This is a genomic window from Larkinella harenae (genome assembly GCF_054780515.1).
On record NZ_BAAGWE010000002.1, the window covers coordinates 230,685 to 461,370 of the forward strand.

The 230,686-nt window shown below is 51.9% G+C and carries 191 protein-coding genes (2 of these 191 only partly in view); 86 read left to right on the forward strand and 105 right to left on the reverse strand.

The genetic code is table 11. From position 1 onward, the window contains the following. The 6 genes from lpxD to ACYVH9_RS12360 form a co-directional block, all read left to right on the forward strand. Positions 1 to 176, forward strand: the 3' portion of a protein-coding gene (lpxD, locus tag ACYVH9_RS12335; protein ID WP_460636657.1) for a UDP-3-O-(3-hydroxymyristoyl)glucosamine N-acyltransferase. 856 nt of this gene lie to the left of the window's left edge; only the last 176 of its 1,032 coding nucleotides appear in the window; its start codon lies beyond the left edge, outside the window; it ends in the stop codon at positions 174 to 176. A 72-nt stretch (positions 177 to 248) separates the two neighbouring features. Further along, positions 249 to 1,643, forward strand: a complete 1,395-nt coding sequence (locus ACYVH9_RS12340; RefSeq protein ID WP_460636658.1) for a bifunctional UDP-3-O-[3-hydroxymyristoyl] N-acetylglucosamine deacetylase/3-hydroxyacyl-ACP dehydratase — start codon at positions 249 to 251, stop codon at positions 1,641 to 1,643. Positions 1,644 to 1,743: 100 nt separating this feature from the next. After that, a complete protein-coding gene (lpxA, locus tag ACYVH9_RS12345; RefSeq protein WP_460636659.1) occupies positions 1,744 to 2,538 on the forward strand; it encodes an acyl-ACP--UDP-N-acetylglucosamine O-acyltransferase in 795 nt (264 codons plus the stop codon). A gap of 103 nt (positions 2,539 to 2,641) precedes the next feature. Beyond that, positions 2,642 to 3,256, forward strand: coding sequence for an ABC transporter ATP-binding protein (locus tag ACYVH9_RS12350; protein WP_460636660.1), 615 nt, complete (start codon positions 2,642 to 2,644; stop codon positions 3,254 to 3,256). 337 nt (positions 3,257 to 3,593) lie between these two features. Next, complete coding sequence (locus ACYVH9_RS12355; RefSeq protein WP_460636661.1) at positions 3,594 to 6,857, forward strand: DUF7948 domain-containing protein; 3,264 nt, start codon at positions 3,594 to 3,596, stop codon at positions 6,855 to 6,857. A gap of 93 nt (positions 6,858 to 6,950) precedes the next feature. Continuing rightward, a complete protein-coding gene (locus ACYVH9_RS12360) occupies positions 6,951 to 7,406 on the forward strand; it encodes a DUF4920 domain-containing protein (RefSeq protein ID WP_460636662.1) in 456 nt (151 codons plus the stop codon). A gap of 83 nt (positions 7,407 to 7,489) precedes the next feature. On the opposite strand, the gene uxaC is transcribed toward ACYVH9_RS12360, so the two are convergent. Together uxaC and uxuA are read right to left on the reverse strand one after the other, a co-directional pair. After that, positions 7,490 to 8,902, reverse strand: coding sequence for a glucuronate isomerase (gene uxaC, locus ACYVH9_RS12365; RefSeq protein WP_460636663.1), 1,413 nt, complete (start codon positions 8,900 to 8,902; stop codon positions 7,490 to 7,492). A 149-nt stretch (positions 8,903 to 9,051) separates the two neighbouring features. Further along, complete coding sequence (uxuA, locus tag ACYVH9_RS12370) at positions 9,052 to 10,257, reverse strand: mannonate dehydratase (protein ID WP_460636664.1); 1,206 nt, start codon at positions 10,255 to 10,257, stop codon at positions 9,052 to 9,054. A gap of 149 nt (positions 10,258 to 10,406) precedes the next feature. Here uxuA and ACYVH9_RS12375 point away from each other — a divergent pair, with 149 nt between their 5' ends. The 4 genes from ACYVH9_RS12375 (at position 10,407) to ACYVH9_RS12390 (ending at position 15,320) form a co-directional block, all read left to right on the forward strand. After that, positions 10,407 to 11,744: an MFS transporter gene (locus ACYVH9_RS12375; RefSeq protein WP_460636665.1), complete on the forward strand. Its 1,338-nt coding sequence runs from the start codon at positions 10,407 to 10,409 to the stop codon at positions 11,742 to 11,744. A 133-nt stretch (positions 11,745 to 11,877) separates the two neighbouring features. Beyond that, positions 11,878 to 12,873, forward strand: a complete 996-nt coding sequence (locus ACYVH9_RS12380; RefSeq protein ID WP_460636666.1) for a PfkB family carbohydrate kinase — start codon at positions 11,878 to 11,880, stop codon at positions 12,871 to 12,873. 74 nt (positions 12,874 to 12,947) lie between these two features. Continuing rightward, complete coding sequence (locus ACYVH9_RS12385) at positions 12,948 to 13,622, forward strand: bifunctional 4-hydroxy-2-oxoglutarate aldolase/2-dehydro-3-deoxy-phosphogluconate aldolase (RefSeq protein ID WP_460636667.1); 675 nt, start codon at positions 12,948 to 12,950, stop codon at positions 13,620 to 13,622. Between the two features lie 153 nt (positions 13,623 to 13,775). After that, the gene (locus tag ACYVH9_RS12390; protein WP_460636668.1) at positions 13,776 to 15,320 is read left to right on the forward strand and encodes a tagaturonate reductase; all 1,545 of its coding nucleotides are present in this window, start codon (positions 13,776 to 13,778) and stop codon (positions 15,318 to 15,320) included. On the opposite strand, the gene ACYVH9_RS12395 is transcribed toward ACYVH9_RS12390, so the two are convergent. Continuing rightward, positions 15,292 to 16,050, reverse strand: a complete 759-nt coding sequence (locus ACYVH9_RS12395; RefSeq protein WP_460636669.1) for a LytR/AlgR family response regulator transcription factor — start codon at positions 16,048 to 16,050, stop codon at positions 15,292 to 15,294. The genes ACYVH9_RS12390 and ACYVH9_RS12395 overlap by 29 nt on opposite strands. Then, entirely contained in the window at positions 16,047 to 17,117 is a 1,071-nt protein-coding gene (locus ACYVH9_RS12400; RefSeq protein WP_460636670.1) for a sensor histidine kinase, read from the reverse strand. Before ACYVH9_RS12400 ends, ACYVH9_RS12395 begins: the two co-directional genes overlap by 4 nt. A 472-nt stretch (positions 17,118 to 17,589) precedes the next feature. On the opposite strand from ACYVH9_RS12400, the gene ACYVH9_RS12405 reads away from it, so the two are divergent. The 5 genes from ACYVH9_RS12405 to ACYVH9_RS12425 all read left to right on the forward strand — a co-directional run bounded on the left by ACYVH9_RS12405 (position 17,590) and on the right by ACYVH9_RS12425 (position 25,609). After that, entirely contained in the window at positions 17,590 to 17,964 is a 375-nt protein-coding gene (locus tag ACYVH9_RS12405; RefSeq protein WP_460636671.1) for a T9SS type A sorting domain-containing protein, read from the forward strand. Positions 17,965 to 18,134: 170 nt separating this feature from the next. Continuing rightward, on the forward strand, positions 18,135 to 20,843 hold the full coding sequence (locus ACYVH9_RS12410; RefSeq protein WP_460636672.1) for a TonB-dependent receptor: 2,709 nt from the start codon (positions 18,135 to 18,137) through the stop codon (positions 20,841 to 20,843). Between the two features lie 91 nt (positions 20,844 to 20,934). Beyond that, entirely contained in the window at positions 20,935 to 21,588 is a 654-nt protein-coding gene (locus ACYVH9_RS12415; protein ID WP_460636673.1) for a YceI family protein, read from the forward strand. Positions 21,589 to 21,791: 203 nt separating this feature from the next. Beyond that, on the forward strand, positions 21,792 to 24,608 hold the full coding sequence (locus ACYVH9_RS12420) for a PQQ-dependent sugar dehydrogenase (RefSeq protein WP_460636674.1): 2,817 nt from the start codon (positions 21,792 to 21,794) through the stop codon (positions 24,606 to 24,608). Between the two features lie 20 nt (positions 24,609 to 24,628). After that, entirely contained in the window at positions 24,629 to 25,609 is a 981-nt protein-coding gene (locus ACYVH9_RS12425; protein WP_460636675.1) for a sugar phosphate isomerase/epimerase family protein, read from the forward strand. Positions 25,610 to 25,650: 41 nt separating this feature from the next. On the opposite strand, the gene ACYVH9_RS12430 is transcribed toward ACYVH9_RS12425, so the two are convergent. Next, on the reverse strand, positions 25,651 to 26,415 hold the full coding sequence (locus tag ACYVH9_RS12430) for an NUDIX hydrolase (protein WP_460636676.1): 765 nt from the start codon (positions 26,413 to 26,415) through the stop codon (positions 25,651 to 25,653). Between the two features lie 86 nt (positions 26,416 to 26,501). On the opposite strand from ACYVH9_RS12430, the gene ACYVH9_RS12435 reads away from it, so the two are divergent. Continuing rightward, the gene (locus tag ACYVH9_RS12435) at positions 26,502 to 27,689 is read left to right on the forward strand and encodes an esterase (RefSeq protein WP_460636677.1); all 1,188 of its coding nucleotides are present in this window, start codon (positions 26,502 to 26,504) and stop codon (positions 27,687 to 27,689) included. A 141-nt stretch (positions 27,690 to 27,830) separates the two neighbouring features. On the opposite strand, the gene ACYVH9_RS12440 is transcribed toward ACYVH9_RS12435, so the two are convergent. The 3 genes from ACYVH9_RS12440 to ACYVH9_RS12450 all read right to left on the reverse strand — a co-directional run bounded on the left by ACYVH9_RS12440 (position 27,831) and on the right by ACYVH9_RS12450 (position 30,458). Next, on the reverse strand, positions 27,831 to 28,250 hold the full coding sequence (locus tag ACYVH9_RS12440) for a DoxX family protein (RefSeq protein ID WP_460636678.1): 420 nt from the start codon (positions 28,248 to 28,250) through the stop codon (positions 27,831 to 27,833). Positions 28,251 to 28,321: 71 nt separating this feature from the next. Beyond that, the gene (locus ACYVH9_RS12445; protein WP_460636679.1) at positions 28,322 to 29,863 is read right to left on the reverse strand and encodes a hypothetical protein; all 1,542 of its coding nucleotides are present in this window, start codon (positions 29,861 to 29,863) and stop codon (positions 28,322 to 28,324) included. Further along, the gene (locus tag ACYVH9_RS12450) at positions 29,853 to 30,458 is read right to left on the reverse strand and encodes an RNA polymerase sigma factor (protein ID WP_460636680.1); all 606 of its coding nucleotides are present in this window, start codon (positions 30,456 to 30,458) and stop codon (positions 29,853 to 29,855) included. The genes ACYVH9_RS12445 and ACYVH9_RS12450 overlap by 11 nt, the downstream gene beginning before the upstream one ends. A 231-nt stretch (positions 30,459 to 30,689) precedes the next feature. Between ACYVH9_RS12450 and ACYVH9_RS12455 the strand changes: the two genes are divergently transcribed. The 7 genes from ACYVH9_RS12455 (at position 30,690) to ACYVH9_RS12485 (ending at position 37,703) form a co-directional block, all read left to right on the forward strand. After that, on the forward strand, positions 30,690 to 31,355 hold the full coding sequence (locus ACYVH9_RS12455) for a hypothetical protein (RefSeq protein ID WP_460636681.1): 666 nt from the start codon (positions 30,690 to 30,692) through the stop codon (positions 31,353 to 31,355). Between the two features lie 48 nt (positions 31,356 to 31,403). Next, positions 31,404 to 32,222 carry a PepSY-like domain-containing protein gene (locus ACYVH9_RS12460; protein WP_460636682.1) on the forward strand — a complete coding sequence of 273 codons (819 nt, stop codon included), beginning with the start codon at positions 31,404 to 31,406 and terminating at the stop codon, positions 32,220 to 32,222. 96 nt (positions 32,223 to 32,318) lie between these two features. Next, positions 32,319 to 33,776, forward strand: coding sequence for a S41 family peptidase (locus tag ACYVH9_RS12465; RefSeq protein ID WP_460636683.1), 1,458 nt, complete (start codon positions 32,319 to 32,321; stop codon positions 33,774 to 33,776). A gap of 93 nt (positions 33,777 to 33,869) precedes the next feature. Then, a complete protein-coding gene (locus ACYVH9_RS12470) occupies positions 33,870 to 34,832 on the forward strand; it encodes a hypothetical protein (RefSeq protein ID WP_460636684.1) in 963 nt (320 codons plus the stop codon). Between the two features lie 97 nt (positions 34,833 to 34,929). Further along, positions 34,930 to 35,982, forward strand: a complete 1,053-nt coding sequence (locus tag ACYVH9_RS12475; protein WP_460636685.1) for a Kelch repeat-containing protein — start codon at positions 34,930 to 34,932, stop codon at positions 35,980 to 35,982. 9 nt (positions 35,983 to 35,991) lie between these two features. Next, positions 35,992 to 36,315 carry a DUF4907 domain-containing protein gene (locus ACYVH9_RS12480; protein ID WP_460636686.1) on the forward strand — a complete coding sequence of 108 codons (324 nt, stop codon included), beginning with the start codon at positions 35,992 to 35,994 and terminating at the stop codon, positions 36,313 to 36,315. A 71-nt stretch (positions 36,316 to 36,386) separates the two neighbouring features. Continuing rightward, a complete protein-coding gene (locus ACYVH9_RS12485; protein ID WP_460636687.1) occupies positions 36,387 to 37,703 on the forward strand; it encodes a DUF4270 family protein in 1,317 nt (438 codons plus the stop codon). Positions 37,704 to 37,720: 17 nt separating this feature from the next. Here the strand turns inward: ACYVH9_RS12485 and ACYVH9_RS12490 are convergent, their stop codons facing one another. Beyond that, positions 37,721 to 39,001, reverse strand: coding sequence for a Gfo/Idh/MocA family protein (locus ACYVH9_RS12490; protein ID WP_460636688.1), 1,281 nt, complete (start codon positions 38,999 to 39,001; stop codon positions 37,721 to 37,723). Positions 39,002 to 39,161: 160 nt separating this feature from the next. Here ACYVH9_RS12490 and ACYVH9_RS12495 point away from each other — a divergent pair, with 160 nt between their 5' ends. Continuing rightward, a complete protein-coding gene (locus ACYVH9_RS12495) occupies positions 39,162 to 40,262 on the forward strand; it encodes an alkaline phosphatase family protein (RefSeq protein WP_460636689.1) in 1,101 nt (366 codons plus the stop codon). 23 nt (positions 40,263 to 40,285) lie between these two features. On the opposite strand, the gene ACYVH9_RS12500 is transcribed toward ACYVH9_RS12495, so the two are convergent. The 7 genes from ACYVH9_RS12500 to ACYVH9_RS12530 all read right to left on the reverse strand — a co-directional run bounded on the left by ACYVH9_RS12500 (position 40,286) and on the right by ACYVH9_RS12530 (position 46,584). After that, entirely contained in the window at positions 40,286 to 40,633 is a 348-nt protein-coding gene (locus ACYVH9_RS12500) for a VanZ family protein (protein ID WP_460636690.1), read from the reverse strand. Position 40,634: 1 nt separating this feature from the next. After that, positions 40,635 to 41,363 carry a gliding motility-associated ABC transporter permease subunit GldF gene (gldF, locus tag ACYVH9_RS12505; RefSeq protein ID WP_460636691.1) on the reverse strand — a complete coding sequence of 243 codons (729 nt, stop codon included), beginning with the start codon at positions 41,361 to 41,363 and terminating at the stop codon, positions 40,635 to 40,637. Positions 41,364 to 41,476: 113 nt separating this feature from the next. Then, a complete protein-coding gene (locus ACYVH9_RS12510; RefSeq protein WP_460636692.1) occupies positions 41,477 to 42,001 on the reverse strand; it encodes a DUF4199 domain-containing protein in 525 nt (174 codons plus the stop codon). Positions 42,002 to 42,021: 20 nt separating this feature from the next. Then, on the reverse strand, positions 42,022 to 42,609 hold the full coding sequence (locus ACYVH9_RS12515; RefSeq protein ID WP_460636693.1) for a DUF4199 domain-containing protein: 588 nt from the start codon (positions 42,607 to 42,609) through the stop codon (positions 42,022 to 42,024). Between the two features lie 6 nt (positions 42,610 to 42,615). Next, complete coding sequence (locus ACYVH9_RS12520) at positions 42,616 to 43,905, reverse strand: dihydroorotase (protein ID WP_460636694.1); 1,290 nt, start codon at positions 43,903 to 43,905, stop codon at positions 42,616 to 42,618. A gap of 96 nt (positions 43,906 to 44,001) precedes the next feature. Next, a complete protein-coding gene (gene gcvH, locus ACYVH9_RS12525; RefSeq protein ID WP_460636695.1) occupies positions 44,002 to 44,379 on the reverse strand; it encodes a glycine cleavage system protein GcvH in 378 nt (125 codons plus the stop codon). Positions 44,380 to 44,451: 72 nt separating this feature from the next. After that, positions 44,452 to 46,584 (reverse strand): outer membrane protein assembly factor BamB family protein, encoded by a 2,133-nt coding sequence (locus ACYVH9_RS12530; protein ID WP_460636696.1) that lies wholly within the window; start codon positions 46,582 to 46,584, stop codon positions 44,452 to 44,454. 188 nt (positions 46,585 to 46,772) lie between these two features. Between ACYVH9_RS12530 and ACYVH9_RS12535 the strand changes: the two genes are divergently transcribed. Then, on the forward strand, positions 46,773 to 47,327 hold the full coding sequence (locus ACYVH9_RS12535) for a CD225/dispanin family protein (protein ID WP_460636697.1): 555 nt from the start codon (positions 46,773 to 46,775) through the stop codon (positions 47,325 to 47,327). Between the two features lie 28 nt (positions 47,328 to 47,355). Next, positions 47,356 to 47,697, forward strand: coding sequence for a DUF2752 domain-containing protein (locus ACYVH9_RS12540; protein WP_460636698.1), 342 nt, complete (start codon positions 47,356 to 47,358; stop codon positions 47,695 to 47,697). On the opposite strand, the gene ACYVH9_RS12545 is transcribed toward ACYVH9_RS12540, so the two are convergent. The 7 genes from ACYVH9_RS12545 to ACYVH9_RS12575 all read right to left on the reverse strand — a co-directional run bounded on the left by ACYVH9_RS12545 (position 47,694) and on the right by ACYVH9_RS12575 (position 61,534). Continuing rightward, positions 47,694 to 48,728, reverse strand: coding sequence for a BamA/TamA family outer membrane protein (locus ACYVH9_RS12545; protein ID WP_460636699.1), 1,035 nt, complete (start codon positions 48,726 to 48,728; stop codon positions 47,694 to 47,696). The two genes, ACYVH9_RS12540 and ACYVH9_RS12545, sit on opposite strands and share 4 nt — an antisense overlap. A 217-nt stretch (positions 48,729 to 48,945) precedes the next feature. Beyond that, the gene (gene sov, locus ACYVH9_RS12550) at positions 48,946 to 56,403 is read right to left on the reverse strand and encodes a T9SS outer membrane translocon Sov/SprA (RefSeq protein ID WP_460637586.1); all 7,458 of its coding nucleotides are present in this window, start codon (positions 56,401 to 56,403) and stop codon (positions 48,946 to 48,948) included. A 208-nt stretch (positions 56,404 to 56,611) separates the two neighbouring features. Beyond that, complete coding sequence (gene ruvA, locus ACYVH9_RS12555) at positions 56,612 to 57,205, reverse strand: Holliday junction branch migration protein RuvA (RefSeq protein WP_460636700.1); 594 nt, start codon at positions 57,203 to 57,205, stop codon at positions 56,612 to 56,614. Positions 57,206 to 57,395: 190 nt separating this feature from the next. After that, on the reverse strand, positions 57,396 to 58,976 hold the full coding sequence (locus tag ACYVH9_RS12560) for a lytic transglycosylase domain-containing protein (RefSeq protein WP_460636701.1): 1,581 nt from the start codon (positions 58,974 to 58,976) through the stop codon (positions 57,396 to 57,398). Positions 58,977 to 59,207: 231 nt separating this feature from the next. Beyond that, positions 59,208 to 60,653, reverse strand: a complete 1,446-nt coding sequence (gatA, locus tag ACYVH9_RS12565) for an Asp-tRNA(Asn)/Glu-tRNA(Gln) amidotransferase subunit GatA (protein ID WP_460636702.1) — start codon at positions 60,651 to 60,653, stop codon at positions 59,208 to 59,210. A 152-nt stretch (positions 60,654 to 60,805) separates the two neighbouring features. After that, a complete protein-coding gene (locus tag ACYVH9_RS12570) occupies positions 60,806 to 61,015 on the reverse strand; it encodes a Sec-independent protein translocase subunit TatA/TatB (protein ID WP_114408458.1) in 210 nt (69 codons plus the stop codon). An 84-nt stretch (positions 61,016 to 61,099) separates the two neighbouring features. Then, entirely contained in the window at positions 61,100 to 61,534 is a 435-nt protein-coding gene (locus ACYVH9_RS12575; RefSeq protein ID WP_460636703.1) for a YkvA family protein, read from the reverse strand. Positions 61,535 to 61,777: 243 nt separating this feature from the next. On the opposite strand from ACYVH9_RS12575, the gene mdh reads away from it, so the two are divergent. Further along, on the forward strand, positions 61,778 to 62,713 hold the full coding sequence (mdh, locus tag ACYVH9_RS12580) for a malate dehydrogenase (protein WP_460636704.1): 936 nt from the start codon (positions 61,778 to 61,780) through the stop codon (positions 62,711 to 62,713). A 79-nt stretch (positions 62,714 to 62,792) separates the two neighbouring features. Here mdh and ACYVH9_RS12585 read toward each other — a convergent pair whose 3' ends face one another. The 3 genes from ACYVH9_RS12585 to ACYVH9_RS12595 all read right to left on the reverse strand — a co-directional run bounded on the left by ACYVH9_RS12585 (position 62,793) and on the right by ACYVH9_RS12595 (position 67,328). Then, on the reverse strand, positions 62,793 to 64,202 hold the full coding sequence (locus tag ACYVH9_RS12585) for a hypothetical protein (protein WP_460636705.1): 1,410 nt from the start codon (positions 64,200 to 64,202) through the stop codon (positions 62,793 to 62,795). Positions 64,203 to 64,398: 196 nt separating this feature from the next. Next, positions 64,399 to 64,815 carry a hypothetical protein gene (locus ACYVH9_RS12590; RefSeq protein ID WP_460636706.1) on the reverse strand — a complete coding sequence of 139 codons (417 nt, stop codon included), beginning with the start codon at positions 64,813 to 64,815 and terminating at the stop codon, positions 64,399 to 64,401. Positions 64,816 to 64,862: 47 nt separating this feature from the next. After that, positions 64,863 to 67,328 (reverse strand): zinc-dependent metalloprotease, encoded by a 2,466-nt coding sequence (locus ACYVH9_RS12595; protein ID WP_460636707.1) that lies wholly within the window; start codon positions 67,326 to 67,328, stop codon positions 64,863 to 64,865. A gap of 155 nt (positions 67,329 to 67,483) precedes the next feature. Between ACYVH9_RS12595 and ACYVH9_RS12600 the strand changes: the two genes are divergently transcribed. Both ACYVH9_RS12600 and ACYVH9_RS12605 read left to right on the forward strand, forming a co-directional pair. After that, entirely contained in the window at positions 67,484 to 68,080 is a 597-nt protein-coding gene (locus ACYVH9_RS12600) for a DUF4136 domain-containing protein (RefSeq protein ID WP_460636708.1), read from the forward strand. An 81-nt stretch (positions 68,081 to 68,161) separates the two neighbouring features. After that, positions 68,162 to 68,896: a potassium channel family protein gene (locus ACYVH9_RS12605; protein ID WP_460636709.1), complete on the forward strand. Its 735-nt coding sequence runs from the start codon at positions 68,162 to 68,164 to the stop codon at positions 68,894 to 68,896. Here the strand turns inward: ACYVH9_RS12605 and ACYVH9_RS12610 are convergent, their stop codons facing one another. Continuing rightward, a complete protein-coding gene (locus ACYVH9_RS12610) occupies positions 68,897 to 69,856 on the reverse strand; it encodes a polysaccharide deacetylase family protein (RefSeq protein ID WP_460636710.1) in 960 nt (319 codons plus the stop codon). A 45-nt stretch (positions 69,857 to 69,901) separates the two neighbouring features. Then, complete coding sequence (locus ACYVH9_RS12615; protein ID WP_460636711.1) at positions 69,902 to 70,630, reverse strand: SIMPL domain-containing protein; 729 nt, start codon at positions 70,628 to 70,630, stop codon at positions 69,902 to 69,904. A gap of 116 nt (positions 70,631 to 70,746) precedes the next feature. Between ACYVH9_RS12615 and ACYVH9_RS12620 the strand changes: the two genes are divergently transcribed. Next, a complete protein-coding gene (locus ACYVH9_RS12620; RefSeq protein ID WP_460636712.1) occupies positions 70,747 to 71,325 on the forward strand; it encodes a hypothetical protein in 579 nt (192 codons plus the stop codon). Here ACYVH9_RS12620 and ACYVH9_RS12625 read toward each other — a convergent pair. Continuing rightward, complete coding sequence (locus tag ACYVH9_RS12625) at positions 71,322 to 71,960, reverse strand: peptidoglycan DD-metalloendopeptidase family protein (RefSeq protein ID WP_460636713.1); 639 nt, start codon at positions 71,958 to 71,960, stop codon at positions 71,322 to 71,324. The genes ACYVH9_RS12620 and ACYVH9_RS12625 overlap by 4 nt on opposite strands. 137 nt (positions 71,961 to 72,097) lie before the next feature. Here ACYVH9_RS12625 and ACYVH9_RS12630 point away from each other — a divergent pair, with 137 nt between their 5' ends. Continuing rightward, a complete protein-coding gene (locus ACYVH9_RS12630; protein WP_460636714.1) occupies positions 72,098 to 73,594 on the forward strand; it encodes a peptide MFS transporter in 1,497 nt (498 codons plus the stop codon). 84 nt (positions 73,595 to 73,678) lie between these two features. On the opposite strand, the gene ACYVH9_RS12635 is transcribed toward ACYVH9_RS12630, so the two are convergent. Together ACYVH9_RS12635 and ACYVH9_RS12640 are read right to left on the reverse strand one after the other, a co-directional pair. Further along, positions 73,679 to 74,029, reverse strand: a complete 351-nt coding sequence (locus tag ACYVH9_RS12635) for a translation initiation factor (RefSeq protein WP_460636715.1) — start codon at positions 74,027 to 74,029, stop codon at positions 73,679 to 73,681. 33 nt (positions 74,030 to 74,062) lie between these two features. Beyond that, positions 74,063 to 74,938 (reverse strand): diacylglycerol/lipid kinase family protein, encoded by an 876-nt coding sequence (locus ACYVH9_RS12640; RefSeq protein ID WP_460636716.1) that lies wholly within the window; start codon positions 74,936 to 74,938, stop codon positions 74,063 to 74,065. Between the two features lie 189 nt (positions 74,939 to 75,127). On the opposite strand from ACYVH9_RS12640, the gene ACYVH9_RS12645 reads away from it, so the two are divergent. Further along, on the forward strand, positions 75,128 to 75,559 hold the full coding sequence (locus ACYVH9_RS12645) for a YybH family protein (RefSeq protein ID WP_460636717.1): 432 nt from the start codon (positions 75,128 to 75,130) through the stop codon (positions 75,557 to 75,559). 19 nt (positions 75,560 to 75,578) lie between these two features. Continuing rightward, positions 75,579 to 75,986 carry a MaoC family dehydratase gene (locus tag ACYVH9_RS12650; protein ID WP_460636718.1) on the forward strand — a complete coding sequence of 136 codons (408 nt, stop codon included), beginning with the start codon at positions 75,579 to 75,581 and terminating at the stop codon, positions 75,984 to 75,986. An 81-nt stretch (positions 75,987 to 76,067) separates the two neighbouring features. Here the strand turns inward: ACYVH9_RS12650 and ACYVH9_RS12655 are convergent, their stop codons facing one another. After that, positions 76,068 to 76,247 carry a histone H1 gene (locus ACYVH9_RS12655; protein ID WP_460636719.1) on the reverse strand — a complete coding sequence of 60 codons (180 nt, stop codon included), beginning with the start codon at positions 76,245 to 76,247 and terminating at the stop codon, positions 76,068 to 76,070. A 156-nt stretch (positions 76,248 to 76,403) separates the two neighbouring features. Beyond that, entirely contained in the window at positions 76,404 to 77,714 is a 1,311-nt protein-coding gene (locus ACYVH9_RS12660; RefSeq protein WP_460636720.1) for an aminotransferase class I/II-fold pyridoxal phosphate-dependent enzyme, read from the reverse strand. A gap of 173 nt (positions 77,715 to 77,887) precedes the next feature. Here ACYVH9_RS12660 and ACYVH9_RS12665 point away from each other — a divergent pair, with 173 nt between their 5' ends. The 7 genes from ACYVH9_RS12665 to meaB all read left to right on the forward strand — a co-directional run bounded on the left by ACYVH9_RS12665 (position 77,888) and on the right by meaB (position 84,295). Continuing rightward, on the forward strand, positions 77,888 to 79,387 hold the full coding sequence (locus ACYVH9_RS12665; protein WP_460636721.1) for an acetyl-CoA carboxylase biotin carboxylase subunit: 1,500 nt from the start codon (positions 77,888 to 77,890) through the stop codon (positions 79,385 to 79,387). Between the two features lie 19 nt (positions 79,388 to 79,406). Beyond that, the gene (locus tag ACYVH9_RS12670; protein WP_460636722.1) at positions 79,407 to 79,964 is read left to right on the forward strand and encodes a hypothetical protein; all 558 of its coding nucleotides are present in this window, start codon (positions 79,407 to 79,409) and stop codon (positions 79,962 to 79,964) included. A gap of 115 nt (positions 79,965 to 80,079) precedes the next feature. Continuing rightward, the gene (locus ACYVH9_RS12675; RefSeq protein ID WP_460636723.1) at positions 80,080 to 80,739 is read left to right on the forward strand and encodes a 3-keto-disaccharide hydrolase; all 660 of its coding nucleotides are present in this window, start codon (positions 80,080 to 80,082) and stop codon (positions 80,737 to 80,739) included. Between the two features lie 141 nt (positions 80,740 to 80,880). Continuing rightward, positions 80,881 to 81,252 carry a hypothetical protein gene (locus tag ACYVH9_RS12680; RefSeq protein WP_460636724.1) on the forward strand — a complete coding sequence of 124 codons (372 nt, stop codon included), beginning with the start codon at positions 80,881 to 80,883 and terminating at the stop codon, positions 81,250 to 81,252. Positions 81,253 to 81,432: 180 nt separating this feature from the next. Beyond that, the gene (gene queA / locus ACYVH9_RS12685; RefSeq protein ID WP_460636725.1) at positions 81,433 to 82,476 is read left to right on the forward strand and encodes a tRNA preQ1(34) S-adenosylmethionine ribosyltransferase-isomerase QueA; all 1,044 of its coding nucleotides are present in this window, start codon (positions 81,433 to 81,435) and stop codon (positions 82,474 to 82,476) included. 78 nt (positions 82,477 to 82,554) lie between these two features. Further along, complete coding sequence (locus ACYVH9_RS12690; RefSeq protein ID WP_460636726.1) at positions 82,555 to 83,232, forward strand: 2-C-methyl-D-erythritol 4-phosphate cytidylyltransferase; 678 nt, start codon at positions 82,555 to 82,557, stop codon at positions 83,230 to 83,232. An 82-nt stretch (positions 83,233 to 83,314) separates the two neighbouring features. Then, entirely contained in the window at positions 83,315 to 84,295 is a 981-nt protein-coding gene (meaB, locus tag ACYVH9_RS12695) for a methylmalonyl Co-A mutase-associated GTPase MeaB (RefSeq protein ID WP_460636727.1), read from the forward strand. Positions 84,296 to 84,299: 4 nt separating this feature from the next. Here the strand turns inward: meaB and ACYVH9_RS12700 are convergent, their stop codons facing one another. From ACYVH9_RS12700 to ACYVH9_RS12750, 11 genes are all read right to left on the reverse strand, one after another. Continuing rightward, positions 84,300 to 85,268 (reverse strand): SDR family NAD(P)-dependent oxidoreductase, encoded by a 969-nt coding sequence (locus tag ACYVH9_RS12700; protein WP_460636728.1) that lies wholly within the window; start codon positions 85,266 to 85,268, stop codon positions 84,300 to 84,302. Next, complete coding sequence (locus ACYVH9_RS12705; RefSeq protein WP_460636729.1) at positions 85,265 to 86,140, reverse strand: lysylphosphatidylglycerol synthase transmembrane domain-containing protein; 876 nt, start codon at positions 86,138 to 86,140, stop codon at positions 85,265 to 85,267. The genes ACYVH9_RS12700 and ACYVH9_RS12705 overlap by 4 nt, the downstream gene beginning before the upstream one ends. Before the next feature lie 4 nt (positions 86,141 to 86,144). After that, positions 86,145 to 87,089, reverse strand: coding sequence for a glycosyltransferase family 2 protein (locus tag ACYVH9_RS12710; RefSeq protein ID WP_460636730.1), 945 nt, complete (start codon positions 87,087 to 87,089; stop codon positions 86,145 to 86,147). A gap of 5 nt (positions 87,090 to 87,094) precedes the next feature. Beyond that, complete coding sequence (locus ACYVH9_RS12715; RefSeq protein ID WP_460636731.1) at positions 87,095 to 88,750, reverse strand: ArnT family glycosyltransferase; 1,656 nt, start codon at positions 88,748 to 88,750, stop codon at positions 87,095 to 87,097. 110 nt (positions 88,751 to 88,860) lie between these two features. After that, the gene (locus ACYVH9_RS12720; protein WP_460636732.1) at positions 88,861 to 89,226 is read right to left on the reverse strand and encodes a hypothetical protein; all 366 of its coding nucleotides are present in this window, start codon (positions 89,224 to 89,226) and stop codon (positions 88,861 to 88,863) included. Between the two features lie 45 nt (positions 89,227 to 89,271). Next, complete coding sequence (locus ACYVH9_RS12725; protein WP_460636733.1) at positions 89,272 to 89,748, reverse strand: hypothetical protein; 477 nt, start codon at positions 89,746 to 89,748, stop codon at positions 89,272 to 89,274. A gap of 118 nt (positions 89,749 to 89,866) precedes the next feature. Next, positions 89,867 to 90,532: a peptide-methionine (S)-S-oxide reductase MsrA gene (gene msrA, locus ACYVH9_RS12730; protein ID WP_460636734.1), complete on the reverse strand. Its 666-nt coding sequence runs from the start codon at positions 90,530 to 90,532 to the stop codon at positions 89,867 to 89,869. A gap of 142 nt (positions 90,533 to 90,674) precedes the next feature. Then, positions 90,675 to 92,234, reverse strand: a complete 1,560-nt coding sequence (locus ACYVH9_RS12735; protein ID WP_460636735.1) for a RagB/SusD family nutrient uptake outer membrane protein — start codon at positions 92,232 to 92,234, stop codon at positions 90,675 to 90,677. A gap of 28 nt (positions 92,235 to 92,262) precedes the next feature. Further along, the gene (locus tag ACYVH9_RS12740) at positions 92,263 to 95,496 is read right to left on the reverse strand and encodes a SusC/RagA family TonB-linked outer membrane protein (RefSeq protein ID WP_460636736.1); all 3,234 of its coding nucleotides are present in this window, start codon (positions 95,494 to 95,496) and stop codon (positions 92,263 to 92,265) included. A 509-nt stretch (positions 95,497 to 96,005) separates the two neighbouring features. After that, complete coding sequence (locus ACYVH9_RS12745; RefSeq protein WP_460636737.1) at positions 96,006 to 97,496, reverse strand: glycoside hydrolase family 130 protein; 1,491 nt, start codon at positions 97,494 to 97,496, stop codon at positions 96,006 to 96,008. A 99-nt stretch (positions 97,497 to 97,595) separates the two neighbouring features. Next, the gene (locus tag ACYVH9_RS12750; RefSeq protein WP_460636738.1) at positions 97,596 to 99,938 is read right to left on the reverse strand and encodes a glycosyltransferase family 4 protein; all 2,343 of its coding nucleotides are present in this window, start codon (positions 99,936 to 99,938) and stop codon (positions 97,596 to 97,598) included. Positions 99,939 to 100,229: 291 nt separating this feature from the next. On the opposite strand from ACYVH9_RS12750, the gene ACYVH9_RS12755 reads away from it, so the two are divergent. The 3 genes from ACYVH9_RS12755 (at position 100,230) to ACYVH9_RS12765 (ending at position 104,571) form a co-directional block, all read left to right on the forward strand. Beyond that, entirely contained in the window at positions 100,230 to 100,664 is a 435-nt protein-coding gene (locus tag ACYVH9_RS12755) for an RrF2 family transcriptional regulator (RefSeq protein ID WP_460636739.1), read from the forward strand. Between the two features lie 70 nt (positions 100,665 to 100,734). After that, positions 100,735 to 101,946 (forward strand): NO-inducible flavohemoprotein, encoded by a 1,212-nt coding sequence (hmpA, locus tag ACYVH9_RS12760; protein WP_460636740.1) that lies wholly within the window; start codon positions 100,735 to 100,737, stop codon positions 101,944 to 101,946. A gap of 345 nt (positions 101,947 to 102,291) precedes the next feature. Next, complete coding sequence (locus ACYVH9_RS12765; protein ID WP_460636741.1) at positions 102,292 to 104,571, forward strand: efflux RND transporter permease subunit; 2,280 nt, start codon at positions 102,292 to 102,294, stop codon at positions 104,569 to 104,571. A 117-nt stretch (positions 104,572 to 104,688) separates the two neighbouring features. Here ACYVH9_RS12765 and ACYVH9_RS12770 read toward each other — a convergent pair whose 3' ends face one another. Then, a complete protein-coding gene (locus tag ACYVH9_RS12770; protein WP_460636742.1) occupies positions 104,689 to 104,991 on the reverse strand; it encodes a DUF4286 family protein in 303 nt (100 codons plus the stop codon). 161 nt (positions 104,992 to 105,152) lie between these two features. Here ACYVH9_RS12770 and ACYVH9_RS12775 point away from each other — a divergent pair, with 161 nt between their 5' ends. The 3 genes from ACYVH9_RS12775 (at position 105,153) to ACYVH9_RS12785 (ending at position 107,449) form a co-directional block, all read left to right on the forward strand. Then, the gene (locus ACYVH9_RS12775; protein WP_460637587.1) at positions 105,153 to 105,608 is read left to right on the forward strand and encodes a cytochrome B; all 456 of its coding nucleotides are present in this window, start codon (positions 105,153 to 105,155) and stop codon (positions 105,606 to 105,608) included. 77 nt (positions 105,609 to 105,685) lie between these two features. Further along, positions 105,686 to 106,171, forward strand: coding sequence for a hypothetical protein (locus ACYVH9_RS12780; RefSeq protein WP_460636743.1), 486 nt, complete (start codon positions 105,686 to 105,688; stop codon positions 106,169 to 106,171). Between the two features lie 105 nt (positions 106,172 to 106,276). After that, complete coding sequence (locus ACYVH9_RS12785; RefSeq protein WP_460636744.1) at positions 106,277 to 107,449, forward strand: glutathionylspermidine synthase family protein; 1,173 nt, start codon at positions 106,277 to 106,279, stop codon at positions 107,447 to 107,449. A 232-nt stretch (positions 107,450 to 107,681) separates the two neighbouring features. Here ACYVH9_RS12785 and ACYVH9_RS12790 read toward each other — a convergent pair whose 3' ends face one another. Beyond that, positions 107,682 to 107,936 (reverse strand): hypothetical protein, encoded by a 255-nt coding sequence (locus ACYVH9_RS12790; RefSeq protein WP_460636745.1) that lies wholly within the window; start codon positions 107,934 to 107,936, stop codon positions 107,682 to 107,684. Between the two features lie 72 nt (positions 107,937 to 108,008). After that, positions 108,009 to 108,803, reverse strand: coding sequence for an SDR family oxidoreductase (locus tag ACYVH9_RS12795; protein WP_460636746.1), 795 nt, complete (start codon positions 108,801 to 108,803; stop codon positions 108,009 to 108,011). Positions 108,804 to 108,947: 144 nt separating this feature from the next. Here ACYVH9_RS12795 and ACYVH9_RS12800 point away from each other — a divergent pair, with 144 nt between their 5' ends. Further along, complete coding sequence (locus tag ACYVH9_RS12800; RefSeq protein ID WP_460636747.1) at positions 108,948 to 109,295, forward strand: DoxX family protein; 348 nt, start codon at positions 108,948 to 108,950, stop codon at positions 109,293 to 109,295. Here the strand turns inward: ACYVH9_RS12800 and ACYVH9_RS12805 are convergent. After that, complete coding sequence (locus tag ACYVH9_RS12805) at positions 109,288 to 109,752, reverse strand: GNAT family N-acetyltransferase (RefSeq protein ID WP_460636748.1); 465 nt, start codon at positions 109,750 to 109,752, stop codon at positions 109,288 to 109,290. The two genes, ACYVH9_RS12800 and ACYVH9_RS12805, sit on opposite strands and share 8 nt — an antisense overlap. Positions 109,753 to 110,117: 365 nt before the next feature. Here ACYVH9_RS12805 and ACYVH9_RS12810 point away from each other — a divergent pair, with 365 nt between their 5' ends. Then, the gene (locus ACYVH9_RS12810; protein WP_460636749.1) at positions 110,118 to 112,154 is read left to right on the forward strand and encodes a M13 family metallopeptidase; all 2,037 of its coding nucleotides are present in this window, start codon (positions 110,118 to 110,120) and stop codon (positions 112,152 to 112,154) included. Positions 112,155 to 112,229: 75 nt separating this feature from the next. Here ACYVH9_RS12810 and ACYVH9_RS12815 read toward each other — a convergent pair whose 3' ends face one another. The 5 genes from ACYVH9_RS12815 to ACYVH9_RS12835 all read right to left on the reverse strand — a co-directional run bounded on the left by ACYVH9_RS12815 (position 112,230) and on the right by ACYVH9_RS12835 (position 117,591). After that, positions 112,230 to 112,898 carry a hypothetical protein gene (locus ACYVH9_RS12815; RefSeq protein ID WP_460636750.1) on the reverse strand — a complete coding sequence of 223 codons (669 nt, stop codon included), beginning with the start codon at positions 112,896 to 112,898 and terminating at the stop codon, positions 112,230 to 112,232. Positions 112,899 to 113,035: 137 nt separating this feature from the next. Further along, positions 113,036 to 114,112: an aminotransferase class V-fold PLP-dependent enzyme gene (locus ACYVH9_RS12820; protein WP_460636751.1), complete on the reverse strand. Its 1,077-nt coding sequence runs from the start codon at positions 114,110 to 114,112 to the stop codon at positions 113,036 to 113,038. Between the two features lie 6 nt (positions 114,113 to 114,118). Beyond that, the gene (locus ACYVH9_RS12825; protein ID WP_460636752.1) at positions 114,119 to 114,556 is read right to left on the reverse strand and encodes a hypothetical protein; all 438 of its coding nucleotides are present in this window, start codon (positions 114,554 to 114,556) and stop codon (positions 114,119 to 114,121) included. Between the two features lie 14 nt (positions 114,557 to 114,570). Beyond that, a complete protein-coding gene (serA, locus tag ACYVH9_RS12830) occupies positions 114,571 to 116,475 on the reverse strand; it encodes a phosphoglycerate dehydrogenase (protein ID WP_460636753.1) in 1,905 nt (634 codons plus the stop codon). Between the two features lie 78 nt (positions 116,476 to 116,553). Continuing rightward, positions 116,554 to 117,591, reverse strand: coding sequence for a YheT family hydrolase (locus ACYVH9_RS12835; protein ID WP_460636754.1), 1,038 nt, complete (start codon positions 117,589 to 117,591; stop codon positions 116,554 to 116,556). Positions 117,592 to 117,831: 240 nt separating this feature from the next. Here ACYVH9_RS12835 and ACYVH9_RS12840 point away from each other — a divergent pair, with 240 nt between their 5' ends. Beyond that, a complete protein-coding gene (locus ACYVH9_RS12840) occupies positions 117,832 to 118,374 on the forward strand; it encodes a DUF2911 domain-containing protein (protein ID WP_460636755.1) in 543 nt (180 codons plus the stop codon). Between the two features lie 139 nt (positions 118,375 to 118,513). On the opposite strand, the gene ACYVH9_RS12845 is transcribed toward ACYVH9_RS12840, so the two are convergent. Both ACYVH9_RS12845 and ACYVH9_RS12850 read right to left on the reverse strand, forming a co-directional pair. After that, positions 118,514 to 120,529: a c-type cytochrome gene (locus ACYVH9_RS12845; protein WP_460636756.1), complete on the reverse strand. Its 2,016-nt coding sequence runs from the start codon at positions 120,527 to 120,529 to the stop codon at positions 118,514 to 118,516. Between the two features lie 5 nt (positions 120,530 to 120,534). Then, complete coding sequence (locus tag ACYVH9_RS12850) at positions 120,535 to 122,406, reverse strand: 3-keto-disaccharide hydrolase (protein ID WP_460636757.1); 1,872 nt, start codon at positions 122,404 to 122,406, stop codon at positions 120,535 to 120,537. A 271-nt stretch (positions 122,407 to 122,677) separates the two neighbouring features. Here ACYVH9_RS12850 and ggt point away from each other — a divergent pair, with 271 nt between their 5' ends. From ggt to ACYVH9_RS12870, 4 genes are all read left to right on the forward strand, one after another. Further along, a complete protein-coding gene (gene ggt, locus ACYVH9_RS12855; protein WP_460636758.1) occupies positions 122,678 to 124,411 on the forward strand; it encodes a gamma-glutamyltransferase in 1,734 nt (577 codons plus the stop codon). 16 nt (positions 124,412 to 124,427) lie between these two features. After that, the gene (locus ACYVH9_RS12860) at positions 124,428 to 125,438 is read left to right on the forward strand and encodes a threonine aldolase family protein (protein ID WP_460636759.1); all 1,011 of its coding nucleotides are present in this window, start codon (positions 124,428 to 124,430) and stop codon (positions 125,436 to 125,438) included. 92 nt (positions 125,439 to 125,530) lie between these two features. Continuing rightward, on the forward strand, positions 125,531 to 126,322 hold the full coding sequence (locus ACYVH9_RS12865) for a 3-keto-disaccharide hydrolase (RefSeq protein WP_460636760.1): 792 nt from the start codon (positions 125,531 to 125,533) through the stop codon (positions 126,320 to 126,322). Positions 126,323 to 126,435: 113 nt separating this feature from the next. Next, entirely contained in the window at positions 126,436 to 127,305 is an 870-nt protein-coding gene (locus ACYVH9_RS12870) for a ChaN family lipoprotein (RefSeq protein WP_460636761.1), read from the forward strand. A gap of 6 nt (positions 127,306 to 127,311) precedes the next feature. Here the strand turns inward: ACYVH9_RS12870 and ACYVH9_RS12875 are convergent, their stop codons facing one another. Then, positions 127,312 to 127,914, reverse strand: coding sequence for a sigma-70 family RNA polymerase sigma factor (locus ACYVH9_RS12875; RefSeq protein WP_460636762.1), 603 nt, complete (start codon positions 127,912 to 127,914; stop codon positions 127,312 to 127,314). A 238-nt stretch (positions 127,915 to 128,152) separates the two neighbouring features. Here ACYVH9_RS12875 and ACYVH9_RS12880 point away from each other — a divergent pair, with 238 nt between their 5' ends. The 8 genes from ACYVH9_RS12880 (at position 128,153) to ACYVH9_RS12915 (ending at position 140,012) form a co-directional block, all read left to right on the forward strand. Further along, a complete protein-coding gene (locus tag ACYVH9_RS12880; RefSeq protein WP_460636763.1) occupies positions 128,153 to 129,214 on the forward strand; it encodes a FecR family protein in 1,062 nt (353 codons plus the stop codon). A 177-nt stretch (positions 129,215 to 129,391) separates the two neighbouring features. Beyond that, complete coding sequence (locus tag ACYVH9_RS12885; RefSeq protein WP_460636764.1) at positions 129,392 to 132,838, forward strand: TonB-dependent receptor; 3,447 nt, start codon at positions 129,392 to 129,394, stop codon at positions 132,836 to 132,838. 11 nt (positions 132,839 to 132,849) lie between these two features. After that, complete coding sequence (locus ACYVH9_RS12890; RefSeq protein WP_460636765.1) at positions 132,850 to 134,535, forward strand: RagB/SusD family nutrient uptake outer membrane protein; 1,686 nt, start codon at positions 132,850 to 132,852, stop codon at positions 134,533 to 134,535. Positions 134,536 to 134,589: 54 nt separating this feature from the next. Further along, positions 134,590 to 137,061: a hypothetical protein gene (locus ACYVH9_RS12895; RefSeq protein WP_460636766.1), complete on the forward strand. Its 2,472-nt coding sequence runs from the start codon at positions 134,590 to 134,592 to the stop codon at positions 137,059 to 137,061. Between the two features lie 311 nt (positions 137,062 to 137,372). After that, positions 137,373 to 137,942, forward strand: a complete 570-nt coding sequence (locus tag ACYVH9_RS12900) for a hypothetical protein (RefSeq protein ID WP_460637588.1) — start codon at positions 137,373 to 137,375, stop codon at positions 137,940 to 137,942. Positions 137,943 to 138,056: 114 nt separating this feature from the next. Beyond that, positions 138,057 to 138,530: a response regulator gene (locus ACYVH9_RS12905; protein WP_460636767.1), complete on the forward strand. Its 474-nt coding sequence runs from the start codon at positions 138,057 to 138,059 to the stop codon at positions 138,528 to 138,530. Positions 138,531 to 138,557: 27 nt separating this feature from the next. Further along, on the forward strand, positions 138,558 to 138,986 hold the full coding sequence (locus tag ACYVH9_RS12910) for a response regulator (protein WP_460636768.1): 429 nt from the start codon (positions 138,558 to 138,560) through the stop codon (positions 138,984 to 138,986). A gap of 102 nt (positions 138,987 to 139,088) precedes the next feature. After that, the gene (locus ACYVH9_RS12915) at positions 139,089 to 140,012 is read left to right on the forward strand and encodes a hypothetical protein (RefSeq protein ID WP_460636769.1); all 924 of its coding nucleotides are present in this window, start codon (positions 139,089 to 139,091) and stop codon (positions 140,010 to 140,012) included. 80 nt (positions 140,013 to 140,092) lie between these two features. On the opposite strand, the gene ACYVH9_RS12920 is transcribed toward ACYVH9_RS12915, so the two are convergent. From ACYVH9_RS12920 to ACYVH9_RS12930, 3 genes are read right to left on the reverse strand one after another with little or no spacing between them, the layout of a single operon-like run. Further along, positions 140,093 to 143,467 (reverse strand): family 16 glycoside hydrolase, encoded by a 3,375-nt coding sequence (locus ACYVH9_RS12920; protein WP_460636770.1) that lies wholly within the window; start codon positions 143,465 to 143,467, stop codon positions 140,093 to 140,095. A 39-nt stretch (positions 143,468 to 143,506) separates the two neighbouring features. Next, positions 143,507 to 144,820 carry a Gfo/Idh/MocA family oxidoreductase gene (locus ACYVH9_RS12925; protein ID WP_460636771.1) on the reverse strand — a complete coding sequence of 438 codons (1,314 nt, stop codon included), beginning with the start codon at positions 144,818 to 144,820 and terminating at the stop codon, positions 143,507 to 143,509. A 27-nt stretch (positions 144,821 to 144,847) separates the two neighbouring features. Continuing rightward, positions 144,848 to 145,591, reverse strand: a complete 744-nt coding sequence (locus ACYVH9_RS12930) for a hypothetical protein (RefSeq protein WP_460636772.1) — start codon at positions 145,589 to 145,591, stop codon at positions 144,848 to 144,850. A gap of 171 nt (positions 145,592 to 145,762) precedes the next feature. Between ACYVH9_RS12930 and ACYVH9_RS12935 the strand changes: the two genes are divergently transcribed. Both ACYVH9_RS12935 and ACYVH9_RS12940 read left to right on the forward strand, forming a co-directional pair. Beyond that, positions 145,763 to 147,166 (forward strand): Gfo/Idh/MocA family protein, encoded by a 1,404-nt coding sequence (locus tag ACYVH9_RS12935; RefSeq protein ID WP_460636773.1) that lies wholly within the window; start codon positions 145,763 to 145,765, stop codon positions 147,164 to 147,166. A 100-nt stretch (positions 147,167 to 147,266) separates the two neighbouring features. Then, positions 147,267 to 147,968, forward strand: coding sequence for a 3-keto-disaccharide hydrolase (locus tag ACYVH9_RS12940; RefSeq protein WP_460636774.1), 702 nt, complete (start codon positions 147,267 to 147,269; stop codon positions 147,966 to 147,968). Between the two features lie 71 nt (positions 147,969 to 148,039). Here ACYVH9_RS12940 and ACYVH9_RS12945 read toward each other — a convergent pair whose 3' ends face one another. Beyond that, positions 148,040 to 150,508 (reverse strand): tetratricopeptide repeat protein, encoded by a 2,469-nt coding sequence (locus ACYVH9_RS12945; protein ID WP_460636775.1) that lies wholly within the window; start codon positions 150,506 to 150,508, stop codon positions 148,040 to 148,042. Between the two features lie 36 nt (positions 150,509 to 150,544). Between ACYVH9_RS12945 and ACYVH9_RS12950 the strand changes: the two genes are divergently transcribed. After that, positions 150,545 to 150,823, forward strand: coding sequence for a hypothetical protein (locus ACYVH9_RS12950; RefSeq protein WP_460636776.1), 279 nt, complete (start codon positions 150,545 to 150,547; stop codon positions 150,821 to 150,823). 147 nt (positions 150,824 to 150,970) lie between these two features. Here ACYVH9_RS12950 and ACYVH9_RS12955 read toward each other — a convergent pair whose 3' ends face one another. From ACYVH9_RS12955 to ACYVH9_RS12965, 3 genes are all read right to left on the reverse strand, one after another. Then, a complete protein-coding gene (locus ACYVH9_RS12955) occupies positions 150,971 to 151,747 on the reverse strand; it encodes a LytR/AlgR family response regulator transcription factor (protein ID WP_460636777.1) in 777 nt (258 codons plus the stop codon). Then, the gene (locus ACYVH9_RS12960) at positions 151,719 to 152,924 is read right to left on the reverse strand and encodes a sensor histidine kinase (protein ID WP_460636778.1); all 1,206 of its coding nucleotides are present in this window, start codon (positions 152,922 to 152,924) and stop codon (positions 151,719 to 151,721) included. The genes ACYVH9_RS12955 and ACYVH9_RS12960 overlap by 29 nt, the downstream gene beginning before the upstream one ends. A 165-nt stretch (positions 152,925 to 153,089) precedes the next feature. Then, complete coding sequence (locus ACYVH9_RS12965; protein WP_460636779.1) at positions 153,090 to 158,012, reverse strand: glycoside hydrolase family 44 protein; 4,923 nt, start codon at positions 158,010 to 158,012, stop codon at positions 153,090 to 153,092. Positions 158,013 to 158,311: 299 nt separating this feature from the next. On the opposite strand from ACYVH9_RS12965, the gene ACYVH9_RS12970 reads away from it, so the two are divergent. Continuing rightward, positions 158,312 to 159,346 (forward strand): DUF3500 domain-containing protein, encoded by a 1,035-nt coding sequence (locus ACYVH9_RS12970; protein WP_460636780.1) that lies wholly within the window; start codon positions 158,312 to 158,314, stop codon positions 159,344 to 159,346. 32 nt (positions 159,347 to 159,378) lie between these two features. Here ACYVH9_RS12970 and arfB read toward each other — a convergent pair whose 3' ends face one another. Then, positions 159,379 to 159,780: an alternative ribosome rescue aminoacyl-tRNA hydrolase ArfB gene (gene arfB / locus ACYVH9_RS12975; RefSeq protein WP_460636781.1), complete on the reverse strand. Its 402-nt coding sequence runs from the start codon at positions 159,778 to 159,780 to the stop codon at positions 159,379 to 159,381. A gap of 83 nt (positions 159,781 to 159,863) precedes the next feature. Here arfB and ACYVH9_RS12980 point away from each other — a divergent pair, with 83 nt between their 5' ends. The 6 genes from ACYVH9_RS12980 (at position 159,864) to ACYVH9_RS13005 (ending at position 162,366) form a co-directional block, all read left to right on the forward strand. After that, positions 159,864 to 160,199, forward strand: coding sequence for a hypothetical protein (locus tag ACYVH9_RS12980; RefSeq protein ID WP_460636782.1), 336 nt, complete (start codon positions 159,864 to 159,866; stop codon positions 160,197 to 160,199). A gap of 27 nt (positions 160,200 to 160,226) precedes the next feature. Then, on the forward strand, positions 160,227 to 160,838 hold the full coding sequence (locus ACYVH9_RS12985; RefSeq protein WP_460636783.1) for a hypothetical protein: 612 nt from the start codon (positions 160,227 to 160,229) through the stop codon (positions 160,836 to 160,838). Between the two features lie 61 nt (positions 160,839 to 160,899). Further along, complete coding sequence (locus ACYVH9_RS12990; RefSeq protein ID WP_460636784.1) at positions 160,900 to 161,253, forward strand: hypothetical protein; 354 nt, start codon at positions 160,900 to 160,902, stop codon at positions 161,251 to 161,253. Between the two features lie 48 nt (positions 161,254 to 161,301). Then, complete coding sequence (locus tag ACYVH9_RS12995; RefSeq protein ID WP_460636785.1) at positions 161,302 to 161,640, forward strand: hypothetical protein; 339 nt, start codon at positions 161,302 to 161,304, stop codon at positions 161,638 to 161,640. Between the two features lie 41 nt (positions 161,641 to 161,681). Further along, a complete protein-coding gene (locus ACYVH9_RS13000) occupies positions 161,682 to 162,017 on the forward strand; it encodes a hypothetical protein (protein ID WP_460636786.1) in 336 nt (111 codons plus the stop codon). 1 nt (position 162,018) lies between these two features. Then, positions 162,019 to 162,366, forward strand: a complete 348-nt coding sequence (locus tag ACYVH9_RS13005) for a hypothetical protein (RefSeq protein ID WP_460636787.1) — start codon at positions 162,019 to 162,021, stop codon at positions 162,364 to 162,366. A 12-nt stretch (positions 162,367 to 162,378) separates the two neighbouring features. Here the strand turns inward: ACYVH9_RS13005 and ACYVH9_RS13010 are convergent, their stop codons facing one another. From ACYVH9_RS13010 to ACYVH9_RS13045, 8 genes are all read right to left on the reverse strand, one after another. Then, positions 162,379 to 163,323, reverse strand: a complete 945-nt coding sequence (locus tag ACYVH9_RS13010) for a bifunctional helix-turn-helix transcriptional regulator/GNAT family N-acetyltransferase (RefSeq protein WP_460636788.1) — start codon at positions 163,321 to 163,323, stop codon at positions 162,379 to 162,381. 85 nt (positions 163,324 to 163,408) lie between these two features. After that, positions 163,409 to 164,596: an FG-GAP repeat domain-containing protein gene (locus tag ACYVH9_RS13015; protein WP_460636789.1), complete on the reverse strand. Its 1,188-nt coding sequence runs from the start codon at positions 164,594 to 164,596 to the stop codon at positions 163,409 to 163,411. A 78-nt stretch (positions 164,597 to 164,674) separates the two neighbouring features. Then, complete coding sequence (locus tag ACYVH9_RS13020) at positions 164,675 to 165,529, reverse strand: MBL fold metallo-hydrolase (RefSeq protein ID WP_460636790.1); 855 nt, start codon at positions 165,527 to 165,529, stop codon at positions 164,675 to 164,677. Between the two features lie 46 nt (positions 165,530 to 165,575). Beyond that, positions 165,576 to 166,286 (reverse strand): glycosyltransferase family 2 protein, encoded by a 711-nt coding sequence (locus tag ACYVH9_RS13025; protein ID WP_460636791.1) that lies wholly within the window; start codon positions 166,284 to 166,286, stop codon positions 165,576 to 165,578. Positions 166,287 to 166,347: 61 nt separating this feature from the next. After that, a complete protein-coding gene (locus tag ACYVH9_RS13030) occupies positions 166,348 to 167,370 on the reverse strand; it encodes a methionine synthase (RefSeq protein ID WP_460636792.1) in 1,023 nt (340 codons plus the stop codon). A 44-nt stretch (positions 167,371 to 167,414) separates the two neighbouring features. Beyond that, positions 167,415 to 168,221 (reverse strand): sugar isomerase domain-containing protein, encoded by an 807-nt coding sequence (locus ACYVH9_RS13035; RefSeq protein WP_460637589.1) that lies wholly within the window; start codon positions 168,219 to 168,221, stop codon positions 167,415 to 167,417. After that, entirely contained in the window at positions 168,221 to 169,144 is a 924-nt protein-coding gene (locus ACYVH9_RS13040; protein ID WP_460636793.1) for an ROK family protein, read from the reverse strand. The genes ACYVH9_RS13035 and ACYVH9_RS13040 overlap by 1 nt, the downstream gene beginning before the upstream one ends. A gap of 46 nt (positions 169,145 to 169,190) precedes the next feature. Next, on the reverse strand, positions 169,191 to 169,982 hold the full coding sequence (locus tag ACYVH9_RS13045; RefSeq protein ID WP_460636794.1) for an SDR family NAD(P)-dependent oxidoreductase: 792 nt from the start codon (positions 169,980 to 169,982) through the stop codon (positions 169,191 to 169,193). A 131-nt stretch (positions 169,983 to 170,113) separates the two neighbouring features. Between ACYVH9_RS13045 and ACYVH9_RS13050 the strand changes: the two genes are divergently transcribed. Further along, positions 170,114 to 170,845 carry a GntR family transcriptional regulator gene (locus ACYVH9_RS13050; protein ID WP_460636795.1) on the forward strand — a complete coding sequence of 244 codons (732 nt, stop codon included), beginning with the start codon at positions 170,114 to 170,116 and terminating at the stop codon, positions 170,843 to 170,845. Between the two features lie 9 nt (positions 170,846 to 170,854). Here ACYVH9_RS13050 and ACYVH9_RS13055 read toward each other — a convergent pair whose 3' ends face one another. Next, the gene (locus tag ACYVH9_RS13055) at positions 170,855 to 171,763 is read right to left on the reverse strand and encodes a class I SAM-dependent methyltransferase (RefSeq protein ID WP_460636796.1); all 909 of its coding nucleotides are present in this window, start codon (positions 171,761 to 171,763) and stop codon (positions 170,855 to 170,857) included. A gap of 324 nt (positions 171,764 to 172,087) precedes the next feature. Here ACYVH9_RS13055 and ACYVH9_RS13060 point away from each other — a divergent pair, with 324 nt between their 5' ends. Then, positions 172,088 to 172,666, forward strand: a complete 579-nt coding sequence (locus tag ACYVH9_RS13060; protein WP_460636797.1) for an RNA polymerase sigma factor — start codon at positions 172,088 to 172,090, stop codon at positions 172,664 to 172,666. Positions 172,667 to 172,671: 5 nt separating this feature from the next. Then, complete coding sequence (locus ACYVH9_RS13065; protein ID WP_460636798.1) at positions 172,672 to 173,454, forward strand: hypothetical protein; 783 nt, start codon at positions 172,672 to 172,674, stop codon at positions 173,452 to 173,454. A gap of 8 nt (positions 173,455 to 173,462) precedes the next feature. Here the strand turns inward: ACYVH9_RS13065 and ACYVH9_RS13070 are convergent, their stop codons facing one another. The 9 genes from ACYVH9_RS13070 to ACYVH9_RS13110 all read right to left on the reverse strand — a co-directional run bounded on the left by ACYVH9_RS13070 (position 173,463) and on the right by ACYVH9_RS13110 (position 183,762). Further along, positions 173,463 to 175,139 carry a LamG-like jellyroll fold domain-containing protein gene (locus ACYVH9_RS13070; RefSeq protein ID WP_460636799.1) on the reverse strand — a complete coding sequence of 559 codons (1,677 nt, stop codon included), beginning with the start codon at positions 175,137 to 175,139 and terminating at the stop codon, positions 173,463 to 173,465. A 32-nt stretch (positions 175,140 to 175,171) separates the two neighbouring features. Further along, entirely contained in the window at positions 175,172 to 176,092 is a 921-nt protein-coding gene (locus ACYVH9_RS13075) for a tetratricopeptide repeat protein (protein WP_460636800.1), read from the reverse strand. 12 nt (positions 176,093 to 176,104) lie between these two features. Then, positions 176,105 to 178,279 carry a serine/threonine-protein kinase gene (locus tag ACYVH9_RS13080; RefSeq protein ID WP_460636801.1) on the reverse strand — a complete coding sequence of 725 codons (2,175 nt, stop codon included), beginning with the start codon at positions 178,277 to 178,279 and terminating at the stop codon, positions 176,105 to 176,107. Between the two features lie 42 nt (positions 178,280 to 178,321). Next, positions 178,322 to 179,098, reverse strand: coding sequence for a caspase family protein (locus tag ACYVH9_RS13085; protein ID WP_460636802.1), 777 nt, complete (start codon positions 179,096 to 179,098; stop codon positions 178,322 to 178,324). Between the two features lie 6 nt (positions 179,099 to 179,104). After that, positions 179,105 to 179,914: a PP2C family protein-serine/threonine phosphatase gene (locus ACYVH9_RS13090; protein ID WP_460636803.1), complete on the reverse strand. Its 810-nt coding sequence runs from the start codon at positions 179,912 to 179,914 to the stop codon at positions 179,105 to 179,107. Between the two features lie 2 nt (positions 179,915 to 179,916). Then, complete coding sequence (locus ACYVH9_RS13095; protein WP_460636804.1) at positions 179,917 to 180,519, reverse strand: FHA domain-containing protein; 603 nt, start codon at positions 180,517 to 180,519, stop codon at positions 179,917 to 179,919. A 2-nt stretch (positions 180,520 to 180,521) separates the two neighbouring features. Beyond that, positions 180,522 to 181,499 carry a hypothetical protein gene (locus tag ACYVH9_RS13100; protein ID WP_460636805.1) on the reverse strand — a complete coding sequence of 326 codons (978 nt, stop codon included), beginning with the start codon at positions 181,497 to 181,499 and terminating at the stop codon, positions 180,522 to 180,524. Between the two features lie 76 nt (positions 181,500 to 181,575). Next, a complete protein-coding gene (locus ACYVH9_RS13105; protein WP_460636806.1) occupies positions 181,576 to 182,340 on the reverse strand; it encodes an FHA domain-containing protein in 765 nt (254 codons plus the stop codon). Positions 182,341 to 182,568: 228 nt separating this feature from the next. Continuing rightward, positions 182,569 to 183,762: a Gfo/Idh/MocA family protein gene (locus ACYVH9_RS13110; protein ID WP_460636807.1), complete on the reverse strand. Its 1,194-nt coding sequence runs from the start codon at positions 183,760 to 183,762 to the stop codon at positions 182,569 to 182,571. Between the two features lie 271 nt (positions 183,763 to 184,033). Between ACYVH9_RS13110 and ACYVH9_RS13115 the strand changes: the two genes are divergently transcribed. From ACYVH9_RS13115 to ACYVH9_RS13125, 3 genes are all read left to right on the forward strand, one after another. Next, positions 184,034 to 184,399, forward strand: coding sequence for a hypothetical protein (locus ACYVH9_RS13115; protein ID WP_460636808.1), 366 nt, complete (start codon positions 184,034 to 184,036; stop codon positions 184,397 to 184,399). A gap of 215 nt (positions 184,400 to 184,614) precedes the next feature. Then, a complete protein-coding gene (locus ACYVH9_RS13120) occupies positions 184,615 to 186,912 on the forward strand; it encodes a TonB-dependent receptor (protein WP_460636809.1) in 2,298 nt (765 codons plus the stop codon). A gap of 251 nt (positions 186,913 to 187,163) precedes the next feature. Next, a complete protein-coding gene (locus ACYVH9_RS13125; protein WP_460636810.1) occupies positions 187,164 to 187,475 on the forward strand; it encodes an isoamylase early set domain-containing protein in 312 nt (103 codons plus the stop codon). An 89-nt stretch (positions 187,476 to 187,564) separates the two neighbouring features. Here the strand turns inward: ACYVH9_RS13125 and ACYVH9_RS13130 are convergent, their stop codons facing one another. The 7 genes from ACYVH9_RS13130 to ACYVH9_RS13160 all read right to left on the reverse strand — a co-directional run bounded on the left by ACYVH9_RS13130 (position 187,565) and on the right by ACYVH9_RS13160 (position 200,455). Then, the gene (locus ACYVH9_RS13130) at positions 187,565 to 188,500 is read right to left on the reverse strand and encodes a hydroxypyruvate isomerase family protein (protein ID WP_460637590.1); all 936 of its coding nucleotides are present in this window, start codon (positions 188,498 to 188,500) and stop codon (positions 187,565 to 187,567) included. An 18-nt stretch (positions 188,501 to 188,518) separates the two neighbouring features. Continuing rightward, complete coding sequence (locus ACYVH9_RS13135; RefSeq protein WP_460636811.1) at positions 188,519 to 191,644, reverse strand: PVC-type heme-binding CxxCH protein; 3,126 nt, start codon at positions 191,642 to 191,644, stop codon at positions 188,519 to 188,521. Between the two features lie 175 nt (positions 191,645 to 191,819). Further along, complete coding sequence (locus ACYVH9_RS13140) at positions 191,820 to 193,430, reverse strand: FAD-dependent oxidoreductase (RefSeq protein WP_460636812.1); 1,611 nt, start codon at positions 193,428 to 193,430, stop codon at positions 191,820 to 191,822. A 23-nt stretch (positions 193,431 to 193,453) separates the two neighbouring features. Beyond that, complete coding sequence (locus ACYVH9_RS13145; RefSeq protein WP_460636813.1) at positions 193,454 to 195,133, reverse strand: RagB/SusD family nutrient uptake outer membrane protein; 1,680 nt, start codon at positions 195,131 to 195,133, stop codon at positions 193,454 to 193,456. A gap of 12 nt (positions 195,134 to 195,145) precedes the next feature. After that, positions 195,146 to 198,463: a TonB-dependent receptor gene (locus tag ACYVH9_RS13150; protein ID WP_460636814.1), complete on the reverse strand. Its 3,318-nt coding sequence runs from the start codon at positions 198,461 to 198,463 to the stop codon at positions 195,146 to 195,148. 169 nt (positions 198,464 to 198,632) lie between these two features. Next, a complete protein-coding gene (locus ACYVH9_RS13155; protein WP_460636815.1) occupies positions 198,633 to 199,754 on the reverse strand; it encodes a FecR family protein in 1,122 nt (373 codons plus the stop codon). A 74-nt stretch (positions 199,755 to 199,828) separates the two neighbouring features. After that, entirely contained in the window at positions 199,829 to 200,455 is a 627-nt protein-coding gene (locus tag ACYVH9_RS13160) for an RNA polymerase sigma factor (protein ID WP_460636816.1), read from the reverse strand. Between the two features lie 234 nt (positions 200,456 to 200,689). Between ACYVH9_RS13160 and ACYVH9_RS13165 the strand changes: the two genes are divergently transcribed. Further along, a complete protein-coding gene (locus ACYVH9_RS13165; protein ID WP_460636817.1) occupies positions 200,690 to 201,457 on the forward strand; it encodes an SDR family oxidoreductase in 768 nt (255 codons plus the stop codon). Between the two features lie 90 nt (positions 201,458 to 201,547). Here the strand turns inward: ACYVH9_RS13165 and ACYVH9_RS13170 are convergent, their stop codons facing one another. The 3 genes from ACYVH9_RS13170 to ACYVH9_RS13180 form a co-directional block, all read right to left on the reverse strand. Beyond that, positions 201,548 to 202,543 (reverse strand): Hint domain-containing protein, encoded by a 996-nt coding sequence (locus tag ACYVH9_RS13170; RefSeq protein WP_460636818.1) that lies wholly within the window; start codon positions 202,541 to 202,543, stop codon positions 201,548 to 201,550. Between the two features lie 18 nt (positions 202,544 to 202,561). Next, positions 202,562 to 204,124 (reverse strand): flavin monoamine oxidase family protein, encoded by a 1,563-nt coding sequence (locus ACYVH9_RS13175; RefSeq protein WP_460636819.1) that lies wholly within the window; start codon positions 204,122 to 204,124, stop codon positions 202,562 to 202,564. A 126-nt stretch (positions 204,125 to 204,250) separates the two neighbouring features. Beyond that, positions 204,251 to 205,453, reverse strand: coding sequence for a pyridoxal phosphate-dependent aminotransferase (locus ACYVH9_RS13180; protein ID WP_460636820.1), 1,203 nt, complete (start codon positions 205,451 to 205,453; stop codon positions 204,251 to 204,253). Positions 205,454 to 205,847: 394 nt separating this feature from the next. Here ACYVH9_RS13180 and ACYVH9_RS13185 point away from each other — a divergent pair, with 394 nt between their 5' ends. Together ACYVH9_RS13185 and ACYVH9_RS13190 are read left to right on the forward strand one after the other, a co-directional pair. Continuing rightward, complete coding sequence (locus tag ACYVH9_RS13185) at positions 205,848 to 206,750, forward strand: ABC transporter ATP-binding protein (RefSeq protein WP_460636821.1); 903 nt, start codon at positions 205,848 to 205,850, stop codon at positions 206,748 to 206,750. Positions 206,751 to 206,833: 83 nt separating this feature from the next. Further along, positions 206,834 to 210,463, forward strand: a complete 3,630-nt coding sequence (locus tag ACYVH9_RS13190) for an ABC transporter permease/M1 family aminopeptidase (protein WP_460636822.1) — start codon at positions 206,834 to 206,836, stop codon at positions 210,461 to 210,463. A 74-nt stretch (positions 210,464 to 210,537) separates the two neighbouring features. Here the strand turns inward: ACYVH9_RS13190 and ACYVH9_RS13195 are convergent, their stop codons facing one another. The 3 genes from ACYVH9_RS13195 to ACYVH9_RS13205 all read right to left on the reverse strand — a co-directional run bounded on the left by ACYVH9_RS13195 (position 210,538) and on the right by ACYVH9_RS13205 (position 213,205). After that, positions 210,538 to 210,975, reverse strand: coding sequence for a hypothetical protein (locus ACYVH9_RS13195; RefSeq protein ID WP_460636823.1), 438 nt, complete (start codon positions 210,973 to 210,975; stop codon positions 210,538 to 210,540). Between the two features lie 199 nt (positions 210,976 to 211,174). After that, complete coding sequence (locus ACYVH9_RS13200; protein ID WP_460636824.1) at positions 211,175 to 212,542, reverse strand: M28 family metallopeptidase; 1,368 nt, start codon at positions 212,540 to 212,542, stop codon at positions 211,175 to 211,177. A gap of 138 nt (positions 212,543 to 212,680) precedes the next feature. Further along, positions 212,681 to 213,205 carry a hypothetical protein gene (locus tag ACYVH9_RS13205; protein ID WP_460636825.1) on the reverse strand — a complete coding sequence of 175 codons (525 nt, stop codon included), beginning with the start codon at positions 213,203 to 213,205 and terminating at the stop codon, positions 212,681 to 212,683. 172 nt (positions 213,206 to 213,377) lie between these two features. Between ACYVH9_RS13205 and ACYVH9_RS13210 the strand changes: the two genes are divergently transcribed. After that, positions 213,378 to 213,788, forward strand: a complete 411-nt coding sequence (locus tag ACYVH9_RS13210) for an Rrf2 family transcriptional regulator (RefSeq protein ID WP_460636826.1) — start codon at positions 213,378 to 213,380, stop codon at positions 213,786 to 213,788. Between the two features lie 71 nt (positions 213,789 to 213,859). Beyond that, entirely contained in the window at positions 213,860 to 214,504 is a 645-nt protein-coding gene (locus ACYVH9_RS13215) for an NAD(P)-dependent oxidoreductase (protein ID WP_460636827.1), read from the forward strand. A 76-nt stretch (positions 214,505 to 214,580) separates the two neighbouring features. On the opposite strand, the gene ACYVH9_RS13220 is transcribed toward ACYVH9_RS13215, so the two are convergent. Together ACYVH9_RS13220 and ACYVH9_RS13225 are read right to left on the reverse strand one after the other, a co-directional pair. Further along, on the reverse strand, positions 214,581 to 214,793 hold the full coding sequence (locus ACYVH9_RS13220) for a Nif3-like dinuclear metal center hexameric protein (RefSeq protein ID WP_460636828.1): 213 nt from the start codon (positions 214,791 to 214,793) through the stop codon (positions 214,581 to 214,583). Between the two features lie 23 nt (positions 214,794 to 214,816). Next, positions 214,817 to 215,323 (reverse strand): hypothetical protein, encoded by a 507-nt coding sequence (locus tag ACYVH9_RS13225; RefSeq protein WP_460636829.1) that lies wholly within the window; start codon positions 215,321 to 215,323, stop codon positions 214,817 to 214,819. 103 nt (positions 215,324 to 215,426) lie between these two features. Here ACYVH9_RS13225 and ACYVH9_RS13230 point away from each other — a divergent pair, with 103 nt between their 5' ends. Beyond that, positions 215,427 to 216,062, forward strand: coding sequence for a hypothetical protein (locus tag ACYVH9_RS13230; RefSeq protein WP_460636830.1), 636 nt, complete (start codon positions 215,427 to 215,429; stop codon positions 216,060 to 216,062). On the opposite strand, the gene ACYVH9_RS13235 is transcribed toward ACYVH9_RS13230, so the two are convergent. The 5 genes from ACYVH9_RS13235 to ACYVH9_RS13255 all read right to left on the reverse strand — a co-directional run bounded on the left by ACYVH9_RS13235 (position 216,057) and on the right by ACYVH9_RS13255 (position 223,236). Next, positions 216,057 to 217,577, reverse strand: coding sequence for a GH3 family acyl-acid amido synthetase (locus tag ACYVH9_RS13235; protein WP_460636831.1), 1,521 nt, complete (start codon positions 217,575 to 217,577; stop codon positions 216,057 to 216,059). The two genes, ACYVH9_RS13230 and ACYVH9_RS13235, sit on opposite strands and share 6 nt — an antisense overlap. A 150-nt stretch (positions 217,578 to 217,727) precedes the next feature. Next, the gene (locus ACYVH9_RS13240) at positions 217,728 to 218,915 is read right to left on the reverse strand and encodes a sensor histidine kinase (protein WP_460636832.1); all 1,188 of its coding nucleotides are present in this window, start codon (positions 218,913 to 218,915) and stop codon (positions 217,728 to 217,730) included. Between the two features lie 209 nt (positions 218,916 to 219,124). Continuing rightward, on the reverse strand, positions 219,125 to 221,119 hold the full coding sequence (locus ACYVH9_RS13245; RefSeq protein WP_460636833.1) for a plastocyanin/azurin family copper-binding protein: 1,995 nt from the start codon (positions 221,117 to 221,119) through the stop codon (positions 219,125 to 219,127). A gap of 11 nt (positions 221,120 to 221,130) precedes the next feature. Beyond that, positions 221,131 to 221,469, reverse strand: a complete 339-nt coding sequence (locus tag ACYVH9_RS13250; RefSeq protein ID WP_460636834.1) for a tRNA-binding protein — start codon at positions 221,467 to 221,469, stop codon at positions 221,131 to 221,133. Positions 221,470 to 221,475: 6 nt separating this feature from the next. Next, positions 221,476 to 223,236, reverse strand: a complete 1,761-nt coding sequence (locus ACYVH9_RS13255) for a PA14 domain-containing protein (protein ID WP_460636835.1) — start codon at positions 223,234 to 223,236, stop codon at positions 221,476 to 221,478. A 726-nt stretch (positions 223,237 to 223,962) separates the two neighbouring features. Here ACYVH9_RS13255 and ACYVH9_RS13260 point away from each other — a divergent pair. After that, positions 223,963 to 225,555, forward strand: coding sequence for an ABC-F family ATP-binding cassette domain-containing protein (locus ACYVH9_RS13260; protein ID WP_460636836.1), 1,593 nt, complete (start codon positions 223,963 to 223,965; stop codon positions 225,553 to 225,555). A 69-nt stretch (positions 225,556 to 225,624) separates the two neighbouring features. On the opposite strand, the gene ACYVH9_RS13265 is transcribed toward ACYVH9_RS13260, so the two are convergent. Both ACYVH9_RS13265 and ACYVH9_RS13270 read right to left on the reverse strand, forming a co-directional pair. After that, on the reverse strand, positions 225,625 to 226,302 hold the full coding sequence (locus ACYVH9_RS13265) for a carboxylesterase family protein (protein ID WP_460636837.1): 678 nt from the start codon (positions 226,300 to 226,302) through the stop codon (positions 225,625 to 225,627). 68 nt (positions 226,303 to 226,370) lie between these two features. Continuing rightward, positions 226,371 to 227,135, reverse strand: a complete 765-nt coding sequence (locus ACYVH9_RS13270) for a creatininase family protein (RefSeq protein WP_460636838.1) — start codon at positions 227,133 to 227,135, stop codon at positions 226,371 to 226,373. 240 nt (positions 227,136 to 227,375) lie between these two features. Here ACYVH9_RS13270 and ACYVH9_RS13275 point away from each other — a divergent pair, with 240 nt between their 5' ends. Both ACYVH9_RS13275 and cydB read left to right on the forward strand, forming a co-directional pair. Further along, positions 227,376 to 228,746 (forward strand): cytochrome ubiquinol oxidase subunit I, encoded by a 1,371-nt coding sequence (locus tag ACYVH9_RS13275; protein WP_460636839.1) that lies wholly within the window; start codon positions 227,376 to 227,378, stop codon positions 228,744 to 228,746. An 89-nt stretch (positions 228,747 to 228,835) separates the two neighbouring features. Then, the gene (gene cydB, locus ACYVH9_RS13280; RefSeq protein WP_460636840.1) at positions 228,836 to 229,870 is read left to right on the forward strand and encodes a cytochrome d ubiquinol oxidase subunit II; all 1,035 of its coding nucleotides are present in this window, start codon (positions 228,836 to 228,838) and stop codon (positions 229,868 to 229,870) included. 53 nt (positions 229,871 to 229,923) lie between these two features. Here cydB and ACYVH9_RS13285 read toward each other — a convergent pair whose 3' ends face one another. Then, positions 229,924 to 230,686: the 3' portion of a S41 family peptidase gene (locus ACYVH9_RS13285; RefSeq protein ID WP_460636841.1), read on the reverse strand. 674 nt of this gene lie beyond the right edge of the window; the window shows 763 of its 1,437 coding nt (coding positions 675-1,437); its start codon lies beyond the right edge, outside the window; the stop codon is at positions 229,924 to 229,926.

A 230,686-nucleotide genomic window follows, 5' to 3' on the forward strand; every position in this document is an offset into this window, starting at 1 on the left:
CCAAAATAGCGGCCAAATCCGGCGTGATGAAGTCCCAGAAAAAAGAGAATGCAACCCTCTACGGCGCTCCGGCATTCGACCTTCAGGAGAGCTTGCGCTCGCAGGTAATTTACCAGCGATTACCCACGCTCGAAAAGCGCATTGAGGTGGTAGAAAATAAACTAAACAACCAATAAATCACGAACGGTTTTTCAGTAAAAAACCGTTATCTGATAACGATAATAGTCTTCAGGTCAGAAGCTTACGGAATGAATACCAAACAGCAAACGATTCAAAAAGCAGTCTCGGTTTCGGGCGTTGGCTTGCACACCGGCGTGGTGGCAACCATGACATTTCTGCCCGCACCGCCCAATCACGGTTACAAATTTCAGCGCATCGACTTACCGGGTCAACCCATCGTTGATGCCGATGTCGATAATGTAGTCGACCTTTCCCGCGGTACGACGCTCGAACAAAACGGCGCCCGAATTCATACCGTCGAACACACCCTGGCGTCGTTGGTCGGGCTGCAACTCGACAATATTCTGATTCAGCTCGATGGCCCGGAGCCGCCCATCATGGACGGCAGTTCCATCAAATTCATCGAAGCCTTACAGGACGCCGGAATTGAAGAACAGAACGCCTACCGTAATTACTTCGAAATCAACGAGTACGTTCATTACAAAAACAGCGAAAAGGATATTGAAATTGCGGCTTTGCCCCTCAGCGATTACCGGCTCACCGTCATGGTGGATTACAACTCGCGGGTCATTACAAGTCAGCACGCTTTTCTGAACGATATCAGTCAGTTTCCGTCGCAAATCGCGATGTGCCGAACGTTCGTGTTTCTGCACGAGCTGGAAATGCTTTATAAACAGGACCTTATCAAGGGTGGAGACCTCACCAATGCCATCGTCATCGTTGATCGGGATGTGCGCGAAGGCGAACTCGATTACCTGGCCGAATTGCTGAACAAACCCAAAGTTAGTGTCAACAAGAAAGAAGGTATTTTGAACAACCTCGATCTGCACTATCCAAACGAAATGGCCCGCCATAAACTGCTCGATCTCGTTGGAGATCTGGCGCTTGTCGGACGGCCCATCAAAGCCCAGATTCTGGCGGCCCGGCCCGGTCACGCGGCCAATGTTGCCTTTGCCAAAAAAATAAAGAAGCTCATGCAGAAGAATGCCGCCAACAACATCCCGACGTATGAGCCCACCCAGCCGCCGGTTTACGATTTTCAGAAAATAGCCAGTCTGCTCCCCCACCGCTATCCATTTCAGATGATTGATAAAATCATCGCACTGGATGAAAACAGCGTAGTTGGCATCAAAAATGTAACCATGAATGAACAGTACTTCATGGGGCATTTTCCGGGTAACCCCGTGATGCCGGGCGTTCTGCAACTGGAAGCGATGGCTCAAACCGGTGGTATTCTGGTCCTGAGCACCGTGCCGGATCCGGAAAACTACTGGCCGTACCTGATTGGCATCGAAAACTGCCGTTTCCGCCGGAATGTCGTCCCGGGTGATACGGTTATTTTCCGGTGCGAATTTATCTCACCCATGAAGCGGGGAATCGTCAAAATGTCCGGACGGGGTTATGTGGCCGGGCAACTTGTCTGCGAAGCCGAAATGATCGCCAGTCTTGTTAAGAAAAAATAGGTTTAAGGTTTGAAATATAAAGGTTACGTCATCGTTGACATTCGACGGCATACGTAAATCTTGACACATAAAAACCTGAAACGTTAAACCACACAGTTTGATGATTCAACCACTTGCCTACATTCATCCTGATGCTAAAATTGCACATAATGTTGTAATCGAGCCATTTGCGATCGTCCATAAAGATGTAGAAATTGGCGAAGGAACCTGGATTGGCTCCCACGCCGTCATCAATGAGGGAGCCCGGATCGGCAAAAATTGCCGGATTTATTCCGGAGCTGTTATTTCTGCCGTCCCGCAGGATTTGAAATTCAAAGGTGAGTACACGCTGACGTTTGTCGGTGATAATACAACCATTCGCGAATACGCTACGGTCAGTCGGGGAACGGAAGAACACCGGCGCACCGAAATTGGTAGCGACTGTTTGATTATGGCCTACGCACACGTAGCCCACGACTGTCGGATTGGCAACCACTGCATCATTGGCAATACCGTGCAAATGGCCGGGCACGTTCACCTCGGCGACTGGGCCATCATCAGCGCCTTCAGTGCGGTTCATCAGTTTGCTAAAATCGGGATTCACGCCTTTATTTCGGGCGGTTCGCTGGTTCGGAAAGACGTTCCACCGTTTTCCAAAGCCGCCCGCGAACCGATTACCTACGCGGGAATCAACTCGGTTGGCCTGCGCCGTCGGGGTTATACCAACGAGCAAATCAACCAGATTCAGGAAATTTACCGTTATATCTACCTCCGCGGCATCAACAATGCCGAAGCACTCACCCGCATTGATCTCGAACTGCCACCTTCCGACGAACGCGACGAGATCGTCAACTTCATCCGCAATTCCGAACGCGGCATCATGAAAGGCCCTTCCGGCCGGGAAGTAGGCGAATAACAAACGATAGAATTATGAATGATCAACGATGAACCAAAAGCCCTTTGTTAGCTAATTCATCGTTCATCATTCATAACCGCGCGGGCGGCCCCTCATAATTCCAATGAACATTACCACCGAACATCTTGGCAAACGTTTCCGGCGCGAATGGATTTTCCGGGACGTTAATCTGGTGCTGCAAGCCGGTAACAGCTATACGTTCGTGGGACCAAACGGCAGCGGAAAATCGACGTTATTGCAAACCCTGATCGGTGTACTGCCCCTTTCGGAAGGGAAGATTCGGTACGCAATCCAGGAAAAAACCGTTGAGGTCGATCAGTGGTTTCAGCATATCGTGATGGCCAGCCCTTACCTGGAACTGATCGAGGAGCTGACACTGCTTGAACTGCTCACGTTTCACCAATCTTTCAAACCGTTTAAAGACCAGCGAACACCCGAGCAACTCTGCGAACTAATGTACCTCAGCCACGCCCGGCACAAGGAAATCAAAGCGTTTTCGTCGGGGATGAAGCAACGGGTGAAGCTGGGGCTGGCTTTTTATTCCGAAGCTTCCATAGTGCTTCTGGACGAGCCAACGTCTAACCTCGATAAACAGGGCGTAGCCTGGTACCACGAGCACGTTCGGCAACTCACCGGCCAGCTGCTTCTGATCGGCTCCAACCAGCCTGATGAGTACAATTTCTGCCCCAATGTGATTGACATCAGCCGCTGGAAGTAACATCATCGTTGCGGGCGGTTTTACCCTTGATTTACCATGCTGCGCCCCATACGGTTTTGCCACTTGACTTTATTTCTATCGAAAAACCGTTGCCATTGGCTCCGATACGGTTTCTAAAAAACGGCTACCAGCACCCCAAAAGAAAACAAAATTTAACCCTGCCTTCGCCCGCCCAAGTTGCAACTCTTTGCATTATTATTGAGTCATGGTAAGTGAGGTTAAAGCGAGTCGAGGAAAAAGATATAACGGATGGCCTTTACAACGTTGATCTTTCTACGCTGGTCTCCTTTCTTTCACCGGGAATAAGTATCTTGACCATCATTTGTGCTGCCGGTCTATGCGTCGAACCTTTACATTCTCTCTCTTTCTGCTGTTTTTTGGGTTGCTCACCGCTGGGTTCGCCAACGGTCCGGCCAGCAATAGCGTACGTTTTGTTCAAAACAAAGGACAATGGGCATCGGAGGTTTTGTTTCGGGCCGAACTGCCGGGCGGTTTTCTATTTCTGAAAAAGCAATCGCTTCACTACGTGTTTTACGATTCGGAAGCTCTGGACCGCATCCATTCGGGCCGGAATAATCAGGCAGCCGCCCGTACTGCGGCCCCACCCCAAACAACGGGGCCGATGGTGCAGACACACGGTGTAGAGGTGCAGTTGTCCAACAGTTCGGCAACCAGCCAGCTTGAAAGCAAAAACCGCGTTTCCGAAAATCAGAGTTATTTTCTGGGGCATGACCCCAGCCGCTGGGCCAGCGCCGTACCCGCTTTTGGAGAAGTCATTTACCACGGCATTTATCCGGGAATTGACCTGCGCCTGTTCGCCTATTACCAGACCTTGAAATACGAATTCATCGTCAGTCCCGGAGCTGATCCATCGGTCATTCAACTGCGGTATGATGGCGCGTCGGCGCTTCAGTTGCAGGATGGACAATTAACCGTTGGAACAAGTCTTTTGCCGTTCCGGGAGGAAAAACCGTATTCGTTTACCGAGAAAAACGGCCAAACGAAAGAAGTAGCTTCGCACTGGGTGTTAAACGATCAAACCGCATCGTTCCAATTCCCGGACGGTTATGACAGGCAGCAACCGCTTACCATCGACCCTACGCTGATTTTTTCGACCTATTCAGGCTCCGTCAGCGACAACTGGGGTCATACCGCAACGTACGACAACGAAGGGAATCTCTACACCGCCGGAACGGTTTTTGGGGCCAGCTTTGTACCCACAACCGGCGCTTTCCAAACCCGCTACGGCACCGAAGTCGACGTTGCCATCATGAAGTTCAGCCCGGATGGGCGGCAACTTCTGTACGCAACTTATTTGGGTGGCTCAACCGGCGAAACGCCCCACAGCCTGATTGTCAACAGCAAGAACGAGCTATTGCTTTACGGAGTTACATCGTCCAGTAACTTCCCCACGACCACGTCGGCCTACAGCCGAAAGTTTGCGGGCGGAACGCAGTATATTCCCATCGGTAATCAAGCCCCGGAACCCAACGCCCCAGCTACGGCCATTTATTTTCGAACGGGAACGGATTTGTTTGTTGCCAAGCTAAGCACCGACGGACGGACGTTGCAGGGCAGCACCTACGTCGGCGGCTCGTCGAACGATGGGATCAATTACGCGGATGTGTTCCTGGGTATCTACAACTACGGGGATGATTTGCGGGGCGAAATCATGGTTGACCAGTCCGACAATGTGTACGTGGCCACTGTCACCACTTCCAACGACTTTCCGGTTACGGCCAATGCACACCAGTCAAAACTTCAGGGGCCAGCCGATGCGGTTTTAATCAATCTAAGTTCGGATCTCAGTCAGTTGCGCTGGAGTACTTATTTTGGCGGAAGTGGTTACGATGTTGCCTACGCGCTGCGCATCGGTTCTTCCGGTGCTATTTATGCCGTTGGCACCACGCAGAGCCCCGATCTGCCGGGAACTGCTGGCGCTCACAAGCCGCAATTGAGCGGTAAGGAGGACGGTTTTCTGGTTAAATTTGTAAACAACCGGGTAGAACGAAGTACGTACCTGGGTACAACGGCCGACGATGCCGCTTACCTGATTGATCTTGATCCGCAGGAAAACCCGCACGTTTTTGGGTTAACAAGGGGCCAATATCCGGTTACAACCAGTGTTTACCAGAACGCCCGCAGCGGTCAATTTATTCATGCTCTCGACCCAACACTGACCCAAACTCTTTTTTCCACCGTCGTCGGCTCCGGCCGTTCCTCACCCGACATTTCGCCCACGGCTTTTCTGGTGAACGAATGCGGTAATATTTATTTATCCGGCTGGGGTGGCAACGTCAACGCCCGTAATGGGATTACCAGCAGCAGCACCCGCGGACTGCCCGTCACCGCCAATGCCTATCGCCGAACCACCGATGGGAGCAATTACTGGCTGGCAATGCTGGAACAGGGCGGCAAATCACTCCTGTACGCGACGTTTTTCGGCAGCGAAAACCCAACGGGGCGCGGTGACCACGTCGATGGCGGAACCTGTCGGTTCGATAAAAGTGGGGTGATTTACCACGCTGCCTGTGCCTGTGGCGGTTCCTATTTTCCCGCTACGGCCCAGGTCTGGTCGTCGACCAACAAAAGCCCCAATTGCAACAATGCCGCCTTTAAATTCGATATTGACCATTTAAAAGCCGCCTTCGACGCGTTTCAGGGCACGAAAAAGGATGTAGTAGAAGGCTGTTCACCACTGACGCTCAACTTTGTCAACACCAGCGAGGGCGGCATTACCTACGCCTGGGATTTTGGCGGCACTGGCACCTCCACCAGCCCGACGCAAGTGAGTCATACGTTCGACAAACCCGGTGAATATGCCGTCACACTAACAGCTTATAACCAACTGACCTGCCAGCGCGTCGACGTGGCCAAAAAGTTGATTAAAGTTTATCCGGTCAATTTCAAGATCAGTAGCGATACGACCATCTGCGCCGGAAAACCGGTACAATTACTGGCTGAAGGAGCCAAAACGTACGAATGGTCACCCACGCAGGGAATGGCCAGCACAACCGTCAACAATCCGGTCGTCAACCCGACTAAAACAACGACCTATACCGTCAGGATGACGACTGAGAACGGTTGTTCGGCGCAAAAAAACGTAACGATCACAACCGACGATTCGTACCGTCCCGTGGCCGAGGTGCGACTGAGTTCGGAATGCGGGCAACCCATGAAAGTAGAGCTGGTCAATACAACATCCGGGGCTGAGCGTTACCAGTGGTCGATGGGCAACGGCGATACCTTGCGCACCCAAACTCCCGGCACATACCAGTATGCCGAATCTGGCCAATACCAGATTGCGCTAACCGCTCACAAAGGAGCGTGTAGCCTGACCCTAAATATGCCCGTCGATATTGAAAATATGAGCATGGTTCCCAACGTAGTGACCGCTAATGGCGACGGCAAAAACGACGTTTTTAACATTGGATTTGCGGGCGCAAAACTAGAAATTATGAACCGCTGGGGAAAATTGGTCTACCGAAGCGAAAATTACGGAAACAACTGGGGCACTGCTGTTCCAAACGGTTTGTATTATTACCTCATCACTACCCAAAAGGGCACAAAATGCAAGGGCTGGGTGGAGGTGATGGAGTAAACCTGTTCTCTCAATACCAGCCCAAACAGGCATACGATCTAACTACTTTTTCCTTATTTTTGTCTACGATCACCTCTAAAACCGCATCAGATTATGAAGCACTTAGCCATTTGGGCGCTTGCACTCGGTCTTTCCTTTGGTGCTCTGGCGCAGGACAACGTCAGCTATCACGGGAAGAAAATCACGACCGACAACGCCACCCCCTCAGCCGAACTGTCCACGAAAATGGGCGACAAAAAAGAACTGAACACAAAGGTGGAAGGCACCGTCGAATCAGTTTGTCAGGTAAAAGGCTGCTGGATGCGGGTCAAAACCGCCGATAATCAGACCATGCTGGTGCGATTTCGCGACTACGGTTTTTTCGTGCCGAAAGATATTGCCGGTAAAAACGTAGTTTTTGAAGGAACTGCCGAAACCAAAACGACGTCCGTTGCCGAACTACGGCACTATGCCGAAGACGCGGGCAAAAGTAAAGAAGAAATTGCCAAGATCACCCAGCCCGAAAAAGCGATTACGTTTATGGCCGACGGCGTGATTGTGAAGAAATAACGACAAAAATTCGATAAACGAGGAGAGGAAAAAGAAGTTTCGCTACTGGCGTATTCACCTCTTTTTCCTCTTATACCTTTCTTCTAAAATCCAAAATACTTCTCGGCATTCCGGTAGCAAATGTCCTGCACCAGCTTGCCAATCCATTCAATATCGTTGGGCAACTCGCCGTTCTCGACATCATTACCAAAAATATTGCAGAGAATCCGGCGGAAATACTCGTGACGCGGATACGATAAGAAACTGCGCGAATCGGTCAGCATACCCACAAAGCGACTCAACAACCCCATGTTCGAAAGGGCGTTGATCTGCTTTTGCATCCCATCTTTCTGATCCAGAAACCACCAGCCCGAGCCAAACTGAATTTTTCCGGCCACGGACCCATCATTGAAGTTTCCGATCATGGTCGCCATGATTTCATTATCGCTCGGATTCAGGTTGTACAGGATGGTTTTCGCTAGTTGTTCCCGGTTATCGAGTCCGCCCAGAAACCGGGCCAGCGGACGAGCCTGCTGGAAATCACCGATGCTATCCCAGCCCGTGTCCGGACCGAGCGTCCGCAAAGCCCGCTGGTTGTTGTTGCGCAAGGCACCTAGGTGAAACTGCTGCGTCCAGCCTTTCTCGCAGTCCCATTCCGCAAACCGGTCGAGCATGTATGACTTAAACTGCAATTTCTCTTTTTCGCTCAGGGCCTCGTTACTAAACAGTTTGCTAAAAAGCACCCCGACCGCCAATTCAGTATAGGGCTCCGCGTAAACGGTTTCCAAACCGTGATCAGACAGACGACAGCCAGCTTCCGCAAAATAATCATGCCGTTGTTTGAGGCAATCCATGTAGGCACCCAACGTACCAATTTCCTGGTTACATACCTCGCCAACCCGCTGCACATACTTTCGAAAAGCCGCCACATCGTCGATTGCCATCGCCTTATCGGGCCGGAATGTCGGCAACACCTTGACCTCGAAACCGTCGTCGGCAATCTTCTTGTGATGTTCCAGCGAATCCGTCGGGTCGTCGGTTGTGCAAACCGTTCGGACATTAAAATGCCGGAGCAGTGCGCGGGTCGACAAACCGCTGAGTTGTTCCGTACAGGTGTCGTAAACTTCACGGGCCGTGGAAGCGTTCAAAATGGTTTCAACACCGAACGGGTTTTTCAACTCCATGTGCGTCCAGTGGTAGAGTGGGTTCCGCATCGTATACGGCACGGTTTCCGCCCATTTTTCAAACTTCTCGTAATCCGACGCATCGCCGGTGCAATATTGTTCCGGAATACCGTTGGTGCGCATGGCCCGCCATTTGTAATGATCGCCGTAGAGCCAAATCTGGGTCAGGTTCTCAAACCGTTTATCTTCCGCAATCTGATCGGGCGGCAGGTGGCAGTGGTAATCAATAATCGGCATCGCCTTGGCGTAATCGTGGTAAAGACGCCGGGCCGTATCGGTCTGAAGCAGAAAGTCTTCGTCGAGAAAAGATTTAATCGGTTGATCAACCAGCATGATCGTAAGGGATTCGTTTCAAAAAGAAAGACCATTGCCTGGCCTTTTTACCCATCAGTTCGGTTTACAGTTTTTGGCTTACAGTGGCTGACGCCACAACAACACGCGTCGGCCACCGTAAATCAGAAACCATAAACCGTACACCCCAATCAGAGACTCGAACGCTCGATTCCGAGCATCAAACCGCGCAGTTCGGCCAGCCCACGAAGGCGACCGATGGCGGTGTAACCCGGATTGGTGCGTTTGCCGGAATTCAGATCGTCCAGCATTTTGTGGCCGTGGTCGGGCCGGAACGGCATCCGGAAACTTTCAAGGCCTTCTTCTTCCCGACGGCGCTGCTCACCGAGCAGGGCGCTCATCACCCCAAACATATCCACATCGCCGTCCAGGTGGTTGGCTTCGTAAAAGTTTCCTTCTTCGTCGCGCTTGGTGGCCCGCAGGTGAATGAAATGAATCCGCGCCCCCAACCGATCAACCATACCCACCAGATCGTTATCCGGCCGGACGCCGTACGAACCCGTGCAGAAACACAGACCGTTGGCCGTCAGATCGACGGCTTCCAGCACCCGCTGGGCATCGGCCTCCGTGCTGACCACGCGGGGCAGCCCCAGAATCGGGTACGGCGGATCATCCGGGTGGATGGCCAGCCGAATGCCCGCATCCTCCGCAACGGGTACGATCTCCCGCAAAAAGGCGTACAGATTTTCGCGCAGTTCCTTATCTCCAATGTGTTTGTAAGCATTCAGGGTTTCCTGAAACTGCTCGACGGAATAGCTTTCCTCCGAACCCGGCAATCCTGCAATGATGTTCCGTTGCAAACGCCGGGCCGCGGCTTCGTCCAGCAACTCAAAGCGACTGCGGGCTTTCTGAATCTGTTCGGCCGAGTAGTGCGCTTCGGCACCGGGGCGCTTCAGGATAAACAATTCAAAAGCCGCAAATTCGGTGGCATCAAACCGCAGGCCCGTTGAGCCATCCGGCATTTTATAATCAAGATCAGTGCGGGTCCAGTCAAGCACCGGCATGAAATTGTAGCAAACCGTATCGATCCCGCACCGCCCCAGGTTCACAATCGATTCTTTGTAATTATCGATGTACTGCTGAAAACCCGCTGAGCGGGTTTTGATTGCTTCGTGAACCGGAATACTTTCCACCACCGACCACGTCAGCCGATCTTCGCCCGGTTCGGCGGTTTCAATCAACGCTTTGCGCGCCTTGATTTCCTCTTCCGGCCAAACTTGTCCGTTGGGAATATGATGCAATGCCGTTACGATGCCCGTTGCACCGGCCTGTTTGATGTCGCTTAGACTAACGGGGTCATTTGGACCGAACCAGCGCCAGGTTTGTTCTAATGCCATTTTTTAAGGTATAAATTTAGTAGAAAAGCAAGCCATCGAACGGCTTCTACTCATTTCGCCCGGCCACCTTGCGAAGTACTATTTTTTCACGGTATTTCGGTAAGTTTGACGAAATTTTGTCTTTACAGAATTGCTAAACCTTTTTTCGAATGCCCAACCTTTCCGGAAACTTTCGCTGGCGGATTGTGCTGCTTCTGTTTTTTGCAACCACCATCAATTACATTGACCGGCAAGTTCTTTCGTTCACGATGATTGACGAAACGTTTCGGCGGGAAATGATGGGCAAAGCTGCCGGAGAAAGTCTCACCGAAAGTGATCTGGATCAATTCAAGGTTCTTTACAGCTACATCGATACGGTTTTCAAAGTGGCCTACGCGCTGGGCTTTTTGCTCACGGGTTGGCTCATTGACCGCATCGGTACCAAACGGGGCTTTTCTCTTTCCATCATCGTCTGGAGTATCGCCGGGGTCCTGAATGCTTTCATCGGCACCCTGCGGGGACTTAGCATGGTGCGGTTTATGCTGGGTATTGGCGAAGCCGGCAACTTTCCGTCGGCCATCAAAACCGTTGCCGAATGGTTTCCCAAAAAAGAGCGCTCGTTTGCGGCCGGGCTGTTCAACGCCGGAACCAACGTCGGGATCATTGCCACGGCAGCTCTCATTCCTTGGCTCACGCTACAGTTTGGCTGGCGGTTTTCATTCATTGCGACTGGTTTGCTGGGCTTTCTGGTGCTGATTGCCTGGCTCAAAATCTACCGAAAACCGGAAGAGCACCCCCGCGTCAGCAAAAAGGAACTCGCTTATATTCAACAGGATTACGAAGAAAACTTACCCAAAGAGAAACTTTCGTGGTGGCGACTGCTGGGCTTTCGGCAAACCTGGGCATTTATCGTCGGGAAATTCATGTGCGATCCCATCTGGTGGTTTTACCTCAGTTGGCTGCCGGATTTCTTCAACAGCAGCGAATCGCTCGACCAGCGTCTGGACCTGAAAAATGTCGGCCTGCCGTTTCTGGTCATTTACATCGTTTCCGACGGGGGCAGTGTGTTGTTCGGCTGGTTGTCTTCCAAATTCATCCAGACGGGGTGGTCGCCCAACCGCGCCCGGAAAACCACGATGCTCATTTGCGCGCTCTGCGTCATTCCAATATTTTTTGCGGCTCAAACCAGTAGTATTTACGTCGCCATTGCCTTGATCTCTTTAGCCACGGCGGCTCACCAGGGCTGGTCGGCCAATATTTACACCTTTGCCTCCGACCTGTTTCCCAAAAGTGCGGTTGCGTCGGTAACGGGTATTGGCGGCATGTTCGGCGCGATGGGCGGTATTCTGCTGGCAGCCGTTGCGGGCAATATCCGGGTCAGCTTCGGGTATTTGCCGTTGTTTATTATTGCCAGCTCGACGTACCTGATCGCGCTGGTTATTATTCATTTCCTGTCGCCGGACCTGGAGCCGGTTACGAAAAAGGAACTGGAAAGTATTGGAGTCTAGGAAGATCATCTGATACAATGGCTTGTTAACGATCAGTTGGTACTTTGGCAAAGGGTATGAATTCCGTATAATGTCATCTTATACATTGATGTCCTTTAACCAACCATTTTTAGCGTTTTAAACGATTTAGTACTTGAAAAAAATAGTCACTTTCGGCGAAGTCATGATGCGACTGGCCCCGCCGGGTTTTGCAAAGTTCACACAGGCCCATTCCCTGAATGTGGTTTATGGCGGAACGGAGGCCAATGTGGCCGTTTCACTCGCCTATTTCGGTTGCCAGGCAATCCACGTAACCCGCTTCCCGGACCACGCGCTCGGCCAGGCCGCAGCCTCTACGCTGCGCTACCACGGGGTTGATACGTCGCGCATTACCTTCGGAAACGGGCGGCTTGGCTTGTATTTTCTGGAAACCGGCGCGGTTAGCCGGGCCAGTCAGATTATTTACGACCGCTACGATTCGGCGTTTTCCCTCATCCAACCGGGTGATTTTGACTGGGAAACCATATTAGCCGGAGCCGACTGGTTTCACTGGTCGGGCATCACTCCTGCCCTCTCGCAACAGGCTGCTGATTGCCTGCTGGAAGCCATCCAAACCGCCAATCGACTCAACGTCAAGGTATCGGGTGATATCTACTTCCGGAGTAATTTATGGAAATACGGCAAAAGACCCCAGGAAATCCTTCCCGCCCTGACCGCTGGATGCGACCTGGTTCTGGGCAATCAGCAAAACTTTGAAGATCTCTACGACGTTAAAGCTGAAACCTTTGACGATGCCTGCCGCGGTATGCAGGAAAAGTTTCCCCGGATTCAATACTTTACGGATACCGAGCGGCAATCGGTCAGCGCGTCGCATAACCGACTAACGGCCAAGATTTACGACGGCACTACCATGTATTCGTCTGAGGTATACGATATTACGCACATCATCGACCGGATTGGCGGTGGCGACGCCTACCTGGCGGGGTTGATTTATGGGTTGCTCACTACCGAAGATCCGCAGTATGCGGTTGAGTTCGGTGCAGCGGCTTCGGCCTTGAAACACACCGTAGAAGGTGACGCCAACCTGGTGACGGTGGCAGAAGTGGAAGCGCTGGTCGAGGGCGACAAATCCGGCCGATTGAGAAGATAAATATAAATGACGAGTTAAGATAAGAGTTGACTGACGCGTTAACGCCTACTTCTTGGCTCATAACTAAAACTGTTGTGTCTCGTTTTTCAAGATTAGAAGTTTACGAAACCATCCGGCGCGTACCGGTGGTACCGGTTTTTTACCATCCGGATGGGGAGGTTTGTTATGAAGTACTGGGTGCCTGTTATCGGGGCGGTATCCGGGCTTTTGAGTTTACCAACCGGGGTGATTTTGCCCATGAGTTATTTGCGGAGTTGGTCAAAAGGTCGGCCCGTGACTATCCGGAGCTGATTTTAGGAGCTGGAACACTCGTTGAGGCTTCAACCGCAGCGCTCTACATTCAGTCGGGGGCTAATTTCATTGTGGGACCGTCGTTTCACGAATCCATTGCCCGCACCTGCAACCGGCGAAAAGTTGCCTACATGCCCGGCTGCGCGACGTTAACCGAGATCTCAGCGGCCGAAGAACTTGGTGTGGAAGTGGTGAAGGTATTTCCGGGCGACACCCTCGGACCCGGTTTTGTCAAAGCAGTCAAAGGACCGATGCCCTGGACCAGTATGATGGTGACGGGCGGGGTCGAACCAACGCACGACAGCCTGAACAAATGGTTTAAAGCGGGCGTTTCGGCCGTCGGCATTGGCTCGCAGTTGTTCCCCAAAGAGGTTTTAAGCAGCCGACAGTTCGATCTGATCGAAACCAAAGTCAAAGACGTACTGACCATTATCGATTCGCTTCGTTCGGCAAATTGATCAAACAGCTGGCGTTCATCACGCTTCATTCCCATTTTCTGATTTAATAATTCTAAAAGCGTTCGGTTTGCGCTCAATGCGTTTAACCTTTACTTTTACATATTAACCTGCAAGTTACCGTCGAGATAACCGCGAAACCCGTATCCATCCATCATGACACCACTGAATCGTTCGAATCACCCAGCTCCTATTCACCCTGAGCGTGTGCTCCAATTTGGCACCGGCGTTCTGCTGCGTGGATTACCCGATTACCTGATCCACAAAGCCAACCAGCAGGGCGTTTTCAACGGTAGTATTGTTGTCGTCAAATCCACTGGCGGGGCCACGGACGAATTTGCGGAACAAGATGGCTTGTATACCGTTTTCAGCCGGGGCATCCAGAAAGGCCAACCAGTGGACAAACACACGGTGGTGTCGGCCATCAGCCGGGTTCTTTCAGCGCAGGACGATTGGAAGGCGGTGCTGGACGTGGCCAAAAAACCGTCGTTGCAGGTCATCATCTCCAACACAACCGAAGTAGGCATTCAGTATGTCGAAGAAAGCATTTTTCAGCATCCGCCCCAATCTTATCCGGCGAAGCTAACGGCTTTCCTGTACGAACGATTCAAAAACTTCGGCGGAGGACGCAACAAGGGATTGGTGGTCATTCCGACCGAGCTAATCACGGATAACGGCCTGAAACTACGCGACATCGTCGAAAAAATTGCGCAGCATAACGAGTTGGGCAAACTGTTTATGAAGTGGCTGAAATACCACGTCCGTTTCTGTAACTCGCTGGTGGACCGCATCGTACCGGGCAAACCTGATCCGGAAACTCAGCAGCAACTGCAACAGGAAGTAGGATTTGCGGACAAACTTTTGATCATGGCCGAACCGTACCGGTTGTGGGCCATTGAAGGAGATGACCGCGTCAAAAATGTGCTGACCTTTGCCAAAACCGACCCGGGTGTTATCATCGATGAAGACATCAATTTTTACCGGGAGCGCAAATTGCGCGTTCTGAACGGTGGCCATACGATCAGCGTTCCGCTGGCGTACCTGCTCGGGCTGGAAACCGTCAATGAAATGATGCAACACCCGCTGATGGGTCGGTTTGTGGAAGAAGTGGTTGCGCAGGAAATCGTGCCGACGATTCCCGAATGGATGATTCCGGAAGAAAATCCGGAGGCTGTTCGCGAGTTTGCCGCCGATGTACTCGACCGATTCCGCAATCCTTACATCGAACATTTGCTGCTGAGCATCACGCTACAGGAAACGTCAAAAATGCGGGCCCGCAACCTGCCAACCATCCAGCGGTTTGTGGAAAAAACCGGGCAAGTCCCCTCCCGTATGACCCTGGGTTTTGCGGCTTATCTGCGGTTTATGAAAGCCGTTCGCGTTGAAGAAGGCGTTTACTTGGGCGAAACCACTACCCCAACCGGTGGCATCATCACTTACCCGATTCGCGACGACCACGCCGAGTATTTCTACAAATTGTGGCAGCAGGTGGACGTTCACGATGCAGCTTCCGTACGAAATTTTGTCCAAACGCTTTGCGCCGATACCATGCTCTGGGAGACGGATTTGAGTGCCCTCAATGGTTTTGCCGATGCCGTCACCGATCACCTCAATAACCTGTTGACCTTAGGAACGGAAGCAACCGTTGAGCGGCTTGTTGCTACGGCCGATTCTACGACCAGCGACTCAGAAATTGGTTGAACGCATCTTTGTGCTGATCACTGACCGGAATCGTAGCCGGACCGATCTGGATGGTATTCCGGGTTACGGCTTCGATTTTGTCCAGTGCCACAATGAACGAGCGGTGCACCCGCATAAACCGCCGGGCTGGAAGCTTGTCTTCCAGGGCTTTCAGACTGGTTAGCGACAGAATGGGTTTGGCCACTGCGTCAGCTCGTTCTTTCCGCAGATGAACTTTCACGTAGTCTTTCAGTCCTTCGATATAAAGAATGTCGTTGAAGGCTATACGAACCAACTGGTATTCAACCTTCAGAAACAAATACTCTTCTTCCGGCTCGGGAGCCACAGGCGTTTGCACAACGGCCGGGCGTTTGACCAGTTCAAAATACGCCCGGGCTTTGTTAGCACCCCGCAGGAATTCCTCGTAATTGAACGGTTTCAGCAAGTAGTCCAGCGCATCGACCTTATAACCTTCCAGTGCAAAATGGTTATAGGCCGTCGTGAAAATAATGCGGGGAACCAAACCCGTCTGATTCTTCTCCATCACCCGGGCCAGCTCCATACCAGTCAGATCGGGCATCTGAATATCCAGAAATAAGAGATCAACCGGGTGTTCGTGAAGGCCCTGCAAGGCTTCAACCGCACTGCTGTATCGGCCTACGAGATTTAGAAAAGGCGTTTTTTCGATAAATGCACACACCAACCCGAGGGCCAGCGGTTCGTCATCGACCGCAATGCAATTTAAAGTCATGCCAGATTCAGATTCAGGTGCACCAGGTATTCATTGGAGGGAGTATCCTCCATGACCGAAAGCTGATACCGCTCCGGATAAAGCAGGTCGAGCCGCCGGCGCGTGTTGGTCAGCCCAATACCGCTTCCAACCTCGAGTGACTGGTTTTTTTCGGGAAAGATCGTGTTTCTAACCTTCATTTCCAACTGCGTCCCGTCCTGGTGAATGCTGATGATGATTCGGCTCGGCATCAGGGCACTGACCCCGTGTTTGAAAGCATTTTCGACAAAAGGCAGCAGTAGCATGGGCGCCACCGGCACGTCATTCAACGGCTGCGGTTGTTCGAGGGTCACGGTCACCTTGTCCGTTAGCCGGAGCTGCATGAGCTGAATATAATCCTGCACAAAGTCGATTTCTTTGCTCAGCATGGTAGTATCGTTTCCGGTTTCGTACAAGACATAGCGCATCATGCGTGATAACCGGTGAAGCGCTTCGCGCGAGGCTTCCACATCGAGCAGCGTCAGGGCATAAATATTATTAAGGGTGTTAAAAAAGAAATGCGGGTTGATCTGAGCTTTCAGAAACGACAATTCTGAACTTACCCGGGCCTGTTCCAAACTAAGCCGCAAGCGGGCATCTTCCTGCCATTTCTGAACGGATGCAATGCTGGTTCCGATGCCCAGCATCAAAAACGTTGTGACCAGAATAGGTTGGCTCCAGTTCCAGATGTTCCGGGGTTTGCGAGGGCCACCCTCGGGGTGCCACGCCCGGTGCATCAGTTCCGGCAGATTTAGCCAGGTGTCGACATGCAGCAGCAGAACCACCACGCACACAGCCGTAATAATTAATGAGGTTATGTAAAGACTCGTTTGGTCCCGAAAGAGTAGCCGAGGCACTAAATATTGTGTATTCAGGTAAAAAGCGCCCACCAGCAGGCAAAAATAGATACCCTGCTTGACCCAGAATTGCGGAGGAGCCGTAATATCCCAATTCAGGGGCTGGTAAACCAGCAGGGCAAACCCCAGCAGTCCCCAGGCCAACACGTGAATCAAAACCGGAACACTACGACGTAACGTGAGTAAATTCATGGAGTGCGATGATTATGGGCTTTACTCCCAAGTTGAAGATTTTCCGCGAAAAAGACAAAACAACCTGATTCCAAGCGAAATCAGGTTGTCCAACTACCATCTCTATTAATAATATATCTTGTAAGCCGTGCCCGTTGTCGGAATCAACTGGGTAGCTATTTGAAGCGGTGTCTGTATCAATTGATTTACAATCATACGAGTCAATTCTGTAATCATTCTGTAGAATCGACAAATTGGCCGCTTATCCCGACAAACAGCCCATTTTTGCCTATCATCGCCTTTTACACGCACCACGGTCCCAAAAACCGTTCTATTTCGACCTTAATCGATCAAATCCGGGGGTTGATCGACTTTCCTAACGCACTGGTATATTGGATTTTGCGGACTGATTTTGCTTTAATTCCTTTGTATCGTTCAATCTGCCAAGAGCAGCCTTCATCAACAAACCACTTTAATTAAAGCAGAGATTGCCATGAAAACCACACTCGCTTCGCTCCTGTTCGCTGTCTGTATCAGCGTATCGTCCGCCAGTTTTGCCGCCGAAAAAACGCCGTTTCATTCGTCCGTGATCGCGTTTCCTTCCACCATGAAACTGGATGTGATCATCGAAAACCCGCAAGGCTCCAATGTGATCATCCGGCTCGTCGATCAAGCTGGCATTGTACAGGCTACGCAAAAAGTAACGAAAAACGAAAAAGCATTGCGTACCCGCTTTGACATCAGCGCGCTGTCCGACGGGGTTTACCACGTTGTTGTTACCGACGGTGCCAGCACCCAGACGCAGGAGGTCAACATTTCGACCAACGTGCCCACCCCCGCTGTGTACCGTACGATTTCTGTTAGCTAATTCTCGCTCGGCCACGGAGCTGAGGGTCGGTGGCCGAGCCGGAAACGGATTAGATTCATCGGTAAAAAGACGCCATCCGGCGATGTTCCCGACCCTTTAGTCTATTCCGTTTTCTGAAGTGCCTGCGTCATGATTGTTTTGTAGCTTCATTGCATTCTGTATTCTCACTCATGCACAAGTTTTCCTTCTCACTAATCTTATTGATAATCAGCCTGGCAGGAGTCCAGGCATTAGCCCAGTTTCCAGGCGGAGGCAGACCCGGTGGCGGTTTTGGGGGCCCTGGTCGTATGGGTCAACCCGGCCAGCGTGGAGACCAGCAGGAAAAAACATTTATTCCCGGCACCGCCGACGATGATAAACCGCGCGGAAATGGTAAGATCAACGGTTTTTTGATGGATTCTACCACCAACGCACCCGTTGAATTTGCGACCGTTGCTCTGATTGATGTAAAAACCGGTAAACCCATCGACGGCACCACCGCCGACGGAAAAGGAAAATTCAACCTGACGCGCCTTGCACCGGGTGAATACAAACTCCAGTATTCGTTCCTGGGCTATCAGAACAAAACCTCCAACGTTATCAAAATCGAAAAAGGATCGGATATCAACGTCGGTGTTATAAAATTATCACAGGATGTCCGCACCCTGAACGAGGTTGTTGTGACCGGACAGGCCGCTCTGATCGAGGAGAAAGTTGACCGGCTGGTGTACAACGCTGAAAAAGACATTACCTCCAAAGGCGGTGATGCGGCCGACATCATGCGGAAAGTGCCCATGCTGAGCGTCGACCTGGATGGAAACGTTACCCTGCGTGGAAGCAGCAACGTCCGGGTCTTGATCAACAACAAACCGTCGACCATCATTGCCAGCAGCGTAGCCGACGCCCTGAAGCAAATTCCGGCCGACATGATCAAGTCAGTGGAAGTCATCACCAGCCCCTCGGCTAAATACGACGCCGAAGGTTCTGCCGGGATCATCAATATCGTTACCAAAAAGAACACCCTCCAGGGCGCCACCCTGAATATGGACGTGGGCACCGGTAACCGAAGCTCAAACCTGAACCTCAACGCCAGCTACCGGCAGGGAAAAATGGGTTTCAACCTCGGTGGTTTTGGCCGGGCTATGTATAATGTTCGGGGAGCTTTCAACAATACACAGACGACAATTAGCCCCACCGGTACTACCACGACCCTTCAGTCGGCCGATACCCGGCAACGCGGCATGTTCGGAAACTATCAGTTTGGCTGGGATTACGACATCGATAAGAACACGTCTTTGTCGGCCAGCGTGCGTTACGGATTGCGGAACATGATCAATTTCCAGGACAATCTGCAAACCCTGTCCTACATTAACCTGCTGTCGACCCGCTCGGGACGTAACGTTGAAACCAAAAACCTGTCGGGTACGGTGGATGCCAACGTCAGCTACACAAAAACCTACAAAACCAACCAGGAATTGAGCGTTCTGGGATTATATAGCCGTAACAACAACACCAACAACTTTGTAACGGAACTGCTCAACGGCACCGACATGCACACCATTACGGGCCGTCAGCGCAACGACAACCTGAGCTACAACCAGGAGTCAACGCTGCAAATTGACTACCAGACGCCGATCAAACGCAACCAATTGCTGGAGTTCGGGGGGAAAGGAATTTTCCGGAAAATGAACAGCGACTACCAGTTTTACACCACTGTTGGCGACAACGAAAACTACGAACTGAGTCCCATTCAACCCTCCAACGGTTTGAACTACGACCAGAATATCACGGCACTTTATGCCGCCTACACCCTGTCGACCAAAACCAAATGGACGCTGAAAGCCGGGGGCCGTTACGAATATACCTTCATCAACGCACGTTTTGAGAACAATAGCGAACAGCCAACCGGCAACGTAAGAGACATCCCGGACTACGGGGTATTTGTCCCGAGCGTCAACATTTCGAAAGGCATCAAAGGCGGCAAAATCATTAAGCTGGCCTACAACCGCCGGATTCAACGCCCGGGGATTCAATCGCTGAACCCCAACATCAATGCCGCCAACCCGCTCAACATCAGCCAGGGAAACCCGAACCTGGCCCCGGAATTCACCGACAATGTTGAATTGGGGCTCAGTGGTCAGGTAAAGAAGTTTTACATGAATGCTACCTTGTTCGCACGGTTTACAGACAATTCGATCACGAGCATACGGGATACCATGACCCGCAACATCGGCACCGAACTCAATCCCAACTTCCAAACTGTAGTCAGTACCACTACGCAGAACATTGGAACCGAGCGAGCCTACGGGATGAATTTCTTCACCAATGTAACGCTGTTCTCGATCTGGCAGTTAGGGGGAGGTTTCGACCTTTACCACACTTTCCTGACCAATAACAACAACAGCGCGCTCTACGGAGCTTCTAATTCGGGCTGGGTGCTGGGTGGCCGGTTGTTTACGAGCGTCACGCTGAAAAACGGCTGGGGTATTCAGGGCTTCGGCGGTGGCCGCGGACGCCAGATCAATTTGCAGGGCTACCAGGGCAGTTTTGCCTTTTACAACCTGGGCGTCAAAAAAGATTTCAACAACAAACGCGGCAGCATCGGCATCGGCGCGGAGAACTTTTTCAACCATCCATTCCGGATTCGTTCCGAAACCACCTCCCCGCTGGTCTCACAACGCAGCATCAACAGCATGTACAATGCTGGGGTTCGTGTGAACTTCTCGTACCGATTGGGTAAAATGAGCATGGACGGCTCTGGTTTCAGCATCGGCCGCCGGAGAAAATCCATCAGCAACGACGACCAGAAGAGCGGTGGTGATGACAACAGCGGTGGCGGACAACAACAAACTGCGCCCGCTGGCGGTAACCAGGGCGGTGGTCGTCCGCGGCAAAAATAACCCTGACTATTCCTTCAGGCTTACCGGCTGAGTTCGGTAAGCCTGTTTCCTGACCTTCTAAAACCGTTCACGTAAACCAACCTCTCTATTTATGAAAACCAATCCTTTTGTTGCCGGATTTTTAGCCGTCGTTTTGCTGGCATCAACTCCGCTGGCTTTAGTTGCGGGCGCCAATGGCCCCGGCAAACGTTCCGCTACTGTGGTTGCAAAACCGGTTACGTATGCTGTTGATACCGAACAGAGTACGCTCGTCTGGAATGCCAAGAAAGTAGGCGGTGAACATACCGGTACTATCAAATTATCAAAAGGTGAATTTGTTTTTGATGGCAAAAAATTGACATCAGGCAACTTTACCGCCGATATGACGACCATCAGCGAGAACAAAGGAAGCGAACGCGTGGTAACCCACCTGAAAAATGACGATTTTTTTGCGGTCGACAAAAACCCGACGGCGAGCTTTAAAATCACCAAAATAGCGCCTATTTCTGGGGCCTCTGCTGGCCAACCCAACTACACTGTTACGGGCGACCTGATGATCAAAGGAACGACGAAGCCAATTACGTTCCCGGCTACGGTCAAACTGGACGGCGACAATGTAGAAGCAGCGGCCAAACTGACGGTGAATCGGCTGGATTACGACATTAAATACCGGGCAGCGGTGATTGGTACGGCGGCTGATAAAATCATCGAAGATACCTTTAGCCTTGATTTGAAACTGGTCGGTAAGAAATCGAAACCGATGTAAGCATGCCTTGCTCACATCAGTCTGGTTTTTAAAATCGGATAGGTGTGGTTTTGGTCTTTTTGCCTACTTCCCAAAGTCATTCCCTGTTTCATTGCATTTGCGGTTTTCATTTACTAGTAGCTGATGAAAATGAGATGCTTTTGTAACAAGGAATGACTTTTTTACGTAAATCGGTACTTAAACTGCTCTTTCACACTTTTATAATGCCTGGACAATTTCTACCCAAATCCTTTTCGATGTTGCTCAACGCAACGCTGCTGCTGGGGCTGGCATCGTTTACCCGACAGGACAATCCTAAAGACCAAAAACCGGACGAAAGCCGGTTTACGCCGGTCGTCGTTGCCGAAGGGCTGGACGAACCGATGGTATTCGAGGTGGCCAACAACGGCTCGGTTTACATCGTCGAGCGCAAAGGTGACTTCAAAAAGTACGATCCGGCGACCAAAACCGTCAGCCTGATTTCGACCATTCCGGTCAACACCAAATACACCAACGCCGAGGGCGTGTCGCGCGAAGCCGAGGAAGGATTGATGGGGCTTTCGCTGGACCCTAATTTTGATAAAAATCACTGGGTTTATCTTTATTACGCACACCCCACCGAGAAAAAACACCTGCTGGCTCGCTGGGATCTGGTTGATGACAAGCTCGTCGAAAGCTCCAAAAAAGTCATGCTTGAGGTGACCACCCAACGCGAAGTCTGCTGCCATACCGGCGGGGGGATGACCTGGGACAAAGCCGGCAACCTTTACCTGACCGTTGGTAACAATACGGGTAACCAACAGGCGGCCCAGACCGACGAACGTCCCGGCCGCGCCAGCTGGGATGATCAGGGACACGCCGGCAACACCAACGACCTACGTGGCAAAATCCTGCGCATTCATCCTGAACCCGATGGTTCGTATACCATTCCTGAGGGAAACTTGTACCCCAAAGGAACCGCCAAAACCCGCCCGGAAATTTACTCGATGGGCCACCGCAACCCCTGGCGGATTTCCATCGACAGCAAAACCGGTTTTATTTATTGGGGGGAAGTCGGCCCGGACGCCAACGAAGATACCGAAATTGGTCCGCGCGGTTACGACGAAATGAACCAGGCCCGTAAGCCCGGCAATTTCGGTTGGCCCTGGTTTGTGGGTGACAATCAGGCCTTTCCGGTTTATGACTATGCCAATAACAAACCGCTGGACAAAAAAGACCCCAAAAAGCCGGTCAACAACTCGCCCAACAATACGGGTCTGACAGAACTGCCGCCGGTAGCGCCTAATTTCATTTACTACCCCTACGGCGTTTCCGAGAAATTCCCGTTGGTGGGTAGCGGCTCGCGTTCGGCAACCGGCGGGCCGGTTTATCACCGCGCCGATTTCAAAAATCCGAAACGCCCGTGGCCCGCGTATTACGAAGGCAAATGGATTACTACCGACTTTTCGCGGGGATGGATCATGGCCATTACGATGGACGAAAACGGCGACTATAAATCAATGGAGCGCGTGCTGCCCAGCTACCGACCGGTAGAACCGATTGATATGAAGTTTGGGCCGGATGGCGATATGTACGTTTTGGAATACGGCAGCAACTGGTTCCGCAAAAGCGATAATTCCCGACTGGTACGGCTGGAATACAACGGTGGAAATCGGAAACCAATTGTTCAGGCGTCGGCCAGCCAGAAAGGCGGAACGGTGCCTTTTAAAACGACCTTGTCGTCGGAAGGCACGAAAGATTTCGATGGCGATGCGTTGAAGTACGTCTGGAAAGTCAGTATGCCCGGTGGAGCCACCCGGACGTTTACGACCGCTAATCCAACGGTTTCGTTCGACAAAGCAGGTGTTTACACAGCCACTTTGACGGTCAGCGATCCAAAAGGTGCCAGCAACAGCCAGGCCGTTAAAATCATCGCTGGAAACGAGCCACCCGTTGTTTCTGTCAACATTGCAGGCAACAAGAGTTTCTTCTTCCCCGATAAACCGATTCAGTATGCCGTTCGGGTAAAGGACAAGGAAGATGGCAGCCTTGGCGAATCGAACGCGGCTCCGGGACAAATCAATCCCGCGCGAGTAGCCGTGAGCATCGATTACACGGCCCAAGGCTTTGACTACGCCGAAGTCATTCAAAGTCAACGCAGTGTGGATGCCTCGACGCAGTTTGCCGTGGCCCAGACGCTCATCGGGCAAAGCGATTGCAAAGTCTGCCACCAGGTTGCCTCCAAATCCGTCGGGCCGTCATTCCACGATATCGCAAACCGGTATAAAGGGAAGAACGAAGCCGCCACTCAGTTGGTGAAGAAAATCATCAACGGCGGAGGGGGTGTCTGGGGCGAAGTGGCCATGCCTGCTCACCCAGCCATGCCAGTAGCCGACGCTGCCGCTATCGTGAAATACATTCTGAACAGTACCGAAAAAACGCTGAGCACTCTGCCGGTTCAGGGCAGCTATACCGTTAAAGTTCCGGAAGGCGACAATGGCAAAGGCTCGGTGCTGGTGCGGGCGGCTTACACCGATCGCCCCGTCAAAGCTATTCCGGCCCAGACCTCGGAAAGTCAGATTATTCTGCGAAATCCGGAGTTGAGTCCGGCCGATGCTGAGATAGCCAAAGGAGTTGATATCAAAGCGCGGGGCATGGCCAGCGGGGTGAGTCTGATGGCGTTCTCCAACGGCTATATCGGCTACCAAAAACTGGACCTGACCGACATCAAACAACTTGAACTGGTAGCCGCAGCTCAGAAGCGCGAAGGCTCCGTTGGAGGTAACATCGAAATTCGGCTGGATTCGCCGACGGGCGCATTGATCGGGCAAACCAACGTCGAAGTAGCCCAGCCCCGGGCTGCTCCCACCGCAACGTCGATTCAGAATGCGGGTGGAACAAACGCAACCACAGCGCCCCGCGGACCGGTTTATCCGAAAATCGATCTAAAAGAAACCAATGGCGTCCATGATGTCTACCTGGTATTCAAAAACGATCAGGCCAAGCCCATCGAACCTTTGCTATCGCTGTCGGCTGTTAGATTTAATCAGGCAAAGAAATAACCGTTACACCTTCATCTCCTATGACTTCCCGACGCGACTTTCTCAAACATTCTGGTGCGCTGGCTCTGAGCAGCCTCTGGCTATCCAGTTTTGCCCGTTCCGAATCGCCAACCGGTTTGTTGGCTCCGGCGCCTATCGGTTTGCAGTTGTATACACTCACCAAACTAATGGCCGAAGACCCGAAAGGCACCTTGCAGAAAGTAGCCGCCATTGGTTACAAGGAAATCGAAACCGCCGGCGGGCTGAAAGAAGGCTATTACGGGTTTAAAGCCCGGGAATTCAAAACCGTCGTTGAGGATTTAGGGATGAAATGGCGGGCACACCACGCCGGAGGTGCACCGTTCCGGATGCGCATTCCTCCCAATGTGGGTGGTGCACCGGTAGGGGCAACCCCGCCAACGGGTGGAGCGGCCCCAATAAACGAAGACCGCCGGGCGCTGATGGCCGCCATGGCCAAACGTCCTAACCTGCGCGACAACTACCAGCAGTTGGTAGACGAAGCAGCCGAAGGTGGTTTGAGCTACCTCGTCTGCGCCAGCACGCCCGTCGGTACACTGGACGAGATCAACAAATCCATTGAGGTATTTCAAAAAACCGGAGAAGCCTGTAAAAAAGCCGGAATTGGTTTTGCCTACCACAACCACGCCACGGAATTCGATCCGGTTGAGGGGTCCAAAACACCGTACGAACTCATTCTTTCCCAGACCGATAAGGAACTGGTGAAGATGGAACTGGATCTGGCCTGGGCCACCAAAGCCGGGAAAGATCCCATTGCGTTGTTCAGGGAACAACCGGGGCGGTTTCCGCTCTGGCACATCAAGGACATTAAGCAGGACCTGAAAACCATTACGGAAGTCGGAAACGGCGTCGTTGATTTCAAGAAAATATTTACGGCCGCCCAAACTGCCGGGCTGAAGTATTACTTTATTGAACAGGATGGTGCGGTCGGTATCGACAACGTCACGACCAGTTACCGGCATCTGGCCAACATACTGGCCTGACCGGGAGCCACCGAAAGCAGATCGTTGCTTTCGGTGGCTCTTTAACTAAATGCCAGATCCCCTTCCTCCAGCGCTTTTTTGTATTTCTCCTGATTAAACCGGAATAAATACGGCGATTTGAAGGCTCCACCCCGGCGCTGTTCTTCCAGCTTCTCAATGATGCCGAGCGCCCGCATTTTTTTAGAGAAATTTCGGGGGTCCAGCGGGCGGTTCAGAATGGTCTCGTACAGCCGCTGCAACTCGGGCATGGTAAACTTTTCGGGCAGCAAATTATACCCGACTGGCTGCCAGCTTAGCTGGACCCGCAGCGTTTTAAGCGCCACTTCAATTATTTTATTGTGATCAAAAAGCAGGGCGGGAAGACTATCCACTTCCCACCAGCGGCATTCATCCGTCAGAAAGTCGGCGGTAGGCGTCACTTTGGAAAAATCAACCAGGGCAAAATAACCGATCGAAACCGTTCGATTGGGCCACCGGCGCGTCGAATTGTCGGGCCAGTGTAATTTCTTGCTTATCTCATCCCGATTGTACCGTAAGTTTCCTCCGAAAGTGTGAAACTGCTGCAAAAATAGTTCGTTGATGCCGGTTCGCTCCTTCAGGATACGCTGGGCCGCCACGTCAACCGATTCGTCTTTATAAACAAACCCACCCGGCAAGCCCCACTCCTCCGTTTGTTTCCAGCGTAACAGCAACACCTTCAATTGATTGTTGGAAAAACCAAAAATAACACAGTCAATGGAAAGGCCCGGAAGGCATTTTTCATCGGCTTCAGCAAAGAATTCTTCCAGTTGTTTTTTGTAATTCATTGGTAAAAAATAAAATAGAACCTGTATGTATTTCTTACATATTCAGTCTTTAACTTTAATCCACTCCCTTTGAGCCTCTTCTTGTTATGAAAGCAACATTTATTCGATTCGTGCTGATTTTATTTTTCCTAACCCCGGCACTTTCCTCCCGTGCCCAGCAGGCCCACGTTAATCTGGACTGGAATCCGCACAAGAATACCCAGAACCTGAATCCGTTCGGAGCCAATGTCATCTCGCCCGAGGTGACAGATAACCAGATGGTTACATTTCGTCTAAAGGCTCCTCAGGCCCGGGAAGTTCTGCTAACGGGTGGCCCCATCCTGCTGGCTCTCAAGGCCAATAAACCAATTCCATTTCAAAAAGACAATGATTCGCTTTGGACGTTAACGGTTGGCCCCGTAAAACCGGACATCTATGTCTACAAATTCATTGTCGACGGGGTCACGGTAGTTGACCCCAATAACACGTTCACCGGTTTTTCTGACCAACCGGGTTACAGTCAGCTTGTTGTACACGGCCATGAACCGGCCTACTACGACGCTCAACCCGTCCCACACGGAACCGTAACCCGGCATATTTACCATTCCGAGGTTCTGAATGGCGAACGCGAACTGTATGTTTATACCCCTCCGGGTTATAATCCAAAGAAAAAATACCCGGTATTATACCTGCTTGGCGGTAGTGGCGAACTGGCTTCCACCTGGGCGCTGGACGGGCGGGCGAATTTCATTGCCGACAATCTCATTGCGGAAAAAAAAGCTGTACCGATGATTATTGCCATGCCCAACAACCAGGTGCTTCACCGCAGCGACCCCAGGCATACCGAACTGACTTTCAAGCTTTTTGAAGAAGAACTTCGTCAACACATTGTCCCTTTTATCGATAAAAATTACAGTGCCCTGACTCAACCCAAAGGCCGGGCACTAGCGGGTTTGTCGATGGGCGGACGGCATACGCAACTGGTTGGGTTCAACTGCCTGGATTTGTTCAGTTCCTTCGGTTGTCTGAGTTCCGGCGATTTGAATACCGAACAATCCAGCGCAAAATTCCTGAATGATCCGGCCATCAACAAAAAGGTAGACTACCTGCTCGTTGGCCAGGGCACTGGCGAGGTGAGCACCATTGGTCGGCGAACCGTTGCACTGCATGAGGCCCTGCAAAAGCACAACATCAAACACGATTACTACGTGGGGGGCGACGGTGCACACGACTGGGCCACCTGGCGTCACTTGCTGTATTACAGGCTATTACCCAACCTGTGGCAACAGAAATAATAGATTCAATGACGGTTTTGAACGAGCTGAAGAGATTTCTAAACCGTTCTTCCCTCTCAGAAACACCGAAGCCGGATTGAATCCGGCTTCGGTATAAAATCATAGTATTATCTTGCCGTTTTCCTATCTGGTCATACCGGCTCATCCGGGCCACGTTTTGTCCGTCCGGCCATCAATCGAATGCTTTCCGGGACCAACAAAAAAGAGGGTTAAATAAATCAGAAAATACAAAAGCGGCATTTCTTTCTTTCCGAACGGGTCACTTCCATGCGCAAAAAAAGTGATCACCAGCATATTGATCATCAGAACGACCGCTGAAGCGCGGGTCTGAAAACCAACGATTAAAAAGAGAGAGCCGAGAAATTCGGCCAGCGTCGACAAAATCAGCGATGGTGTGCTTCCAATACCGATCGGATCACCGAAGGCCATGTCGCCCGTCAGTAATTTATTGACTTTCATCCAGCCGTGCGTCAGCATTAACGCTGAAACACCAATTCGTAAAACAAGTAGAGCGCCATGCACCGCCGATGGGCTGGCTTTTGCACCGAAGAGTGGTTTCATAGAAAGGTCGGATAGTTTAAGACTAAACGACCTTTCTACAACTCTTGTTTTACGATCGGGAAGCTAACTCGTTAAAACTGATACAGAATCCGCATCCGAACCCCGGCCGTGGTTTGATTCAGCGAATGGCGTGTACTCAGCAACGGACTCGATAAATACGGGGTAATCTGAACGCCCCAGTGTTCGACCTGCTTCTCAAGCCCAAGGCTGGCCGTCCAGCTATTGTACAAATTGGGGGGGCATTTTTCGTTGAGTGTTCGCTGAAAAAAATCTGGATACCCAACGGCTTTGCGGTGTGCATAGGTAATTTCCTCCAGAACGCCCAGCCCCAAACTCACTCCCGCCGTGGGCAGAATTGAGAATGAATTCCCGAGTGGTAACCGGTAAGCCACTGTCAACGGCAATTGCCAGGATTTGGCTCGCTGCGTAATGTTGCGAATCTCAATTCGCGGATCAACCGGCACTTTGCCCAGGTAATCCCGTCGAAAATCAGATTTCCGTTTCTGAAAATATTGCAAATCACTCAAAAACACATCACCGGAATGACTCAGACGCGTTACGCCCAGACCAACAATCAGGTGCTCCCCCAACAGCACTTCGCCGGACAGTCCAAAACCGGACTGTCCACCCGCCAGTTCGCCACCGGCCCCGATCCGGAAACGAACCACTGGTGCCGGATTCTCAATAGCAGGTTGCTGAGCAGGGGCTGCGGCTTTCGCAATTGCACTGGCATTTGCTCCCGAAGACGTGGGCAACAATCGAATTCGGCGTATGCGACGCTGGTAATTTTCGGCATAATAACTGGAATCGAACGTCGGTTTCCGAAGCAACACCGGTTCCCACGAAATGGCGTTTGTCGATCCTGGATCCGCAGCAGTTCCACTTGAGTTGTCGGAATCTGTTGATGAGCCTCTTATACCAAGCGACTGGTTTGGCTCAAAACCGTTGGGTTTCTGACGACCCGAATACCGCCGTTCGTCGGTACGGTTGCCGCGATCACCCGCCGGTGTTGACGGATCGCCTGCTGACGCAGACGGTTGTTCCAACGATTCGCGTTCCGTTGTTCTCCGGCCAGATTCAGTCGAGTTGTTACGGTTTTCCAGAACGCCCCGTTCGGTGTAGCGGTTACCATTTGTTTTTGGCAATCGCGCTGGCTCACCCACGAATTCCTGCTCGCGCCGGATGGTTTCGGGCGTTTCGGTCGCCGACTGCTCCACCGTGGTGCGCTCATCCGGCTGGTATGGGGGCGAAGCAGGGATCAGCTTCGGCACCATCACCTCCCGCGTGATGTAAACCGTATCGGTTTTGGGTGCTACCGCCACAGGAGCCTCCAACGGAACCTGCTGCAGTAGGGTCACCGAATCCGTCAGCGTCTGCACGGTTTGTGTCAGCGTCTGATTAGTCCGGTATTGCCACACCGCCAGGATGAGCAGCCCGGCTACCGACGCAGCACTTAGCATCGGTACCAGCCATTGCGTGGTTGTCATGCCAATAGACGGCACACCGTTACGACGCAGAAAAGACCGGAGTTGCAACCAATTGTTCTCCTGGAATGGAGGATCTAGATCCTCCAGCTTTTTTCGTATAGATTCCTCAAATTTATCAGTTTTCATAGTAACGAATAGGAATCGCGGGGTCGGATGGAAAGAGATGAGGATACGCAGAGCGAATAGCCAGCTGCAAACGTTGCCGCGACCGTAAAAAATGCGAACGGATCGTGGCTTCATTGCTTTGCAGCACTTCGGCAATTTCCCGAAGGCTGTAGCCGTCAACTACATGCATCGAAAAAACCGTACGGTACGCCGGTGGTAGTTGCTGAACCAACGCCAGTATTTCGTCGGCCGAAATGCGGTCAACCACATCGTCTTCGAACGGCACATCCTGCCCGGACTCCAACGAATTCATGTCCAGTTTGTGATATTTGCGGTAATAACTGATGGCCGTATTGATCAGAATTGACCGCAACCAGGCCTTAAATGGGTGCGTAGCATCGTATTGATGCAACCGCTGGAACACCTTCAGAAAACTCTCGTTCAACACTTCCTCTGCCTCCTCCGAAGTCGCCGAATACCGCAAGCAAATACTTTTGGAGTAACTGTAAAACTTTTTAAATAACACCCGTTGAGCCTGCGCGTCATGGTTGCGGCAGGCTTCAATCACACTATCTATATCGTTTTCCGCGAAGGAAGGGCGCTTTCGAAAGAACAAGGCCGTAACGATTTAAGTAAACAATTCCCTCATATTGAACCCATACGTTGAAAGTGAAGCAAGTGTTGCAGAAGCTAACTACTTTTTTTCACTTCCTGAATTTCGGATTTTTTTTCGACAACACTGCAACGGAACCCATGCTCCGGGCGTAATGGCAATTATACCGTCGGAAACACCACGGCTTTACCCGGAGCCGTGGTGTTCCGGCACCGAATCTGAAATTCTAAAGCAATGAAAATGCATTTGTTAGTCATTGCGGATAGTCTTCATTACGACGCGGGTTTGAATTCCCGACAAAGCTATATCGATCAGTTCGTGCAACAACTGGAACGTGGAGGGCAGGAAGTAGTAGTGACGTATCACGCGCCAATGGCGTTGTACACTATCGCGGACGTATTACACCGGGTACCGCTCCGGCGGTATGATCTGATCATGTTGCAGGTGGCCAACCGTCATCTGCGCGATGCCCGGCTGGTGCTCCGGCCTACGCCCGGCGAACGAACCCTGGAACACGCAGCCGCGTGGAAGTTACGCATTCAGTCGTGGCTGGGGGGCATCCGCCCGCTGCGTGAAATGCAGGAAAATGTCGCCCTGATTTTGAAAACACTGCGGCTACACCGAGAACGGGTTATTCTGCTGACCCCTTTTCCGCACCGGGAACCGGTCAGCAACTGGCTGCGTCGAAGAGGGAGCGACCTTCTCAAGCATGAAGGACGTATTCGAGGCTTTCGGGTGTTTGACGTCCAGGCGCTGATCGATTCCCGCGAAGAATTTTTCATCACGGGTGACCGCGAACGGCTGAACGCCATCAGCCACGAACTCATTGGCCGACAACTCTACGATTTTTACCGTACCGAACCCAGCACCACTCCCGGTCCTCTAAAACAGGACTTTTAACTCAGGATTTTACACTACCAACCTATTAGTAACACCCAACTAAAACTCATGAAAAATGCCTTTCTAACTGCGCTGATTGCCCTGGCCGCGGGCTTCTATGGTTGTAACCAAACCCAGCAAACGGTTTCGCCCGATGCGGATGCTGCGGTGAACAGTACCGCCCGATTAGCTTCCGATAGTTCCGGCTTTTTTTTCCGGAAGAAGTTCACCAAAATCGATGTTAACGAACTCCCCGCAGCCGTTACTAGTTACATAACTGGAACCTACTCGGGTGCCACCGTTGAGTATGCCGCCAAAGACGATACTGGTAATTTCTGGGTAGCCATCACGCAGAATGTCGAGGTGAAAGCCTTGGTGTTCAACGCCGACGGAAGTTTCAACGAGGAGGTTGCGCTGAAAGATGGGAAAGGTCGCCCCGGCGGTCCGCGTGGCAAAGGACCGGGTAAGAAAAGTCAGCTGGAAACCATTTCCGTGGCTGACCTGCCAACCGCCATCACCGAGTATATCAACGCCAATTATGCCGGAGCCGAACTGAAAGCTGCAGCCAAAGACAGTGCCCGGGGGTACCTCGTGATGGTGGTGGTGAGCGAAAAGGCGAAAACCTTGCTGTTCAATACGGATGGAACATTTAACCGGGAAATTTCTAAACCGCTGCACGGCAAATTTACTAATGTGCCTGTAGCTGACCTTCCGGCATCGGTAACAACGTACATTTCCCAGCAGCACACCGGATCAACCATCAAAGAGGCCGCCAAAAACGAGGTTGGCGAGTGGATCGTCTGGCTAAAAACAAGCGATGGCAAACCCGTAACGCTACTTTTTGCGACCGATGGCACCTTTAAGCAAGTGCTGAAACAACGGCACTGATACGTTCTTCTTTCTTCCCCGTCTAGATCCGTTTGGTCGGGGAAGCTATCATGCGTGTTTGGATGAAGAGATTTGTGAGTACAACCTGAAAAACCTATGACACACACATTTGGCTCTAAAAGCGCCTGGTTGAGCCTGGCACTGCTGTCGGTTTGGCTGCTGTCGGCCTGCAAAAAGGAAACCGACATCGTTGAACCAACGACCACAACCACGACATCGTCGGAGAACCAGACCGTCAATAACTGGATTCTGGAAAACATGCGGGAGTATTATTACTGGAACGATAAAATCCCGGCCAACCCGGACATGACACTGGCCCCCTCCGACTTTTTTGAATCCCTCCTGTATTCGTACGATGCCACCGCCCGCCCTGACGGCGACCGGTTTTCGTGGATTGAAGAAAACGCCAACACCCTGTCGGCTTCGCTGAGTGGCGAATCAACCACCACCGGCCTGGAATTTATGCTTTATTTGCGGTCACAGGGGTCCACCAACGTCATTGCGCAAGTGCTCTATGTTTTGCCCAACTCCCCAGCGGCTCTGGCAGGTTTCAAACGGGGCGATATCATTAGCAAGGTCAACGGCCAGTCAATTACCACCAGCAATTACGCTTCGCTGCTGTATTCGGGCGCTACGACGTTTTCGTTCGGACTGGCCCAGGTGCAGAACAATGCCCTCGTTGACACGGAAACGACCCGGTCCGTTACGGCAACGGTTTTCCAGGCCAATCCGGTATTTATGGACTCGGTGTACAGCGTGGGCGGAAAAACCGTAGGCTACCTGGTTTATAATCAATTTGTTCCAGCTCCGAACAACAGCAACGGCACGGAATACGATAACCAGGTCGATGCCATTTTCAGCGATTTCAAAGCTAAAGGTGTTAACGAGTTGATTCTGGATTTGCGGTATAATCCAGGCGGTTACACATCCTCCTCCGCCAACCTGGCCAGCCTGGTTGGCAAAAACATCGACAACAGTAAAGTCTATTTTCGGGAAGAATGGAACTCAACACTGACGCCTTATCTCAAGCAAGCCTACGGTGATGATTTCTTCGTGCAACGCTTCCTGAACAAATCGCAGAATATTGGCAGTAACCTGCAACGAGTTTTTGTCCTGACAACCGACGGAACCGCTTCCTCCAGCGAGCTGATCATCAATGGGTTGCGCCCTTACATGACCGTTACGACCATCGGCACAACTACCTACGGAAAAAATGTGGGGTCCATCACGATTGTGGACGATTCGGGTAAGATCAAGTGGGGAATGCAGCCCATTGTGTTCAAATCGTTCAACAGCCAGGGCCAATCCGATTACTCGGCAGGGTTCAAACCGACCATTGAAGTGGAAGAACCGCTAACTCTGCAACCGCTCGGCGACGTAAACGAAGCGCTGATGAACGAAGCCCTGTTCCAGATCACCGGCAATCGTGTCGCCCGGCGGGCTGTTGTCACCAATCCGCTTCCCGCGCTGGGCTCGTCCATTCAGCGGAAGGCCGGAGGAGGTCGCATGATCAAAAGCCTGTCAAACGTTAAAACTATCAAGGTGGGGCAATGAAAACCGCTTAGCACCGCAACTCATTATCACCATCAGGAATCACTTATTCACCTGGTTTCCGATACGCAACACCTCTAAGCTGGCTCTTCCGCCATGAAAACCGTTCTGACCACTCTCTGGCTTTGCGTGGCGGTTTATCCGGCCATCGCGCAGGGAATCACCGACTACTACCGTCCACTAAACGATATATCCGGGGTGAGTTTACATGACCACTCGGCGCGCAGCCGCCGAACCGAATTGACGCAGTTGGTAGCTCGCTACGGCGAAGCGTATATAGAGGAGCGTTGGTACGTGGCCGTCGACGGTTTTTTCCGCACCGACGCGAGTCAGCTTAGTCAAACGTTCAACGGTTTGATCAGCACACAGGCCACCACCAAAACGGGATGGAGTGCGCTCATTGGCTGGATTGGTCATGAACGCTGGGCGGTGGAAAGCGGATATGCCCACTCCCCGATTCACAACACGCTGCTTGTCGGCGAGGAGGCCAACGCGCTCGATTTGCGGTTTGAAAACAATAAACACGGCTTCCTGTTGCGGGGCAAACGACTAATGAAATTTGGTAAAAAACCCGGCAAATCGGGTCTATGGCTCAGTGCCGGGGCCTGGCTGATCCCGAACAATGGCAAGTCAATGAGCCGCTTCCTGGTAGAAGGTTATAGCTACAACGGTTACGGCGGAGGCTACCGGCAGCCGGGCCGCATCCAGATCGACACCGTGGAGATTATGGGCGAAACCCGGCAAAGTCCGACCTTCAGCGGCATGGCCGAATTTGCGGCAGAATACACGATCAAAATCGGTGGGCGCGCCGATTTAAGCCTGTTTGCCCGAAAGTTCTGGGGAATAGGCAGTTCCTTAACAACCAACCTGGAGTACCGAGTGAATAGTGGAGAACCACAAACGGCAGTCTTGCAAGGGGATGGCCGGGGCTGGAGCGTAGGCGTATCGTTGCGGTATGTCTACGCCCTCCGCTATGACCTTCGAAAAATGCCGGGCATTTTCAATTTGCGCGGCAACCGGCCGGCCCCGGCCAAACCCCTCCGTCAAAGGAGTTTATGAAGCATTCCATGCAGTTTCAATTAAGCCAATAAAGACAATTTCCCACCGTTGCCGGGTCGGTAATGGGTTTTCCTGTTTACTAACTTTCCCCTTTTTTATGAAACGTTTATTTCAACGCCTGCTACATCCTGAATCTTCACCACGGTTCTTTGCCCGAACCCGTCGTTCTGTCCTTCTCACGGCATTGGGTTACGCCTTGATCTGGGGCTTGTGGAGCAGCGTGCTGGTCAGTTGCAAAAGCGAAGATGCAGTTTCCGTGCTGGGCGACTGGCGTCGGCGTTCCGATTTTGAGGGTGTTGCCCGCAACGCCGTCGCGGGTTTTGTGCTCAACAACATGGCCTACATGGGTACGGGCAGCAATGCCGACAACGATCGGTTAAAAGATTTCTGGGCGTACGATCCGGCCCGTAATACCTGGACCCAACTGGCCGATTTCGGCGGAGAAGCCCGGAACACCGCCGTCGGTTTTGCCGTCGGCGCAAAAGGATACCTGGGCACGGGACTCAACGCCAACAGTGAACGGTTAAAGGATTTCTGGGAATACGATCCGGCAGCCAACACCTGGAAGCGCATCGCCGACTTTGGCGGAACTGCCCGGCGCAACGCCGTGTCTTTTGCCCTCGGCAACAAGGGGTACGTGGGCACCGGCTTCGATGGAAATTACCTGAAAGACTTTTGGTCCTATGATCCGACGAAGGATGAATGGCAGAAAATAGCCAGTTACGGTGGCGCTAAACGGTTGGGTGCCATCTCGTTTGTCATCGACGGGCTCGCTTACGTCGGCACTGGCAACAACAACGGGTCGGCCGAAAAAGACTTCTGGGCGTACGACGCAGAGCAGGATCTGTGGATCGAGAAGAAAAAATTCGACAGCGATGAACTCGTACAACGCAGTTACGGCGTTGGCTTTTCGATCGGATCGCGCGGTTATGTAACGCTGGGCGACGGCACCACGGCGGTCTGGGTGTATGACCCCGCTACTGACGACTGGTACGAGCAGGGAACCTTCGAAGGTTCATCCCGACAATACGCTTTCGGATTTTCCATCAACGGAAAAGGGTATGTCACCACAGGCAGCAGCGGTTCTGGACGGTTCGACGATTTGTGGGAATATGACCCCAACGTTAGCCAGGACCTCGACAGTAACTAAATGACCATCATGAAACGGAGACAGATTCAGTCGTTTTCCATCCTGTTGCTGGGATTAGCTGCCGTGACGGCCTATAGCTTATTTCGTTCAAAACCGTCGTACGAACTGCAAACCATCGCTACGCCAACCGGCTGGGGCTATCAGGTTGTACTGGACGGGAAAACCGTTATTCACCAGCCAGCCGTACCGGGCCAGGCGGGTCAACGGGGCTTTCCCAGGGAGGATTTGGCCCGGCGGGTGGGCGAACGGGTCGTTGCCAAGCTACGGCTCGGGCAGTTTCCTCCTACCCTCAGTTCATCAGAATTGTCGCAGCTCGGCGTTCCCATTCGCTAACTGATTTTTCGTGCTTTCGCTTACTCATCCTGAATCCTCACGGGGATTCAGGACCGTTCTCCTATTGTCTTATGCAAACCTTTTTGCGCTTTGCGCTCCCCCTACTGGCCGGCCTTATACTGCTGTCGGCCTGTATGACTGGCGATTTAGATGCCGGGCAAAACCTCATCAAGCCCGATGAAATGCAAATTCAGTACATCGATACGGTCACCGTCAACCTGTCGACTGTGATGGTGCCAGACTCGTTCATTACGTCATCCGATAGCAGCGTGCTGGTTGGGCGCTGGACCGATGCGCAGACCGGCGTAATGCAGGCCCACAGTTTCGCGTCGCTGTCGTACATAACCCACGATCTGGCCGACCAGAAGGGCATTCGCTTTGACTCGCTGGTGCTGGAGCTGGATTATGCCTATTCTGTGGGCGACACGCTCAGCCCGTTTACGCTTCAGATTCACCAGCTTCAGAAATCCCTCAATGCCGGAGCCGTTCATTACAACACGCAGTCGGTAGCCTACCAGAACCAGCCACTGACTCAGAAATCTTTTCTCCCGCAGTTCAGGGGCGAAAAGCGCCAACTCCGGATTCGGATTCCCGATGTACTGGCCCGGACTTTTTACGACAAACTGGTCAGCAAGGAAATTAACAGCCTTGAAACACTGGCCGATTACTGGAAGGGCTTCGCGTTCCTGAGTTCGCCCAATCAAAACGTTTTTCTGGCGTTCAACCTGACTTCGTCCAACTCAGGAATCCGATTGTATTACCGGGGGAATGACATCAACCAGACAGCGGCTAACCTGCTTTTTCCTTTTCTGGCCGGGCAGTTTACGCAGTTAATTAACAACCGCACCGGAACCGTGTTACAGCCGTTGCAACGGGCCACCGACAATGTATCCAGCCGCACAACCGAAAATGCGTCGTTTGTCGTTCCCGGCGCGTCGCTGTATACCCGACTCGAAATACCGTCATTAAGCGAGTTTATCAAACCGCCGGGTTTTCTGGGGCTGAACCGGGCCGAATTGCAGATCGAACCCATCCGCCGTGATTTGCGCGATAACGCTCCGCCACCAGCTCAACTGGGCCTTTATTTCACCAATAGCCAGAACGAAGCCGTTGAAGTGGTGCCCGGTTTTGTTTCCGGTGAGTCGCCAGCGGTAGCCAGTTACGCGTATTTGCCTAATGAAATTGAATTGCAGGATGCTTACCTATTCAACATCACAAAGTACATCAACCAGGTCCTGCGGGGCGAATCGCTCAACCGACCTATGCTGCTCAAGGTGCCAAGCAATCAGGCAACCCTGAAAACCATGTTGCAACGGGCTGTGCTCGGTAACCGGCAAAACCCCACTGACCGCATCAAATTGAAATTGTACATTACCTCGGATGCCTGACGATTTTCAGAAAACCGTCAGATCAAATCCCACTGGCTGCGGTATTCCCTCGATAAATACGAGTTGGCTTCGCGGTCGTGAATAAACTTTTCTTTTTTCGGATTCCACGCCAGTTTCCGGCCCAGTCGGTACGAAATCAATCCCAAATGCATAGGCATGGTCATCTGTCGGGCGTATTCCAGGTTGGATTCGGGCTGCGAGCGGGATTTGACGGCATCGACAAAATTCTGCTGGTGACCGGGCGAACGCGGTACGGTTTGGGCAATCTCCGGAATATCCGTCATCACCACGCCGTTGACGGTTATTTCGCGGGAGCCATAGTCGCAGAGCAAGGTGCCTTTATCGCCTTCAAAATAAGCACCGATGCCGCGTTTGGCTGCTCCCGAAACATTGGGTGGTACGGAAGTCCAGTGCAGCTTTAAGTTTTCAAATTCGTAGTCAATACTAATCGACTTGGGCGTGTCGGCAATGCCGTCCGGCGCTTCCCCGGTTGCACTGATGCTCTTCAGGTTTTTGGGTTGAACCGACCACCAGACAATATCGGCGATGTGGCTCCAGAAATCCTGAAATACACCACCCGAGTAATCCAGAAAGTACCGATACGTGAAATGGCAGCGTTGAGGGGTATAAAGCGACTTGGGAGCAGGGCCCAGCCACATATCCCAGTTGAGGGTATCCGGTGGGCTCTGGTAGTTGGCTGGCCCCAGGTCGGGCGGCAAACCGGTTTTCCACAATCGAACGGTGTGTACCTGACCGATAGCACCACCCCGAATCAGCTCCACCACACGGTGGTAATTATCACCGGCATGAATCTGGGTGCCGAGCTGAAAAACCCGCTTGTGACGATTCAGACTTTTCAGCATTTTCTGTCCCTCCCGCACGTCGAAGGACAGCGGTTTTTCGCCGTAAACATCCTTCCCCGCCTGAAAAGCCAGCATGGCGATCTGAGCGTGCCAATGGTCGGGCGTGGCCACTGTAATCGCGTCAATGTCTTTCCGGTCCAGCACCCGCCGAAAATCGTCGTAGCCCTGCGCTTTAGCGTTGGGATTCAGCTCCGACAATCGCTTCAGGCTACTATTCAAATGATTCTGGTCCAGATCACACAAGGCGGCAATTTCCACTTCGGGGAGCTTGGCAAACCAGCCCATGTGGTTGTTGCCCATTCCACCCAGGCCAATGTGGGCGATGCGCAGCCGGTCGCTCGGTGCTACTTTTCGAACCGTTGGATACAGGGCCAGGCCGAGCGCTCCGACCCCGCTTTGGCGCAGAAAAGTCCGTCGGTTAAGCAATTGATTCATAAGAGTTAAAAGGTCAGGAATTTAATTTTCAAGGTACAAAATATTCGCACGCATCCTTTTGTACTTTTCACGAAAAATTAACAGAACCGACACCGTAGCTCCTACCGGCTTTTTGTTATTTTACAATTCCATCACCCTTACGAATTTCCTTCCAAACCATATGAATCGATTGCTACGAATCTTTTCGCTGCTTCTCGCCCTTTTGGTTGGTGCTCTGCTCCCCACGCAGGCCCAACAAACGCAAAACGTTGTTCTGGTTACGCTCGACGGTGTCCGTTGGCAGGAAGTGTTTTCCGGGGCTGATTCTACGTTGCTGTTCGATCCGCTTTATTCGCCCGACACGGCTTCGGCCCGCCAGTTTTTCTGGGCGGCAACGGTGCAGGAACGACGGCAACGGCTGTTTCCTTTTCTCTGGAATACCGTTGCCAAACACGGCCAGTTGTATGGCAATCGGCAGAAAGGCAGCAAAGTCAACAACGCCAACCCATTCTGGTTCAGTTATCCGGGTTACAACGAAATTCTGTCGGGATACGCCGACGACCGCATCAAATCCAATGACAAAATTGATAATCCGAACACAACCGTACTCGAATTCCTGAACAACAAACCCGATTTTAAAGGCCGAATTGCGGCTTTTTCTTCCTGGGATGTGATTGAAGCAGCCGTTAACGAGAAGAAAACCGGTATTTACGCCAATGCGGGCAACGAGCCGATTTTGCAGCCCAAAACCGCGACGGATTCATTGCTCAATAGTATGATGGCTACCATTCCTCCGCAGGTGTGGGACAAAACCGTTCGCAGCGACTTTCTGACGTATTTTGTAGCGAAGAATTACCTGTTGCAAAACCGCCCCCGGGTGTTGTTCATGCAGTTTGACGAAACCGACGGGCTGGCCCACGCGGGGCGCTACGCCGATGACCTGCGCATGGTCAATGCCGCCGATGGGTTTCTGGCAGATCTCTGGAAAACTATTCAGCAAATTCCGCAGTATGCCGGAAAAACTTCGCTGATCATTACCACCGATCACGGGCGCGGACACACCCCCAAAGCAACCTGGAAAGGGCACGGCACCAAGACCCCGGATTCGTACCAGCTGTGGTTTGCCGTGATTGGCCCTGATACGCCCCCGACGGGTGAACAAACCGGCGGCCCGGTTTTATTCCAGAATCAACTGGCATCAACGCTCGCCCGGCTGCTGGGACAGGATTTTCAATGTGAACACCCCGTTGGCAAACCGGTTCTGACGGTTTTGAAACCGTAACAAGACGTTCGAAGTAAAGCCGTTTAGCCTCGGGAAATTAGGCGCGTCAGCACCACACTGGCCACAAGCCCTAAAGCAATCCCGACCGCATCTGCGGCCAGGTCGAGCCATTCAAAGCTGCGGTTGATGGGCATGACGAGTTGGTAGATTTCGATCAAAAAACCGTAGAGCACACCAAGGAAAAAAACGCGGACTGGCGAGCGGGATACCGTACCCCACAGAAAGCCCCACAGACCGAAAATGCTGACGTGGATCAGTTTATCGTTCACCGTAAAATCCGGAGCGGGGTAGTCGCTGGGCCAGGCACAGCCGATGAAAATGGCAATGGTCCAGCCGATGGCGGCCCATTTGATCAAAACATCCAGTCGCATATCAGCGGGTGAGGGCGGTCATTCGCCACTCGGTCAAAAACAAGAATACGGTGATAACGCTTAACAGGTAAAGTACGTTTCGGGAGTCGATCAAACCCCGGCCCAATGCCTGGTATTGCTCGTCGAGGGCAATCCAGGTCAGCGAATACGCAGCGGTTCCCCAAAACTCCAGACCAGCAATGGAACTAATTCCGACGTAAAGCAAAAAACAAAGAAAAACCCCAATCACAAAAGCAACTACCTGATTCTCATTGATAGAGGAGGCAAATAGCCCAATGGCCACAAACACTCCTCCCAAGAGAATCAGTCCGACGTATGAACCAAAAACCGAACCGGAATCTACATTGCCCGGCGGGTTTCCTAGTTGATATACAGCGTAATAATACACTAAAGTTGGTAACAATAACAAGATCACCAAAAGCCAGTTGGCAACAAATTTTGCCAACACCAGCTGCCAGCGGGTCAACGGTTTGGTGAGCAACCACTCAATCGTACCGCCCCGCACTTCCTCGGCGATGGAACGCATCGTAATGGCCGGAATAAGAAAGAGCATGACGTAGGGAGTCATAGTAAAAAAAACGCCCAGGTCGGCATACCCGTAGTCCAACAGGCTTGTATCCGGAAACACCCAAACCATCAACCCCACCGCCGTCAGAAAAACCGCCATAATGACGTAAGCGACCGGAGAGCTGAAAAAACCGTTGATTTCTTTCCGAAAGACTGGAAACATAGGTAGTTGGACGTAAACAATTTGACAGCAGAGAAAAGACTACCTTCATGAAACGACATTTTTCATTCCATCATATCTTTTGGCTCAATTCTCTCCGCTGCCCGCTCTAAATATCAATTCTGAAAATCAGAGAAAGGCTTATTCCGGCGAATAAATGCAGCCACAATCAGCGAAATAATCAACCCAAAAAAACCCGCAGCCAGAATACCAAATACAAACTGCAAGCCAGGGCTTTGAAACTTTTCACTCATTTCGAGGGCCTGCTCAATCTGCTCATCCGACATGCCGCGATCTTCCAGTTGTTCCCGCACCTTGTCCAGGGTCTGCTGCCGGATGGTTGGATCGATAAACGTCATGTAGATAAAATTATACGTAACCGACACCAGGGCGCCCACAACCGATAACAAAGATCCAAGCCCGACGCCTTCGCCGTAACTCATAAACCCGCCATTCAGCGTCCGGTATTCGCGCATCGCCATTACAATAATGACAATGGAAATACCCAGACTCAACCAGGGTAAAACCGTATTGGTAAATTGGCCGGTAACGTTGATCGCGGTGGTATAGATCATAAAAATCACACCGGATATCAAGCCCCATTTCAGAGCCAGGCGAGCAGTAGAGGGTTTTTCTTCCATGAGCGATTACACGTTTATGATTATGAAGGTTTTGAACGGGTTGGCTTTTCCGGGGCTGAATTGTACAGGCTGTAATCCTGCTTTCTGAAAAGCAGCGAAATTACCAGAACCGGCAACACCGCCAGTACGGTTTTCTTACTAATTTCGTCGCCAACCAGCGTTTCGGGCGTAATCTGGTCTACATTTTTCAACACCCTTACGTATTCAGCCTGCCCCAGCGATTCAATGAGACGACCTTTAGTGGAGACAATCAACTGCCGCATCTCGTCGAGATACTGCGTAAAAACCGACGGATCGACGTAATTCAGAAACAGATAAATCAGCCAGGCCGTCAGCAGCGCCCCTACGGTATTAACCACGTAACAGATGGTCAATGCCTCCCACAAATGCAAAAAACCGTGGCCGATATTCTTTCGGTAATACCAGACAGCCGCCACCATCATAATAATCTGGAACCCGAAATCCAACACTTTATGGTTGCCCAACGGCATAATACCGAGGGCATACAAGCTCAGAAAATACGCAAAACACAGCAGACCCGCCAGCATTCCGAAAAAAACCGGGAGCTTCAACAGCGGGTGATTAAAAAATGAAATAACTTTCTTCACCAGGTTTTATGAACGGCTAAAAAAGCCTTTGTTAACAGTACATACCGCTTTCCCGCGAAGGGTTTTTCCAAAAAACGGCGAATTCTTTGAGCGGGAAACCGTTTTTTCGTACGTCCACTCCACATCGGGGTCAAAAACCGTCAGCGTAGCGGGTTGATTTTCGTCAATGCACAAGGCCGGTAAGCGTAGAATCTGGCGCGGGTTGTGCGTAAATTTGTCCATCAGCTGTTCCAGCGGTAAATCGGCATGGTGCGTCCGGGCCACGGCAAAAGCGGTCTCCAACCCAATGATGCCGAAGTCGGCGTGATCAAACTCAATGTTTTTGCTTTCGTCGTCCTGCGGATTATGATCTGACACGATAGCGTCAATGGTTCCATCAGCCAGGCCGTCTTTCAGTGCTTTCAGGTCGGCCAACAGCCGAAACGGTGGATTTACTTTCAGATTGGTATCAAAACCCATCAGCGCCGTATCATCGAAAGCCAGCTGGTGGGCGGCCACATCACAACTCACCGGCAAACCCCGTTGCTTTGCCTGCCGAATCAAGTCAACACTCCGTGCCGTCGAGATTGTAGAAAAATGCAAAACCGGGCTTGCTGAGCTGGGCGAAGCGTATTCCAGCAACCGCAGATCGCGCTCGATGATCATCTCCTCGGCCATGGCCGGCATTCCTTTCAACCCCAACAGGGTGCTGGAAAGCCCTTCATTCATCTGACCAAAATGCGTCAAATTCTCCTCTTCGGGCCTATTCATCAGCAACCCGTTGAAGGGTTGCAGGTACTGCAACGTTTTTAGCAGCAAATCAGGGTTGGTCAGCGGTTTTTCGCCATCGGAAAAAGCCACGGCTCCGGCATGATGCAGGTCGATCATGTCCGTAAAATCCTTCCCTTCCGTGCCTTTGGTGATAGCCGCAATCGGATAGACATTGACTGGCTGGCCCTGCGTGGCCTGCCGCACATAACCGAGCGTATCTTTCGAATCAAGCGTCGGTTTGGTATTTGGCAATACGGCAATGTCCGTAAAACCGCCCAGGCTGGCGGCCCGGCAAACCGTGGTCAGATCTTCTTTGTGTTCATAACCGGGATCTTTGGCCGATACGCGCATATCGACCCAACCCGGCGAAATACATAAGCCCTCCTCTTCGATGACTTGCAACGAAGCTTCCGATTCGTCTTTCTCGACAGTCAGCGACTCGCCAATCTGACGAATCAAACCATTTTCAATGAATACGTCGCGAATCAATCCGTTGAAGGGCGACTGCGCGTCTACAATTCGGGCGGCACGAATGAGTAGTTTCATGGGTATAATATCTCCGCCAGCCAGCAGCAAGCCGTGGTCGGCGGTCGGAAATGCAAAAAAAAAGCCCCGGATGGAGCTTCCTGATTAAATCGGCAATTAGGCCCCGACCAACTCTTTATAGGCGTCGGCCGATAATAAGTCGGCGTTGCTATCGCCCGTTAATTTCAATCGGATAATCCAGCCCCGACCGTAGGGATCGTCATTGACCAGTTCGGGCGATTTTTCAACTTCCGGATTGATTTCAAGTACTTCGCCTTCAACGGGTAAAAACAGGTCTGAAACCGTTTTTACAGCTTCGATTGATCCAAAAATTTCGCCTTTCGCCAACGTCTGGCCAACGCTGGTGATATCCACAAATACGATGTCTCCTAATTCACTCTGGGCAAAATCGGTAATGCCAACAACGGCAGTATCTCCCTCGATGCGAATCCACTCGTGATCCTGCGTATAGTTCAGTTCTGCGGGAAAATTCATACGTAACGGTTCGTTTAACGCTGCAATTTACACAGGTTAAATGGTTTTACAAACCTTCCTCCCGGCCTTTGTTTAGCGTTGGGGCAGGGCAAAGGCTACGTACCGATCTCCCGAACGGGTTTTCAGTTTTCCGCCCCCGCAGGCAATCACCACATACTGCTTCCCCCCCACCGAATACATGGCGGGCGTTGCGTAGCCAGCCGCAGGCAACGTTGTTTCCCAGAGTTGTTTGCCCGTCCGGCGATCCAGTACCCGAAATTTCTGGTCGGGTGTGGCGGCAATAAAAATCAAGCCGCTGGCCGTAACGACGGGGCCGCCGTAATTGTCCGTTCCCGTCGGCGGAACGCCTTGCCTGGTCAGGGCCGGAAATTCCCCCAGCGGAACCTGCCAGCGGTGTTCGCCCGTGTTCAGGTCGATGGCCGTCAGCGTTCCCCAGGGCGGCCGACTCACCGGGTAGCCGTTGCGATCATACCACCGGTTGTATCCCGTATGGGTATAGGGCAACCAGTTCGGGAAAACTGTGGTCGAAACCGTTTGCTGAGCGGTATTTTTTCCGGAAATAAAATCCACGATGGCCGTTCGCTCGGCGACTGACAAATGCGAAAAGGCCGGCATCATACCCCGCCCTTTTTTCAATAGTTCGTGAATAGCGTCGGGTTTCATGCGGCCGGTAATCGACAACAACGACGGATATGCACCACTGTGATCGCCCCGACGGTCGGCCCCGTGACAGGCTCCGCAGTGGGTTTCATACAATTTTTCCGCACTGCTTACCGCCGTCGGTTTGGGCGCATCGGTTAACGAAGAATACACGGGAATTTCCTTGGCCGGAACGTACAGTACCCCGTCCGGATCAGTAGCGGCCCCACCCCACTGCGCTCCGCCGTCGGTACCGGGGAAGAAAATGGTCCGCTGCCGCCCAACCGGATAATAGGGCGTTCCCGTCCGGCTGTTCCGCAGTTCCCGCAGCACCTCTTCCCGATCGGCCACAGTTTCGTTCAGATCCTTTTCGGTAAAAGTCTGGCGAGTAAACGGAGCGGGCTTCAGCGGTATTGGCTGAGTCGGGTGCGCCTGCTCACCCGGAATGTCCGACGCCGGAAACGGTTTTTCCTCAATTGGGAACAACGGTTTTCCCGTCACCCGGTCGAACACAAAAACGTGGCCCTGCTTGGTTACCTGCGCCACCGCATCGATTTTGCGGCCCTGATGCACTACCGTCAGCAGATTTGGTGGAGCGGGCAAATCCCGGTCCCAGATATCGTGATGCACACACTGGTAATGCCAGATTCGTTTACCCGTCCGGGCGTTGAGCGCCAGCAGGCAATTGGCAAACAGATTGGATCCCGGCCGGTTTCCGCCGTAAAAGTCAAAAGCCGCCGAGCCGGTGGGCGCATACACAATTCCGCGGTTGCGGTCGATGGCCATGCCCATCCAGTTGTTGGCCCCGCCCACGTTTCGATACCCGTCTTTCGGCCAGGTATCGTACCCGAACTCGCCCGGTTCCGGAATGGTCCGGAAAGCCCAAAGCAACTGCCCCGTCCGAACGTCGTAGGCGCGGATATTGCCTTTCAGGGCCGTTGGACCTTCCGACACCCGGACGCCCACAATAATCCGGTTTTCAAAAATCACGCCCGGGGTGTTGGCCACCACGTAATCATCGGCTCCGTCCCGTTCCAGCCCATCGCGCAGACTAATTTTTCCCGACTGCCCAAACGTTTTGACGGGTTTTCCCGTCGTAGCGTCCAATGCGTATAGCCAATGCCCGTACGCAAAGAAAATTCGTTTATGGGTTCCGTCAGCCCAGTACGTCACTCCTCGGCTGGTCATTTTAAAGGTTTCGTCAGTTAACGCGGTTGTCCAGCGCTCCCGACCCGTAGCGGCATCGAGCGCAAACACCTGAGAACCCGCCGATACGCCGTACAATGTGCCGTCGACAATGATGGGATTGCATTGAATCTGCGTCCGATTGGCCACCGAATCGGCTCCCCCCGAAGCATACTCCCAAACCTTGGTCAACTGACCAACATTTTGGGCCGTAATTTGATTTAAGGGCGAAAAATGGCTTCGTTCTCCGTTTCCATTGTATTCCGTCCAACCCGTATCGGGCAACTCGGGACCCGGAGCCGCCACAAAAGCCGCCGTCCATACCACGGCAATCAGACCGGCGGCCATTCCAGCCACGTTGTTTCGGAGTTTGAGCCTCATATAGCAATTCTGTCTACGCTTGCTAAAGGCTTATTATCGTTGTAGTTACTGTCTGTCGTCTCCAATAAAAAAGAAGGGCATTGCTAAATGAATGCCCTTCTTTTTCTATCTTTCGATCAGAAAGATTGCCTTTTAATCCGGTCCATCAACCGTCTTATTATTCCAAACCAACCCTTATCGCTTTTTGCATGAAGCAGTATTACTACCTGGAAGGCAACCAGCAGCTCGGTCCATTTAGCCTGGAAGAATTACGATCCAAACCCATTAAACCCGACACCAAAGTCTGGACGCAAGGACTGCCCGACTGGGTCTCCGCAAGTACCGTCCCTGAAATCAACGACTGGCTTTCCGGCCCCCAACCCGCTCAGTTTAGCGATCCCTATCCGCCAAACATCCCTCAACAACAGCCCGGCTACCCGTCAGCGCAACAACCGTATCAGTCGCAGTACGGCCATCAACAGCCGTACGGAAACGCCCCGCTCCGACCCAAAAACTGGCTGGTTGAATCAATTCTGGTAACGCTTTTTTGCTGTCTGCCTTTTGGTATTGCCGGTATTATCAACGCAGCCAATGTTGATTCCCGTTATGCCAACGGCGACTTTGCGGGGGCCCAACGGGCCTCCAATGAAGCGGGCAAGTGGACTAAGATTGGTCTTTTTGTCGCCCTTGGTTTCTGGGTGCTGTACATGTTGCTCATTTTCGCCGGCGTCGTCAGTGGAATCAGTCGATCATCGTATTACTAAAAGCCGATTTACGCGCGCAGCTATCCCGATGGCGTTCATTGGGATGGTTGCCGTTTACAGTTGGTTCGATCCGGCCCGGGTTTCGTTCTTCCCGCCCTGTCCCTTTCGGCTCCTGACCGGCCTGGAATGCCCGGGCTGCGGTTCGCAACGGTGTTTGCATCAATTGCTCCATGGCCACATTCGGAAAGCGTATGCTTACAACCCATTGCTGGTCTTGTCGATCCCGTATGTTTTGCTGGGTTTGTGGCTAGAATACAACCCGTTTGGAAGAAAGCATCAGCCAGTAAAGCACTGGTTTTACGGCAAAACTGCCAGTCTGATCGTGTTCGGAATTGTTATTCTGTACTGGATTGGACGCAACATCCATTAAAACGCTTCACCCAGCGAAACGTAAAAACCGGTTCCTTCGCGCGTAACGCCCAGATCGGCCCGCAGGAAAATATCTTTCTTCTGAAAAAACAGAAACCGGATGCCGCCACCAGCCGCCCAACGTACCTGGTTCAGTTGAAGAGACCCGACGGTTGGCGCTACCGTACCCAGCCCGGCAAACAGCGTTCCGCCCCAGCGTCGGCTAAATCCAAACGGCAACCAGCGTAATTCCGCCTGTCCGGCCAGTACATTTTTGTCGCGGTAACGGCCCAGGTAATAGCCCCGCATGAGCGATTCGCCCCCGATCAATCCAAGGTTGTTGAAAGGAACCTCACCGGTCATGAAGGTACCGGCCACCTGCATCGCCAGCACCCTGTTTGGCTGGCCCAGTGGGCGGTACAGTCGCCCGTCCAGTACCAGGCTGCGGTACGTAAAATCGCTGCCAAAACCGGGTTGGTACCACAAAACGCCGGTTTCCAGGAAATGCCCTTTCCGGACGTTCAGCACGTTTTTGCGGTCATCGTAAACCAGGGCAGCACCCAGCCCTACGGTTGTCGAGCCTTTTGCGCCAACCGGCAATTCCAGGTGGGGCGAATTCTCGGTTTCGAATCGCACCCGCTGAATACTTTGAAAATCGGCTTCGACACCTGCGTACCAGTTGTTTTTGACTTGCCGGAGGATACGCTGGCGGATCTGGACGTAGCTAGAGTTGACCAACGCCGGGTTTGTGGAGGGCGTAGTCGGACCAATGCCGTAATACAGGAGTGGGAATTGCTGATAACGGGCTCGTCCCAGAAAAAAATAACGGTTTTTGTTCGTATAAGCTGCGTTTTCGAGCAGGGCTCCGAATTGGCCCCGAAACGTCACGAAGGTGTACAAAACAATCTCGCTAAGCCGGTTGACAACCGTGTCTTTTTTGGCGTAAAAAAGGGAAAATACCCGCAAACCTACCTCCACGCTGGTTTCCGGCGCAAAACCAGCCGTTGGAAAAACCAGCAATTTGGACGTTGCCGCCGAAGAGGTATCATTCAAAACCCTTTGTACGTAGCGAATTACTTTTTTCTGCGCCCAAACAGGGGAACTAAACAGACCGCAAATAACTAAAAAAGCAATACCCTTCTGGCAAATCCTCATGTTCGCTATTGTTTACCGCAGCGTCCCGAAGAAGCTGAACGGTATTTGATCTATAACCGGAAAAGCGGCCAGAATGATTACAGATCAGAAAATATTGATTGTGCTGTTCTGCTGTCTACTCCGCCAGATTAAAGCGTACCTGCACCCCACCAGCGGTAGTGGCCCGGCGGAAAGAGTTCGACACCAGCGGATCGTTGAACGTACGGTCGAAATAGACCTGCACGTTTAACCGGCGGCTAACCACGTAATTGACTTGTGGCCGCAGCTGAAAATTGACATTACCCGCCGTAATGATTTGCTCGCCCACGCCGTTCTCGTTGGTCTGTACCGTGTTCGAGTCGTCAAATTTCCGCTGAACGGTGCGGGTATCCCGAAAGGTCAGGTTGCAGCTAAAGGTTAGATCATTTTTCAACCGTTTGTAAGCTCCGTTGATTTTGAACGGAACCCGGAAATTGCTTTTGGTAAAACCAAACCGGAACGTGATGTCTTTGTTGCTCAACTCAGCCACCTGCGCATTGGATAAATTCAGCGCCACACTACGATCCTGGTTATATTCCAGCCCTCCGCTGATTTTGCTCTGGGTCCGGAAAGTAACGCCCAGCAACGGCGCAAACCGTTCTGTCATGGTGATGGTACTCATGACAAAAATTGGCACGAACTGATTATCTGTATTGTAGCGCGGCCCCAGGTTATAGCCCATCACGGCCAGGTTAACATAAGCGGCTTCATAATCCAGCGATGACGTAAAGTTTCCTACGCTGTAGGTTGAGTTGTAACTGTGCGTCAGGGTAAAAGCGCTGAAGAGTTTACGGAACAGTTTGAGCTGCGACAACCCATTGTAATCAACCCGCCAGTTGGGCAACGGAAACCGCAGGAATGGGTTGATCTTAACCGTATTGGGGTCTTTTCCACTATACGCTGCAAAGAAGGCGGGAATCAGTACATCCTGGGAAGTCAGGTTGTATTCTCCTCCAGTACCAACCCCCGAGTTGAGCCTCATCAGCCGGCTTAGAATGATCTTGCGGTATTCCGCAAATTTGTCAAATATGGGCGATGAGTTATTGCGTGTTGTTTTCGAAAAAGCCGTTTTGAACGACAGAAACGACATGCTAAACTGCCCGTTTCGCAACGGACTGAAGCTCTTGAAGAGCCCGGTTGAGTCAGGCCGGTAAAACTCCTGGTAACTATCCTGCCGCGTCAGACGGGCCTCGACCGTAATCCGGAAATCCTTAAACGGTTCCAGGGTGGTACGGGCGTCAAACTTCTTGGCCAGCGTTTGCGTAAACGGCTGGGTTTGAATGATACTTCGCGATAGCCAACCGCGCTCTGCCGCTTTAACGTGAATGCTCCGGTCCTGACTTCCCAGCACAAACGGCAGCCCCGGCGCGTTCTCGCGCGAGATCCCAAAGAAACGCGGAGTTGGCAGAAAACCGGGTAGAAAGGTCGTTTCCTGAACAGTATAGTTAAAGTTGATGCCCCGAACCGTCAACAGAGTGCGGACAAAACTTTTCAAAACCCGGCTCTCTGACCGCTGAATTTCTTCGATATCGCCGGGGTTACGGGTAAAGTTCTTCCGGGGCACAGACGGGGTATTGGCAAACCGTAACGATTTGATTTTATTATACAGCCGAATGAAATCGACCCGGCCCTGAAGCCCCCATTCGCGGTTATTACGGAGGTTGTTTCCGAACGGCGTGCCCAGTGTATCAGTAATACCAAACGAATTGGCCTGGAACTGATAACCGATGTTGTAATTCAGATCGGCGGCAATCCAGTCGAGCAGTGGCAACTTATCGAGCGGCAACCGGTACGTTGTCCGAATGTTCTGATCGTAGTTTTTCGTCCGGCCAAACCGTCGGGCGTTGGCCCAGACCGAGTCAACTTTGGCCTGCGTGTTCAGGTCGCCCGCCGGTTCGTCGATGATGGCATTAGAGCGGGCGCTGTACGTCAGAATCAGGTTCCGTGTCAGGTTCCATTGAATGTCGTAATACCGGTTGAACCAGAAATATTTTTCAAACTGCGGAATCATGCCATCGCTTGTGAATTCCGAATTTCGGAGCTGGGTTTTGATAAAACTCCGGTCAACTTCGCCCCGAACAGCTACCTGCGTGGGCAGAAGCGTCAGGTTAAAATCGCGCAGCCAGCGCAGGTAGGGCCGCTCCAACGACTGGAATTGCTTAAACGGCTCAAACGGTTTGGGTTGTGCGCTATAGACGTACGCAGCGCCCCCCCGGGTTTGCCGCTGCACAAACTGTTCGGTCAGGATGTTGGTGCGGGTTGCTTCGTTGAAAGCGTACGTAAACGAGAAATTCTCAAAATCGTAAAAATGATTTTTAGCGTTCGGATTGGTTTTCACCTTTCGGAAATTCGACAGGTTGAAACCACGCCGGATAGACCGGTCTTCCACCAACCGCCGGTACCGCTCCCGCTCATTTTCACTCAGGGTCGTCAGCGTGGTTTCGAGTGGCGTATCCGGATCGAGCGGATTAAAATGCGGCTGTATCAGGCGCTGATCATAATTGACGTAAAGGGGAATGCGCAAACCCCATTTTTCGGGCAACAGTTTGTCCACGGCAATCTGCGATTGAATACCGTATTCTGTTGACGTTTCGCGGGATCGCTCCGCAATTCGTTGTTGCACCCCCCCAAAACCGAAGGTGGTGATTTTGCCCGACGCCGTCACGGTCGCCACGTCCGCCAGCTTGGCATTGAGCACACCCACAGCCGCGCGCCCGGCGGTTTGGTCGAAACCGTTGGAACGCAGTTCGTTTACCCAAACTGTGAAGCTCTTGGGCTGTTCATCCGGGGATTTGGGATTTCGCATCCCGATCATCAGAACCTGCACCGCGCTTAAATCCGGATTTCCCACCACGGTGAGTTTATACCGTCCGTCACGACTGTCCATCGTAAATGGCTGGGCCGAGAGCCGCGTATACTGACGGTTTTTCTCCGCCTTCAGCCCAATCAGCTCATCCAGTTCTATATCCAGTTCGTTAGCAACCGGCCAAACTTCATCAGCCAACACCGGGCCTTCTTTCGTGGCTACGAGTTTGGGAATCTCGATTTCGTAGTAGTTGTCCGTAAAATCCGTTCCCAAACGCACAAAAGCTGACACCTGCCCACTCTCGTACTGCTCGTTGTGCATGTGGATGAACATTTTCAGCCGCTTCCGGAACAACAGATCGAGGTTCGTATTTTTGAAAGCCGCCCGTGAGTCACCATCACGCAGGTTCGTTACGCTCAAGCTCATCGACTGTTCATTCAATTCAACCGTGTTGATCTGTGTAAAATCGCGGTCGCGCTGAAAGCCCGGCGGAACCCGGTAAACGTATTTGTTCGCACCCGATGCGCTGTTTTCTTCCACGTTCACCGTTGCCACTTTAAACTGGGCATCGTACGGTTCAGGCACTTCCTGCAAGCCCCGTGCCGACAGATCGCCGGTGTATTTACGGTATTGGTTGGAGGTCATCTGCAACTGCGCCATCCGCAACACCACCGGTTCTTCAAACTCGGTCAGGTACATCCGAATGAACCGCATCGACTTGAAGCCGTTGATGCCGCCCACCCGTTTTGCATTTTCCCGCACCGGAATCCGGAACAAATACCAGGTTACGGTCCGGTTCCCTTTCCGGACATCGACTTTATCGACGACATACCCTCGACCCACGGCCAATTGTCCGGGTTTCAAATCGACCTCGTATTCGTAATACGCTTCGTTATCGTTGATCGTGTTGTCAGTATTCAGGTCTTCGATGTCAGGCAGGGTGGTCGACGCGGGTGTTACCAACTGATTGCGGTCCTGCAATTCGGGCGAGTTATTTTCCATCCCCATGTATTGCTTATACCGACTGATAATGTGCTTCACCGAATCAGCACGCTGGCCATAATAGAATAGGAAGTCGTCGTTGGCGGGGTCGCTCAGCAGCCTTTCCCGGGCGGTGGCATTCAGGCGGGGGGACACCTGATCGATGTAGCTTTTGAAATACGTGTTTTCGTCGCGATTGCTCAACCCGTCCAGACCCACATCCTGCTGTGCCCGCGTCACATTGTCGAACGCCTGTGTAACAAACTGCGAACGCGTCACTCGTCCCCAGGCTGTTGAATCAGGTATTGGGCTGTTTGGAATCGCCAGCCCATTTTCAAAACCGTACCGACCATCTTTGATCACATCCTCCGAAACATCGCCCAGATTGAAATACAACTTTCCACCGGTCCGGTTGGCCTTGTTTTCAAAACCGTCGTGGATGACGGCGTTGGTGGTGTCGGTAATCCCCAGAAACGGGTCCATCATCCAGAATTCAATATTCTCGATGTTTGCGTTGTCGAAATCGGCATCCGACGAAATCGCCCGCATGACCGAACCGAAATTCTTTTTTGGATCACCCGCCAGGCGTCCGTCGGCATCCAGGTTGGTGTTGAAATTGTACATGCCGCGTTCTTTCGGAAAATAAGCAATATCCAGAATGTTCTCCGGCAAATTGACCAGTCGTTGCGAGCGCCCCGGAAACAATTCGAATGCTTTGAAAAACTGCGCGTAATGGTTATCCAGATCAGCCGTTGTCAGGTTGCTGGCCGGAATCTGGCTCCCGCCTACCGACGTTGCGGCATCAAAGGTGTTATCGACCGTATACACCGAGATACGGGCGCGGTTGTAGGCATACGCCAACGGTTCGGAAAGTGTGCCTTGCGGAAAAGCCCGTTCTGGCGTAGTTGGCGTTGAACCCAGCCGCCAACGGGTCGGTTGGCGGGTCAAGTCATACAGGGTCCGGGCGGCTTCGAAGTCATCAATGAACGCATTGTCGTTTACACGAGGTGCCACGTCCGGAAACAATTGGGCTACCTCACCCTGAAACGAAATATTCGACAACTCCTTGGTTTGAATCAGCGGCAAACCGTCCAGCAGTCGGGTCAATAAACGTGAATCTTTCCGGATGTTAGCGTCAAAACCGACAATGGTATTGTTGACCGGTTCATTACCGATGGCGACGCGCGTCAGGAAACCGGCAGGCGTTTCCTTCATGTTCATGGCGGTCATCCCGATGTTGATATCCGGGCTCAGTTTGTAATCGAGCCGTGTACCGATCAGCCGCCGGATCTGATTCTGAAACAGGTCAGGACGCTCAAACCGCACCTTTATCTCCTGTCCGGAATTCATCAGGCTTTCGTTCAGGAAGCGTACGCGGCCAATCTGCGATTCAACCACGAAATCAACACCCGGCGTTAGTGGCACGCCCCCCGCCGTCACCTGCACCGATTTTTCGTCGACACCGTACGGCAGGGCCACTTCCCCGGCGGTGGACGACTGATAACTTCCTTTCAGGAAAAACTTATTTTTACCCGCTACCTGCTGCGCATCAACCAGCGTGTTGCGGTACAGTTCATTGTAAACGTATTTGGCCCGCAACGCATCCGCGTCCGGACCGGTTCCCAATTTTTTAGCCAGGTACGACCCAAACGGTTCCAGCACCGGAAATATGACGCGTCCGTACCGGCTGTCGACCGTAATTCCCTCCACAAAGTCGAAGTTACCATCGCGCTGCGGGTCCAGCTGAGCGTTCACCTGGTCCATGTTGAACACCTGGACGAGGGGTACATCCTTGATAGCGCCTTCCTGAAGGTTCGGGTTGTCGATCCCAGTGAGGTCATCTTTGTAGATAACCCGTAGCTGAAAGTTTTGCTTGTTGATCTGGGTGGTATTCAGCGAGTAGATGTTTTTCATCATCAAGTTCCACATCGGCAACTGGGTGTTGTTGCGGATCGTTGATGACTTCAACAGTTTCAGGATGATCACTTCATTATCCTGCCGGTTCTGGTAATTTTCGGTGAGCTCCCCAACCTGGAACTTCCGCCCCTGGTACGTATACTCATAGGAAACCGCCAGGACTTCGTCGTTGCGCAGGGGCGTCACCAGCGAGATGTAACCCAGTTCGGGCTGAAATTTGAACTCTGTTTCTGTCAGGCGCTTGGCCCCCCGCAACAGTTCGTAATCAACTCCTTTCGCGAAATTGAAGGTTCCGTCCAGCACCGAACTCGTCTGATCAACCTGCCGGATGCCCGGCGTGCTCCTTAATTTCTCGTACAAACCGTTACCAGTCGCATTGTCCGCCGGGTTGGCCGGATTCGGATTAATGGGTTGTAAATTCGGATTCGTGCGGTTATACGGTTGCGGTTCAGCCAAATCCGCAAAACCGGCAATGTTCCGAAGAGTGGTCGTGGTGTTGGTGCGGTTGGTTACGTATACCTCTAAACGCGTAATGGTTACCCCCGACATAATCTGGGGCAACCGATTCAAAGAACGTTCGTAGTTATCCCGGAAAAAGCTCGACAAAAAGAAGTGGCGGTTTTCATCGTAGGTATCGACCCGGATTTCGTACGGACGCTGCAACGAGCCACCTTTAATTGTAATTTCATCCTGCTTCGAGCGTTGCTGCGAGGCCACCAGCGTAGCGTATAATTTGCCGAAGCGAAGCTGGGTTTTAACTCCAAATAAATTTTGTACACCCGGAATAAGCTGGCTGCTCAGCGGCCAGCTTATATTTCCAGCTTCCAGTCCCTGAATAATGCTGGGGTCCTGCGCCTGAAACTGCGGAACCGTAGAAGGAACCATCGTTCCCATATTCGGCAAGCCGTTGGGCAAACCGCCGGTGGTGGGCAGGCCAGGTAATCCATTCGTCAGGTTATTGGCATTGGGCAGTGTTGGAATCGGTGGACGGTAGTTCAGTTTCAGGACATTCTCGAAATTGAAACTGGATTTGGTATCGTAGTTGGCCGTTACGCCCAGCCGTTCCCCAATCTTCCCGTTAAAGTTGATATTAATCTGCTCATTAAAAATAAAATTGCCGTTTTTACGCTGCAAAACCGGAATGACAGGATTGTCGATGAACTGGTACAAGTACCCAAAATCCAGCATCACAAAACCGTTCGGCTTGAAATCCACCAGATTACCGCCGAACAATCGATCGAATACCGGAGGAAGTTCGAGCTTTGGCAACAGTCCCCGTCCACTCATGGCACTTTTTCCATCGCTTTGAGCGCTGTATTCTCGCCATAACCCCCGTTGAACTCGTTGGTTCTGAACCCGATTAAAGTCCTGAAATGACATGGTTTCGGCGGGCCGATACGGCAAACCGGTGGTCGGCCGGGCTGGCGATGGCGTACTAACCGGGGGGGCAACCGGACTGGTTGTTGCCGCAGGTACGTTGCTTGTGCCGGCGGCTGGGCGGGGAGCTTCCCGCTGGGCACCAATGCGCTCCTGAATGGAAATCTGTCCTACACTATCGAGTTGCACGTCCGTTGAAACGGCCCGTGGATCACGCAACAAAAAGGGAGATTTGGGAAGCGTACCCGAAAACGGGCTCACATACCGATCCCGCCAGCGGATGATGGGCCGACGTTCGGCTGCGCGAGTAGCCCGAATGCTATCCTGCCGTGCACGCGCGATGGAATCCGCCTGTGACACAACCCTCCGACGCGCGGGTGTTTGAGCCACCGCCGAAGTCGGCCAGACCGATCCTACAAGCAACGCACACAACACAATCCACCAGGGCTCAAGTCGGCCATTTCCCAACCCCATCCGGGCCGGGCGGTGGTACTCAACACATTCCAAGAGAGGCACGTATATTTGATTCGGTGGAATAGGTAGTTTTCGTAAAAAAGAGTTATCTCTAGCAAGCAAACGGCGAAAACCTTGCCAATATTTTAGTTGTGAATTAAGAGTTGTGGGTTATGAGTTAAAAATAATAGATTGAGTGGCTTCTCAACTCTTAGCCATCAAACCACAACTACTTCAGAGCCAGACGAATAAGCTGCTCAACACTGAGATCTTCGCCTTCTCGTTTCAGAATAGTATCGAGGCTTTTTTCGGCAACCGGTTTGGGAATTCCCAGCGTAACCAGAGCCGCCAGGGCTTCATCGCGGATGGGATTAGCAGACATCCGGTAATTGGGGGTATCTGCCTGAGCCAGAATCCCAGCTTTTTTCATTTTATCACGCAACTCCAGAATAACGCGTTGAGCGGTTTTACTGCCAATGCCTTTGATCCCCTGAATAGCCCGAATGTTTTCCATCAAAATAGCCTGACGGAGTTCCACGGGCGTCAAGGTTGACAGCATGGTTAATGCCGTGTTGGGGCCGATACCCGAAACACCGATCAGATCCAGAAAAAGGTTTTTTTCGTCCAGATCCGCAAAACCGTAAAGCGTCTGGGCATCTTCCCGGATGTGTTGATAAGTAAATAGTTTGAACGGTTCACCAAGCTTCGGCAAACCAGTTGACGTGTATAGGGAGATATGAATTTCGTAGCCTACCCCGTTGGCTTCCAGAATAACGAGCGTCGGGTCTTTATGCGTAACCTTTCCGGTAATATAAGCAATCATATAGCGCTTTGCAGCCCGTGATAAGCCGGTCTTAAACAGACAAATATACGAATTTAGGTTAATTTATCCCGCTGTAGCAGCGGCCAATTTCCCCCAAAAAACAACCTATTTTTTATAAATAATCCAGGAAACAAACAATCGACCCGCATTCCGTAGTCAGAATGCGGGTCGATTTTGAACAGGAGTCAGGCTAGCCCACAATCAGACGTTGGCCGAGCTTGAGTGAGTTCCCCTTGATGTTGTTCATTTTCTTCAACTGCTCGACGGTTATATCGCCGTAGCGTTGCGAAATATTCCAGAGCGTATCACCAGCCTGCACCCGATGGTATTTGGGTTTATAGGTCTTGATGGGTTGATGCTTCTCCGATTTAGTGGGTTGTGTCTTACCGGTATGGGCCAGGCGAGCCGAGGTGGTTGGCAAAGCGGGTTCCCGCAGAATAATTAGTTTCTGCCCTTTCTGAATCCGGGTCGAACGCAGGTGGTTCCATTTTTTCAGGTCGTAAACATCGACTTTGTGTTTGTCGGCGATGCTCGACAGTGCCTCCCCGCGCTTGACAACGTATACAATTTTCTTGGGCTTTCGGCGAACCACTTCTTCGGCATCTTCGTCGCCCGAATCCAAGGAAGCAGCGGCCACCACAGGCCGCGATTCGGCTTGCTCTTCGTTGGCGTTGGAGATCGGAAAATGATCGCGTTTCTTGCCGGTATCAGCCAAATAATCGACGCTTTCCGTGGATGCCAAAAGCATATTGGTCGACAGTGAGGGTGTCCGACCGGCAGAATCCAGGATGGAACGACGATTGGCAGCAAAATAATCGATATGGGCTTTCGGAACCCGCAGCACAAAACCGCGCGTCTGGTCGGATAAAGCACCGGTCATGATCGACGGATTCATTTTCTGAAGGTCAGCCAGCGGGACCCCACTGTATTGACAAAACCGTTCAATCGACAGATAGCCGTTCACGTGGATCGTATCGCAGGGAATCGGATATTCGGGGCTTTCGGCATAAATACCGTGGTCATTGGCGTAATTCATCATGTAAGTCAGCGCGATGAACTGCGGCACGTACGCCCGGGTTTCTTTCGGCAGGTAATTATAAATTGTCCAGAACGAATCTCCTCCAGACCGGCGCATAGCGCGTTTCACGGTTCCTGGGCCACTGTTGTATGCGGCAAGCGCCAGGTGCCAATCACCAAAAACGTTGTACAGCCGTTTCAGATAGCGGCAGGCTGCTTCCGTTGATTTGACCGGATCCATCCGTTCGTCAATATATTCATCCTGATACAGTTTGTATTCTTCACCCGTATAGGGCATGAATTGCCACAACCCCCCCGCTCCAACGCGCGATACGGCTTTCGGATCCAGTGACGACTCAACAATCGACAGGTATTTTAGCTCATCTGGAATTTCATGCTGGGCCAGCAATCGTTCATACAGCGGAAAAAACATCGGGACCCGCTCCAGCACCTTTTTGGTATAGCTCGGCTTGCGAAAGGTGAAGTAATCGATAAAACCGTGAACGGTTTTGTTGTAATTCAGCGGAATGGTTTGTTCCAGTTTCGCCAGCCGGTCGCGCAAAACGACTTCGGGAAGTGATGAAATTTCCGGTACATCAAGCACCTCAACGGCCACTTCCTGAACAGCCTCCGTCCCGACGCCAATGGTATCAGTCTGAAAATAGGCGGCCCAGCTGCGGGAACCAATGTTTACAAAAAAGAGGATTGTACAAGCCAATCGGAGGCCGTGAAGGGACTTCTTCAGGTTCGACATGAGCAGGTTTTTGGTTACATTTTAGTCAAAAAAATTCAGAGGAAACGAGCGGTGTGGTGGCTAAAGTAGGACGAAAATAAGTTGACGTCAAACTTTTACGTAAAATAAGCCGACAAATCTATTCAATAGCCCAGTTACTCCGGGCTCTCAATAAAAGTAATTCACTGGACGACTTTCAATTATCGTGCCTTCTTTTCGGGAAGGGTTGGATAAAACCGAAGTCTGACCCCCTCAGCCGATTTCTACGTCTTGTCGCTGCATCAGTGATTGAGCCGCAGCCAACAAATCTACTTCCCGGAACGGAGCTGCCATCAACTGAAATCCGATGGGCAACCCATTTTCGTCCGTTCCATTCGGAATTGAAATTGCCGGACAACCCACCACATTGGCCTGAACCGTAAAAATATCGGCTAGGTACATTTGCAGCGGATCGCTGGTCTTTTCACCGATTCGGAAAGCCGTTGTTGGAGTCACGGGCGAAACCACCAGATCATACCGGGCAAAAAGCGCATCGGTTTCGTCTTTTATTAAACGACGAACCTGCTGTGCTTTGGTATAATAGGCATCGTAATAACTGGAGCTGAGCGCAAACGTACCCAGGATGATCCGGCGACGAACCTCGTTGCCAAAACCGTTCGTCCGGGATTTTTTGTAGAGTGACTCCAAGTCCTTTGATTCAGGACTGCGAAAACCGTACCGAACGCCATCAAACCGCGAAAGGTTGGAACTGGCTTCGGCCGTGGTGAGAATGTAATAGGTTGGCAGGATGTGTTTTAGCAGGGGAAAATCCACCGGTTCGACCGTATGTCCCTGCTCGCGTAAACGCTCCAGCGCTTCCCGGGTTTTCTGCCGGATCACCGGATCAACGCCTTCGCTTTCCACGCCTTCGCGCAGATAGCCAATGCGGAGCGAACGATTTAAGGTCAGTTCCCGGCTGTATGATGGAATTGGTTGCTGACTGACGGTACTATCAAAGTCGTCGGGACCGGCCATAATTTCCAGCAACAAAGCCGCATCGTCAACGGTATGGGTAATGGGGCCAATGCAGTCAAACGAGGAAGCATACGCGATCAATCCCCAACGCGACACCCGCGCATAGGTGGGCTTCAGCCCGACGGTGCCGCAAAAGGCCGAGGGTTGCCGAACCGAACCGCCCGTATCGGACCCGAGCGAAGCCAGGCATAAACCCGCCTGAACTGCCACGGCTGAGCCACCCGACGAACCACCCGGCACCCGGCTGGTGTCCGTCGCGTTCCGGACCGGACCAAATGCCGAGTTTTCGTTGGACGAACCCATCGCAAATTCGTCGCAGTTTTGCCGACCGATGATGATGACATCCTCGTCGATCACCCGTTGTACGGCCGTTGCCGTGAACTGGGCCACAAAACCGTCCAGAATCTGGCTGCCAGCCTGAACACCATGCCCGTTGTAACAAAGTACGTCTTTAATTCCGATCACCATTCCGGCCAGCCGGCCAGCAGTTCCGGCTTTCAGTTTGGCATCTACCTCGTCGGCTCGCTGGCGAGCTTCGTCCGCATAGACCGCTACAAAGGCATTGAGATGCTGTTGTTCGTCAATTCGTTGCAGATAGTGTTCGACCAGTTGGCGGCAAGTGACTGATCCATTGGCTAGATCATGCTGAATTTCGGAAAGGGAATCGTACGATTTTAGGGGCATATCAGGTACGGCTGGTAGAAAAAAAGAGACAACAGAACGACCGTGCAGGCCGAGCTGTTGTCCATCAATGTCGAATGAGCCAATGAGCGAATAATAGATGAGAAGGTTGTGACAACGATCTATTGTTCACCCCTTTGAAACTCTATTATTACTTATTTGACGTTCGTATCGCGAAGTCCTTCTTCGATGTTTTCGCGCACGTCTTTGGTTGCGTCTTTGAATTCTTTAATGCCTTTACCAAGTCCTTTCATCAAGTCAGGAATCCGTTTTGCACCGAAGAACAACAGGATAACCAGACCAATCAGAAGAAGTTCGGTTCCACCAAGTGAGCCCAGGAATGCATAAATTGTGAGTAATGCCATGATAGTATAAATTATGAGTGTATGCAGAAACTCTATACAAATGTAACGAATATTACGAATTTATTGCGCACTGCAAAAACGATTTTACCCAATTTTAATCGCCGACGAGTGCGTACGCTCCCACTCTTTAAACCGGTCAATGTCGTCCGAAATCGAGCTGATCAGCCACAGGAGTAACGCAATATCATCCGTCAACCCCAGGATAGGCAACACATCCGGAATAAAGTCGAGCGGTGAAACAAAGTAAACCAGTACGGCCACCGTCCGCAGTAAGGTTTTACCGGAAATCGAACGGTACTCGCCCTTGGCATACGCCCGAATCATTCGTACCAGCACATTGATATGGTCTTTGGCGACCGCATAACTGGCCCCAATGCCCAGCGCACTGCTTTTATTGGCCACCCGATGCAGCAACTCCAGCAGGCTTTTACCACTCCGGGCGTAACGCGATGCTTTCTGAGTCGAGCGACGAAAAAAAATTGAACTTAAAACTGCCGTTACTAATCGACGGTTTGCCATAGTTGAATAGTTATAACATCCCTGGATACGGAGACACACCTATAACACTTTTTTTCGCCGAAAAGTCTGCACTCTTAAAAAAAAGCCTATTTTAAGTATGAGTCTTCATTGCCTCTTCTATTTTTGTACCCGTCAAAACCGCTGCAACGATTTTAGTGACAGCGTTCTGATTGTGTTCGATTGAACCACCGGTAATCCCATCAGGGAGTCCCTGGAAAACGAAAACTTAAAACCATTAACTCTATGAAAATTACCGTAGTAGGTGCTGGAGCCGTTGGCGCGACCTGTGCCGATAACATCGCCCGACGTGAGCTAGCCGAGGAGGTTGTTCTCCTGGATATCAAAGAGGGACTGAGTGAAGGCAAAGGTCTGGACATGCTTCAGGCGTCTACTTTATTGGACTGCGACGTAAAAATTACCGGTTCTTCCAATAACTACGAATTAACGGCTCATTCGGATGTTGTCGTGATCACATCGGGTCTGCCCCGTAAGCCTGGCATGACCCGCGAGGAACTGATCGGAACCAACGCCAACATTGTAAAAGGCGTGACCCAAAACATCCTCAAGTATTCACCAAACGCCATTTTCGTTATCATTTCCAATCCGATGGATACGATGACTTACCTGGCCCTGAAATCATCGGGACTGCCTAAAAACCGCATTATCGGTATGGGCGGCATTCTGGACTCGGCCCGTTTCAAAACCTACCTGTCGCTGGCGCTCAATTGCTCCCCCAACGACTTGCAGGGAACCGTTATCGGCGGCCACGGCGATACAACCATGATTCCGTTGACACGTCTGGCCACGTATTCGGGCGTGCCGGTCAGTCAGTTTCTGGATGCCGAAACCCTGCAAAAAGTTGCCGCCGACACGATGGTGGGTGGTGCCACGCTGACCAAACTGATTGGCACTTCGGCCTGGTACGCACCGGGAGCCGCTGGAGCCATTCTGGTGGAAAGCATTGTACGCGATCAGAAACGCGTATTTCCCTGTTGCGTTTACCTGGAAGGCGAGTACGGTCAGTCGGATATTTGTCTCGGCGTACCGGTCGTCATCGGTCGGAATGGCTGGGAAGGCATCGTTGATTTTGAACTGAACGACGACGAAAAAGCCGCTTTCAACAAATCAGCCGATGCCGTTCGGAACATGAACGACGTTCTGAAAACGCTGGAATTGTAAGAATGAGCCGAAAGAGGAGAGACAAGAGAAGCAGACGCGCCATTGCCCATCTTCTTTCTCTTGTCTCTCCTCTTTCGGCTTAAATAAACACCTGATATTGCAAAACCAGTTGTCCCCGACGGCCTTGCGCATCCAGCTGACCGGACGGGGCGGCCTGGAAATAGGGGCGGTTTTGGTAATCAAGCGTCAGTTTGGACATGTGGCCTTTGATTAACCAGTTCAGGCCCACATTGTAAATGCCCATACTGCCGTTTACCCGGTCAAAGTTGTTAATCTGTGCCTGTGCATAGGGCATCAGCGTGCCCTGGCTACCCAGCAAATCCTGTCGAAACAAGTACCCCACCTGCGAATAAATTACGCTGCCGGTTCCGAACATCGGAAAGGCGTTCCCCTGCGTGCCGCCCAAGCCCCCAACTGGCCGCGTCGTTCCGGTGGCCGGATTCATGATCCCGTTGTAGCGCAGGTAATTTTTGCCGTAATCGAGGTTAAAATAGCCCAGGTAGGCATTGATTGCCGAGCCGCTGGTTTGATTTATCGGCATATCCAGGAAGGCCGCAACGGACCACAAATTCAGGTTTTGATACACCGTATCGACCGCCGTGTCGCCCGTATGCCAAACGGCATTTTTCTGCGAAATAAACCCGGCTTCGAGATTAACGATTTTCTTTTTCCCCAGGTAGGTGCCGGTCATGTAACCGGGTGTCTGGTGCGACTCCTTATCGAAAAACTGGTACAACAGCATCCCCTGAAACTGCTTGTGGTGACCTTTCAGCGCAAAGTTAGCGTTTGGTCCCAACGCCGGAGGAACCGCTCCGCTCGTCTGAACCGGAAATGGGTCGCTGATGGCAAACCGGTAGTCGACTGGCCCAATCTGACCGCGGGCGTACAGACTCAGTTTGCGCGAAAATTCATCCGTCTGATCGACTGTGGCCTGGGCAAAAACCGGTACATCCATCGACACAATCGAACTAATCCCAGGCTGACTAAACCGCGACAAACCGTTCACGATGGTCAGGCCACCACCGATTTTCAGGTAATCATTCTTCTTCCATACCCGGTATTCGGCCACGGCATCGTGAAAAAACGCCTGTATTTTACGATTTGAGGGCGTTCCGGTGGTATTAAAAGCGGGGAAACCGTTTTGGAAGTTAAAGTTGTTCATTCCAAACTGGAAATACACCAGTACATGATCCGTAATCTGTCCAAATAGCTGTATCCGGGTTCGGCGTAAACCGATGTCAAAAGTCTGATCTTTCGGATTACCCACCACGGTGGTTCCGGGATTGCTCTGATTCAACCGTAACCACGTTTGATTCAGGAAAGTCACCTTGAAAAAATGGGACCCCGATGCATTGAGGTTGTATTTCAACTCATTTTTTTCCGGAGCGGGTTGGGGCGAAGGTGGAATAAACGCCAGCGAGTCAGCCGATTGCTGAGCAAAAACGATATGACTGCTTATTAAACAAACAATAGCTAGTATTTTTCTCATGGTGGATCATTAAACTGGCAAGATAGCTTATCATTAAGAGGAAAAAAGGTCAACTATTTACCCAGTTCTTTGGGCACTTCGTGTCTCTTTCCCCGAAATAGTAAAAACCGATCGATCTACGAATAGACTGATCGGTTTTATCAGCGTCAGCCAGATGGGCTCAACCTCTACTGCTGACCATAAAAACGTTTTGCGTTTAGCGGCTTTTTACGTGCCGGTTAACGTGCATCAGTAAAAAAGGCCCTACTAGCCCCAAAACCGACCCTAAGCTTCCCCAGCCTATATCTTCCCATTTAAAATACCGATGCGGCATCGTCAATTGGCCCACTTCCGCCGTAATTACCACAAGTGTCAGCCCCAGCAGAGCCAGCAGCCACCAGACCCACGAATGCTGCGACCGATATAGCCAGATACCGATCAAAAATCCCAAAAAAACGAAAGGAACCGCTGTTCTTAAATCACTATTTTGTCCATCATCGGCCCATCGCGCTAGCCAATCAGGCAGGAACCACACAAACCGCATGAAGGGGCTTGGTATCCAGCTCAAATAAAAAACCAAAAAAACGCCCAGTGCAACCAAGAAAAAGATAATTCGCATAAAGTCAGAACTCATAGATCGTCAACAACTACCCAAACTCGCATTCTCTTTCCTAAACCAAGTTAATTAACCCATTCACAAGCGGGTTCGCCCAACAAGCCTTCCAGCCATTCCTGTCCGGGATCGATGGGCATTCCATCGGGGGGCGTTAACGCGGGAACCGTCGTCACCTGCCCCGGATTTTGTTCGTACTGCCGAATCAAATGATTGACCAAGCCGTAAGTTGTCTCAAGGGCTGAAGGATTGGTCATCTGCTTGATACGTTGTAAGGTACGGTGAGCCAGGTCCCGGGTTGTGCCGTCGGCGTCTTTATTTTGTGCCAGGCTAATTAGTTGTTCGGTCAGTTTCAGGCCCGTCATCCGACTAATTTCGCCCGCATACGTTTTTTTAGCGGTCTGACTATAAGCCGTTTGAACGAGTCGATTCAGTACCTCCTCCAAGCCCAGTTGTTTGGAATCAAATAATTTCTGATGGACCAGCCGCGCGCAACGTTCCGGATTTAGCAGCAACCGCAGCGTCATTCCCACGGCGGCTTCCGGCGGCCCCAGCGGATCAAAGGTAAGACCCGTTCGGCGTTTGAACACCTCACGCGGGTTAGGCCGGTAACGAAAAGGACGCGGAGGAATGGATTTCAGCACAAACGCCGGTACGTCCAGCGTCGCAGGTTGAATTGTGACCAAAAGGGCATCCAACGCCCGGCGTTGTTCGTCGGCGGGCACAACTGATAAAATAGGCTGGCCGTCCCCGCGCAGGGCATACGTGTAAGTTTGCCCCCCCAGCACTTTGGCAGCCGCTTCTACCTGATACCGGTGAAAGAGATACATCGGCACAAATACTTCTTCCAGCGTTGCCAAGGGTGTTCCGGCCGGAATCTTTTTCTCGGAGAAATTAGCCAACGCCCTTTTTCGAACATCCAGCGTCCGTTTCAGCTCATCCACGGCATTCGAACCGTTGTCCCACAAATGCGTACCGGGGTGCGCACTCCCTTCGGGCCGGGCATCCTGGTCGGTAAGAAACGTCAACCCTTTCGCGTGCATTTGCTGAACGATTTTATTCAACTCCTGTTTTTCGTTGGTTCCCGCCGGAAAATCCTGGTATCCCCAGATAATACTCCATTTGTCATACGCTCCGATACCGAGTGCGTACGCATCCGACAGATCGATAGCAGCGCCCTTTAGTTTGGCCACCATGGTCGGATAATCCATCACCGAAGCCCGGTTCTGAATACTGGAAATGTAGTTATGGGGCAAACCGAGCGTATGGCCTACTTCGTGCGCGGCCAATTGCCGTAACCGGTCGAGCGACATATGCATCATTTCGGACACGTGCGAGGTATCCGTGTCAAAATGACCGACCAGCCCCTGCGCAATCAGATAATCCTGCCGAACCCGCAGCGAACCCAGCGTGACTTTCCCCTTGATGATTTCGCCCGTTCGTGGATCGACAACACTGGCGCCGTACGACCAGCCGCGCGTGGAGCGGTGTACCCACTGGATCAGGTTGTAACGAATATCCATCGGGTCAGCATCGGCGGGCAGCAGTTTAACCTGAAAAGCGTCTTTGTAGCCAGCGGCTTCAAATGCCTGATTCCACCAGGCGGTCCCCTCCATCAGCGCGGTCCGAATGGGTTCGGGCGTACCAGGATCCAGGTAATACACAATCGGCTTGACGGCTTCGCTGACAGCGGCTTTGGGGTCTTTCTTTTCCAAGCGGTGTCTCGAAATGTATTTTTTCACGATCGGCTGACTAACCGGAGTGGAATAATCAAAAAACTCAATGCCACCGTAGCCAATCCTCGGATCAAATTCCCGGGCTTTATACCCCGGCTCTGGCAATTGAACAAACGAATGATGTTGCCGCATCGAAACCGCCGTTGGCGTTGGCACAACTGATTGCAAAAAACCGCCGGGCGAATCACCCGTCAGCGTAATGGTTACTTCAAATTCGGTATTCTGCGGAAACGATTTGCAATGCGGTAAATAGGGAGCGCAGCGGCTCGCATCCAACCGAAAAACTCCTTGCCGGGTCCGGCTGATATCCTGAATAGCGCCGACCGCATCCTGCCCCAAAAAAGGCGTCAGATCAACCAAGACCCGGTTTCCTTCTTCCGCCACAACTTCAAATCCCCAATGAACCGACTGCGCAAATGATTCTTCAACCGCCCGACGCTCAAGCGGATCGTTGCTGATAGCCCGGTACTGGTAGTTGGGTTCAACCATCAATACCTTCGGGCCAGTGCGCTGAAATTTGATGATATGCTCCTGACCAAGCCGCCCCCGGTCCAGGCCGATGTCGTTTGATCCAATACCCGATGCCAAGGATGGATAATACAATAGTTCTTTATCGAACTTATCGATCTCGAGCCAGATCTTCCCTTTTTTGGCATCCCAATAAAAGGGCAAAAAACCAGGCTGCTTTTCCATCCCGTTGGTAAAAGCTACGATGGTTGGCACAGGAGATCCCGGCGTCTGGGCTGGTACGAATCGAATAAAAAACAGAAAGTAAAAAAGGAGCAGGCGGAATTTCATTCCTTTTGTGGTTTGTTCCTTAAACATACTAAAAAGTTACGATACCGTTTGGAGACGGTTTAACGAACCTTTAATATGATTTTCAAGCCTTCTTAATATTGACGCCCCACCTTTCGGTCATAGAACATTAATGTTCCCGCTAAAACGATAAGACCATGAAACGCATCCTTGCTTTTGCCGTTTTTGTGCTCCTCCTGGGAGCAGCCAACAGCACTTCACATGCTCAGGGAGTGACTACCGATTCTGACCATTCCGTCGACTTCAGTAAATACAAAACGTTTGCCTGGTGTACGCCGGACATTCAGGTCGGCAGAAACCCGATTTACAACAGCCCGCTGATTACCCAGAACATTGAGCATACGGTAACCGATGAACTTGCCAAACGAAACATCACCATGCTGCCCGAAAACCCGGATTTGCTGGTCGGATTTCATACCTACACGGAGAAAAAAACGCAGTCGGTGCCCAACAGCCCCACGCTGACGCCCATGTATTATCCGTTCGGTTTCCGGGGTGGCTGGCGGTATTTCCCGTACGGTTTTGGCAACTGGCCCTACCAGTGGAATACGGGCTTCCACAACACGCAATACACCGAAGGAACGCTGATCCTGGATATTGTTGATGCGCATACCAAACAACTTATCTGGCGCGGAGTCATTGCCGGAGCGGTTGATAGCCCTTCTCGTATTGAAAAAGAAGTAGCCAAAGGAATTCACAAAATCATGCGGGAATACCCCGTCAAAATTGCGTAGTACGCCCTCTTCGTTAACCAATAAAAACCGTACCAGTACCTGGTACGGTTTTTTAACGGCTCTAAACATCATCTGATTTCCATGAACTCGAAAAATCAAGACCGGATGAGTCGGCACGAAATCATTGTGCTGGTTTTGTCCATTTATGTCCTGGTTGCCCTGCTGGTCAGGACCGTTGTCCGACTTTCGCCCGATAACGATCAGTTGCTGGACCAGATTGATTTTTACATATGCCTGTTCTTTCTGTATGACTTTGCCCGGCGTTTTTACCTGGCCGAGGACAAATGGGCCTTCATGCGCTGGGGCTGGATTGATTTATTGTCGAGTATCCCGGCTTTCGACTGGTTCCGCTGGGGTCGCATGGTGCGAATACTCCGAATTTTGCCCATGATCCGGGCATTTCGTTCCACGCGTTCTTTTCTAACCTATCTGTTTCGCAACCGCGCCGAAGGAACACTGACCGTTGTTTTGCTGACTGCGGTTTTGCTGATGCTTTCGGCTTCCATCGCGATCCTGAACGTAGAAACCGTGCCCGAATCCAACATCAAAACGCCATCAGATGCCTTGTGGTGGGCTTTCGTGACCATCACAACGGTTGGTTACGGCGACAAATTTCCCGTCACCACCGCCGGTCGCCTGATCGCGGCTTTGTTGATGGTGGTTGGCGTCGGCCTGTTTGGTACGTTTACCGGTTACCTGGCCAAATTTTTCGTGAACCAGGAACAGGAAAAAGAAGATAATGATCTAAAAACCCTGCTCCACGAGGTTCGGGAGTTGCGTCAGAAAATCGAAGAACTGGAAAACCGTATGCGCTAACTACCGCTTTTCAGCATCTGCCAAGCTGGTCGGCAGCTCATACAGCAACCACGTCTTGTTTTTAATGGCGGGTGCTTTCTCCCGGATCAACCGAACAAAATCCGTAATTCCCAGGGGTTCGTTTCCATTGGCATGGATCAACACCAGACTCCCCTGTTTGGGCGACTGGTTTTTGGCCAGCCAGGCATCACTTCCGATGGGTAGCAGTCCGAAAGCCAGCACCCGGTCAAAAACCCTCTTGTCGGATACCAAACCCGGAAATCGAAAAAAAACTGACGGCAACAAACCGTTGCGCAGCATGGCCTGCTCGTTCAGCAGGACCTCATCGTTCAGGTTGGTAGCGGGTTCCAGCAAGAAATTTACCGGCAACGGCAAGCGCGGATCGTAGCGGTGATGATATGAATGATTCACCCAGGTAATGTTCAGGTCGCCCCGGCTCGCCAGGGTTTTCAGGTAAGCCAGATCCTGCGGATGCGCCTGTATCCACAAACCGGTGATGGTTATGGTCACCGGAATCGGTTTTTCCTCCGGTTCAAAAGCGCTTATCAGTTGCTCAAAAACCGATCGGGTCAACGGCTTGGTCGACGGGCAAAGGTCAATGGTCAGACTGAATCCCCGTTCAGTGGTATCAGCGCGTTCGATTCCTGCATCTTGCAGGAAACCGTCGCGTTTTTTCTCAAACTGCAACGCCCTTACATAGGGCGTATTGGCAAATTCCGGCTCAATGCTAACCCACGGGACGGCCCGAATCGTTGAGGCAGACGGACTGATAATAGCTGTTTCCAGCGTCAGCGGATTCACGGTCCAATACCGTATTTTTCCCTGCTCCTCCCATTGCCGCAGGAGAATTCGCCGGGGCGCACCAGTGGTGATTCCGAAAAAAACCTTGTAGCCTGCCAGTTGGCCAAATGTGGGGACCGACCAAAAAACCATCAAAAAGATCACCAGCAGTCGAATCATAGCAAGAGACAACCTGTCAACAATCCGAATTGTTATAACTCCGACTTACCGCAACTCAAACGTTACCTTCACCTGCGCCGGAATCCGGATGGTTTGCGGAATATCAAGTAGACTGCCATCAGCTCTGGCAGCATAGGGTGCCGACAAATAATCAGCTTCCGTTCCAAACCGCTTCTGGAAAACCGGGTCGGTTTCTTCCGTATCCCGCACGCTCAGAACCGACCCTAGAGTTCGCCCGGCTGCTTTGGCTAAAACAACCGCTTTTTCGCGGGCTACGCCAACGGCTTTCTCCAGGGCCAGGTTTTTGTTTTCTTCTTCTTTGGTTGAACGATAGCTGGCCTGAAAGCGGTTGAAATTCGCGTTGATCAAGGCTAGTTGCAGCGCCGGGTAGCGCTCCGGTTTATTCAACTCGAAAATAACCTGCTGCATCGTTACGACCTCCTGCCGCCGTTCACCGGTGGGGTAAACATCATTCTGGTTCTTCTGGACCTGCAGCAACGTATAACGAATATCTTTTTCTTCGATCTGGTAATCCTTCAATAGTTTTACCAGCCGTTTTTCAGCGGCCTGGTGGGACGCATACGCCTTCTGGGCATCCGTTGGATCGGTGTATTGAAGCGTTACGATCACCCGGACGCGATCGGCCGGCAATTCGAGTTCCGCATCACCCAGCACGACAATCCGATTGGTTGGCAGATCAGGCGTTTGGGTTCCCTGGGCAAAAGCGGCTGACATACTCAGCAAGGTCAAAATCAAAATTGAAAATTTACGCATGGATATAAAATGGTTACTTGTTTTCAACGTTTTCTGATAATGAGTATTTAATTCTGGCAAAATCCTCTATTTTTGATTATACAAGCTACTATTTAACGAATCGTTTCACGAATTAGATGCGTTTTCTTGTTCTTTTAATACTGGCGGGGTTGACGGGCGTGATGAGCTGTAGAAAACAACCCCAAGAGCCTACAGGCCCCGTCACCACCGTTTACCGAATCAAAGCCGGGTCGCATTATTCGGATAACAGTTCCTTTGCCTACATCAGCAAAACTACGCTATCGTTCAGTGTTCTTTTCGACAATTCGGCTATTTATAAAAGTAAACTCGCCGAAAATCAATACGACATTAACAAGCTCTACGGTTTTTCGGACTGCGATTCACAACACAACACGTCCAGCGCCCGCTTCGGCTGGAATTGGCGCGATGATTCCCTGCGTATTCATGCCTACTGCTACCGAAACGGCATCCGCATCGCCGAAGAGCTGGGCACCCTTGAATTGAACCGGCCCGAGAATCTCCAGCTAAGCATCGTCGGCAGCAATTACGTTTTCACCTTCAAAGGCAAAGAAACTATAATTGCCCGGGGCTGCACGGCGGTGCAAAGCAGCACGCGCTACCGCCTTTATCCGTATTTTGGTGGTGACGAAGCAGCCCCGCATACCATTACCATCTCCATCACCGAAAACAACTAAAGCCCCGGAATTTCCAGCAATAGGTTTGGATTCGGGCAAATGGCTAAAAACCGTTCCCGATCCTTCAGTGAACAAACGCCCGGAAAATCTCCCTGATGACCCAGCATGTCGGTCATTAATTGGAAATGAAGATGGGGCGGCCAGTCACCATTTTCGGGATAGGGGCCAATTTCACCGATTTTTTGCCCCGCTGCCACCGGTTTTCCTTCGCTCAATCCGGTCAGCGATGAGCGGCTGAGATGCCCGTACAGACTATAGAGCGGACCTGACTCCCACCGATGTTCAAGAATGATGGTGGGGCCGTAATCGCCAAACTGGTTGTTGTCCCGAAAACTGTGCACCACCCCGTCCAAGGCCGCAAATACCGGCGTTCCAGCTTCGGCCCAGAGGTCAATTCCCAAGTGAATGCAGCGCGGCTCTTCCGTCTGATTGAAATGCGAACTGCGTCGGTAAATGACCCGGTGTTCGTTGTACACTCCAACGCCTACGGCAGCTCCGCCCCCTCGAAGCTTCCCAAAAACGTAGGCTGTAAATGCCGCCGTATCAGCCAGGTCCAACCCGGTAAGATCCGGGTTGTCAACCGTAAAGTCCAGCGTCAGGTAGGGATCGGTTCGAAAATCAAAGGGCAAAATCATAAAATACGCATTTGGTCAGTTTCGTAGATAACCTATCAACTTTTGGGAGATTCCGGTGCATCCGTTATATTTAATGTGCTTTTTACGGATCAACATCCGTTTTAATTAACGAAATACTCATCAACCGAACCTTTCGAATGCAAGATACAGTAGCCGCTCCAAGCGCCCCAATCTCAACAAAACACCCAACCGGCCTTTACGTTCTGTTTTTTACCGAAATGTGGGAACGGTTCAGCTATTACGGTATGCGGGCCATTCTGCTGCTCTTTCTGATCGACAACGTTCGGGGGGGCATGGCGCTCAGCGAATCCGAAGGAGCGGCCATTTATGGTTTATACACGGCATCGGCTTACCTCCTGTCTTTACCCGGCGGCTGGATTGCCGACAATATTTTCGGCCAGCGAAAATCCATCTGGTACGGCGGTATTATCATCATGCTGGGGCACATTCTACTGGCGATTCCGGGCGGGAGCACGCTATTTTTCTTCGGTCTGGGCACGGTAGCGCTCGGAACAGGATTGCTCAAACCCAACATCAGTTCCATCGTCGGCGAACTTTATCCTGAAGGCGGGGCGCGACGCGACGCAGCATTCTCCATTTTTTACATGGGTATCAATATGGGCTCTTTTCTGGGTATCACCATTGTTGGTTACCTGGGGCAGAAGGTAGGCTGGCATTACGGGTTTGGAGCGGCTGCGGTAGGCATGTTTCTGGGTCTGATTGTCTTCCGGATTTTCGGCCAAAAATACCTGAGCGATTACGGCAACGTTCCCGTCAAAACCGGCGCAAAAACCGCTGAAGGGGGCCAAAACCGGAGTCTGTTTTTTCTGATTGGCCTGATCGCCATCCTGGCGGTGCTGCAATTGACGGGTTTTCTGGACTTGACAACGGCACAGGGCCTCGCCAAGGGTGCCGGTATTATCATTGCCCTGACGGCAGTGGGGTACTTTCTGTTCATTCTGCTGGCGGGCGGCCTGACCACCGTCGAGAAAAAGCGGGTGGGTGTTCTGTTTGTTTTCTTCCTTGCATCGGCCATTTTCTGGGCCGGTTTCGAACAGCAGGGATCATCGCTCCAGATTTTCTCCGACCGTTACACCGACCTGAATTTTTTCGGCTGGCAAATGCCGTCGAGCTGGTTTCAGAACTTCAACCCGGCTTTTATTCTGATCTTCTCCCCCATTCTGGCCAGCCTCTGGATTTTCCTGGGAAACCGTAATCAAAATCCGGCGCCCCACCTGAAATTCGTCGTGGCCCTCGTTTTGTTAGGATTGGGGTATCTGGTTATGGTGGTTGCTTCGAAAATCGCGCTGACTGGCCAGCTCACCTCCCCCATCTTCCTGACATTCACGTATTTATTCCATACCCTGGGCGAGCTTTGCTTAAGCCCGGTTGGCTTGAGTTCATTCACTAAGCTGGCACCTAAGCGTTACGTCAGTCAGCTGATGGGTATCTGGTTCGTCGGCACCTCGCTCGGTAACCTGATCGCCGGGTTGTTCGCGGGCGGTTTTGATGAAGAAAACGTTCAGCAAATGCCCGAACTCTTTATGAGTGTCGTTTATTTCAGCTTCGGTTTTGCCCTGCTTATCCTGCTCTTTTCAAAAACTCTGAAAAAATGGCTGGGTGGCATTAACTAGGTAGAAATGAAGCGTTAAAAGAGTAGACCGACGCCTTTTCCTGCGGAGCTGACTTGTACCTTTTAACGCTTCATTCTTACCGCCTTATCCTCCTGCTTTCTTGCCCTTATAGCCTTTGCTGATTAGCCAGGCTAATACTTTATCGCGGTGATCGCCCTGAATCAGGATTTCGCCATCCTTGGCAGAGCCGCCGGAGCCACAAACGGTTTTCAGTTGTTTTGCCAAGTCGGATAAGTCGGCTTCCGTGCCAATAAAATCCCGGACAGCCGTTACAATTTTACCTCCACCCTTTCGATCAAGCCAGATTTTTAGATTTTGCTGCGCGGGTTTCAAGGTGTCGGGGCCTTCTTCGTCCCCAGCTTGGTACGTAAAGTCCGGGTCTGTTGAGTAAACAATCCCGGAGCGCGATTTATTGCTGTTCGTCTTCTTGCTCATCTTTCTTCGATACTGGACTGGTCATTCACAAAATTACCGAATTACCAGCAAACTCGACGGCACCACCTGTACCGTCGCCGTATCCGTCGCCAGTTGCAGTGGCTCGCCATCGATATGAATCAGCAACGGTTTTTCGCCCTTCACCACCAGCGAACGCAAGGGTTTCACCGTCAGATAATCCGACTGATCAAGCGTTTTCGTAAACAACCGCCACACCAGCAGGCCAGCGGCACTGCGCGGGAACGGCTTCAGCAGACACACATCCAGCAGCCCGTCGGCCACATTGGCGCCCGGAGCAATCCACGCATTGTTGCCAAACTGCCCGGCGTTGGCAACCGTCAACGAAAAAAGACGGGCATCCTGATTATCAACCTGGTAGACATCAGGCTGGTACGTCATAAGCGCCCGGTAGGTCGTTCGGATGTACGTTGATAACCCCCGAACCGGCTGCCGGGCAAACGCCTGCGCAACGTAAGCGTCAAATCCCATTCCGGTTGTACAAAAAAACGGATAATCGTTGATCCGGCCGCTGTCGATAACAACGGGGCGCCCATTGATGGCCCGTCCAATGGCTGTTCGTGGATCAAGCGGCAGCCCCAGATGCCGGGCCAGTCCGTTGCCTGATCCCACCGGCACGATGCCCAAAGCCGTTGCCGTATGAAGCAATGCCCGGGCCGTTTCGTTCATGGTTCCGTCGCCCCCGATAACAATTACCCGGCGGATTCCCTTGCGAACGGCCTCCACGGCTAATTCGGTTGCGTGTCCCGGACGTTGCGTAAATACGGCTTCGGGCGTAAACCCCGCTTCAGCGGCTTTTTTCAGCAGGAAATTAACCCACTCCTCTTTGTGTCGAACAGTAGCCGTACCTGATAAGGGATTGACAATCGCGAGCAACGTCGTCTGTGCCACGGTCAGGAAAAGAAGATAAACAGAAATAGAATGAATATGAGGATAAAAACATAATACCAGCCATCAGAAAAGATGTACGGCTTATATTCTTCGTAAAATTTGCGGATTTTATTCATTACTATTGGGAAATTTTTCGACTCGCCCGTCTATCCTTCCTTCCGAGTTGCTTCATCAAAGTTCGGCATATAAATGAAAACTCTGTACAGCATCCTTCTTTTTTTGTTGACGATTTCGCTGGCTCACGCCCAGACATCCACCGATCGGAAAGCGATTCTGGGTATTCTGGACCGCCAAACGCGGGATTGGAATGCGGGGAATACAACGGCTTTCATGAACGGCTACTGGCGATCCGACTCCCTGACGTTTGTTGGCAAAGTAGGCGTTACCTACGGTTATGAGGCCACCCTGAGTAACTACAAACGCCGGTATCCCGACCGGGCGTCGATGGGAACGCTTAAATTTACCATCCTGAAACTGGAGTTTATAGCCAATGATGCTGCGTATGTAATTGGCAAATTTCACCTGACCCGCCCCAAAGTGGGCGATGCCGAAGGGCATTTTACGTTACTTTGGCGTAAAATCAAGGGCCAGTGGGTCATTGTGAGCGATCATTCCAGCTAATTTTTGTTTTTTTTCCACTATGACACCGTTTGAACTAAATGCCGTTCACCGGCACACTTTCCAATTTTCGCAGTCTGACGTAGAAGCTTTTGCGCGGGTGACCGGCGACAACAACCCGTTACACCTGGATCCGGCGTTTGCCAGTCAAACGCCGTTCAAACGCCCCATCATCCACGGGATGCTCGGTGCCAGCGTTTTTACGAAAGTATTGGGAACTGAGTTTCCGGGGTTTGGTTCGGTGTATCTGAAGCAGACGCTTGAGTTTTTACGTCCGATGTTTGTTGAGCTCGACTACGAAGCGGTTTTCACCGTGATCTCGATGAATGCCGACAAAAACACGGCAGAAGTGTCAACCGAAATCAAAGATGGCAAAACCGGCAAAATAACCACGCGTGGAGTTGCCACCCTGATGTACAAAACAGGGTAGATTTATTGAAAAACGGCCCTTCCCGTACATCAAAAAAGCCCGGCGATTGCCGGGCTTTTTTGGTTGGTGTCGATTGGATGCTTATTCTTTCGCATTTTTTTGATCCTGAACTTCAGAACGGATATTCTGCGCCAACGTTTTCAGATCCTGCATGCCTTTGCGTACGCGTGTACCGGCAGCCTGGTTGCCTTTGTCATAAAATTTTTCAAAATCGCCTTCCAAAGACAGGACCAGATTTTTTATTTCATCAAAGCGTGCCATAACTATTCGTAATGGGTTTTAAGTTGTGAAAAATGCCTTAAAACGCTCAAAAACCGCGTTTTTGACGAAATATACGCATTCTCTGATTCAGCGCAAGAGATTCCCCAAAAAAAACGTTGGAAAAGTCCAAATAAACCCCAATTCCTTACTAAACGGTCATTCAGCTATCGTTTTTGCCACTTCTGAGGGCACCAGAACCGCTTCTCCTAGCCCATTCAGGGCACTTTCTCGGTAAAAGCCACGACCCAATTTATCGGATACTTCACTGAAGGCATTCAAGGTATATTCTACATCATCGAGCGAGTGAGCCGCCGTCGGAATGATTCGCAGCATAATGACCCCTTTCGGCACAACCGGGTAAACAACAATTGAGCAAAAAATTCCCATGTTCTCCCGCATGTCGCGCACCAGCGCCGTTGCTTCCGGAATACCGCCTTCACTCTGCAACAAAACTGGCGTTACGGGCGAAGTTGTTTCGCCAATGTTCAGGCCGCGTGCGCGCAGACCGTCCTGCATGGCCCGTACGTTCTGCCACAGCTTTTCGCGCAGCTCCGGATGCTGCTTGATCAGGTCAAGACGTTTCATCGCCCCCACCACATACGGCATTGGCAACGCTTTGGCGTACGTCTGCGACCGCATGTTATACTTCAGGTACATGATAATATCGTGGTCACCGGCGATAAAGGCACCGATGGCCGCCATCGATTTGGCAAACGTCGAGAAGTACAGGTCGATTCCATCCTGGCAACCCTGCATTTCGCCGACACCGGCCCCCGTTGGTCCCATAGTACCAAAACCGTGTGCATCGTCGACCAGTATTTTAAATTCATACTTATCCTTCAACTCGACAATTTCCTTCAGACAACCCACTTTGCCCGACATCCCAAAAACGCCTTCTGTGACGACCAGGATTCCGCCCCCTTTTTCGGCGGCTTTTTTGGTAGCGCGTTGTAAATTCTTCTCCAGACTGTTGATATCGTTATGGTTGAATTTGTAGTATTCGCCCAGTTTGGCTTTGTGCAAACGAATACCGTCAATCAAACACGCGTGGCATTCGGCATCGTACACAATTACATCCCGGTGATCAACCAGGGCTTCGATAGCCGACATAACGCCCTGATAACCGTAGTTGAGCAAAAACGCATCTTCTTTCCCGACAAACGTCGCCAGTTGTTTTTCCAACTCCTCGTGCAAATCCGAATTTCCTGACATCATGCGGGCACCCATCGGGTACGCAAGCCCCCACTCAGCAGCACCTTCGGCGTCCACTTTTCGAACCTCCGGATGATTGGCCAACCCCAGGTAATTATTCAGGCTCCAGTTCAGCATCTTCTTGCCGCGGAACATCATATGGGGCCCTAATTCGCCTTCCAGCTTCGGAAATGCAAAATAATGGTGTGCGTTCAGCTCTCTGGATGACGAACCGATGGGTCCGAGGTTGGTGCGTAATTTCTCAAATAAATCCACTTTACTTTGCTTTATATCGGTTTATAATGAGTTTATTAACTATATAAATACAAAAGTAAATGAAATTGGTTCATTGGCAAACCGTAAAAAAGGGTTGCGTACCACCGAGTTAAATTTCCCCATGTTTCTTACTTGCCTATTGACTTTCGATTCTTGTCTTTCGACTTTTGATCATGACTTCCATCCGAAAACTCTTAGTTGCCAACCGGGGTGAAATTGCGCTGCGAATCATGCGGTCGGCGCGCGAAATGGGCATCCGCACCGTTGCCATTTACAGCGAAGCTGATCGACAGTCGCCCCATGTTCGCTATGCCGACGAAGCGGTTTGTGTAGGCCCCGCCCCTTCCTCCGAATCGTATTTACGAACCGACACCATTATTGAGGTCTGCCACCAAACCGGCGCTGACGCCATTCACCCCGGCTACGGTTTTTTATCGGAAAATGCCGCTTTCGCCCAGGCCGTCCGCAATGCCGGGCTGATTTTCGTCGGTCCCTCGCCGGAGTCGATCGAAATCATGGGGAGCAAACTGGCTGCTAAAGCCGCGGTTGCGGCCTACAACATTCCGATGGTGCCGGGCACCCCCGAAGCCATTACCGATCGGGAAGCGGCCAAGCAAACGGCCGCCCAGATCGGCTACCCCATTCTGATCAAAGCCAGCGCGGGGGGCGGAGGCAAAGGCATGCGGATTGTGGAGCAGGAAGCGGATTTTGACGAAGGCATGGAGCGCGCCGTGAGCGAGGCCACCTCGGCGTTCGGCGACGGATCAGTTTTTATTGAGAAGTACGTCACCTCGCCCCGGCACGTCGAAATTCAGGTGCTGGGCGACCAGCACGGTAACATCATTCATCTTTTCGAACGCGAATGTTCTATCCAGCGTCGGCACCAGAAAGTGGTGGAAGAAGCGCCTTCATCGGTCCTGACGCCGGAAATCCGGGCCGAAATGGGACGTTGTGCCGTTGAGGTAGCGCGGGCCTGCGGCTACTACGGAGCCGGAACCGTCGAATTCATCGTGGATGATCAGCTAAATTTTTACTTTCTGGAAATGAACACCCGGCTCCAGGTTGAACACCCGGTGACGGAACAGATCACAGGAATCGATCTGGTGAAACAGATGATTCATATTGCCGAAGGAAAACCGCTGCCCATCAGACAGGAAGATGTAAGCATCAACGGTCATGCCATTGAAATCCGGGTTTATGCCGAAGACCCGGCCAACAACTTTTTACCCGACGTAGGGACGCTCGAAACGTACGTGCGTCCGCAAGGCAATGGTATCCGGGTCGACGACGGTTTTGAGCAGGGCATGGCCATTCCGATTTATTATGACCCGATGATCGCCAAGCTGGTAGCCACAGGCGCTACTCGCCAGGAAGCGATCGAAAAAATGATTCGGGCGATTGATGAATACCGGATAACGGGCGTCCAAACGACGCTGCCGTTCTGCCGGTTTGTCATGCAGCACGACGCCTTCCGCTCGGGTCAGTTCGACACACACTTTGTCAATCACTACTTTACGCCCGATCAGCTAAAACCGGAGAGCAATCCGGAAGAATTCCAGTTGGCGGGTGTTTTGGCAGCCTGGCTCTTCAAAGACAGCCAGCCAGCAGTCAATTCCAATGCCATGGTGAACGAAGGAAAAAAAAGCCAGTGGAAAGAACGACGATTTCGTTAACAGCTTTCCCCAGAAACCTATGCTTACTAGAAACTGGACGGTTTATCTGGAACTCGCAGCCCGGTACTACGTTTTTCTGATTCTCAACCTGTATGGATGGGCAAAAACGATCGGCCATCAGTTTTTCAGGCCCGGCCATTTTCCGGCCGACGTAGCCTCTATACCCTTGGCCGAGGCCAACGGTTTTCAGTTGGCGTGGACTTTTTTTGGGTATTCAACCGGTTATATCGTCTTCATTGGACTTTCGCAGGTGGTCGGTGCCTGGCTTTTGCTCTGGGAAAAAACAAAATTGATTGGAACCGTCCTCCTCCTCCCGATTCTGCTGAATATTATCGTGGTCGATCTGGCTTACCAGATTTCCGTCGGTGCCCTGACGGTTGCCAGTACCTGTCTGGTGCTGCTGGTCCTGATTTTGTGGTTGAATCAGTCGGTACTACGGGCGGTTTTCGAACTTATTTTCCAACAGCAAGTGTCTGAAAGCATGGCTCTCAAAGAACGGGGTATTGCCCTGGCCGTTGCCTTGGGTATCATGGGGTTACTGATTGGGCTGTTACAAGTCGTTGGCCGTTTTGAGTAACCTTGTACGGAAAACTCCCGTCAACTGAATAGAACAATTGGCAGATAAGACTAGATTATTGCAACGGTTTTTTAATTTAGTGCCGGAAACTAAACTTCTCTTCCAAGTGATTCCTATGAAAAACTTCTTATTAGTTTGCTGTCTATCGGTCGTGCTGGGAGCCTGCTCCAAATCGTCGGCCCCCAAATCCTCGACATCGAAAGAGGGCAAAGGCTGGATCAGTCTCTTTGACGGCAAATCACTCGACGGTTGGAAAGTTGGCAAAAATGCCGATTCGTTCAAAATTGAAGACGGAGCCATTGCAGTCAACGGTCCGGTAGCGCATCTTTTCTACGTGGGGCCGGTCCAGAATCATAACTTCAAAAACTTTCAGTTTAAAGCCAAGGTTATGACCCTGCCCGGTGCCAACTCCGGCATGTACTTCCACACGCAGTATCAGGAGGAGAGCTGGCCTAAAAAGGGGTTTGAAGTGCAGGTAAACAACTCTCACACCGACTGGCGCCGGACCGCCAGCCTGTATGCCATTCAGGATGTAAAAGAAACGTATGTCAAAGACAATGAATGGTATACGGAAGAAATCATGGTTCAGGGCAAAAAAGTAACCATCAAAATCAACGACAAGGTGGTAAACGAATATACCGAGCCCGACGGTGTGGAACGCCCCAAAGACATGGCCGAGCGCAAGATCAGCAGCGGTACCTTTGCCCTGCAGGCCCACGATCCCAAAAGCAAAGTTTACTACAAAGACATCATGGTAAAAGTATTGCCAGACTAACCGCGGACAGGTGAATTATGGACGATGAGTACCTAAAATCCATGCGCGTACACGTGCCGCCTTCGTCGTCCATAATTCATCATTAAAAAAACATCTTCCCCAATTGCTGGTTTCTAATGGTATTCACAAACTCGAAACGCCATGCACCATTTTGAAACCCTGACAGAAGCCATGGAAAGCCTGCGCGAACGCGGCTACACCCACGATTTTAAACCGAAGCGGGATTATCTGGAAGAAAGCGGCACCGGTCTTAAACTCAAAAGTGAAGAATTCAACGTCGACGAGTTCCACCGCTTCGAAGGAACATCGGACCCTGGTGATGAAATGACACTGTATGCCATTTCAACCGCCAATGGAATGAAAGGCGTTTTTGTATCCGCACAGGGAACGTATGCCAACGAGGTAACGGCGGAACTGATGCAAAAATTTTCGATTGCCGAACGGCCGGAAACCAACACGGACGGGGCCGTACAGCCCATTCACTCCGTCGGAATGGATGCCGATCAACAGTAGTCGAGACACCGTTTACACGGATATACTTGCAATCGCCCCCCCTTGCAATGTATATTTGCCGGTGGCCCGAACAAAATTTTCGTATTCTCCTGGAAAATACGAAGGTACGTTCGACTTCATCTACTAACTGTTTTTTGCTAATTTTGCGCTCTTTTTAGAGAAAGCTCTTTTTTTGACCGTATGAAGCTGTCCGAATTTAGGTTCGACTTGCCCCAAAGTCTAGTTGCCTTGTATCCGCCCGATCGTGGGGAAGCGCGGCTGATGGTTGTTGATCGGAAAACCAAAACCATCGAACACAAACAGTTCTCCGACATCCTGTCCTATTTTGATGACGGCGATGTGATGGTGATCAACAACACCAAGGTATTTCCCGCTCGGCTATACGGTAATAAAGAAAAAACCGGTGCCAAAATTGAAGTTTTTCTGCTCCGCGAATTAAACCGTGAAATGCGGTTGTGGGATGTTCTGGTTGATCCAGCCCGGAAAATTCGGGTAGGCAACAAGCTGTATTTTGGTGACAGCGACCTGGTGGCGGAAGTCATTGACAATACAACTTCCCGCGGCCGGACCATCCGGTTTTTATTCGAAGGATCGCATGAAGAATTCATGAAAGCCATTGATGAGTTGGGGGAAACTCCGCTGCCGCGCGAGATCAAGCGGAAAACGGAGGATGCCGACCGCGATCGTTATCAGACCATCTTTGCGCAGCATATTGGCGCTGTAGCAGCTCCAACGGCGGGTATGCACTTCACGAAAACCATCATGAAGCGCATGGAAATCAAGGGCATTCACTTTGCACCGATTACGTTGCACGTAGGCCTGGGAACGTTCCGTACGGTGGATGTGGAAGACCTGACCAAACACAAAACGGATTCGGAAAATTACTCCATCACCGACCCGGCGGCTACGATTGTCAATGAAGCGCTGGAAAAAGGAAAGCGCGTTTGTGCCGTAGGTACTACCTCTCTGAAAGCCATCGAATCGTCGGTATCGGCCAATGGTCGGCTGAAACCCGTTGACGGCTGGACGGACCGGTTTATTTTCCCACCCTACGATTTTAAAATCGCCAACGCCCTGCTGACCAATTTTCACTTGCCAGAATCGATTCTGATCATGATGACCAGCGCATTTGGGGGCTACGACCTGATTAAGCAAGCTTACGAAGTTGCTATTCAGGAAAAATACAGATTCTTCAGCTACGGCGACGCCATGCTGATTCTTTGATAGACAAGAAACGAAAGACAAGGGTGGAAAGCCGGTTATGCCGCTTTCTCTCTTGTCTTTTTTCTTTCTTCCCATTTTATGCACAATCGTTTTGCCATTATTGTCGCCGGAGGAAGTGGCAGCCGGATGGGAGCCAACCAGCCAAAGCAGTTTTTGCCCATTGGCGGACTACCGATTTTAATGCACACCGTCCGACAATTCCAACTGTATTCTCCTGATTTACAAATCATCCTGACTTTACCAACGCAACAGATTCCGGTTTGGCAGGACCTGTGCCGCCAGTATTCGTTTGACGAAGTCGTTTTGGTTACGCCGGGTGGTGCGTCGCGATTTCAATCGGTTCGGAACGGACTGGCGCAAATTCAGGCAGAGGATGGCCTGGTAGCCGTTCATGATGGTGTTCGGCCCTTCGTGAGCCCGGAGATCATCCGCAACAGCTTTGACACCGCCGACCGGACTGGTAGCGCTGTTACCTGCGTTGCCCTGAAAGACTCCGCCCGCCTTGTTCGCCCGGACGGTAGCAACCAGGCGGTGGATCGTACGCAGTACCGGCTGGTGCAAACGCCCCAAACTTTCCGTCTGGCGGTTTTCCGGAACGCTTTTCAGGCGGCAGAACAGCCATTTTTCACCGACTGTGCCAGTGTTGTCGAATACGCCGGGCATTCGATCACGCTCATCGAGGGGTCGTACGAAAACATTAAAATCACAACTCCGGAGGATTTAAGCTGGGCAGAACAGGCATTAAAAAAACCGTAAACCCATTTCGGTGGGCCGCCGTTTTTCAATCGACAGAATTCTGTTACAACTGAAGCAGACAAACTCGTAAGCCCTTCTTCGTTTGATGCGCCGACTTGCACCCGATTACTACATTTCCGGCATTTGTTCCGGTGATCGGCTGGTACTCAGCCGCGCTATCACACTGGTTGAAAGCCAGTTGGAGAGCGACCAGGAGCTGGCTTTGCATGTACTGGAACAGGTATTACCACAAACCGGTCAGTCAATCCGAGTCGGTATTACGGGTGCTCCGGGAGTCGGAAAGAGCACATTCATTGAAACCTTCGGAAAGCATTTAACCGCACAGGGAAAAAAAATTGCGGTGCTGGCGATTGATCCAACAAGCCAGCGCTCACAAGGCAGCATTCTGGGTGATAAAACCCGCATGGAGACACTTTCCGTAGACCCGCTGGCTTACATTCGTCCTTCACCGGCGGGTCGATCGCTGGGTGGAGTTGCCAACCGGACGCGGGAAACGATGTTGCTCTGCGAAGCCGCTGGTTTTGAAATTATTTTGATTGAAACGGTGGGCGTTGGCCAATCCGAGACGCTTGTGCACGGAATGGTCGATTTTTTCCTATTGCTGATGCTGGCCGGTGCGGGCGATGAATTGCAGGGCATGAAGCGCGGCATTATGGAACTAGCCGACGCCATTGCCATCACGAAAGCCGACGGCGATAATCGGGCCGCTGCCGACCGGGCCCGTATCGAGTACCAGAACGCCCTGCACCTCTTCCCGCCCGGCCCGACCAACTGGAATCCGCCGGTCCTTGTCTGTTCGGCTTTGCAGAAACACGGTATTGCGGAACTTTGGCAGGTGATCATCGATCACCAGAATCAACTTATTCAAAACGGTTTTCGGAATCAAAAGCGTCGGCAACAGAACCTAGACTGGTTACACAGCACACTGCGGCAACAAGTGGAAGCACGGTTTTTCAGCCAGCCCGGCATGCAGGAACGATTGCAGGAAGCGGAAGCAGCCGTGCGAAAAGGGGAAATATTGCCGGTAAAGGCCGCCCGGCAACTGATAGATTTTGGCCGCTAAATCTTTACTGGGCAACCAACCCTGCCGCCTGCCTGGTCCGGTACCACTCCACAAACTGTCGAATTCCGGCTTCAATTTGGATGGAAGGCCGATACCCAATCAGTTGTGACGCTTTTTCGATGCGGGCGTACGTTTGCTGAACATCGCCAGGCTGCATGGGCAGGCGGTTGATCTGGGCAGGCACCCCCACTGCTTGTTCAATTACCTGGATCAAGCCAGCCAGCGAAATCGGATCAGAACCACCAATATTCAGCACTTCGTACCCGTTCAGATTCACCAGGGATTGAATGATCCCGTTGACAATGTCACTGACGTACGTATAATCTCGAGCGGTTGAACCATCACCAAAAACGTTAATGGGTTTGCCATTGATGATATGATCCGTGAACTGGCTGATGGCCATTTCCGGACGCTGTTGCGGACCGTATACGGTGAAAAACCGCAAGCAGAAAATATCAAAACCGTATAGGTGATGGAATGTATGACACAACAATTCTGCAGCGCGTTTGGAAGCCGCATACGGCGACAGAGGCCGGTCGGCGGTGTCGGTTTCATCAAATGGTACACGTGGAGAATCCCCGTAAACCGATGACGAAGAAGCAAATACCATTTTTGATACACCAAACTGCTGCATAGCCTGCAACAACGTGAGCGTTCCGTTTACGTTCACATCATAATATAGAGCCGGATCTTGCACTGAAGGACGGACGCCCGCCCGCGCAGCCAAATGAATCACCGCATCGAATGCGTTTGTTTCAAATAAAGTTCCCACCAAAGCAGCGTCCCGGATGTCGCCCTGGTGGAATTGGTATTCGGGATGATTCAGGCTTTGCCGTACATTTTCCCACTTACTATTCGGATCGTAATAAGCATCCAAACTGTCGAGACAGACCACCCGATGCCCCTCGTTCAAAAGTTGTTCGGCCAGATTGGAACCGATAAAACCGGCTCCACCCGTCAGTAGTATCGTCATGAACTAAGTTCTTTGGTTAATGATGAGGATTGAAAACTGTACACCAGGCCGGTTAATGAAACCACAGCCGTGATGCTGTAAAACAACAAGCTAACCGCAACGGCCCCATCAGCAGGCAACTCCAGCGCCTGGGCACCCAGTAAAAATGTCAATTCCCGCGCCCCAGCACCACCAATCGTAAACGGAATGGTAGCCACCACCGACGAAACCAGGAATAATAACAAATACGCTTCAGGTTGGCCCGGTGTTGCAATCGCTCGCAACAAGGTTAAAATTTGCAGCAGTTGAAAACCCTGAACCAGTACGGACCATCCGACAGAGCGTTCAAAAGCGGAATAAAACCGGGGCATGAACCGACGGACCAGCAATTTGCCAACCCCATGAGCAACCGGAACGACCACCAGGCACCACCACCCTATTTCAAAACCAGCCCAATCGGAAACCGCAGGTACCAACACAACGAACACCACCAGTGCGTAGACCAGCGGCAACAAACCGATCAGCCGGTCGAGTACGGTAGCGGCCACTAATGCCTTAACGGGTGTTCCCGTTAATCGGTTCAATAAATACACTTTATACCCGTCTCCGCCAATTCCGCCCGGCAGAAACAGGTTGTAATACATTCCCAGCCAGTACAGTTTCAGGTTCGGAAGGCGGTGCAGAGGAAGCCCAATCCGGGTAAATAACACCAGTAAACGCTCGGCAGAAGCAATTTTCGACAGAATGAATAAAACCGTTGCCACCATCAGCCAGCCCACCTGAGCGCGCGACAAAACCGCCCAAACCTGCGCAGGGTCTATTTTCCGAAATACGAGCCAGAGTGATAAAACCGACAACGCTATCTTTAGAGCCGTTTTCAGGTACTTGGGCATACGATCAGACCAGCTCGGTTTTGTAAATTCGCCGGATTTTGTACGGTTTTTTGCCCTGCGATTCGTAGTACGTTCGCATCTGCAACTCGGTCATCAACCCGAACGTAATCAACTGAATACCCGCCAGCACCAGAATCGTCCCCAAAATCAGTAGCGGGCGCCCCCAGATGTCGTGCCCCATCAGTTTCTGAACAAGCAAATAGCCATTCACCAGTAAGCCCACGGCCAGCGAAACCAGCCCCCAGTTTCCGAAAAGGTGCATCGGTTTGCGGAGGTATTTTTTCATGAACAACATCAGAATCAGATCGCTGACCACTTTCAGAGTTCGGCCCAAACCGTATTTCGACTGCCCGATCCGGCGTGGGTGGTGTTGCACATCAACCTGCGTCATCCGGGCACCTTCCAGCCGGGCCAATACCGGTATAAACCGGTGTAACTCACCGTACAACCCGAGATTTTTAGCCAAATCGGCCTGAAATACCTTCAAAGCACACCCATAATCCTTCAGGTGTACCCCCGACGTATGCCGAATGATCCAGTTGGCAATCCGGCTTGGTAATTTGCGCAACAAAGCTCCGTCCTGGCGGTTTGCACGAATGCCCGCAACCAGGTCGAAGTCCCCTTCTTCTGCCATTTGGAGCATCATCGGAATATCCGCCGGATCGTTCTGCAAGTCTCCATCCATCGTGACAATGTACTGCCCCCGGGCCACGTCGATTCCGGCGGCCAGGGCCAGACTCTGTCCATAATTCGTTTGCAAATCGACCACAACCAGTCGTTCGTTATGCACAGATTTCAACTCCGCCAGCGTCCGGTCCGACGAACCGTCGTTGACGTAAACAATTTCAAAATCATACCCGATCAGCGAACGTTCCAGCTGCTCAATCATCGGGAAAATATTACCTTCTTCGTTATAAACACAAACAACAATGGATAAATACGGCTGCATACACGTTATGGCTGGGAATCAATCGGATCGGTAGAGTAGAATTGAATTAACTTGACCGGCTGTCTGTCAAACAAGTCAAATTCGGAAAGAGTTTGGTACCGTTCGCCAACCAGGCTGGCCGAGTCGGCAATGTAAAGGGCGTTAGGGATCTTTTGGTCGGTTTTTCGCAGAATTTCGCCCCGAACCGCTTCAATATGAAAACTATTGACGTCGGTCTGTCCGTCGTCGCCAATGGTCTGTTTGTAGCTATAAAGCGGTTTCCCGAGCGATTGCCGGGCGACTCTTTCGGAAGAGTCTTTGTATTCCTGTCGGTGAGCCAGCCGGGGCGGAATCACCAGCCAGTTGAAACCGTTCCGGAACACAGCCAGAAAAGCGATCAGAATAATCAGACGATGCTGGGACTGCCGGATATAATGATACGTTATAAAGGCCAGCCCGATAAACATCAGGCTGCATTTCCACCACAGGCCCGGTATGCTCTGTGTTTCAGGATGAAAAACGGGTACCCAGGCCCCCAGGGTGACCACCACCAGCACCGTTCCCAGGAGCAGTTCCCACCCCCGGCGTCGCCAGTCGGCAGGGTCGGTTCGTTCGTAATAGATGTACGCAAAAACCGTAAACAACAACGGCAGCAGCATCAGCAGGTATCGGGCATACACCTGCGGAGATGACCAGTAAATAACGAAGTTTACCAGAAAAATAACCGCATTGAAAAGAATGAACGGCTGTCCGGTAACCAGCGCCGATTCCGTGGTTGTAGCCGTTTTCTTCTCCCTGAACACTCCTTTCCGAAACAGCAGCACCACCATGAACATCCAGGGGGCGTAATGATAGATCATCTCGAACGGAAACGTGAGCATGTGCAGCAACGTTTCGCCAATACCAAACTGTACTACCGTCCGTTTCGCACTTTCGTCGAACAAAACCGTTGCGATTTTCTCCGGAGGAATGTGGTTTCGGTCAAAGTAAGCCCAATAATAACTGCCGACGATCAGCAGAAACAGCCCAACACTCACAAAATGCGCCGGATGAAAGAGCCGCCAGAACTGTTTGGTGTACAGAAAATAAGCCAGCAACGTCAACCCTTGAAACACCAGTGATGGCAACCCTTTCATCATAAAGCCGAGCGCCGTTAGCAGGTATGTTGTCAAAAACAAAGCCCAGTAATTCCGCTTTTTGTCAAAATTATAGACGAGAATAAAAGCCGCGTAGGTCAGCCAGGAGAAGGTGATGTCAATCAGCCCGAGCATTGAATCGTACAATAAAATCCGGGTGTTGGTCACCAGCATCAGGGCGGCTGCAAACGCAACGCGTTGGCCAAGATGGGGTTTTACAAGCCCGTAAATCGTCGCTCCGTACAGCAGCAGCGAAACCGCCATCGGAAAGCGCAAAGCAAATGAGGAATAATCACCAAAGAGATGAAATGAACTTGCAATCAGCCAGTTATAAAGGGGCGGTTTATTAAAATACAGTTCACCGTTGAGCGTCGGCGTCAGGTAATCACCGGACAAAATCATCTCCAGCGCTACCAGCGCCCGGCGTGGTTCATCAGAACCAGTATCCAAAGGCAGGTAACCCAAATACGAAAAGAGCGCCGGAAGCAGCAGGACCACACTAAGCAGTTGCCAGAAAGCCGGCCGCTGGAAAATCGGAATTTGCATGCCGCAAAGGTAGAACGGATTTGTTATCCGTCCGCGCCAACGGTCGGGAATAATAGCCGGTCAACAAAAAAGCCCACACGAGGTGGGCTTAAAAAAGTGCAAATTTCACCTTACGACGGCTGGATGTACTCTCCCGTATCGCGGTCCCGCTCGTTTCTGACCGTACGGTCTCTTTCCCACTGATCATCTGAAAGACCGGTATCCTCGTCGCGGGCCAATGACTCGTCCGTGACTTCCACGAGCTCTGTATCATGATCCCTTGCATCGTTTTGAGCCGGATTCGGCTCCGTGTCAATTGGCAAGACATCTTGCGGGTCAATGTCATTCGATTGATTGATATCAGATGGCAAATCCCGTCCTACCTGTTCTGGCTTCGCCAGGTGGTCCAATGCGGGTGCGACGCCCATCGTGCTTCGCATCTGCTTGGCCGCGTATGATTCCGTATTTTCTTTTCTTGAATTGCTTGAAACGCTCATAACATGGTTGAGTTAAGTGCTACCAATTACAACCGGTAGCAAAGGTTAATAAACTGGTTTATGTTCGGTTGAGGTGCCAGTATGCGCCACATCCTCCTCGGTATTTTCCTGCGTCTTCGCCTGCTCTTCTTCCGATTCCTGATCGTCCTGCGCCTGCTCTTTGGCTTCCTGCTGCGCATTCGGAACCGCTACGTCTTTGGCCGAAGCGTAATCATCCGGGCCATGCGTTGTTACATCAACCGTCGATGAATTGGTGGTAGGACCAGAGCTTACAATACTCTTCTGGCCTTCTTCCGTTATATCTTCAGCCGGGCTGTTGTTCTGATCGTCGCTATCGTTGAAACGCAGCAAACCGTTTGCGCTATCCATATCGATACTGCCCATGAACCGGTCGTTTCGGCCATCTTCGCCATCGTTGATTTCCCGGCTATCCATGGCATTGGCTGAGTCTTCCTGCTCTAAACGGTGGCGGTTGTCAATCGCAGCAATATCCCGTTCGTTTATTTCTTTATCCTTTTCCATACCGTTGTTCGTTGGTTGTAAAGACCATACCAGTATAACCACCAACGCAGGAAAAAGTTATGAAATCGAGCACCAGCTCCGTTCCCGGTTACGCAGCAGATTGCCATGCCGTTACGGTTTATTCCAGCCTGTATTTTCCTTCTTTTTTTAATTTCCCGGCCATTGCTTTTCGCAGCTTTTCGATTTTGGGCAAAGAGACGTTCTTAACATAGGCAAGGTTGGGGTGTTGTCTGGCGTAGTTCTGGTGGTACGTTTCCGCCGGATAGAACACAGAAAAAAGTTTTACCTCCGTGACCACCGGGTTCGCATAGTGTTTTGTACCATTAACGCGTTGGATGGCGTCTTCAATGGCTTTTTTCTCCGCCGGATTCCGGTAAAAAGCGATGGAACGATAATCGCGTCCTACATCCGGGCCCTGCCGGTTAGGGGTGGTAGGATCGTGTCCAGCAAAGAACGCAACAAGTAAGTCCTCATAGCGAATGATGGCAGGATCATAATACACCTGCACGGATTCGGCATGCTCGCTTTCTTCGGTTCCAACCTGTTCGTACGTTGGGTTGCGCAGGCTTCCGCCCGAATAGCCAGAAATCACTTCCCGAACGCCATTCAGTTGATCAAACCCTTCTTCCAATGTCCAGAAGCTCCCGCCCGCGAAGGTGGCAACCGCTTCGCCCGGTTGAGGAACCGGAAGTTTCGCAAAGGTAGTTTTGGGGCCTAACAACTGCGCCGAAACCGTATTGACGCTTACCGCAACAAACAAACTGATAACCAGAATCGCTTTCATTATAACTTTTCAGTGGGAGTAAAACCGCCGTATTTTCCTTCCAGAACGCTTCCAAACTGCAATTGTTGTCATTGCCCGCTAAAACAAAACCGCCCCAACTGATTGCTCAATTAGGGCGGTTTTGTTTTAACGTTATTTCCTGCTATTCAGGGTGGCCAGGATTTTGTGGCCGCAGGCTCGGGTTGTTCAACATCTCCTGTCTTGGAAGCGGCAGCAGCAAGTGCTTCTGTTCCAATGTTTTGTTTGTGCTCAGGTTGACGTGCCCTACGAAATTGTCAAAACCGTTGGTTTTTTCATTGTACACTTTCCGCAGACGAACCATGTCAAACCAGGTAATCTGTTCGTAGCACAGCTCGTGCCAACGCTCCCGCCAAACCGCTTCCCGGAAGGTAGTCTGGTTGAACGTACCCAGTGCCGGAGTAGTCAGCTTGGCCCGGTCACGAATACGCTTCATAGCGTCGTAAGCGGCCTGGTTGGGTCCACCCACTTCGTTTTGCGCTTCAGCAAACAGCAACAACGTCTCCGCATAGCGAATCTGCGGCACATTGAGGTTGTTCAGACGCGTTCCCGGCACACCTGACGTTCCGTTGGCGATGCGGTTGAAGTGTTTGAACACGTACGGAGCTCCCAATTCAAAGCGCGCGCCCGTACCGTTGGTAAAGTACGTCGTGTAGAAATACCCTTCCTGGTCTTTCGTCCGCAAGTCTCCTTTTTCAAACGAATCGTAGAAGGATTTCGTAGGAACAGAGCTTCCCGTTCCGGTTGGACCGTTGTAGTTGATGGGCTTGAAGTTTCCGTAGAAGTTATCCATCGGGTTGCTCGCCACAATCGCGTTGTACTGCAGCATGAACAGATGCTCAAGCCGGTTTTCGGTCAGTTCGCTATGAACCTCTTCGTACGTCTGGAACAGGTTGATGCTGTTCGGATTTGCGTTGGCATACGTAATGACTTCCAGCGCCTTATCAGCCGCAAGTTTGTAATGCGTTGCGCCTTTGCTCAACGGAAAACCAGCCATCGTCAGATACACCTTTGACAATTGGGTCTTGACAGCGGCCAGGTTAACGCGTCCACTCAAATCCATCCAGGCTAAACCAGCTGCTTCAGCCGCCTGAAGATCTTCAACGATCAGCTTGTAGATTTCTTCCTGGGAAGTCCGGGTTGGTCTGAAATCCGGCGATTCAATGGTCTGAGGCTTGGTAACCAGAGGAACATCGCCCCACAGCCGAACAAGGGTAAAGTAAGCCGATCCCCGTAAAAACCGCGCTTCTCCCAGGATTTTGGCTTTCTGAGCATCCGGCATGGTGATGCCCGGCACCTTATCAAGCAATTGGTTGGCCTGCGCAATAACCCGGTACAGCCCGTTCCAATAGTTCACAACGTGAATGGTATTGCCATCGTGTGAAAGGCTGTACAAGTTGTTAAGGTCAGAGTTCTGAGCGGTTTCCGTCGTTGACGTTCCCGTCATGGCTTCCAGCAGCTGCCAGTTATTGGAGAAGATGTTAGCACCGTCACCAATAAACCGCAGGTTGGCATAAACCGATGCCAGGGCCGCTTCAGCGTGGTCCGGAATGGTATAAAAGTTAGTTGGAGTCAGGTTCGACGGCGCCTGTTCTTCCAGAAAATCGGAGCAGCTGGTAGGGCCGAGCAAAATCGCGCCGACCAGAGCCACCTTACTGAAATTTTTAACGATTGTATACTTCATTGCGAGTTTCTTTTTGAATAACCAATAATTAGAGACCAATCTGCAGTCCTAGCATGAACGTTGTTGGTTTCGGGTAGTTATGCCAGATCATCCCCTGCGAGAAAGCGCTGTTGCCATCACCTTGGTTAGTCGGAGTTACTTCCGGATCGCCAACGATTGGATCATCAACCAGCAGGAAGAAGTTCTGCACTGAAGCGTATAACCGGAGCCGGTTCATTTTGATCCGTTCTGTTACCTGGCTTGGGAATGTGTAACCAAACAGCAGGTTACGGCCCCGCAGGAACGAACCATCCTTGATCCAGTGGCTGTCTACATTTGTTACATACCCCGCGCGCGTTTCCCGGATTTCGGCAATCGGCGTGTTCTGGTTGTCCGGTCTCCAGGCGTTCAGTACGGAAGCGTAGCTGTTGGCAAGTGCCTGACGGTCTTCGCTGGCGTGCAGGTTCATCAGCATAACGTCGTTGCCGTACATAAACTGAAGTTCCAGCGTGGCATCGAAGTTTTTCAGACGGAAGGTGTTGGTGAAAGCACCCCAGCCTCTCGGGCTACCGTTTCCGATGATGCTCCGGTCAGCGTCGTTGATGATTTTGTCACCGTTCCGATCCAGGTACTTGATATCACCCGGCAGGATAGTCAGGTTGTTCCGGTAGCTGGTGAATTTAGCCGCTTCTTCCCGCTCAGCTTCGCTCCAGGTACCCAGACGAGTCAGTCCCCAGAACGATCCAACGGGTTCGCCGATCCGAATGATGTTCGTCGGGTTGGTGAAGTTAGGACCACCTACGTTGAAGATATCCGATGGCGTTGCCAGCGACAGCACTTTGTTGCGGTTCATCGATAGGTTGAAAGTCGAGTTCCAGGAGAATCCGGCCCGGTCGATGTTTACGGTATTCAAAGCAAATTCAAAGCCTTGGTTTTGCATCGAACCAACGTTCTGACGAATGGTTGCGTAACCGCTGGTACGTGGTACAGGTGCATCAAGAAGCATGTCCGTCGTTTTGCGGTAGTAGTAATCCGCTTCCAGGTTGATGCGTCCTTTCAGGATACCAATTTCCACACCGATGTCCGTTTGGGCGGTTTTTTCCCAGCGCAAATCCGGGTTAGCCAACCGGTCGATACCCGTTCCGTTGAAACGTGTGTCGTTGTAGATGGTTGCGTAGTTGGAGCTCAACAGCGCCAGTGACGTATACGGTGGAATTTCGGAGTTACCCGTTAAACCGTAGCTGGTCCGCAGTTTCAGGTTAGAGATGATCGGGTTGCCTTTCAGGAAGCTTTCTTCCGATACCCGCCAGGCGAAAGCCGCCGAGGGGAAAAACGCAAATTTGTGGTTCGTACCAAATTTGGATGATCCATCGGCCCGGCCCGTTACCGTAAACAGGTATTTGTCCATCAGGCTGTAGTTAACCCGACCAAAATACGAGTTAAACGCAAATCGGCGGGCGTCGGATTGAACCTGCGGGTTGGTGGCACCAGCTCCTAAGTTATTGAATCCGAAGTAGTCGGTAGCAAAGTTTTGAACAGTAGAACTAATTCTGAAGAAATTAGTTTCCTGCCACGAAAGACCCAACAGAGCCGTCAGGTTCTGGTTGTCGCTGATCTGCTTGTTATACGTCAGGTAGTTCTCCAACGACCAGAACGTCTCTTTCTGATTTCGACCAGCTGCGTTCCCAAACTGACCGGGGTTCAGCGTCCGCGACTGGAACTCGTTGTTTTCCTGAGTCATCACGTTTACACCCAATACCGTCCGCATTTCCAGTCCTTTCGCAAACGTGATGTTGCTGTACAAGCTTCCCAACGTCGTTTGCGTGTTCAGGATGTACCGCCGGTCCATCAGACGGTGCATGGAGCTAAACGAACCTTCGGCACTTGGGTAATCACGGTTGCTGGCATACGTACCATCGGCGTATTTCACCGGCAGGAACGGAAAGTCTTCCACGATCTGGCGGGCAACGGCATCGTTAATATCGACCAGGTTTTCGGTCTGGTTATTGTAGCTCAACGTACCACCCACTTTCAACCACTTTTTCACTTGATCGTCGATGGTAAACCGGCCAGAATACCGTCTCATATACGATGTCTTGATGAGACCTTCGTCACTCCGGTAGCCCAATGACAACGAATATTGCGTCCGTTCGTTACCTCCGCTAAAGCCCAACTGGTGGTTTTGCGAGAGTTTGTTCTGCGTAGTTTCTTTGAACCAGTCAGTATCGTGCAACGGGTTCAGGTTTGCATCAAATACACCTGGCCGCGACTCGCTGAATCTTCTCCGGCGGGCAATCGGGTCCAGACTCGTGTATTTTCCTGAAGCCCAACCAGCCGGATCGTATTTTTCAATGTTCTTGTACGCCAGCTCTTCCACTTCCAGGTATTCCTTCGCATTCAGCACACGGGGCCGGTTTGGACCAATCGTGTTAACGCTGAAATCAGCGTTATACGTTACTTGTCCTTCGCCTGCTTTCCCTTTCTTCGTCGTTACCAGAATAACCCCGTTGGCACCCCGCGCTCCGTAAATAGCCGTTGATGAGGCATCTTTCAACACTTCAACCGACACAATGTCATTGGGGTTGATGTAATCGATGGCCGAGCTAAACTGGCTTTGGTTTCCTTGTGGCAACATCACGCCATCAACCACATACAAGGGGTTGTTGGAGGAGTTGATGGAGCTAAAACCACGAACCCGGATGGTGGTACGACCACCTGGACGTCCGGAGTTGGTGTTTACCTGAACACCCGGCATCCGACCCGATAGAGCCTGCGTCAGCGAAGCCGCTGGCCGTTCTTTCAATTCGGCTTCCCGAACTGAACCAACAGCACCCGTTAAATCACTCTTTTTCGCCGTACCGTAACCGATAACGACGATTTCTTCCAATACTTTGTCATCCGTTTTCAGGCTGACGTTCACCGCCGTCTGTGTACCAACAGCAACTTCCTGCGAAAGATAGCCTACAAAAGAGAATACCAGTGTTCCGCCATTGTCCGGAACATCGAGTCGGTAGGCTCCATTAGCGTCGGTTACCGTCCCCCGCTGAGTTCCTTTCAAAACAATACTCACTCCCGGCAGGGGTGAATTTGTTTCGTCGGTTACTTTACCCGTCAACGTGCGGTCAACCAAACGAACGGATACTAGGTTTTTGGAGGAAACTGCGCGATCAGGAGCTTTTGCAGCCAGGGCAAAATTAGTGCACAGAACAGCCAGCAAAAGTTGAGGAAGGCGCACGCCCATCATCCTGCCAAGCTGGGCTGGTGGTAGTAGGTGTTTTACCATAGGTTTGTAATGCCGCATTGCTACGGCGCTTAATAGATTGGTAGATTAATTGGAAAAAAGCGCGATTATTTTGTAAATCTAATGAAGGTTCCGTTAGAAATTACACATAAGAAGCATAATTCTTAAAAAATATTAATAATGGGCTGAATATTTGAATTTTTCACCCTATTTTCTTTTATTATCGCACGAAAATCTATATATTTTCCTATTTTGCAGAATATAATACATAGAATCAAATGATTGATAGTCAGCATTTTACAAATCATTAATCTCTCTTAAAGTGTCGATTCTACAAACAGAAGTGTCATATGATCTTGGGCAGGCTTTGATTACAAGCATAAAAAAAATTTCACCGCCTTAGATGGCCCGCTCCTCCCCTGTATTTCGAAGAACGCTAAGGCAACTACCGGGAACAGCCTCCTCTTTGACGGCCACGGCTCCCTGTATCGGCTAAAATAAAAACGCTCCTCACCTGGCGATGAGAAGCGTTCGAGTGGTTGCCGTTGGGGCTACAGATTTTTTTCGTCCACGCCAACTTCAACGGGTTTCTGGTTGCTGGTTAATTCCTCCAGTAATTCCTTGAGGTTAACCGTAGCGAAACTGCTGGCATAATCTGACATCGCATAAGGAATAATCAGATCGTTGCCGTTAATCAGGCCACCACAACTGTAAACTACGTTGGGAACATATCCTTCCCGTTCATTTTCGTCCGGGCTAAGAATAGGTTCGGTGGTTCGCCCGATCACAATCGAAGGATCGTTTAAATCGAGCAGGAAAGCCCCAATCGCGTATTTCCGCATGGGGCCAACGCCGTGGCTCAACACCAGCCAACCAGCTTCGGTTTCGATGGGTGAGCCGCAATTGCCCAACTGCACATATTCCCAGTGATAGGTCGGTTTTAGCAAAATTTCCTTCGTTTGCCAGAAATACAGATCGTCCGAATACATCAGGTAAATATTTTCACCATCCTGCCGGGATAGCATGACATATTTGCCATTGATTTTTCGGGGAAACAAAGCCATTCCTTTGTTCTGCACTTCGGCCCCATTCAAGGTATTGATGCTAAAATGGGTAAAATCCTTTGTCATGAGCAACTGCGGAAAAGTTACCTGACCATTGTATGCCGTATACGTAGCGTAGTAGGTTACTTCGCCATCGTCATCAACAAACTGAACAAACCGGGCGTCCTCAATTCCGTTGGTTTCATTGGGTGAAGTCGGGAAAATACAGCGCTCGTCCAGACTCTGATCGTCATCAAAATCCAGCTCGTAATTGGATCGCGCCAGCGTTCGCAAGCTGCTGGCGATGGCCTCATACTCTGCGTGGTGACGGTACTGACTCAGAATTCGCTTCAAACGGTCCTCCATTTCTTCGAGGCCAAACTCTTCGCCCAACCCAATCATCATCATTTCTGAAATGGGATTTGACAACCGAAGCTCGTACAATTTCCGCTCAAACTGCGCGCGATTGAACCGGTGGTTGGGCACAATCTCCGGCGATGTGACGTACCGCGACGGTTTTCGCAGAATGATCTTACTATCCTGATCAATGTACCCCATCCGGAACGTAATCGACGAAATGTGGCCTTCGCCGGTGGCCCGCATGCTCAGAATAAACCGTTTGAAACCGGGGGGCACGTTCGTCTGATCCGGATGCCACACCATGGATGGGTTAAACAGGGCGGCCGACTCCAGCGAATACTCCATTGTAAAGTATGCGCCCAGCAGCAATTTCCGTTCCAGAGTTAACGGTTCATCCGTCAATAACTGCGATTTAATATGGTTAAACCGTTTTAAAAAAAACCGTTCCAGCTTATAATGCCGACTGCCAAACTCGCGAATCACTTCTCCTAACTTGCGTTCAGCTTCTTCTTCAGTCATTGCATTGACTCGGGCGATAATTTTCAGGATTCGGGTTGAACTGCTGAGTTCAAACGGACGAAAAAGAACGCGGGTCGGATCGGGACGCAATACAATGCCCGTGCGGGTTGCCTTGATCATAGTTAACAAAATAATGACAGACAGATGGGTTAATAGAATGAGGGACTGAACAGGCCGAAAACTCCCGGTTCACCCCCTCATGCTCTCTGCCTTCAACGTTTAAACTAACAATGTTAGTGCCGTACTTGCAATTTCAGTATCGGAAATTTGTTTTTGTATTAAATGGAGTTCCGTCAGAGCCATCAGGTACGCCAGCGTTGATTCGGCACCCTGATTCTGGTTGACGCGATCAACGTGCAAACCGTCGCGGCAGCCCCCCGTATTGGGGTCATAAACGGATAATCCCAGGTCGTTATGCCCTGTAAACCACTTGAATATCTTCGTGGCTCGCTTCAGCCAGACCGCATCTTTCGTTACCCGGTAGGCGGCCAGACAAGCCGATACAGAGCCCTGGGCTTCCAGCGGCTGCTGATCGAAGTAAGCCCGTTCAGCGCCTTTTACATAAAAGCCGTTGGAGCCGATGGGTTGAAAGTAACCGGTGCTGGATGCGCTGCTGCCGGTCATTTGTAGCGAGATCAACCAATTCAGACTTTTCACTCCTAACTCCCGGACAGTCGGGTCCTGTAGCGTTTCGCCAGCGCAAATCAGCGCGTGCGACAGCTTGGCATTATCGTAAGTCAAATAGCCCTCAAACCAGGGCCACTCACTCGATTGACTGTCGTTGTAGCGCACCATCATTTTATCAACCAACTGCTGCAAAACCGTTTTGATCAGCCGGTCGTTACCAAACCGCTTCAAGTACTCGCAAGCCCCAAGTATCCCAAAAGACCAGGCGCGTGGCGACGGTAATTCAATGAGTGACGGTAAGGCCTGATGCAACATGGGCATGGCCCAGGTCACCAGATTTTTATCGGAGGTACGCCCCACGCAGGTTCCGAGTGCCCAGAGCGCCCGCCCGGTGCTATCGTCGGAGCCAATATCCTCAAGCCAGCGCCGGTCGTAACTCATGAAGTTCCGGAACTGACCGCGTCCCTGAATGTAGGCATAATTCAGGAAAGCTGCGTAATTATCCGCCAGTTGCGACAGTTTCCGGTCGCCCAGCCCGGCTTCTTCCACCATCACGGCCAAAATCAGCGCCCGGGCGTTATCATCGGTGCAATATCCTTCTTCATAATGCGGTAAATGGTAACGGGCGTGTTGAATAATTCCCGTTGAATCCGACAGGCGGTAAACGTGATCCAACCGAATCGGGGGCAATTTATACGCTCCACCGCCGTTACCGGTCAGCATGGCCAGCGGGCTGCCCGGCAACGCAATGGGCTGATGACGAGCCTGAATAAAGGTATCGACATAGCGTTCCATCACCCGTTCCCAGATCATGCCACGCCCCAGCATATAAGCTTTTTTCCGCATTCCGTGCCGCATTGATTCGTCGCTCATCAGCTTGATGATCTCATCAGCAATGGCTTCTGAATCGTTGAAGGGCACCAGAACGCCCCGTCCATCGGCCAGCAGTTCTTCCGCATGCCAGTAGGGTGTTGACACCACGGCTTTACCGCAGCCAAAGGCATACGACAATGTTCCGGAAGTGATCTGAGCCGGATTCAGGTACGGCGTAATGTAAATATCGGTAGCTCCTAAAAACTCGGTCAGATTTTCCAGCTCAACGAACTGGTTAAAGAACAGGATGTTGTTTTTGACACCGCAGTCTTCGGCCAGTTTCTTCAGGCTTTCGCGGTATACTTCTCCATGATCACGAACCAAATTGGGGTGAGTGGCACCCAGCACAATGTAAACCGTGTCCGGAAACCGTTCGACAATGCGGGGTAGCGCCTTGATCACATTCTCAATTCCTTTGTTGGGCGACAACAAACCGAAGGTCAGCAATACCTGCTTGCCTTCGATACCAAACCGGTCTTTGTGGAAATGAGGGTCAACAAACGGCATATCGGGAATACCGTGCGCAATCACATCAATCTTATCTTCCGGTACCTCGTAAATATCTTTCAGAAACTGACGGCCTTTTTCCGACATCACAATCACACGCGCCGACAGATCAGCAATGGTTTTCAATACCATCAACTGATCCTGATCAGGATTCCGCAATACCGTATGAAACGTGGTTACCACCGGCATGGTCAGGTTCCGCAGTAAGGTCAGTATGTAGTTTCCCGCCGTACCGCCGTAAATACCGTATTCGTGTTGCAGGCAAACGACTTCCGTATTCATGGAATTCAGAAATTCGGCAGCCTTCTTGTACGAATTCAGATCGTGCTGGTAAAATTCGTAGCGAACTTCCTCCGGGTAATCGTATCCCTCCGGTACATCGTTGACAGAAACCACCATCGCCGACGAGCCCGGATAAAAATTGGTAAATGATTTATACAAGTCCGACGTAAAAGTAGCGATACCACACTGACGAGGCAGGTAATCACCAATGAATGCGACACTCGTGGGCATGTGTACACTGCGCGCAACATTCTGCAATGGGTTATAATTCATGACTATTCAGAGAATTAATAGTAGATAAATTATCCAGATATATAATCAGGTTGATAATGGATCGGACAGGTCTTTAATTAAAAGTCTAACCAGGAATTATCAGCAAGTGTTTAGCTAATACCTTGGTTAATTATTGTAGCGATGATTTGGTCTCTAATGGCTTAAAAACCGTTGCTCTGGCAAATGCCCGGTTACTATTCACTAAATCGGCAAAAAATACAGTCATTAAAAGACTTTTTTGTCTTTTATGTATTTATAGAGTAAGTTTGTGTTACGAATTATTTATCTACGATGTTTTCCAAAACCTGCGAATACGCTATTCGGGCCGTTCTGTACATCGCACAGCAATCAGCAGCCGGTTCTAAAGTTGGCTTCAAGCAGATTGCGCAAGCCGTTGATGCACCAGAATCCTTCATTGCGAAAATATTGCAGGACCTGGCGCGCAAAGACCTAATTCAATCGGCGAAAGGTCCCCACGGCGGTTTTTACGTCACGGCGGAAGGAATGCAACGCAACCTGGCGGATATCGTGAAAATTGTTGATGGGGATAAAATTTTTTCCGGCTGTGGGCTCGGGCTCACCTACTGCTCGGAACAGAATCCTTGCCCAATCCACAACGAGTTTAAAACCATCCGGAACCAAATGCAGCAAATGCTCCAAAACGCCACCATTGGGCAGTTCAATCAGCTACTCGACCAGCATCTTGTCTACCTGGGACGCAGTTAACTATTTTCTGACCAAATAAAAGACAAAAATACCTTTTACTATTATTTACAACCAACGAACCAATAATACGATGACTTCGGAACAAAAAGACCTGATTAAGGCAACCGTGCCTGTTTTAAAAGAAGCGGGTGTTCAGCTCACCACGCACTTCTACCAGCGGATGTTTTCCTTCAATCCCGAACTGAAGAATACGTTTAATCTGGGCAACCAGCAGAACGGACACCAACAGACTGCCCTGGCAATGGCCGTGCTGGCGTACGCCGAGAATATTGATGACCCATCGGTTTTGTTGCCAGTAGTCGAACGCATTGGGCATAAACACACCAGTCTGAATATTCAGCCGGAGCAGTATGCCATTGTTGGCCATCATCTGCTGGCTTCCATCAGCGAGGTACTGGGTCAGGCGGCAACGCCAGCACTACTGGAAGCGTGGCGCCTGGCCTATGAAGCCCTGGCTAGTTTGATGATTGGCACCGAAACGCGACTGTACCACACACAGGCCAACAAAACCGGTGGCTGGACAGGCTGGCGGTCTTTTACGGTCAAGGCTAAAATTGTAGAGTCGGCGGAAATAACGTCATTCCACCTCTACCCCACCGACGGCGGCCCGGTAGCTGATCACCGGCCCGGCCAGTACCTGAGTATTCGTCTGTTTCTGCCCCAACTCAACCTGTTTCAGCCCCGGCAGTACAGTATTTCCAATGCCCCCAACCAGCTGTATTACCGCATTTCGGTCAAACGGGAAACCGGACAAAATCTCACCCCCGACGGAATGATCAGCAACCAGTTGCATCAAGCCGTTCAGGTAGGTGACCAACTGGAGGTCAGCGCACCGGCCGGTGACTTCAGTCTAAAAACCGATACCAACAAACCCGTGTTGTTGATCAGTGGTGGCGTAGGACAAACCCCGCTACTGAGTATGCTGGAAAGTTTGATCAATACCAGCAGCAATCGGCCCATTCACTGGATACACGGGTGTCGCAATCCAACGGTTCACGCTTTCAAGGAATTTGTCGATCACTGGAGTTTGCACCATCCTTCGTTAAAGCAACATATTTTCTACAACGAACTGGCAACACCGGCTGACGTTGAGTCGGTTTATGAGGGCATCGTTGACCTCAACCGCCTGCCCGCCGATACGCTGCCATCCGATGCCGAGTACTATTTATGCGGTCCCCGGGTTTTCCTGGCCAAACAGTATGCCGATCTGATTGCGCTGGGCGTAGAAAAAGAAGCTATTCATTACGAAGAGTTTGGCCCACAGATGCTGTCGCTCAACTAGGATTCGACCAATCTATACCTGCAAGGTCTAGGCGACCCCGTCTCCAAGACCTTGCAGGTTTGTCTTCCATTACTTGCTCAGAATACAGTTGCAATTAAATCAACCTAATACTGGTCTAAAACCGCGTGTTCCTTCTTTTTATCGGGAAAACTGGATGGTAAGCCTGCCTTCTAAGCCGTCCGGTTTTCTTGGTTGCCGGGCGCTTTGTATTCAAAAAATCACTCAATTTTAGTACCTTGCGGCCTTACCTTCTTCTCTTTGTTGATGTTCTGGCACCGCCTATCAGATTTCATCTTAAAAAATCGCATTCTTCTGCTGATTATCATTTTTGTTGGAACGGTATTCATGGCTTATCAGGTTACCCGAATCCAACTGTCTTACGAAGTAGCCCGTATTCTTCCTTCCAACGACCCCGATTTTGAATTGTACGAATCGTTTAAAAAACGGTTTGGCGAAGATGGCAGCGTGATGGTGATTGGCATTGAGACGCCGGACCTTTACAAGCTCCCGGTTTTTAACGGCTGGCACGCACTGAATCAGGACATTAAAAAATCACCCGGCGTCCAAACCGTTCTATCGGCGGCCAGCTTATTCCAAATTGTCCGCAACGATAGTATCAAGCAATTTCAGGCCGTACCGATTACGCCCAACCCACTGACTACACAGGCCGCAGCCGACAGCATTCGTTCGCTCGTGGCTTCGCTCCCTTTTTACCGGGGCTTCGTTTCTGACAGCGCTGGTCGGTCGCACCTGATGGCGGTTACATTTGCCCAGAAAGCCCTGAATACCAAAGAGCGGATCGGCTTTGTGCTGGAAATTGAGAAGAAAGTAAAAGCCTTTAGCGAAAAGTACAAAATCCCCGTTCACATGTCTGGTATGCCCTACATCCGGACCAAATTTACGGGGAAAGTCAGCAACGAAATGGTGCTGTTCATGGGCCTTGCGTTTGGGGTTACGGCTATCATCCTGCTGTTTTTCTTTCGCTCCGTGGTGGCTGTACTGGCTGCCATCAGCATTGTTGGAGTTGGCGTTGTCTGGTCGCTTGGTTTTCTGGTGCTATTCGGGTACAAAATTACGCTGCTGACGGGCCTGCTGCCGCCGTTAATTATCGTGATCGGGATTCCGAATACCATTTTCCTGATCAATAAATATTATGAAGAATTCAGTCAGCATAGAGACAAAGTGCGGGCGCTGAATATGGCTACGGAAAGCATTGGTGAGATGACGTTTTTTGCCAACGTCACTACCGCCATCGGTTTTTTTGTTTTTTACTTCGCCAGCAGCCCCATGCTCGCCCAGTTTGGTCTGGTCGCTGCGTTGGGCGTTGTGGTTACCTACGCCATTTGCCTGATCCTGATTCCGATTGTGTTTGGTTACCTGCCCGAACCATCGTCGAAGCAGCGCGGACACATGGACAGCCGTTGGGTGGTTGCGTTTCTGAACTGGGTCAATCACACAGTACACCAGCGTCGTCGAGTGGTTTATACCCTGATTGGCATTCTGGTCGTAATCAGTATCATTGGTGCTATGCGCATTCAGGCCGTCGGTTACGTAGTGGATGACTTACCCAAGAATGACCCCATTTATACGGACCTGAAATTTTTCGAGAAAAACTTCCGGGGTGTTTTGCCGTTCGAGGTATCCATTGATTCCCGCCAGCCGGGCCGGGTGCTGACGCCCCCCACACTGACCAAAATGCGGCTTTTGCAGCGCGAGTTTGAGAAATACCCCGAATTTACCCGCCCACTCTCGGTGGTCGAAGCGGCCAAATTTCTGTATCAGGCCTACCGCGGGGGCGACCCAAAATACTACGTTTTGCCCGGTGCGCTGGAAATGAGCAAACTGGCCGCTTACGCTCCGCAAATGAAAGGACAATCCAACCTCTTCAAAGGATTTCTGGATAGCACCCGGCGATATACGCGGGTCAGTTTTCAAATGGCCGACGTCGGAACGGTTCGTATTCGGGAATTGCTCACGACGCTGCAACCCAAAGTGGATTCCATCTTCAACATCGACCGCGAAACCGGCCAGCGCGTTTCCAACGGCGACATGTACGATGTCCGGATCACGGGCAGCAGCACCATTTTTACCAAAGGAAATGAGTACCTGGTTGATAACCTGAAAGAAAGTGTCTACCTGGCGGTCATTCTGATTACGGCTTTGCTGGCCCTTTTGCTCCGTAATGTGCGCACGGTGATCATCTGCTCCCTGCCCCGAATCGTTCCGCTCATCATTACAGCGGGCATTATGGGCTACTTTGATATTCGGCTCAAACCGTCGACCATTCTGATTTTCAGCGTCGCGTTCGGGATTGCGTCCGATGGCACCATCTACTTCATTGCCCGCTACCGGGAAGAGCTCCGGCGCGGGCTGAGCATTTCCAAAGCCATTACCAATACCATCCAACAGGCGGGTATCAGCATGATTTACACGGCATTTATCCTTTTTGCCGGTTTTGCCATTTTCGCATTTTCGACCTTTCAGGGTACCGTTGCGCTCGGGATTCTGGTTTCCATCACCCTGCTGATGGGGATGGCGGCCAACCTGATTTTGCTACCGGCGTTTTTACTGTCGCTCGATAAACGTACCAACCGGAAGCAACTGACCAACGAAAGCGCCCTTTAGCGCACCGACGGTTTTTGAACAGCTTGCAGCAACCGTTACCTGACTATGGAAACGACCATTGGCCACGGCGAAAACCGTGGCCGATCAGTTGGCGGTTCGGGAAGTTAAGTCTGCCGGTTACACCTCTTCCAGCAAACTCTGAAACGTAACGTATTGATTGGCAAACCGCTGCTGAATCTGCTCCAGCAGATCATCCGAGTGATACTTCTGGAATCGAAAAAAATCCAGCTTACTCAAAAACGAGAATTGAAAGGTATAGGTAGCCCCTCCGTTGTCTACTTCGGTGAGTAGGTGCAGAATTTTGTGGGCTTGGGGCAACCCCGTTGCCATCACTGCGGGCACATGCTCGGCACGCATCCAGTTCAACCACTCCCGCTCAACGGTTTTATCAATGTTAACAGTCAGATTGTAAAGAATCATATTATACGACCAGAGAGGTTAGATTAGAAACAAAAGAAAGGAACCTCTACGGAAGGTTAACAGCGAAATCCTTTTTTTTGTCCGTATTCTTGCACCAATTCTCGTCGGTCGTACCCACAAATGTTGTTTCTTTGCCGTACGACAAATCTACTCACTCCATGTTGTACAATCTATTGCTTCATGCTCACTCAGGCCTTCGCTGGGTCGTTTTGATTCTTTTGCTCGCTGCCATCGCCACCTCTTTTCGCAAATGGCAGGGCCGCGATGAATACACGGCGGGCGACAACAAGTTATACCTCTTTACCCTGATTGCTACCCACACCCAGTTTCTGATCGGGCTTATTCTGTATTTCATCAGCCCGAAAGTACCCCTGGGTTCCGGCATGGATTTCGGCGCAATCATGCGCGATAGCTTCTCCCGGTTTTATACCGTGGAGCACCTGGCGGGCATGCTGATCGCGGTGGTGCTCATCACCATTGGCCGCTCCAAATCGCGTCGGCTCAGCGGGCCCATCCAGAAACACCGGACGGTTTTTATCTTCTTCGGTCTGGGCCTCATTGTTATTCTGGCTTCCATTCCGTGGCCTTTCCGTATTCCCGGTGCAGGCTGGTTCTGATACTTGACCGATAAACCATAGACTACCAACGGGGAAGCGTTCGTTGTTCATGGGTTAGCCCTTACTCCATTTTTCTGATGCCCCCAGCTTCCCAGCGCCGAACGGTTTTAAACTGGATTCGACCCACCACGGCCGAACGGTACGAAATTTATTCGGAACTGGGATTGCCCCGGGCCGTGCTTACCATCCATAGCCCGGTGCTGGCCGTGCTGGAATCCCGGCTGGGCATGTACCTGATCGAGCGAAAAAGCGGACTTTCGGGTGCCATCACAATCTCTGACCCGGGCGGTTCGCCGATTGCAACCGTGCGCACGGGTTGGTGGGGACGACGGTTTCTGCTCTTTCACGACGGACGGGAATTGCAGTTTGTGTCCTCCGGATTGTTCCGCAGCCGCTGGCTCTGGCGGGGCAACGGCGGAGAAGCCCAGGCGGTTGTCCAATACGGTCAGATTTTTTTCTCGCCCGAATGGCCCATCCGCGAAGGCTTGTCAGCGCTCTTAACCGGACTCAGTATTTACCTCATCACCAACCGCTCGTCATTTTTCAACCGATTTATGGTTTAAAGATTATAGTTTACGGTTTTCTGTTTTCGGTGGGTTGCCACGCATACGCCCGCTACCGAAAACAGAAACCGACAAACCATAGACTATTTTAAACTGGAACGCACCATGGTTACTACCCGTCATTTGACGACCTCGCCGGATCAGCAACTCCGCAACGTCGGCTGGAACTGGATGCTCGGCACCGATACTGTCCCCTACCTGACCAACGAAGCCGTGGTCATCAGCCCGGAAGAAGCCGACGCTTATTACGAAGCCTCCAATCAACTGTTCGAAATGCTGGTCGAAGCGGGTCAGCACGTAATCGACCAAAACCGGTTTCGCGAACTGGGCATTCCGGTTAATCTGGTCGACCTGATCAAGTTATCCTGGGAGGACGACCGAAATATTCTGCTGTACGGCCGATTTGACCTGGCCGGGGGCGTTGGTAGTGAACCCATTAAACTCATCGAATTCAACGCCGACACGGCCACCTGCATCCCAGAAACCGCCGTGGTGCAATACGCCCATTTACGAGCCAATGGACTTGATGAAAAACACCAGTTCAATGCCGTGTACGAAGCACTGGTATCACAGTTCCGGGAAGTCCGGCAGCAAAACAGTGACTTAGAACCGACACTGCTGCTCTCGGCCATGCGCGGTTTTCCAGAAGACGACAGCAACGTGGCCGTGCTGGGCGAAGCCGCCCGAGAAGCCGGATTTTCCGTTGATTTTGAATACATTGACAAAGTCGAATTTTCAGAGAACGAGGGAATTTTCAAACAGAACCCCGAAAACGGCCATTTCGACAAATTCAATTTCTGGTTCAAACTATTGCCTTGGGAATACATTGGGTACGAAGAACCTGACCTCGCCCATATTCTGACCGAAGCCGTACGTAACCGGCAAGTGGTGGTTCTCAACCCCGCTTATTCGCTGCTGTTTCAGTCAAAATATATTCTGAAGATTTTGTGGGAACTATACCCATACCATCCGCTGCTGCTCCAGACCGAATCCCAGCCCCTGACGGATCGCCCGTCCGTGGAAAAGGTGCTGTTCGGGCGCGAAGGCGCGAATGTTCGTATTCTCGACGAACAGGGTCAGGTGACTGCCGAAGCGGAAGGAGACTACGGCGATTATCCAAAGATCTACCAGGAATACGTCGATTTACCAACCGATAGCACCGGAAACCGGTATCAGGCTGGCGTTTTCTTTGCGGGGGAAGGCTGCGGGCTGGGATTCCGGCGTGGGGGCGTCATTCTGGACAATGGGGCGCAGTTTATCGGGCACTTGGTCGAATAATAAATTCCTGCCGGACAGCACTGGTTGTCCGGCAGGAAAAGCTTAGCATCAATTGGCGCTATAGATTTTTCGGTTGCCACACCGAACAGGCGGCCCCGCCCGTCTGCCGTCTGACAAACGTATACTATTTCGAGTGAAGCTCCCGACCGTCGCAAGTAATAACGGCCTGAACAACAAACCGGGGCGAATTCTTCAACAGCGAATCAGCTACGATCACCTGCTCCAGACCCACCTACAGTTTTGCTCTTGAATTGGCCATGTTGGCACTGGAAGTCGTGTCATCCTGCGGAAAGATAAACCAGCTAATCTGGCTTTGCGGACTGTTGTGCCCCGAGGCCGTTAAGGTCAGCCCCTGCGCCGGTTCATAGCACTGGCTTTGCGCCGTAACCTGTTCCACCACTTGGCAGGGCGTGGCCCCATCGTCCTGGTTACAGGCCGCCAGGCCCACCATAATCGCCAGGCTGCGGATAAAACCGTTGACAAACATAAAGATCGAAAGCTTAAGCTCAGGAAAGTAACGTTAGCTCAAAGACCCTAAAACCGCGCGCAACCGTTGGAATCAGCCCATCAGCAAAGACTCCGCCCCGTCGATCCAGATTGGCGTTCCGGTGATGTGGCTGGCCCGATCCGACGCCAGAAACGCCACTAGTTCGGCCACCTGCTCGCTGGTGCCGGGTTCGCCGTCGGTCAATGGAATCACGCCTTCCGGAAACTCAACCGGTTCCTGGGCGGCTTCAATACTGCGTTTTTCGGTGCTGTCGTCAATCTCGGTGGAGATAGCGCCGGGACATACTACATTGACCCGGATTCGGTGCTTAGCCAGTTCCAGAGCTGCCATTTTGGTAAAGGCCACCTGCCCCGCTTTCGTAGTTGAGTAAGCCGTTGCCCCCGCGTTACTAAAAATCCGGGTGCCGTTGACCGAAGCCGTAATGATGATTGCCCCCCCGTTTTCTTTCAGCATCGGAATCGCGTATTTTACCGTCAGAAACGTCCCGCGCAGGTTGATGTTCATAGTTTTATCCCACTCATCCGGCTCCAGTTCTTCGATGGGAGCCCAGACCCCGTTCACCCCCGCATTGGCAAAAACGATGTGCAGGCCACCAAATTGTTGCTGGATCTCGGCGTACGCTTTTTCCATCTCCTCGGGCTTCGAAATATCCGCCAGCAGCGCAACGGCTTCTCCCCCTGCCTTTTCGATTTGCTGAACGGTTTCTTCCAACTCACTTTCGGTGCGCCCCATGGCCACCACCCGAGCCCCCCGTTTGGCCAGCAAAAGAGCCGCAGCCTTTCCGATTCCTGAACCCGCGCCGGTGATCAACGCTACTTTCCCGGTAAATTCCTTATCTTGACTCATCATGTTTCCGAACAACTTGTGATGTTTCTTAATTTACCCGGACAGGCTCCATTTTGTTAGAAAATTTATGCTTTCTTCCCAAACTTTCTGCCTTACGTGCAGTTCAGGATAGCGCTACCCCGTTATCTAGCATCTTTATTCACTATGAATAATCTGAGTCTTTACGGCATTGCTGCGGTTTATATTGTATCGGGACTGCTGCATTTTTTTCGTCCCCAACCGTACCTCCGCATCATGCCGCCCTATATTCCTTATCATTCGCAGATGGTGCTGCTCAGCGGCATCGCCGAGGTGATCTTAGGGATCGGACTGCTGTTTCCGGCCACCCGACCCCTGGCCGCCTGGGGGCTAATTCTCCTGTTGTTGGCCGTTTTTCCGGCCAACGTATACATGGCTACTTCGGAGAAGTTTATTAATATCCCCACCTGGATTCGCTGGGGGCGGCTGCCGCTCCAGGCGGTTCTGATCTGGTGGGCTTGGCGATTTACCTAAACCGCTCTCGTTGCCACCGAAGCCCTTCCTCTACTTCACCAACCAACTCAAAACCGTTCTTCTGCAAAACCCGTTGCGACGCAAAGTGCTCCGCTGGCGTATCGGCAACAACGGTTGTTACGTCCGGATGCTGAAAAATCCAGTTTAGAAAACACGTAACGGCTTCAGTTGTATACTGCTGCCCTTCGAATTTACGGTCGATAAAATAGCCGATCATCACCTGTCCGTCCGCATTTGGTGGCCCGGCGGCCCCCATACCACCAATGGTCAGGTTGTACTCGCGATGGACGATAAGCCAGTGGGTATACCAAAGCCAGTGCTCGGGATAGGCGGCAATGTTGGGAATGATAAACGGTTCGATAGCTTCTTCAAACTCCCGGATAAAGCTACTATCGGCATTGAGCTCAAATGTGGAGACCGTCAACCCCATCGACGTTTCCAGGACGGAACGACTCACGAGCAATTGTTGGAGATGGGTCAGTGAAAGGGGAATAAATTGTAAACGATTTGAAACCAGCGTGATCATTGGTGTAACGAGTTGTGATTGAAAATAAAGCAATAGAAAGCCAACCACTGCAAAGTGGTAATTGACCCGGCTAATCAATCCGTTAAACCAGTCCAGGCAGGAAGCCCAAAAGAAGTGATGTATTCAGAGGCAGCTGTTTTAAACCGCAGCAAAAGTACTGACAAAACCGATGAGTCGATTACCGTTTTGAGCCAACGGTTTTTGACCGGCGGCCTTAATCCCCCAACGGCGGTAGTGCATGAATCAATAAAAAAATTACTTTTACGCCATTCTAGTAATCAACTACTAAACCATTTATGAGACTTTCAACATCGCTCCTGTTGGCCATTGGGGGAACGCTCGTTTTCACCGCCTGCAAAACGGAAAAAGAAGAAACCGCCCGAACCGTCTTTTTCGACAAAACGGGCATGGACACAACGGTTGTGCCCGGCAATGATTTCTTTTCCTACGCCAACGGCAACTGGCTTAAAACTACCAAAATTCCGGACGACCAGACGGGCTGGGGCTCTTTCTATACCCTGTATCAGGAGAACCAGAAGAAAACCCGGACCATTCTGGAAGAAGCCGCAGCCGCCGGGGCCGCGAAAGGCAGTACGGAGCAGAAGGTGGGTGATTTCTACGCCAGCGGAATGGATACCGTTACCATTGAGAAAAAAGGCTACGAACCGCTCAAACCGGAACTCGCCAAAATCGCGGCACTCCAGGATTACAAACAACTGTTGAATTACATTGCCGCCGATGAAGCCGACCGGGGCGGAGCGCTATTTGGTTTTTATGTAGGTGCCGACGACCGGCGGAGCGACATTAATCGCATCAATTTCAGCCAGGCGGGGTTGAGTTTGCCGGAGAAAGATTATTACTTCAAAACCGACGACGAAACCAAGAAAGTCCGGGCAGCTTTTGTCAATTACGTCACCAAATTATTTACCCTAACCGGTGTTGATTCAACCACGGCCCGCAAAAAAGCCGACGGTGTACTAGCGTTTGAAACAGCACTGGCCAAATCGCATAAAGCCGCAGCTGACCTGCGCGATCCGATCAAAAATTACCACAAATACGCGGTAGCCGACCTCAACAAACTAACGCCCAACATCGACTGGACGGCTTTAGTGAAGACTATGACCGCCAAAACCGATACGATTTTGGTGGGACAACCAGAATATTATCAAGCACTTAGCGCCTTGCTGACCTCTACCCCCATTGAAGTGATCAAAGATCAGCAGACGTTCCATTTCATTAACAACAATGCAACGCTGCTAAGCAAACCGTTTGTACTGGCCAAATTTGAATTTTACGGCAAAACGCTCTCCGGCCAGCGGGCGCTGTCGGAGCGCTGGAAACGGGTCTCCGATAATACCGACACCTACCTGGGCGAGTTGCTGGGTCAGTTGTGGGTGAAAAAACACTTCACGCCCGAAGCCAAGGAACGAATGCTAACCCTCGTTAACAACCTCCAGAAAGCCTATCGGAACCGCATTGAGAAACTGGATTGGATGACCCCCGAAACCAAGAAAATCGCGCTGGAAAAGCTTGACGGGATCACCAACAAAATCGGTTATCCCGATAAATGGAAGGATTATTCGGATGTTGACATCAACCGGGAAGATTATTTCGGTAACATCCAGAGCGCTCGTAAACACGAGAACAAGGAGAATATGGAAAAAATCGAAAAACCGGTGGATCGAACCGAATGGGGCATGACCCCGCCCACGGTGAACGCTTACGCCAATCCGACGTTCAACGAAATCGTGTTCCCGGCCGGTATTCTGCAATTCCCGTTCTTCGACAAGGATGCTGACGATGCCATCAATTACGGTGGCATTGGCATGGTAATCGGGCACGAACTAACGCATTTGTTTGACGATCAAGGGCGGCAGTACGATGTGAAGGGGAACCTTCGCGACTGGTGGCAAAAATCCGACGCCGATAAGTTCACAGCCAAAACCAATCAGGTTGTGAATCAATACAATAGCTATACGGTTTTGAATAACCTGAACCTGAACGGACGCCTGACGCTGGGTGAAAACCTGGCCGACCTCGGCGGGCTGGCCATTGCCTACGACGCCTTCAAGCTCACCGATCAGGGTAAGAGCGACGAGAAAATTGACGGTTTTACCCCCGACCAACGGTTTTTCCTGGGTTTTGCCCAAATCTGGCGGACGGTTATCCGGGACGAAGCGCTGCGGGTTCGCGTGCAGGTTGATCCCCACTCGCCCGCTAAATTCCGGGTCAATGGCCCGCTGACGAACTTTGCACCATTCTACCGCGCATTCAACGTCAAGCCCGGCGAAAAACTGTATAAGCCGGAAGTTGATCAGACCCGCGTTTGGTAAATCAACTTGTTTTTTATAAACGAAAGGCCGTGATTGGATACATCACGGCCTTTTTCTTACCCAGACAATGGATGGTTATCGCTGCCGACTTCCCAGGTGAAAATTCGCGCCCAGTTTAATCTGAGGACCGCGGTTGTTCCCTGCGTAAACCGGGGCTTTATCGTAGTAATTGTTTTCAACCATCAGTTCCACACTGAAATTTTCGGCGGCTCGTATTCCCAGTCCCAATCCAATATTCAGGCTGCTGAAACCGCGCCGATCGTTCGGACCAACATCGCTGGAACGGAATTTACCGATGTTGAACCCTCCTTCGCCGAACGCGTAAAAGTTGTTCCGAACCGGATAAAACCGCACGAATCCGCCCGCCGAATTAGCCCGGTAGCTTGTTCTAGCCCGGCTTTCAAACGCGCCCCGTAACCCGATGGCCAGCCCGCGCTGGATAAAATAAGCCGCCCGGGGGTTAAAAACCGTATAGAGGCCCTGTCCCCTTCCGGTTCCGAAGCCCAGCGAAGCACCAAACAGAAATGCACCCGGACGAAACCAGGGAGAGCGAGCCCGATCAAAAACCGACGGGCGAACTTCCGGGAATACCTCGCGTGATCGTTGAATGCCGATGCTAGTATCGGGCGAAATGGTGACTGGCGCGTCCCGACGAAGCGTATCGGTTTCCTGTGCATGTACGGCTACGGTTGTTATCAGACAAAAAGGCAACCAAATCAGTCGCCTGTTTATAAATGTGTTCATCTTCTTGCCTTCATTATTGTTGCTTACATACAAACCCGGCTAACCAAAAATTGTTATTCTGCGGGCTTCCCAGCCAAAAAAAGAGCGGGCCAACCGGACAAAAACCGGCCAACCCGCTCTTTTTGGAACAGCGTAGGTTACGACTTACTCAAAACCTCGATCAATTGACTTAGCTGATCGGCGTTGGTAGCCGGGAAGTTGGCAATTCGAATTTGGGTTTCTTTGAACTGCCCGTATCCGCTTCCCACAATCAATCCGGCTTCTTTGGCTTTGGCAATCACCTCGGCCGACGGTTTTTGCGTGTTGGCCACCACCACCGTGCGCGAACGATGCCGGTCTTCTTTTACAAACGGCGTAAACTGCGGATGGCTTTCAATGAACTTGTAAAGCATCTTGGCTTTTTCCTCCGTTTCTTTGCGAATGGTTTCAACACCGATTCGGTTAAAATCTTCCGCAATTTTCCCCAGCAGATAGATGAAAAGGACATTGGGCGTCGCCGGTGTTTCGTACGTTTTGAAGTTCTTCCAGAGCGTCGGTAAGTTATGGTGTGCCCCAATCGTCTGATCACCGTGCTTCAGCAACTCCGCTTTTTCGAGGCATTTATCCCCGGCAATCCAGACGCCCAGCCCGGCGGGCATGCCGAATGCTTTTTGCACGGAGAAGAAAGCCGTGTCGATCAGCGAAAAGTCCAGATCCGCGTACGGAGCCGACGATACCATATCCACCGCGATCAGCTTTTTGGAGTTGCTGCGCTTCAGTTTGTGAATATCAACCGTCCGCATCTGTACGCCCGAACTCGTTTCGTTATGCGTCACCGCGATCAGTTCGGCATATTCGGGCACTTCCACTTCACCGTAATCAAACCCTTCACCAAACGGCTTTTCCTGTTTGTGGGTGTATTTCTGCAATGCGGTTGCGTATTCACAGAATTTCTTCGAAAAGGATCCGTTTACCAGGTGAAAACTTTCGTACTCGACACAATTGAGCAGAATTCGTTCCCAAACTTCGGAAGCCGAACCGGTGAAATAAATTCCGTGCGACTCCGGAATACTGAGCAGCTCGCGCAATTGCTCAACACAAAATTGGTAAAGGCTCCGAAATTTGGCGCTTCGGTGCGAAATCGATCCAATCTGCTCATCCATCGCCGTTTGCAGGTGCTGATAAATCGTCGGGTACAATTCCGCGGGTCCGGCGGTGAAGTAGGTTTGTTTCATAGTTGATCAATAAAAATACTGCCTTGTCCAACGTAGGCTATCCGGAAACATAAACTCAAAATGCCCAAACTGTTCTTCGGTCGAGAGGACAACGTTATTGGATGGATCGCTCTTTTTGTAGATGACCGGCAACTTTTCTTCCAGCAATGTATGGCGTTGCCATTCCGTCAGGGTGCGAAAAACCCGGCTTTTACCCACGAATGATTTTCCGTCCACTCTAAACCGGATGTACGCCCGATAATAGTGCCCGTATCGAACACTGACTTTCTCAAAATGTGTTACGGTTCCTGCGGTAACGACGGGCTCTTTCCGAATCTGTCTCCGTTCATAAATTGCAATCATTTTGGGGAGAGCCGCCAGAAAAAGCATGAGAGGAGTAAAAGCAACCAGAAGCGCTTTTGAAGGGGGCCACTCCATCGGTTTTGCCTTTACCTCCTCTCCCATATGCGATCAATTCATCAGTACAATAATCTGAATTTGATGGTGTTGTCGATATGCCGCAGTTCGCTGACCACTTCCTCCGAATAATCCTTGGAAATATCCGTGATCACGTAGCCAATCTGTTCGGTCGTTTTCAGATACTGGCCGTGAATATTGATGTGGTATTTGGCAAAAATCGCGTTGATTTTCGCCAGAATCCCCGGCACGTTGGCGTGAACGTGCAGCAGCCGGTGCGAATCTTTCAGCAACGGCAATTGCAATTCCGGAAAGTTGACACTCCCGTACGTACTGCCATTATTGATGTATTCGAGCAGTTTACTGGGAACAAAATTACCGATGTTTTCCTGGGCTTCTTCCGTACTACCGCCAATGTGGGGCGTCAGAATCACGTTTGGCAAACCGCGTAACTCGTTGATAAACTCTTCGTTGTTGGTTTTGGGCTCGTACGGAAAGACGTCAACGCCCGCTCCGGCAACTTTTCCACTTTTCACGGCTTCGACCAACGCCGGAACATCCACGATATGCCCCCGCGACAGATTCAGAAAAATGACGCCTTCTTTCATCAGAGAAAATTCGCGGGCGCCAAACAGATTTTTGTTGCTCGCCCGGCCGTCGGTATGCAGGCTAATGAAATCCGAAATGGCCAGCAATTCGTCCAGCGTTTTGCACTTCCGGGCATTGCCCAGCGCCAGTTTATCAACAATATCGTAGAAATACACTTCCATGCCCAGCGCTTCGGCGACCACCGACAGCTGCGTGCCGATGTTGCCGTAACCAACCAGGCCAAGCTTTTTACCGCGCACTTCAAAGCTGTTGTTGGCCGATTTGTCCCAGACCCCGTTATGCATTTTGTTGCTTTTCGGGACGATGTTGCGCACCAGCATGATGATTTCGCCGATGGCCAGCTCCACCACCGAACGCGTGTTGCTGTACGGCGCGTTGAATACCGCAATGCCTTTTTCGGTGCAGGTTTTCAGGTCAATCTGGTTGGTACCAATACAGAAGGCGCCAATACACATCAACTTGTTGGCGTGTTCGAGCACGCGGCTGGTCACCTGCGTTTTGGAGCGAATACCCAGAATGGACACATCGCGGATTTTTTCAATCAGTTCTTCTTCATCCAGCGCACCTTTCAGAATTTCTACATTAAATCCTTCGCTTTCAAACAGATGAACCGCAACGGGGTGTACATTTTCCAGCAAGAGCACTTTAATCCGGCTTTTCGGATACGACTGGCTGCGACTCAGCTTGTTATGGTATAAAAACTCGTCGAGCGACGGAGCCACGTGATCGGCTTTCTCAATGACTTTCGGGCGCATAACGTTTTCGGTAAAAGCGTAAAAGCGATTGGCCAGCCCCGACTCCCGAATTTCGTAGTCGGTGTAGCCATCGCCAATGACGTAAATATCGCCGTCCAGGTTCATATCCCGGATCAGTTTTACTTTTCCTTTGTCAGTAGCCAGCGGGTTTTCGCAGTCACAACCAACAATATTGCCCGCTTCGTCGAAGACGAACGTATTGGCAAATACATTTTCTTCCTTAATTCCCAGTGATGTGACAATGGGAACGATGAATTCCTTAAAACCGCTCGATACAATAAAAATCTGGTCGGCACGCTCGGCCAGAAAATCACGGTTGCGCTGAAACGAGTCCGAAATTTCATTTTTCAGCGTTTCAATCAGCGCGGGCAAGTGATCGCGGTGGGCATTCAGCAGTTGCAGCCTCATTTCAATGGATTGCGCCAGTGAAAGTTCCCCCGACATGCCTCGGTCGGTGATGATTCTGATTTTTTCAAGAATGGCCTCCCGGTCGCGGTGGGCAGCCAGTGAGATTTCACCCAACACATCCAAAGCCTCAACTTTGGTAAAGGTGCTGTCAAAATCAATGACGAAATACGTCTGTTCGAGCGTTTTGGTTAACATCGCTTTACTCCTGATAATTTTCGGCATTATATTATTCTTCCAATGCCTGCCTTAGTAGTGGAAGCTGTACAACTGATATTACTCTTCTTTCAAAAACCGTAACGCCCGCTCCTCCGACCAATACACCTCACCGCGCTTCGCAGGCGCAAAACCACAATGACCGCCCTGCGCCGGAAACTCCATCCAAACGTGGGGCAGTTGACGAGCCAGTTCTTCCGGAAAACACTCGCGCGACAAAAAAGGATCGTTTTTGGCATTCACAATCAAAGTCGGTATGGCAATTTTGTCCAGATACTGCAATGAACTGCTCTGCTCGTAATAATCTTCCGCGTCACGAAAACCGTGCAGCCTGGATGTGAACAGGTTATCAAACTCCCGCAAAGTTCGTACTTTTTGCAATCCGTCCGTACGGATCACTCCTGGCATTAGAGCCGCTTTCTGAAAAACTTTTCGTTTTAGCGTCCGATTGAATCGTTTATTGTAAATCTGACTGTCCCACGCTTCCAGACGACGGGAAGCTGTCGTCAGGTGCAAAGGTACCGAGAATACCACGGCTTTTTCAATGGACGGATGGATGGACGTACCTTGCTCGCCCAGGTATTTCAGGGTAACGTTTCCGCCCGCGCTGAAGCCCATCAGATTGATATGCTGATACCCTTTCTGCAACGCATACTCAATTACGAACTGCAAATCGCCGGTTTCGCCCAGGTGATAAAACCGTGCCTGCCGGTTCATTTCTCCGCTGCAACTGCGATAATGCCAGGCCAGGCAATCGAAACCGTTGGCCGTTAAGTGGCGAACCATGCCGGCCAGATACTGCCGACGGGAATCGCCCTCCAACCCGTGGGAGAGAATGGTTAAGACGGCAGACTGCGGAGTGAAGGCGGGGCCGCCCGGCGGTTTTTGTTCCGATGAATCCCTCTTCTTTCTTTCTTCTTCACGTTTACCGGTAGAAAAGCTCCAGTCCAGATCCAGAAAATCGTTGTCCGGTGTTTCGACCCGCTCCCGAAGATAAGGCACCTCGACTTTCCGGAACAGCGAGGGAATAATAGTCTGCAAATGTCCGTTCCACAAGTACGTGGGCGGGCGATAATCCGACGGGAACAGCAACGGCATAGAAAATCGTCAAGAAGACACAAAGGTAAGTGGTTCAGCGGCAATGGAAAAGTATAACGCCCGGAAAGACGAATGAAAGCTGTAGCGCCCCTGTTTTCAGGAGTATTTTAGCAAACGTTTGTACTATTTCGACCTTACATTCAACTTGTTTATTGACCGATTAAACCTTCAGACTGTTTTTTTGATCTAAGTTTTGTTTTATTTGCGATGAATCATTCACCAAAAAACCTTCTATTACCTATGAAAAAGGGATTGTTAGTCATTATCGCCTTATTGATTACGGTAACCTCTACGCTTGTTTCCGCGCAGAACAAAAGTCCTCACTTGAAAGTTGAGAGTCCCAGCAAAACGGTGAAGGTCGTGTACGGGCAGCCGTCCAAACGGGGGCGCGTTATTTTTGGCCCGGATGGGCTGGAAAAATACGGCAAAGTATGGCGCACCGGGGCAGATGAAGCCACCGAAATTACGTTCACAAAGGATGTTCAGTTTGGCAATAAACCGGTGAAAGCCGGAACCTACACACTTTATACCATTCCGGATGAAAAAGAGTGGACGGTTATTCTGAACAGCAAACTGGGACAGTGGGGGGCTTACGACTACATCGACCCGGTAAAAGGCGCTGAATTGAAGAAAATGGACGTGGCCCAGATTAAAGTACCGGCCAAAACAACGCCATCTGTTACCGAAAAACTGACCATTACGCCAACCGATTCGGATGTTACCATTGCCTGGGACAAAACGTCGGTTTCCATCCCGGTGAAAGCAACGGGAGCGGCCAACTGAAGGAAAGCCGTTGGCGCAACCCGCCAACGCGGCCCTTATTAAACTAAAGCGGCCCGATCAATTTGATCGGGCCGCTTTAGTTTAGAGTTGTCAGTTGAAATGCATCAGTCAACTCCTATCTCTTAATTCTAAACTCCTCTTAAGGTTGGTCGGCGTTTTTGGCTGGAGCGGTTTTGCCGGTGGCTCCCAGGGAGTTAATCCAGGCGGCAATTTTCAGCGCGTCCGCTTTGGGAACCTGCGGCATCGGCGGCATTTCGGTCGCGTAATCCGGCCAGTTTTGCGGTTTTGGATTGTAAATCAGCTCCACAATCTTCTCGTTTGAGTACCCCCGCTTGGCCACATCCGCAAACGCCGGACCCACCTGCCGCTTTTCGGCATTGTGGCAGGCCGAGCAGGTGTGCCGGTTCAGCAACGGTTTTACTTCTTCATACGTTGGCGCTTTGGCAATCAACGCACCGGTTTTTGTGCCAGCAGCAGCCGTTTTAGCCCCGGTTTTGGCGCCAGCCTTTGCCGGTGCCCCTTTTTTGGCCGGAGTAGCCGGAGCGGCTTTGGCCGCCGAATTGGTAGTGCTCACCTCAGTCATCGCCAGTTTTTGTCCTTCCGGAATGTTGTTGAGCGTGTAATACGCCGTGGGATGCACCAGCGAATACGAACCCTGTACCGCCCGCACCCCATCGAGCGTAATGTTATGGATGTAATACTGACGCAGGTTGTCCACAATCACGCGGGCCTTCAACCCATCGGGCGACACTTTCACTCCTTTCACGGCGCAGGTTTCTTTGTTCACCGTGGGGCTACCGTACACCGGATGGTACTTGTAAATGAAGCTCTCAACCGAATAAGAAGCCAGATCCTCGGCCGATTTCCGGTCTACGGGAATCGTAAATTCAACTTCAAAACCGTCGGGCATCGCGCGAACGGCCCGCATTTCGAACGGCATCTGGTTGTTCCAGGTCAGGCGTTGCAGCCCTTCATCGGCTTCGCCCGCCGATCCCCAGCCACGATTGGTTTCGCCCACAAACAGCGACCCGTCTTTGGCCCAGGCCATCCGTAAAACACCCGAGCGGAAACCACTCCGGAAATCGATGGAAGCGCCCTGGTATTCGCCGTTTACTTTCTCCATGAACACGCGCGTAATCTTGCTCTGCCCCTGATCGCCCACGAGCAGTTGACCTTTGAACGGTCCGAACGACCCTTCTGGAATCTGCACAATTTCGGAGTTGGAAATGCCCTGAATACCGTGGGGCAGCCACACCACCGGCAATTGAACTTCCGGAAATTCCTTCTTCATGTCGAACAGGGTCACAAACTTCTCGTCAATGACGTTCTCCGGTTTGATGGCCCGGCCCCGCTCGTCGCGGTTGTCGCGCGGATTCACCTTCGCGTAGATTTGGTCCTGCGTTAGTTTAACCGGTGATTTCGGATCGCTGCTCCAGCGTAAACCCGCCGGGTGCCCGATGAAAGCTCCTTTTTTAACGTGCCAAACGCCCCCGGAACCGATCCAGTCGCCCTGGTTGTCGGTGTAAAACAGTTCGCCGTCGATCATGCCCAGCCCCGCCGGAGACCGTACCCCCGTTGCCCAGGGCTCGATTTGTCCGTCTTTGGTGATGTGCATAATCCAGCCGCGCCAGGGGACCCGGCTTTCGCCCGCCCACCATTTTTCGTCGCCAAAGGCCACGTTACCCGAAATGAAATACGAACCGTCGGCAACCAGTTTAGGGCCGAACGTGTATTCGTGGTAGTGCCCCGAAACCGGAATATTCGTAACGGTTTCGATGACATCAGCTTTACCATCCTTATTGGTATCCACCAGCTTGGTCAGCTCACCGCGTTGCGCGCAGTACAGCGCCCCATCTTTGTAAGCCAACCCGAGCACCTCGTGCAGACCGGAAGCAAATTTGCGGAAGAATGGCCGGCGGCTCGTCGGATTTTCAACGATCCAGACATCGCCCCGACGGGTTGCTACCCCCAGATCGCCGTTTGGCAGAACGGTCAGGCCGCCCACTTCCAGCAGCGTTCCTTCCGGTGCCGACACCTTCAAAATTTTATAGAAATCTTCCTCCTTGGGCGATTCCTGCGCCCAACCCACCGAACAAACGGCTGCCGACAGCAAAGCCCCGAGGGCCGTCCGGCGAAGAATAGATGTATGTTTCATAGCCATTAAAACAAGATCGAGTAACTCAGTTTTCCCTTCACCGGAACGATTAGCTCCTGCCGTTCGCCTACTTTCCGGACTGCTGGCGTTGCGCCCCCCGCATCGTCGATGCGCACGTAATACGCTTTACCATCGACGATATACAGGCCATTTTCCAGTGGCGCAATGCTGTTGCCTTCCGCCAGCCGGGCGTATAAATTGCTGGCTGGGTTTTGCACAGTCACTTCACGCCGAACGCCCTGCCCGTTTTCGAGCACCCGAATAGCATCCGTAACCGTAGCCCCGTAAGACTGATAACGGAACGTAGGCCGGTCATTTTCGTCAAGCACATAACCTCTCGGACGGAAACCGCTACCGGTTGTATCGGTGGTCCAGGCTGCCTGCGCAGAAGCCAATTTGGTGAGACCCAGTAACGGCGTTCCCAACCGTTGCACCATGCCCATTGGCCGCGACGAGCCATCGCCCCGATCATGCCACATGGGCGTAGCATCGAGAAACTTGCCCCGCCAAACCTGAATCAACGCACCATTGTCCATGTCGTAGGTATAATGCACCTGCTCGGGGCTGCCCACCGAAACCGCATGGACTACCCGCAACGTCCGGCCCTGCGCATTTTTATAACCAGGCAGGTCCATAAAGCTTCGTAGAATCGTATTGGCGGGTGCATCAACCAGGATCGGATCGACCGGATCGCCGTTGTTGACGCCACTGGGGTCGCTGATGATGTACTCCCGAATGCCAGGTCCGGTGATGGCCAGTCCAATCGACGGTTTGGCCCAGTCTTCCAGTTTGGCATACAGCAACTCAAAAGGCACATCGCCCGCGGGCAAGGTAATACTGCCCGTCTGCCGACGATCGCCCGGTACAATCACGGCTTTATTGTTAATTTTCATCAAACCGCCCCCGCCAGCAGCACCCAGGTTGAAGGCATATTCACCGGCTTCTTTCACCCGCAACGTGCCGGTATACCGGATCAAAAACTCGTTCGGAATCCGGGTTACGTTGGCCGTCAGTAGCACCGACGACCCCTCGGCTTCCGGTGGCAACTTGCTGAAATCCGGCTCTTTATCAAACCGTCCTTTATAAACCGCATATTTCAGGTTCATCAACTCCGGACGGGGCTTGTCGTAATTCTTGATGATGATATTCCGAATTGCCACCGGGCCGTGGTCGCCCTGAATCCGGAGCGGCCCCATCGCCACTTCGTTGTTGCCCATCGCTCCGCGGGTAGGTCCCGAAAGTTCAACGTTTTCGTGAATTGCCACGCCGTTCAGCTCAACCAGCAGCATCCGGGCGTTTTCAATTTTCTTGCCGCTGGCGTCAAACCGTGGTGCCTGAAACGAGATTTTCAGGTGTTGCCACAACCCCGGTGCCCGGCTCGCGTTCTGACGGGGAGCATGGCCTTCGTATCCTTTCTGGCCGTCGGGTTTGCTATCGTCCCACCGTTCGTAAATACCGCCGTTGTCGCCCGCTTTCGGAGTTTTAGTCCCCCAGCTATCGAGCAGTTGAATTTCGTAACGGCCTTGCAGGTAGATGCCGGAATTGGAGCCTTTTGCGATCATAAAATCCAGGTCCAGGTCCACATCTCCGTGCTGAAAATTCGATACCAAATCGATATTTCCGTCTTTGCCGGGCAGGTTGGCGAGCACACCCGTTCCTTTCGTACTCGTCAGCACATTATTTTGGGCCAGATTCGCCGAAACATCCCCAACGATCTGCCAGTTTTTTCCGGGTTTCTGAAAAGCACTCAGATCATTGAGCGGCAAGGCGCTGGGTTGATCGGGTTTGGATTGCGCCACCGCCAACCCGACGTTACAGACCCAGCCGACACCCAGCAGCAGACGGGTGATCGTTGTAGTCATAGATGTTAAAATCATACGGTTTTGAAATTTGGAATGGAAAGTTACGACTACTTTTTAATTTTTTTTAAAATATCGTCGCAACTCACCCGAACAAACAGAATTATTCCAATATCTGATTCAAGGATACAAAGATCTATAAAACCTGATTAATTAGGCTAACCGCCAGGAGGATAGCACGCTCATAGCCAGCAAAAAAAGGAAAAGCCCAGCCTTCAAGCAATTAGAAAAGTGAGTAGGACAAATCATCTGCTGAACGTAATTTAGTGCCATAATGCCGTTTTGCTCCATGAGTTGTATTTTTCGTTTATGCCTGGTACTGATTATCGCCACCCAAGTTGTTGTTGGGCAATCGGGTAAGGGAGATCGCCTGACCGGTGCTTCGTTTGCGACCCGCAGCCCGGTGCTGGGCAAACATGGCATGGTTGCTACGAGCCACCCACTCGCCACGCAAATTGGTCTGGATGTATTGAAACAGGGTGGTACGGCCATCGATGCCGCCATTGCCGCCAACGCCCTGCTTGGGCTGGTCGAACCCAACAACTGCGGCATCGGGGGCGATTTGTTTGCCATCGTCTGGTCGGCCAAAGACCGTAAACTTTACGGTTTGAACGCCAGTGGCCGGTCGCCGAAAGGGTTGACGTATGATCAGGTTAAGAAACTGCTCGGAAATCAGAAACAACTTCCGCTATACGGCCCGCTGTCGGTATCGGTGCCCGGCGCGGTCGACGGCTGGTTTCAGCTTAATAAACGGTTTGGAAAGCTGCCGATGCAAACGCTGCTGGCTCCCAGCATTCGGTATGCGAAGGAAGGAGTTCCGGTGCCGCAGGTCATTGCTTTTTCCTGGAAGACCGCCGTCAGTCGGCTGGAGGCTAATCAGAAAACCGTTGGCGATGTTGATAATTTCCGCAAGACGTTTCTGGTCGATGGGCAGGTTCCTGCCGAGGGACAATTGTTTCGCAACCCGGATCTGGCTGCCACGTACACCGTCCTTGCCAAGGGTGGTCGTAACGCTTTTTACCAGGGGTACCTGGCCGACATGATGGACCGTTATGCCCGCCGAACGGGTATGTACCTGCGTAAAGAAGATTTAGCTGCTCACCAAAGTACCTGGATTGAACCGGTTTCGGTGAATTACCGGGGCTACGATGTGTTTGAATTGCCGCCCAACGGTCAGGGTATTTCAGTGCTCCAGATGCTGAACATTCTGGAAGGATACGACCTGAAACGTCTGGGTCATAACACCGCAGACTACCTGCATTTGCTGATTGAAGCCAAAAAACTGGCGTTTGAAGACCGGGCCCGTCATTACGCCGATCCGGATTTTGCCAACATTCCGCTGAACCGATTGCTTTCAAAAGAATATGCCGCCCAGCGTCGCAATCAAATTGATCTTACCCGGGCGGCCGAGCGCATCGACGCCGGAGATCCGGTTCTGAAATCGGGCGATACGGTTTACCTGACAGCCGCCGATGACGACGGCAATATGGTGTCGTTGATCCAGAGCAACATGCTGGAGTTTGGCAGCGGCCTGGTTCCCGACGGATTGGGTTTTGCGTTTCAAAACCGCGGTGCCAGTTTTAGTCTGGAAGCAGGCCACGCCAATGTGTACGCACCGAACAAACGCCCGTTTACCACCATCATTCCCGGTTTTGTCCTGAAAGACGGTCAGCCATTTCTGAGCTTTGGCGTGATGGGCGGTGCCATGCAACCGCAGGGCCACCTGCAGATACTTTGCAACATCATCGATTTTGGCATGAACGTTCAGGAAGCAGGCGATGCCGCCCGTTTTAGCCACGGCGGCAGCAGCGAACCCACCGGAACGTATATGCTCGACGGTGGCAAACTTGCCCTGGAAAGCGGTATTGCCGAAACCGTTCGGCAGGCGCTGCAACGCCGGGGTCACCGACTGACCGACACCGATTTCTTCGGCGGCTATCAGGCCATTCAAGTCAGCCCAACAACACGAATCTACCAGGGTGCTTCCGAAATGCGGAAAGACGGACAGGCCGCTGGCTATTGAATTAACCTACATCAACATGATTATTGATCTGCGTAGCGATACCGTTACCAAACCCACTCCGGCCATGCTGGAGGCCATGTTTCGTGCCGAGGTCGGCGATGACGTTTCTGGCGACGACCCGACGGTCAATGCGCTGGAAGAAAAAGCGGCCCGGCTTTTCGAAAAAGAGGCTGCTCTTTTCTGTGCATCCGGTACAATGACCAACCAGCTGGCGATCCGTACGCATACGCGCCCCGGCGATGATGTGATCTGCGACCAGGTGTCGCACGTCTACCTGTACGAAGGGGGCGGTATTGCCGTCAACGCGCTGGCATCCGTAACGCTGACCCAGGGCAAACTCGGCAAATTAACTCCCGAACTGGTGCGGGATCACATTCAGCCCGACGACGTACACAAACCCCGTACCCGGCTGGTCTGCCTGGAAAATACGGTCAATAAAGGCGGAGGCTGTTACTACACACTGCCGGAAATCGAAGCGATCCGGGAAGTTTGCGCCGAGCACGGCCTGGTTCTGCACCTGGACGGTGCCCGACTTTTTAACGCACTGGTTGAAACCGGTGAAAGCCCCTTTGAGCACGGCCAGCCGTTCGATTCCATCAGCATTTGCCTGTCGAAAGGACTGGGCTGTCCGGTGGGTTCGCTGCTGATTGGTACCAAAGAAGTTATTAAACAGGCCCGCCGTTACCGCAAAATCATGGGTGGCGGCTGGCGGCAGGCGGGTTACCTGGCCGCTGCGGGCCTGTATGCGCTCGATCACCACATCGAGCGGCTGAAAGAGGATCACCGACGCGCCAAAGCCATCGAACCGATGCTGAAAGCGCTGCCAGAAGTGGCGGATATGTATCCAATTGACACGAATATTGTCATCTTCCGACTGGCCGAAACCGTTCTGGCGACGGATTACGTCCACCAGCTGGCGCAAAAGGGAATCCGCGCCAGTGTCTTTGGCAAACACCTCGTTCGTTTCGTCACCCACCTCGATTTTACCGACGACCAACTGACGGAATTGCAAAAAAGGTTGGCTTGAAGGAATCGAAACGAACAAAGCGTTCACATTTAATTTATCTTTGAAGGCGGTTTTTATCCAACTCATTGTTTACTCAATTCAAATTTCCAGGAATGAAGAAAAGTTTCTTAGCCCTAATCGCACTGGCAAGCGCGGCCCAATTCGCTGTTGCTCAGGAAAAACGACAACAAAACCCCGAATCGTCCGAAATCTGGGAACCGGTTCCGCGGGTGGTAACGCCGGGTGTTTTATCGCCCAATACGGCTTCCGGCACCACCGCTCCTTCTGACGCCATCGTCCTGTTCGACGGTAAGGATGGCAGCAAATGGGTGTCTGTGAAAGGCTACAGCCCCGACGCTTGGGGCGGTGTTACCGAAGGCTCCAATCCTTGGCCCGTTCGGGATGGCGCGATGTTCTCGGCCAAAGGCGCATCGATCCGGACCAAGCAGGAATTTCAGGATTTCCAGCTCCATATTGAATTCCGTGCCCCTGATAAAGTCGAAGGAAATGGCCAGGGACGGGGTAACAGCGGTATCTTTTTGCAAGGACGCTACGAGTTGCAGGTTCTGGACGGTTACAACAACCCAACCTACTCAAACGGGATGGTGGGCTCTATCTACAAGCAGGCGATTCCGCTGGTTAACCCCAGCCGCAAACCGGGCGAATGGCAGACCTACGACATCATTTATTATGCTCCGAAATTCAACAAGGACGGTATGATGTCGGAAATGGGTAAGGTAACGGTTTTACTGAACGGCGTCCTGATCCTGTACGATTTCCACATCAAAGGAACAACGGAGTACATCGGTTATCCGAAGGTGCAGGCCCATGGCAAAGGCCCCCTGCTGTTGCAGGATCACGGCAATCCGGTTGGATTCCGGAACATCTGGATTCGGGAGCTGTAAGCTGATCGAGAGAAGATTTTGAAAGGTTATTTCGCGGAGTTAGGCGAAATAACCTTTTTTATTGCAATGGACTGCCAACCCTTGTTTATATTGCGTCTAAATAAGAGCAATTTATGAAATACCTGATTCTTCTCGTTCTCGGATGCTTTGCCTTTACCAGTGATAAACCGGCGTATCAATTCTACTCCCAAAAGTTAAAAACCGTCGACTACGAGAAGGTGTTGAAGGAAGCCAAACAGGCCGATGTTGTCTTTTTCGGAGAATTGCACAACAATCCAATCTGTCACTGGTTGGAGCTTCAACTAACGAAAGATTTGTATGCTGAGCGAAAAGATAATTTGATAGTGGGCGCCGAAATGTTTGAAGCCGACAACCAGGCCGCGCTGTCCGATTATGTAGCCGGCAAAACAACCGACAAAGAGTTTTCCAAACAAGCCCGGCTCTGGAACAATTACAAAACCGATTACCGCCCGCTGGTCGACTTTGCCCGCGAACATAAATTGACGTTTATTGCCACCAATGTGCCACGACGGTACGCCAGTGCAGTAGCCCGCCAGGGTCTGGCGTCGCTGGATACAGTTCCGACGGCACAAAAAGCCTGGATCGCTCCCCTCCCCTTGACCGTCGATCTGACACTGCCCGGCTACAAAGCTATGCTTGATATGATGCACGGCGGCAACTCAAAACCCGATCCGGAACAGGCCGCCAACTTTGCCCGCGCCCAGGCCATCAAGGATGCCACGATGGCTTATTTTATTCTCCAGAACCGCAAGCCCGGCACCACATTTCTGCATTACAACGGATCGTACCACTCCAACAATTTTGAAGGAATTAGCTGGTACCTGCGTCAAAAACAGCCTGATCTAAAAATTGTGACCATTGCTTCTGTGGAGGTTCCGGATGTGGCAAAACCGGACAAGGCCAATCAGAACCTAGCCAATTTCATTCTGCACATTCCGGCAGACATGACGAAGACGTATTGATCGTAATTACCCCTGCGCAACCAGAATCAGCAGCAGCACGAAGCTGTAATCCCGCAATTGAGTCCGAAGAAGTTTGAGCGCTTTGGAAAGGTGGTATTCAACGGCTTTGTCGGTCAGCGCCAGCCGCTGCGAAATTTCCGGGATGGTCTGCCCTTCGAACCGGCTCAACCGAAAGACTTCCTGCGTTTTGGCGGGAAGTTTTAATAATTCCGTTTCGATGGTTCCGACCAGATCATGGTAAGCCAGCTGTTCTTCGGTCGAAGAATCCACCTGCGAGCCAAAGATCTGCTGGTATTCCTGAAATTTTTCGTGAACGATCTGCCCCTTGATGTAATCAATTACCGAGTATTTCAGGGCACTATATAAATAAAAATCGGCCCGGCGTACCGCCAGCGATTCCCGCTTTTGCCAGAGTTGTACGAATAAGTCCTGTACCAGCTCCTCGGCGATTTCCTGCGACTTAGTTTTTTGGAAGGCCACCCGGTATAAGGCGTACCAATACCGTTCGTACAGCTCCGCCAGCGCCAGCCGATTTCCTGCTGACAACGCCTTCAGGATCAGCTCGTCATCCAAATCTTTCAGCGATGAAAGTCGTACTTCTTCCGCCATTTGTCACTGGAACTCAACTAAATGAATACCAAATTACAATTTTTTTACAAAATAGTGCCAGAAGATTACAGCAGCCCCCAAAGACAGCTCAGGCACTGCAGCCAGTTAATTGAACAAAATGAATATTTTTCATCGAAATACAACCTTTGTACATAAACATTCCGCTATTTTATAAAAACATTTAGGGCAATTCAGGGACTTAATCGACTTCTACAGTACTGGAACAGGTCAACTGCCAATGCAAAAAGAAGAATTTGTCCAACTGCTGGCCCGGTATAAAAAAGGGCAATGCTCCGAAGCAGAAATTCGGCTGATCGATCAGTGGTATGATCGATTAGGTACGGAGAGCAGCCTGGCATTCAGCGAAGAAGATCGACAGAAACTGAAGAAAAAACTGTGGCAACATATTGACTTACAAACCCGTGATGAACAGGAAGCGGCTTTTCAACCGGAAGCAAAAACCGTCCGGCGGCCTCTGCTTGGGCGGTGGATGGCCGCTGCGGCTGCTGTTGCGTTGATCGGCCTGGGCTCCTGGCTGTTCTACCGGTACCAATCCGGGGACTTCAATACACCAACCCGGCAAACCATTCGGGGAGACGGGTTTGTGGAATATACGAACACCAGCCAACAACCCCGGACTATTACGCTGGAAGATAGCACCCGCATCCAACTGCAACCACAAAGTACAATCCGGTATGCGGCCCAGGCTCATCCGGACAAGCGGGAAACCTGGTTGAAAGGAAAAGCTTTTTTTCAGGTTCATAAAGACCCCAGCCGCCCCTTTCTGGTGTATAGTGGTACGGTTGTAACGCGGGTGTTGGGTACCAGTTTCTGGGTAACGGCCCCCGCACATGCCCCCACCGTTGAAGTGGCGGTTCACACGGGTCAGGTCTCCGTGTTCAAGAATCGACCCAAATCAAACGCAGCAACTGACGAAACGGCCAGCGTAGTCCTCACGCCCAATCAGAAAGTAACCATTTATACCAACGAAAACCGCCTGACCCGTGGCTTGATTGACCAGCCAGAACCGATTCGGACCCCGGCTCATCCCGTGCCTACCGCCTTCACGTTTGACGACAGTGCTTTGCCAGAAGTCCTGAAGCAACTCGAACGCACCTACGGTATTGAGATGGAACTGGGCAACGATGCCCTGAAAAACTGCCGCTTCACCGGTAAAATTGACCAGCAGTCGCTTTACATTAAGCTGGAATTGATTTGCCGCACACTCAACTTGCAGTACGAAGTGCAGGGAAACCGTATTCTGATCAGCGGTTCCGGCTGTGATTCCTTAAACCCTTAATCATTTCATGAACCCAACGCCTATGACATAACCCCTTACTCACTAAAAAAGCCGACCGTGCGGCAACACAGTCGGCCCGAAAATACCCCATGATGTGCATCATCACTCATCTGCCAGGATGAGCAGGGCTTTGTTTTGTCGAATTCTTCCAATTTTCCCAACAAAACATACAAAAGTATGAAATTTTGTCGAATGCTCGGTTTGACCCTTCTGACCGTCATGAAAATCTCGTTTTTACCCATTTTTCTAAGCCTGCTGCTGGCCGGAGCGTCGTTGGCGTACGACGGAAAAGCTCAGGATTTACTCCAGCGCCCCATCTCTATCAAAGCCGACGAAATGGCTCTCAAAAGCGTCCTGACGCGCCTGGAACGGGCTGCCAGGGTGAGTTTTGTTTATAGTTCGAACGCCATTCCAACCAACCGCAAGGTTTCGCTGAACGCTCACAATCAGAAACTGGCTGCGGTGCTGGAATCCTTGCTGAAACCCTTGGGACTGACCTACCAGGTAGTGGGGGGCCAGATTGTCATTCAGCTTCCAGCTTCCGGTCCATCGAACGCATCTGACCCCAATGCCTTTATTCATCTTGTTGCACCCGAAGCGGTCGATCGGACGATCACGGGTACCGTAACCGCTGAGAACAACGAAGGTTTGCCCGGCGTCAGTGTTGTCATCAAAAATACCGCACGCGGTACTACGACGGACATGGATGGCAAGTTTCGGCTTTCCATTCCCGATGGTTCGGCCACCACGCTGGTCTTCTCGTTTGTGGGGTACGAAAATCAGGAGATTGCCGTTGGCAACCAGACCAACCTGAGTATTCAGCTGGCCCCCGATCAGAAAACGCTGGAAGAAGTGGTGGTAATGGGTTACGGAACGGTTCAGAAAAAAGACCTGACCGGGGCCGTGGCCACCGTGCAGGGCGACGCCATTACGACCCGAAAAACCACCCAAATTTCGCAGGCGTTGCAGGGTGCCGTGCCGGGTGTAACCGTAACACGCAGCAGCAACGCCCCGGGGGCCACCGCTACCATCCGGGTTCGGGGAATCACCACCATCAGCGAAGCCGGTGCCAATCCACTGATCATTCTCGACGGAGTGCCCATTGACGACATCAACTCCATCAACCCCAACGATGTTGAAAATATCTCGGTGCTGAAAGATGCCGCATCAGCATCCATCTACGGTTCTCGGGCGGCTGCGGGGGTGATTGTTGTCACGACCAAGCGGGCCAAAACCGGTCAGCTCAGCCTGGATTACACGGCCGAATACGGTTTTGAACGCGCGACCCAATTGCCGGATTATGTCGGGGCCAAACGGTATATGCAACTGACCAATGAACTCCGGTGGAACGACAACGGTAACAACACCAACGAATATCCAACCTATCCAAAAGACTTGATTGACAATTACGATCAATTACACGCCCAGGACCCTGATCAATATCCCAACACCAACTGGCGCAGCATCCTGCTGAAAAATTCAGCACCCCGCCGAAGCCACATCCTGAGCGTATCGGGCTCCGGGAAATCGCTGCGGTCGCGGGTTTCTTTTGGGTATGACAAAGCCGACGCCCTCTACGACGGACGCAGCTACGAACGGATCACGGCCCGGGTCAACAACGATCTGACCATCACAAACTTTCTGTCGGCCAGCATCGATTTCAATTTCCGGCGCGCGTTCTCGCCCCAACCCATTACCGACGACCGGAGCGGTTCATTCCCCTTTTATAAAATGGGCATCATGCCCGCGATTTATGCGGCTACCTTTTCTGACGGTCGTATCGGTTCGGGCAAAGACGGTGACAACATCTACGCCCGGATGAAATACGGCGGTTTCAACAACGCCTGGTACAATCAGGTTGGCGGTAAAATCAGCCTGGACTTTACCCCGATCAAAGGACTGAAAATCACCGGAGTCCTGTCGCCTTTTTTCAACTTCGACAAGATTAAAGTCTTCACTCAACGCGTTCCGTACACGCTCTGGAACAGCCCCGATACGCGCGCCGGTTTTATCAGCGGCCAGACCGAAACGAAGCTGGAAGAAACCCGGAACGACAACTACCGCTACACCACCCAAGCCCTCGCCAATTACACCAAACAACTTGGCAGCCACAACCTGAACCTGCTGGCCGGTTATGAATACTTTTACGCATTCAACGAAGGACTGGGCGCGTCCCGGGGTCAGTACATCCTGGGCACATATCCGTACCTGAACCTGGGTCCGCTCGATTTCCGCGACAACAGCGGCAGTGCGAACGAGAACGCCTACCGCTCGTGGTTCGGACGTGTGATGTACGACTACCAAAACAAGTACCTGCTTCAGGCCAATATCCGGTACGATGCCTCCTCCCGCTTCGCCAGTGCCTACCGCTGGGGGGCCTTTCCCTCGGTTTCGGCAGGCTGGGTTCTGTCGGAAGAAAATTTCATGAAATCAAAGGCTTCCTGGCTCTCTTTCCTCAAACTGCGGGCGTCGTGGGGTTCGCTGGGCAACGAACGAATTGGTAATAATCTTTATCCCTATCAAGCCATCCTTTCCTTCGAGAACAATTCTCTTTTCTACCAGGGCAATACGGCGGTGGCAGCTCAGGCAGCTGCGCAGTTTCAATATGCCATCCGCGATATTTCCTGGGAAACCACTAACTCGTTTGATGTGGGCCTTGATGTGAATTTCTTCAACGACCGCTTGCAGGTGACCGGCGATTATTACCAGAAAACCACCCGCGACATTCTGCTCGAACTCGAAATTCCCGATTACGTCGGCTTCGATAATCCATTCCAGAACACCGGCAAGATGTTCACCAAAGGTTGGGAAATGCAGGTGGGCTGGAACGACCGCCGGGGCGATCTGCGTTACAGTGCCTCCTTCAACCTGTCCGACTTCCGATCCCGAATGGGGGATCTGGGCGGAACGGCTTTTCTGGGCGACCAGATCAAGGTTCAGGGCAGCGAATTTAACGAATGGTACGGTTACGTTTCCGACGGTATTTACCAAACCGCCGATGAAGTAGCCAATTCGGCCACGCTGAATGCCAACGTAAAACCGGGCGACGTTCGCTACCGGGACATCAGCGGTCCGAACGGCGTACCGGATGGCAAAATATCACCCGAATACGACCGGGTACTGCTGGGCGGCTCACTGCCCCGGTATTCGTACGGAGCTAACATCAACCTTGGGTATAAAAACTGGGATTTCGGACTGGTCCTCCAGGGCGTGGGCAAGCAAAACTCCCGTCTGGGCGCTGACATTGTGCAACCGTTGCGGGAAAATTACGGCACCTTCCCTACTATTCTCGACGGTAATACCTGGAGTGCTTACAATACACCTGACCAAAATTTGCAGGTTCAGTACCCCCGGTATACCAACACCTCCGCCGGGAACAACTACGCGATGTCCGACTTCTGGCTGGTCAATGGCGCCTACTTCCGGTTGAAAAATATCAGTCTGGGCTACAACATCCCGCAGCAGGTTACGCAAAAGTTAAAGATGCAGAACATCCGTATCTACAGTTCTGTAACCGATCTCCTGTCTATCAGTAAGTTTCCGAAAGGCTGGGACCCCGAGCGCACCTCGCTGGGTTACCCCATCACCACGGCTTTTGTCTTTGGAGCTTCCGTTAAATTCTAACCCGATCCGCCATGAAACTGAATCTATTCCTCTTTCTTTTCGGCCTGTTTTTTCTGACGGCCTGCGACAGCCTGGACCTGAATCCCTTGTCGGACGGCTCCAGCGAAACCTGGAACTCCAACGCCGAGGAAATCGAAATGTCGCTGAACGGTTTGTACAAAGATGCCTTCTGGATGCAGGACCTGGACGAGTGGACAGACGATTGGACCTACCGCGACGCCACCACCGCCGTTACCGGGGCCACCATCAACGGCGAAACGGATTTCGTCAAAACCTGGTGGACGAACACGTACAAAGCTATTGCCCGGGCCAATACGGTTATTCAGAGCGTCGACCGGGCGTCGGCGGTGTTGTCGGCGGCTCAGATCGAACGGTATGCCGCCGAAGCCCGCTTTATTCGGGCCTGCCAGTATTCGCGGCTGGTTTCGCACTACGGCAACGTTGTTTATACGGAATCAACCCTCACCATCGAAGAAGCCCTGGCGCTGAAGCAAACGCCCAAAGAAGAAGTTCTGAAGAAAATTTACGCCGATTTCGACTTTGCCGCGTCCAAACTCAAATCGACGTTTGCCACTACAGAGCTGAAGCGCGCATCAGCCGGAGCCGCTTACGCCATGAAAGCGCGGATTGCGCTGCAAATGGGTGACTGGGCCGTCGCCCGCGATGCCGCCAAAGCCTGCATGGACCTGAAAGTCTACAAACTGCACGATAGCTTTAGTACTCTGTTTTTGTCGAAAACGAAGAATTCCGTCGAAACCATTTTCGGGCTTCCCCGTTCCGTAGCGCTGAAAGTGACACTGGGCGGTATCCAGGATTACGTACCACGAAACGCCGGTGGCTGGGCCGCGAAAGATCCTTCCTGGGATTTGTTCTGCGCCTTTCTGTGCAAAGATGGCCTCCCGATTGACGAATCCCCGCTGTTCAACCCCCGCAAACCGTTCGAAAACCGCGACCCGCGTTGCTCCGCCACCATCGTTGAGTTCCAGACCTCGCATTTGGGGTTCATCTTCCAGCCCCACCCCGATTCGGTCCGGGTGCTGCGAACCACCAACAACACGCTGGTCAACAACAACGACACCCGCTCGGTGGCCCAGTACGCTTCGTTCAACGGGCTGGTCTGGAAAAAAGGGATCGATGAAACCTGGCTGCAAAACTCCTGGACCGTTGACCCGGATAAAATTATCATTCGCTACGCCGACGTGCTGCTGATGTATGCCGAAGCGAAAATTGAGCTGAACGAAATCGACCAGTCGGTGCTGAATGCAATCAACGAAGTTCGGGCGCGGGCGTATGGCGTAGCCGCAACGGCGACGACCTACCCGGCGGTAAAAATGGGGAGTCAGGCGGCCTTACGTAAAACCGTTCGGATCGAACGACGGATGGAACTTGCCCTGGAGGGCATTCGCTACATGGATATCATCCGCTGGAAACTCGCGGAAAAAGTCCTGAATATCCGTAACTTCGGTTTACTTGATCCGGCTGATCTGCGCACCAAAGTTGTACAACCGGGACTATGGTTCTTCCCGCAGGTCCCACCGATTGACGACGATGGAGTTGCCGACTTTGCGCCCATGTACAATGCGGGCCTGGTTAAGCAGCTGACCATCCGTAAGTTTGATGCATCCCGGCAATACCTGTGGCCCATTCCGTCGATGGAAGTATTGACCAGTGGTTTGGTCCAAAATCCCGGCTATTGATTTAGACCCGTGCGAAGTCCATACGCTTTCCTTTTACAACCCATTTCTGAAAGAATGAGAAAAACCGTCCTTTCCGCTTGCCTGATTGGTAGTTTACTGACTGCTCAGGCCATAGCGCAATCTCCAAAATATCCTTCCTACAGCGGCATTTACCCGCACTTGGCCATGTACAACAACGAGGGCGAGTGCGGTACGGGCGCGGTCGTGCCCTGGGCGGGCAAACTGTGGGCCGTCACTTATGGTCCGCACCTGCCATTTGGTTCGTCGGATAAACTATACGAAATCGGGCCAGACCTGAGCCAGACCGTTCGGTCTGAAAGTGTGGGAGGCACACCCGCCAACCGCATGATTCACCCGGAAAGCAACCAGCTGTTTATTGGCCCATACGCCATCGATGCCCAGGGCAAGGTGCGGGTGATTTCGCCCCAAGACATGCCGGGCCGCCATACTGGTAATGCCCGACACCTGACCGATCCGAAGAATAAAATCTACTACGGAACCATGGAAGAAGGGTTTTACGAAGTGGAGGTTAAGTCACTTGCTCCTAAGCAGTTGTACGAAGACGGCAACATCAAGCAGAAAAAAGGCACGGACGAATCGAACAACCACCGCGGTGAACTGCTGCCCGGGGCCCACGGCAAAGGGCTGTATTCTGGCCAGGGGGTTATGGTTTACTCCAACAACGGCGAGCCCGGCCCGCAGGCACTGAAGCAATTTGACATTGAATCGGGTTCGTTGTCGGAGTGGAATGGTACCGACTGGACCGTAGTGCGTCGGAATCAATTCGTGGAAGTAACCGGTCCTGGCGGTATTTACGGCAATAAAAACCCGGCGACCGATCCGATCTGGGCCACCGGCTGGGATCATAAATCGGTTCTGCTGGGTGTCCGCGATGCTGGCAAATGGACTTTTTTCCGGCTCCCCAAAGCAAGCCATAGCTACGACGGCGCCCACGGCTGGAACACCGAATGGCCGCGTATCCGCGACATCGGCACCGCCCAGAAGCCCGACTATCTGATGACCATGCACGGCCTGTTCTGGCGATTTCCGGGCCAGTTTACGGCCAAAAACACAGCAGGCATCCGGCCCCGTTCGGCCTACCTGAAAGTGATTGGGGACTATACCCGCTGGAATGATCAGCTGGTGTTTGGCTGCGACGATTCGGCCCAGAAGGAATTCCTGAACAAACGAAAAGCCAAGGGCAACATCGAAGGTCCCGGACAGTCGAACTCCAACCTCTGGTTTACCTCCGTGACTTTACCGGATCAGTTGGGGCCTAACACCGCCGAAGGCGCCGTTTGGCTGAATGAAGCCGTCAAAGCCGACGAACCGTCGGAACCGTTCCTGTTTGCGGGCTGGCCCAACCGCTCGGCCTGGGTGCAGAACAACGGCAATGCCGAGGTGACCTTTACGTTTGAAATGGATAAAACCGGTAGCGGTTCCTGGACGGTTTTGAAAACCGTAACCGTAGGGGCGAAAAAAGCCGCCAATGTGGAGTTTTCTACCAACGCACCCGGCGAGTGGATTCGGATCAAACCGAGCCAGGCCACCAACGCAACAGCGCATTTTTCGTATACGGCCAACGATCCGCGCCCAACCACCCCGAGTGCCCTGTTTGCCAGCTTAAGTACGGTTTCGTCGCCCCACACATCCGGTGGCTTACTCTACGGTTTAGGAGATAACCGGCGCGCCCTGGGCTTACTGGCACACAATTATTCGGGTAGCCAGCCGACGGAAGTAGGCTATTACGAACTGGATGGAGCCATGAAACTTGTTCGGAAAGAGGACGCCAAAACCGCTTCATTTATTAAAAGCAAATTTGCCATTCCGCAGCGGGCCGTTGCGGTAGAGGAATCCTCGGTGCTGGTGGTCGATGACAACGGTCGGCGCTGGCGGCTCCCGCTCGGCCACGATGCCTATACCGGCCTGACCAATCAGGGTGCCCTACGGATTTGCCGGGAAGTGGCCACCGAGCGCGACCTGTTCAACTGCCACGGCACGTTTTACGAGCTACCGGCCGAAAACGCCGACGGTTACGCCAAAATCCGGCCCGTGTCGTCGCACAACCTTCGCATCAACGATTACGGTTCGTACCGTGGCCTGCTCATCATGACCGGCCTGGATCCGCAACAGATCAAAACGGGGGAACACATCATCGTATCCGACGACCAGAAGGCTGCGGTCTGGGCCGGTGCCATCGACGATCTCTGGAAGCTGGGCAAACCTACCGGTCACGGCGGCCCCTGGAAAAACTCGGCGGTCAAAGCGGGCGAACCGTCCGATCCGTACCTGATCGGTTTTTACGACCAGCGCAGTTTGCAACTGTCTCACAAGGCCACCGCGCCCGTTACGTTTACCATCGAAGCAGACCCCGTCGGCAACGGCCCCTGGATGACGTATAAAGAAGTTACGGTAGCACCCGGCCAGACCCTCACTTTCACGTTTCCGAAGAGTTTTCAGGCACGCTGGATTCGCTTCAGAAGCAATAAGGATTGCGAAGCCACCGCTTTTTTACAGTATAAATAAATATATTTTCGGAACCCAAAACCTGACTACCAATTTATTAGCCAATAACCCTCAGACAACAAATAATTTTTTTTAACTTTTTTCAAAATCCCGCAATCTGAAAATATAGATTGTTCGTAGGTATTGGCACACGCGGTGAACTGTGCTATGGAGGTAGCGCATTTCATCAGCCATACACGTTTCCGACAGAAAGTCCAGAGGCTAAGCTACTGGACTTTTTCGTTTGCAGACCTTTTGGCTAACAAACCTTTTGGCAGGCTACTTGTGTTATCTTTATGGCAGGCCGAACAGGAAACAAACAGCCGAATTTTATGCAGGACATTGAGCCATTTTATAACTGGGAAAAATGGTATAGCGCGACGGACGACCCGCAATCGCCGTTTTACGGCCGCGTTTACAACATGAACCAATACACCAATACCATTTACGGTTATTATATCCATCCGCTCTGGGATGAAATTGGTTCGGAGACCTTATACTGTAAACTCTTGTTTGCGGATTACGACCGCCGGTTTGTTGTCATCGAGTTGATGGGCGAATGGAATGACACGTTGCACAACGATATTATGTACCTCAAACGACAGGTGATAGATCCACTGGTGGAAGAGGGCATTAATCAGTTCATTCTCATTGGCGAAAACGTGCTGAATTTTCACGGCTCCGACGACAGTTATTATGAAGAGTGGTTTGAGGATGTAGAAGACGGCTGGATTGCCGCCGTCAATTTTCGGGATTTTGTCGAGTCCGAATGGAAACGCTACCGGCTTGACTACTACATGAATTTTGGGGGTACGCTGGACGAAATCGACAATTGGCGAACCTTAAAACCGCGTGCTTTCTTTGAACTCGTCAATAGTTTAATTATCAGAAGGTTGGGTTAACATCCAGTTACTGCATGGCTAGAGGCTTTACCGATTTTAACTAACTTTTTATTCGCTAAGTAGTTTTAGCTTTGAAAATTGGCAATCGTATTTATAAGCCTTTTTAGCAAAAAGATGACTGGTCCTTTGTCGATATTACTCGTTGGCACCGCCAATCCTGAGCAACAGACGTTGCAAGAAGCCTTCCAAAAATACGGGATTCCTCACCGGCTTCTGGCTGTGAATGACGAATCCGCGGTACGGGCTTATTTCCAGCAGGGTCTGGCCGATGCCCGCTTTGTACCTACACTGATTATGCTGGATCGGGAAACCAGCACTCCGGATACCATTCTGAGTCTATTGAAACACCATCCGGTGCTCCGGCGCATTCCGGTGATCTTGTTTGGACACGGCAACGATCCCGAAGCGGTCAAACTGGCGTATCAGTGGGGTGCCACCTGCTACATGCCCCGCCCCGACAATTGGGAAGAGGCCATGACGCACTTCTGTTCCTATTGGAAAAAGCGTGTCGCCCTGCCAGCCATCAGACCGGAAGACATTGTATTGTCCAACTCTTTTCAGAATCAGCCCCGTCGCAGAGCTCAATGAGCTTGGCCGGTTGCTGTTAACCAACGTATGACAAATCGACATCAGGTTATAGCCGTCGTCGACGACGACGAGGATGACTTATATTTGATCCAGGAAGCGTTTAAGGTGTGTTTGAAAGAGGAGAAAGTGTTGTTAGCGTCGAGTGGAGTGGATTTACTAAAACAGCTTGAGAGCATGCGGATCTTGCCGTCGTTTTTGCTGCTGGACCTCAACATGCCTTCAATGAACGGTTTTGATGTTCTGCAACAATTGCGGTCCGATGCCCGCTACAATTTAATGCCGGTCCTGATTTTCAGTACGTCCAATTCGCAATCGGACATCGACCGGGCTTACGAAATGGGGGCCAACTCATACGTCAGAAAACCGTCTTCATTCGCTGAATATAAATCAGTTGTGGAGGATTTGTGTAATTTCTGGCTGCACATTGCATCGACACCCTCCAGCCGGGTTTCCTGAAGAAAACCGTTGGCGGTTTAGGGTTCAGCGATTTTTCCGGAAAAACCTTTTCTCCTACCGCCAGTTATAGGTGGTATCTATTCACTAAATCGTAACAACGAGATGGAATCGAATGTGTTTCACGACTCACAACCAGCGGACTTGATCAACAACGAGAACGCTGATACAAAATATGGTCTGGATCAGGCCGAAACAAATATGGTTAAACTGGTAGACGGAAAATTGGTTCCTACCGCTAATCTCGAAACGGAAATTTCCGACGATCTGGCCAGCCAGTATGCCAACGACGAAGAACGGGGGCTGAACTCACCCAATCAACGGACGTACGATGTTGTCGATATTCAGTCGGCTCATCCGCAGGCCGATATGATTCCGGAAATCCCGGCAACGCCCGATCCGAGTAATCCTGTTCCGGCGGGACCCGACACCCCAACTCCGCCGGAGTATGTGCCGCCCGGCCCCGAAATTCCGGATTTGCCTTCGACTCCGAAACCGGATCAGCCCGAGATTACCGAGCCTACCGAACCGGGTCGTTCGCACGAGGTTAACAATTCGTCCGAATTTGATAATCAGGTTACCAACCGGAACGAATCGCAGGACACTCCGACCAGCGCGATTGCCGACACCATGCCGGGCGCTGACGTGCCCATCCAAAGCCAGGACCCGGCTAAGAATGAGGAGCTTCCTGAGTTTCTGGGAACCGACTCAAAAAACGACGGACCCGGTCCAAACAATTACGCCAAGCCCAAGACTGACGAGGGCATGCACGAAGCTCCGGACACGGGATCGTCGGAATATCCTTACGATATTGATGCCAACGATCAGGAGTCGTATCAACCGGGAGAGCGTCCGCAGGAAACCGCCCAAATGCTCGACCAACCGAAAGAGTCGCTGGACGAAAGTGCGGTCAAGAAACAGCCAATGCAGGATCAGTCGACCACGCAAGCTCCTTCGGATATGAAATCGACGGACCAACTCGACCGTCCCTACAACGATCCGGAAGCCGCCCGTCAGGATGTGATTTGATCCAGCCGGTACCATACGGTTTTACCAAAAAGCCCCGCCCAAGAAATTGGGCGGGGCTTTTTGATGGGTGCCTGCGGTTTTTACCGGAGTTCTTTCACCCGAATATTTCGGAAGCGCAGCACGGAACCGTGGCCCAGAAAACCGATATGCCCCGAGGTGCGTTTCAGGCCAGGGTGATTCTTGTGATCCAGCGTCCCATTTTTGCTGGCTTCGTCAATGTCACCATCCAGAATCTGCACACCGTTTAACACGACGGTTATCCGATTTCCCTTCACCGTAACTTCTTCGTAATTCCACTCACCCAAGGGTTTGAGGGCCCCGCGCCGGGCAGCAATCACGCCATAAACCGAACCGTGGTACTGATATGGCTCCAGCTTTTTGTAAATATCGGCATCGTCGTCCAGGATTTGCAGCTCCATCCCAACGTAAGCCGCATCCCCCGTTAACGGCGCACGAATCCCCAACCCGTTGTTGGCCCCGGGCGTCAGTTGGAATTCAAACCGGAACACAAAATCGCTGTATTCTTTCTGGGTGTACAGATTGCCTTTACCCCCGTTGTTGTACCAGACGATATCGCCATCTTCGGCCACGTAATCTTTCGTGTTGCCGACCCAGTTGGTCAGGTCTTTTCCGTTGAAAAGCAACTCGTAGCCCTCCCGTTTTTCCTCAGCGGTCAACTCATACGGTTTCGCCGGAGGAAGTTCACGGATGTAAATATCCCGGTAGGCCACATACGTACCGTGTGCCTGCAACTCGATTTGCTCCTGCGGAAAAATGGGCAAATTTCGGTCCCAGTAATTCTCCAGTACGGTATTATCGGTTACCAGTTCGCCGTTCAGGTAAACCGTCACGCGTTCTCCTTTCATGACGATCCGAAACGTGTTCCACTCCCCGACGGGGTTATCGACCCGCTTCAGCGGTTTGCTTTCAAACTTCTTGTTGTTGTACAGGCCACCCGAACCAACCTGCGCCCCCACATCCACGCGGGCGGGGTCCCAGATCTGCACCTGTGGCGTACCGCGCAGGTAAACTCCAGCATCCCCTTTTTCGGTGATCTTCCAGTCGACCAGCATCTCGAAATCACGGTATTGTTTGTCCGTACAGATGTTGTTGCCGTGTCCATTGAACACCAACAAACCGTCTTTCGCCGACCAGCCCTTGCGCATCACTTCGTCGGCTTTTTGTTGTTTCAGCGCCAGCGAATCCGCGCTTATTTTGCTCCGTTTGATCGGATTATCGACCAGCCCTTTCCAGCCTGTCAGGTCCTTGCCATTGAACAACGCCACAAAACCGTCGCCGGGTGCCAGCGTCTGCAACCGTCGCTGAATGGCCTGCCGCTGCGCTTCGTTTTCGGGGCCCGACAAAACCGTACTGGCTTTTTCCAGCAGCGAACGAACGGCTTGCCCCGAAAAGTCGCGGCTGGCATTGGCCACCGTCAGTATCGTATTTGCCGCCTGTTTGTTCACCGCCGGATCGTCCAGGTAACGCCCTGCGAACAAGAGAGACAACAGCGTCCGGCTACGGCTCGCGGCTTTCAGGATGTCATTTTTTTGCCGCGAAGTCCGGGCCACCGCCATCGCATCCCGTAGCAGCAACAACCGCTGATCAGCCGAATAAGTACTCCGGTCAATCAAGGCCAGGTATCCGTTCAGGGCTGCCTCAGCCGATACACCGTTTTGCCGCGCAATGGCCAGAAGAGCCGGTACCGCATCAGCCGTGGGCCAGTCCGACAAGGCAACGACGGCGGCCGGTTGTCCCAGGCCATCACCTTTCTCGTATGCCTGGCGAACCATTTCGAGGGCTTTCGGACTCCCGACACCCGCTAGCGCGCCAAAAAAACGAGGCTGTGCTTTCGCAGGTGCCTGCTGCATGTAATTCAACACCAAATCCGTTCGCTGAACGGAATCACCCGCCGAAACCGTTGCCGCCACCAGAGCCTGTTGCAAGAACCGAACGGTTTTGGCATCCCGAACGCTGGTCAGTAGTTCCACAAGTTTCGGCAATTCCTCCTGTCCCACCAGCAACGGCAAGGCTGCCGCAGCCGCCTGGCTAATGGTAGTATCGTTTTCCTCCACTTGCGCTAACACCTGCTGAACACTGGTTTCCGTAGCCCGCTCTCCCAGAACCGACAATAGAGCCGCGCGGGCTTCGGTGGGCATACTCGTCAGGCTGTGCGTCATTTGCGGATACATCTGCGATCCTTTCAAGGTCAGCAATGCACTTTTGATCGCGTCGATATCCTGCTCGGTTCCGCGTTTCATCAGTTCCAGCAAGGGCGTTACTGCTTTTTGCTGGGCAACCCGGGCCACCGCCGGAATGGCCGCTAACCGCACCTGCTGATCCGTACTTTTCAGCGCGGGCAATAGCGACGGAGCCAAAGCAGCGTCGCCGGTTTCGCCCAGCTGACGAATCAAATCCGCCTGAGCGCCCCCGGTAGCCTTGCTGATCTGCCGGGCTAGTTGCGCGTTGAGTGGTTTATTTTTTAATGCCGTGGCCATTTTCAGGGCGGCAATCCGGTATTCTGCCGACGAATCCAGAACGGCTTTCGTCAGCAGGGGCAGGCTCTTTTCCCGGTTTAAATCAACCAAAATTTTCAACGCAGCCGTACGGGTGTGTACCTGTTTCGGACCGCTGGCCTGAACGAGCAGCTTCCGGGCCAGCGCGTCGGCTTGTGGTTTGCGGCCAAGAGCCGCCTGGCGACTGATGTAGTCCAGGTAGCTGGCCGTTGCTTCCGTCACGTCATACGTAAAACCGCTTTCTTCGGCGGCTTTCGCCAAAACCGTACCGGCAGCGGGGGTACCCAGGCGCGCCAGGGCGTACATCGCTACTTTTTTCAACTTTTTATCATCCTGCTGCACCAACGGAATCAGGGCCGTAGCTGCGGGTTGGTAACGGCTATCGCCCAGCGCCTTCACCAGCGATAGCCGACTGGTTCCCTGCGACTCGGCCAGGGCCTGCAACAGCGCTTTCTGGGCCGATGGCGTATTGATCTTGACTAGCGTCCGAACCGCCGGAGCACAAAGACGTTCATCATTCAGGTACGGTTTCAGGTAAGTCACGGCTTCCTCTTTCCCGACGATCTGCAATTGACTAATGACAAAAGCCTTGCTTTCGGGATCAGTCAGCTTTTCCAATGACTGTCCATAAACACGGGATGCCATTGCCCGCTGCAGCTCTTTGCCCGGCTTGGTCACGTAGTAGGAAAAACCGCCCAGGGCGTACTGAGTAGTCGTAGGGTCTTTTTTGCCCGGTGCCGCCAGCATCAGCACCATGTCCTGCAAACCTTTCTCGCCCAGCGCGGCAATAGCATCCATGCTGGCGTTGAGCTGTTTGTTATTTAAAGCGGGCATTTGAGCCACTTCGCGGGTGGCCCGGTTTTCCAACGGAACGGTTTGTGACCAGGATGCGGTATGTATAAAGAAGGTAGCGGCAGCGGCAAGAAGGGGTAATTTCATAACAGCAATAAAGGGTTGTAGAAAGCCAGCAAAACAGTGTCAAATAATCCAGGGTGCCCGCATGGGCTGATCAATCAGCCGGTTGGCTCCTTCATCGCCCACAAAAGTTTGCGTGGCCGGATCGAACTTCAGCGAACGGCCCAGTTGCAATGCCACTTTCCCCATGTTGACCAGGGTACAGGAACGGTAGCCATTGGCCTCATTGAGGGCAAACCGTTTGCGCCCGCGCACGGCTTCGGCAAAGTCAGTGACCTGCGGCAGTGGGTCCGGAAAGGCCGCCAGTTTTTTTTGCAAGTCCGGAATGTCGGACTTAAAACCGGGGTACAGCTTTCCTTTGGGGCCTTCGATGTACGGGCTATTCACGTCTTTGCCTTCGCCATCCAGAATAATTTTGCAACCATCGGCGTAGGTGTATTCGATCCGGCGCCAGGTGCCGACCGCATCCGGATGCTGCTGGGGTGCATCGATTTCCACCGAAATCGGGCTGGTATCATCTTTCCCCAAAAAGTATTGAATCGGGTCTAAATAGTGCTGTCCCATATCGCCCAGACCACCGCCGTCGTAATCCCAGTAGCCCCGGAAGGTGTTATGAACCCGGTGCGGATTGTACGGTTTGTAGGGCGCCGGGCCCAGCCACATTTCGTAATCGAGTTCGGGCGGTACGGGCATCGGCTCCAGATCGGTTTTTCCGATCCAGTAGAATTTCCAGTCGAAACCCGTGTGGCGGCTCACGGTTACTGTTAGTGGCCAACCTAGCAAGCCGCTCTCCACCAGCTTTTTGATCGGTTTGACGGGCGTTTTCATGCCGTAGAAATTATCTTCAAACCGGAACCAGGTGTTGAGCCGGAAAATCCGTCCGTGTTGCTGCACGGCTTCCACTACGCGCTTGCCTTCGCCGATGGTCGTCGTCATCGGCTTTTCACACCAGATGTCTTTCCCGGCGCGGGCGGCTTCGGCAGCCATGATCCCATGCCAGTGGGGTGGCGTAGCAATGTGGACAATATCGACTTCGGGCAGTTGAATCAGTTCGCGGTAATCGGCAAACGTCTTCAGCCCAGCATCTTTGATCATTCCTTTGGCAAATTCCAGTCGCTGGCTATCGACATCACAGATGGCGGCCACCCGCGTACCCGCGTACGGAATATGACCGCGTCCCATCCCACCCAGGCCAATGATGCCTTTGGCCAGCTGATCGCTGGGGGCCAGATAGCCTTTTCCCAGCACGTGCCGGGGAACAATGGTAAAAGCCGCCAGCGTTCCCAGCGACTGTTTCAGAAATGTCCGTCTTGAAGGGGTTAGTTTTTCTTGCATCTCGTCAATTTTCAGATAGCTCTGAATAATACTACTGTCCATTCACCGGTTTGGACTATTTCCAACCAATTAGCGGGCCAGATGCCAGCCCATTTTTACGTTGACAATTGCCGGTGTAGATAAGGTATAGTCATGTTTGTTATACACCAGGCCCGGAATGGGTACAATTACATTGACATCCAGATGCCCTCTTTTTTTAAATAGTTGATGCTGACTGCCAAGTTGAAAAAAGGCATATTGCATCAGGTCGAAACGGTCGCCAGCCAGCCCCCGTTTGCCATTCGGCCAAACGGGGGCTGGAGTTCTGTATGGCTGCACATTTCCTCGGTGATACCGCTCCAGATCGGAGAGATCCGATCCGGCATAGGCAACCTGAGAAAACAGGACGTTATGCGTTTGAATGGCGACGTAAGGACTAAAAAAGCTATGGCGGTCGGTCCGCTGTTTTTGCCGACGGGTCAGTGAAAAATAATACCGCAGTGCGACGGGCATTTCCAGGCTATAGAATTTAGTACCCCGCCCGTCCATCGCCAGCCCAAAGGTGTTATCCAACCCGCCCAAAACCGCTAAACCTTTGTAGATTTTTTGTTCGACCGTGGCTTCCAGCGCAATCGCAGCGTAATAACCAGTAAAGCTACTTTGTCGGAGAAGGGGTATACTCGCCCCGGCTTTCAGAACTGTTCGCATAGGTCGAAAAACCGGATCAGTTGACGAACGCTGGCTAACGACTGGCCCCAGATTTCCGGCATCAGGATTGATCTGGCCATACACAGTGGTAATGGTCAATAGGAAGGCAATCAGGGATCGGAGCATGGTGAAGGATCGTAGGAAACCCCAAATTACAATTTTAACATACTAAAAAGAAATGTAAAACCCTCGGCATTCCTCCGGGCCATCGATTACAGGTCTATTTCGCCGGGCTTTTCCGAACCTATTCTAAAAAATCGTAAATTACGTGCTCCCGTAAACTCTTTTTGATTAAGTATGGAAAACCCTGAACAGGCTCCTTCACGCCGGTCATTCCTGAAAACCCTGGGATTGGCCGGAACTGCAGCCGCAGCCGTTCCCTCAACGTTGGCCAACGCCGGAACCGCCCCCACCTACCTGAATCTGGTCAAAAGCCACAGCAGCACAGCCGCCAACGATAAAGTCCGCATCGCCCTCATCGGTACGGGGGGCATGGGAATTGGTGATACGCAAACGGCCCTGATGGTTGAAAATGTGGAGATGGTGGCCGCCTGCGACTTGTACGACGGCCGGTTACGCCGGGCCAAAGAACTCTGGGGCGACGCCCTGTTTACCACCCGTGACTACCGCCAGATTCTGGAACGGTCGGACGTAGATGCCATCATCAACGGCACCACCGACCACTGGCACGAAAAAATATCGTCGGACGCTATGCGCAAGGGCAAACACGTCTATTGCGAAAAACCGATGGTGCAGAAGGTCGAAGACGGTCACACCCTGATCAAGGTTCAGAAAGAAACCGGCAAGGTGTTTCAGGTCGGCAGCCAGTTTGCCAGCTCGATCATTATTGCCAAAGCCAAGGAATTGCTGAAAGCCGGTGACATCGGCGACCTCGTATTTGCCGAAGCGCAGTACGACCGGCACAGTGCGATGGGTGCCTGGCAATATTCGATTCCGCCGGATGCGTCGCCCCAAACCGTTGACTGGGACACCTACCTCGGAACCGCCAAGAAACGCGAGTGGGACCCCAAACGGTTTTTCCGCTGGCGGAACTACCAGGACTACGGAACCGGCGTTGCGGGCGATCTCTACGTGCACCTGCTGACGACGCTGCACACGATTACGGGTTCGAAAGGCCCCAACCGGGTGTATGCCAGCGGTGGTCTGCGGTTCTGGAAAGACGGACGCGATGTGCCTGATATTCACCTGGCGATTTTTGATTATCCGAAAACCGCCGAGCATCCCGAGTTCAACCTGACGACCCGGAGCAATTTCGTCGACGGCGGAGGAGGTGGCTACCTTGTCCGGCTGGTGGGTACAGAAGGCGATTTGTCGATTGGCTGGGATAGCCTGACGGTTCGGCGCCATAAACTGCCCAAAGCGCCCGGTTTGTCGATCGACAACTTCCCGAAAGACCAGCAGGAAGCCTACCTGAAGGAATACAACAAACTGTATCCGGAACGCCCCGAAATGGAAGGGCCGCGCGAGATGGTGTACAAAACGCCCAAAAATTACAAAGGCGACCGCTACGAACACTTTGTCAACTTCTTCGATTCGATCCGGAACCAGAAACCGGTGGCTGAAGATGCAACGTTCGGGCTACGTGCCTGCGGACCCACCCAGTGCGGTAACATGAGCCTGTTTAAAAAACAGATTGTGAACTGGGATCCGAACGCGATGAAAATTCTGAATGCAGTATAGTACCTGGTTTAAAGTCTACAGTTTAAGGTTGGATGACGCATTGATCCAAACCGTTAAACCTTAAACTGTAGACTTTAAACGAAAGTAAAACGACTAAACCATGAAAAAAACAACCTTTGCCATCGGCCTATTGGCCGGTTTGATTACGTTGATGAGCCTGTCAAACATTGGCGGCTCGAAACCCGGGAAGTGGGTGGCGCTGTTCGACGGCAAAACCACCAACGGCTGGCATAGTTATCTGAAAGACAAAGCCATTGGCTGGAACGTCGAAAACGGAACGCTCTCGCCCGACGGCACCGGCGGTGATCTCGTCACGGACAAGGAATACGAGAACTTCGATCTGGAGTTTGAGTTTAAAATTCCGGCTAAAAGCAATAGTGGCGTGGTGTACAAAGTCATCGAAGATCCAGCCAACAAATCGACCTACTGGTCGGGTCCCGAATACCAGGTGATCGACGATAAGGGGTATCAGCTGGGCGATGGCACCAAACTAAAAGGTAGCCAGCTGACCGGTGCCAATTACGACCTGATTGCACCCAATGACCTGACCGTAAACAAACCGGCCGGGGAATGGAACAAAGGCCGGATTGTGGTAAACGACAACCACGTTGAGCATTACCTGAACGGTAAAAAAGTGGTGGATTACCACTACGGCGGTGACGAATGGAAAAAGATGGTGGCAGAAAGCAAATTCAAAAACTGGCCTTACGTGAAGCCCCACGCCAAAGGCAAAATTGCTCTGCAAAACCACAGCCCGAAGGAAGTGGTCTGGTACCGCAACATCCGGATTCGGGAGTTGTAAAAACTGTACATTTATTAGCTTACGCGGAGGTGTCGATACGGTTTTTTAGCTGGTTGGTGTCTCCGCGTTTTTTATTGGTTGAGCTGGCGATTAACGTACTCCAAACTTTCCATCGTCTTCCTAACATTGGAATGTTCAATCCCCCATATCTTCTTTCCAATTTCAACCGCTTTTTCGAAGTTTTTTTTAGCTTCCGTCCACTTCTCTATCCTACTCCAAACAGACCCCAAATTATTATACCTAGTTGCTACGTAAGGATGACTTTCACCAAAATTATTTATATCAAATGCCAACGCTTCTTCTAAAAGCTTGATTGCATAATCATAATCTTTTAAATCACTATAGACAAGAGCTAGGCCTGACAATCGAGTTGCTAAGGCAGGATGTCCTTTACTCAGGTTTTTAAGACCAGACTCAAGAGATAATTCAAGAAGTTTTTTTGCTGTTTCATATTTTCTCAGCTTACGGTAAACATTCCCCAGATTAGATCTACGAACCGCAACTCTTGTATCTTCTTCACCAAAATTATTTATATCTGAATCAAGCGCACTTTCTAGTAATTCTTTTGCTATTTCATATTCACCTAATTCAATATAAACATTTGAAAGATTAGATCTTCTAAGCGCTACAATTGCATCATTTTCACCAAAACTAGCTATATCTGATTTCAAGGCCGTCTCCCATAAGTCTCTTGCCTGTCCATAATCACCGATTGAATAAAATGTAGATGCCAAATTTGATCTGCGAACTGCAATAATAGGTTCATCTTCACTAAAGTTAATAAGATCAGATGCTAAGGCTGTCTCTAATAATTTTTTAGATTTATGAAAATTCCCACCAAGCTCGAAAATGACTCCAGCATTATTCTGTAATGATGAAACTTCCGGTCTGCATACATCTTTTTCAGGCAAGTTATCTAGCAGAAAATCAGCAAAAGGTAGAAAGAAAAATAACTTAACATAGTCGGTATTTGTATCCGAACGTAAAAAATCCGTAAAGCTTTCTATTAACTCTTTCACATCCTCAAATCCAGGTCGCAACTGATAATGAACCACTTGCTGGATCAGCCGGTGGATGCTGAAGGCATGGTCAGTTTGTTGTAGCCAGCCTTTCTTTTCCAGACTCTGTAAATTTTCAGCAAACTTCCGCTGGTCCTTTTTGTCCGTTAGTTGCAGCCATTCCAGCAACTGTTGTTGCGGATAGGCTTCGGGTGGTAAAACCGCAAATTGCTTCATGACCCACTGTTCGGCCTCACTCAAACCAGACAGATTGAAGGTTTGCATGAGGTGGATAAATAGCTCGGTTTCTTCACGGCTGTGTTCGGTTTCAATCCGGGCCTGCAAATCCGGGTCGTTCAACTGTTTGCTTTTATACTTTTCCGTCAGCTCCGCCAGGCTCACCAAACCGTAGTGGTTTTCCAGGGTCTTGGCGGCCAGTTCGAGCGTCAGGGTGTGGTAGTCGATGGTACTTAAAAGTTCATCGAGTTCTTCATCCGTTACTGCAAACGTGTACAGTTTGCGGAAAAGCAGCCGGGCGGCTTTGGTTTCGAGTTTATCCAGCCGCAGTAGTTCAAAACCCTTCAGTTTCTGACGGGAGGTCACCAGAACCTGCCAGTTGGGTGGGCCGGGCAAGAGGTCACGGATGGCGCGGTCGGCCAGTTCGGTGCTGGCATTGTCGATAATGAGCAGATTCGGGCCGTTCATGTTCCGCAGTGTATTCATGATCAGTCCAAAAAAAGCCTTAACGTCCACTGGTTGAGGCAATTCCAGCCGTAGGTTTTTCAGTAAAACAGCATCGATCACAAACGCATTCAGCAGATCGTCGGCGGTTTGGGTTTGGGCTTTGGCATCCGACACCACCAGTTCAACCCACAACACGTGCTGGTAATTCAACTTGTGTTGCTGCATGTATTTCCGGGCCAGGGTGGTTTTGCCAATGCCGCCCAGACCGTTCATCAGCACCACCCGCTGGCTGGTTTGCAGCTTTTGCACCAGGTCGTTCAGTTCGGCATCTCGCCCCACAAATTCGCCCGAAAACGCCGAAAAGTTGTTGAGTTCACGGGGGTAAGTCGATGTCGGCTTTTCCAGCATTTTGATGATACACTCCAGATAGCCAACCACTTCCGTGTGATTTTCGCGCAATATCCGTTTCAGTTCCGCCGTTTCTTCGGCAAACGCCTGCAAAACCGTCGTTGATAAGCCGATTTTTCCTGCTTTAATCTTTTTGAGTTCCGCCAGAATCTTGGCCTGCCCCTTCTGAAGTTCCCAGTTCTGTTCCTGAATTTCTTCCAGCATCCAGATCTGAAAAGAGCGGAAACCCTTGTCATCGTCCTGCAGCGCTTCCTTAAAAGCCAGGTCGAAACAGGTCGGGAGTTTGGTGGCAAAAAAAGTCCGCAATTGCTGCCATTCGTCCAGCGATTCGTCCACGCCCGACACCATGAACAGGTAGTCAGTTATTTCGGCCAGGCAGTTCTGCGGGTTTTCGAGCAACCCGCTCTGGATGGTTTCGTGTTTGACCCAGAACGTCAGATCCTTCTCCATCATCTCCAGTACCTCCTCCGTCCGGCGAACCGGGTTTTGTCGGAAGTATTTCTCCAGCAGCGGCAGATCGGTTTCCTGCCCCAACTGATCCAGATACAGCCGTTTGATAAATCCGACGGAGCGAACGGTGGCCTCTTTCAGAAGCTTTTCGAGGTTATGGTTCAGTTCGGACGGGTGTGCAAACCGTTCCCGAAGTTTCTGATAGCTGAGATCACAGGTAAACTGGTGGGCAAAATTGGGTGCGATGGCATTGATCAATCCCAGGCCGATTTCAGTAGCCACACCAACCGTTGGTACGTTCAGTGCGGTCTGTAGAATGGGGACGGCTTTTTCGTGGGTCAGGCAATAACCGACTCCTGAAACAAGAGCTTTCACCAGATTAGACATAACGAGGAAAGACAGGGTCAAGATGATTTCTAAATATAAATCTTAGGAACATCATTCACAAATAGCCCCGTCTCTTCACCCCGCCTGGTTCAGGAACGCCTGAATGCGGTCGCGGTAGCTGCGGGTCCATTTGAGAACATGACCCATTTTCAGGCGCACGATGTAGTCGCCGTTGAAGTGCGTTTCTACCTCCTGAATGTAAGCCAGATTAACTATGTGGGAGCGGTGAATCCGCACAAACTGGTTCGGATCCAGCCGGGATTCGAGCTTGGTCAGGCTATCGTATAAGATGTGCCGGCCGGTAGCCGTGTGCAGTGTTACGTAATTGCCGTCCGCGTCCAGATACTCCACGTCCTTTAAATCCACAAAATACATGCGTCCCTGCTCCTTGATCAGAATCCGCGACAGGAAATCGCGCGTTGGGGGCGGGGGCTGGCTATTGAGCAGGTGCGTAAGCAGTGCTTCCATTTTAGGTTGATTCTGTCCGTTGAGTCGCTCGATGGCCCGCACCAGTGCCTGCCCGAACCGGATATCATCGAACGGTTTAAGCAGGTAGTCAATGGCATTTACCTCGAAAGCTTGCAGGGCGTACTGGTCGTAGGCCGTCGTGAACACGACGGTCGGCTGATGGTCGGGCCAGACCTGTCGTAACACGCTAAAACCGTCGAGCCGGGGCATCTGAATATCGAGAAAAATAAGCTGCGGCCGGTGAAGCAGGATTTTCTGGACGGCCTCAATCCCGTTGGTGGCCTCGTCGACCACTTGCAGCTGCGGGTTGTTAGCCAGCAAGGCACGAATCACCTCGCGGGCAGCCAGTTCATCATCAATGATGAGCGTGCGATACGGATTCATAGGCAACAGATGCGTTAACCAACGTACAACGACAGGGAATGCATAAGCGAACGGTGGTGGTGCCACCGGGGGGCTGCTCAAATAGCAACTGGGCTTGATCGCCGTAGGCATTCTGCAACCGGGAAAGCGTATTGGAGAGTCCCAGGCCCGTTCCCGACGTATCGGCTGGGTGATCCTGCCCCCGACCGTTGTCAAACACCTCTACCACCACCTGCTCAGTGTCAAGCCGTTGCGCCGAAATACGGATGAATGCACCTTCGGTCATGTCGGCAATACCGTGGGTAATGGCGTTTTCGACGAGGGGCTGCAAAATGAGTTGTGGCAAAAAACATTCTTCCGCATCGGGCGCTACGACGTATTCCACCGTCAGCCGGTCTTCAAACCGGATTTGCTGAATAGCCAGGTACTGCTGCGTCAGTTTCAGTTCATCACGCAGGGTCAGGAAATTGGCCTGCTGCCGAACCAGTACATTCCGGAGCAAATCGCTCAGGGTGGTCACCATCAAAACCGCCCGGCGCGGCTGGTTTCGCAACATCAGGCTGACCACTGTATGCAGCGTATTGAACAGAAAGTGGGGATTCAACTGCATTTTCAAGGCCTGGAGCTGCGCATTCGCCAACTGGCTTTTGAGTTGTTCGTTGATTAGCTCAGCCTGTAAATGTTGCTGCTTCAACGACTGTAGCTTGTAGACGTAGGTCAGGACGTTGTAACAGACCACCAGCAACATATACTGCGAAAAAGCCGTCCCGAAGCTCAGAAAAAACACCAGCATCACCTTTCGAACCGTAACCGTGCGCCCCTGTTCGTAAGCAATGGCGGAGCCCAGCAACAGGTGTTCAATCACCAGCTCCGCCCCATATAGCAACGCGGCCATCAGTACGTGCGTCAACAGTTGCCCCACAAAACGGCTGACGCTCTGCTTCCTCAACAGCGAAAACCGCTGGGCACTCGCAATGATCAGCGGAGTGGCACCCCACCAGAACAGAAGCTCGATCAGCCAGTACAGGGCTTCGGTAACGTACATCCGGCTGTTGGGCGTCAGCACCCAGACCATGGTAGCCTGGCAATACCAGATCAGCGAGAAGAAACTCCAATACAAAAAACTATACCGCCAGAACTGACGGGATGTCATCGGTAGCCCCGAGGCCTGTAAAATTCGGTCGATCAGCAATTTCATCTTCTGGCAATAGGCATTACACCCTGGTAAGGTAGCGTTTTTGCAACGGTCACACAGTCCCAAATCGATGAACCGTCTTTTATCAGGTTTCATGTGTCAAAAAACGAACACAAGGCTGCCCGGGGAGGCAGCCTTGTGACCAATTGGACGTAGGAAGAAACTAAATTACTGAATAATCAGGTGCTTTGTGATGACCTTCTTCCCTTCCAGCATCACCAGGTAGGTACCGGTTCGGAGACCGCGAACGGGAACGGTAATTTCGGTGGCTCCTTCGGCCACATCGCCCTCGTACACAACCGCCCCAATATGGTCTTTCAGGATTACTTTTCGAATCTGGGTGTCCACAAAGTTGAAGCGAACCAGTACGTTTTCCTGCCCAACAGCCGGGTTCGGATAAATCATGATCTGTTCGCTTTCGTCGTTCAGCGTAGCCGAATAAGTGGTTTTACACTGGCTAACCAGATCCGTCACGACCACCGAATACGTACCCGCCGGAACTTCCCAGATATTCAGCGTTGTCGCGCCGTTTGACCAGTCGTACGAATAAATACCGCTGCCGCCCGCAACATTCAGGTTAATGTAGCCTTTGCCGTTCAGGTAACTGACATTCGCCGTAACAACCGGCGCTTCCCCGGATCCGTCCAGTTCGACTTCTTTTTCTACTACCCAACCGTTATCACCCTCCACTTTGATACGGTATCGACCAGCGGCCAGTCCACTGAATTCCGGATTACCAATCCCCGCCGGGTTCGGCTGATCGTTGATGTAGAACTTGTGGTTGCCAGTTGATCCCCTCACTTCCGTCACGTGGATTTTACCATTGGGTGCGCAACTCGGGTTTTCCTTGCTGATTTCAATACCGGAAGTACCCACTGTAAACGAAGCTCGGGTGCTGCAGCCCGTTGCCGCGTCGGTGACCTCCACCTCATACGTTCCTTCGGGAACCTCCCACAAATTCTGCGTCTCGGAGCCTTCCGACCATTTATAGAGGTAAATACCACTGCCGCCCGTGACGTTCAGGTTGATGTAATTTTTGCCGTTTTCTACGGAAATATCCGCATTTACGACCGGTTTTTCGCCTTTGTCCTGCACCGAAATAGTTTTGGCAAACCGGAAGTTGCCATCGCCCGTGATCACAATCTCGTAGTCGCCCGCAGCCAGCTCGCTGAACAACGGTTTGTCGGCACCCGCCGGGTTGGGATTTCCGTTGATAAAGTACCGGGTGTTTCCGGCCGAACCCGTTACGTTCTGGACCAGAATGCTGCCGTTGGGTTTACACGTCGCGTCGGTGACCACAAAATCCGCGTTGGCCGTGCTGCCGGTAGCCAGAATGGAAGCTTCCACTGTACAGCCGCTTTCCCGATCGGTAACCCGCACGCTGTAAGCACCCGGCGTTGCATTCGCTAAATCCTCGCTGGTACTGCCATTCGACCACCGATACTCGTACGAGCCACTACCTCCCGAAACCGTCAAATCCAGGGTTGTATTGTTTTGAACGATGGATGCTCGCAGCGGATTTACCGTTCCATCAACGGTTACGTTTTCGTAATGCACAAACCCGTCAGGACCATCGATCCGCAGGTTGTATTTACCCGCAGCCAGGTTGTTGAAAACCGCCACGTTTGCACCCGCTGGGTTGACTACATTATCGAGATAGAAGGTATAGGCCGAAACGTTGTCGCTCCCATTGATTGAAACTACCCGAATGCTGCCCGTTGCTCCGCAAGCCGCGTTTTGCGTCGTGAACTTCACATCGGCCAGGTTGCTGCCCCCGGCTTCAATATCATCGACCCAAAAATCGTAGGCCCTGTCCAGGCCGGTCGACAGGAAGCCGATGCGGGTCACCTGCTTGGTATCGATTTTATCGCCCGCCAGCAACGCGCTCATCGGAATCCGAACCAATTGATACTCCGTCGAAAAAGCGTTCAGGTATTTTCCACCCCGCACCGCCACTGGCGACGTACTGGCGGCAAACCGGTCCTTCAGCAGAACCTGAAAATCAAACGCTTCGCCCGGATTCGCCACTTTTACATAGAACGAGATATATCCTTTCTGACTCAGGTCTTTGATGGCCTCGTCGCCTGCTCCTACGCTCCAGTCCCAGACCGCAGCCGCAAAACCGTTGTCGGCCATGTCAAAATGCAGCTTCATACTTTTCGGTGCCTGATGGCCGTTGGCGTCGTCAACCACGCAGGTCGTTACACCATTCAGCGTTTCCGGTCGGCCCGTGTTGACCACATCACCGTCCCACAGCACCAGCGAGCTCGCCAGCTCGCGAACCGTGAACGTGGCAAAACCGTCGGCAGAGTTTCCGTCGGCATCCACCGCCGAAATGTTCAGTTGTTTGTCCCCCTTGGCAATGCCCTGCGGAATGGTTACGGTAACCGTATATTGCCCGTTTTCCAGCGTCATGGCCTGGTTGTTGGCCAGCCCGAGTGGTGACAGGTCAACGGTTACGCGCTGAACGTTGTTGTCCGGATCAGCCACCTGGGCTTTGACCGTCACCGTAGTGCTACCGTTGGCATATCCGGCGGTGGGCGTCACGGCGGCTTCCTGAATCACCGGCTGGAGTACCGGGTTGGAGTACGGCAACACCCGCACATCATCAATCCAGACATCAAACCCTTTCCGGGCGGTATTGCAGTTGAAATTCAATTGCCAGATCTGTTCCAAATCAATCTGCGAATCACCTTTCAGCACCGACAACGGTATTTTCACCCGCATGTACCCGTTGCTGTTCAGCGAACCGATGTAGCCGTCCTGCTTCAGCCAGACGCTTTTCGACGTGTGCAGGCTGGCCGTGGCATCCCGCAGACTCACCTCAAGATCGGCGTTATCCGGCGCGTTGGATTTCAGGTAAAATTCGAGCGCGCCAAACTCACTGATATTGCGGGCATCGGCGGGATTTTCGTGGTCGGTCCAGCGCCACGTCATCGTGTTGTACAGATTAGGACCGTGTTCGAAGTGCATAAACAGGCTCCCCGGTTGCTGCTGCCCCCCGGTTTCCGACCGGTGGATTCGGGCATGTTGGGCGGCTACCTGATCACGGGCATCATACTGCGAGCTACCAACCCCTTTCCGAATCTCATCGCCATCCCAGAGCACCGTCGGAACCGTCCGTTTGATGATCCGGTACGCCACACTTTCCTCAGCGGTATTTCCGTCGGCATCCGTTGCGGTGAGTCGGATGGACTTCAACCCGGCAGGTGTGCCTTCCGGAATCTGGACCTGTAGCCGATACACATTCGCTTCAGACGAGACGCTGGTCAATTCAATGGCATTGCCGCCCCCAACCTGGCTCAGATCGGCTTTCACACTCGTTATATTATTATCGCCGTCGGTAACCGTTGCCGAAACCACAAAGGTTGCCGTTCCGTCAGAATACCCCACCGTTGAGCTCAGTTGCAGGTTTTCAATATCCGGGTGAATGGCAATGTTTTCTTCGGAAAAAACGAAATGGCAGGCCGTGGTCGGTGGCAGCACGTATTCAAAGGTGTTGTTAGTAATCACCCGAACGCTGCGCATTTTTTTGAGCGTCGAACTGCCATTATCAAAGCCCCATACCTGAGCGCTCCGGTATTGCCGGTTGCCGTTAATGGTAATCGTGGTCGTTATGGGACCATCCTGGTTTTTGCTGAGCGCCACGACGTGCAGCTTTGAATCGTCATTCCCGTTGATGGACGCAAAAACCGAGGTGTTATCCCAATCGCTGGTGCCTGATTCAACCGAGGTATCACCAAAATGCCCGCCCTGCCCGTCGTAATTCCGGTAGAGATCAAACCCGGCTTTGATGAAATCGACCACTCCGCCCCAGTACGTGGCCAGGTAAACGCCTTGCTTGCCGAAAATACCGAGCGCATCGGCCTGCGCAATACCGCCGGACGCGTGCTTGAGTCCCATGTAGCTGTATTCGGTAATCGCCAGTTTCGTGCCGGGGTAATACTGCGCAATATGCTGGTGCATTTTCGGGACAAAAGGCAGGAAATGTGCTCGCTTATCGGGTTCATCACTGATGAATGTCCCTTCCAGGTAATTAGGGTCCCAGAGCGAACGCGTCATGGCCATTCGGGCCGCATTGCTGGCATAATCAGTCAGGTTGTCGGTGGGGCGCAAACCGTCTCTTCTCTCTTCCGGATACCAGTGCACCGCCATCGCATCCAGCAACCGTTTACCCACTTCTTCGCTTTTCTGCTTCATCCGGCCCAGGTACAAATCCAGAAAAATGGGATAATTACCCCGCTCCTGGTTCCAGTCGGGGGCAAATTGCAGGTTTTCAAATTCGGAGACCCCAAACGATGCCGGACCAAACACCTCCGCGGTGGGGTCCATCTCCTTGATGCGCTGCGCAAGTTCGAACGAGTTGTCCATCAAATACCGAACGGTAACGCCCGTAGTTCCCCACAGTTGATCGTGGGTGTAAAACCACAGACCCGGTTCGTTGTCGAGTGCATACCCGCGAACGCCCGTCGGGCTATCGCTTTTCCCAAAAGTATGGTGCAGAAAATTGATTTCTTCGTCAACGTACACATTGTCATCATTGACATCCGGCAGCAGTGTAAAGGGATTGGGTTTCCGGTATTTTACGTTGGCCCACCGAATAGATGGCGGGGCCTGTTCCGGCGGAACAGCTCCATTTTTATCCTTGGCCACGTACTTCGCCATCGGCAGTGTAATTAATGAATACGCATTTTGGGCCAGCGACCGGCGGTGAAACGCGGCTATAGCCGCCCCCGGAACGTCGTAGTCCTGCTCAGGAACACCCTGCTGCCAGGGCACGTACGGATCGTTGCTGTAAAACCAGTCCCGACCGGCGTTCGACGCATTATTTTCCCAGTTGTAATTGGTAGTCCGGTTTCCGCCGAAGCGCTTGGCGGGCGCGTGCGGGTATACATCATTGGTACCGTAAACGAGCGGACTGATGGCTTTTCGGCCGTTCTGCGGATTGATGGTAAAATTGACCCGGGTTTGCCCGTACGAATGGGCTCCTAAAAGCATCCAGAGGAAACCCACAAACGGGAGTTTCCACCATAAAGTGAGCGTTCGAGACAGGGTTGTTCCTGCCCGATTGTTGTTTACTGATCGTTGCACGATGGTAATTGTTTAAATATAGTGATGGTATTTTGGTGATTGATGACTACCGTTTGCACGTTCGGAATGCAGGAGCAAACAAACATGTCAAAAGGCGAATTATCAGACAAAGCAACCAATCCCTTTTCAAATTTGTAAATACAACGGGACGAAGTGGATGTTCTATTATTTAAAAAGCAGGCAGAAGCGGCTGAACCGATTGGGATGGTTGCCGAACGGTTTTCGGACGGTTTTTGGTAGAAACCACAGTCGATAACCGGCAAATTTCCTTACCTTCCCTTTCAAATTCCTACAACCTCATGAAAAAGTACCTGATTTTCCTGCTAGGCGGTTTACTTGCTTTTCCATTATCCGCCCGCGACCCCATCAGCAAGGAAATGGCCGCAGCCGTACAAACGTTCGTGAAAAGTCTCGATGCCGACCAGCGCAAACGAGCGGTTTTTCCGTTCGACAGCGAGGAACGGTTCGACTGGCATTATATTCCCCGGAAACGCAACGGTTTGCCGCTGAAGCAAATGAAGCCGGAACAACAGAAAGCTGCGATGGCGCTGCTCAAAACGGCATTGAGCGAGCAGGGTTACGAGAAAGTCACGTCCATCATCGACCTCGAAAATGTACTGCGGGTGATCGAAAACCGCCCACCCAACGATACCTACCGCGATCCGGAGAATTATTCGTTTTCGGTATTTGGCGATGTATCCGACAAAAATCCCTGGGGCTGGCGAATCGACGGGCATCACCTGTCGCTGCATTTTTCATCGCTAACCGGTAAAATCATCGGCATGACCCCCACGTTTCTGGGCAGCAATCCGGGGGTTGTGCGGGCGGATGTACCGCAAAAGGGCCGCCAGATTCTGAAACAGGAAGAAGCGCTGGCGTTTGCCCTGGTCAACTCGCTCAACAGCGACCAACTGACCAAGGCGCTGATCAGCGAAACGTGTCCCAACGACATCGCAACAACCAATACCCGCAAAGCGTCTATTGAAAAAATGGAGGGCATCGCGCTAGGCCAAATGACTGAAAGCCAGCAAAAAACCTTTCTTTCACTGCTGGAAGCCTACCTCAACAACTACCACGTCACGCTGAAAAACCAGCAAATGGATAAGCTGAAAAAAGTAGGACTGGACAAGCTGGTGTTTGCCTGGGCGGGCGACCGGCAAACGGGGTACGGTCCCGGAAAAGGGCATTACTACCGGATTCATGGCCCCACGCTGCTGATTGAATACGACAACTCACAGAATAATGCCAACCACGTCCACTCGGTCGTTCGGGATTTAACCAACGACTTTGGCGAAGACATTCTGGCCGAACACTACAAGGCCCAGCACAAATAACCGTAGACGGCCCCATTTCAGCGGGTTCGTTTTCAATAATCCACTTTTTTACGCCCGGCCTTTACGTCACCCCGGCGTTGCTTTTCCTGCTTTCGTTCCTCCACCGACGCTTTGGTGGGCCTGGTGGCTTTCCGGGGCTTGGGCTTTTCGAACGCCTTGCGAATGAGCTGGTAGAATTTCTCGGTTACCTTATCCCGGTTGGCCAGCTGCGACCGCTCGGTCTGGTGGTACAGCACCAGCACCCCTTCCGATGTAAGTTTGTTGCGCAATTTGTCGAGCAAAACCGTCTTTTCTTCATCCTTTAAAACCGTTGAGTTCGGAATGTCGAAATAAAGTTCGGCTTTGGAGGCCACCTTGTTCACATTCTGCCCGCCCTTGCCCCCACTTCGGGCAAACTGAAACTGCAATTCGGGATAAAGCTGTGTTGGGTCCATAATTTGGCTAAAAACATTACAAAGATACGAACAATAAGAAGGACCAACGGTTGGTCCTTATACGCAAAAAAACAGATTATGTTATGGCACATCATGAAAAAATCGACACGATGCTCGATGACACCAACTCCGCGCTGGGTGGTGGGGCACCGTCGTCGACCACGGCAACTGGCGTTAATTTAGTGGAGGATTGGATCGTGATTTTACGAACGCAGCCAGAATGGAAATCGGTTGTTCCCACGCTGGAGCAACTCCGTGATGCGCTGGATACCGACGATATGGTATCCATTCAGTTGCTCTTAAAAGACCTCGCCAACCAAACCGCCGTTGTGGCCCAGAATGCAACAGGTGATCAACGGAATGCGCTAAACCAACTGGTTGAAAACCTCAACGATTTCAGCACGGCCATGGCCAAATAATCCCCGAAACGTTTAATAACTAACCCAATGGCAAATCAACAAGCAGTCAATCTTATTCATTCGACCGTCAATACATTTAACAGCGATACGACATCGGTTTCTCCAACGGACGGTATTTCCCTGATTGATCACTGGCTAAGCGCGCTTCGCAGTGAAGATGCCGGAGCCAGCACCGACCCCCTTGCGGATACCCTCAGCGAGCTGAAGAGCCAACTCATGGCAGGTGATACCGATACGGGTCAGATCAGAGCTCTACTCGATCAGCTGGCGGAGCAAACCGAACAGGTCGCTCAATCGGCGGATGATGACAAAATCAAACAGCAACTGGATTCACTCGTACAAACCCTGCGGGACTTCGGGAAGGTGATTGCGGGGGAAACGGGCAACCTGGCCGACAAGCACGGTCGCGCTCAGCTATTTACCCAAACCGGAACGGGTAGTGCCGCCGGCAACCCCGGCGTTAATCCGGCTATACCCGCAACCAGTGATACGGGTACTGAAGGCGCGGTGCCCGGTGGGGGCGCTACGGGCGGTGGCTCCGGTACCGGAGCATCCAGTGCGGCTGGGAGCGCCCCTGCCGATTCCCGCAACGTCCGTGGATCCACTGGCGAAGGGGGTGGCGAAACGCGCCAAATCTAAACTTTCTCCGGAATTGTCAGTTTTTTAAAAACCGTATTGTTAATCGGCAAACACTTTTCGTATGGCACATCAACATTCACAGGTTCCGCACGCTACCGCCAAGACACTGATCGATGCGACGATGGAATCATTCGACGGTGGCCCGCTGCAAACATCACCGCAGGATGGCATTTCACTGATTGATGACTGGCTGCGTTCCCTGAAAACGTCGGAAGCCGACAATGTAGCCAATACCTTACAAAAATTAAAAACAGCGCTGGAAAGCCCTCAGTTTGACAATGTTCACCTTCGCAGCCTGTTGTTCGGCTTAGCCGAGCAGGCCGAACAGTGGGCCGGAAAAGCCGATGGAGAATTTCCCGACCGGCTGGACAGCCTGGCCGTTGCGCTTCGAAATTTTGGTAATCAACTCGCCTAATTATCGACGGTCCGATCGCGATCAGACCGTCATTAAACTTCTATAGCCATGCCATCAAACGCATTGACTCAAAAAACCATCAACGCAACGCTTGAAACGCTTAAGAGCGAAAACAACGAAACCGTAGGCCCTAAAGATGGCGCTTCGGTCATTGACAATTGGATCAAAATAGTGCAGGAAGACAAACCAGGCACCAACCTCCTGGATCAGCTCATGCAACTCCGTTCATTACTCCAGATGCCTAATCCTGACACCGACCAGGTCAAGCAACTCTTAAACGATCTGGCCGATAATACCACCCAGATGGCGCAATCCAGCGAGAACCAGTGGGTCAATGAACTGGAACAAATCGTTGTTGCCCTACGGAGTTTCAGCAATCAATTATAACCATCCTGATTTGTTAAAACCGTTTCACGGACCCCAATAGTATGTCAACTCAGCAACCAACCGAACTCATTAATACCACCATCGCGGCACTGAACGACGGCGGAGTTACCAGCATCGTCCCGGTCGACGGTCTTTCGTTGATCAACAACTGGCTTGAAATGCTGGATGATTCCGTCTCCAATCAGCAAGTCGTAACCTCGCTTGAAGAATTGAAAAGCCAGTTGGAAAGCGAAGATCCAGATCCGGTAACGGTTAAAACAATTTTGCTGGATTTGTCGGAGCAGTTAAACGTGCAGGCATCCAACAACGAGTCCGATTTTCGGGAACCGCTCCGAAATTTGTCCAACGCTATTCAGACACTCGCTAGTTCTCTCTAACATGAACAACACACTCGAAAACGCCACCGACCTGCTGGACACCACCATCGAAACACTCAGCCATGAACAGCCTAACCCACCCCACGAAAAAGGTGTGAGCCTGTTGCAGCAGTGGATCGAAGTCCTGAGCCAGTCAGAAAATACCCAGCCGCTCGGTCAGAAACTGGCGGAACTTAACGACACGTTAGCGCAGGATTCGCCTGATACCGCCCGCGTTCAGAATCTTTTGAACGAAATAGCGGATACCACGCAGGAATTCGCCGTGGAAGTTGGCCCCGAAGGCGAATTGCCCTCGCAGTTGGAAGGGGTAGCTGCGGCTTTGCGCACCATTTCCAACCAATTGACGTAAATCCAAGCGGTTTTACAAGTCGAGCTGCATCTTGATATTCGCACGCTGGTACGGCGACGGAGTTGATTCGACTTTGTAAAAACCCACTTTACGGTACAATTCCAGGGCGGGCGTCAAACGGGTGTTCGATTCCAGGTAAATGCGTTTAGCTCCCAACTGCCGGGCTACTTCAATGGCGTGGAGGCAGAGCTTTTTGCCAATCTGTTTTCCCTGAACGTCGGGCGATACGGCCATTTTAGCCAGTTCGTAAACGGCCTCGGTTTCTTTCAGCAGCGCGCACGTACCCACAATAGCACCCTGGTATCGTGCAAAAAACACACGCCCACCCCTGGCGAGAATGTAATGTTCCGGATCACTCAGCGCGCGAATGTCGGGATCTTCCACCTTGAAGTACGTTTCGATCCAGGCCAGGTTCAATTGCTTGAATTGCTCGCGATAAGCCGGATTAAATTCCAGAATGTCCACTTCGTCGAGCTGTTTTGTCTTAAAATAGGCTTTGAAGCGGGTGAGGTAATCCTGTTCGGCCAGCGTTTCCTCCATTTCTTCCATCGCCAGAATGAGGTGGTGCCGTTGCCTGGCAATGAGTTTGGTGTTGAGCTCGTCGATGGCCTGCCAGATTTTCTCCAGCTCTGGCAGCAGCGCTATTCCCTTCTCACTCAGCGACAATAACCGTTTTCGGCTATCTTTCCCGGATTTGGCGGAAGTGATTAATCCAGCCTGTTCTAGCTCGCGGGCAAGTTGAATGATAGCCGGATGCGAAAATCCAAGCTCATCCGCAATTTCCGTAACGCTCAACGGCGACTGCCGGGACAGGACGTAAAAGAGTGTAAACCACTTAGGATCAAAATCAATCCCGAACGACTGATAAACCGCCGACGCCTGTTTCGAGATCAAATCACTCAGGCGTCTTAGCCGACTACCAAATGCCAAAGGGCCTAATTGGGCCATCAAATCCATTTTCGTTATTATTTACGTAAGTAATTACGTAAAATTGCAAAAGATAGATCAACAATGCAATTCAGCTGAAAATTTATGGAGAAAGTTATTTGAGCTGGTTCCAGTAAATCAAGACATTTAGCGTAGCGCGACCAGACGCAACCAGGTCCAGATCGCCGTCTCCGTCCAGATCAGCCGCCAGCAGGTCTTCGGTTGCCATCCTCACACTATCGTCCAGCACATATTCCTGCCAGGTATGAAGGGTTTTATCCGGCACAAAAAGCCGCACGCCTACCTTCTTTTCGGCATTGGGATTGCGCCAGCCTACCGCAATCTGCTCGATACCCAGCTTCAGAAAATCCCCACACGCCAGCGCGTGGCCCTGGCTCAGTTGTTCCGTCAGTGTCTGCTGCACGCCGTACATCAGCTTATCCGGTGCATCGGCAATGGGGCCGTTTTTATACACCACCAGTTTGTTGCCATGCATGGGTTCGACGGCCGCCACGAACGGTATTTTACCATGCTGAAAACCCCGGCGCACCTCCCCCATTCCATTGCCTGCCCCAATCCAGCGCTCCACGGGCATCCATTTACCATCCCGATAGGCAACGGTTTTGCCGCCTTCTTTGCTCCCAATCAACATTCGGGTCTCTGGTCCATCTTCCCAGATTTCGAAATTATGCGTTAAGTGCAGGGTTGAATCAACCAATTGCATCGGCCACGGATCACGCGGATTTTGCGGTTTTTCGTAACCCAGAATCCGGACGCCCCGTCCTTCCCCGTTCTTATTTCCCAAACCATGCAGTGGAACCACAATCAACTGATAGCGATTCGGGGCTACTCGGGCCCAGCGCATCCGGTGCGTCGTAATTTCGTGATGCAACCGAACGGCTTCCCAGGTCTGGGTAGGATCGTTGGGCCGAATGAGGTAAAAAACCGCCCCGGATTTGGTGGTATCGTTGGTCTCGGAGGGATTCCAACCCGCCCCCACAGCCACCTCCACTTTGCCATCACCGTCGATATCTCGGGCGGCAATACAGACGTTATCCTGCGGTGTCAGGTTCTGGGCCATTACGTGCCGCACCCAGGTATCGCCCGGTTTACCCGGATTGCGGTACCAGACAATTTCTTTCTGGTCCGCCATTAAAATATCCGGCTTTCGGTCACCATCGACATCACCGATGGCCAGACCGTAGCCAATAGCAATCTGGTTGTCAACAACCTGAACTTTAAAGTTGGGTTTCTGGGCGTAGAGAGGTCCTACAAGCAGCAGAAAAGCAGCTATTTTTTTCATTACGGAAGAAAGGCAGGGTTTGCAGATAGACGTTCGCCAATATTCGGCATTCGCCCGGCCATTGTCAACCTTTCGCGCTTAATCCTTTTTTCCGCTCCAGCGCTCACCCAGTTGCAACACCCTGTAAGGTGTTTGGTAACGCTCGGCTTCCCGAACGAAATTGGCGGGATCTTCCGTGTTGAACTCAAATAAATGGTAGTGGTGAGGAATAACCAGACGAGCCCCGATGTCCCGGCCCAACCGGGCGGCTTCTTCCGGATTCAGGTTACCGGCTACACGCCGTTCGGGCTTATTGCCGTTGATGGGCAAAAATGCAATGTCAATCTGAAATGGTTTTAGCACCTCAACCAGGCTATCATACCACAGGGTATCGCCACTGTGATAGATTGTCCAAGGCCCCGCCTGCACCACAAAACCCATAAATTTGCAGCGGTTTTGCGCATCGCGTTCTACGGTGTTATGAGCTGCCGGAACGCCGTGAACGGTAAACCCTGCCCGCTCAATGGTTTCACCGTCATTTAATCCCAGGGGAAAGGCCGGATCGCATTGCAACCGATTAACCACAAACTCTCGATTGGCCTCCGGAATAATCAACTGAATGGATGGATTGGCCCTGAACAGGGGAAGCAGCGTTTCTGCATCCAGATGATCCGTATGGTTATGGCTGGAGGTCACCACATCGACACCGGTCAGAAGCGCCGGGTCAATCACCCGCTCCGCCATCCGGACGTGCGGCTTATCCGTATCGGCGTATTTAACCGACAACGAATCGGACAGGTACGGATCGAACAAAACCGTTCGGTTCTGCCAGCGGAGTAAAAAACCGCTCTGCCCAAGCCACCAGACATGCAAGTGGTCGGGCTGGGAACGAGCGGTTTCCAGATCGGCCAGTAAGGCCCGATCTTTTTGAAAAGCACGGATCAATTCCTTCATTTACATTAATTGATCGAGAACCGCCAGGGCTCTCATGGACTCACCGTCAGGCCTGTATAAACGCCCGGGCGGGTAACGGTTTTCGGGCAAAATGAGCCACCTGCCGAAAGAAACTAAGCAGACCGATGTAATCCAAAATATTGGCATACATCACCATGTCTTTGAAAAAACCCTCGACAGGGCCGCATTTTGTCATTTTGTACGTGTTCCGAGCCGACCACGGAACCCAGCGAACTTCTTTGTGATGGGTCCACATGTATTCATTGATCGCCATTTCCAGTTGAAAACCGGTAACGGGTTTTTCCAGGATGGCGCGCAGATCATCGGTGCGTAAAATGCGTTCGCCAGACAGCAGAACATCGGCCCGGTTCATCTTGACAAACCATTCGGCATGCAAGCGACGTAGAATAATCATGTCGATATCCGGACAGGTACCAACCGTTTCGACAATGCGCGCCAGTTCATCCCGCTCAATGTTTCGCAAATCGGCGTCCATCAACAGCACATACGGCGATACAACGGTTTGCAAAGCTCGTTGAATTGCGGCCGTTTTGCCCTGATTTTCCGGTAATCGTATAACGGTGATACGCGGCCACCGCTGCCGGATTTGCGCCAATGTATCGTCTTCCGAACCGTCGTCGACGCAGATCACCTGATCAAATAGACCCAGGCTTGTCACGGTTTCCAGAACCGGAAAAATTCGTTTGCCTTCGTTGTAAAACGGAACGATACAGCTCACTCCACAAACCGTTTCCATAACCACAGTGCGATGTTATTCTGCCTAACAACTCGCAAACCCGCGCTGAGGTTTTAACGAATTAGCCCCTTACCTGTTTGGCGCCAGCCACCATATTGATCAGCTTCTGACGGGCGGCCCAGCGGGCGGTTTGGCTCAAACCGCAGTCGGGCGCTACGGCCAATTTTTCAGCTGGAATGTATTTCAAACATTTTTCAATGCGCTCGACCACATCGGCAACGGTTTCGATGTAGTAGTTTTTCACATCAATGATGCCCACCGCCACGTCCATCTTCTGCGCAAACTCAGCAATCAATTCGATTTCATCAAACTCCCGGTTTGCCATCTCCACGTGTACTTCATCGACTGCCAGGTCCAGAAAATCCGGCAACATCGGGTGCAGTTTCCGGTATCCTACGGGTCGGCCTTTGAAATTCCCGAAACAAAGGTGCGTCGACAGGCGGCATTTGCCTACAACCGGCGCTACGGTTCGGTTAAAAATATCAACAAACCGCTTGGTATCTTCCTTGTAGGCATAACAGGACATCGACGGTTCGTCAACGGTAATCTCCTCACAACCAGCCGCTACCAGATCCTCCAATTCCTTACGAACGATTGGCAACAGCGCTTCCGTAATGTCATAACGGTCTTTGTAGCGATCATTCGGTAACATCCGACCACTGAGCGTATACGGGCCCGGAATAGAAGCCTTTAGTGTCGGCCCGGCCGGAGCCAGTTTTTTCAGCCGCTGGTATTCCTTCACGGCCCCCAAACCGTTTGGGGCGGTCAACGGTGCAACAATTGAATGTTTTCCGCGCTGATCGTGGGCCGGAGGACCGAATTTACGCGTTTCGGCATGATTCGGCTGTAAGCCCTGGATGTAGCCATAAAATGATAGATTGAAATCCAGCCGGGTCTGTTCGCCATCCGTAATCACGTCCAAACCGGCGGTAGTCTGGTCATGAATGGCCGCGACCACGGCGTCTTCAATCATTTCTTCAACATCGGCCAGCCCAAATTGATCCAGATTTTGGGAAGCAAACTCCAGCCAGCCCGGAAACGGATAGCTCCCGATGACGGTGGTGCGGATGGGATTTGGTTGCATAAAAAAGGGGTTAGGAATATCAGAATCAAATCTTTATCTACCAATTAAGCGGGTGTACTGGCCGAACCGTTCGGTTGCAAGGTGCCCACCTGCGCGTAGAGCTTTGCCAGGCGGTGCGCGTGTTCGTCGTAGGCGGCTTCGAACAGTTCGGTGGCCCGCTCCGGACCAACCACCACGCCGGCAGTCAATACCTTCGGCGGCTGCCCGGCTTCAGTCAGCAGGCGCGCCAGCTCAGCTTTGATGCTGTTGATAATCAGAGCACCCCCAACTGTACTGCCCGGTGCTACCGGGGTTTCCAGCTCCGGAACCCTTACCATGGCATCACCCACAGGAGCGCCAGTATCCAGCACAAGATCCGCGAAATCGCTCAGTTTCAAGCCATCCTTGCGTTTGCTGGTGCTGCGGTCCGAATGTTCTTTGGTAATGAGGGCAACCACTTTGACGCCCCGCTTCTGGAATTCTTCCGCCATTTCGATGGGGACGACATTGCACCCACTCGACGAAATAACCAGCGCTGAATCCTGTTCGGAAAGGTCATAATTGCGCAGAATCCGCTCGGCCAGCCCGGAAACATTTTCCAGGAACATAGCCTGCCGCTGCCCGTTGGCCCCCACCACCAGGTTGTGAAAGGTCAGCGATAGCTCCACGATCGGATTGAAGCCCGGAAACGAACCGTAGCGTGGCCACATTTCCTCCACCATAATCCGGCTGTGTCCCGAGCCAAAAATGTGGACCATGCGCCCCGCCAGAATGGTTTCGGAAAACCATTGGGCGGCTAGTTGTAACTGCTCCGTCTGCCGCTCAACGGTGTCGATTAACGCACGGCATTTGTCTAGGTAAGATTGAATCATCATAGGGTATTGATCTCGCTATTTAATGTGCTGGCAAATCCTGCTGCGCCAATCGCTCCGGCCCAGTCTTCGAAACGGGCTTTGCGAATGGTCGTTTTTTTACCCGCAGGACGCCATTCAAATACATCCAGAAACGTTTCCAACGGACCAAACAGGGCATCGTCGGCCTGGGTAATTCCGCCACCCAGCACGATCACCTCCGGCGAAAAAGCGTTGGCAAAGCCCGCCAGGGTGGCCGCCAGCTGGCGAACGGAAGTAAGCCAGACGACCGTTGCCAGCGGTTCATGCTGCCGGTAAGCATCAACCAGTTCATACGTCGTAGTATACCGTCCGTACGAACGCCGGGAAACCGTGGCATTGCCGATGGCATCTTCCAGATTGGCAGGCGTGCCCGTTATGCCCAACTGGCTGCTGTCGGTATTGACCGAAACGTGGCCTAGATGTCCCGCCATCTGATAGTATCCCTGGTACAGAGTACCATTGATCAGCAATCCTCCGCCCACGCCCGTGCCCAGGGTCAGCATCAGGGCATGCTGAATTCCCTGAGCAGCTCCGTAGCGCGTTTCGGCCATCAGGGCCGCGTGGGCATCATTCAGCACCCGAACGGGTACACCCAGAAATTCCGACCACACCAGGCCTTCCAGCCCCGGCAAACGGCCCGGCATACTGGCGATGGCATCGTTGGTTGGCGTGGGCAAGCCCGGTGCTGACAGCCCAACGCCCACAATCGTCCCGTTTACGGCCGCTTTCAATTGCTCAAACGTATCCACAACGGCCTGTTTCCATTGCCCATCTTCCCGGTCATTGGTCGGACAGACAACCCGGTGTACAACCTGGCCGGTTTCGGCCTCGAGCACAATGCCTTTGATGCGGGTTCCGCCGATGTCGATGCCAATGGTATGCATGTTCGGGTTACGGTTCATGTTTTTTGTAACGATCTTCGATCCACTGAAAACCGTATACCGTTTTTCAATATTGGCCTTCACTCATTTCCCATCCTCCGTCGACCGCCAGGACCTGACCCGTTGTGAAGCGTGAATAGTCCGACATAAAATAGACTGCAGCCCCATCCAGATCGGTGGGCTGCCCGATTCGCCCGCCTTCCAACGGTTGCTTGGTACTGATAAATTTCAGGATGGTTTCATCGGTTGCCGCCCGCTGGGCCATCGGCGTTTCCACCAGACCAGGCGCCAGCACATTGATCCGAATGTTGTTTTTGGCGTAATAAGCCGCGATGGACCGGCTAAAACCGATAATGGCCGCTTTCGTAGCCGCGTAAGCGTGGGTAGCAAAGTAATTGGGCGAGGGCGAAAAACCGAGAACCGAGCCCATATTCAGCAGGGTTCCGCCGGTGTTTTGCTCCAGAAACGCCTGAACAGCGGCCTGATTGGACAGCATGATCGACGTCAGATTCAGGTCAAATGTTTTGTTCCAGCCTTCCAGCGTCAGGCTGTGCAACGGCCCGTCGCCAAACCGCCGACCGCTCCCGCCCGCTACGTGATACAAACCGTCGAAGCCCCCAAACGTACCCCGGCAAAGCGCAATGGCCGAAATGGCGGTTGCCGGATCGCTGGCATCCCCCTTCAGCGCCAGGCCAAAACCGTTCAGTTGGGCCTCGGCCGCTTTGCAACTCTCTTCATTCCGGCCAACCACCACGACCCGGGCGCCCTGACCAACAAACGCCTGAGCAGCGGATAGGCCCAGCCCCGTCGTTCCACCGACCACCACAATTCGTTTGTTTGTCAGCCAGAGTTGATCCATTTGTTTAATCGCTAGGAGTTACGAATGAAAAACGAAGGTATAAAGTCCGGCTTAGTATTGCAACAACTTATTATAATAAGTCTCTATTCGAGGAGTTTTTTGTATACTTGTTCATCAACTAACCTTTCTCTATGAACGATCGGCCTACCCGTATTCCGCAGTATCAGTATCTTTACGAGTCTTTACGTCAGCAAATTATCCGGGGTGATTTCAAAGCCGGGGACCTGCTCCCGTCGGAAAAAGACCTGCAGAATCAGTTTCGTCTGACGCAACCCACCATTCGGCAGGCGCTCGGATTGCTGGTACAGGACGGTTATATTCGGAAACACCAGGGAAAAGGCAGCATCGTGCAACCGTTGCCCATCGGGCTGGGCGTCATGTCGCTCGTGGGGCGGCTGGCCAATACATCGAATGCCAGCGGGAGCGAGCGGATGACAACCACCATTTTAACCAAGCCCCGGCTCCATCCTTTTCCCGACGACTTTTTGTTTACGCCCACCGAAGAAGATACCAAAGCTGGCTTTTATTTTCTGGAACGGTTGCGGGCGATGGAAGAAGAACCCGTTTTTTTTGAAAAAGTAATGCTGCCCAATCGCTATTTGCCCGGCTTTCCGCGTCAGCGGCTCGAAAACCGGTCGCTCTTCGATTTGCTACGAACCAAATACGGTTTGCTGGTCAAAGGCGGTGAACAAAAGGTGCTGGCCGTAGTGGCCGACGGCAACCTGGCGCATCAGCTGGGAATTGCTCCCGGCAGCCCGGTTTTGCGGCTCGATAAACGACTCGACACCAACCGGCCCGATTTCAGTTTTTATTCGTCGCTGTACGCCCGAACCGACAGCTATATTCTGCACGGCCGGTTCTGATCGATTTGTTTATTTTTTCCGCAGCCAAATACTTCCGCCGGGGTTGTAGAGAAACAGCGGCATGTGTTTTGAAAGCCAGGTGCGGTAATTTTGGTGCATGAACGAATTGAAAAACAGAATTTCGAATTTGTGATTATACATCATAAAATTGCGCAGCATATAGCTTTCATTCCAGCCGAAACCTTTCCAGCCGAACACCCATTCTTCGGGGTATTCGAACGGATAGAAGATGTCGTGGAAATGAATGAGAACTCCGCTCTTCAGCGCCGGAAGGATTTCGAAAAAAACATAGTTGACGTCGCTTCCGGCTTTGGAAACGTGGGTCGAATCCACAAAGAAGATATCGCCCGCTTCCAGCTGCTCAAACGTTGGCAACGGAACGGATTGCAGCCGAGACTCCAGAATAGTCACGTTCGTCGGATCGTCTTCGCGCAGCAAACCGTATAACCGTTCGGGGTTCGGATCGATAAAGGTAAAGGCAAGCGCTTTATCCAAAAACAAATCGTTGGTATCGAGCATCACCGCCGAACTAAAACCGGAACCGACCTCTATTATACGTTGGGGCCGAAAATGGCGCAGCATCGCGTGCAGCACAATGGCATCTCCGTAGCTGTAAAGATCATTTTCGTAGTAATAGCGAAAAGCCGAATCGGGCTGGGCCGGGAAAGGAATGGCGGGGTAAAACCGGGCCAGTTGCTGCAATAGTTTGCATTGAGCGTACTTACGCAGGTCAATTCCCTTTAACTGATCCTGATTCTTGGCAAAAATTGCGCTCCGCATGGGAGCCAGTTCATCGACGTCCACGATGGGGCTATAAAAATGGCCCGGAGGAAACATGGTGTGATACCGTTCCAATTGCAAACGCATATTCCGAATGTAGGGAATATGGTTTAGCAGGCGTTTAGCGAAAGCCTTCATACGCATTCGTAAGGTTTGGGGCAGCGTAATAATTACTAAGAGTTCAAAACCGCAAAAAGGGTTGCAAGTGCCTGACCGTATTCTACTTAAAGTGAGTAGGTGGTCGAATGGAAGTCGGTAAGGCCGTTGAATAAATCCCCTTAATTATCTAACTTCGACCGTTTGCGCCCAACTCCTCAATGTGCTTCACCCCGCTGCATGGAAGGCGTGTTTTATTTATGGTAAAAACTTCCGTCGAACTGATTACCTTTTACGCTTATTGCCTATATACTACCGCCCCCGGCGTAATTCGTTCGGGTTTATCTTCGGCCACACCTCTGTTTTATGAAAAGTCGACTGTTGCCGGTTTACGAAACTGACCAGGATTTTTACGTGGGCCTTTCCCGTCGTGACGAGCGGGCCTATCAATATTTGTATCATGCGGTGTTTCCTTCGTTTCAGCATTGGGTACTCACCAACAACGGCTCAGCAATGGATGCAGAAGATTCGTTTCAGAAAGGATTGCTGAACTTCCTGCTGAATATCGAAACCGGAACGTACCAGCTTCAGGCCGGCACCCGCATTACGACGGTGGCATTTGAATACTGCAAACGTGTATGGCTGACCGAACTTAAATCGGCCCGGCTTCGCTACCGGGGCACCATGCCGGACTACCTTGATCCGGCCGATACGAGTGATGTTGAAAAAGACCTGGAACGAATGGATATTGTCCAGTTGGTTCAACAATCCCTTTCTCAACTCAAGGATGTCTGCCGAAACCTGCTGGAGTGGTTTTACGTTGAAGAGCTTTCTCTACGGGAAATCGCGGGTCGGCTCGGCATGAAAGAAGAATCAGTTAAATCAAAACGGTACCAATGCGCCGAAAAATTAAAGGCTATTTACCAGCAAACCGCTAAGCGATAGGAAGAATGAGATTATCGGAAGAACAATACGAACTACTAGAAGCCTATCTTCGTAACGAGCTTTCCGCAGCGGATCAGGCTTCTTTCGAGAACGAGATTCGGGCCGACGCGGAACTGCTGGCCGAAGTAAATCGCCAGCGGGAACTGCGGCTGGGGCTGCGCGCCCTGGGTATTCAGCAGGCACTTCAGCAAGCCCGGAACCAATACCAGGCATCAATGACGCCCGCTACTCCGCTGGATCAGCCTTCTGCAACGGTCCGCCCGCTTAGGTCCTGGCGGTACTGGGCTGCGGCTGCTTCCGTTGTGGTGCTCTCCGGCATTGGCTACTACACCTACCAGCAATCTGCCAGCCAGCAAACCGAGCTGGCTTACACCGAATCGTTTCGGTCGGGCGACGCGCTGAAAGGACTTCCAACCACGGGTGTTCCTGCCCAAACGCTGACCACCTTCCAGGACGCGTTACGAAATTACAAAGCGGGAAATTATGATCGGACCATTGAGCAATTGAGGACTCTACCCGTTGACAAGCAAACCGTTGCCTACAAAAACTACCTCTCCGGACTGAGCTATCTGGCCAACAAACAGCCAGCCAACGCCATTCCCCTTCTGCTCAAAGCCCGGCAGACGCCCTCATCTGCGCTTCACCAAAAAGCGGACTGGTTTCTGGCACTGGCTTACGTCAAGAACAATGACAAAGGGCGGGCTCTCCCCATCCTGAAGCAAATCAGCACGGATTCGACCCACCCTTTTCAATCGCTGGCGCAACGGGTTTTGAAGAAAATTCAGTAACGAACGCTCTACTGGTTATACAAGGATTGCACTTCGCTGGCGGTCAGCGCCCGGCGGTAAATTCGGATGTCGTCCATCGCGCCACTGAAGTAGTTCGGAAAATCCTTGATCTGAGCGCCGAACTTCAGCTCGCCCCCCGGACAATTATCCATCGTCGTTGCCGGCAGGTTATCGTCCTGATCAACCAGCACATTATCGAAATACATTCGAATGGATCGTCCTGAATACGTAAGCACCAGGTGATGCCAGGCACCCAGCTGCGGGTTGCTGCTAAACTGGAAGCTTTGCCACGATTGAGCAACCTGACAATTGCTGTTCTGCTTGATGTTCGTCATGAACGTCAGACCGGGGCCGGTTTCGTTGATCTTAACCAGCGAGCTGTACATTTCGTGCGCGCTGTCGTTCCACCGCGATTTGTTAAAAATCTGCATCCGGTCATTCACGTTATTGATCGCATTCGGTTTGATCCATACGCTTACCGAGATGGCATTCGGACGCAGGCTACCGTTGGCATTTTCAGGCATGTAGAAGTAATCATTGATACCGTCCAGTTGAACCGCCGAGTTGGCTTTCCCCTTGCGGTCGGCCACAAAAACAGGGTTATCCACGAAGAAAACGTGGTTGTTGTTCCCGCTAACATCCTGTTTGGAACCATCGGTAAACGAAACCAACGCGATCAGATCCTGGGCCAGGGTGTCGATCTGGGTAGTAAACGATTCGGTCGTTGAGCTGTAAATGATTTCACCCGAAGACAATTTGGCGTAAGCGCGGTAATAATATTTGGTGTTCGGGTTCAGGTCTTTCAACTGCACCGCCGTATTGGTTCCTACGGTGGGCGTGGCTACCACAATATGCAGGGAGTTGCCCACTTCCGGAGTCGTGATCGTCGATGAATAGCAGATACCGTATTCGACCGCAGCCGGACTTCCGGAATTCATCACCACAAAGTTGATGCTGGCGGTAGTTAATCCGAGGTTCGAGGTCCCCATATTGCTAACGGCCGGCTTTGAACCCGTCTGAAAAGTTTGCACAGGCGAACTATAGCTGATTCCTTTCTCATTAACCGCAAAGCTCCGAACGTAGTAGGTTGTGTTGGGCTGGAGATTCGTGGGATTGAACGTAGCCGTTGTGTTAGCTGGAAGAGAGCCGTCTTTCTCCACGGTTGTCGTCGGCCCATCCCCTTTTTCAGGTACAGGGTTCGTACTGGAATAGCAAATACCGTAGCTCGTAACCGACCCGTTACCGGTCGAGATCATGGTCATAATCAACGTAACCGAGTTAGTGGAAATATCCGAAGCGGGCTGCAAACTAACCGTTGGCGCAGTAACATCTGCAACCACAACCGTGCGCGAAAGAACGGTTTCATCCCCACAGGTATTCGTGAGCGTCACTTTGACCGAATACGTACCGGCGGACGCGTAGGTGTGGCTGGCCGTCGACCCGGTCGTAACGGTGGTGCTGCCGTTGCCAAACTCCCAGGTTATTTTGTCAATGGTACCAGCAATGCCAGCAATGGAAAAGTTCACCTTTTTTTGCTGGATTTGCGCATCCAGACTCCCCGAGGGTTTTGTACACTCACGTTTTGTTTTCCGACCGGGTAGCTCCCACTTTTCGCAACCGATAAAAAAACCGCTGATTAAACAAACAAACAGACTGGCTAGTAGACGAGTAGATATAGATTTCATCACGAAGAAAAATCACCTGAACAGATTAAAAATCAGAATGTATACTGAACGGCCAGGCCCAGCGATTGAGAAGAGGGTTGCCATTGGAAGGCCGTCTGGCGGGGTTTGGGTTTGTGCAGCAATAAATACACCTCGGCAACCGTGGCTACGGCCGCTACGCCCAGGCAGGCCGTAAACAGTCCGTTTTTCTTCCTGGCCGCTTCGGCAGCCGTGTAGGCATCGTCGTACTGCCGGTAGGCATCCAGATTAGCAATAATACCCGTATTGCCCGGATCAACCGACTGGCTAACCTGATTCAGCGTGCTTAATTTCGATTGAAAATCACTCCGCAGTAGCAAGGCATAGGCCCCCGCTCCCACGGCTACGGCACCGGTAAAGACCTTTAAGCCGATCTTTCTGGACGGTTTGGGCGGTGCGATATTCATCAGGTCATCAATCGTCCGGATCTGAATCAACAGCGTTTCTTTTTTGGTCGCATTGGCGAACTTAACCGCTTCTTCATAATTGGTCCGGGCCTCCCGGTACTGCTTCTGATTGTATAGCTTATTGCCTTCGCGCTCGTAGTGGTCGGCAATCTGCGTCATCGTGATTGTATCGTCGGGGTTCAGATGCAGGAGTTCATGCAGCAAATCAATGGTTTCTCTGCTTTTGCCCTGACGGGCAGCCTCTTCTGCTTTTTGACGAAGTGTCAGCCCGGTTGAGCTGTCCTGAATGCGTTTCTTTGCGTAGGCATCGTTCTCGAAACCAGGCACTTCCAGGCAATTCTGATACTGACGGCGGGCTTCAAGGTATTTTCCCTCTTTAAAGTACTCATCCCCTCTTTTTTTGTAGCGATCATATTCTTCATCGACAGCCAACGCTACGGTTTTGGTTCGGGCAAATACCCGTTCCGAGGGAAATACGACAAGCGAGAGTACTAGGCAGAGAATGAATACGTGTACTGGTTTCCTCATAGATTTAAATGACTAGTGGGTGCATTGTTTGATTTTACGGCGGACTTCATCGGTATCTTTCAGGGATTGCGCGACCAGAAACCAGGCTTTGGCTCCGTCGAATTCTTCCCGGTTGAAATACCCGTTTCCTTTATTCATGGTATAGCTATAGGCTTCATCCGCTTTGGCAGTAATCAGGTCGTGCTCTTTGGCCATTGCCTGCGCACTCGCAAAAACCGTGGCGGCCCGGGCCTTGTCGTTACTGCCGGTAATGGCTTTCATGCCCTGCTCGATGCGCTGATCATAGGCGTCCTGTTGTTCCTTTTTCTTTTTGTGACGGTTTTCTTCGGCACTTGCGATTGGTTCCGGCTTCGCGATAGCTTCTGTCGGCGACGGTTTTACCGGCGGTGAATTTACGACCAGCTCCGTCGAAACTGTTGCTTTCGCCAACCGGGCTTTCTCCGCCCTGGTCCGCAAATCCCGAACATCCCGGCGCGACGGGTCCAGCTGCAAGGCGCTGTTGGTCAACATTAATGTTGTCTCGTAATCCTTGCGGGCAAAAGCCGAACGAGCTTTGGCCAGTGCAGTATCCACTCGCTTCTTGATGGCACTTTTCTCTTCTTTTGCCGAACCTGCATTGGGTGTTGCTATGGGTAAAACCAATGTTTTCTTTCCAGTACGGTTGGGCGTAAAATTTACCGGTTCAGTAACTGGCTTAGATTCAATCGGTGTTTTTGGTGCCGGTTCTTTCAGCAGGATATACCCCATTACTCCGCCCGCCAAAACCGCAGCCGGAATCACAAGACGCCACGGAAAACGCCGACTCGTCGGATGGGCCGTTGGGGTCAGAACCGTCTTCCGAATTTCCTTTTGCGGTATCGACCGGTTAACGATCCGCACCGGAGCAACGGTTTCCGGTTTTGGTTCAGGCTGCAACACAACTGGAGCAACAACCGGCAATGGCGCGAAAATATCCGTGCTTTCGGACACAAAAACATCCGTCACTTCCGGGGCAACGAAAACGGTTTTAGGGCGAAGTTGCTCGATGCAGAATGCCAGCCCCCGAACGGCTTTTTCCTGCGTCGGGTTGCGTTGTAGAATCTGCTCGTAGCGGTTTTTGGCGCCTTCAAACTGCTGATACGCGATCAGACCTTCGGCTTCGGTCAATAAATGCTGGATATGTTTCTGCTCGATTCCCGCCCGGCATGTATTGATGCCCTGTTCGGCTTCGGCCTGATTTTCCCGTTTGGCAAGTACTTGCTCATACCGCAAAATAGCCTGCTCATATTGCTGACGATCAACCAGTTGCTTGGCCTCACCCAACAGTTTCGGAATGTGATCCAGCAAGTCCAGTAGCTCATCCTCCTTCCGAACCCGCTGGTGAATATCCCGCACCAGGCACCGCCGGATCATGGACTGGTAAGGCTCGCCGATCTCCCGAAGGCGATCCGGTAAATCCACAGTGATGATTTTCTTCTCTATTTCCCGGCGAACCGACTGCTCGCTGACATTTCGGGCGTCGGCGCGAAACGGTTTTTCACCCGTCAGCATTTCGTACAGGATGATACCAAAGGCCCACAGGTCGAGGTTAAAGCTAACCCGACTGCCCTCGATCTGTTCCGGTGCTTTGTAGGAAGGGGTGCCCCGACCGTCGCTCAAGTCAAAATCGGAACTGTCGAGTTCGTCGTCGCTCACCAGTTTACTCAACCCAAAATCGGCAATTTTGGGAATAAACCGTCCGGCATTATCACGGGAAATAAGAATGTTGGCGGGTTTAAAATCCCGATGCACGATCCGGTGACGGTGCAAATGCTGCAGGCCCAGCAGAATACCCCGCGTAATTCCGTACAATTGATTGTCCGTCAACGCGGCCCGCTTTAACAAATCGGCCAGATTACCATCCGGATAGTATTTCATGATGGCAAAATCGCTGATGCTGGTGTCGGTTTCCAGCCGATAACAAGCATCGTAACGGGCAATATTAGCCTGCCGGGGCACCCGTTTGGCCAGATCAACTTCCGCTTTTAACGACTTGGTATCATTCCCTTTGAATTCGCTGATTTTGATTGCAACCCACTCGGTTTCAAGCTGATCCTCTACTTTGATGACACGACCGTATGAGCCAGTACCCAATAAAGCCGCGGGATCGCCGGGCTGAATAGGGTACCTTCGTTTGAATTCCTGAAATGAAGTAAACGGTTGGGCCATAGATTAAAGATAGGATGCAACAGTTTTGGTAATCATTCTCATTTATAGGTACGACAAGGCCAGGTTATCCGAAAAACGCCCGTAAAAAATCGGCGTCTGCCGACCGCGGGATTTCTGCCGTACCTCTGGTGAAATATAGCGGTGCAATTCCCGGATGGTCACGATTTTGTCACCATTCAGGTCGGCTTGCCCCGCTAGCCCTTTCAACAAAAAATACGTAAAAACGCCCCCCTGCAGCAGACCGGCCTCCACGGCGCTCTGCGTTGACCGACTGGCTAATAACATCGCCACATTTTTCCCGTTGTGCGTACCGGTTGTGATGGACTGTGCCATCTCGCGCTGCTTTTGGGGTTGCGTCATTCCTCCCGACAAACAGGCGTCGGCAATACACAGTTTGGTCTCGGCTTTTGACGCATGAAAAGCGGCCTTAATATCGCCGTACGTCAGCAGTTTGTCCCCGGACTGGGCATCGTAGGGAAGAAAACAACCCGCCGAACCGTGCCCCGAGAAATAGAGAATAACGCGGTCGCCGGGCCTGGCTTCCCGAAACACAGCCAACGCCTGATGAATGTTAGCCAACGTCGCCTGCTGATTGGTCAGCAGGCGAATGCGTGGCGTTTCGGCGCGCCCGGCAGACTGGCTCTCCAAAAATTGCGCGATTTGCCGGGCATCTTTGTCCGCAAACCGTAAATCGCCGTTATTCTGAGAAAGCGCCTGGTAATCAGCAATTCCCACAACAACCGCAAAGGTACGCCCGCCGGGAGTCGGCGCTTCTGACCCAATCCATAACCAAACACTAAGCAGCCAAAGCGTTACCATATCCGATCAGGAATGTAAATGAGGTTGAGGAACCGGGGCCTTTTGCGTCACGTTCCGAACGCTGATCCAATAGCCCGAGTAATTATCTTGTGTTTTTCCGTGGCACAAAGCCATCAGTGAGGCCACTTTTGCCTGATCGGATGGATGTTCCGCAACCATGCTTTCCAATAGGTTATCATCAACCTGCTCCAACACGCCATCCGTACACAGGAAAAAGGAGTCGCCGGGTTGGATGTCCGTTAACAGCTTGATTTCAGGCACCGATTGAGCCGACGATGTTGGCGAATCGCCCGCCCGTGCAACGACGGCCCGACTGAGCCGGTGCCGCCAGGGATGCGTCCGGGCCTGCACAGCCGTGATAATTCCGGCCTCTACCATGTCGTTGACCTGTTTATGGTCTTTTGTCCGGAAAATAATCTGACCGGCCCGCAATTGGTAAATTCGACTGTCGCCCACGTGGGCCACCGTTGCGCCGTGTTCATGAAATTGCAGCAAAGCAAGCGTCGACCCCATCCGATTAACAAATGGATTTTGTTGCAAATAGTCGAAATAGGATTGGTACACCTGATTTATGGCCTCTTGCAAGGTTTCTCCATCCAACATGAGGTTTTCTGTAGCGCTCACATAAGCTGCAATACCCTGGCACAACAACTGGCTGGCCACCTCCCCTTTGTCGGCCCCGCCCATTCCGTCGCATACCACAAATAATTGGGTGTTCTCACCGGCCGTATTTTCCTGCGGATACAAAGCATCCTGATTAACCGCCCGCTCCCCCAGGCACGAAAAAGCAACGGGCAAATTGGTTTGAATCTGCATAATTACTCGGTATGGTCGGCGCTGTAAGTCTGTTCAACTTTGTACGTATCCAGCATTATCGCAGGAATCGAAAAATGCGTCAGGCGGAAGCGATCAGCGCCCCCCAACGTAATAATTCCTTCGTGCTCCACGTCGATCATTTCGGTTTTCTGTAAAGCCATTCCATTCAGCAAGGTTCCATTCAGGCTGTACTGAATCTGCTGCTGGCTGGTGTCCAAAAAACCGTCGTGAAGCTGATACCGGAGTTTTCCGGTCCACTTATCAAAAGCCACATTCAGGGTGCAGTGCCGACGACTGATGAAACAGCGGCCATTGTGCAAAAACCGTTCGACCTGGATGGTGCAGGTATCCGCCGTGCCAATGACGTTTGGGCCGTAGTGCAGGGCATACGCCAGTTCCGGTTTATCGACATTAGTCAACCGGCCAAACGCCGGCAATCCGTGCACGATGGCTTCGTCGTACTGAAACGCTTTTTTGAGGTTATTTACCGCTCCGCACCCAACGTGCGAACAAACAATGGAACCCCGGTCGGCATCGGCAGCCCGAACCATAATCCGCCGACCGCACTGCTGGCACTCAATCAATGTTGTTTTAAACCCTCCCATGCTCAATCTTGATCCATGTCACGGATATCACCGTTATTAATATACGTATCATCTTCGGGCTGGTTGGCATCGGCCAGGTAAACGGTTTCATCGCTCATGTACGATGATTCGCCCGAATCATCACCCTGGACGTCTGCCGGGGCGGTATCAGGTTCGAGGATCGAGTCTACAATTTCCTGCGACATGGCATGTTCCAACGACTGGCTGAAATCCTCGTTCGAAAGTACAATGGGCTCCTCCAGGTGCACCATCATCGTAAACTCACCATTCTGGGCATCATACTGGTACAGCGTATCCAATCCAGCGCTCCCCGTTGCATCCACAACCCGGTAGACGTACCCATCCTCGCCGTCAATAACCAGGGTATCAATAATACCGTCCTGGTCAAAATCAAGTCCCATAACGTGCTGTCCGTTCAAGTGCCCTTCAATGAGGGTTGGTTCCGTTTCGGGAGATTCCGCAGGCGTTTCGGTCGTGTCTACCTGTGCCACATCGGATTGAACAACTCCTGATTGATAAGACTTTACCGGCAATTTTTCTCCCAGAATCATTTCCGTGTATTCCTGCCGCTGTTCCAGTGAAAGGCTTGTCCATTCTTCCTTCTCGAAAGTATTGTACCAGCGACCCTGCCAGCTGAACACGCCCCCCATGCCTACTTCATCACGGGCCGCCCGAAATGCCTGCTCAAACGACATCGAATCCGTCACTTTTCCGGCCACATCAATATCAGCCGGAAGCGTCAGCAGCGTTGCGATCGAAGAACCCGAACTCGTATCCGGGGTATCACTAGTCTGCGGGTCTGTACTCTCTTTCCGTTCCTGAATTTTCTGGACGATGGCCCAGGCGGCTCCGCCTAACAAAACGGCCGCGGCCGAAATGCCCAGCACCTTTTTTTGATTGGACTCCAGATTGGTCTTCACGGTTTTTTGCGCCTGAGGCAATGGATAAGCGTCGGTCTGCTGATCAATAAATTGTGCCATAGTTTAACTTGTTAGCGTGATGGATATCCGTTTATCGGAGCGCTGGGTAAAAGGTGAATGGAAATTCAAAAAAAATTTAGTTGACCCAGACAGCCTGACACCGCCGGCAGGTTTTCTGCTGGGCAATCAGCTCCCACTCCCGCATTCCAAACGGATCCCGGCAGGCCGGATTGGGGCAACGATACCGCTCCCGGTATTCCTTGTCAATGACTTCCAATTTTTCATCCGTTGACAGCAGGGTGGAACACAGTGTAGGAATTAATACACTCAGCCCCGCCCCCGACATCACCTGAAGAATTGGCAGCGTGCCGCCCCCCGTTGCGACGGCGCTGACCCCTATCAGGGATGACAAAATAACGCTCCCGGTCCGAATCATTTTTTCGCGATTGCGGCAATCTTTCCGGAGCTTCGGATACTGTTCAAATACCTGCTGCAAAGCCGCAAATTCCTGCGTAAAATCCAACCGTTTAGGGGCAGTGCCTGCCAGCGGAGAAGGGGCCGTTGCCGGGTCCGGCTGAACAGCATCGGGTTTAAGGAAAGCCAGCAGTTGATCCACCGTATACGTCACGTCGGCCAATCGGACGGTATCGTGCTTATCGATAATCTTGCGGGTAATTCGCAACTCATTCACAAACGTACCGTTCTTACTAGCCAAATCCTCCAGGACAAAGCAAGTGTCTGAACAGCGCATCAAACGCGCGTGCTGTCCACTGATTCTGGCATGCGGCAATACGATTCCATTGCCCGGCTTCCGGCCAATTGTATACGTCGGAAGCTGGCTTAAACCGTCAATCCATTTTTCAATCTGATCACTTGGAGAAGGTACAGACAACAGAGCCATAAAAGACTAGACAGAGTATGAATAAGCTTAGCAATATAAGTAGATTTACTAAGTGAATCTACTATAATTTTTTCATCGGTTATTTTCGATTTCCAAACTGCTCCGCCAGCGGCCCGTTTCTCGCTCATCAGGAATGGCAATGAGCTTTTCGTTAGGTATAAAAAATAAATGCCAGCCCCGCAACCCAGGAGACTGACATTCATTTGTGCGATTCACACGGCTATCGGTTTACGTCAGATCGCGCTCCAGAATCCGGCCGGTTTCCTTGTCTTTCAGAATGACTTTGTGCCGACCATCGTGTGTTACCTCTTCCTTGATGAGGTAGTACGTTTCGTCGTAATCAACCAGCGTCGACTCCTGCGTTAGTCCCTCCCGACCGCGCCAGACGGGCAGGTGTACGGGTTCCCACTGCTTGGTTTCGGCCGAGCGATAAGCCGCATCCAGTACGGCATTGACCACGTACCCATCATAAAACGTTTCGGCCGGTTCGCGCCCCGCGTCGGCAGCATTGAACATATCCGTAAACATGTGATTATAACCCAGATCGTTCACTTCGTCGCCCACCGGAAAGAGCCATCCCGACGTGCTTTCGGCTTTTTCGGCCACGTAATCTGCGCCCTTGCCCGTGGTAAACATTTCGAAACCGGTACGCAAAAAATTGTTAATCCAGATGGTCCCTTCGGTCCCCATTACTTCGTCGCGCAGGTCCATCCCCCCCCGGAATGTCCAGCTCACTTCAAACTGCCCGATCGCGCCGTTTTCGTATTTGACCAACGCGATGGCGTGATCTTCCGCGTCGATCGGTTTAACCTGCGTAGCGGCCCAGCACATGACCTCCACGGGTTTCACGTCTTTTCCGATGAAGTTCCGGGCAATTTCAACGCAGTGGCACCCCAAATCAAGCATACAGCCACCTCCGGCCTGTTCTTTGTCCCAAAACCAGTCGCTATGCGGCCCCGGGTGCGTCTCGCGGGATTTAGCCCAGAGAATCCGGCCCAGTGCGCCGTTTTTGACGCTTTCCAGTGCTTTCAGAAACTTTGGGGTATAACACAGATCTTCCAGGTAGCCCGCAAAAATGCCCGCTTCCTCCACGGTTTTCAACATCCGCAGGGCTTCTTCCGCGTTTCGGCCCAACGGTTTGGTACTGACAACGGCTTTTTTGTGTTTGGCACAAAGCAAAACGGCGGCTTCGTGCAGGTTGTTGGGCAAGGCAATGCACACCATATCAACTTCCGGATGGGCAATCACTTCTTCCATCTCCGTTCCCCAGATAGGGCAACCGTAGTCGGTGGCAAATTTTTTAGCACTTTCTTCACGGCGGGCATAGATGGCAACCACCCGGTCGCGCCCCCGTTGACCGTGAATGGATTCGGCGTAGAACCGGCCAATAAAACCGGAACCCAGCATGGCAATTTTTCGCATAAGAACTAAGGGAGTTAGGAGTTAGGAATAATGAATGATAGCAGAACCGGTTTAATTCATAACTCTTCATTCACCATTCATCTTATTTTATAACCCAGCATTGGACTCAAATATAGCCAGTGCTGAAATGGATCAGTAGTTTTTCGAGCAAAAGGTTAAGAATATCCGTCTGTAAAAATCAACTATTTTATAAATTTAGACTTGTCTAAATTTATTTTCTATATTTGCTGAAACGGTGGTTGCCACCTTTACCTCCTTGTTATAAAGAGTCATGCACTGGTTGCCGGTTTATCGACAAAAAATTGCCCGTATTCTGCTGATCCTATTCAGCTTGATGCTGGTCAATTCGGTCATTTTCCGGCACGCCCACAAACTTGCCAGCGGGCGCGTCATCGTTCACGCCCACCCGTTTATTCCGCTTGGCGATGGGCCTTACCAGCCCAATACACACACGACCGGGGAGTTGTTCTGGCTCGACCATTTTACGAATGCGCTCTACGACGGCCTGGCTCCTCTGCTGTTCGTCTGCGCTGTGTTGAGCACACCGGTCGTTCGGCATTTCCTGGCGATCTACCCATCCATCCGTGCTCACTTCTTTCCTTTTTTTACGCACCGGGGTCCGCCGGTTGTCGGATAAATTCTTCCCGGTATCGCCCAGGCGATCCTGATTTTCGTGCCCTGCTGCCTGTAGCTCTGGTGAATACACGCTTGTAATCAGCAGTATTGCTTTGTCTACGGCATTCGGTCAACACAATGTCTGCCAGGTTTTAAACGAGTGTACCCAATCCTGACAGGTGTAAGGCCAACCCAGCGGGCCTGTTCCATTCGCCCTTTTATTAATTCAAGACAACCATGCAAAAAACGATATATGTGTCGGTGCTGCTCCTGTTGTGCAGTACCTTTTTGGCCTATGCCCAGTCAACCGCCACCCTTGAAGGGCGGGTTCTGTCTAAAGAAAAACCGCTCGAACTGAGCACCGTAGCGCTCAAGGGAACGCGCTTTGGTACGCTGACTGACACGGCGGGGGTTTTCAAACTAACCGGCATTCCGGCGGGGCGCTACCAACTGGTGGTTTCTCAGGTGGGGTTTGAAACGTACCAGAAAACCGTTACGCTCACCGCCGGTCAAACGTTGCGTCAGACGGTCGATTTGCGCGAAGCCGCCAATACCTTGGGCGAGGTAGTCATTACGGGAACCATGAAAGAAGTTTCAAAACTCGAAAGCCCCGTTCCGGTGGAGATTTATACACCTAAGTTTTTCCAGAAAAACCCAACGCCCAACATCTACGACGCCCTGCAAAACATCAACGGCGTTCGGCCGCAACTCAACTGCAACGTCTGCAATACCGGCGATATTCACATCAACGGTCTGGAGGGCCCTTATACCATGGTATTGCTCGACGGGATGCCCATAGTCAGCTCGCTGTCAACGGTATACGGTTTATCAGGTATTCCAAATTCACTGGTCGAACGGGTTGAAGTGGTCAAAGGTCCGGCGTCAACACTGTACGGTTCTGAAGCCGTAGCCGGTTTGATCAACATCATCACCAAAAATCCGCTGAAAGCGCCCATTCTCACGGCCGATGTGTTCGGCACGAGCTGGCAGGAGTACAATGCCGACCTGGGTGTTAAATTCCGGGCGGGGCGCGCCAACTCGCTCGTTGGTCTGAACTACTACAATTTTCAGCATCCCTACGACAAAAACGGCGACGGTTTTACGGACGTAACGCTCCAACACCGCATCTCACTATTCAACAAGTGGCAGTTTGAACGCAAAGAAAACCGCTTGGCCAGCATTGCAGCCCGCTATTTTTACGAAGACCGCTGGGGCGGCCAAACCGGCTGGACACCCGTTCTGCGCGGCACCGACAGCCTGTACGCCGAAAGTATTTATACCAAGCGGGTGGAGCTGATTGGGGCGTATCAACTGCCAACCACCGAAAATATTACCTTGCAATCGTCGTTCAACAGCCATAATCAGAATTCGGTTTATGGCACAACGGAGTTCATGGCGACGCAACGGATTTTCTTCGCCCAGCTGCTCTGGAACAAGGAGTTCAACAACCACGTCAGCCTGTTGGTCGGAACGCCCTTCCGGTATACATTCTACGATGATAACACGCCCGCTACCCAGTCCGGCGATTCGCTCCGACCCGTCAACCAGCCCGACCGCACCTTGCTGCCCGGCATTTTTGCGCAACCCGAATTTACGTTTAACGATCAGCACAAATTGCTGCTTGGCCTTCGCTACGACTATAATTCGCGGCACGGCAACATCCTGACGCCCCGGTTTTCGTACAAGTGGTCGCCCAACAAAGACAACGTGATTCGGTTGAATGCCGGAACCGGATACCGGGTGGTGAATCTTTTTACCGAAGATCACGCGGCCCTGACCGGTGCCCGGCAGGTGGTGGTCAAGGACGAACTAAAACCCGAACGCAGCTGGAACGTCAACCTGAATTACACCAAACTGCTGGTGTTTGGTGCCGGTTTTCTGAACATTGATGCCTCGCTGTTTTACACTTACTTCACCAACCGGATTATCGCCGATTACGATACCGACCCCAACAAGATTTTCTTTGATAACCTGAAAGGCCACTCTACCTCGAAAGGGCTCAGTGTCAACCTCGATGCTAATTTTACGTTTCCGTTAAAAGTAAACGCCGGTTTTACCCTCATGGATGTTTACAAAGTGGAAGATGGGACCGACGGACGGCCCGTCAAAACACGGCAGCTGCTGACCGAACGCGTTACCGGAACCTGGACGGCCTCCTACGATTTTGGGCGGGGTCTTTCGGCGGATTACACCGGCAATCTGTACGGCCCGATGCGGCTGCCCCTGCTCAGCTCCGACGACCCACGGCCCGAATACTCACCAACCTGGAGCATTCAGAACATCCAGGTTACCAAACGGTTTGATAGTGGGTTTGAGATTTACGGTGGAGTCAAAAACCTGTTAAACTTTACACCCCCAGCCAACAGCATTGCCCGGGCTTTCGATCCATTCGACAAACGGGTTATCTTCGGAGCGGACGGTCAGGTGGTTGCCACGCCCGACAATCCTTACCGGCTGACGTTCGACCCGAACTACGTATTTGCGCCCAATCAGGGAATTCGCGGTTTTCTCGGAGTCCGGTATACAATTCACTAAGGAAAAATACGGTGCAACGATTGCGGCCTAACCGCTGTCCATACACTTGAAAGCAATGCGTTGTCAGTTAAAACATTTCAACTGCCAATGCAGTTTATGCAGGAAAGTCTCTTTTGCCGCTAGACTTTTTAAATTATTGCACCGAAGATTAGAACTTTTACAAGAAAGGCTAGTTTTAATACTTTGATAACCATTGCATTACTATCCATTTTATATAAATTTAAAACCGTAAACCAAACACTCTACTCGATATGGCACTTGCAAAACAGTATGTAAAAAGCAAGCCTACAATTTGCAAAGTAACATTTACGCTGCCTGCTGACGCCGTTGATGGCGCAAAGGAGGTTGCGCTGGTTGGTGATTTCAACGGCTGGGATGCGTCTGCTACTGCACTGAAAAAACAAAAAGACGGATCTTATAAAACCACTGTTGAACTTCCGATTGGTCAGGAAACCCAATTCCGGTACCTGGTCGATGGCGAAAAATGGCTGAACGATTCGGAAGCCGATAAATACACCAACAGCGGTGTTTCGTCCGACGACAATTCGGTCGTTGCGCCGTAAGCTGATTGCTTGAATTTGTAGCAAAGACGATATGAATAAACAAGCCCGGCCTGATGGCCGGGCTTGTTTATTTTTGGTAACCTGATTGGTTAAACCGTAAAACTGTCGGACTCAACGTAGGCTTTGATCAGCGCCGTTTCGCCCTCTTTGCCGGGATAGGCGTTGCCGTGTTCCATGCCCCAGATAAACTCCTTGTTTTCGGCTTTGGCTTTTTCGTAACAGTGCTTGAACACGTTCTTGTAGTTGATCTCGCCCGTTGTCGGCTCTTTCCGCCCGGGGTTATCTCCAATCTGGAAGTACCCAATTTCGCTCCAGCACCAGTCGATGTGCGGAATGATGTGCCCTTCATTTTTCTGCATGTGGTACACATCAAACAGGATTTTACAGGCCGGGCTGTTCACGGCGCGACAGATCTCGTAGGTTTGGTCGGAGGTCCGTAAAAACAGGTTGGGCGTATCGCTCAGCGGTTCCAGCACCATCGTCAGGTTGTGCGGAGCCAGAATGTCAGAACCCCGGCGCAGGGCGTCGATGACGTGGCCGGTCTGAATACCGATGGGCAGGTTCCGCTGAAAATCACCGGGTACCACCGTCATGTATTTCGCATTGACGCGCTTGGCAACTTCCACGGCTTTTTTACAGCCATTCAGAAAAATATCGATAAACTCCTGTTTACCAGCCGCTAGCGTATTGGCACCATTACCGCCTTTATCGACCACGAAAACGCCCATTTTCATGCCCAGTCGGGCCATTTCCTTCGCGATTTTTTCCTGCTCTTCAACCGGCCGTCCCATCATTCCGTTGTCTTCCAACGCCTTAAAGCCGTTGTCGGCCATAAATTTAAGCTGGTCGATCACATCCTTTCCGGCGCTGTTGGTAAACATGCCGAAGTGGGGTGCATACAACAGCTTGAACTGATTTTTTGCTACGGTTTTCGGCTGTGATGGCTCGTTACTGGCCAAAGCATTACCAGCCAGAGTTGCTCCGACCAGCCCTAACGTTGATTTGACAAAATCGCGTCGTTGAATCATAATGAGGAAAAGGTTCTATTTTCGTTTTAAACTTGCCAGATAATCCACTAAATCCACTAACTCCTGCGTCGACATGTTTTCCTGCAAGCCCGACGGCATCATCGAGGCATCGAGTTGTTTCATGGAAACGACATCACTCATCTTGTAGTCGGTGACCGCACCACCCGGAAACTTCATTTGCAGATCGGTTTCGGTTTTGCTCGAAACAATCCCTGTTGCCGAGCTGCCATCTTTGAATTTGACTTCGAAACCTTCGTACCCAAAACTGATGCCGGCGTCCGGGTACAAAATAGCCAGGTATTGACCTTCTTTCGGCAATTTACTGCCAATTTCGGATAGTTTCGGGCCAAAGTCCATGCCTTCTCGGTTAATCTGGTGACAAATCGAGCAGTTGGTTTTGAAAACCGTCAGGCCCCGGCCAGCATCGCCGGTCATCGCCAGCAAATCCGGAATACCGGGCATTTTCTTTCCGGCGGCACTGTTGCCGCCGTTCAGGTAACTGGCCGCTTCCAGGCGCACTTTTTTCCGCCAGGTTGTACTAACTCCCTGAACCGCAGCCGCCTTATACTCATCCTTGATCTGGCCCGACCGCAGCAGCGACAAGATCAGTTCTTCACCATCGTTGCTGCCACCAATGGCCCGGGTGGCTTCCCGGCGCAGGGCTTTCGGACGGTTTTCGTCCAGCGCAACGGTTTTTAGCATATCCAGCGACTCTTTATTTCCCACCCAACGCAGGGCAGACGCCATGTTGATTGCTGCTTCCGGATTGTTGCCATTGATAACGCCCCAGACCAGCTGCCCCCCCCCCTGTTTCAGCAATTGCCGAATGGCATCCCGACCCATCATGTCGTTAAACTGCTTCTGACTCAAAGCCAGCAAGCGGGCATTTTCGGCAACCGGCTCGTAGCGGCTCACCATTTCCATGTAATCCGGTTTGCCATAGGTTTCGTCCAACAGCTTCGTCAAAGCCGCCATTGCCTCCGGCGAATTCTTCACAAAATCTTTATCCAGATGCCGAAGGGCCAGTTTTGTAATCTGCACATCGTTCGGATTGCTTTTCAGGATACCCAGCAGCGCATTGGATTTTTCAATGGCTCCTGGATTAAAATCAAACGCCCGGAAATACCGCAGACGTCCCGTCAGATCGGTTTGTGGATCGCCCGCCAGCTGAGCCAGCAACGGAACGGCGTCTTTGGTACGTGCCCGCCAGACAATGTCTTTTCCGGCTGCCGTCGTCAACGGATTGGCGCCCGAGCGCTTTAGCCAGGCGGCATAATACGAATCCCATTGTCCGTCTGCGCCAATGCCGAGAGCTTCCAGGTACCAGCGGTCTTTGCCGTCGTGACGGGCCGCCAGTTGCGCCCACAAATCGGGGGCTTCGGGCGAGGTGTTCCGACGCAGGGCAATGGCACACTCCCGAAGAACCTGCGGATCTGCCGGGCCGCCGTTGCGGTCGTTTACCAGTTGTTTTACGTACGGAGTTACATCCCCTTTCAACTGACGAGCCGCCCGCAATCCGGCCATCCGCAGGTTCGGATCCTTATCCTTCAGGGCCATTTCAATGTATTTTTTGCCTTTACCGTCCAGCTTGCTCAGCAGCCACAATGCCCGGGCTTTCATGCGCGGATCGGATGCGGTTTTGTAAAGCGTTGCCAGGTCTTTTTCGGCTTTCGCACCCAGCCCGTGCAGTTTATTCCAGGCTGCGTAGCGGATCGCCATGTTCGGGCTTTGCAGCGCTTCGATGGCTCCAGCCGTCGTTGCCAAATCGACTTTCGGAATTTTGTACGGCGTATTGGGTGGAGCGACCCGGTAAACGCGGCCCCGGTTTTGATCGCCCGCCTGATGACCGCCCACGCCCGGATCGTACCAGTCGGACACGAACAGCGAACCGTCGGGGGCCACGCATACATCCGAAGGCCGGAACCACTGGTCGCGAACGCCCTCCAAAACCGGTACAATCGTCGCTTTGTACCCGGCACCATCATTTGTTACCGGATACGAGCGAACCACATTGGGTCCCGCGTCGCAGTGAATCACCTGTCCCTGAAACACTTTTGGCAGCAACTTTCCTTCGTACACCAGAATACCCGTTGGCGATCCCGCACCAGTTTGCAAGAGATTCGGCACCACACCAGGATCATTGAGGTGCCAGTGTTGCAGCGGAATCGAAGTCTCCAGATTGGTTCGGTTGGCCCGCCAGCCCGCGCCGGTCATTTCGTCGGTATAACCGTAATTCCCGTATTCCATCACGTAGTTGATCCGAACTCCCTTGTTGCCGTCGTCGTCGTTGTCCGACTGCCACATCGCGCCGTACGAATCCACCGCCACTTCGTAATTATTCCGGAAATTATGACCCAGCACTTCCATCTCACTGCCGTCGGGATTGCAACGGAACACCATGCCCTGCTTGAAGTTTTTCGGATCAATTTCTTTGCCGGTGCTGCGATCGATGATCGGTTTACCCTCTTTATCAAGGATTTGCTTGCCCTCGTTCCCAAAATTAAAATACCATTTCCCGTCCGGCCCAAACACGAACGAGTGCATACCGTGGTCGTGATCGCCACCGCTGATGCCGCTGAATAGCAGCTCTTTTTTATCGGCTTTGTCGTCGCCGTTTTCGTCCGTAAAGACAAACACATTCGGACTATCCGACACAATCACTTTGTTGCCCTGCACCCAAATCCCGAGCGGGGAGACCAGTTCCGGTCCCTGGTAAAATGTCTTGGTTACATCCGCCTGCCCATCACCGTTGGTATCTTCCAGAATCAGAATGCGGTCGCCTTCGGGACGGGTCGGATTGCCGTTGATCCCGGCCCGGTAGTTGTAGGCTTCGCACACCCACACGCGCCCCCGGGCATCAACGTCAATGTTGGTCGGATTGGTCAGCATGGGTTCAGCCGCAAAGAGTTTGGCTTCCAGCCCTGGCGCCACGTTCAGGCTACCTACACCGTATTTGGGATCGCGTTTGCCGTCGTCGGAAAGCCCGGCAAAAAGCCGTTTAAGGTAAGCTGGTGAAGCCTGGTTGAGGTTATCGTTTTGCCAGGCACCGACCAGAATGCCCCCTACCAGGAGACCTGCTGTGGAAAGAGCCAGCGCCCGAGCTGACAACCGAAAGCGTTTCGCGTAACGAGTTGAGTTCATAAACTACGCACGAAATAAGGGTTGGAATAAATCGTGTAAATGTAGTAAAAAAACCCAAACCTCTCTGTACACGATCCGCGCCCTCCCCCCGACGAAAAAGCCCCCAGCGATTGCCGGGGGCTTGAAAAACAGACGACTTTCGTTTTCAAAAAGTCGACGATTTGCTGCTTTCCCATTAGGGATCAATGTTTTTGGCAACTTCTGCAAATGGACGGGAATCAATGCGTTGCTGCTCTTTTACCAACTGCGATTTCAATTCCGGAATGGATACGTCGTGCAAACCCGCTTTCGTTGCAATAGCCATCGAAGCCGCCAGACCAGCCGCATGCCCCAGCATCATATAAACCGGTTCCATCCGCAGCGTTGAATACGCAATGTGTGAAGCCGAAAGACAAACGGTAACCAGCAGGTTGGTCGCTTCACTGCGTTTGGGCAGCAGACACCGGTACGGTATTTCGTACGGTTTTGTGAAGATTCCGGCCCCAATATTCCCCTCCTTCACAACCCCGGCTTTTTCGTCGGCCGCTTTTATGTATTGCACATCATGAACATCCAGCCGGTAGCTGCCCAGGGCGACGGCATCGGGTTTGAAACGCGCGGCTTCGTCCAGCACATCTTTTTGCGTCATCACAAAATCGCCAACCAATCGGCGGGCTTCACGCACGTAAATGTGGTACGGCCAGTGATTATTATCCCGAAACTCATCTTTGGCGTAACCCCACTTTTTTAGTTCATTCCGAATGGCGGGCGGCACCGACTCATCGGTTCGTAAAAACCACAGATACCCCCGGCTGTATTCCTCGTGTTCCCGACTGATCACGTCCCGCTCCTGGCCCGTCGCTTCCGGGAACGCCCACGAACCGCCAATCCATTCGCCCGTTCGCGAATCGGTTTTCCGGTTCGGAAGCGTATTCAGCGGCAAGACGGTCAGAATGGATTTCGGCGGGTTTGCCCGGAATTCGGCCGCATCCATCGCGTAGCTGGCCCGGTGATAATTTGGGGGCCTGGTAATCGGAATTTGATTTTCGACCGAATCCGTCAGGCAAACCCGAAAGGTGTAGCGCTGGGTCTTCTGGTCAGCTTCCCCCTGCTGGTCAACCGGATAGCGTACACCCGCCAGCGATTCACCGTACTCGTCCGCGCCTTCCCGCCCCACCCGGTACGAACACCCGGCCAGTTTCATCAGGTCGCCTTCATAACTGGCATCAATGAAAACCGAAGCCGTTATCCGGCGGTTTTTATCGGTCAGCACGGAACGAAGACGCGTTTTTTCTTTTTGTACCTCCACAATTCGCTCTTCGGTCAAGACACGCACCGGGGTTTCGGCCAGCCAGTCGTTGAATACGATCTCGGCCACGTGCGGCTCAAACCGGAGTCCTCCCCGGCTGGTTTTGGCCTGCACCGACTCCAACCCGTAACGGGTTTGATAATACCGATAAACACGGGTATGAAATTCGCGGCCCAGTCCGCCAAACGTTTTTTCATTCCCGGCATTCGACATCGCAAGCCCACTCGTTCGCATTCCGCCCAGGTGTTTATCTTCCGTGATCAGAACGACCTGACGCCCAGCCCGGGCAGCGGCAATGGCCGCAATAATTCCGGAGGGCGACGAGTCGACGACCAACACCTCCGTGGTCATCGCCGTTTCGGAACTGTTGCTGAAGTCGCTCGCCCAAGCCCTGCTTCCGCCCAAAACATCGGTGAAAAAAGTCACCCAAAGCAGGGTTTGGCACAGGTATACTACGGTTTTTGAAAAAAAACCGGCTGAGTTTTTCTTGTCTTTCATGCTATTTCTGAGAAGCCCGCGAATCAATACCCCGGATTTTGGGTGAGGTTTTTATTAATTAGCCGTTCGCTGGCGGGAATGGGCCAGAGGTATTGTTTGTCCTTGCTGAAATTGCGAACCGCCAGTATTCTGACCTGATTGATGTAGGTCGAATAATCCACGATGCCGTCGGTGTCGATGGCCGGAACGCCCGGAAACGGCCATTTGGTCCGATCCTGGTTGCCGGGTTCGGGCAAGCCCACCACCGATTTGGTCAACGCCTTTTCCGCAATTTTCCACCGGATCAAATCCATGTACCGTAGCCCTTCGTTGGCAAACTCGACCCGGCGCTCCCGTTTGATTAGCGTCCGTAATTTACCCGGATCGGTGGTGGTAACTGCCGGGTACCGCGCCGGCTCGTCTACGTTTACTTTATAAGCTCTCGCCCGAACGCGGTTGATGGCCTGTAACACCGATGCATCAATTTCGTTCAGTTCAACTTTCGCTTCGGCATACATCAACAGAATTTCGGCATACCGCATCAGTATCAAATCGTTGTCTTCGATCTGGCGGTCCACCCACGACTGTGACACGCCTTTTTTCCAGACCAAACCGTTAAAAGCCGCAAACGGGGCCACGCTCCGCGTATCCAGGTTGCTGACCCGCTTACCGGTTTTGTAATTCATCACCGTCAACGAATCCGGATGAGGCTGATAGGTATAACCCAACCACTCCGTACCGAATTCGACAATGCTCATTCCCAGGCGGGGATCGCGGTTTTTGAACGGACTCCGCGGATTATACAGGGGCGACTCGTCAATCGGCAACCCGTCTGTGCATTCGTACGAATCCAGCATCTCCCAGGTCGGAATGTACTGCGCAAAACCAGCATTCAACCGGGGCAGAAAACTCCGGACGTATCCCCAGGCCGACGAAATACCGTAGGTATTGGATCGGGGAAAACTCAGCATAATCTCCCGGCTGGTCTCGCCCGTTTCCAGAAATAAATCCCGGTAATCAGCATGGAGGGTGTAGGCTTCCAGGGCCATCACCTGCGCAGCGGCATCCCGGGCTTCGGTCCACTTTCCCAGGTATAAAGCCGTCCGCGCTTTGAGGCCCAGGGCCACGCCTTTCGTCCAGCGTTTCAGGTCCGATGTTGCGTACGAAACCGGCAGGTGCTGGGCCGCCCAATCCAACTCACTGAACACAAATTGCAGAATCTCGTTTTTGTTGGTTCTGGCCAACCCGTACGACTCAGCCAGCCCTTTCGGTTCCACCAGCAACGGCACATCGCCAAAATGCGTGATAAGCCGGGCGTATTGGTAGGCCCGGGCCATGCGGGCTTCGGCTTCCAACCGCTGAATGATGTTTTCGGGGGTGTTGCCTTTCGCCCGGTCTTTGGAAGCCAGAAAAGCGTTGGCCCGGGCGATGGCGGTATATGCATTCTGCCACAATCCGAGTACAATATCCCGGTTGTCGGCGGTGAGTGTACCAAAGGTAATGGGGTTTCCGGTCGTCGCGCGGTTCCAATAATTATCCGAAAATTCCTCCGAATCATTACCCCAGAAACTAATGTGGTATAAATCATTGACCGCCATCTCCAGTTCGGTCTGGCTGGAATAAAAGTTTCCGGTTGAGCTTTCGGCCAAGGGGTTGAGGTCCAGTTTAACGCAGGCCTGAAGGGCAATGGCCAAAAGCAGGGTTAAGAATGTATGGGATTTCATGAATGCTGTCTTTTATAATTTGATGTTAATCCCGGCCATAAACGTTCTGACGATGGGGTAATTGGCGACGTCGACCTCCGGGTCCCAACCCGTTGGAAACCGGCTGATGGTAAACAAGTCGTTGGCCGACACATAGGCGCGCAACCCTTTGATTTTTAACCGCTGAATCAGCAGCTGCGGCAGGGTATACCCCAGCGTGATATTCTTGAGCCGGAAATACGACCCGTTGATCAACCAAAAATCCGACATGGCGTAATTATTCACCTCCGATACGGTTGAAAGCCGCGGGTATTGAGCCGCCCGATTCTGGGCTTCGGAGTTGGTCGGACTCCAGAACCGCCCGTCGATTTCGGAGGGCACATTTCCGTACTGAGCCAGGAAGGGTTTTACCTGAACATCGCTCAAACGGCTGAGTATTTTCCCGACGCCCTGACCAACCAGCGTAAAATCAATGCCTTTGTAGTCGAGCCGGATGGTGCTGCCGTACGTATACCGGGGCAGCGATCCACCCAACCGAATCCGGTCGCCGTCGGACGTAATTTTTCCGTCGTTGTTTACATCCCGGTATTTCACATCGCCGGGTTTGGTATTGCTGTTCAAAACGGGCGATCGGCTCACCTCGTCGGCGGTCTGAAACAACCCTTCCGACTGATAACCGAACCATTCGTTAAACTCTCCGCCCTCCAATTGAGCCTGATTCCCCAGTATTTGAGTGCCTTTCAGGTCAATAATCCGGGTTTTCACATCCGACATGTTCAGGGCAACAGAATACCGCAATGCCCCCTGGCTGTCCTTCCAACTGGCCTCCAGATCCCAGCCTTTGGCTCCTACGACGCCGGCATTCTGGTTCGGATTTCCGTAGCCGAGGTACGTCGGAATATCCAGCATCAGCAGAATATCCCGGGTTTTTTTCGTGTAAAGATCCGCCACCAGGTTGAGCTTGCCGTTCAACAAACCCACATCCAGCCCCAGATCAAGCGACTCCGTGGTTTCCCAACTGATGTCCGGAACCGCATATTGCCGTTGGGCACCCCGGGTTTCGGCCGCCACCTGACCACCCCTGTAGAATAATGCATCGGCAAAAATAATCGACGACTGGTACGGGTAATTTCCAATCCGCTCGTTGCCCACCTGCCCCCAGGAAGCCCGCAGTTTCAGAAAAGACAGCGAGCGGACGTTTTGCAGAAACGGCTCTTCCGACAGGGTCCATCCGGCAGAGAACGACGGAAAAATACCCCAGCGCTGATCCTTGCTAAACCGCGAGGAACCATCCCGGCGGATGTTGGCCTGGACGTAATACTTGCTCCGGAAATCGTACTTGAAACGTCCGAAAAACGAGCGCAGGGCGGCTTCGTTGGCAGTGCCTGCGTTGTCCCGCAAGGCCGTCGATCCCAGATCCAGATACGGAAAATTGGTGATGGCAAAAGCCCCTCGCGAAGCGCCCAACCGTTCGTACCGGGCGTAATTCTCTTCATAGCCCACCAGCGCGTCGATCTGATGGTCGGTATTGAGTTGCCGGTTATAATTTGCCAACAACTGTCCATTGAACGTAAACTGCTCTACCCGGCTCTCATTGAGCGTGGTATTGGCCTGGTTCGTAAAAATCACCCGCGACGGATCGTCGAGGTCCGTAAAGCGGATCACCTTGGAAAAAACCTTGTCTTTATCAAACCGAAAGGAGGGTGAGAGCACACTCGTCAAGGTCAGGCCATTGATAGGCTTAAAATTGAAAGCCAGCCGCCCCCCGATCTGATTTTCGTAGCTTTTATCAAACCCGCCGTCGGTGACCTGCGCCAGCGGATTCCGGCCATCCTTGCCCGGTGCCCAGCGGCCATCGCGGTACACAGCACCGTAGGTACCGGGCAGCAACCGGGCATTGTTCACCGGATTTTCGCCCGCTGAAGTGACGTTGTACCCCCGGATGTACGAAACGTCGAGATTGGCACTCAGCTTCTTACTAATCTGAAGATCGTTATTGATTTTGACGGTATAGCGGTCGTAAAACCGGTTGGTGAATAAACCGTCCGATTTCGAATAATTCAGCGAAGCCCTCGTTTTGACCTTATCCGTACCGATTGTAAATGACAAATCGTGCCGGTGCCGGGGAGCAAACCGTTTCAGAACGGCTTTCTGCCAGTCGGTTGCGGGGTACAGATCCGGATTTTGGGCGTGATTCTGCCAGTAGTCGTCGATAAATTTCTGTTCATAAAACGGCGTGCTCCCGTCGTTGGTCCGGTATTCATTGAAGAGCTGCATATACCGAACGGCATCGACAAACGCCGGTGTCTGGGTAGGCGTTTGAAGACCAGCTTCCGCTGTGTACTCCAGGCTCGATTGCCCCTCCTTGGCCCGCTTGGTAGTCACCAGAATCACTCCCGCAGCCGCTCTAGATCCGTAGATGGCCGCCGAAGCAGCATCTTTCAGCACGGTGATATTTTCAATATCGTTGGGGTTAAGGTTATCGATGTTATCGCTCGGAACTCCATCCACAATAATCAGGGCGTCGTTGTTGCCAATGGTGGTAATCCCCCGGACGCGGATCGTCGAGTTGCTGCCCGGCCCGCCGGTGTTCCGGGTGACGGTCACTCCCGCCATAGCGCCCTGAAGCGCATCCGATACCTGAATCGACTGTCGCTCTGTAATATCCCGGGTGCTGATGGTGGACACGGCGCCGGTCAAATCCTTTTTTTGCTGGGTTCCGTACCCTACCACCACCACCTCATCCAGGGCTTTCTGGTCGGGGACCAACTGCACTTCGATTACGGTTTTTGTGCCAACCGCCACTTCCTGATTCTGATACCCCACAAAGGAAAAAACCAGGGTTTCGGCCCCTTCAGGCAGCACCAGTTTAAAGCGGCCGTCGGCATCTGTCGTTGTTCCCCGCGATGTATTTTTAATGACCACACTCACGCCCGGTAATCCTTCGCCGGTTTCACTTTTCACCAGACCGGTTACGGATCGTTCAGCCACCGGAGCCGTTTCGAGCGTTGGACGGCTGCCTACCCCCCCGGAAACCGTTGAAGGCACAATGGCAATCTGACTGCCCGTCACCACATACCGTAGTTGCAGCGGTTTCAAAAGCCGGTCGAGCACGTCCGAAAGTCGTTCGTCGGTGACCGAAAGCGAAACTTTCCGGTCGACCTGTACAATCTGACGGCTGTAGACAAACCGGACACGGGCGGTTTTTTCCAGCGTGAGCAACGCCTGCCGAACGGTGTTATTATCCAGCCGAACACTCACCCGCTGCTCAAGGAGTTCCTGGGCATTGGCCGCCAGAACCCCGTTGATCAACAAGGCCGTTAGTATCAATTGGAGTAGCGAAATTCGCATAAGCATCCGAATCCTTTCGTGATTAGTAAACTTGTCCATAAATTGGAGGGTGATTTGGTTATTCCGGGCAAAGGAGTAGCTATACCGATCCGCGGTGGCCCGTTGTTACCGCCAGATCGGTCACTTGTTCCCGCTATGCTCGTACCATAGCGGGCTTTTTTTTAAGCCCTTATGGACAGCCCTTGGTGCTGATGATAATTCGGGTATCGACCACCTCGTACGTGGCCCCGATGGATGCACATAGCAACTGCAACTGATCGTACAGACTAACCCCCGCCAGCGATGCCGTCAGCGTACAATTTCGGAGCGCCGACGGTTCGTAAATTATTTCGACGCCGTACGCTTTTTTCAGCCGTGCAAAAACCGTAATTGCGGGCGTGTCTTCAAACTGAAAGGTTTCGGGTCTTTCGGACACCGATGGAATGACGGCGGGCTGATCCACCAGCTCTTTCTGGTAACTTTTGTAGCTGGCGTCGTAAGTCACCTGCTGGTTGGCCGTCAGCACGACCCCGGCTAGCTTGTTCTGCTCCGGTTTTCGGGTGGCCGCAAAATCTTTCTGAGCCATGACCGAAACTTTACCAGAAATCACCGACACCATCATGCGGTTTTCGCCGGGCCGGGCCTGCACCCGAAACCGCGTGCCCAGTACGCGTGTCACCAGACTACCGCTGTACACCAGAAAAGGCCGTTTCCCTTCATGAACAACCGAAAAAACCGCATCGCCTTTCAAATAAACCTCCCGCTTATCGGTTTCAAACGCCCGCGGATACGACGCCCGGCTGTTGGGCATCAGCGTCATCTGGCTGCCATCCGGCAAACGAAGCTGGACGGGCTGTGAGGTGCCATTGACCTGCTTCACCCAACGCCCGTCGGTTGCATCGTCCGGACTGGTCAATGGGGTTTCCGTAACCGATTGGTTGCCCTTGTTACCAACCTGAAACACGCCCCAGCCCGCCCCCAACACCAGTACCACCGCGGCCGCAGCCAGCCAGCGCCGGGCAGACCACGACGTTCGAAAAACCGTCCACGGCGACCGAACGGGAACGTGACGCGTGAGCTTAACAATCTGCTCAATTTCAAGCCGTTCCTGATCGGGCGACAAAAGGTGTGGACGGTTTTTGAGTGCCTCGGCCATATCCTTGGCCAGCAGCAGTGTTTCGCGCCGGTGTGGATTGTCCCGTTGCCATTGCTCCCAAAACTGCCGGGCTTCGGGCTGATTGTGTTTCACCCAGGCCAGAAACCAGGCATCCATCAGGAACTCTTCGGCAGTATACTGTTGGTAATCATTCATATCCGGTTAAGAATCTGGTCGGTCATTAATAGGAAAGCTTTGGCAGCCGATACTCAGCTAGTCGGATAAGTTTGTCAGCGATTAAACAACCAGCAGCCAATCAGCGTCAGCAACGACGGCCAGCTCTCCCGCAGACGACTTAGCCCCCGGTAGAGCAGGTTTGCGACCGATTGTTTGTTAACCGAAAGCATATCAGCAATTTCGTCATTCGACAACTCTCCGTAAAATTTCAGGTGAATCGCTTCCCGCTGCCGGTCTGAAAGCTGCCCCAGCAAGGCGTTCAGCCGGGCGGTCTGGTAATCCGACAGTTCTGTGCGGATGAGCGCCTGTTCGGCGGTTATTTCCTCCGAACCCAGTTCGTCGAACGGAAAACTGTCTTCGTTGATCACCGCCGATTGCCGCATTACTTCCCGGTGAATCTTCCGCCGAAGCGATTTATAGAGATATGGCCGAATGTATTGTGTCTGGACAATTTTGGCCCGGTACGTCCACAAGTCCAGAAAAAGATCCTGCAAACAATCTTTCAGCAGGTCCGAGTCACGGGTAAACCGGCTCCCATAAAAATGTAGCTCCCGGTAAAAATGCTGCACCAGCGCCTGAAAGGCTTCCTGCGGGCCTTCCCGAAACTGCTGCCAGAGCAAGGTTTCGTCGGTTTTCTCCCAGGCACTCAAGGACTGGCGATTCAGGTTGGGTTTCAGCATAAGGTTCCGGTATAAAAGCAAAAGCAGCCTCACTGGGTGGCTGCTTGTTAATAGGCTGGATAATTCAACTAATACTCAGTATTGTACAAAAGAAAAACGTGATTTTTTTATTCATTCGCTACCGACTGACTTTCACCAGCTTACAGAAACCCCAAAAGTACTCGCCAAATGCGTAGTGATTTTTCGCTGTGATTCTTTTCTTGCATACTTCTATCAGCAATCAAGTAACAAACTATGCATCTTTCCTGGCAGCTTACCCAGCAGCGTGCCCTCGTGACAGGCGGCACCAAGGGCATCGGCGAAGCAATCGTTCGGCAATTTCTCGACCTGGGTGCTCAGGTGTTTATCGTGGCCCGCGACAATGCGCTGTTGCAGCACCAATTGACTGAATACCGGCAGAACGGTTTTTCAGTTGATGGCCTGGCTGCTGACCTGAGCGAACCGGGAGCGGCCCAGCGCGTCGTAAAAACCGTTGAAGAACGCTGGGGAGCACTGGATTTGCTAGTCAGCAACGCCGGAACGAACATTCGTAAACCAACCATCACTTACACTACCGATGAGTTTGATTACCTGCTGAATACCAACCTACGGGCGGGGTATGAACTGTGCCGGGCGGCTTATCCGTTGCTGAAAGCGTCGGAAAAAGGAAGTATTGTGCTGGTGTCCTCGGTTTCGGGGCTGACCCACACCAGCAGCGGTTCAATTTACGGAATGACGAAGGCGGCCTTGCACCAACTGGCAAAAAACCTGGCCGTCGAGTGGGCTCCCGACGGCATTCGTATCAATGCGGTGGCGCCCTGGTACATCCATACGCCCCTGGCCGAACCCGTTCTGACGGATCCTGAACGACTGCAACGCATTCTGAGCCGAACGCCGATGGGGCGAATCGGCCAACCGGAAGAAGTAGCCGCTACCGTTGCGTTTTTATGCACCTCCGCAGCTGGGTACATCACAGGCCAAACGCTGGCCGTCGACGGGGGTATGACGGCTTGGGGAATGTAATTCTTATGGTTTACGGTTGGCTGACGCCTTCAAATAGCGTGCGTCAGCCAACCGTAAACCATACTCTGAAAACCGTCAACTATAAACCCGTTATTTATCCAGCACGACTACGTCGTTGATGAGATAGCTACCCCGATCAGTGATGAGGTTGTAGACTTTTTCAACCGTCCGAACGTTTGATTGAACCTGGGTTACTTTCCAGGCTAAAACCGACCGGGTTGCCCCATCGAAACGGTACAGCACGTCACCGCTACGCAGGTCACCCAGCTTCTTAGCGCCGGTTGCGGTTTGAACCGGGTGGTTGGCGGTCGCTTCCAGCAAGACCGGTTTAGTCAGCGAGAGGCTGGCGGATACCTCCTCGGCGGGCGTCATCCAGACACCCGTAATCGCCAGGTTCGGTTTTTCGTGGACGGTCACTTCCTGAACCATAGCCGGAACCAACAACTGCGTTTTGGTATCGTAGGCCATTACTTCCTCCCCCGCTTTTACGTCGCTGATCGCTTTAGTCTGCCGATCGGCCAGCGTCACAACTGCATCCGCCGGGAAACAGAAGTTATATTCCTCTTTCTTCTTTTCACCGCCTTCTTCTTTCGCCCCTCCGCCCATCAACAGGGCCATTTCGCGGGAGAGCACAAAACCAAGTGCCGACATCAGACCGGCTTCTTTTTCACCCACGTATTTCAGATCATCAATGTAAGCATCCCACGCCTTGCGGTCGGCGCTGGCTCCAGGAATTACGAACGGTTTCAGCTCTTTGGTTTTACCGTTTTCGTAGATTGCCAGCAAACCCAGTTCTTTGGTATCAGCCGCCGTAAATACTTTGTAGAGATAAATTTTCCGGGAAATACCGTCGCTGTAATTGAAGACGTACGCGGGGCGCTCTTCGTAGCGATCCAGGATAAAATCACCAGATTTGAAGTACGTGTCTTTTTCGAGATTCCCTACCTTGATGGCTTTGATGGCTTTCAGTTGATCCAGCGACATACTTGCCGCGGATGCGGTTTGCGCCCAAACACGCTGCGACACCAGTTGCAAGACAACCAGACAACAGAGTAAAAGGCATTGACGAAGTAGAGTAGTTTTCATGGACGTAGTTTAAGTTCGTTATTTTTTCGTGTATTCTCCCACCCGGGCGTGCAGCGCATCGACCACGCGTCGGGCCGACGCAAAAGCCCCGGCCATCCAGGCTGTCAGATACGTTGTGTGTTCACCGGCAAAATAAATATTGCCATCTGGTTCGAGCAGCGACGCATAGTATTTCCGACGCACCGCATCATCGTACAACGCCCAGCCCCCTTCATTATACGGTATTTTTTGCCAGGCCAGCGAAAACGAATTTTCAAACTCCTGCGGGTATTGCGGGTGAAGCTTGTACCCCTGCTCCAGTGCCATTTTTTCGCGGGCCGCCAGCGGCATATCCCCGACGGCTTCGCCCCGGGCATAAAAATTGTAGTATCCGATCAGCACGCCCTTTTGCCCCAACAGGCCAAACGACGGATACCAGATCTGGTTGATGTCCATGTTCGTCCGCGAAATACCGCCGTAAATTGAATCATCTTCTTCCCAAAACCGTCGTTTGAATTGCAAACCGATTTTACCGGTTTTCATGTACGGAATAAAATCCGCCGACCGTTTTACCATCGGCGACAAGTCGGAATCGATCTTTTTCAAAACCGGTAACGGCAAGGTACAAACGCAGAACTCGGCCATTACCTCCGTGGGTTTGCCGTCTTTCTGGTACACCACCCGAACGCCATTTTCGGTTTTCCGCAGCTCCTTCACCGGCGCGTTGAACTGAATTTTGCCCGTCAGTTTTTTCTCAAATGCCTTCGGAATGGCGTCCATCCCGCCCACGGGTTGCAACAGCGTCGAATGCTGCTCAAACGTATAATCGCCGTTGTTGTAGAAAACCGGTTGCATGTAGCCCGACCGCAGGTAGTCGGTCAAGCCGTACGGGTCCGTCAAATCGCCGGGCACCGTTCCCGCACCGGGCGGATTTTTATATCCCCGGCGGTTGGTGCCTTTGTACAGTTTACCCGTATTCAGATCGCCTTCGTTCTTGAGGAAATCGATCAGTTTTTCAACATCCTCTTTGGTCAACTGCTGGTCGAGGGACGCCTGATCCAGCGCTTTCGCCAGCAATTCGCTCGTGTAGCCGCGCAGATCGCTGTGGTATTCCCGGACGCGCATCCGCTTGTTGGCCAGCGTTCCGGAACCGCCATCGTTGTACAGCCAGGCCGACTCGTTGGAGCCATTGAAAATCTCGAGCGGCACGCCCAGCTCCCGGCAATACTGCAACGTTAACTGGTGGTTGTGCGGAATCCGGGCCGCGCCACCGTTAAAATACTGACCGTCCGCAAAGTTGCAAACCTGTTCAGAACCACCAATTTCGGTTTCCTTCGTGCCGCCCCGAACCGTCCAGACCCGGCCTCCCGAGCGGCTGCGGGCTTCCAGCACCGTGCAATCGTACCCGAGCTTACCCAGTTCATAAGCCGCGGTTAAGCCCGCCAGCCCAGCCCCCAGAATTACAACTTTCCGGGCTTTGCCGTCTTTATGGCCATTAGCAGGCAAATCAAAGGCTTCGGCGGGTGCCGGTTTGAGCAATCCCCAGGCCAGCAAGGTTGCGTACGTAGCCCCGGTTGATTCAATAAAGTTACGTCGGGTCATCTTGATCAGTTAAAAGTTAACAATTAAAAGGTAAGAGTAAAAAGGGGTAACCGGCGGTTCATGCATCAGCCGGCGGATGGCCGATGCCGCCCCGTCTTCACTCATTATTCTTAATTCTTAACTCACTTAAACTATTTTCTTAAAGACATCCAGGAACAGGCCCATTTCGTCGGCGGTGCCGATGCTGACCCGGCAGTAGGGTTGGGCGTTGTACTCGCGGGTGGAGGTTAGCACGCCGTTGCTGAACATTTCTTTCTCGAACGTTTTGGGCTTCATTCGAATCGGGAACAACACGAAGTTGGCAAACGACGGAACGTAGTCGTACCCTTTCTCTTTCAAGCCTTTATAGAGCATTTCGCGGGCTTTGTCGTTCTCCGTCCGGCAAAATTGCTGCCACTCTTCATCCTGGTAGCTGGCGATTCCGGCTTTCAGGGTTGTTACACTCGGGTTCCATTCGCCCCGGGAGTAGTTCTGCAACTCCTTCAGGAGTTTTTCGGGGCCAATGGCGTAGCCCAGCCGCAATCCCGCAAAACCGTGGATTTTAGAAAAAGTACGGGTCAGAAACAGGTTATGTCCTTCAGCAACTAGCTTCGGTAGGGCCGGACGGTCTTCCGGTTTCAGAAAATCAATGTAGGCTTCGTCGATAAAAACCGGCAATTTTGATGATACCTCCTTACTAAATGCCACCAGTTCTGCCGCCGGAATGACCGTTCCGGTGGGGTTGTTGGGATTACAGATGTACACTAGTTTGGTATCCGGCGTTACTTTGGCTTTCATAGCCGCCAGATCGTAGCGGTATTCTTTCGTGAGCGGAACGGCCTCGATTTTGGTGCCGAATTTTTTGGCACAGCCCAGAAAATCGTCGTAGGTAAACTGGCTGGTGAGAACCGTACCGCCCCCACCGTTGGCTACACTTCCTGTGAAGTAAACCGCCATAGCCGTCAGCAATTCCGATGAACCCGCCGACAGCATAATGTTTTCGGGTTTGACGCCTTCGCGCTCAGCAATCATTTTTTTCAGCTCCTGGCCTTCATACATCGCGTAGCGGTTGCCACTTTCAACCGCTTTTACGATGGCGTCTTTGGCTTTTGGAGAAAGGCCGTGTGGGTTCTCATTGAACGCAATACGGGCCTTGATCTGGGGCATTGGCTCGCCCAACCGGGCGAATTCGTTGACTAAAGTTTGTTCATGAAGTGCATTGGCAGCAACCGGGTTCCAGGCATCCGGACCAACTGTGGCCCGACCGAAGGTAGATCGACTTGCGGTTAGCCCGGCGGCTAGCAGAGCGCCCGAACGTAACCAGTTTCTGCGGGTAATGGGATGATCCATGGTTTCGTAAGTTTTTGCACTAAACTACGATCGTATTTTATTATTTCCGAATAATACCAAATTCAATTTTGTTTTTTCAAAAATAAGCAAAATTTACAAATACAATATCCGTAAAAAGTAGATTTATATTCTTTTCTGGATTTTTCATAAAAAACACCCAATATTCAAACTTATTTTGAAAGAAGGCATACAAAAATGCTCAAAACAGCATCAAAATCAAACCGGCACTTTTTAGATTTCTATCCTATTCCGGCTACTGGTTCCCCACGGAAGCGGTAGAAAGATTAAGGCCATTCCAATCGGAAAATGCTGAATATTTAATATACTTACTGCCACACCGGATAGTGCATCCACCCGCTCGCTTTTAGCCACTTAACCTTCAACTGCAGTCATCATGAAACTTACGATTCAGGGTTTAACCAAAACCTATTCCAACGGCGTTCGCGCCTTGCACGACGTTAACCTGACCATTCCCCAGGGCATGTTTGGTCTGCTGGGACCCAACGGTGCGGGCAAATCGTCGCTGATGCGGACCATTGCCACCTTGCAGGAAGCCGACAGCGGGCAGATTCTGCTGGAAGACACGCCAACCGGAACCATCGATATCCTGCGGCAAAAAGATGCCATACGCCGGGTGCTGGGCTACCTGCCGCAGGAATTTGGCGTCTATCCGAAGATTTCGGCCGAAACCATGCTCGACCACATTGCGGGTCTGAAAGGCATCAGCAACAGCCGCGAACGGAAACTGATTGTTGACGCCCTGCTCGAGAAAGTAAACCTCTCGCACGTGAAGAAGAAAAACCTGGGAACGTTTTCGGGTGGGATGAAGCAACGGTTTGGCATTGCCCAGGCCCTGATCGGCAGCCCCAGCCTGATTATTGTGGACGAGCCCACCGCCGGACTGGACCCCGCCGAACGAAACCGCTTTCATAATCTGCTATCCGAGATTGGCGAAAATACCGTTGTGATTCTTTCGACCCATATTGTGGAAGATGTCACCAACCTCTGCTCCGATATGGCGATTATCTCCCTCGGAAATGTCATTGCGCAGGGGCATCCCGCCGATCTGGTGGCTGGCATCCAGGGAAAAATCTGGCGCAAGATCATCGAGAAACCCGAACTGGACCAGTACCGCGCCAACCACCAGGTCATCTCCACCCAGCTCAAAGGCGGAAAAACCCAGATCCATATTTACAGCGACACTCCACAGCTTGGCTTTGAGCCCGTCGAAGCCGACCTGGAAGACGTTTACTTCTCCAAAATCACCAGCCATCAGGAGTTAGGAGTGATGAGTTAAGAATTAAAAGTTGTTGGCTGACGCCTTCAAACCTTGCTACGTCTCAACTCATTATTCATCACTCTTAACTCTTAACTAATGATATGTTTTGGAACATCTTTACATTTGAACTTAAATACCGTCTGAAGCGCCCGGCCACCTACCTGTATGGGCTGCTGCTGTTTCTCTATTCGTTTCTCATCATTCTCTACGGCAACGGACCAGCCTCCGAAAAAGCAAACGTCAACTCACCGTATGCCATTTCCTACCTGCTTATTCTGACGAGCGTTTTCGCCACCATGCTCAGTTCGGCGGTGATGGGCGTGCCGGTTTACCGCGACATTGAACACAACACGCGCTCCTATTTTTTCTCCTACCCGATCAGCGAAAAGGGGTATCTGCTGGGTCGGTATGCAGGCTCTTTTCTGGTTCTGATCGGGATGATGAGCACCGCCTGTCTGGGCATTGCGTTGGGGTCACTGCTCGGTCCGGTTTTTAACCTGGCCGACAACGTAGAACGCTACGGACCCATCCGTTTGTGGGATTATGTGCAACCACTGCTGGTGTTTGTGATCCCGACGGTTTTCTTCACGGGCAGCCTGTTTTTCAGCTTGGTGGCCCTGACCCGCAACGTGTTTGTGACTTATGCCGGTAGCCTGCTGCTCTTCATTGGGTATTTGCTCGGCCTGACGCTCGCTTCGGACCTCGACAACAAAAACATCGTTGACCTGCTCGATCCGTTTGCGCTTAACACGTTTGAAAACGCCACCAAATACTGGACCCCCGCCGAGCAGAACGAACTCCATGCCCATCTGGAGGGCAATGTTTTGTGGAACCGGTTGATCTGGGCTGGTGTCGGTCTGGCGTCTTTGCTTTACACGCTGTTCCGGTTTGATTTCCAACGGTTTTTAGCCGTAAAACTTGGTAAAAAGTCGAAGACCGAAACCGCCCCTACGAAGGCCAAACCACTCACCGAGCTGCCTGTGGTCGAGAAGTTTTTTAGCACCCGCACCTACGTGGGTCACATGCTGCGGCTGACCCGGCTGGAATTCAGCAACATCGTCCGCGATATTTATTTCCTGGTCATTCTGATGGGAGGAGCCTTGTTCCTATTCCTCGACGGCTGGTTTGCCGACCAAAACTTCGGAACGTCCTCGCTACCGACGACCTATTACATGCTGGAAGTGAAAGATTACAACTACATTCTGTTCGTCTTCATTCTCATCATTTTCTACACCGGAGAAAGCGTCCACCGCGACAAAGCCGTTCGCTTCGACAACATCGCCGATGCCCTGCCAATTCCGAACTGGGTTACCTACGGCTCGAAGTTTCTGGCACTCGCGGGAATTTGTTTTCTGCTGGTTAATCTGGTACTGGTCAGCGGGGTGCTGAACCAAGTGATCAAAGGTTATTTCCATTTCGAATTCGGCCAGTACTTCACCGACCTGTACCTGATCGAGTTTCCCGAATACCTGCAACTGCTGATGTTGGCGTTTTTTGTGCACATCATGGTCAACAGCAAGTTTACGGGGCACATCATTACGATTGGCATCTGGGTAGCCATGTTTGCCCTGCGCGGCTTTGCCGAGCTGGACTACAACCTGTTCTTTTACAGCTACGCACCCGGTTACCGTGTCTCGGACATGAACGGTTTTGGCCATTTTCTAAAACCGTTGTTCTGGTTCAATTTGTACTGGATGGCGTTTGGGCTGGCCCTGCTGGTGATCGGAAATCTCTTCTGGAACCGGGGTAGCGAAGATAGCTTGAAAACCCGCTGGCGGCTGGCTTCGCTTCGGCTCAACGGCTTGTCGCTCACGGCGCTGGTGGTAGCGTTGCTCGTGTGGGTTGGCTCCGGGGCCTGGATTTATTACAACGTCAGCGTGCTCAACAACTACCGTACTGCCGACGAAAGCCGGGAGGTGCAGGCTCAGTACGAGAAAAAATTCAGCCGATACGAGCGTCTGGATCATCCAAAAATCACGGATGTTAAGGTGAAAATCGATCTCGTACCCGAAAACCGGAGTGTAACGGCCAACGGACTTTTCACACTGGTCAACAAAACCGCCCGCCCGCTGGATTCATTGCATCTGCTGTTTTCGGCCCCGGAATACCTCCACGCCAAAGCTCAAAAACTCTTGATTGACGGCCAGAATCCGAAGGTATTGCTGGGCGATTCGACCTACCGGTATTACATCTACCAACTACCCCGAACGCTCCAGCCCGGCGATACCGCCCACCTGGAAATCACGATGCACGCCCAGCCGAAAGGCTTTACCAACAGCGGCTTTAACCGGGAGCTCGTCGCCAATGGCACCTTTTTCGACACCGGCATTTTTCCGTCGATGGGATACAACACGGGCGGGGAGCTGTCCAGCGATAAATACCGCAAAAAATTCGGTTTGCCCCTTAAAGAATACCAGCAACCACCCCATACCGATGCCTGGGGGCTGAACAATTTTCTGTTTACACAGGACGGCGACTGGATTACGTTTGAAGGTACCATCAGCACCGCCCCCGACCAGATTGCGATTCTGCCGGGCTATCTGCAAAAGGAATGGGCCGCCAACGGACGCAAGTATTATCACTACAAGATGGACGCGCCCATGGCATACTTCATGAACGCCAGCTCGGCCCGGTACGCTGTCAAACGCGATGGATGGAAAGGGCCAGACGGGAAAACCGTCAACATTGAAGTGTATTACCACCCCACGCACGGGCGCAACCTCGACCGCTACATCAACGCCGTGAAAGCGTCGATGGACTATTACAACCAGCAGTTCAGCCCATTCCAATTCCGGCAGATGCGCATCATGGAGTTTCCGCGTTACGCCAGCTTTGCGCAGTCGTTCCCAAATACCGTTCCCTATTCGGAGAGCTTCGGCTGGGTGGGCGATTTCCGCAATCCCGACAAAACCGATTACGCGTATTACGTCACGGCCCACGAAGTAGCGCACCAGTGGTGGGGCCACCAGGTCATGCCAAGCAATACGCGGGGTGCCAATCAGATTTCGGAGTCGATGGCCGAATATGCCTCGCTCATGGTGCTGAAAAAAACCTACGGCAGCAACATCATGCAATCGCGGTTGAAATACAGCCTCGATAATTACCTGCGGGGGCGGTCGTCGGAAGATAAGTTTGAGGAAACCCTGCTCGACAACGACACCCGGTCGTACGTCTGGTACGACAAAGGCTCGGTGGTGTTGTATGCTTTACAGGATTACATCGGCGAAGAGCGCCTGAACCGGGCTTTCAAGGCGTATCTGCAACGGGATGCGTTCCAGCAAAAAGCGCCTTTTACCACCAGCCGCGATTGGTACAGCTACATCAAAACCGCTACGCCGGATTCTTTACAGTATTACCTGGCAGACAGTTTTGAGAAAATCACCCTCTACGAAAACCGTATTCTGGACGCCAAAACCGAACCGTTGAAGAACGATGCGTACAAAGTCCGGATGACGGTACAGACGAAAAAGCTGTATTACGACAAAGCGGGCAAGGAAACCGGTGCGGGCAAAGGAAAAGACCTGATCGAAATCGGGATTTTTGCGGCTGATGCCAAAAACAACAAGGGCATGACCGAAAAAGTGCCGTTGTACCTGAAAAAGCACTGGCTTACACCCGGCAATCACACGCTGGAATTTGTGGTCAAAGGCAAACCCACCAAAGCCGGTATCGACCCGTACAACAAGCTCATCGACCGGGTATCGGATGATAATGTGAAGGCGGTGGATTGAGGAGGAGTTGACACTATTTAACAAAAAACCTCCGGTATGGCATACCGGAGGTTTTCTTATTTAAAGTAGCTTCTTTATTTTCTATAAACAAGTTGCGCTTTTCCTCGTGATGTACTATCCAGCGAGAAATCAAACGCTGTGCCAGCGAGCTCTTCTAAATTTCCATTTTTGCTGTATGTGAAGGTTTGTTCATCCCCATCATCATATTTAAGTTTCAATTGGTTGTTAGTAAACTCCCAGTTTCCAGTAAAATCGCCAACCGCAAACTCCTGGCGATCATTTTGCCGGAAGGTATTGTCACCGTAGATGTCGATTCGAGATCCATAGAAATCTATGTAATATAAATCAAGCATCAAATTATTCAACTGGGTATTTGCAAAACCGGATGTCTTACCGTGGTTCAAATCCCATCTGCCAACTACTGCTGGCGGAGCAGGATCTTCATCTTTATTACACGAACTCAGGCCAGCTGCAAACACCACGATGCTAATCAGATAAAGTAAACGTTTCATATTTCTTAGATTTTGTTAGGTATTCGTTTAGTGTGATTGGATGAGATGACCGTTGTACACGAAAGCTACAAAAAAAAATGTCAGGTTGTCCATTTCCGGCCCAAAACCCCAAATTTTCTATTCTACCATACGGCAAAACCGGCCAAAATGTTGCAGAAAGCTATTGTTTTCCCAAAACCGTAAGAAGCCATTTCGTTTTTTACCGTAGCCCTGGCCGCGGAATCACGGGCAAGCCTTCATTTCCATCTTCGCTAACCGCCTGAACCGCAAAGAAATAGTTATCTTTGGAGTAAGGCAGCGTCAGACCGTTTTTCTCGGTAAAAAATTTCTTTTGCCAGAACGGCCAGTGCGTCTCGCGCATCAGCACATAGTAGCCCCTGATCTTCCGATTAGCCCCCGATCCGGCTTTTGGCGCCTGCCAGAACAAGGTAGTGGCATTGGTCAGGCTGCGGGCTTCGACGGTCACGTTCTGCGGCATACCGGGTGCTTTGGCCAGATTCGCCAACACGGCCAGGTTCATGGCGGTATTTTTCCGTAAGTAATCGAAGTCCATGAACTTCACATAATCGCCGTACTCAATGCCATCCTGCGTCCGCAAATCCTGGTGCTGGTGCGCGAAGTTTTCGTTCATTTCCGTAATCCGAACCGCCGGAAAACCGCGTGTTACAAACGGCGTGTGGTCGCCCCCGCGCAAATACCGGTCGTTGCGGTAGATCATTACCACCTCCAGCTGATCAACGTACCGCTCGCCTATTTCCTTGGTGTACCGCGCCAGCTGGCGGGATTTTCCGTCGTTTTCCAACCCATACTGCCGGATGTTGGCCGCTACGGAATCCGTCTGGTAGCCGGGTAGCCCTTCGCTGAATACCCGAACGCGCGTGTTGTCAATAATCCGGGTATCGGGGCTATGGTTGGATCCGACGATATCGTTGTTCAGCAGCGCTTCCAGATTCCACTTTTCGTCCCTGGCCCGTTGGGCGAGGTGGTTTGCACCCAGCAGGCCCTGCTCCTCCCCGCTCACGGCCACAAAAATGATGGTAGCCGGAAAAGGCACTTTGCTCATTACCCGGCAAAGCTCAATCACGGCGGCCGTTCCCGAACCGTCGTCGTTGGCCCCGGGGGCATCGGCGGTGCGGTTCATGACATCGGTTACGCGGCTGTCGATGTGCCCACTCACCAGAAAAATCCGGTCATCGTTGGGATCGGTTCCCTTGAGCGTAGCCATCACGTTACCCATTTGCGTCACCTGATCGACCCGACGACCGTCGGGTTGGAGCGTCCAGGAGTCGATTTGGGCCGTCAGCCGCCCGCCCGACTGTTTGGCGTACTGCTGAAACTTACGCAACACCCACTGCCGGGCCGCGCCGATACCGCGTTTGGTATCCGACGGATTACTGAGCGTGTGCCGGGTGCCGAAACTGACCAGATTCGTAACGTGCGCCCGCAGGCTGTCGGCAGACACCTCGTTCACCAGCTGCGCAATCGCCGGATCGCGGACCACGGTAGTTTGCGCCAGGGTCGCCAGTGAGCAGAAAAGAAGGGCAATGGGCAAGAAAACGTTTTTCATCCGATGGGTTGAGAAGTGTATAAACGGTTTACCAACGAATATACGTTGTGCCACCGGTTTTAAGATGAGAATCAGCCACGAAACTATTTTTCTTCGGCACTTTGCCAGCATTCAGGGAAAAAATGGCGGGCTTTTTCATCAGCGGATGGGTTGTGCTACACCCAGTCCAAAGGCGGTTCGGGCGGTACCCGGTAGCGGTTGTGCGGATAAACCCAGACGCGCATTGTTCAACGAGCGGTTGTATTGGTTGACCGCTTTCCGAACCTGCGTATTTCCAATAAACGACAAGCCCAGCGTGACCCCGACTGAACTCAACTGCACCGCCCAGTATTCGGCAGAGCGAGCAGGCGCATCGCGCGGACGCGTCAAGACATACACCAGTGGCACCAGCGCTACCACCTGCCCCACCGTAGCCAACGTTCGAAACGTCTTAAAATGACGGTTTACCGCTGGATTATCCAGTTCATTAAACGGTATTTCCAGCGAATGAGGTGTCCGCAGCCGCTTACCTCCGTAAAAATAAGCCCCATACGACCGCTCGATGGGCTTTAAATGGGCCGGAACCGTACCATTGGGTCGGTCCGAATTGGTGTCAGCCGGCTGCTGGGCCCAGGAGGTGCCGACTACCCCAATGCCCAGTAAAATCGAAAAGAAATAACGCATGATACAATAACGCGGGTAAACCGTTGGGTATTCTGCCCGATAATAGGAAAAAGGTGCGAATAAAACACTGCTAACTTCAGAAATGAAAATTTCTGTCTGAAGAAGCTAAAATAAATGCTTGCCCGGGAATTATTGGTGGCTTTCGATTGTACTGTAATAAAATATATTACAGATGAACAATAGCCGGTTTTCGATTGCCATTCACATTCTTACCCTTCTGGCGGTGGCCGAAGAAGAGTGGGTGTCTTCCGAATTTCTCGCCGGCAGCATTAATATCAATCCCGTATTAGTGCGGAAAGAAATCAGTAATCTGCGGAAATTCGGCTTGATTAGCAGCAAAGAAGGTAAAAACGGGGGTAGTAAGCTAGCTAAACCAGCGGAACAGATTTTACTATCGGACGTGTACCAGGCCGTGCGCCAATCGTCGCTGTTGGGGCAAAATCGAAACAGTCCAAACCCCGCCTGTCCGGTAGGTCGGCAAATCAACGGTCATCTGGAACATCTTTTTCAGGATGCCGAAAATGCCATGATTGCCCGACTGCACCAAACGACGCTGGCGGATTTCGGCAAGCAGTTTGCCTGATTTTTTTAACGAAAACTGTAATATTTTAACATACAGTTAATTTAACTACGCAATTTATAACTATAACAACCATGAAAATTGCCTTAATCGGAGCCTCAGGTTTTGTCGGTTCCAGTGTCTTGACTGAAGCGTTGGAACGCGGCCATGAAGTAACGGCGATTGTGCGCCATCCGGAAAAAATTTCGGTCCAAAACGCCACCCTCACCGTCAAACAGGGCGATGCGCTGCAAGAGAGCGACGTTGCCAGCCTGGTAGCGGGCCATGACGCGGTAATCAGCACCTATAACCCCGGTTGGGATAACCCCAATATTTACGAGGAATCGCTGGCGGGCTTGCAATCCATTCAGCGCGGAACGAAGCAAGCCGGGGTCAACCGGTTTCTGGTGGTTGGCGGGGCCGGCAGTCTGGAAGTTGCGCCGGGTGTTCAGCTTGTCGACACGCCCCAGTTTCCGGCTGAATGGAAACCCGGTGCGCTGGCCGCCCGCGATTACCTGACCATTCTGCGCAACGAAACCGAACTCGACTGGACCTTTTTGAGCCCGGCCATCCTGCTCGAACCGGGCGAACGTACCAGAAAATTCCGGATTGGCACCGAACAACCCGTGTTCGACGCCGACGGAAACAGCAAAATTTCGGTGAACGACCTGGCCGTTGCCTTGCTCGACGAACTGGAGAAACCGCAATTCATCCGCCAACGGTTTACGCTGGGGTATTGACCGGCTTCTTCTCCTGAGCTGGTGGATTGTTCTCAAACCTGTCAGGTCTTGCAGACCTGACAGGTTGAAACGTTGGCTAGTTCGAAGCGGGCAAAAAAACCGCCACGCCCAGGTCCTGCAAAACCGTGGCTAGTGCCCGCATTCCCCATTCTTCGCTCCGCCGGTGACCAACGGCAATCACGGCTATGCCAGTTTCGGAAACGGCTTTTTGGGCTCCTTCCCGGTACTGCCCCGTAATAAACAGCTCGCCCCCCCGACCGGCGGCCTCCCGAATCAAGTCGTCATTCATAGCGCCCACGATGGCCAGCCTCTTCAACCGCTTCTGGGGTGCCCCGATACCACTTTGTCGTACCCGCCAAACAGCTCGGCAATCTGACGGCACCAGCCGGAAAAATCCTGTTCCGGTGTATCGGCCAACATTCCGATCGGGCGTTTTGGGAATTCGGGGGCCTGCTTATACCCAATTACCTGAGGCTGTTCGTGCGCGTCCCAGGCCAACCCCAACGCATTGGCCAACAACCGATTGTACCCAATCGTCAGGTGTTCGTCAAAAGGAATATGATGCGCTACAACGACTACCTTTGGCGGCAAAACCGTCAGATCCAACTTCCAGGGCCGGTGGAGCCAGAGCGTATCAATCCGGTTTTCGACCAACCAGTCTTCCACACCGGGCCAGGGTTCAAGCGCCAGGCCGATACGGGCAACGGTAGGGTCCCGATCCGAATCAGACGGATAAAAAACCCCGCCCTGTTCGTCGGGAGCGTAGGCCGCGACATTGAAAAATGCCGCCAAAAACTGCACCAATTCCGTGACTTGCATGATTTCACTCCGTCTTCAGATGAATCTTCTGCTCTGTTTCTGTAACCAATCTCCGGTTAAAGCGTTTATCAATAATTGAATTGAATCCGTGCGTTTTCTGCCTATGCTACCAGCCAAAATCAATGAAGAACACCAGGCCATTTCACCCGAACTGGCGGCCTTTGGAACGAACAAAAAGATACCACCGATCATCGAGAAGAATGCCCTGATCGCGCTATCGTTCTACCCGGAATTAAAGAATACCGACATCCGATTTTGCTTCAAACAGCGCATCAAGTCGTCGGTTATGCTGGCCCAGCCGGTTTTTCGCAGCCTGTTGGGCAGCCGCCAAAACCGTTCTTACCGGATCTACATCAGCGCCATGTTCAAACTGACGCACACCGCCGTTCCGATTCACCAGCTTCCCGACGAGATCATGATCGGCTGGCTCGGTCACGAATTGGGCCACATCATGGATTACGAAAGCCGGAGCACGTTCGGCATGGCGGGGTTTGGGCTCTCCTACCTGCTTTCTCCGGCGTACGTAAAAAAAGTGGAGCGTATCGCGGATGGCTACGCCGTCGAGCGCGGCCTCGGCAACTATCTTATTGAAACCAAGCAATTTATCCTGAACCATGCGGAGTTACCGCAGGCTTACAAAGATAAAATTGCCCGGTTATACGTTTCGCCCGAAGAAATTGTCGAGCAGGTCAAGAAGCTGGAAGAAGCAAAAGTGTCGGCGCAAAAAAAGGAGTTATGAAAGCCCTTTGATGTACTGCTCAAACTCCAGAAAATCCGCTTCTTTCATCACCCGCGGTATCTTGGCCTGACCGCCCAGTTTCTTGAATTCTTCGCTCCAGCGATAGAACTTTTCAACCGGAATTACCTCCGCTTCCACCACTTTCAGGGATTTGGTCCGGGCCACTTTGTAGTTCTTATTGGCTTCACACAGCTCCCGATCCAGCGACTCAGCCATCTGCTGGTTTTCCACCGACCGGTTGGAGCCGATAACCCATTTGTTGATGTACTCGCCATCTTTCTGAACGGCGGCCACCACAAACTCTTTGATCTCCACATCGAACTGCTTCTGGAGCTTTTCCATCGCCTGGTTCATCTGAAAAACCGACAGCTGCTCGCCCACCACGTTCAAAAAATGTTTCGTTCGTCCGGTGATTTTGATTTCCGAGCGTTGCTTGTCCGTAATCATCACCGTATCACCAATCATATACCGCCAGGCTCCCGAAACCGTCGAAATCAGCAGCACATAATTGACATTTTCTTCCGTCTTTTCCAGCGGCAGTACCTCGGCATCCGGTTTTACCCTACCTTCCTCGTCCATATTTTCGTCCGTAAACGGGACAAATTCGAAGAAAATGCCATTGTCCAGAATCAACGCCATGGAGGTAGTATCCGGCCGCTTTTGCGTAGCCAGATAGCCTTCTGATGTCAGGTACGTATCAATATACGTCAATGGTCGGGCAAATAATTTTTCGAGGCTTTTCCGGTACGGTTCAAAGGCTACCCCGCCGGTGGTATAAATCTGGAGATTGGGCCAGATGTCGTGAATGGTGTTTACCCGGTTATGGGCGATGACTTCTTTCAGCATCATTTCAACCCACGATGGAATACCGCTCAGGCTGCCAATATCCCATTTCGGAGCTTCTTCGGCAATTCGCCGTACTTTTTCGTCCCAATTTGTAATAGCGGCAATTTCGACACCCGGTTTGTAAAAAGCCCGGAACCAGGCCGGAAGATTAGCCGCGCTGATACCGCTGATTTCGCCCTCCTGATGGTCGTCTTTTGCAATCAGGTTAACGCTGCTGCCCAGCATCATGATCTGTTTCTCAAAGAAATCAGCTGGCACATCAAAGTTTTTCAGGCTCATCACCTGCTGAATACCCGACCGGCGGATGGAATCAAGCATGTCATCCGTTACCGGAATGGATTTGCTGTTGCTGGTCGTTCCGCTGCTCAGCGCGAAATAGTGCTGGCCGCCCGGCCAGGTCACATTCTGATGGCCTTCCAGCAGGTAGTGCCACCAGTCGTTGTGCATTTTGTCGTAATCATGAACGGGAACCGCCTGCTGGAAAGCCGCTACGATATCATCGCTTGCGAGAATTTCGGTAAAATTATGTTTTTTGCCAAAAGCCGTCAGCCGGGCTTTTTCCAGGAGGTGTTGCAAGACGGCTCGCTGCGCTTTCGCCGGAGCAGGCTCCGAAGCGATAAAACCGTATACGTCGATCGCTTTTCGGATCAACTCGCCAATAACTGCCATACAGGTATTTGTGGGGATAGAATACAATTCGACAAACCGGATTTCACCAACTTTGTTCGCATTCGTTATCGCCCCAACGAAAACCCGGCACTTTCCTCTCTTCCAGCCCTCTGCCGGCTACCGCAGCGTCAATAAAAACCGTGCCTGGATTCAAGCGGCTTCATCAACCAGCGGCAGTGAAAAAAAGAAGGTAGTTCCAACACGGGGCTCGCTTTCAAACCAAAGCTTTCCTTGCTGCGCTTCGGCGTATTGTTTGCATAAAAAAAGACCTAACCCCACGCCTTTTTCGTGGTTAGTCCCGAATGTTGACCGCGATTTAAGCGAGAATATGGTGGCTTTATGGGCCGCTTCAATTCCGATTCCGGTATCCTTGATAACAATCCGGCACTCTGTACCGACGGTTACGGTTTTAATGATGATTTCACCCCTGGAAGGAGTAAACTTAATAGCATTACCAACCAGGTTTCGTACAATAAGCTGAAGCATATTGCTATCAGCTCGTACCGTTAACTGGGGAGAAATTGCGCATTCCAGCCGAATATTCTTCTTATCAGCTAAGGGTTTATATATATCGAGAATAGGTTTAAGAATAGCGTGCAGGTTGACCCGCGTCAGGCTTACATTGGTGCCGTTCATCTGGGTGGTCGACCAGGATAGCAAATTGGATAGCATCTCCTGGGTATGACTAACTACATCCAGCAACTCGGCTTCCGTTTTGCGCTTTTGGTGTTCATCCAGCTCCGTTTCCCGAATGATCTCAAGGTATTGCTGAACCGAAGCCAATGGCGAACGTAAATCGTGCGATATAATCGAGAATAATTTATTCTGCTCTTCATTCAGCCGCCTGAGTACCAACGACTTTTCCTCCACCAACCGCTGTTCTGCCCGGTAGGCTTTTTTAAAAAAGTAAGTCGACAGGTAAATTAAAACAATACCAACCAGGTAGGTTGAAGCCACATCGACGATCTGATTTAGCCGGTTTGAGTACCCTTTAACGATACTGTCCGGGTATAAATATTCAATGGTCAGCAGCGAAAAAACAATAAGTAAGTTAAAGAAAAACCAAAAAGAAAACTGTCGGGAAGGAGTTACAATAGACAGAAGAAAATAAACAAACGTAAGCAGCAAAACCGACGACCCATGCACACCGGCATTAAAAAAATAATTGACGGCCAACAACAAACTGACTAAAATTCCCGCGATGGTTACACTGGCGTAAAATTTATTCTTTATTCTGGACAAATAATAGAGAAAGGATAAAACAATAAACAGCAAGAAAGAAATAAGGGACGCTTCCTGTAACCCGATGTAATAATTGAACGGGATATTATAAATCATTGCAATGATCCCAATTATACATACAGAATTGAAGATGCGGCTTTCGAGCGTAGCTTCCCCCGGTTTTCCAACCAAGGTAGTAAAAGCATTCTGATAAAGATTTAAAGAGAAAAGTTTTTTCAACGTTGCTTTCGTAAATATCAAATACAATAATAGGTGATTAATCGCGAATTAATCACCTATTTTCACTAAGATATGCAATTACAAATCTACTTTACAACTTTCATAACGCCCTGCATAAGGGAAGCATGGCCCGGAAATGTGCAAACGAACTGGTAATCGCCGGGTGTGGACGGAGCGACAAAATAAATGGATTCAGAACTTTCGGGCTGCAACAGATTGGTATGAAACAACACATTCGTGTTTACCGGCACGTACTGCATTTTTGACCCGTTTAAGCTGAGTTTTAAAGCCGCATCGCCCACCGCTCCAGCCGTAGACGGTTTTACAATCACGCAGTTGTGCAACATATCGTCATTGTTGTTGAACACCCACCGGATGCGGCTACCGGCTTTCACTTCCACCTGCGCCTTGTCAAACTTCAGCCCTGGTTCGGTTCCAATGGTAATTACCTGATCGGGACCGTTGGTCCAGTCGGCGGGTTGCTCGGTCACACGTTTTGCACTTACGGCCGGTTTTCCCTTCGCATTCGAAGCCGGTGGGGCGTTTTTGGTCGACGCCATCGCAGCGTGGTTGTGTTTGGCGGGAGCCGCAATGGTCAGCTTGGTGCCCGGTGCAATGTGGTTGAGGGTATAATAACCCGTGTTGTGCAGCAAGGCCAGCCCCGTCGTTGACTTAACACCTTCGGCCTTCAGTTCGTGAACGAACCCTTCCCGCAAAACCGTATCGGCAACTACCCGGACTTTCAAGCCGTTATCAGACACCACCACGCCCCGAATCGGCACGGGCCGCGCATCTTCAACCGGGCTGCCGTAAATTTTGTGGTATTTATACGTAAAGCTGTTCATGCCGTACGACTCCGGGTCGGCTGCGGTTTTCCGGTCAACTGGCTGCGTGAATTCGATTTCGAACCCATCGGGCATCGAGCGAATGGCCTTCATTTCAAACGGGGTCAGGCCCGTCCAGACCAGTCGCTGTACCCCAAACGGATCTTTGCCCGTAGCCGACCAGCCCCGGCTGGTTTGCCCGACAAACATGGAACCGTCCAGCCCCCAGGCCATCCGCAAAATGCCGGATTGAAAACCCGACCGGAACGCGAAACAGGCACCCTGGAATTCGCCGTTTACTTTTTCCAGAAAAACACGCATGATCTTGCTGTGGCCCTGGTCGCCCACGAACAACTGCCCGTCAAACGGTCCGAATCGGTTGGCGGTTGTATCTTCCAGAATATCCGACGTTGAAATACCCAGGATGGTGTGCGGGAACCAGATGGCGGGCACTTTCAGACCGGGGACGGTTTTGGCTACTTCGTGCATCGGTTTGCCGGTGCTCGGCACGTCTTCCATCTTCAATTTCAGCGGAGAGCCGGGCTCCGACGTCCACCGCAGTCCTTCCGGGTTACCGGCAAAATCGCCCAGCGCCAGGTGCGTCATCCGACCTGACCCGACCCAGTCGCCCTGATTTTCAGTGTAAAAAATACTGCCATCGCGCAGCGCCCGATAACTCGATGGCGACCGCAAACCGGTTGCATACGGTTTCAGTTCGCCTTTTTCGTTGACTTTCATCATCCAGCCCCGCCATTTAACCAGACTGGCTCCGTGGCCAATCCAGCCCAGATTCAGGGCAATGAGCATATCGCCATCCGGCAAAAACAGCGGGCCGTACGAATATTCGTGGTAATTGCCCGACAGTGGCCACTTCACGATCGACCGGTACTCGTTGGCTTCGTCATCCCCGTCGGTATCGATCATTTTGGTCACTTCGCCCCGTTGCGTTGCATACAGGGCACCTTTGTGATACGCCAGCCCGAGGGGTTCGTGCAAACCGTAAGCAAATCGTTTGAACTGCGGGATGCGGCTGCCTTTCATGTACGGATTGCTGATGAGCCAGACCTCACCCCGGCGCGTCGAAACGCCCAGCCGACCATCGGGCAATACCGCCATCCCCCCCACTTCCAACTGAACGCCTTCGGGAATCGGGACGGTGATCATACGGTAATAATCGTCCTCCGTCAGCGGGCGCTGGGCGCGGGCAACGGTAGACAGGAAAAGAAGGGCAACGAGAAATGAGAGTTTATTTTTCATGGTTTTCATCACTAGGCGATTCGGGAGCCATTTTCGGTTTTACGTTCGGTCTGCAACAACGTCACTTCGCCGTCCGGTCCTACTGCTCCCAACACCAGGCACTCGCTTTTGAACGTAGCAATTTGTTTAGGTGGAAAATTGACGACGGCAACGATCTGAAGGCCCAGCAGGTCCGCCGGTTCGTAAAGCCGGGTCAGTTGCGCCGACGACCGTTTGATGCCTTTGGCCCCAAAATCAATCGTCAGCTTGTAAGCAGGTTTCCGGGCTTCCGGAAAAGCGTCGACCGCGGTGATGGTGCCGGTGACGATTTCAACTTTTTCAAAGTCAGCCCACGAAATAGTTGTTTCCATAGACTGTTACCACAGTAAGGTATACTGAACCGTCGTCGTACCACCTTTTACCGCAACTGGCAGCATCAATTCCTGTTTTCCGGAGCTGGTGCGAGTTGTTGGTTTTGCCTTGGCATCCAGTTGGATGTAGTATTTGCCATCCACCGAATACAACCCTTTGGAAACCTCTTCGAGCGACGAGCCAGCCGCCAGCCGGCAATAGAGCGATTCGTTATTTGCGCCTTTCACGGTCAGCGTCCGAACGAAGGATTTACCGTCGGCATCGGGCAAGACGGCATCCGTAACGTCCAGATCCCGAAGACGGTATTGCATCGTTGGATAGCCCTGTTTATCCATTGTCAACCCCTGGTAGTGCAGTTCATTGTCGGACAGGCTATCCGGCCAGGACTGCCCCGAGTTGGCCAGTAGCGCCAGCGGATTCTGCGCCGACAAAACGGCCAGCGTACCCAACGGTTTGAGCAACTGTGGTTCTCCGCGCTGGTACCACATATCCGTCACGTCGGCAAACGGACCGCGCCAGACCTGCAACAACGCCCCCTGATTGAGGTCGATGGTATAATTCAATCCCGACGGACTGCCGACGGAAATACAATGGGTTTTCTTTTTGGCACCGAAGTTAACAAACGAGCGGATAACGGACGGTTTTAAGCCGGGCTCTACCGCAATTTCGCCCACCGGATCGGGTTCGGGCAACGACGCGCGCGGGTGTAGCGCCTGGAATTTGGTATCGGGTGCCGAGATAAAAAAGCCCAACCCCGGCCGCGGCCACGACCGACCGAAGAACAGCGTGAACGGGTGTTTACCTGCTGTTAGGTTCACTTTGACCGTGCTCATATGGCCCAGATCATGCCGTTGATTGGCAATAACTTCTTTCCCATCGATGGCCAGCGAAGCAAAACCGCCCTGCTGTAACGCCAGCGTATACGGGCCGTCTTTGTCGACTACCAGATCGCCTGTGTAGACAATTCCGTGCCAGCGGGGTTGTCCGTACGACACCTCGTAGGTCAGGGCCGCAGTAGTGTCGTCTTTGACTAGTTTCAAATTCGCTAATTCGGCCTGAGAAGTGGTTTCGGTCTTGTTCTCGTACAATTTGTAGCGAATATTGGTCAGTTTCGCAACGGGGCGCTCGCTAATTAACTGATAGCCAACATTCCGAATTGCAATGGCACCTTTTCTAACATTCAATACCACCGCACCGCTCGTTCCTCCGCTCTGCGGAGGCAACACCAGATTTTCGTAAATCACGACACCATTGAGGGCCATTTTTTCCAGCGTCACGGCCCCTTTTGCCGACCCTTGTAGCTGCACTTCCAGCGGTTGCCACAGGCCCGGCGCTTTCACGGCATTCTGTAATGGCAACAAAGCCGCCCGGTTTTCGATCGCTCCAAACGTACTTGCATTGACTTCCGGATTGCCCCAATTGTCGGCCAACCGAATGGCTGTTGAACCGAACGACAGGCTGCCTTCTGCGCCCGGCGACAGCAAAATTTCCAGGGCCAGCCGTACGTCGCTGGCGTTGGTTAGTAAGGTTACCGCCTGGCCCGGCGTTCCGATCAGAATACCGTTGCCCGCTTTTGTTTTTACGTCATTCTTTAAAGGGTTGACTTTTACCGATGCGGCTGGTTTCCAGTTCGATGGAAGCGCTGTCAACCGATCGGTCGCGAGTGGAGTTAAGGATTCGTCAAGCGATTGGGCCCACACCGGTGCCGCCCCCACCACAAGCAGGCAGGCTGCGCCCCGGCTGAACCACCGTAGAATAGGATTCATCTGGTTAACAAAATTTCAGTATGTAATGTAATTCGTTGCAAATCTGACTCGAAGGCCGGTTTGGTTTACTTTGCAAGAGTGAAAGTAACATCTTTTTTTCTCCGAAACCAAACCCCAACTTTTTCAGCTATACCGTGTTGGGGGTGTAAAAATAGCGCATCCATTTTTTAATTCAGCAATTATTTTAACAGACTTTCAAGCCCTTATTTTCGCGTAAAAACGGGTCTTTTTTGCTCCAATGAAGCGCTTGTCAAAACCACGGTGCTCCTATTCCCGAACCTGCCAACGGTGGCCGATCAAATGAGCACAAACTCGACTTATTCCGGTGGCCAAGAGCAGGACGGTTTTCAACAACTGGCGCAGAATGACGATTTTTTCGTTTCGGCCGGGAACGCTTTCGCTGACCTTTCCGTTTCGGAATCTAAACAAAGGCCGGTCTCTTTACCCCGGTATCACAAACTCCTGTTTCAATGTAAGAGCTAAGTAAAGGTTGGTTTTCTACCACCTGGTTCCGGCTGCACGGAACTGTTGACAACGTCCTTGTCGATACGTCGCATACACCCACCAAGTGTTTAGGCCCACACTTAGCGCGATCATGTAATTTATTTCCTGTATTCTGGCCGTTTTTGGCGGCTTATGCTACGCACTAACAACCGCACTATGCCGGGTTGGGCCGTATCGCTTTTCATTCTTCCCATCTGTTCAATCTTTCTCTTTGTTACAATCATGAGTATTGTAATCAAATCCCTTTCGTATCAGCACCCCGACCGGGAGATGCTGTTTCAACACCTCCACGTTTCCATCGCTCCGGGCGAAAAAGCCGCCCTGGTCGGTCCGAATGGAGCCGGTAAATCGACGTTATTGCAACTCCTTGCCGGGCGGCTGCACCCATCAGAAGGGGCGCTCATTTTTTCCGAAAAACCGTATTACGTTCCCCAGCATACGGGGCAGTACGATGCGTATCCGATTGCCCGGGTGCTGGGTATTGACGAGAAGTTAAAAGCGTTGCAGGCCATTCTGGCCGGTGATGTTTCGGAAGATCATTTTACCGCTCTGGCCGACGACTGGGACCTTGAAGAACGGGTCGGTGCCGCCCTGACATACTGGAATCTTCCCCCAATACCGCTTTCGCAACCCATGCATTCGCTCAGCGGAGGAGAGAAAACCAAGGTGTTTCTGGCCGGGGTGCTCGTTCACTCACCGGGGATTCTGCTGCTGGATGAACCGTCGAATCATCTGGATGCCGAAAGTCGCGGTCTTTTGTATGATTTCATTCAGCATTACAAAGGCACGTTGCTGATTGTCAGCCACGACCGCACGCTCCTGAATCACCTGAATTTGACGCTGGAACTGTCGAGAAGCCAGATTGAGGTTTTCGGCGGAAATTATGATTTTTACAAACAGCAGAAAGAAACCAAGGTGACGGCCTTGCAGGCTCAACTCGACGAAAGCACCAAAACGCTGAAACTGAACCAGAAAAAAGCCTGTGAATTGGCCGAACAGCGGCAGAAGCAGGAAGCCCGCGGAAAAGCACAAGCTCCGCACAGCGGTTTACCGCGCATTGTGGCCGGTGGACTTAAAAGCAAAGCCGAGCAAAGCACCGCTAAAATGAAGGCGACCCAAACCGATAAGGTTCATGAACTGTCGGACCACCTGCGGCAAATCCGGACCCAGCTTCAGGAACAACAGCCGCTAAAAATTGATGTACACGCTTCTGATTTGCACCGGGGCAAGACTCTGATCGATGCCCAGTCGATTAATTTCGCTTACGAAACGCGCAACCTCTGGCCACGGCCGCTCAGCCTGCAAGTGCGTTCCGGCGACCGAATTCGGATTGAAGGCAACAACGGCACGGGCAAAACAACGCTGCTCGCCCTGTTGACCGGCCAGTTACAGCCCACCACCGGGACGTTGGCGCGAGCCGATTTTCAGTATCTGTACCTGGATCAGGAGTATTCGGCCATCAACGATCCACTGTCGATTTTTGAGCAGATCCAACAGTTTAATACGCGCCACCTGGCCGAACACGAGCTAAAAACGATGCTGCACCAGTACCAGTTTCCTCGTGAAAGCTGGGATCGACAATGCGCCGGACTCAGCGGAGGGGAAAAAATGAAACTCCTGCTGTGCGGTTTGGCGGCCAGCAACCACATTCCTGATCTTCTCATCCTGGATGAACCCACCAACAACCTGGATCTGCCCAGTCAGGAAATACTGACGCGAACGGTTAAGGATTTTGGCGGCTCGGTGCTGGTCATTTCGCACGACGACTATTTTATCCGGGAAATCACCATTGACACAACGATCCGGCTGGGTTAAGGCCGCTCTATTCAAAAGGTCCGAAAACCGTTCTTAAGAACGGTTTTCGGACCGCTCATTGCAAGTCGCTCATTTGTGCTGTTTCAACAGCCAGTCATACAGCGAATTATCTTCGTAGAGATACTGGATGGCGTGCCCGACATTGTTGAGTTTGGTAAACTTCACATTGCCGTTGCACAGATTCAGCCGCCGAACCAGCCGCTCGGTTTCGTCGATCGGAATGACGTAGTCGTCCGTGGCATGAAATGTCCAGACCGGAACGTGGCTGATGCGGCAAACCTGCGTTGAATCGTCACAACCACCACACAGGGGCAGAATAGCCGCAAATTTATCGGGATAGGCCACGGCGGTTTGCCAGGCTCCGTAGCCACCCATGCTGATGCCGGTCAGGTAAACCCGTTTCGGATCAATCCGGTAGCGGGCGGTCAGTTCTTCATACAAGGGTTCAAACCAGTTGTCGGTCGACCAAAATTTACCATCCGGGCACTGCGGAGAGGCAATGATAAACTCGTACTCCCGGCCCTGATCCACTAGCTGCGGCAAACCGTAGCGCTTGAGTTTGTTTACATCATCGCCTTTCAGCGAACTCCCATGCAGGCTGATAACCAACGGGTAAGCCCGCTGGTTATTAGCGTACTCTTTCGGCTTATACAGCAGGTACTTGTATTTTTCCCGGGCTTTGGCTTTGCTTTGCGGAATGGATTGTGCTTCTGCCAGCGACCCCACACACAAGACCAGGAGAAGCATAACAAACTTTAACAATGGCATACAAAACGGTTTTTTCGTGAGCGACTACGGTAGTTTAGACTGTCCTGTCATTCGTACAGTTCCGTCAAGTCCAGCGTTGCCAGCTCGACCAGCAAACCACTGATTTTCTGCGTCACATCCTCAAAATATCGTTTTCCTTTCTCCGCCGTAGCCGCTTTTGGGTTACCAATGCCGGTATCCGTTGTCACCTGCGACCATTTGCGCTCGGCCCAGGCCCAGCCTTCGCGCAAGCCCTGCACTTTCCATTTTTTAGCGGCTCCGTCGCCCGCTTCCTCCAGTGGCAACACCAAATCCGGGCGCAGGTGGAGCAACAGGCTTGTTTCCATTTCGTCGGCGTGGTCGCCTTTGGGTTCGTCGAAATACGTTGCTTTGTCCAGCGTATGAAACCACGAGCAGGTAGTCAGAAACATATCCGGATACTGGACGCCCAGTTCGCGCAACATGGTTTTGAAATCATTTCCGCCGTGGCTATTCAAAATCAACAACTTACGAATCCCCTGCCGGTTCAGCACTTCAATAATGTCGTTCAGGATCGCTTTCTGTGTGCTCGGGTAGAGGTTGATATCGAGCAAAATATCGGTTTGCCCCGTGTTGACCCCAAACGGAATCGTCGGCAGCACCATTACTTTGGCACCCTGCTCCCACGCCAACCGCGCCGACTCAGCCGCAATGGTGTCAGCTTCGATCACGTCCGTGGCATACGGCATGTGGTAGTTGTGAGCTTCGGTAGCTCCCCAGGGCAGGATCACCAGATCGATTGGCTGATCGTGAATGTGTTTCCAGTTGGCTTCGGCCAGAATGTATGGGCGCATAATGAACTATTGTTTCGAGAGTCAAGCAGAGTTTGTTTGAGTCAAACGGAGCTTTTCTCTGATTTCTCCGCTTAACGCTGCGAAATAACTCTTTTTCTCTTTAAATCTTGTTTAAAACCAACCTTTCGTATCGTCTTCTACTGTACCTTGTACCCGAATGAAGCAGAGCTGGCTGACGCATTTAATGCACAGGTGGCGCCGTCTTCACTCCTAATTTTTAACTCATAACTCCCTTTGGTTATGGACAATGTCGAGTTACTCTCCCGCATTCAATTTGCTTTCACCATTGCTTTCCACTACATCTACCCACCCCTGAGCATTGGCCTTGGGGTATGCCTGGTTTTTATGGAGGGTTTGTATTTAAAAACCAAAGACAAGGTATACGAAGAGCTGACCCGGTTCTGGGTCCGGATTTTTGCGCTCATTTTCGGCATTGGAGTGGCCACCGGCATCGTGATGGAATTTGAGTTTGGCACCAACTGGGCGGTTTACTCCCGCTACGTTGGCGACATTTTTGGCAGTGCCCTGGCCGCCGAAGGCATTTTCGCGTTTGCGCTCGAATCGGCCTTTCTGGGCATTCTGATTTTTGGCTGGAACCGCGTCAGTCCACGTGTGCATTTTATGTCGACGGTTTTGGTGGCGCTGGGGTCCATGTTTTCGGCACTCTGGATTGTTGTGGCCAATTCCTGGCAGCAAACACCCGCGGGCTACCGCATCGACGGCGAAGGACTGAAAGCCCGCGCCGTGGTAACCGATTTCTGGGAAATGGTTTTTAATCCATCGTCCATCGAACGGTATTCGCACGTGCTGATCGGTGCTTTTCTGGCGGGTTCGTTTCTGGTACTGAGCGTAAGCGCCTGGTATATTCTGCGCCGGAAATACGAAGTCCATTCGCAAAAAGCGTTTACGATTGCCCTCTGGGTAGCCGCTATTTCATCGCTGGGCCAATTGTTTACGGGCCATAAATCGGCGGAAGTGGTGACAGAACACCAACCGGCCAAGCTCGCTACGATGGAAGGCCATTTTGAGACGGCTCCGGCCGATATGTACCTGTTCGGTTGGGTCGATGCGGAGCAACAGAAGGTAACGGGCCTGAAAATACCGGGTGGCTTGTCGTTTCTGGTGCATCAGGATTTCCGGAAACCGATTCCCGGCCTGAACAGCTTTCGGCCCGAAAACCGACCCAAAGCCGTTAATTTCGTCTTTCAGACTTATCACCTGATGGTCGGCATCGGCATGGCCCTGATCGGTTTGTGCTGGCTGGCCCTCTTTCTACTGTACCGAAAAAAGCTGTTCCAGACACGCTGGCTGATGGCGGTATTTGTTGGGGCGGTTTTGTTGCCGCAAATTGCCAACCAGGTGGGTTGGTATACGGCCGAAGTAGGACGCCAGCCGTGGGTGGTGTACGGTTTACTCCGCACATCCGATGCGCTGTCGCAGGCCGTCAAAGCCGAGCACGTGCTGCTTTCCCTCATTCTATTTACGCTGGTCTACGTCGTTCTGTTCATTCTGTTTCTTTACCTGCTCAACAAGAAAATCCAGCACGGCCCCGATGTAGAACAGGACGACCCGGAAACGCCAACATCCAAGCTCAACCCATCGCTCATTTAATTTTGAATGAGATTGATTGAATAGCTGCCGCCAGCCGAAACATCATCTTCGATTCTATTCACGCATTCCATCATTCACTCATTGACAACATGGACACAATCCTCGGTCTCGATCTTCCTACCTGGTGGTTTTTGCTGATTGGTGCGCTCATCAGCGGATACGGTATTCTCGACGGTTTTGATTTGGGTGCCGGAGCGTTGCACCTGTTTTTCCGGAAAGAACAAAGCCGCCGGATTGCGCTGAACGCCATCGGACCGGTGTGGGATGGCAACGAAGTCTGGCTGGTGATTGGCGCCGGTGCGCTGTTTGCGGCTTTTCCGCTGGTTTATGGCACGCTCCTGTCGGTTTTCTACCTGCCGTTTATCCTGCTGTTGCTGGCTATCATTTTTCGGGCGATTTCCATTGAATTTCGCAGCAAGGAAGAAATGAAATGGTGGCGCACGCTTTGGGATGTCTGCTATAGCTTGTCCAGCATTACCATCGCCCTGCTCTTCGGACTGGTGCTGGGCAATCTGATTCAGGGCATTCCACTGGATAAAGATCACCAGTTCATCGGGCGACTGCGGGATTTTTTCAACCCGTATGCGCTCCTGATTTCGGTAACGGTTTTGTCGTTGTTCATGCTGCACGGAGCCATGTACCTCGCCATGAAAACCGAAGACCGTCTCTACGCCAAAATGACGATTTTGATCAATCAGATCAGCAAGTTCTTTATTCTATGCTTTATCACCGCGTCGATGGCTACGCTCATTTACGTGCCGCACATGGAAGCGATTTTCCACAAATACCCGCTTATGTTTGCACTGCCGCTGACGGCCGTTCTGATTGTGCTGAACATGCGCCGGATGATCGAAAAACGGCGGTATTTGCGCGGTTTTATCTCGTCTGCTGTTACCACGGCCCTGCTCCTGGTGCTGTTTGCCTCGGGCCTCTACCCCAATCTGGTCCTTTCCAATGCCGACGCTCGTGGTAACATCAGCATTTACGAAGCCGCTTCCACCGACGCATCTCTCCGCACCATGCTCCTGTTTGCCGTCATCGGAATGCCGCTGGTGCTGACCTATACGGTTTTTGTGTTCTGGACCTTTCGCGGAAAAGTGAAACTTGAGGAGCACAGTTATTGAGAGTTGGGGGTTGTTACACAGAGTTATCCTGATTAACTCTGTGTAACAATAGATTAATTACGAGTCGTGACGTTTTGCTGCGCGGAGATGAGCTGGAGCGCCTGCGTCATGGCCGGGTCGTTGTGCGTTAGTACATCCTCCACGGTGGGCACAACAAGATGGTCGGGAATGATTCCCTGCCCTGGTTTCAGCGAAGCAGGCACGTTCGCCATCTGAAAACCAAACATCCCGATACCGAGGTCAATTTTGGCGTTCGGCAACTGCGTGATGGTGAAAATTCCGCTGTTGTCACCCGCGTATCCTCCGCCGGTTTCCTGTCCAACAAATACGGCTCTTTTGTCGGCATGTACGCGGGCGGCAAACTCGGTCGTAACCGAAAAGCTAAGTCCATTGACGAGCACCAGCAAGTTGCCGTGAAACGCATCCCGTTTGGGCTTCTGCTGTTTCAAACCGGCTTGTTTGGTAAACACATACCCCTCACCCCGTTTCCGGACGACCAGCCATTTGAATTTTAGGTACAATTTGGGAGTCCAGGCCGGGAAGGAATACTTTTTCTTCTGCCGAACACGGATGTGGTCGTAGTAGCGGAACGGTTTTTCGGCCAGGTACTGATACAGCCAGACCCCGTATTTTTCTTCGCCCCCTTCGTTGTTTCGCAGATCGAGCACCAGATTCTGTACTTGCTTTTCCCGCAACTCCCGGAATGATGCCTTTAGAAATTCCGCGTAATCCTGCTCTTTTTTATCGTCCCAAAACCGTTCAATGGTCATGATGGCCGTCGAACGGTTTTCGGGAAACGTCAGCCGGAAGGGTTTC

Excerpts from the sequence above, each read along its gene's own strand:
- ACYVH9_RS12340 (WP_460636658.1), top strand. The coding sequence starts at position 249 with ATGAATACCAAACAGCAAACGATTCAAAAAGCAGTCTCGGTTTCGGGC.
- lpxA (WP_460636659.1), top strand. The coding sequence starts at position 1,744 with ATGATTCAACCACTTGCCTACATTCATCCTGATGCTAAAATTGCACAT.
- ACYVH9_RS12350 (WP_460636660.1), top strand. The coding sequence starts at position 2,642 with ATGAACATTACCACCGAACATCTTGGCAAACGTTTCCGGCGCGAATGG.
- ACYVH9_RS12355 (WP_460636661.1), top strand. The coding sequence starts at position 3,594 with ATGCGTCGAACCTTTACATTCTCTCTCTTTCTGCTGTTTTTTGGGTTG.
- ACYVH9_RS12360 (WP_460636662.1), top strand. The coding sequence starts at position 6,951 with ATGAAGCACTTAGCCATTTGGGCGCTTGCACTCGGTCTTTCCTTTGGT.
- uxaC (WP_460636663.1), bottom strand. The coding sequence starts at position 8,902 with ATGCTGGTTGATCAACCGATTAAATCTTTTCTCGACGAAGACTTTCTG.
- uxuA (WP_460636664.1), bottom strand. The coding sequence starts at position 10,257 with ATGGCATTAGAACAAACCTGGCGCTGGTTCGGTCCAAATGACCCCGTT.
- ACYVH9_RS12375 (WP_460636665.1), top strand. The coding sequence starts at position 10,407 with ATGCCCAACCTTTCCGGAAACTTTCGCTGGCGGATTGTGCTGCTTCTG.
- ACYVH9_RS12390 (WP_460636668.1), top strand. The coding sequence starts at position 13,776 with ATGACACCACTGAATCGTTCGAATCACCCAGCTCCTATTCACCCTGAG.
- ACYVH9_RS12395 (WP_460636669.1), bottom strand. The coding sequence starts at position 16,050 with ATGACTTTAAATTGCATTGCGGTCGATGACGAACCGCTGGCCCTCGGG.
- ACYVH9_RS12400 (WP_460636670.1), bottom strand. The coding sequence starts at position 17,117 with ATGAATTTACTCACGTTACGTCGTAGTGTTCCGGTTTTGATTCACGTG.
- ACYVH9_RS12405 (WP_460636671.1), top strand. The coding sequence starts at position 17,590 with ATGAAAACCACACTCGCTTCGCTCCTGTTCGCTGTCTGTATCAGCGTA.
- ACYVH9_RS12410 (WP_460636672.1), top strand. The coding sequence starts at position 18,135 with ATGCACAAGTTTTCCTTCTCACTAATCTTATTGATAATCAGCCTGGCA.
- ACYVH9_RS12415 (WP_460636673.1), top strand. The coding sequence starts at position 20,935 with ATGAAAACCAATCCTTTTGTTGCCGGATTTTTAGCCGTCGTTTTGCTG.
- ACYVH9_RS12420 (WP_460636674.1), top strand. The coding sequence starts at position 21,792 with ATGCCTGGACAATTTCTACCCAAATCCTTTTCGATGTTGCTCAACGCA.
- ACYVH9_RS12425 (WP_460636675.1), top strand. The coding sequence starts at position 24,629 with ATGACTTCCCGACGCGACTTTCTCAAACATTCTGGTGCGCTGGCTCTG.
- ACYVH9_RS12430 (WP_460636676.1), bottom strand. The coding sequence starts at position 26,415 with ATGAATTACAAAAAACAACTGGAAGAATTCTTTGCTGAAGCCGATGAA.
- ACYVH9_RS12435 (WP_460636677.1), top strand. The coding sequence starts at position 26,502 with ATGAAAGCAACATTTATTCGATTCGTGCTGATTTTATTTTTCCTAACC.
- ACYVH9_RS12440 (WP_460636678.1), bottom strand. The coding sequence starts at position 28,250 with ATGAAACCACTCTTCGGTGCAAAAGCCAGCCCATCGGCGGTGCATGGC.
- ACYVH9_RS12445 (WP_460636679.1), bottom strand. The coding sequence starts at position 29,863 with ATGAAAACTGATAAATTTGAGGAATCTATACGAAAAAAGCTGGAGGAT.
- ACYVH9_RS12455 (WP_460636681.1), top strand. The coding sequence starts at position 30,690 with ATGAAAATGCATTTGTTAGTCATTGCGGATAGTCTTCATTACGACGCG.
- ACYVH9_RS12460 (WP_460636682.1), top strand. The coding sequence starts at position 31,404 with ATGAAAAATGCCTTTCTAACTGCGCTGATTGCCCTGGCCGCGGGCTTC.
- ACYVH9_RS12465 (WP_460636683.1), top strand. The coding sequence starts at position 32,319 with ATGACACACACATTTGGCTCTAAAAGCGCCTGGTTGAGCCTGGCACTG.
- ACYVH9_RS12470 (WP_460636684.1), top strand. The coding sequence starts at position 33,870 with ATGAAAACCGTTCTGACCACTCTCTGGCTTTGCGTGGCGGTTTATCCG.
- ACYVH9_RS12475 (WP_460636685.1), top strand. The coding sequence starts at position 34,930 with ATGAAACGTTTATTTCAACGCCTGCTACATCCTGAATCTTCACCACGG.
- ACYVH9_RS12480 (WP_460636686.1), top strand. The coding sequence starts at position 35,992 with ATGAAACGGAGACAGATTCAGTCGTTTTCCATCCTGTTGCTGGGATTA.
- ACYVH9_RS12485 (WP_460636687.1), top strand. The coding sequence starts at position 36,387 with ATGCAAACCTTTTTGCGCTTTGCGCTCCCCCTACTGGCCGGCCTTATA.
- ACYVH9_RS12490 (WP_460636688.1), bottom strand. The coding sequence starts at position 39,001 with ATGAATCAATTGCTTAACCGACGGACTTTTCTGCGCCAAAGCGGGGTC.
- ACYVH9_RS12495 (WP_460636689.1), top strand. The coding sequence starts at position 39,162 with ATGAATCGATTGCTACGAATCTTTTCGCTGCTTCTCGCCCTTTTGGTT.
- ACYVH9_RS12500 (WP_460636690.1), bottom strand. The coding sequence starts at position 40,633 with ATGCGACTGGATGTTTTGATCAAATGGGCCGCCATCGGCTGGACCATT.
- gldF (WP_460636691.1), bottom strand. The coding sequence starts at position 41,363 with ATGTTTCCAGTCTTTCGGAAAGAAATCAACGGTTTTTTCAGCTCTCCG.
- ACYVH9_RS12510 (WP_460636692.1), bottom strand. The coding sequence starts at position 42,001 with ATGGAAGAAAAACCCTCTACTGCTCGCCTGGCTCTGAAATGGGGCTTG.
- ACYVH9_RS12520 (WP_460636694.1), bottom strand. The coding sequence starts at position 43,905 with ATGAAACTACTCATTCGTGCCGCCCGAATTGTAGACGCGCAGTCGCCC.
- gcvH (WP_460636695.1), bottom strand. The coding sequence starts at position 44,379 with ATGAATTTTCCCGCAGAACTGAACTATACGCAGGATCACGAGTGGATT.
- ACYVH9_RS12530 (WP_460636696.1), bottom strand. The coding sequence starts at position 46,584 with ATGAGGCTCAAACTCCGAAACAACGTGGCTGGAATGGCCGCCGGTCTG.
- ACYVH9_RS12535 (WP_460636697.1), top strand. The coding sequence starts at position 46,773 with ATGAAGCAGTATTACTACCTGGAAGGCAACCAGCAGCTCGGTCCATTT.
- ACYVH9_RS12540 (WP_460636698.1), top strand. The coding sequence starts at position 47,356 with ATGGCGTTCATTGGGATGGTTGCCGTTTACAGTTGGTTCGATCCGGCC.
- sov (WP_460637586.1), bottom strand. The coding sequence starts at position 56,403 with ATGGGGTTGGGAAATGGCCGACTTGAGCCCTGGTGGATTGTGTTGTGT.
- ruvA (WP_460636700.1), bottom strand. The coding sequence starts at position 57,205 with ATGATTGCTTATATTACCGGAAAGGTTACGCATAAAGACCCGACGCTC.
- ACYVH9_RS12560 (WP_460636701.1), bottom strand. The coding sequence starts at position 58,976 with ATGTCGAACCTGAAGAAGTCCCTTCACGGCCTCCGATTGGCTTGTACA.
- gatA (WP_460636702.1), bottom strand. The coding sequence starts at position 60,653 with ATGCCCCTAAAATCGTACGATTCCCTTTCCGAAATTCAGCATGATCTA.
- ACYVH9_RS12570 (WP_114408458.1), bottom strand. The coding sequence starts at position 61,015 with ATGGCATTACTCACAATTTATGCATTCCTGGGCTCACTTGGTGGAACC.
- ACYVH9_RS12575 (WP_460636703.1), bottom strand. The coding sequence starts at position 61,534 with ATGGCAAACCGTCGATTAGTAACGGCAGTTTTAAGTTCAATTTTTTTT.
- mdh (WP_460636704.1), top strand. The coding sequence starts at position 61,778 with ATGAAAATTACCGTAGTAGGTGCTGGAGCCGTTGGCGCGACCTGTGCC.
- ACYVH9_RS12585 (WP_460636705.1), bottom strand. The coding sequence starts at position 64,202 with ATGAGAAAAATACTAGCTATTGTTTGTTTAATAAGCAGTCATATCGTT.
- ACYVH9_RS12590 (WP_460636706.1), bottom strand. The coding sequence starts at position 64,815 with ATGAGTTCTGACTTTATGCGAATTATCTTTTTCTTGGTTGCACTGGGC.
- ACYVH9_RS12595 (WP_460636707.1), bottom strand. The coding sequence starts at position 67,328 with ATGAAATTCCGCCTGCTCCTTTTTTACTTTCTGTTTTTTATTCGATTC.
- ACYVH9_RS12600 (WP_460636708.1), top strand. The coding sequence starts at position 67,484 with ATGAAACGCATCCTTGCTTTTGCCGTTTTTGTGCTCCTCCTGGGAGCA.
- ACYVH9_RS12605 (WP_460636709.1), top strand. The coding sequence starts at position 68,162 with ATGAACTCGAAAAATCAAGACCGGATGAGTCGGCACGAAATCATTGTG.
- ACYVH9_RS12610 (WP_460636710.1), bottom strand. The coding sequence starts at position 69,856 with ATGATTCGACTGCTGGTGATCTTTTTGATGGTTTTTTGGTCGGTCCCC.
- ACYVH9_RS12615 (WP_460636711.1), bottom strand. The coding sequence starts at position 70,630 with ATGCGTAAATTTTCAATTTTGATTTTGACCTTGCTGAGTATGTCAGCC.
- ACYVH9_RS12620 (WP_460636712.1), top strand. The coding sequence starts at position 70,747 with ATGCGTTTTCTTGTTCTTTTAATACTGGCGGGGTTGACGGGCGTGATG.
- ACYVH9_RS12625 (WP_460636713.1), bottom strand. The coding sequence starts at position 71,960 with ATGATTTTGCCCTTTGATTTTCGAACCGATCCCTACCTGACGCTGGAC.
- ACYVH9_RS12630 (WP_460636714.1), top strand. The coding sequence starts at position 72,098 with ATGCAAGATACAGTAGCCGCTCCAAGCGCCCCAATCTCAACAAAACAC.
- ACYVH9_RS12635 (WP_460636715.1), bottom strand. The coding sequence starts at position 74,029 with ATGAGCAAGAAGACGAACAGCAATAAATCGCGCTCCGGGATTGTTTAC.
- ACYVH9_RS12645 (WP_460636717.1), top strand. The coding sequence starts at position 75,128 with ATGAAAACTCTGTACAGCATCCTTCTTTTTTTGTTGACGATTTCGCTG.
- ACYVH9_RS12650 (WP_460636718.1), top strand. The coding sequence starts at position 75,579 with ATGACACCGTTTGAACTAAATGCCGTTCACCGGCACACTTTCCAATTT.
- ACYVH9_RS12655 (WP_460636719.1), bottom strand. The coding sequence starts at position 76,247 with ATGGCACGCTTTGATGAAATAAAAAATCTGGTCCTGTCTTTGGAAGGC.
- ACYVH9_RS12665 (WP_460636721.1), top strand. The coding sequence starts at position 77,888 with ATGACTTCCATCCGAAAACTCTTAGTTGCCAACCGGGGTGAAATTGCG.
- ACYVH9_RS12670 (WP_460636722.1), top strand. The coding sequence starts at position 79,407 with ATGCTTACTAGAAACTGGACGGTTTATCTGGAACTCGCAGCCCGGTAC.
- ACYVH9_RS12675 (WP_460636723.1), top strand. The coding sequence starts at position 80,080 with ATGAAAAACTTCTTATTAGTTTGCTGTCTATCGGTCGTGCTGGGAGCC.
- ACYVH9_RS12680 (WP_460636724.1), top strand. The coding sequence starts at position 80,881 with ATGCACCATTTTGAAACCCTGACAGAAGCCATGGAAAGCCTGCGCGAA.
- queA (WP_460636725.1), top strand. The coding sequence starts at position 81,433 with ATGAAGCTGTCCGAATTTAGGTTCGACTTGCCCCAAAGTCTAGTTGCC.
- ACYVH9_RS12690 (WP_460636726.1), top strand. The coding sequence starts at position 82,555 with ATGCACAATCGTTTTGCCATTATTGTCGCCGGAGGAAGTGGCAGCCGG.
- ACYVH9_RS12700 (WP_460636728.1), bottom strand. The coding sequence starts at position 85,268 with ATGACGATACTACTGACGGGTGGAGCCGGTTTTATCGGTTCCAATCTG.
- ACYVH9_RS12705 (WP_460636729.1), bottom strand. The coding sequence starts at position 86,140 with ATGCCCAAGTACCTGAAAACGGCTCTAAAGATAGCGTTGTCGGTTTTA.
- ACYVH9_RS12710 (WP_460636730.1), bottom strand. The coding sequence starts at position 87,089 with ATGCAGCCGTATTTATCCATTGTTGTTTGTGTTTATAACGAAGAAGGT.
- ACYVH9_RS12715 (WP_460636731.1), bottom strand. The coding sequence starts at position 88,750 with ATGCAAATTCCGATTTTCCAGCGGCCGGCTTTCTGGCAACTGCTTAGT.
- ACYVH9_RS12720 (WP_460636732.1), bottom strand. The coding sequence starts at position 89,226 with ATGAGCGTTTCAAGCAATTCAAGAAAAGAAAATACGGAATCATACGCG.
- ACYVH9_RS12725 (WP_460636733.1), bottom strand. The coding sequence starts at position 89,748 with ATGGAAAAGGATAAAGAAATAAACGAACGGGATATTGCTGCGATTGAC.
- msrA (WP_460636734.1), bottom strand. The coding sequence starts at position 90,532 with ATGAAAGCGATTCTGGTTATCAGTTTGTTTGTTGCGGTAAGCGTCAAT.
- ACYVH9_RS12735 (WP_460636735.1), bottom strand. The coding sequence starts at position 92,234 with ATGAAGTATACAATCGTTAAAAATTTCAGTAAGGTGGCTCTGGTCGGC.
- ACYVH9_RS12740 (WP_460636736.1), bottom strand. The coding sequence starts at position 95,496 with ATGGTAAAACACCTACTACCACCAGCCCAGCTTGGCAGGATGATGGGC.
- ACYVH9_RS12745 (WP_460636737.1), bottom strand. The coding sequence starts at position 97,496 with ATGATCAAGGCAACCCGCACGGGCATTGTATTGCGTCCCGATCCGACC.
- ACYVH9_RS12750 (WP_460636738.1), bottom strand. The coding sequence starts at position 99,938 with ATGAATTATAACCCATTGCAGAATGTTGCGCGCAGTGTACACATGCCC.
- ACYVH9_RS12755 (WP_460636739.1), top strand. The coding sequence starts at position 100,230 with ATGTTTTCCAAAACCTGCGAATACGCTATTCGGGCCGTTCTGTACATC.
- hmpA (WP_460636740.1), top strand. The coding sequence starts at position 100,735 with ATGACTTCGGAACAAAAAGACCTGATTAAGGCAACCGTGCCTGTTTTA.
- ACYVH9_RS12765 (WP_460636741.1), top strand. The coding sequence starts at position 102,292 with ATGGCTTATCAGGTTACCCGAATCCAACTGTCTTACGAAGTAGCCCGT.
- ACYVH9_RS12770 (WP_460636742.1), bottom strand. The coding sequence starts at position 104,991 with ATGATTCTTTACAATCTGACTGTTAACATTGATAAAACCGTTGAGCGG.
- ACYVH9_RS12780 (WP_460636743.1), top strand. The coding sequence starts at position 105,686 with ATGCCCCCAGCTTCCCAGCGCCGAACGGTTTTAAACTGGATTCGACCC.
- ACYVH9_RS12785 (WP_460636744.1), top strand. The coding sequence starts at position 106,277 with ATGGTTACTACCCGTCATTTGACGACCTCGCCGGATCAGCAACTCCGC.
- ACYVH9_RS12790 (WP_460636745.1), bottom strand. The coding sequence starts at position 107,936 with ATGTTTGTCAACGGTTTTATCCGCAGCCTGGCGATTATGGTGGGCCTG.
- ACYVH9_RS12795 (WP_460636746.1), bottom strand. The coding sequence starts at position 108,803 with ATGAGTCAAGATAAGGAATTTACCGGGAAAGTAGCGTTGATCACCGGC.
- ACYVH9_RS12800 (WP_460636747.1), top strand. The coding sequence starts at position 108,948 with ATGAATAATCTGAGTCTTTACGGCATTGCTGCGGTTTATATTGTATCG.
- ACYVH9_RS12810 (WP_460636749.1), top strand. The coding sequence starts at position 110,118 with ATGAGACTTTCAACATCGCTCCTGTTGGCCATTGGGGGAACGCTCGTT.
- ACYVH9_RS12815 (WP_460636750.1), bottom strand. The coding sequence starts at position 112,898 with ATGAACACATTTATAAACAGGCGACTGATTTGGTTGCCTTTTTGTCTG.
- ACYVH9_RS12820 (WP_460636751.1), bottom strand. The coding sequence starts at position 114,112 with ATGAAACAAACCTACTTCACCGCCGGACCCGCGGAATTGTACCCGACG.
- ACYVH9_RS12825 (WP_460636752.1), bottom strand. The coding sequence starts at position 114,556 with ATGGGAGAGGAGGTAAAGGCAAAACCGATGGAGTGGCCCCCTTCAAAA.
- serA (WP_460636753.1), bottom strand. The coding sequence starts at position 116,475 with ATGTTAACCAAAACGCTCGAACAGACGTATTTCGTCATTGATTTTGAC.
- ACYVH9_RS12835 (WP_460636754.1), bottom strand. The coding sequence starts at position 117,591 with ATGCCGTTGCTGTTCCCGTCGGATTATCGCCCGCCCACGTACTTGTGG.
- ACYVH9_RS12840 (WP_460636755.1), top strand. The coding sequence starts at position 117,832 with ATGAAAAAGGGATTGTTAGTCATTATCGCCTTATTGATTACGGTAACC.
- ACYVH9_RS12845 (WP_460636756.1), bottom strand. The coding sequence starts at position 120,529 with ATGAAACATACATCTATTCTTCGCCGGACGGCCCTCGGGGCTTTGCTG.
- ACYVH9_RS12850 (WP_460636757.1), bottom strand. The coding sequence starts at position 122,406 with ATGATTTTAACATCTATGACTACAACGATCACCCGTCTGCTGCTGGGT.
- ggt (WP_460636758.1), top strand. The coding sequence starts at position 122,678 with ATGAGTTGTATTTTTCGTTTATGCCTGGTACTGATTATCGCCACCCAA.
- ACYVH9_RS12860 (WP_460636759.1), top strand. The coding sequence starts at position 124,428 with ATGATTATTGATCTGCGTAGCGATACCGTTACCAAACCCACTCCGGCC.
- ACYVH9_RS12865 (WP_460636760.1), top strand. The coding sequence starts at position 125,531 with ATGAAGAAAAGTTTCTTAGCCCTAATCGCACTGGCAAGCGCGGCCCAA.
- ACYVH9_RS12870 (WP_460636761.1), top strand. The coding sequence starts at position 126,436 with ATGAAATACCTGATTCTTCTCGTTCTCGGATGCTTTGCCTTTACCAGT.
- ACYVH9_RS12875 (WP_460636762.1), bottom strand. The coding sequence starts at position 127,914 with ATGGCGGAAGAAGTACGACTTTCATCGCTGAAAGATTTGGATGACGAG.
- ACYVH9_RS12880 (WP_460636763.1), top strand. The coding sequence starts at position 128,153 with ATGCAAAAAGAAGAATTTGTCCAACTGCTGGCCCGGTATAAAAAAGGG.
- ACYVH9_RS12885 (WP_460636764.1), top strand. The coding sequence starts at position 129,392 with ATGAAATTTTGTCGAATGCTCGGTTTGACCCTTCTGACCGTCATGAAA.
- ACYVH9_RS12890 (WP_460636765.1), top strand. The coding sequence starts at position 132,850 with ATGAAACTGAATCTATTCCTCTTTCTTTTCGGCCTGTTTTTTCTGACG.
- ACYVH9_RS12895 (WP_460636766.1), top strand. The coding sequence starts at position 134,590 with ATGAGAAAAACCGTCCTTTCCGCTTGCCTGATTGGTAGTTTACTGACT.
- ACYVH9_RS12900 (WP_460637588.1), top strand. The coding sequence starts at position 137,373 with ATGCAGGACATTGAGCCATTTTATAACTGGGAAAAATGGTATAGCGCG.
- ACYVH9_RS12905 (WP_460636767.1), top strand. The coding sequence starts at position 138,057 with ATGACTGGTCCTTTGTCGATATTACTCGTTGGCACCGCCAATCCTGAG.
- ACYVH9_RS12910 (WP_460636768.1), top strand. The coding sequence starts at position 138,558 with ATGACAAATCGACATCAGGTTATAGCCGTCGTCGACGACGACGAGGAT.
- ACYVH9_RS12915 (WP_460636769.1), top strand. The coding sequence starts at position 139,089 with ATGGAATCGAATGTGTTTCACGACTCACAACCAGCGGACTTGATCAAC.
- ACYVH9_RS12920 (WP_460636770.1), bottom strand. The coding sequence starts at position 143,467 with ATGAAATTACCCCTTCTTGCCGCTGCCGCTACCTTCTTTATACATACC.
- ACYVH9_RS12925 (WP_460636771.1), bottom strand. The coding sequence starts at position 144,820 with ATGGACAGTAGTATTATTCAGAGCTATCTGAAAATTGACGAGATGCAA.
- ACYVH9_RS12930 (WP_460636772.1), bottom strand. The coding sequence starts at position 145,591 with ATGCTCCGATCCCTGATTGCCTTCCTATTGACCATTACCACTGTGTAT.
- ACYVH9_RS12935 (WP_460636773.1), top strand. The coding sequence starts at position 145,763 with ATGGAAAACCCTGAACAGGCTCCTTCACGCCGGTCATTCCTGAAAACC.
- ACYVH9_RS12940 (WP_460636774.1), top strand. The coding sequence starts at position 147,267 with ATGAAAAAAACAACCTTTGCCATCGGCCTATTGGCCGGTTTGATTACG.
- ACYVH9_RS12945 (WP_460636775.1), bottom strand. The coding sequence starts at position 150,508 with ATGGAGAAGGATCTGACGTTCTGGGTCAAACACGAAACCATCCAGAGC.
- ACYVH9_RS12955 (WP_460636777.1), bottom strand. The coding sequence starts at position 151,747 with ATGAATCCGTATCGCACGCTCATCATTGATGATGAACTGGCTGCCCGC.
- ACYVH9_RS12960 (WP_460636778.1), bottom strand. The coding sequence starts at position 152,924 with ATGAAATTGCTGATCGACCGAATTTTACAGGCCTCGGGGCTACCGATG.
- ACYVH9_RS12970 (WP_460636780.1), top strand. The coding sequence starts at position 158,312 with ATGAAAAAGTACCTGATTTTCCTGCTAGGCGGTTTACTTGCTTTTCCA.
- arfB (WP_460636781.1), bottom strand. The coding sequence starts at position 159,780 with ATGGACCCAACACAGCTTTATCCCGAATTGCAGTTTCAGTTTGCCCGA.
- ACYVH9_RS12980 (WP_460636782.1), top strand. The coding sequence starts at position 159,864 with ATGGCACATCATGAAAAAATCGACACGATGCTCGATGACACCAACTCC.
- ACYVH9_RS12985 (WP_460636783.1), top strand. The coding sequence starts at position 160,227 with ATGGCAAATCAACAAGCAGTCAATCTTATTCATTCGACCGTCAATACA.
- ACYVH9_RS12990 (WP_460636784.1), top strand. The coding sequence starts at position 160,900 with ATGGCACATCAACATTCACAGGTTCCGCACGCTACCGCCAAGACACTG.
- ACYVH9_RS12995 (WP_460636785.1), top strand. The coding sequence starts at position 161,302 with ATGCCATCAAACGCATTGACTCAAAAAACCATCAACGCAACGCTTGAA.
- ACYVH9_RS13000 (WP_460636786.1), top strand. The coding sequence starts at position 161,682 with ATGTCAACTCAGCAACCAACCGAACTCATTAATACCACCATCGCGGCA.
- ACYVH9_RS13005 (WP_460636787.1), top strand. The coding sequence starts at position 162,019 with ATGAACAACACACTCGAAAACGCCACCGACCTGCTGGACACCACCATC.
- ACYVH9_RS13010 (WP_460636788.1), bottom strand. The coding sequence starts at position 163,323 with ATGGATTTGATGGCCCAATTAGGCCCTTTGGCATTTGGTAGTCGGCTA.
- ACYVH9_RS13015 (WP_460636789.1), bottom strand. The coding sequence starts at position 164,596 with ATGAAAAAAATAGCTGCTTTTCTGCTGCTTGTAGGACCTCTCTACGCC.
- ACYVH9_RS13020 (WP_460636790.1), bottom strand. The coding sequence starts at position 165,529 with ATGAAGGAATTGATCCGTGCTTTTCAAAAAGATCGGGCCTTACTGGCC.
- ACYVH9_RS13025 (WP_460636791.1), bottom strand. The coding sequence starts at position 166,286 with ATGGAAACGGTTTGTGGAGTGAGCTGTATCGTTCCGTTTTACAACGAA.
- ACYVH9_RS13030 (WP_460636792.1), bottom strand. The coding sequence starts at position 167,370 with ATGCAACCAAATCCCATCCGCACCACCGTCATCGGGAGCTATCCGTTT.
- ACYVH9_RS13035 (WP_460637589.1), bottom strand. The coding sequence starts at position 168,221 with ATGATTCAATCTTACCTAGACAAATGCCGTGCGTTAATCGACACCGTT.
- ACYVH9_RS13040 (WP_460636793.1), bottom strand. The coding sequence starts at position 169,144 with ATGAACCGTAACCCGAACATGCATACCATTGGCATCGACATCGGCGGA.
- ACYVH9_RS13045 (WP_460636794.1), bottom strand. The coding sequence starts at position 169,982 with ATGGATCAACTCTGGCTGACAAACAAACGAATTGTGGTGGTCGGTGGA.
- ACYVH9_RS13050 (WP_460636795.1), top strand. The coding sequence starts at position 170,114 with ATGAACGATCGGCCTACCCGTATTCCGCAGTATCAGTATCTTTACGAG.
- ACYVH9_RS13055 (WP_460636796.1), bottom strand. The coding sequence starts at position 171,763 with ATGAAGGCTTTCGCTAAACGCCTGCTAAACCATATTCCCTACATTCGG.
- ACYVH9_RS13060 (WP_460636797.1), top strand. The coding sequence starts at position 172,088 with ATGAAAAGTCGACTGTTGCCGGTTTACGAAACTGACCAGGATTTTTAC.
- ACYVH9_RS13065 (WP_460636798.1), top strand. The coding sequence starts at position 172,672 with ATGAGATTATCGGAAGAACAATACGAACTACTAGAAGCCTATCTTCGT.
- ACYVH9_RS13070 (WP_460636799.1), bottom strand. The coding sequence starts at position 175,139 with ATGAAATCTATATCTACTCGTCTACTAGCCAGTCTGTTTGTTTGTTTA.
- ACYVH9_RS13075 (WP_460636800.1), bottom strand. The coding sequence starts at position 176,092 with ATGAGGAAACCAGTACACGTATTCATTCTCTGCCTAGTACTCTCGCTT.
- ACYVH9_RS13080 (WP_460636801.1), bottom strand. The coding sequence starts at position 178,279 with ATGGCCCAACCGTTTACTTCATTTCAGGAATTCAAACGAAGGTACCCT.
- ACYVH9_RS13085 (WP_460636802.1), bottom strand. The coding sequence starts at position 179,098 with ATGGTAACGCTTTGGCTGCTTAGTGTTTGGTTATGGATTGGGTCAGAA.
- ACYVH9_RS13090 (WP_460636803.1), bottom strand. The coding sequence starts at position 179,914 with ATGCAGATTCAAACCAATTTGCCCGTTGCTTTTTCGTGCCTGGGGGAG.
- ACYVH9_RS13095 (WP_460636804.1), bottom strand. The coding sequence starts at position 180,519 with ATGGGAGGGTTTAAAACAACATTGATTGAGTGCCAGCAGTGCGGTCGG.
- ACYVH9_RS13100 (WP_460636805.1), bottom strand. The coding sequence starts at position 181,499 with ATGGCACAATTTATTGATCAGCAGACCGACGCTTATCCATTGCCTCAG.
- ACYVH9_RS13105 (WP_460636806.1), bottom strand. The coding sequence starts at position 182,340 with ATGGCTCTGTTGTCTGTACCTTCTCCAAGTGATCAGATTGAAAAATGG.
- ACYVH9_RS13110 (WP_460636807.1), bottom strand. The coding sequence starts at position 183,762 with ATGCGAAAAATTGCCATGCTGGGTTCCGGTTTTATTGGCCGGTTCTAC.
- ACYVH9_RS13115 (WP_460636808.1), top strand. The coding sequence starts at position 184,034 with ATGCACTGGTTGCCGGTTTATCGACAAAAAATTGCCCGTATTCTGCTG.
- ACYVH9_RS13120 (WP_460636809.1), top strand. The coding sequence starts at position 184,615 with ATGCAAAAAACGATATATGTGTCGGTGCTGCTCCTGTTGTGCAGTACC.
- ACYVH9_RS13125 (WP_460636810.1), top strand. The coding sequence starts at position 187,164 with ATGGCACTTGCAAAACAGTATGTAAAAAGCAAGCCTACAATTTGCAAA.
- ACYVH9_RS13135 (WP_460636811.1), bottom strand. The coding sequence starts at position 191,644 with ATGAACTCAACTCGTTACGCGAAACGCTTTCGGTTGTCAGCTCGGGCG.
- ACYVH9_RS13140 (WP_460636812.1), bottom strand. The coding sequence starts at position 193,430 with ATGAAAGACAAGAAAAACTCAGCCGGTTTTTTTTCAAAAACCGTAGTA.
- ACYVH9_RS13145 (WP_460636813.1), bottom strand. The coding sequence starts at position 195,133 with ATGAAATCCCATACATTCTTAACCCTGCTTTTGGCCATTGCCCTTCAG.
- ACYVH9_RS13150 (WP_460636814.1), bottom strand. The coding sequence starts at position 198,463 with ATGCGAATTTCGCTACTCCAATTGATACTAACGGCCTTGTTGATCAAC.
- ACYVH9_RS13155 (WP_460636815.1), bottom strand. The coding sequence starts at position 199,754 with ATGAATGATTACCAACAGTATACTGCCGAAGAGTTCCTGATGGATGCC.
- ACYVH9_RS13160 (WP_460636816.1), bottom strand. The coding sequence starts at position 200,455 with ATGCTGAAACCCAACCTGAATCGCCAGTCCTTGAGTGCCTGGGAGAAA.
- ACYVH9_RS13165 (WP_460636817.1), top strand. The coding sequence starts at position 200,690 with ATGCATCTTTCCTGGCAGCTTACCCAGCAGCGTGCCCTCGTGACAGGC.
- ACYVH9_RS13170 (WP_460636818.1), bottom strand. The coding sequence starts at position 202,543 with ATGAAAACTACTCTACTTCGTCAATGCCTTTTACTCTGTTGTCTGGTT.
- ACYVH9_RS13175 (WP_460636819.1), bottom strand. The coding sequence starts at position 204,124 with ATGACCCGACGTAACTTTATTGAATCAACCGGGGCTACGTACGCAACC.
- ACYVH9_RS13180 (WP_460636820.1), bottom strand. The coding sequence starts at position 205,453 with ATGGATCATCCCATTACCCGCAGAAACTGGTTACGTTCGGGCGCTCTG.
- ACYVH9_RS13185 (WP_460636821.1), top strand. The coding sequence starts at position 205,848 with ATGAAACTTACGATTCAGGGTTTAACCAAAACCTATTCCAACGGCGTT.
- ACYVH9_RS13190 (WP_460636822.1), top strand. The coding sequence starts at position 206,834 with ATGTTTTGGAACATCTTTACATTTGAACTTAAATACCGTCTGAAGCGC.
- ACYVH9_RS13195 (WP_460636823.1), bottom strand. The coding sequence starts at position 210,975 with ATGAAACGTTTACTTTATCTGATTAGCATCGTGGTGTTTGCAGCTGGC.
- ACYVH9_RS13200 (WP_460636824.1), bottom strand. The coding sequence starts at position 212,542 with ATGAAAAACGTTTTCTTGCCCATTGCCCTTCTTTTCTGCTCACTGGCG.
- ACYVH9_RS13205 (WP_460636825.1), bottom strand. The coding sequence starts at position 213,205 with ATGCGTTATTTCTTTTCGATTTTACTGGGCATTGGGGTAGTCGGCACC.
- ACYVH9_RS13210 (WP_460636826.1), top strand. The coding sequence starts at position 213,378 with ATGAACAATAGCCGGTTTTCGATTGCCATTCACATTCTTACCCTTCTG.
- ACYVH9_RS13215 (WP_460636827.1), top strand. The coding sequence starts at position 213,860 with ATGAAAATTGCCTTAATCGGAGCCTCAGGTTTTGTCGGTTCCAGTGTC.
- ACYVH9_RS13220 (WP_460636828.1), bottom strand. The coding sequence starts at position 214,793 with ATGAATGACGACTTGATTCGGGAGGCCGCCGGTCGGGGGGGCGAGCTG.
- ACYVH9_RS13225 (WP_460636829.1), bottom strand. The coding sequence starts at position 215,323 with ATGCAAGTCACGGAATTGGTGCAGTTTTTGGCGGCATTTTTCAATGTC.
- ACYVH9_RS13230 (WP_460636830.1), top strand. The coding sequence starts at position 215,427 with ATGCTACCAGCCAAAATCAATGAAGAACACCAGGCCATTTCACCCGAA.
- ACYVH9_RS13235 (WP_460636831.1), bottom strand. The coding sequence starts at position 217,577 with ATGGCAGTTATTGGCGAGTTGATCCGAAAAGCGATCGACGTATACGGT.
- ACYVH9_RS13240 (WP_460636832.1), bottom strand. The coding sequence starts at position 218,915 with ATGATTTATAATATCCCGTTCAATTATTACATCGGGTTACAGGAAGCG.
- ACYVH9_RS13245 (WP_460636833.1), bottom strand. The coding sequence starts at position 221,119 with ATGAAAAATAAACTCTCATTTCTCGTTGCCCTTCTTTTCCTGTCTACC.
- ACYVH9_RS13250 (WP_460636834.1), bottom strand. The coding sequence starts at position 221,469 with ATGGAAACAACTATTTCGTGGGCTGACTTTGAAAAAGTTGAAATCGTC.
- ACYVH9_RS13255 (WP_460636835.1), bottom strand. The coding sequence starts at position 223,236 with ATGAATCCTATTCTACGGTGGTTCAGCCGGGGCGCAGCCTGCCTGCTT.
- ACYVH9_RS13260 (WP_460636836.1), top strand. The coding sequence starts at position 223,963 with ATGAGTATTGTAATCAAATCCCTTTCGTATCAGCACCCCGACCGGGAG.
- ACYVH9_RS13265 (WP_460636837.1), bottom strand. The coding sequence starts at position 226,302 with ATGCTTCTCCTGGTCTTGTGTGTGGGGTCGCTGGCAGAAGCACAATCC.
- ACYVH9_RS13270 (WP_460636838.1), bottom strand. The coding sequence starts at position 227,135 with ATGCGCCCATACATTCTGGCCGAAGCCAACTGGAAACACATTCACGAT.
- ACYVH9_RS13275 (WP_460636839.1), top strand. The coding sequence starts at position 227,376 with ATGGACAATGTCGAGTTACTCTCCCGCATTCAATTTGCTTTCACCATT.
- cydB (WP_460636840.1), top strand. The coding sequence starts at position 228,836 with ATGGACACAATCCTCGGTCTCGATCTTCCTACCTGGTGGTTTTTGCTG.